Source organism: Mycobacterium rhizamassiliense (assembly GCF_900157375.1).
GTDB classification, from domain to species: domain Bacteria; phylum Actinomycetota; class Actinomycetes; order Mycobacteriales; family Mycobacteriaceae; genus Mycobacterium; species Mycobacterium rhizamassiliense.
This window is the reverse complement of the sequence record NZ_LT721901.1, coordinates 4,521,079-4,743,469: the sequence shown is the minus strand read 5'-3', so window position 1 is coordinate 4,743,469 and position 222,391 is coordinate 4,521,079. Positions and strand designations below refer to the sequence as shown.

223 protein-coding genes, 4 pseudogenes and 3 riboswitches (2 of these 230 running past the window's edge) are annotated in these 222,391 nt (G+C 67.4%); of the genes and pseudogenes, 114 read left to right on the top strand and 113 right to left on the bottom strand.

Translation table 11 applies throughout. The features are described 5' to 3' along the window. The 10 genes and pseudogenes from MRAB57_RS22905 to MRAB57_RS22860 form a co-directional block, all read left to right on the top strand. On the top strand, nt 1–2 hold a 2-nt sliver of the coding sequence (locus MRAB57_RS22905; RefSeq protein WP_077089373.1) for a DUF732 domain-containing protein. The gene continues 334 nt to the left of window position 1, outside the view; only 2 of the gene's 336 nt are visible here; the start codon falls outside the window, past its left edge; only part of the stop codon is in view: it crosses the left edge, with 2 bases visible at nt 1–2. Between the two features lie 249 nt (nt 3–251). After that, the gene (locus MRAB57_RS22900) at nt 252–1,493 is read left to right on the top strand and encodes a PPE family protein (RefSeq protein WP_077089372.1); all 1,242 of its coding nucleotides are present in this window, start codon (nt 252–254) and stop codon (nt 1,491–1,493) included. 60 nt (nt 1,494–1,553) lie between these two features. Further along, complete coding sequence (locus MRAB57_RS22895) at nt 1,554–2,918, top strand: PPE family protein (protein ID WP_077089371.1); 1,365 nt, start codon at nt 1,554–1,556, stop codon at nt 2,916–2,918. An 80-nt stretch (nt 2,919–2,998) separates the two neighbouring features. Continuing rightward, nucleotides 2,999–3,322, top strand: a complete 324-nt coding sequence (locus MRAB57_RS22890) for a DUF732 domain-containing protein (RefSeq protein ID WP_077089370.1) — start codon at nt 2,999–3,001, stop codon at nt 3,320–3,322. A 21-nt stretch (nt 3,323–3,343) separates the two neighbouring features. Further along, nucleotides 3,344–3,643: pseudogene (locus tag MRAB57_RS29450) on the top strand (PPE domain-containing protein); the annotation flags it as partial. Nucleotides 3,644–4,756: 1,113 nt separating this feature from the next. Then, nucleotides 4,757–6,013, top strand: a complete 1,257-nt coding sequence (locus MRAB57_RS22880; protein ID WP_077089368.1) for a PPE family protein — start codon at nt 4,757–4,759, stop codon at nt 6,011–6,013. An 88-nt stretch (nt 6,014–6,101) separates the two neighbouring features. Beyond that, the gene (locus MRAB57_RS22875) at nt 6,102–7,502 is read left to right on the top strand and encodes a PPE family protein (RefSeq protein WP_077089367.1); all 1,401 of its coding nucleotides are present in this window, start codon (nt 6,102–6,104) and stop codon (nt 7,500–7,502) included. A gap of 113 nt (nt 7,503–7,615) precedes the next feature. Continuing rightward, the gene (locus MRAB57_RS22870; RefSeq protein ID WP_083743506.1) at nt 7,616–7,942 is read left to right on the top strand and encodes a DUF732 domain-containing protein; all 327 of its coding nucleotides are present in this window, start codon (nt 7,616–7,618) and stop codon (nt 7,940–7,942) included. 65 nt (nt 7,943–8,007) lie between these two features. Continuing rightward, nucleotides 8,008–8,343 (top strand): DUF732 domain-containing protein, encoded by a 336-nt coding sequence (locus tag MRAB57_RS22865; RefSeq protein ID WP_108637983.1) that lies wholly within the window; start codon nt 8,008–8,010, stop codon nt 8,341–8,343. Nucleotides 8,344–8,468: 125 nt separating this feature from the next. After that, a complete protein-coding gene (locus MRAB57_RS22860; protein ID WP_077089365.1) occupies nt 8,469–9,179 on the top strand; it encodes an MgtC/SapB family protein in 711 nt (236 codons plus the stop codon). Nucleotides 9,180–9,190: 11 nt separating this feature from the next. On the opposite strand, the gene MRAB57_RS22855 is transcribed toward MRAB57_RS22860, so the two are convergent. After that, the gene (locus MRAB57_RS22855; protein ID WP_108638128.1) at nt 9,191–10,366 is read right to left on the bottom strand and encodes an NAD(P)/FAD-dependent oxidoreductase; all 1,176 of its coding nucleotides are present in this window, start codon (nt 10,364–10,366) and stop codon (nt 9,191–9,193) included. 61 nt (nt 10,367–10,427) lie between these two features. Between MRAB57_RS22855 and MRAB57_RS22850 the strand changes: the two genes are divergently transcribed. Together MRAB57_RS22850 and MRAB57_RS22845 are read left to right on the top strand one after the other, a co-directional pair. Continuing rightward, nucleotides 10,428–11,369, top strand: a complete 942-nt coding sequence (locus MRAB57_RS22850; RefSeq protein WP_077089363.1) for a sterol desaturase family protein — start codon at nt 10,428–10,430, stop codon at nt 11,367–11,369. 104 nt (nt 11,370–11,473) lie between these two features. Then, the gene (locus tag MRAB57_RS22845; RefSeq protein ID WP_077090787.1) at nt 11,474–12,160 is read left to right on the top strand and encodes an Rv1815 family serine proteinase; all 687 of its coding nucleotides are present in this window, start codon (nt 11,474–11,476) and stop codon (nt 12,158–12,160) included. 7 nt (nt 12,161–12,167) lie between these two features. On the opposite strand, the gene MRAB57_RS22840 is transcribed toward MRAB57_RS22845, so the two are convergent. After that, entirely contained in the window at nt 12,168–12,614 is a 447-nt protein-coding gene (locus MRAB57_RS22840) for a nitroreductase family deazaflavin-dependent oxidoreductase (RefSeq protein WP_077089362.1), read from the bottom strand. Nucleotides 12,615–12,739: 125 nt separating this feature from the next. On the opposite strand from MRAB57_RS22840, the gene MRAB57_RS22835 reads away from it, so the two are divergent. From MRAB57_RS22835 to MRAB57_RS22825, 3 genes are all read left to right on the top strand, one after another. Then, nucleotides 12,740–13,423, top strand: coding sequence for a TetR/AcrR family transcriptional regulator (locus MRAB57_RS22835; RefSeq protein WP_216823754.1), 684 nt, complete (start codon nt 12,740–12,742; stop codon nt 13,421–13,423). 136 nt (nt 13,424–13,559) lie between these two features. Next, nucleotides 13,560–14,060 carry a VOC family protein gene (locus MRAB57_RS22830; protein ID WP_077089360.1) on the top strand — a complete coding sequence of 167 codons (501 nt, stop codon included), beginning with the start codon at nt 13,560–13,562 and terminating at the stop codon, nt 14,058–14,060. 49 nt (nt 14,061–14,109) lie between these two features. Next, nucleotides 14,110–15,564, top strand: a complete 1,455-nt coding sequence (locus MRAB57_RS22825; RefSeq protein ID WP_077089359.1) for an FAD-binding protein — start codon at nt 14,110–14,112, stop codon at nt 15,562–15,564. Here MRAB57_RS22825 and bacA read toward each other — a convergent pair. Next, a complete protein-coding gene (gene bacA, locus MRAB57_RS22820; protein ID WP_077089358.1) occupies nt 15,561–17,480 on the bottom strand; it encodes a vitamin B12 ABC transporter pemease/ATP-binding protein BacA in 1,920 nt (639 codons plus the stop codon). The genes MRAB57_RS22825 and bacA overlap by 4 nt on opposite strands. Before the next feature lie 94 nt (nt 17,481–17,574). Here bacA and MRAB57_RS22815 point away from each other — a divergent pair, with 94 nt between their 5' ends. From MRAB57_RS22815 to MRAB57_RS22755, 13 genes are all read left to right on the top strand, one after another. Continuing rightward, nucleotides 17,575–19,218, top strand: a complete 1,644-nt coding sequence (locus MRAB57_RS22815) for an acetolactate synthase (RefSeq protein ID WP_108637982.1) — start codon at nt 17,575–17,577, stop codon at nt 19,216–19,218. Nucleotides 19,219–19,260: 42 nt separating this feature from the next. Then, nucleotides 19,261–21,585: an accessory Sec system translocase SecA2 gene (secA2, locus tag MRAB57_RS22810; protein WP_108637981.1), complete on the top strand. Its 2,325-nt coding sequence runs from the start codon at nt 19,261–19,263 to the stop codon at nt 21,583–21,585. Nucleotides 21,586–21,647: 62 nt separating this feature from the next. Further along, on the top strand, nt 21,648–22,241 hold the full coding sequence (locus MRAB57_RS22805; protein WP_077089357.1) for a CDP-alcohol phosphatidyltransferase family protein: 594 nt from the start codon (nt 21,648–21,650) through the stop codon (nt 22,239–22,241). Beyond that, complete coding sequence (locus tag MRAB57_RS22800; protein WP_077089356.1) at nt 22,238–23,161, top strand: DUF881 domain-containing protein; 924 nt, start codon at nt 22,238–22,240, stop codon at nt 23,159–23,161. The genes MRAB57_RS22805 and MRAB57_RS22800 overlap by 4 nt, the downstream gene beginning before the upstream one ends. A gap of 37 nt (nt 23,162–23,198) precedes the next feature. Then, a complete protein-coding gene (locus MRAB57_RS22795; protein ID WP_077081077.1) occupies nt 23,199–23,531 on the top strand; it encodes a small basic family protein in 333 nt (110 codons plus the stop codon). A 4-nt stretch (nt 23,532–23,535) separates the two neighbouring features. After that, nucleotides 23,536–24,411, top strand: a complete 876-nt coding sequence (locus MRAB57_RS22790; RefSeq protein WP_077089355.1) for a DUF881 domain-containing protein — start codon at nt 23,536–23,538, stop codon at nt 24,409–24,411. Nucleotides 24,412–24,448: 37 nt separating this feature from the next. Beyond that, nucleotides 24,449–24,847: a glycine cleavage system protein GcvH gene (gcvH, locus tag MRAB57_RS22785; RefSeq protein ID WP_077089354.1), complete on the top strand. Its 399-nt coding sequence runs from the start codon at nt 24,449–24,451 to the stop codon at nt 24,845–24,847. A 292-nt stretch (nt 24,848–25,139) separates the two neighbouring features. Next, nucleotides 25,140–25,595, top strand: coding sequence for a glycogen accumulation regulator GarA (gene garA / locus MRAB57_RS22780; protein WP_108637980.1), 456 nt, complete (start codon nt 25,140–25,142; stop codon nt 25,593–25,595). Next, on the top strand, nt 25,595–26,362 hold the full coding sequence (ftsR, locus tag MRAB57_RS22775) for a transcriptional regulator FtsR (RefSeq protein ID WP_077089352.1): 768 nt from the start codon (nt 25,595–25,597) through the stop codon (nt 26,360–26,362). Before garA ends, ftsR begins: the two co-directional genes overlap by 1 nt. A gap of 112 nt (nt 26,363–26,474) precedes the next feature. Next, nucleotides 26,475–26,969: a bifunctional nuclease family protein gene (locus tag MRAB57_RS22770; RefSeq protein ID WP_077089351.1), complete on the top strand. Its 495-nt coding sequence runs from the start codon at nt 26,475–26,477 to the stop codon at nt 26,967–26,969. 285 nt (nt 26,970–27,254) lie between these two features. After that, nucleotides 27,255–27,887: a MerR family transcriptional regulator gene (locus MRAB57_RS22765; RefSeq protein WP_077089350.1), complete on the top strand. Its 633-nt coding sequence runs from the start codon at nt 27,255–27,257 to the stop codon at nt 27,885–27,887. A 42-nt stretch (nt 27,888–27,929) separates the two neighbouring features. Beyond that, nucleotides 27,930–28,027: riboswitch (glycine riboswitch) on the top strand. Further along, nucleotides 28,028–28,151: riboswitch (glycine riboswitch) on the top strand. 45 nt (nt 28,152–28,196) lie between these two features. Further along, a complete protein-coding gene (gcvP, locus tag MRAB57_RS22760; RefSeq protein WP_077089349.1) occupies nt 28,197–31,022 on the top strand; it encodes an aminomethyl-transferring glycine dehydrogenase in 2,826 nt (941 codons plus the stop codon). A 261-nt stretch (nt 31,023–31,283) separates the two neighbouring features. Further along, nucleotides 31,284–32,543: an HNH endonuclease gene (locus tag MRAB57_RS22755; protein WP_077089348.1), complete on the top strand. Its 1,260-nt coding sequence runs from the start codon at nt 31,284–31,286 to the stop codon at nt 32,541–32,543. Here MRAB57_RS22755 and MRAB57_RS22750 read toward each other — a convergent pair. The 10 genes from MRAB57_RS22750 to MRAB57_RS22705 form a co-directional block, all read right to left on the bottom strand. Continuing rightward, entirely contained in the window at nt 32,540–33,397 is an 858-nt protein-coding gene (locus MRAB57_RS22750) for a haloalkane dehalogenase (protein WP_077089347.1), read from the bottom strand. The genes MRAB57_RS22755 and MRAB57_RS22750 overlap by 4 nt on opposite strands. Next, a complete protein-coding gene (locus tag MRAB57_RS22745; RefSeq protein WP_077089346.1) occupies nt 33,394–34,110 on the bottom strand; it encodes a CTP synthase C-terminal region-related (seleno)protein in 717 nt (238 codons plus the stop codon). The genes MRAB57_RS22750 and MRAB57_RS22745 overlap by 4 nt, the downstream gene beginning before the upstream one ends. Nucleotides 34,111–34,146: 36 nt before the next feature. Further along, complete coding sequence (locus MRAB57_RS22740; RefSeq protein WP_077089345.1) at nt 34,147–36,222, bottom strand: substrate-binding domain-containing protein; 2,076 nt, start codon at nt 36,220–36,222, stop codon at nt 34,147–34,149. 56 nt (nt 36,223–36,278) lie between these two features. After that, nucleotides 36,279–38,465 carry a malate synthase G gene (locus MRAB57_RS22735; RefSeq protein ID WP_077089344.1) on the bottom strand — a complete coding sequence of 729 codons (2,187 nt, stop codon included), beginning with the start codon at nt 38,463–38,465 and terminating at the stop codon, nt 36,279–36,281. A gap of 274 nt (nt 38,466–38,739) precedes the next feature. Next, nucleotides 38,740–39,780 (bottom strand): hemolysin family protein, encoded by a 1,041-nt coding sequence (locus MRAB57_RS22730; protein WP_077089343.1) that lies wholly within the window; start codon nt 39,778–39,780, stop codon nt 38,740–38,742. Next, nucleotides 39,777–41,147 (bottom strand): hemolysin family protein, encoded by a 1,371-nt coding sequence (locus MRAB57_RS22725; protein WP_077089342.1) that lies wholly within the window; start codon nt 41,145–41,147, stop codon nt 39,777–39,779. The genes MRAB57_RS22730 and MRAB57_RS22725 overlap by 4 nt, the downstream gene beginning before the upstream one ends. A 274-nt stretch (nt 41,148–41,421) precedes the next feature. After that, nucleotides 41,422–42,858: a GuaB1 family IMP dehydrogenase-related protein gene (locus MRAB57_RS22720; protein WP_077089341.1), complete on the bottom strand. Its 1,437-nt coding sequence runs from the start codon at nt 42,856–42,858 to the stop codon at nt 41,422–41,424. A 52-nt stretch (nt 42,859–42,910) separates the two neighbouring features. Further along, nucleotides 42,911–44,368 carry an NADP-dependent phosphogluconate dehydrogenase gene (gene gndA / locus MRAB57_RS22715; protein WP_077089340.1) on the bottom strand — a complete coding sequence of 486 codons (1,458 nt, stop codon included), beginning with the start codon at nt 44,366–44,368 and terminating at the stop codon, nt 42,911–42,913. A gap of 100 nt (nt 44,369–44,468) precedes the next feature. After that, entirely contained in the window at nt 44,469–45,419 is a 951-nt protein-coding gene (locus MRAB57_RS22710; RefSeq protein ID WP_077089339.1) for a M56 family metallopeptidase, read from the bottom strand. A gap of 14 nt (nt 45,420–45,433) precedes the next feature. Beyond that, a complete protein-coding gene (locus tag MRAB57_RS22705; RefSeq protein WP_077089338.1) occupies nt 45,434–45,853 on the bottom strand; it encodes a BlaI/MecI/CopY family transcriptional regulator in 420 nt (139 codons plus the stop codon). Nucleotides 45,854–46,201: 348 nt separating this feature from the next. On the opposite strand from MRAB57_RS22705, the gene MRAB57_RS22700 reads away from it, so the two are divergent. From MRAB57_RS22700 to MRAB57_RS22680, 5 genes are read left to right on the top strand one after another with little or no spacing between them, the layout of a single operon-like run. Beyond that, nucleotides 46,202–46,624: a PaaI family thioesterase gene (locus MRAB57_RS22700; RefSeq protein WP_077089337.1), complete on the top strand. Its 423-nt coding sequence runs from the start codon at nt 46,202–46,204 to the stop codon at nt 46,622–46,624. A gap of 43 nt (nt 46,625–46,667) precedes the next feature. Beyond that, nucleotides 46,668–46,970: an urease subunit gamma gene (locus MRAB57_RS22695; RefSeq protein ID WP_077089336.1), complete on the top strand. Its 303-nt coding sequence runs from the start codon at nt 46,668–46,670 to the stop codon at nt 46,968–46,970. Beyond that, nucleotides 46,967–47,278, top strand: coding sequence for an urease subunit beta (locus MRAB57_RS22690; protein WP_077089335.1), 312 nt, complete (start codon nt 46,967–46,969; stop codon nt 47,276–47,278). Before MRAB57_RS22695 ends, MRAB57_RS22690 begins: the two co-directional genes overlap by 4 nt. Then, nucleotides 47,278–48,999 (top strand): urease subunit alpha, encoded by a 1,722-nt coding sequence (locus MRAB57_RS22685; protein ID WP_077089334.1) that lies wholly within the window; start codon nt 47,278–47,280, stop codon nt 48,997–48,999. The genes MRAB57_RS22690 and MRAB57_RS22685 overlap by 1 nt, the downstream gene beginning before the upstream one ends. A 6-nt stretch (nt 49,000–49,005) precedes the next feature. Continuing rightward, nucleotides 49,006–49,641: an urease accessory protein UreF gene (locus tag MRAB57_RS22680; RefSeq protein WP_077089333.1), complete on the top strand. Its 636-nt coding sequence runs from the start codon at nt 49,006–49,008 to the stop codon at nt 49,639–49,641. A gap of 21 nt (nt 49,642–49,662) precedes the next feature. Here MRAB57_RS22680 and MRAB57_RS22675 read toward each other — a convergent pair whose 3' ends face one another. From MRAB57_RS22675 to MRAB57_RS22660, 4 genes are all read right to left on the bottom strand, one after another. Continuing rightward, the gene (locus MRAB57_RS22675) at nt 49,663–51,159 is read right to left on the bottom strand and encodes an APC family permease (protein ID WP_077090786.1); all 1,497 of its coding nucleotides are present in this window, start codon (nt 51,157–51,159) and stop codon (nt 49,663–49,665) included. Between the two features lie 191 nt (nt 51,160–51,350). Then, on the bottom strand, nt 51,351–52,706 hold the full coding sequence (locus MRAB57_RS22670) for a PPE family protein (RefSeq protein WP_077090785.1): 1,356 nt from the start codon (nt 52,704–52,706) through the stop codon (nt 51,351–51,353). 8 nt (nt 52,707–52,714) lie between these two features. Next, complete coding sequence (locus MRAB57_RS29445; RefSeq protein ID WP_077089332.1) at nt 52,715–54,055, bottom strand: PPE family protein; 1,341 nt, start codon at nt 54,053–54,055, stop codon at nt 52,715–52,717. A gap of 769 nt (nt 54,056–54,824) precedes the next feature. Beyond that, nucleotides 54,825–55,988 (bottom strand): agmatinase family protein, encoded by a 1,164-nt coding sequence (locus MRAB57_RS22660; RefSeq protein WP_077089331.1) that lies wholly within the window; start codon nt 55,986–55,988, stop codon nt 54,825–54,827. 117 nt (nt 55,989–56,105) lie between these two features. After that, nucleotides 56,106–56,168, bottom strand: a riboswitch (guanidine-III (ykkC-III) riboswitch). 186 nt (nt 56,169–56,354) lie between these two features. Between MRAB57_RS22660 and ureG the strand changes: the two genes are divergently transcribed. Next, entirely contained in the window at nt 56,355–57,026 is a 672-nt protein-coding gene (gene ureG, locus MRAB57_RS22655; protein ID WP_077089330.1) for an urease accessory protein UreG, read from the top strand. Further along, nucleotides 57,026–57,670: an urease accessory protein UreD gene (locus MRAB57_RS22650; protein WP_077089329.1), complete on the top strand. Its 645-nt coding sequence runs from the start codon at nt 57,026–57,028 to the stop codon at nt 57,668–57,670. Before ureG ends, MRAB57_RS22650 begins: the two co-directional genes overlap by 1 nt. Here the strand turns inward: MRAB57_RS22650 and MRAB57_RS22645 are convergent. The 3 genes from MRAB57_RS22645 to MRAB57_RS22635 all read right to left on the bottom strand — a co-directional run bounded on the left by MRAB57_RS22645 (nt 57,667) and on the right by MRAB57_RS22635 (nt 60,888). Beyond that, nucleotides 57,667–59,058, bottom strand: coding sequence for an NAD(P)/FAD-dependent oxidoreductase (locus MRAB57_RS22645; protein WP_077089328.1), 1,392 nt, complete (start codon nt 59,056–59,058; stop codon nt 57,667–57,669). The genes MRAB57_RS22650 and MRAB57_RS22645 overlap by 4 nt on opposite strands. Before the next feature lie 175 nt (nt 59,059–59,233). Beyond that, entirely contained in the window at nt 59,234–60,151 is a 918-nt protein-coding gene (locus MRAB57_RS22640) for an LLM class F420-dependent oxidoreductase (RefSeq protein ID WP_077089327.1), read from the bottom strand. A gap of 59 nt (nt 60,152–60,210) precedes the next feature. Continuing rightward, nucleotides 60,211–60,888: an SDR family oxidoreductase gene (locus tag MRAB57_RS22635; RefSeq protein ID WP_077089326.1), complete on the bottom strand. Its 678-nt coding sequence runs from the start codon at nt 60,886–60,888 to the stop codon at nt 60,211–60,213. Between the two features lie 233 nt (nt 60,889–61,121). On the opposite strand from MRAB57_RS22635, the gene modA reads away from it, so the two are divergent. The 6 genes from modA (at nt 61,122) to MRAB57_RS22605 (ending at nt 66,491) form a co-directional block, all read left to right on the top strand. Next, the gene (gene modA, locus MRAB57_RS22630; protein WP_077089325.1) at nt 61,122–61,907 is read left to right on the top strand and encodes a molybdate ABC transporter substrate-binding protein; all 786 of its coding nucleotides are present in this window, start codon (nt 61,122–61,124) and stop codon (nt 61,905–61,907) included. A gap of 8 nt (nt 61,908–61,915) precedes the next feature. Continuing rightward, nucleotides 61,916–62,710: an ABC transporter permease gene (locus MRAB57_RS22625; RefSeq protein ID WP_077089324.1), complete on the top strand. Its 795-nt coding sequence runs from the start codon at nt 61,916–61,918 to the stop codon at nt 62,708–62,710. 6 nt (nt 62,711–62,716) lie between these two features. Continuing rightward, nucleotides 62,717–63,826 (top strand): sulfate/molybdate ABC transporter ATP-binding protein, encoded by a 1,110-nt coding sequence (locus MRAB57_RS22620; protein ID WP_077089323.1) that lies wholly within the window; start codon nt 62,717–62,719, stop codon nt 63,824–63,826. A gap of 108 nt (nt 63,827–63,934) precedes the next feature. Beyond that, entirely contained in the window at nt 63,935–64,972 is a 1,038-nt protein-coding gene (locus MRAB57_RS22615) for an alanine and proline-rich secreted protein Apa (RefSeq protein WP_077089322.1), read from the top strand. A gap of 165 nt (nt 64,973–65,137) precedes the next feature. After that, a complete protein-coding gene (locus tag MRAB57_RS22610; protein ID WP_342743367.1) occupies nt 65,138–65,413 on the top strand; it encodes a GlsB/YeaQ/YmgE family stress response membrane protein in 276 nt (91 codons plus the stop codon). A 49-nt stretch (nt 65,414–65,462) separates the two neighbouring features. Beyond that, a complete protein-coding gene (locus MRAB57_RS22605) occupies nt 65,463–66,491 on the top strand; it encodes a zinc-binding alcohol dehydrogenase family protein (RefSeq protein WP_077089321.1) in 1,029 nt (342 codons plus the stop codon). A 5-nt stretch (nt 66,492–66,496) separates the two neighbouring features. Here MRAB57_RS22605 and MRAB57_RS22600 read toward each other — a convergent pair whose 3' ends face one another. The 4 genes and pseudogenes from MRAB57_RS22600 to MRAB57_RS22585 all read right to left on the bottom strand — a co-directional run bounded on the left by MRAB57_RS22600 (nt 66,497) and on the right by MRAB57_RS22585 (nt 71,513). Continuing rightward, nucleotides 66,497–67,255, bottom strand: coding sequence for a CPBP family intramembrane glutamic endopeptidase (locus MRAB57_RS22600; protein WP_077089320.1), 759 nt, complete (start codon nt 67,253–67,255; stop codon nt 66,497–66,499). Between the two features lie 35 nt (nt 67,256–67,290). Then, nucleotides 67,291–69,662 (bottom strand): annotated as a pseudogene (locus tag MRAB57_RS22595) (phosphoketolase family protein). A 46-nt stretch (nt 69,663–69,708) separates the two neighbouring features. Then, nucleotides 69,709–70,554 carry an SDR family oxidoreductase gene (locus MRAB57_RS22590; RefSeq protein ID WP_077089319.1) on the bottom strand — a complete coding sequence of 282 codons (846 nt, stop codon included), beginning with the start codon at nt 70,552–70,554 and terminating at the stop codon, nt 69,709–69,711. A 47-nt stretch (nt 70,555–70,601) separates the two neighbouring features. Beyond that, the gene (locus MRAB57_RS22585; RefSeq protein ID WP_077089318.1) at nt 70,602–71,513 is read right to left on the bottom strand and encodes an undecaprenyl-diphosphate phosphatase; all 912 of its coding nucleotides are present in this window, start codon (nt 71,511–71,513) and stop codon (nt 70,602–70,604) included. Between the two features lie 118 nt (nt 71,514–71,631). On the opposite strand from MRAB57_RS22585, the gene MRAB57_RS22580 reads away from it, so the two are divergent. After that, on the top strand, nt 71,632–73,116 hold the full coding sequence (locus MRAB57_RS22580; RefSeq protein WP_077089317.1) for an acetyl-CoA acetyltransferase: 1,485 nt from the start codon (nt 71,632–71,634) through the stop codon (nt 73,114–73,116). Nucleotides 73,117–73,226: 110 nt separating this feature from the next. Then, nucleotides 73,227–75,338 carry an NAD-dependent epimerase/dehydratase family protein gene (locus MRAB57_RS22575; protein WP_077089316.1) on the top strand — a complete coding sequence of 704 codons (2,112 nt, stop codon included), beginning with the start codon at nt 73,227–73,229 and terminating at the stop codon, nt 75,336–75,338. Between the two features lie 3 nt (nt 75,339–75,341). Here the strand turns inward: MRAB57_RS22575 and MRAB57_RS22570 are convergent, their stop codons facing one another. The 7 genes from MRAB57_RS22570 to MRAB57_RS22535 all read right to left on the bottom strand — a co-directional run bounded on the left by MRAB57_RS22570 (nt 75,342) and on the right by MRAB57_RS22535 (nt 82,040). After that, nucleotides 75,342–76,574 carry an NAD(P)/FAD-dependent oxidoreductase gene (locus MRAB57_RS22570; protein ID WP_077089315.1) on the bottom strand — a complete coding sequence of 411 codons (1,233 nt, stop codon included), beginning with the start codon at nt 76,572–76,574 and terminating at the stop codon, nt 75,342–75,344. A 103-nt stretch (nt 76,575–76,677) separates the two neighbouring features. Beyond that, nucleotides 76,678–77,010: a TfoX/Sxy family protein gene (locus tag MRAB57_RS22565; protein ID WP_077089314.1), complete on the bottom strand. Its 333-nt coding sequence runs from the start codon at nt 77,008–77,010 to the stop codon at nt 76,678–76,680. Between the two features lie 40 nt (nt 77,011–77,050). Continuing rightward, the gene (locus MRAB57_RS22560; protein ID WP_077090783.1) at nt 77,051–77,428 is read right to left on the bottom strand and encodes a nitroreductase family deazaflavin-dependent oxidoreductase; all 378 of its coding nucleotides are present in this window, start codon (nt 77,426–77,428) and stop codon (nt 77,051–77,053) included. A 53-nt stretch (nt 77,429–77,481) separates the two neighbouring features. Beyond that, nucleotides 77,482–77,973, bottom strand: a complete 492-nt coding sequence (locus tag MRAB57_RS22555) for a hypothetical protein (protein ID WP_077089313.1) — start codon at nt 77,971–77,973, stop codon at nt 77,482–77,484. Between the two features lie 68 nt (nt 77,974–78,041). Next, complete coding sequence (gene lon / locus MRAB57_RS22550) at nt 78,042–80,357, bottom strand: endopeptidase La (protein ID WP_077089312.1); 2,316 nt, start codon at nt 80,355–80,357, stop codon at nt 78,042–78,044. A 79-nt stretch (nt 80,358–80,436) separates the two neighbouring features. Beyond that, complete coding sequence (locus tag MRAB57_RS22545; protein WP_077089311.1) at nt 80,437–81,258, bottom strand: alpha/beta fold hydrolase; 822 nt, start codon at nt 81,256–81,258, stop codon at nt 80,437–80,439. A gap of 230 nt (nt 81,259–81,488) precedes the next feature. Continuing rightward, nucleotides 81,489–82,040: a CGNR zinc finger domain-containing protein gene (locus MRAB57_RS22535; RefSeq protein ID WP_077089310.1), complete on the bottom strand. Its 552-nt coding sequence runs from the start codon at nt 82,038–82,040 to the stop codon at nt 81,489–81,491. A gap of 160 nt (nt 82,041–82,200) precedes the next feature. Between MRAB57_RS22535 and MRAB57_RS22530 the strand changes: the two genes are divergently transcribed. Beyond that, entirely contained in the window at nt 82,201–82,407 is a 207-nt protein-coding gene (locus tag MRAB57_RS22530) for a hypothetical protein (RefSeq protein ID WP_077089309.1), read from the top strand. Here MRAB57_RS22530 and MRAB57_RS22525 read toward each other — a convergent pair. After that, the gene (locus MRAB57_RS22525) at nt 82,404–83,642 is read right to left on the bottom strand and encodes an alpha-hydroxy acid oxidase (protein ID WP_077090782.1); all 1,239 of its coding nucleotides are present in this window, start codon (nt 83,640–83,642) and stop codon (nt 82,404–82,406) included. The two genes, MRAB57_RS22530 and MRAB57_RS22525, sit on opposite strands and share 4 nt — an antisense overlap. An 18-nt stretch (nt 83,643–83,660) precedes the next feature. Here MRAB57_RS22525 and MRAB57_RS22520 point away from each other — a divergent pair, with 18 nt between their 5' ends. Then, nucleotides 83,661–84,095, top strand: a complete 435-nt coding sequence (locus tag MRAB57_RS22520) for a DUF1810 domain-containing protein (RefSeq protein WP_077089308.1) — start codon at nt 83,661–83,663, stop codon at nt 84,093–84,095. Here MRAB57_RS22520 and MRAB57_RS22515 read toward each other — a convergent pair. Genes MRAB57_RS22515 through MRAB57_RS22505 form a run of 3 tightly spaced genes read right to left on the bottom strand, consistent with a single transcriptional unit; the run spans nt 84,092 to nt 86,575 of the window. Beyond that, nucleotides 84,092–85,405 carry an alpha-amylase family protein gene (locus MRAB57_RS22515; RefSeq protein ID WP_077089307.1) on the bottom strand — a complete coding sequence of 438 codons (1,314 nt, stop codon included), beginning with the start codon at nt 85,403–85,405 and terminating at the stop codon, nt 84,092–84,094. The two genes, MRAB57_RS22520 and MRAB57_RS22515, sit on opposite strands and share 4 nt — an antisense overlap. A gap of 20 nt (nt 85,406–85,425) precedes the next feature. Then, nucleotides 85,426–85,962, bottom strand: coding sequence for an alkyl hydroperoxide reductase (locus tag MRAB57_RS22510; protein ID WP_077089306.1), 537 nt, complete (start codon nt 85,960–85,962; stop codon nt 85,426–85,428). A gap of 25 nt (nt 85,963–85,987) precedes the next feature. Next, a complete protein-coding gene (locus MRAB57_RS22505; RefSeq protein WP_077089305.1) occupies nt 85,988–86,575 on the bottom strand; it encodes a peroxiredoxin in 588 nt (195 codons plus the stop codon). 103 nt (nt 86,576–86,678) lie between these two features. Between MRAB57_RS22505 and MRAB57_RS22500 the strand changes: the two genes are divergently transcribed. The 4 genes from MRAB57_RS22500 to MRAB57_RS22485 all read left to right on the top strand — a co-directional run bounded on the left by MRAB57_RS22500 (nt 86,679) and on the right by MRAB57_RS22485 (nt 89,672). After that, entirely contained in the window at nt 86,679–87,614 is a 936-nt protein-coding gene (locus MRAB57_RS22500) for a hydrogen peroxide-inducible genes activator (RefSeq protein ID WP_077089304.1), read from the top strand. A 127-nt stretch (nt 87,615–87,741) separates the two neighbouring features. Further along, nucleotides 87,742–88,443, top strand: a complete 702-nt coding sequence (locus tag MRAB57_RS22495) for a hypothetical protein (protein WP_077089303.1) — start codon at nt 87,742–87,744, stop codon at nt 88,441–88,443. A 10-nt stretch (nt 88,444–88,453) separates the two neighbouring features. Further along, nucleotides 88,454–88,897 (top strand): TIGR03618 family F420-dependent PPOX class oxidoreductase, encoded by a 444-nt coding sequence (locus MRAB57_RS22490; RefSeq protein ID WP_077089302.1) that lies wholly within the window; start codon nt 88,454–88,456, stop codon nt 88,895–88,897. A 16-nt stretch (nt 88,898–88,913) separates the two neighbouring features. Then, nucleotides 88,914–89,672, top strand: coding sequence for an enoyl-CoA hydratase/isomerase family protein (locus MRAB57_RS22485; RefSeq protein WP_077089301.1), 759 nt, complete (start codon nt 88,914–88,916; stop codon nt 89,670–89,672). A 30-nt stretch (nt 89,673–89,702) separates the two neighbouring features. On the opposite strand, the gene MRAB57_RS22480 is transcribed toward MRAB57_RS22485, so the two are convergent. After that, nucleotides 89,703–89,900: a (2Fe-2S)-binding protein gene (locus MRAB57_RS22480; RefSeq protein ID WP_077090781.1), complete on the bottom strand. Its 198-nt coding sequence runs from the start codon at nt 89,898–89,900 to the stop codon at nt 89,703–89,705. A 253-nt stretch (nt 89,901–90,153) separates the two neighbouring features. Here MRAB57_RS22480 and bfr point away from each other — a divergent pair, with 253 nt between their 5' ends. The 5 genes from bfr (at nt 90,154) to MRAB57_RS22455 (ending at nt 95,855) form a co-directional block, all read left to right on the top strand. Then, nucleotides 90,154–90,642 (top strand): bacterioferritin, encoded by a 489-nt coding sequence (gene bfr, locus MRAB57_RS22475; RefSeq protein ID WP_077089300.1) that lies wholly within the window; start codon nt 90,154–90,156, stop codon nt 90,640–90,642. Between the two features lie 84 nt (nt 90,643–90,726). Further along, nucleotides 90,727–92,820, top strand: coding sequence for an MDR family MFS transporter (locus MRAB57_RS22470; protein WP_077089299.1), 2,094 nt, complete (start codon nt 90,727–90,729; stop codon nt 92,818–92,820). A gap of 42 nt (nt 92,821–92,862) precedes the next feature. Further along, nucleotides 92,863–93,357, top strand: a complete 495-nt coding sequence (locus MRAB57_RS22465) for a carboxymuconolactone decarboxylase family protein (protein ID WP_077089298.1) — start codon at nt 92,863–92,865, stop codon at nt 93,355–93,357. Nucleotides 93,358–93,387: 30 nt separating this feature from the next. Then, on the top strand, nt 93,388–94,731 hold the full coding sequence (locus tag MRAB57_RS22460) for a type I glutamate--ammonia ligase (protein ID WP_077089297.1): 1,344 nt from the start codon (nt 93,388–93,390) through the stop codon (nt 94,729–94,731). Further along, on the top strand, nt 94,728–95,855 hold the full coding sequence (locus MRAB57_RS22455) for an amidohydrolase family protein (RefSeq protein ID WP_077090780.1): 1,128 nt from the start codon (nt 94,728–94,730) through the stop codon (nt 95,853–95,855). Before MRAB57_RS22460 ends, MRAB57_RS22455 begins: the two co-directional genes overlap by 4 nt. On the opposite strand, the gene MRAB57_RS22450 is transcribed toward MRAB57_RS22455, so the two are convergent. After that, nucleotides 95,842–97,206 carry a phenylacetate--CoA ligase family protein gene (locus tag MRAB57_RS22450; RefSeq protein WP_077089296.1) on the bottom strand — a complete coding sequence of 455 codons (1,365 nt, stop codon included), beginning with the start codon at nt 97,204–97,206 and terminating at the stop codon, nt 95,842–95,844. The two genes, MRAB57_RS22455 and MRAB57_RS22450, sit on opposite strands and share 14 nt — an antisense overlap. A 49-nt stretch (nt 97,207–97,255) precedes the next feature. Between MRAB57_RS22450 and MRAB57_RS22445 the strand changes: the two genes are divergently transcribed. The 3 genes from MRAB57_RS22445 (at nt 97,256) to MRAB57_RS29440 (ending at nt 99,206) form a co-directional block, all read left to right on the top strand. Further along, nucleotides 97,256–98,665, top strand: a complete 1,410-nt coding sequence (locus MRAB57_RS22445; protein ID WP_077089295.1) for an amidase — start codon at nt 97,256–97,258, stop codon at nt 98,663–98,665. Nucleotides 98,666–98,754: 89 nt separating this feature from the next. After that, entirely contained in the window at nt 98,755–98,955 is a 201-nt protein-coding gene (locus MRAB57_RS22440) for a hypothetical protein (protein WP_077089294.1), read from the top strand. 122 nt (nt 98,956–99,077) lie between these two features. Then, nucleotides 99,078–99,206: a hypothetical protein gene (locus MRAB57_RS29440; protein WP_281254387.1), complete on the top strand. Its 129-nt coding sequence runs from the start codon at nt 99,078–99,080 to the stop codon at nt 99,204–99,206. A gap of 60 nt (nt 99,207–99,266) precedes the next feature. Here MRAB57_RS29440 and MRAB57_RS22435 read toward each other — a convergent pair whose 3' ends face one another. Next, on the bottom strand, nt 99,267–99,710 hold the full coding sequence (locus MRAB57_RS22435) for a limonene-1,2-epoxide hydrolase family protein (RefSeq protein ID WP_077089293.1): 444 nt from the start codon (nt 99,708–99,710) through the stop codon (nt 99,267–99,269). 80 nt (nt 99,711–99,790) lie between these two features. Here MRAB57_RS22435 and MRAB57_RS22430 point away from each other — a divergent pair, with 80 nt between their 5' ends. Then, nucleotides 99,791–100,705 (top strand): dienelactone hydrolase family protein, encoded by a 915-nt coding sequence (locus MRAB57_RS22430; RefSeq protein ID WP_077089292.1) that lies wholly within the window; start codon nt 99,791–99,793, stop codon nt 100,703–100,705. 37 nt (nt 100,706–100,742) lie between these two features. Here MRAB57_RS22430 and MRAB57_RS22425 read toward each other — a convergent pair whose 3' ends face one another. The 7 genes and pseudogenes from MRAB57_RS22425 to MRAB57_RS22395 form a co-directional block, all read right to left on the bottom strand. Further along, nucleotides 100,743–102,065, bottom strand: coding sequence for a cytochrome P450 (locus MRAB57_RS22425; RefSeq protein ID WP_077089291.1), 1,323 nt, complete (start codon nt 102,063–102,065; stop codon nt 100,743–100,745). 60 nt (nt 102,066–102,125) lie between these two features. After that, nucleotides 102,126–102,514, bottom strand: a pseudogene (locus MRAB57_RS22420) (lipoprotein LpqH). 28 nt (nt 102,515–102,542) lie between these two features. Then, a complete protein-coding gene (locus tag MRAB57_RS22415) occupies nt 102,543–103,373 on the bottom strand; it encodes an SDR family oxidoreductase (RefSeq protein WP_077090779.1) in 831 nt (276 codons plus the stop codon). Nucleotides 103,374–103,399: 26 nt separating this feature from the next. Further along, entirely contained in the window at nt 103,400–103,873 is a 474-nt protein-coding gene (locus MRAB57_RS22410; RefSeq protein ID WP_173813962.1) for an SRPBCC family protein, read from the bottom strand. 37 nt (nt 103,874–103,910) lie between these two features. Then, nucleotides 103,911–104,348, bottom strand: coding sequence for a resuscitation-promoting factor RpfC (gene rpfC, locus MRAB57_RS22405; protein WP_077089289.1), 438 nt, complete (start codon nt 104,346–104,348; stop codon nt 103,911–103,913). A gap of 96 nt (nt 104,349–104,444) precedes the next feature. Then, complete coding sequence (locus MRAB57_RS22400; protein WP_083743505.1) at nt 104,445–105,038, bottom strand: chorismate mutase; 594 nt, start codon at nt 105,036–105,038, stop codon at nt 104,445–104,447. 14 nt (nt 105,039–105,052) lie between these two features. Further along, nucleotides 105,053–106,042 (bottom strand): esterase family protein, encoded by a 990-nt coding sequence (locus tag MRAB57_RS22395; protein WP_077089288.1) that lies wholly within the window; start codon nt 106,040–106,042, stop codon nt 105,053–105,055. Between the two features lie 617 nt (nt 106,043–106,659). Here MRAB57_RS22395 and MRAB57_RS22390 point away from each other — a divergent pair. After that, a complete protein-coding gene (locus MRAB57_RS22390) occupies nt 106,660–107,787 on the top strand; it encodes a DUF7159 family protein (RefSeq protein ID WP_077089287.1) in 1,128 nt (375 codons plus the stop codon). A 22-nt stretch (nt 107,788–107,809) separates the two neighbouring features. On the opposite strand, the gene MRAB57_RS22385 is transcribed toward MRAB57_RS22390, so the two are convergent. From MRAB57_RS22385 to MRAB57_RS22375, 3 genes are read right to left on the bottom strand one after another with little or no spacing between them, the layout of a single operon-like run. Next, nucleotides 107,810–108,361, bottom strand: coding sequence for a YceI family protein (locus MRAB57_RS22385; RefSeq protein ID WP_077089286.1), 552 nt, complete (start codon nt 108,359–108,361; stop codon nt 107,810–107,812). Further along, nucleotides 108,358–109,371, bottom strand: coding sequence for an alcohol dehydrogenase catalytic domain-containing protein (locus MRAB57_RS22380; RefSeq protein ID WP_077089285.1), 1,014 nt, complete (start codon nt 109,369–109,371; stop codon nt 108,358–108,360). The genes MRAB57_RS22385 and MRAB57_RS22380 overlap by 4 nt, the downstream gene beginning before the upstream one ends. Before the next feature lie 38 nt (nt 109,372–109,409). Beyond that, nucleotides 109,410–110,681, bottom strand: a complete 1,272-nt coding sequence (locus tag MRAB57_RS22375) for a cytochrome P450 (protein ID WP_077089284.1) — start codon at nt 110,679–110,681, stop codon at nt 109,410–109,412. 287 nt (nt 110,682–110,968) lie between these two features. Here MRAB57_RS22375 and MRAB57_RS22370 point away from each other — a divergent pair, with 287 nt between their 5' ends. From MRAB57_RS22370 to MRAB57_RS22360, 3 genes are read left to right on the top strand one after another with little or no spacing between them, the layout of a single operon-like run. Then, nucleotides 110,969–111,367: a hypothetical protein gene (locus MRAB57_RS22370; RefSeq protein ID WP_077089283.1), complete on the top strand. Its 399-nt coding sequence runs from the start codon at nt 110,969–110,971 to the stop codon at nt 111,365–111,367. A gap of 5 nt (nt 111,368–111,372) precedes the next feature. Beyond that, nucleotides 111,373–111,663: a hypothetical protein gene (locus MRAB57_RS22365; protein ID WP_077089282.1), complete on the top strand. Its 291-nt coding sequence runs from the start codon at nt 111,373–111,375 to the stop codon at nt 111,661–111,663. 54 nt (nt 111,664–111,717) lie between these two features. Further along, the gene (locus MRAB57_RS22360) at nt 111,718–111,945 is read left to right on the top strand and encodes an Rv1893 family protein (RefSeq protein WP_077089281.1); all 228 of its coding nucleotides are present in this window, start codon (nt 111,718–111,720) and stop codon (nt 111,943–111,945) included. Nucleotides 111,946–111,951: 6 nt separating this feature from the next. Here the strand turns inward: MRAB57_RS22360 and MRAB57_RS22355 are convergent, their stop codons facing one another. After that, nucleotides 111,952–113,082 (bottom strand): nitronate monooxygenase, encoded by a 1,131-nt coding sequence (locus tag MRAB57_RS22355; RefSeq protein ID WP_077089280.1) that lies wholly within the window; start codon nt 113,080–113,082, stop codon nt 111,952–111,954. Between the two features lie 231 nt (nt 113,083–113,313). Here MRAB57_RS22355 and MRAB57_RS22350 point away from each other — a divergent pair, with 231 nt between their 5' ends. Beyond that, complete coding sequence (locus MRAB57_RS22350) at nt 113,314–115,242, top strand: flavin-containing monooxygenase (RefSeq protein ID WP_077089279.1); 1,929 nt, start codon at nt 113,314–113,316, stop codon at nt 115,240–115,242. Nucleotides 115,243–115,252: 10 nt separating this feature from the next. Then, nucleotides 115,253–116,278, top strand: a complete 1,026-nt coding sequence (locus MRAB57_RS22345; RefSeq protein WP_077089278.1) for an alcohol dehydrogenase catalytic domain-containing protein — start codon at nt 115,253–115,255, stop codon at nt 116,276–116,278. Here MRAB57_RS22345 and MRAB57_RS22340 read toward each other — a convergent pair. The 3 genes from MRAB57_RS22340 to dtd all read right to left on the bottom strand — a co-directional run bounded on the left by MRAB57_RS22340 (nt 116,275) and on the right by dtd (nt 118,487). Further along, on the bottom strand, nt 116,275–117,057 hold the full coding sequence (locus tag MRAB57_RS22340) for an HAD-IB family hydrolase (protein ID WP_077089277.1): 783 nt from the start codon (nt 117,055–117,057) through the stop codon (nt 116,275–116,277). The two genes, MRAB57_RS22345 and MRAB57_RS22340, sit on opposite strands and share 4 nt — an antisense overlap. 14 nt (nt 117,058–117,071) lie before the next feature. Then, nucleotides 117,072–117,992 (bottom strand): class I SAM-dependent methyltransferase, encoded by a 921-nt coding sequence (locus MRAB57_RS22335; protein WP_077089276.1) that lies wholly within the window; start codon nt 117,990–117,992, stop codon nt 117,072–117,074. A 63-nt stretch (nt 117,993–118,055) separates the two neighbouring features. Next, nucleotides 118,056–118,487 carry a D-aminoacyl-tRNA deacylase gene (gene dtd / locus MRAB57_RS22330; RefSeq protein ID WP_077089275.1) on the bottom strand — a complete coding sequence of 144 codons (432 nt, stop codon included), beginning with the start codon at nt 118,485–118,487 and terminating at the stop codon, nt 118,056–118,058. Between the two features lie 38 nt (nt 118,488–118,525). On the opposite strand from dtd, the gene MRAB57_RS22325 reads away from it, so the two are divergent. Both MRAB57_RS22325 and MRAB57_RS22320 read left to right on the top strand, forming a co-directional pair. Further along, nucleotides 118,526–118,831: an MTH1187 family thiamine-binding protein gene (locus MRAB57_RS22325; protein ID WP_077089274.1), complete on the top strand. Its 306-nt coding sequence runs from the start codon at nt 118,526–118,528 to the stop codon at nt 118,829–118,831. A gap of 102 nt (nt 118,832–118,933) precedes the next feature. Further along, nucleotides 118,934–120,208 (top strand): competence/damage-inducible protein A, encoded by a 1,275-nt coding sequence (locus MRAB57_RS22320; protein ID WP_483869923.1) that lies wholly within the window; start codon nt 118,934–118,936, stop codon nt 120,206–120,208. Nucleotides 120,209–120,265: 57 nt separating this feature from the next. Here MRAB57_RS22320 and MRAB57_RS22315 read toward each other — a convergent pair whose 3' ends face one another. Further along, on the bottom strand, nt 120,266–121,477 hold the full coding sequence (locus tag MRAB57_RS22315) for an MFS transporter (protein WP_425436826.1): 1,212 nt from the start codon (nt 121,475–121,477) through the stop codon (nt 120,266–120,268). Between the two features lie 128 nt (nt 121,478–121,605). Between MRAB57_RS22315 and MRAB57_RS22310 the strand changes: the two genes are divergently transcribed. From MRAB57_RS22310 to MRAB57_RS22300, 3 genes are all read left to right on the top strand, one after another. Continuing rightward, a complete protein-coding gene (locus MRAB57_RS22310) occupies nt 121,606–122,673 on the top strand; it encodes an amidohydrolase family protein (protein WP_077089273.1) in 1,068 nt (355 codons plus the stop codon). A gap of 103 nt (nt 122,674–122,776) precedes the next feature. Further along, nucleotides 122,777–123,178 carry a phage holin family protein gene (locus MRAB57_RS22305; RefSeq protein WP_077089272.1) on the top strand — a complete coding sequence of 134 codons (402 nt, stop codon included), beginning with the start codon at nt 122,777–122,779 and terminating at the stop codon, nt 123,176–123,178. Nucleotides 123,179–123,498: 320 nt separating this feature from the next. Further along, on the top strand, nt 123,499–123,924 hold the full coding sequence (locus MRAB57_RS22300; RefSeq protein WP_245835984.1) for an anti-sigma factor antagonist: 426 nt from the start codon (nt 123,499–123,501) through the stop codon (nt 123,922–123,924). Here the strand turns inward: MRAB57_RS22300 and MRAB57_RS22295 are convergent. From MRAB57_RS22295 to MRAB57_RS22275, 5 genes are all read right to left on the bottom strand, one after another. Beyond that, nucleotides 123,921–124,883, bottom strand: coding sequence for an FAD-dependent oxidoreductase (locus MRAB57_RS22295; RefSeq protein WP_077089271.1), 963 nt, complete (start codon nt 124,881–124,883; stop codon nt 123,921–123,923). The genes MRAB57_RS22300 and MRAB57_RS22295 overlap by 4 nt on opposite strands. 71 nt (nt 124,884–124,954) lie before the next feature. Beyond that, nucleotides 124,955–125,545 (bottom strand): Rv1352/Rv1906c domain-containing protein, encoded by a 591-nt coding sequence (locus MRAB57_RS29285; protein WP_083743503.1) that lies wholly within the window; start codon nt 125,543–125,545, stop codon nt 124,955–124,957. A 71-nt stretch (nt 125,546–125,616) separates the two neighbouring features. Next, nucleotides 125,617–126,111, bottom strand: coding sequence for an SRPBCC family protein (locus tag MRAB57_RS22285; RefSeq protein ID WP_077089270.1), 495 nt, complete (start codon nt 126,109–126,111; stop codon nt 125,617–125,619). Further along, nucleotides 126,111–126,740 carry a nitroreductase family protein gene (locus MRAB57_RS22280; protein WP_077089269.1) on the bottom strand — a complete coding sequence of 210 codons (630 nt, stop codon included), beginning with the start codon at nt 126,738–126,740 and terminating at the stop codon, nt 126,111–126,113. The genes MRAB57_RS22285 and MRAB57_RS22280 overlap by 1 nt, the downstream gene beginning before the upstream one ends. A gap of 20 nt (nt 126,741–126,760) precedes the next feature. Beyond that, a complete protein-coding gene (locus tag MRAB57_RS22275; RefSeq protein ID WP_077089268.1) occupies nt 126,761–127,243 on the bottom strand; it encodes a carboxymuconolactone decarboxylase family protein in 483 nt (160 codons plus the stop codon). Nucleotides 127,244–127,437: 194 nt separating this feature from the next. On the opposite strand from MRAB57_RS22275, the gene MRAB57_RS22270 reads away from it, so the two are divergent. From MRAB57_RS22270 to MRAB57_RS22260, 3 genes are read left to right on the top strand one after another with little or no spacing between them, the layout of a single operon-like run. Next, nucleotides 127,438–128,127 (top strand): hypothetical protein, encoded by a 690-nt coding sequence (locus tag MRAB57_RS22270; RefSeq protein WP_245835983.1) that lies wholly within the window; start codon nt 127,438–127,440, stop codon nt 128,125–128,127. A 7-nt stretch (nt 128,128–128,134) separates the two neighbouring features. Then, entirely contained in the window at nt 128,135–129,577 is a 1,443-nt protein-coding gene (locus MRAB57_RS22265) for a class I adenylate-forming enzyme family protein (protein ID WP_077089267.1), read from the top strand. 16 nt (nt 129,578–129,593) lie between these two features. Further along, on the top strand, nt 129,594–130,307 hold the full coding sequence (locus MRAB57_RS22260; RefSeq protein WP_077089266.1) for a hypothetical protein: 714 nt from the start codon (nt 129,594–129,596) through the stop codon (nt 130,305–130,307). Nucleotides 130,308–130,310: 3 nt separating this feature from the next. Here MRAB57_RS22260 and MRAB57_RS22255 read toward each other — a convergent pair whose 3' ends face one another. The 3 genes from MRAB57_RS22255 to MRAB57_RS22245 all read right to left on the bottom strand — a co-directional run bounded on the left by MRAB57_RS22255 (nt 130,311) and on the right by MRAB57_RS22245 (nt 132,350). Continuing rightward, entirely contained in the window at nt 130,311–131,267 is a 957-nt protein-coding gene (locus MRAB57_RS22255; protein WP_077089265.1) for an NAD(P)H-dependent flavin oxidoreductase, read from the bottom strand. Next, nucleotides 131,264–131,656 carry a tautomerase family protein gene (locus MRAB57_RS22250; RefSeq protein WP_077089264.1) on the bottom strand — a complete coding sequence of 131 codons (393 nt, stop codon included), beginning with the start codon at nt 131,654–131,656 and terminating at the stop codon, nt 131,264–131,266. The genes MRAB57_RS22255 and MRAB57_RS22250 overlap by 4 nt, the downstream gene beginning before the upstream one ends. A gap of 94 nt (nt 131,657–131,750) precedes the next feature. Next, on the bottom strand, nt 131,751–132,350 hold the full coding sequence (locus tag MRAB57_RS22245; RefSeq protein WP_077089263.1) for a TetR/AcrR family transcriptional regulator: 600 nt from the start codon (nt 132,348–132,350) through the stop codon (nt 131,751–131,753). A 116-nt stretch (nt 132,351–132,466) separates the two neighbouring features. Here MRAB57_RS22245 and MRAB57_RS22240 point away from each other — a divergent pair, with 116 nt between their 5' ends. Continuing rightward, nucleotides 132,467–134,032 carry a phytoene desaturase family protein gene (locus tag MRAB57_RS22240; protein ID WP_077089262.1) on the top strand — a complete coding sequence of 522 codons (1,566 nt, stop codon included), beginning with the start codon at nt 132,467–132,469 and terminating at the stop codon, nt 134,030–134,032. A 4-nt stretch (nt 134,033–134,036) separates the two neighbouring features. Here the strand turns inward: MRAB57_RS22240 and MRAB57_RS22235 are convergent, their stop codons facing one another. Genes MRAB57_RS22235 through MRAB57_RS22210 form a run of 6 tightly spaced genes read right to left on the bottom strand, consistent with a single transcriptional unit; the run spans nt 134,037 to nt 137,199 of the window. Next, nucleotides 134,037–134,561 carry a YbhB/YbcL family Raf kinase inhibitor-like protein gene (locus MRAB57_RS22235; RefSeq protein ID WP_077089261.1) on the bottom strand — a complete coding sequence of 175 codons (525 nt, stop codon included), beginning with the start codon at nt 134,559–134,561 and terminating at the stop codon, nt 134,037–134,039. A 41-nt stretch (nt 134,562–134,602) separates the two neighbouring features. Next, on the bottom strand, nt 134,603–135,046 hold the full coding sequence (locus tag MRAB57_RS22230) for an SRPBCC family protein (RefSeq protein ID WP_077090773.1): 444 nt from the start codon (nt 135,044–135,046) through the stop codon (nt 134,603–134,605). A 43-nt stretch (nt 135,047–135,089) separates the two neighbouring features. Then, complete coding sequence (locus MRAB57_RS22225; RefSeq protein ID WP_077089260.1) at nt 135,090–136,094, bottom strand: zinc-binding dehydrogenase; 1,005 nt, start codon at nt 136,092–136,094, stop codon at nt 135,090–135,092. A 19-nt stretch (nt 136,095–136,113) separates the two neighbouring features. After that, nucleotides 136,114–136,518 (bottom strand): SRPBCC family protein, encoded by a 405-nt coding sequence (locus MRAB57_RS22220; protein WP_077089259.1) that lies wholly within the window; start codon nt 136,516–136,518, stop codon nt 136,114–136,116. Next, the gene (locus tag MRAB57_RS22215; protein ID WP_083743502.1) at nt 136,515–136,829 is read right to left on the bottom strand and encodes an ArsR/SmtB family transcription factor; all 315 of its coding nucleotides are present in this window, start codon (nt 136,827–136,829) and stop codon (nt 136,515–136,517) included. The genes MRAB57_RS22220 and MRAB57_RS22215 overlap by 4 nt, the downstream gene beginning before the upstream one ends. 43 nt (nt 136,830–136,872) lie before the next feature. Continuing rightward, nucleotides 136,873–137,199, bottom strand: coding sequence for a hypothetical protein (locus MRAB57_RS22210; RefSeq protein ID WP_077089257.1), 327 nt, complete (start codon nt 137,197–137,199; stop codon nt 136,873–136,875). 446 nt (nt 137,200–137,645) lie between these two features. Here MRAB57_RS22210 and MRAB57_RS22205 point away from each other — a divergent pair, with 446 nt between their 5' ends. Then, nucleotides 137,646–138,368 carry an MBL fold metallo-hydrolase gene (locus MRAB57_RS22205; RefSeq protein WP_077090772.1) on the top strand — a complete coding sequence of 241 codons (723 nt, stop codon included), beginning with the start codon at nt 137,646–137,648 and terminating at the stop codon, nt 138,366–138,368. Here MRAB57_RS22205 and MRAB57_RS22200 read toward each other — a convergent pair. Further along, a complete protein-coding gene (locus MRAB57_RS22200; RefSeq protein ID WP_077089256.1) occupies nt 138,365–138,739 on the bottom strand; it encodes a hypothetical protein in 375 nt (124 codons plus the stop codon). The genes MRAB57_RS22205 and MRAB57_RS22200 overlap by 4 nt on opposite strands. A gap of 366 nt (nt 138,740–139,105) precedes the next feature. On the opposite strand from MRAB57_RS22200, the gene aceA reads away from it, so the two are divergent. The 4 genes from aceA to MRAB57_RS22180 all read left to right on the top strand — a co-directional run bounded on the left by aceA (nt 139,106) and on the right by MRAB57_RS22180 (nt 143,678). Next, on the top strand, nt 139,106–141,394 hold the full coding sequence (gene aceA, locus MRAB57_RS22195) for an isocitrate lyase ICL2 (RefSeq protein ID WP_077090771.1): 2,289 nt from the start codon (nt 139,106–139,108) through the stop codon (nt 141,392–141,394). A 124-nt stretch (nt 141,395–141,518) separates the two neighbouring features. Further along, nucleotides 141,519–141,881, top strand: coding sequence for a hypothetical protein (locus tag MRAB57_RS22190; protein ID WP_077089255.1), 363 nt, complete (start codon nt 141,519–141,521; stop codon nt 141,879–141,881). A gap of 177 nt (nt 141,882–142,058) precedes the next feature. Then, nucleotides 142,059–143,222 carry an LLM class flavin-dependent oxidoreductase gene (locus MRAB57_RS22185; protein ID WP_077089254.1) on the top strand — a complete coding sequence of 388 codons (1,164 nt, stop codon included), beginning with the start codon at nt 142,059–142,061 and terminating at the stop codon, nt 143,220–143,222. A gap of 135 nt (nt 143,223–143,357) precedes the next feature. Continuing rightward, a complete protein-coding gene (locus MRAB57_RS22180; protein ID WP_157900652.1) occupies nt 143,358–143,678 on the top strand; it encodes a hypothetical protein in 321 nt (106 codons plus the stop codon). Nucleotides 143,679–143,765: 87 nt separating this feature from the next. On the opposite strand, the gene MRAB57_RS22175 is transcribed toward MRAB57_RS22180, so the two are convergent. Beyond that, entirely contained in the window at nt 143,766–144,227 is a 462-nt protein-coding gene (locus MRAB57_RS22175) for an SRPBCC family protein (RefSeq protein WP_077089252.1), read from the bottom strand. Between the two features lie 283 nt (nt 144,228–144,510). Here MRAB57_RS22175 and MRAB57_RS22170 point away from each other — a divergent pair, with 283 nt between their 5' ends. The 4 genes from MRAB57_RS22170 to MRAB57_RS22155 all read left to right on the top strand — a co-directional run bounded on the left by MRAB57_RS22170 (nt 144,511) and on the right by MRAB57_RS22155 (nt 149,017). Beyond that, nucleotides 144,511–145,605 (top strand): serine hydrolase domain-containing protein, encoded by a 1,095-nt coding sequence (locus MRAB57_RS22170; RefSeq protein WP_077089251.1) that lies wholly within the window; start codon nt 144,511–144,513, stop codon nt 145,603–145,605. Between the two features lie 79 nt (nt 145,606–145,684). Then, nucleotides 145,685–147,526, top strand: a complete 1,842-nt coding sequence (locus tag MRAB57_RS22165) for a fatty acyl-AMP ligase (protein ID WP_077089250.1) — start codon at nt 145,685–145,687, stop codon at nt 147,524–147,526. Nucleotides 147,527–147,562: 36 nt separating this feature from the next. Further along, nucleotides 147,563–148,237, top strand: a complete 675-nt coding sequence (locus tag MRAB57_RS22160; RefSeq protein ID WP_077089249.1) for a hypothetical protein — start codon at nt 147,563–147,565, stop codon at nt 148,235–148,237. Nucleotides 148,238–148,249: 12 nt separating this feature from the next. Beyond that, entirely contained in the window at nt 148,250–149,017 is a 768-nt protein-coding gene (locus tag MRAB57_RS22155; protein ID WP_077089248.1) for a YqjF family protein, read from the top strand. 8 nt (nt 149,018–149,025) lie between these two features. Here MRAB57_RS22155 and MRAB57_RS22150 read toward each other — a convergent pair whose 3' ends face one another. Continuing rightward, nucleotides 149,026–149,793: an SDR family oxidoreductase gene (locus tag MRAB57_RS22150; protein WP_077089247.1), complete on the bottom strand. Its 768-nt coding sequence runs from the start codon at nt 149,791–149,793 to the stop codon at nt 149,026–149,028. A gap of 58 nt (nt 149,794–149,851) precedes the next feature. On the opposite strand from MRAB57_RS22150, the gene MRAB57_RS22145 reads away from it, so the two are divergent. Further along, complete coding sequence (locus MRAB57_RS22145) at nt 149,852–150,328, top strand: nuclear transport factor 2 family protein (protein ID WP_077089246.1); 477 nt, start codon at nt 149,852–149,854, stop codon at nt 150,326–150,328. Nucleotides 150,329–150,453: 125 nt separating this feature from the next. Then, nucleotides 150,454–150,936, top strand: a complete 483-nt coding sequence (locus MRAB57_RS22140) for a nitroreductase family deazaflavin-dependent oxidoreductase (RefSeq protein WP_077089245.1) — start codon at nt 150,454–150,456, stop codon at nt 150,934–150,936. Between the two features lie 60 nt (nt 150,937–150,996). On the opposite strand, the gene MRAB57_RS22135 is transcribed toward MRAB57_RS22140, so the two are convergent. Next, nucleotides 150,997–151,749, bottom strand: coding sequence for a DJ-1/PfpI family protein (locus MRAB57_RS22135; protein ID WP_077089244.1), 753 nt, complete (start codon nt 151,747–151,749; stop codon nt 150,997–150,999). A gap of 18 nt (nt 151,750–151,767) precedes the next feature. Further along, the gene (locus MRAB57_RS22130; protein ID WP_077089243.1) at nt 151,768–152,718 is read right to left on the bottom strand and encodes a GlxA family transcriptional regulator; all 951 of its coding nucleotides are present in this window, start codon (nt 152,716–152,718) and stop codon (nt 151,768–151,770) included. 109 nt (nt 152,719–152,827) lie between these two features. On the opposite strand from MRAB57_RS22130, the gene tpx reads away from it, so the two are divergent. Together tpx and MRAB57_RS22120 are read left to right on the top strand one after the other, a co-directional pair. Further along, nucleotides 152,828–153,322 carry a thiol peroxidase gene (tpx, locus tag MRAB57_RS22125; RefSeq protein ID WP_077089242.1) on the top strand — a complete coding sequence of 165 codons (495 nt, stop codon included), beginning with the start codon at nt 152,828–152,830 and terminating at the stop codon, nt 153,320–153,322. 172 nt (nt 153,323–153,494) lie between these two features. Next, nucleotides 153,495–153,806 carry a DUF4333 domain-containing protein gene (locus tag MRAB57_RS22120; protein WP_245835982.1) on the top strand — a complete coding sequence of 104 codons (312 nt, stop codon included), beginning with the start codon at nt 153,495–153,497 and terminating at the stop codon, nt 153,804–153,806. Here the strand turns inward: MRAB57_RS22120 and MRAB57_RS22115 are convergent. Together MRAB57_RS22115 and MRAB57_RS22110 are read right to left on the bottom strand one after the other, a co-directional pair. Beyond that, the gene (locus MRAB57_RS22115; protein WP_077089241.1) at nt 153,803–154,744 is read right to left on the bottom strand and encodes an NAD(P)H-dependent flavin oxidoreductase; all 942 of its coding nucleotides are present in this window, start codon (nt 154,742–154,744) and stop codon (nt 153,803–153,805) included. The genes MRAB57_RS22120 and MRAB57_RS22115 overlap by 4 nt on opposite strands. Continuing rightward, on the bottom strand, nt 154,741–155,121 hold the full coding sequence (locus MRAB57_RS22110) for an NYN domain-containing protein (protein WP_077089240.1): 381 nt from the start codon (nt 155,119–155,121) through the stop codon (nt 154,741–154,743). Before MRAB57_RS22110 ends, MRAB57_RS22115 begins: the two co-directional genes overlap by 4 nt. 81 nt (nt 155,122–155,202) lie before the next feature. Between MRAB57_RS22110 and MRAB57_RS22105 the strand changes: the two genes are divergently transcribed. After that, a complete protein-coding gene (locus MRAB57_RS22105; RefSeq protein ID WP_077089239.1) occupies nt 155,203–156,387 on the top strand; it encodes an acyl-CoA dehydrogenase family protein in 1,185 nt (394 codons plus the stop codon). 184 nt (nt 156,388–156,571) lie between these two features. Here the strand turns inward: MRAB57_RS22105 and MRAB57_RS22100 are convergent, their stop codons facing one another. Next, a complete protein-coding gene (locus MRAB57_RS22100) occupies nt 156,572–157,564 on the bottom strand; it encodes a cation diffusion facilitator family transporter (RefSeq protein WP_077089238.1) in 993 nt (330 codons plus the stop codon). A 61-nt stretch (nt 157,565–157,625) separates the two neighbouring features. Between MRAB57_RS22100 and MRAB57_RS22095 the strand changes: the two genes are divergently transcribed. Beyond that, on the top strand, nt 157,626–158,528 hold the full coding sequence (locus MRAB57_RS22095; RefSeq protein WP_077089237.1) for an NAD-dependent epimerase/dehydratase family protein: 903 nt from the start codon (nt 157,626–157,628) through the stop codon (nt 158,526–158,528). 25 nt (nt 158,529–158,553) lie between these two features. Here MRAB57_RS22095 and MRAB57_RS22090 read toward each other — a convergent pair whose 3' ends face one another. After that, a complete protein-coding gene (locus MRAB57_RS22090) occupies nt 158,554–159,837 on the bottom strand; it encodes a hydroxyacid-oxoacid transhydrogenase (protein WP_245835981.1) in 1,284 nt (427 codons plus the stop codon). A 222-nt stretch (nt 159,838–160,059) separates the two neighbouring features. Between MRAB57_RS22090 and MRAB57_RS22085 the strand changes: the two genes are divergently transcribed. Continuing rightward, nucleotides 160,060–161,514 carry an aldehyde dehydrogenase family protein gene (locus tag MRAB57_RS22085; protein ID WP_077089235.1) on the top strand — a complete coding sequence of 485 codons (1,455 nt, stop codon included), beginning with the start codon at nt 160,060–160,062 and terminating at the stop codon, nt 161,512–161,514. A gap of 27 nt (nt 161,515–161,541) precedes the next feature. Then, the gene (locus tag MRAB57_RS22080; protein ID WP_077089234.1) at nt 161,542–162,357 is read left to right on the top strand and encodes an alpha/beta fold hydrolase; all 816 of its coding nucleotides are present in this window, start codon (nt 161,542–161,544) and stop codon (nt 162,355–162,357) included. A gap of 67 nt (nt 162,358–162,424) precedes the next feature. Here the strand turns inward: MRAB57_RS22080 and MRAB57_RS22075 are convergent, their stop codons facing one another. The 4 genes from MRAB57_RS22075 to MRAB57_RS22060 all read right to left on the bottom strand — a co-directional run bounded on the left by MRAB57_RS22075 (nt 162,425) and on the right by MRAB57_RS22060 (nt 165,689). Then, nucleotides 162,425–162,679, bottom strand: coding sequence for a hypothetical protein (locus MRAB57_RS22075; RefSeq protein WP_077089233.1), 255 nt, complete (start codon nt 162,677–162,679; stop codon nt 162,425–162,427). 71 nt (nt 162,680–162,750) lie between these two features. Continuing rightward, complete coding sequence (locus tag MRAB57_RS22070; RefSeq protein WP_077090769.1) at nt 162,751–164,229, bottom strand: amino acid permease; 1,479 nt, start codon at nt 164,227–164,229, stop codon at nt 162,751–162,753. A gap of 103 nt (nt 164,230–164,332) precedes the next feature. After that, the gene (locus MRAB57_RS22065) at nt 164,333–164,650 is read right to left on the bottom strand and encodes a hypothetical protein (protein ID WP_077089232.1); all 318 of its coding nucleotides are present in this window, start codon (nt 164,648–164,650) and stop codon (nt 164,333–164,335) included. Between the two features lie 16 nt (nt 164,651–164,666). Further along, the gene (locus MRAB57_RS22060; protein WP_077089231.1) at nt 164,667–165,689 is read right to left on the bottom strand and encodes an NADP-dependent oxidoreductase; all 1,023 of its coding nucleotides are present in this window, start codon (nt 165,687–165,689) and stop codon (nt 164,667–164,669) included. Between the two features lie 33 nt (nt 165,690–165,722). Here MRAB57_RS22060 and MRAB57_RS22055 point away from each other — a divergent pair, with 33 nt between their 5' ends. The 3 genes from MRAB57_RS22055 to MRAB57_RS22045 all read left to right on the top strand — a co-directional run bounded on the left by MRAB57_RS22055 (nt 165,723) and on the right by MRAB57_RS22045 (nt 168,231). Next, nucleotides 165,723–166,562, top strand: coding sequence for a class I SAM-dependent methyltransferase (locus MRAB57_RS22055; RefSeq protein WP_077089230.1), 840 nt, complete (start codon nt 165,723–165,725; stop codon nt 166,560–166,562). Between the two features lie 105 nt (nt 166,563–166,667). Then, nucleotides 166,668–167,519 (top strand): LLM class flavin-dependent oxidoreductase, encoded by an 852-nt coding sequence (locus tag MRAB57_RS22050; protein WP_077089229.1) that lies wholly within the window; start codon nt 166,668–166,670, stop codon nt 167,517–167,519. Between the two features lie 55 nt (nt 167,520–167,574). Then, complete coding sequence (locus MRAB57_RS22045) at nt 167,575–168,231, top strand: hypothetical protein (protein WP_077089228.1); 657 nt, start codon at nt 167,575–167,577, stop codon at nt 168,229–168,231. A 4-nt stretch (nt 168,232–168,235) separates the two neighbouring features. Here the strand turns inward: MRAB57_RS22045 and MRAB57_RS22040 are convergent, their stop codons facing one another. Then, nucleotides 168,236–169,081, bottom strand: coding sequence for a glycoside hydrolase family 16 protein (locus MRAB57_RS22040; RefSeq protein WP_077089227.1), 846 nt, complete (start codon nt 169,079–169,081; stop codon nt 168,236–168,238). Between the two features lie 700 nt (nt 169,082–169,781). Here MRAB57_RS22040 and MRAB57_RS29280 point away from each other — a divergent pair. From MRAB57_RS29280 to MRAB57_RS22005, 6 genes are all read left to right on the top strand, one after another. Then, nucleotides 169,782–170,228, top strand: coding sequence for a hypothetical protein (locus MRAB57_RS29280; protein ID WP_245835979.1), 447 nt, complete (start codon nt 169,782–169,784; stop codon nt 170,226–170,228). Continuing rightward, nucleotides 170,228–170,464 carry a hypothetical protein gene (locus tag MRAB57_RS22025; RefSeq protein ID WP_077089226.1) on the top strand — a complete coding sequence of 79 codons (237 nt, stop codon included), beginning with the start codon at nt 170,228–170,230 and terminating at the stop codon, nt 170,462–170,464. Before MRAB57_RS29280 ends, MRAB57_RS22025 begins: the two co-directional genes overlap by 1 nt. Nucleotides 170,465–170,586: 122 nt before the next feature. After that, nucleotides 170,587–172,893, top strand: a complete 2,307-nt coding sequence (locus MRAB57_RS22020; protein WP_077089225.1) for an acyl-CoA dehydrogenase family protein — start codon at nt 170,587–170,589, stop codon at nt 172,891–172,893. A gap of 18 nt (nt 172,894–172,911) precedes the next feature. Then, nucleotides 172,912–174,285, top strand: a complete 1,374-nt coding sequence (locus MRAB57_RS22015; protein ID WP_077089224.1) for a 4-hydroxyphenylacetate 3-hydroxylase N-terminal domain-containing protein — start codon at nt 172,912–172,914, stop codon at nt 174,283–174,285. A 53-nt stretch (nt 174,286–174,338) separates the two neighbouring features. Beyond that, nucleotides 174,339–175,535: an LLM class flavin-dependent oxidoreductase gene (locus MRAB57_RS22010; protein WP_077089223.1), complete on the top strand. Its 1,197-nt coding sequence runs from the start codon at nt 174,339–174,341 to the stop codon at nt 175,533–175,535. Continuing rightward, on the top strand, nt 175,532–176,455 hold the full coding sequence (locus MRAB57_RS22005) for an LLM class flavin-dependent oxidoreductase (RefSeq protein ID WP_077089222.1): 924 nt from the start codon (nt 175,532–175,534) through the stop codon (nt 176,453–176,455). Before MRAB57_RS22010 ends, MRAB57_RS22005 begins: the two co-directional genes overlap by 4 nt. Here the strand turns inward: MRAB57_RS22005 and MRAB57_RS22000 are convergent. The 5 genes from MRAB57_RS22000 to MRAB57_RS21980 form a co-directional block, all read right to left on the bottom strand. Beyond that, entirely contained in the window at nt 176,423–177,178 is a 756-nt protein-coding gene (locus tag MRAB57_RS22000) for an SDR family NAD(P)-dependent oxidoreductase (RefSeq protein WP_077089221.1), read from the bottom strand. The genes MRAB57_RS22005 and MRAB57_RS22000 overlap by 33 nt on opposite strands. An 11-nt stretch (nt 177,179–177,189) precedes the next feature. Next, nucleotides 177,190–177,876 carry a GntR family transcriptional regulator gene (locus MRAB57_RS21995; protein WP_077090766.1) on the bottom strand — a complete coding sequence of 229 codons (687 nt, stop codon included), beginning with the start codon at nt 177,874–177,876 and terminating at the stop codon, nt 177,190–177,192. A gap of 10 nt (nt 177,877–177,886) precedes the next feature. Continuing rightward, nucleotides 177,887–178,525: a carboxymuconolactone decarboxylase family protein gene (locus MRAB57_RS21990; RefSeq protein WP_077089220.1), complete on the bottom strand. Its 639-nt coding sequence runs from the start codon at nt 178,523–178,525 to the stop codon at nt 177,887–177,889. A gap of 109 nt (nt 178,526–178,634) precedes the next feature. Continuing rightward, nucleotides 178,635–179,333, bottom strand: a complete 699-nt coding sequence (locus tag MRAB57_RS21985) for a TetR/AcrR family transcriptional regulator (RefSeq protein WP_083743497.1) — start codon at nt 179,331–179,333, stop codon at nt 178,635–178,637. Nucleotides 179,334–179,479: 146 nt separating this feature from the next. Beyond that, nucleotides 179,480–180,106: a cutinase family protein gene (locus tag MRAB57_RS21980; RefSeq protein WP_245836115.1), complete on the bottom strand. Its 627-nt coding sequence runs from the start codon at nt 180,104–180,106 to the stop codon at nt 179,480–179,482. Between the two features lie 151 nt (nt 180,107–180,257). Here MRAB57_RS21980 and MRAB57_RS21975 point away from each other — a divergent pair, with 151 nt between their 5' ends. Beyond that, a complete protein-coding gene (locus MRAB57_RS21975) occupies nt 180,258–180,941 on the top strand; it encodes a class I SAM-dependent methyltransferase (RefSeq protein WP_077089218.1) in 684 nt (227 codons plus the stop codon). On the opposite strand, the gene mmpH is transcribed toward MRAB57_RS21975, so the two are convergent. Genes mmpH through manT form a run of 3 tightly spaced genes read right to left on the bottom strand, consistent with a single transcriptional unit; the run spans nt 180,922 to nt 183,993 of the window. After that, nucleotides 180,922–181,998 (bottom strand): MMP endo-(1,4)-3-O-methyl-alpha-D-mannosidase, encoded by a 1,077-nt coding sequence (gene mmpH, locus MRAB57_RS21970; protein WP_077089217.1) that lies wholly within the window; start codon nt 181,996–181,998, stop codon nt 180,922–180,924. The genes MRAB57_RS21975 and mmpH overlap by 20 nt on opposite strands. Next, nucleotides 181,985–182,743: a class I SAM-dependent methyltransferase gene (locus MRAB57_RS21965; RefSeq protein WP_077089216.1), complete on the bottom strand. Its 759-nt coding sequence runs from the start codon at nt 182,741–182,743 to the stop codon at nt 181,985–181,987. Before MRAB57_RS21965 ends, mmpH begins: the two co-directional genes overlap by 14 nt. Next, nucleotides 182,737–183,993: an MMP alpha-(1->4)-mannosyltransferase gene (gene manT / locus MRAB57_RS21960; RefSeq protein ID WP_077089215.1), complete on the bottom strand. Its 1,257-nt coding sequence runs from the start codon at nt 183,991–183,993 to the stop codon at nt 182,737–182,739. The genes MRAB57_RS21965 and manT overlap by 7 nt, the downstream gene beginning before the upstream one ends. A gap of 365 nt (nt 183,994–184,358) precedes the next feature. On the opposite strand from manT, the gene MRAB57_RS21955 reads away from it, so the two are divergent. Then, nucleotides 184,359–185,162 carry a DUF1906 domain-containing protein gene (locus tag MRAB57_RS21955; RefSeq protein WP_077089214.1) on the top strand — a complete coding sequence of 268 codons (804 nt, stop codon included), beginning with the start codon at nt 184,359–184,361 and terminating at the stop codon, nt 185,160–185,162. A gap of 7 nt (nt 185,163–185,169) precedes the next feature. Here the strand turns inward: MRAB57_RS21955 and MRAB57_RS21950 are convergent, their stop codons facing one another. From MRAB57_RS21950 to MRAB57_RS21930, 5 genes are all read right to left on the bottom strand, one after another. Further along, on the bottom strand, nt 185,170–186,051 hold the full coding sequence (locus tag MRAB57_RS21950) for an alpha/beta fold hydrolase (RefSeq protein WP_077089213.1): 882 nt from the start codon (nt 186,049–186,051) through the stop codon (nt 185,170–185,172). Nucleotides 186,052–186,250: 199 nt separating this feature from the next. Next, nucleotides 186,251–188,470, bottom strand: coding sequence for a catalase/peroxidase HPI (gene katG / locus MRAB57_RS21945; RefSeq protein WP_077089212.1), 2,220 nt, complete (start codon nt 188,468–188,470; stop codon nt 186,251–186,253). Between the two features lie 33 nt (nt 188,471–188,503). After that, complete coding sequence (locus tag MRAB57_RS21940) at nt 188,504–188,944, bottom strand: Fur family transcriptional regulator (protein ID WP_077089211.1); 441 nt, start codon at nt 188,942–188,944, stop codon at nt 188,504–188,506. Nucleotides 188,945–189,023: 79 nt separating this feature from the next. Beyond that, the gene (locus MRAB57_RS21935; RefSeq protein WP_108638122.1) at nt 189,024–190,295 is read right to left on the bottom strand and encodes a L,D-transpeptidase; all 1,272 of its coding nucleotides are present in this window, start codon (nt 190,293–190,295) and stop codon (nt 189,024–189,026) included. Nucleotides 190,296–190,445: 150 nt separating this feature from the next. Next, complete coding sequence (locus tag MRAB57_RS21930; protein ID WP_077090764.1) at nt 190,446–191,489, bottom strand: class I SAM-dependent methyltransferase; 1,044 nt, start codon at nt 191,487–191,489, stop codon at nt 190,446–190,448. 68 nt (nt 191,490–191,557) lie between these two features. On the opposite strand from MRAB57_RS21930, the gene MRAB57_RS21925 reads away from it, so the two are divergent. Then, nucleotides 191,558–191,959 carry a PPOX class F420-dependent oxidoreductase gene (locus MRAB57_RS21925; RefSeq protein ID WP_077089209.1) on the top strand — a complete coding sequence of 134 codons (402 nt, stop codon included), beginning with the start codon at nt 191,558–191,560 and terminating at the stop codon, nt 191,957–191,959. On the opposite strand, the gene MRAB57_RS21920 is transcribed toward MRAB57_RS21925, so the two are convergent. Together MRAB57_RS21920 and MRAB57_RS21915 are read right to left on the bottom strand one after the other, a co-directional pair. Beyond that, a complete protein-coding gene (locus MRAB57_RS21920) occupies nt 191,956–192,696 on the bottom strand; it encodes a cutinase family protein (protein ID WP_077089208.1) in 741 nt (246 codons plus the stop codon). The genes MRAB57_RS21925 and MRAB57_RS21920 overlap by 4 nt on opposite strands. A gap of 276 nt (nt 192,697–192,972) precedes the next feature. Further along, nucleotides 192,973–193,521: a thioredoxin family protein gene (locus MRAB57_RS21915; protein ID WP_077089207.1), complete on the bottom strand. Its 549-nt coding sequence runs from the start codon at nt 193,519–193,521 to the stop codon at nt 192,973–192,975. A gap of 78 nt (nt 193,522–193,599) precedes the next feature. On the opposite strand from MRAB57_RS21915, the gene MRAB57_RS21910 reads away from it, so the two are divergent. Further along, nucleotides 193,600–194,526, top strand: coding sequence for a DMT family transporter (locus MRAB57_RS21910; RefSeq protein WP_077090763.1), 927 nt, complete (start codon nt 193,600–193,602; stop codon nt 194,524–194,526). Here MRAB57_RS21910 and MRAB57_RS21905 read toward each other — a convergent pair. Continuing rightward, a complete protein-coding gene (locus MRAB57_RS21905) occupies nt 194,516–195,706 on the bottom strand; it encodes a glycosyltransferase (protein WP_077089206.1) in 1,191 nt (396 codons plus the stop codon). The two genes, MRAB57_RS21910 and MRAB57_RS21905, sit on opposite strands and share 11 nt — an antisense overlap. 64 nt (nt 195,707–195,770) lie before the next feature. After that, on the bottom strand, nt 195,771–196,415 hold the full coding sequence (locus MRAB57_RS21900) for a cutinase family protein (RefSeq protein WP_077089205.1): 645 nt from the start codon (nt 196,413–196,415) through the stop codon (nt 195,771–195,773). A gap of 217 nt (nt 196,416–196,632) precedes the next feature. On the opposite strand from MRAB57_RS21900, the gene MRAB57_RS21895 reads away from it, so the two are divergent. Further along, nucleotides 196,633–197,433, top strand: a complete 801-nt coding sequence (locus MRAB57_RS21895) for an LLM class F420-dependent oxidoreductase (RefSeq protein WP_077089204.1) — start codon at nt 196,633–196,635, stop codon at nt 197,431–197,433. On the opposite strand, the gene MRAB57_RS28845 is transcribed toward MRAB57_RS21895, so the two are convergent. Further along, the gene (locus tag MRAB57_RS28845) at nt 197,430–197,600 is read right to left on the bottom strand and encodes a hypothetical protein (protein ID WP_245835977.1); all 171 of its coding nucleotides are present in this window, start codon (nt 197,598–197,600) and stop codon (nt 197,430–197,432) included. The genes MRAB57_RS21895 and MRAB57_RS28845 overlap by 4 nt on opposite strands. A gap of 151 nt (nt 197,601–197,751) precedes the next feature. Here MRAB57_RS28845 and zwf point away from each other — a divergent pair, with 151 nt between their 5' ends. Both zwf and MRAB57_RS21885 read left to right on the top strand, forming a co-directional pair. Further along, entirely contained in the window at nt 197,752–199,251 is a 1,500-nt protein-coding gene (gene zwf, locus MRAB57_RS21890) for a glucose-6-phosphate dehydrogenase (protein ID WP_077089203.1), read from the top strand. Between the two features lie 129 nt (nt 199,252–199,380). After that, nucleotides 199,381–199,824, top strand: coding sequence for a limonene-1,2-epoxide hydrolase family protein (locus MRAB57_RS21885; protein WP_077090762.1), 444 nt, complete (start codon nt 199,381–199,383; stop codon nt 199,822–199,824). Nucleotides 199,825–199,832: 8 nt separating this feature from the next. Here the strand turns inward: MRAB57_RS21885 and MRAB57_RS21880 are convergent, their stop codons facing one another. The 4 genes from MRAB57_RS21880 to MRAB57_RS21865 form a co-directional block, all read right to left on the bottom strand. Next, a complete protein-coding gene (locus MRAB57_RS21880) occupies nt 199,833–200,579 on the bottom strand; it encodes a class I SAM-dependent methyltransferase (RefSeq protein ID WP_077089202.1) in 747 nt (248 codons plus the stop codon). A 42-nt stretch (nt 200,580–200,621) separates the two neighbouring features. Further along, nucleotides 200,622–201,074: a cyclic nucleotide-binding domain-containing protein gene (locus MRAB57_RS21875; RefSeq protein WP_245835976.1), complete on the bottom strand. Its 453-nt coding sequence runs from the start codon at nt 201,072–201,074 to the stop codon at nt 200,622–200,624. Nucleotides 201,075–201,281: 207 nt separating this feature from the next. Further along, nucleotides 201,282–202,877 carry an L-lactate permease gene (locus MRAB57_RS21870; protein ID WP_077089200.1) on the bottom strand — a complete coding sequence of 532 codons (1,596 nt, stop codon included), beginning with the start codon at nt 202,875–202,877 and terminating at the stop codon, nt 201,282–201,284. A gap of 112 nt (nt 202,878–202,989) precedes the next feature. Next, nucleotides 202,990–204,447, bottom strand: a complete 1,458-nt coding sequence (locus MRAB57_RS21865; protein ID WP_077089199.1) for an aldehyde dehydrogenase family protein — start codon at nt 204,445–204,447, stop codon at nt 202,990–202,992. A gap of 253 nt (nt 204,448–204,700) precedes the next feature. Here MRAB57_RS21865 and MRAB57_RS21860 point away from each other — a divergent pair, with 253 nt between their 5' ends. Then, nucleotides 204,701–205,582, top strand: coding sequence for an HpcH/HpaI aldolase/citrate lyase family protein (locus MRAB57_RS21860; RefSeq protein ID WP_077089198.1), 882 nt, complete (start codon nt 204,701–204,703; stop codon nt 205,580–205,582). Here MRAB57_RS21860 and MRAB57_RS21855 read toward each other — a convergent pair. Beyond that, the gene (locus MRAB57_RS21855; RefSeq protein WP_077089197.1) at nt 205,579–206,205 is read right to left on the bottom strand and encodes a biliverdin-producing heme oxygenase; all 627 of its coding nucleotides are present in this window, start codon (nt 206,203–206,205) and stop codon (nt 205,579–205,581) included. The genes MRAB57_RS21860 and MRAB57_RS21855 overlap by 4 nt on opposite strands. 296 nt (nt 206,206–206,501) lie before the next feature. Between MRAB57_RS21855 and MRAB57_RS21850 the strand changes: the two genes are divergently transcribed. Both MRAB57_RS21850 and MRAB57_RS21845 read left to right on the top strand, forming a co-directional pair. Continuing rightward, nucleotides 206,502–208,787 carry a SpoIIE family protein phosphatase gene (locus MRAB57_RS21850; protein WP_245835975.1) on the top strand — a complete coding sequence of 762 codons (2,286 nt, stop codon included), beginning with the start codon at nt 206,502–206,504 and terminating at the stop codon, nt 208,785–208,787. A gap of 32 nt (nt 208,788–208,819) precedes the next feature. Continuing rightward, the gene (locus MRAB57_RS21845; RefSeq protein WP_077090760.1) at nt 208,820–209,497 is read left to right on the top strand and encodes a pyridoxine/pyridoxamine 5'-phosphate oxidase; all 678 of its coding nucleotides are present in this window, start codon (nt 208,820–208,822) and stop codon (nt 209,495–209,497) included. 13 nt (nt 209,498–209,510) lie between these two features. On the opposite strand, the gene MRAB57_RS21840 is transcribed toward MRAB57_RS21845, so the two are convergent. Further along, the gene (locus MRAB57_RS21840) at nt 209,511–210,041 is read right to left on the bottom strand and encodes an FKBP-type peptidyl-prolyl cis-trans isomerase (RefSeq protein WP_425436825.1); all 531 of its coding nucleotides are present in this window, start codon (nt 210,039–210,041) and stop codon (nt 209,511–209,513) included. Between the two features lie 103 nt (nt 210,042–210,144). On the opposite strand from MRAB57_RS21840, the gene MRAB57_RS21835 reads away from it, so the two are divergent. Next, complete coding sequence (locus tag MRAB57_RS21835; protein WP_077089196.1) at nt 210,145–210,711, top strand: hypothetical protein; 567 nt, start codon at nt 210,145–210,147, stop codon at nt 210,709–210,711. Beyond that, nucleotides 210,711–211,199 (top strand): hypothetical protein, encoded by a 489-nt coding sequence (locus tag MRAB57_RS21830; RefSeq protein WP_077089195.1) that lies wholly within the window; start codon nt 210,711–210,713, stop codon nt 211,197–211,199. Before MRAB57_RS21835 ends, MRAB57_RS21830 begins: the two co-directional genes overlap by 1 nt. Here MRAB57_RS21830 and MRAB57_RS21825 read toward each other — a convergent pair whose 3' ends face one another. The 6 genes from MRAB57_RS21825 to MRAB57_RS21800 all read right to left on the bottom strand — a co-directional run bounded on the left by MRAB57_RS21825 (nt 211,200) and on the right by MRAB57_RS21800 (nt 216,546). Continuing rightward, nucleotides 211,200–212,375 carry a serine hydrolase domain-containing protein gene (locus MRAB57_RS21825; RefSeq protein WP_077089194.1) on the bottom strand — a complete coding sequence of 392 codons (1,176 nt, stop codon included), beginning with the start codon at nt 212,373–212,375 and terminating at the stop codon, nt 211,200–211,202. Next, nucleotides 212,372–213,835 carry a biotin carboxylase gene (locus tag MRAB57_RS21820; protein ID WP_077089193.1) on the bottom strand — a complete coding sequence of 488 codons (1,464 nt, stop codon included), beginning with the start codon at nt 213,833–213,835 and terminating at the stop codon, nt 212,372–212,374. The genes MRAB57_RS21825 and MRAB57_RS21820 overlap by 4 nt, the downstream gene beginning before the upstream one ends. Before the next feature lie 61 nt (nt 213,836–213,896). Then, a complete protein-coding gene (locus MRAB57_RS21815; RefSeq protein ID WP_077089192.1) occupies nt 213,897–214,955 on the bottom strand; it encodes a cytochrome P450 in 1,059 nt (352 codons plus the stop codon). Nucleotides 214,956–215,011: 56 nt separating this feature from the next. Next, nucleotides 215,012–215,311 carry a hypothetical protein gene (locus MRAB57_RS21810; protein WP_077089191.1) on the bottom strand — a complete coding sequence of 100 codons (300 nt, stop codon included), beginning with the start codon at nt 215,309–215,311 and terminating at the stop codon, nt 215,012–215,014. Nucleotides 215,312–215,362: 51 nt separating this feature from the next. Then, the gene (locus MRAB57_RS21805; RefSeq protein ID WP_077089190.1) at nt 215,363–215,842 is read right to left on the bottom strand and encodes an SRPBCC family protein; all 480 of its coding nucleotides are present in this window, start codon (nt 215,840–215,842) and stop codon (nt 215,363–215,365) included. Further along, nucleotides 215,839–216,546 carry a DUF899 domain-containing protein gene (locus tag MRAB57_RS21800; protein WP_077089189.1) on the bottom strand — a complete coding sequence of 236 codons (708 nt, stop codon included), beginning with the start codon at nt 216,544–216,546 and terminating at the stop codon, nt 215,839–215,841. The genes MRAB57_RS21805 and MRAB57_RS21800 overlap by 4 nt, the downstream gene beginning before the upstream one ends. A gap of 141 nt (nt 216,547–216,687) precedes the next feature. Here MRAB57_RS21800 and MRAB57_RS21795 point away from each other — a divergent pair, with 141 nt between their 5' ends. Together MRAB57_RS21795 and MRAB57_RS21790 are read left to right on the top strand one after the other, a co-directional pair. Continuing rightward, a complete protein-coding gene (locus MRAB57_RS21795) occupies nt 216,688–216,996 on the top strand; it encodes a hypothetical protein (RefSeq protein WP_077089188.1) in 309 nt (102 codons plus the stop codon). 244 nt (nt 216,997–217,240) lie between these two features. After that, complete coding sequence (locus tag MRAB57_RS21790) at nt 217,241–219,079, top strand: putative bifunctional diguanylate cyclase/phosphodiesterase (RefSeq protein ID WP_077089187.1); 1,839 nt, start codon at nt 217,241–217,243, stop codon at nt 219,077–219,079. A gap of 45 nt (nt 219,080–219,124) precedes the next feature. Here the strand turns inward: MRAB57_RS21790 and MRAB57_RS21785 are convergent. Together MRAB57_RS21785 and MRAB57_RS21780 are read right to left on the bottom strand one after the other, a co-directional pair. Further along, nucleotides 219,125–220,434: pseudogene (locus MRAB57_RS21785) on the bottom strand (cytochrome P450). 91 nt (nt 220,435–220,525) lie between these two features. Beyond that, nucleotides 220,526–221,500, bottom strand: coding sequence for an alpha/beta fold hydrolase (locus MRAB57_RS21780; protein ID WP_077089186.1), 975 nt, complete (start codon nt 221,498–221,500; stop codon nt 220,526–220,528). A 536-nt stretch (nt 221,501–222,036) separates the two neighbouring features. On the opposite strand from MRAB57_RS21780, the gene MRAB57_RS21775 reads away from it, so the two are divergent. Next, nucleotides 222,037–222,391, top strand: partial view of a putative bifunctional diguanylate cyclase/phosphodiesterase gene (locus tag MRAB57_RS21775; RefSeq protein WP_245835974.1) — the start only. The gene runs 1,760 nt beyond the window's last position; 355 of the gene's 2,115 nt are visible here — the first part of the coding sequence; the start codon lies at nt 222,037–222,039; the stop codon falls past the right edge of the window.

The window sequence follows — 222,391 nt, the reverse complement described above, 5'->3', positions numbered from 1 at the left end:
AGCCGTCACCGCGCCGGCTGTGCGGCTGGCGCCCTTTTGCCGGCGATGAGAATTCGGCGAGGTTGCCGAAACACCAACCCCAGCTGACCGGGGAACGTCGCGAGCGTGTCCGTCGTCAAACACTCATGGGATCGGCGCGGATCCGATGCATTCCATTAGAGATATTGCGTTTTCGCGGCTCAGGAGGCTAATTCGCGCCTAAAGTGGCGGCCAATTGGAGGGGGCCAATTGGAGGGGATCGGAGGGTACTGATGCCGTATTTCGGGGCCTTGCCGCCGGAGATCAATTCCGGGCGGATGTATGTCGGAGCCGGGTCGGGGCCGCTGCTCGCGGCGGCGGCCGCGTGGGACGAGTTGGCTGCGGAGCTGCTGTCCGCTGCGGCTTCCTACGGCTCAGCGGTCCAAAGCCTGACCGTCGGGCCTTGGACGGGTCCATCCTCGATCGCGCTGGCCACCGCGGCCGCGCCCTTTGTGTCGTGGATGAGTGCGACGGGCGCGCAGGCCGAACAGGCCGCGACCCAGGCCAAGCTCGCCGCGGGCGCCTACGAGGTCGCCTTCGCGGCCACCGTCCCACCGCCCATCATCGCGGCCAATCGCGCCCTGCTCGCAATGTTGGTCGCCACCAACCTCTTTGGACAGAACACCCCCTCGATCGCGACCGCCGAAGCTGACTACATGGAGATGTGGGCACAGGACGCCGCCGCGATGTACACCTATGCGGGCTCCTCGGCTTCGGCGTCACAATTCACGCCGTTCGACGAGCCGCCGAAGACCACCACCGATACCGGCACGGCGCTGCAGGACACCGCCTTGGCCAAGTCCAACACGGTGGCCGGCACGAACACCGCGACGAAGATGTCGCAGCTGAGCTTCCAGCCGCTTGCCAGCGGCAACTCGGGGCCGACGACGGGAATCACCGCGCCGCCGACGCCGGATGTCGTCACGAACTGGAACACCATCTGGAACGTCCTCACCGGTCAGTACTCGCTGCAGGGGTGGACGAGCATCCCCGGCGGTCCGTTCCTGTCGTTCGGGCAGGCCTACGCCTGGGGCCAGAACGGCGACGCCGCGGCGGCCTATCTGGCCGGGCCGAAAGCCATCGCCGGGGCGTTGGCGCCGCTGACCGGTGGCGGCAGCGCGGTGCGGCCCATGCTGGCCTCCGCCCTCGATGCGGCGCCGGTATCGGGGTCGATGGGCAAGGCGGCGTTGGTCGGCAGCATGTCGGTGCCGCAGGGGTGGACCGAGGCCGCACCCACTATTCGCACCCTCGCCCAGGTGCTGCCCAACCTTTCGGCGGTACCGGAGGCCACGCTGGTGGGCGAGGGCGGCGCCTTCAGCCAGATGGCGCTGTCCAGCCTGGCCGGGCGGGCCATCGCCGCCACCTCAGTCCGCTCCGGGGGCGGGGCCGCCGCGGCCGCCGCGCTGGGCGGCGTTGCCGCAGAGGCCGATCCCGCCGCGGCCACCATCATCGTGATCCCGGCCTTCGAGGACTGACCGCCATGAACGCAACCGCACAAGCCACCCGGACGCACCTCAGCGCGAAGGGGAACTGACATGTTCTACGGAGCCTTTCCACCAGAGTTCAACTCGGGCCGGATGTACACCGGGCCCGGCGCGGAGTCGCTGCTGGCCGCCGCGGTCGCCTGGGACGAACTGGCCACCGAGTTGCAGTCCGCCGCATCGGCCTACGCGTCGGTGATCTCGAGTCTGACCACCGGGCCGTGGACGGGTCCGTCCTCGCTCGCCATGGCGGGCGCCGTCGCCCCGTATCTGGCTTGGATGCAGCGGACCGCAGCCCAGGCGCACGAAGCCGCGGGCCTGGCCACCGAGGCGGCCGGCGCCTATCAGACCGCGTTCGGCGCGACCGTGCCGCCGCCGCTGATCGCAGCCAATCGCAGTCTGCTGTCGATGTTGGTGGCCACCAACATCTTCGGGCAGAACACCTCCGCGATCGCCACCACCGAGGCCCAATACGGCGAATTCTGGGCCCAGGACGCCGAAGCGATGGACACCTACTTCGCCTCGTCGGCCACCGCCTCGAACGCCTTGACCTCGTTTGACGACCCGCCCCAGACCACCAACGACCAAGCGCCGCAGCTAGATTCGGTCACGAATGCCGGAAACCTGATGTCGTCGTTCGCGAACAACGCAACGGCCACGCCCACCGGGCCCCTGTCGGGGCTCGCGCAGCTCGCGCAGGCTTACAACCAGTTCTGGGACGGCGTCCTGAACAATCTCTTCGGGACAAACGGCGCAGGTTTCTACACCGCGCTGTTCAACGCCGTCAAGGTGCCGCTCGGCCTCACCACGCAGTTCAACGACGTCGGGCTGTTGGTGAACTTCCCGCTGTCGCAGTGGCTGAAGTTTGCCCCGCCGGTAGCGGTCGCCGCGCTGCCGAAAGACGCGCTGGGGGCGGGGCTCGGGGCCCTCGGGTTCGGACGGGGCACGCTCTACGGTGCGGTGACCGGGGGCATGAACAACGCCGGCACCCTTGTTGGCAAGCTCTCGATCCCGCCGACCTGGGCCACGACCACGCCGGCGATCCGGATGGTGGCCGCGGCCCTGTCGGCCGCCGGGCCGGACGCCGTGCCTGCGGCCGCGCTCGGCGAAGGCGGTTTGTTCAGCTCGCTGGGCATGGCGGGGATGCTGGGCAGCGCGCTCGGTGCCGGCGGCCCGACCGTGGTCAAGGCCGGGGTTCGCGGCCGCCTGACCCCGCTCAAGGACCTCAAGGACAAGCACTCGCCCGAGCAGCTCAAGCGGCTGGTCGCACAGATATCGGAGAAGCCAGAGAGCGTGCAGCACCACAACGTCGACCAAGAGGGACTCGACGCGCTGCTCGAGCAGCTCGCCAAGAAGCCGGGCATCCACGCGGTGCACCTAAAGAAGGGCAAGAAGTCGGTCCTGCCGTCGGACGCCTAATCAGGTTGAGCTGCAGGACAATTCAGTGCGCTGAAGAAAACAAGCAATGAAATCGGCTCGCAGTGGGAGAATGGTGAGTTATGAGAACGGTCCTAGCGCTCCTGGGGGCCACCGCGCTGATCGGCTTCGCCGCACCGGCATACGGCGGTCCGCCGCCAGAACCCAACGGTGACGACGCCGGCTTCCTGGCCGCCCTGCGCCAAGCCGGCTTCAACTTCGCCAGCCCGGACGCGGCGGTGGGCGCCGGCCGGGCGGTGTGCTCGCTGCTGAACGGCGGCGAGTCCGGCCTGGAGTTGGTGTCCGACGTGAAAGCCCACAATCCCGGCATGGACATGGAGCAGGCGTCCAATTTCGCCCTGATCTCCGCGAAGTTCTACTGCCCGCACCAACTTTCGCGGGCCTGACCGGCCGCGCTTGGCGTCCAAGCCGAGCAGAACGGCACTCAGGCCAACGCGGCCGCGACGGCCTTCGAGGCCGCGTACGCCATGACAGTGTCGCCGACGGTCGTCGCGGCCAACCGCACGCTGGTGACAAACCTGTTGTCTACCAACATCTTCGCTTGCGGCGGGTCAGAATATGTGCGATGTGGCCAACTCGGGGACCTCGTAGCTCGACATCATCAGAGATGTCAGAGAGTTCAATCCCGCGTTCAGCGCGGCGGCCGCCAGCTCTTACTTTCCCGAGCAGCTGTCGACAGCGGTGACACGAACCCGAGCACCAGCTAGCCAAGGCTCTCGTAGGCAGCACGACCACTCGCCACATAACGCGAACCCACCTTTCGGAATGAGAATTCCGAAACGTTGCGGCAACAATGTGCGCTATGGAGTGTGTGGCGTATCGCCTCCCACCTGCACAAATGGCCGGTGCGGCCACACACAGCAAACCTTCAGAAACCAATAAGCATCCGGCCAGCTGACATCTTTACGCTAAATGGAATTCAGGAGAGCAAGGTATGTCTATTAGCCGACAGCTGCCCGACGTCGACCACCGCGATGCCCCGAACTGCGCCCCGACTGCCTCGCCAGGCGGCCCGAGCCCGGCCCTGCGGGAGAACGGCGGTTGCGGTCCGCAGGTGGGGACCGGGTTGATCACGGGAACCGAATGGCAACGGGACCCGAATAACGAACTGGGAATTATCCACGTGCCGATGTTCGAATCGCGGACAGCAACGTCCGGAGCCGCCAAAGGGTGTGAATCTAGCGGTACAAGCGACCGGCTATCGGCACCTGTTGACCACAGCAATCGCGCAATAGATAGACGTATGTACAGTATGACCGGGTTGGCGACCCTTCGTGCACCGCAACTTTGGAGTGAGCGCAATCCAATTCTAATCTCGGTTATTCAGCCTGAGGATGCGCAGCCAATTGATTAAGCGTGCTGCTGCAGTTAAATAACCTGAATACCCCGGCCGATCAAACGAGGCACTCGGGTCCAAAAAGGCGAATCATTTGCCTGCCTAGTTTGCGGACCATTCTCTGGACCGAGTTCATGCTTCCTTGAAGTGCATCTTTGCTAATTCTGCGCGTTTACTATGCCTACCGGATCTCACGCGGCGATGACGCCGGCGGTATGGCCTGTTCACCTCGTTATTACACAGAGGGAACGCCGCGTGCACACATTCTGATCATGCTGAGGATTACGCTCCCGCACCGAAGCATGGAGCAGAGGCCGGAAGTGACCCTGGACACATTCTTGCCATTACTAAATACGGAACTCTCGTCAAATGCATCGGATCCAATCGGACTCAATGCATTCCATTAGAAATGTCGCGCTTTCGCGGGCCAGGACACTGACGCGTGCCTCCCGTAGCGGCCAATCCAGGGGAACGGAGGTGCTGGATGTTTGATTTCGGGGCCTTACCGCCGGAGGTCAACTCCGGACGGATGTATATCGGAGCCGGATCGGGGCCGCTGCTGGCGGCAGCGGCGGCGTGGGACGAGTTGGCGGGCGAGTTGATGTCAACCGCGTCTTCCTACGGCTCAACGATCCAGGGCCTGACCGCGGGCCCATGGGCGGGTCCATCCTCGCTCGCGTTGGCCGCGGCGGCCGCGCCCTATGTGTCTTGGATGAGCGCGACCGGCACTCAGGCCGAGCACGCCGCTACCCAGGCCAAGCTCGCCGCCGGCGCCTACGAGGCGGCTTTCGCGGCGACCGTTCCGCCGCCTGTCGTCGCGGCCAATCGGTCTTTGCTCGCGACTCTGATCGCCACCAACATCCTGGGTCAGAACACCCCCGCGATCGCGACAACCGAGGCCCACTACGCAGAGATGTGGGCGCAGGACGCCGCCGCGATGTACGCCTACGCCGGTTCCTCGGCCGCGGCCGCACAGTTCACGCCGTTCAACGCGGCGCCGAAAACCACCAACGACTCCGGCGCGGCAATGCAATCGGACGCGGTGGCCCAATCCAACACGGTGTCCGGCATGAATTCCGCGCTGAAAGTGTCTCAGCTAAGCGCGACGATGCAGCCGCTGGCGCAGACGACCGCGTTGTCGAGCACGACGGGTTCCACGGGAATCACCGCGCCGGCGACCCCGCAGATCCTCACGAACTGGAACACCATCTGGTCGGCCATCACGGGGGTGTACTCACCACAGTCGTGGAGCAGCATCCCGGGCGGCCCGTTCCTGTCGTTCGGTCAGGCCTATGCCTGGGGCCAGAACGGCCAGGGAGCGGCAGCCTATCTGGCCGGGCCGAAAGCCATCTCGGGCGCGCTGGCACCGCTGACCAGTGGCGCCGGCGGCGTGCATCCCATGCTGAGTTCTGCGACGGCGCCAGCATCGGCGTCGATGGGCAAAGCACCGTTGGTCGGGAGCATGTCTGTGCCGCAAGGCTGGACCCAAGCCGCCCCGGAAATCAAAACGCTTGCCCAGGTACTACCCGCCAACCTGGCGGCCGCGCCGGAGGCCGCGCTCGCGGGCGAAGACGGTGTGATGAGCCAGATGGCCCTGTCGAGCCTCGCCGGGCGCGCCGTCGCCGCCACCGCGGTCCGTTCGGGTGGCGGTGTCGCGGGGGCCGGCTCGCTGGGCGGCTTGGTCGCCGAGGCCAACCCCGCGGCGGCCACGATCATCGTGATACCGGCTCTCGAGGCATGACTCCGATGAACGCGACCGCCGCCGCGACGACTAACCGCAGCACACCACGGACCACTCCCGCGCAGGCCACCAGGTAAGGGGCTTTGAGATGTTTTATGGAGCGTTCCCACCGGAGTTCAATTCGGGCCGGATGTACACCGGACCGGGGTCGGAGTCGATGCTGGCCGCCGCGGCGGCCTGGGACGATCTGGCCACTGAATTGCAGTCCGCAGCGTCGTCGTACTCGTCGGCGATCTCGAGCCTGACCGGCGGGCCGTGGACGGGCCCGTCCTCGGTTGCCATGGCGGCCGCCGTCGCGCCCTTTGTGGCCTGGATGCAACAAACCGCCGTCCAGGCCCACGAAGCCGCGAGCCAGGCCACCGAGGCGGCCGGCGCGTATCAGACCGCGTTCGCCGCGACCGTGCCGCCGCCGATCATTGCGGCCAACCGCAGCTACCTGGGGCAGCTGCTGGCTACCAACATTTTCGGGCAGAACACCTCCGAGATTGCGGCCACCGAGGCCCAATACAGCGAGTTCTGGGCCCAGGACGCCGAGGCGATGGACACCTACTTCGCGTCGAGCGCAATGGCCTCGAACAACTTGACTGCGTTCAATGACCCGCCTCAAACCACCAGTGATTCGGCCGGGTTGACGCAGTCAGCCGCGACATTCAGTGCGGCAAACACCTCGGCGGGCAATGTCGGGTCGACCCTGAGTTCAATAATTCCGAGCATCACCCCGGCCCCCGGCCCGCTTGGCTCCCTCGCCGGGCTCGCCACGGCGTACCAAACCCTTTGGGCGAACTCCCTGAACACCCTTTTCGGCTCGAACGGGGCGGCCTTCTACACAGCCATGTACAACGCGGTCAAGGTTCCGCTCGGTCTGACCACACAGTTCAACGACATTGGGCTGCTGATTAACTTCCCGCTGTCGCAGTGGCTCAAGTTCGCGCCGCCGGTGGCGTACTCAGCGCTCCCGAAGGACGCGCTTGGAGCTGGGCTCGGGGCGCTGGGCTTCGGCCGCGGCACGCTGTACGACGCAGTCACGGGCGGCATGGGCAACGCAGGCACATTGGTCGGAAAGCTGTCCATCCCGCCGAGTTGGGCGACGGCCACCCCGGCTATCCGCACGGTGGCCGCGGCCCTGTCGGCCGCCGGGCCGGATGCCGTGCCGGCGGCCGCCCTGGGCGAGGGCGGCCTGTTCAGCTCGGCCGCGATGGCGGGGATGCTGGGCAGCGCCCTCGGCGCCGGCGGCCCGACCGTCGTGAAGGCCGGAGTTCGCGGCCGTCTGACCCCGCTCAAAGAACTCAAAGACAAGCAATCTCCGGAGCATCTCAAGCGGCTGGTGGCGCAGATCTCGGAGAAGCCCGAAAGCGTGCAGCACCACGACGTCGACCAAGAAGGCCTCGACGCGCTGTTAGAGCAGCTCGCCAAGAAGCCCGGCATCCACGCGGTGCACCTGAAGAAGGGCAAGAACTCGGTGCTGCCGTCGGAGGCTCAATCGGGCTAGTCGGCAATGTGAAGTGATTCAGTGCCGGACCAGGGCAACGAAACCCCTTGCAGCAGTGGCCTTTTGAACGCCCCACCAACAGTGGAAACCGGCTCGCAATGAAGGAATGGTGAATTATGAGAACGGTCCTAGCGCTCCTCGGGGTTTCGGCGATGATTGGCTTCGCCGCCCCGGCATCCGCCGTCCCGCCGCCGGAACCAGATGGTGACGACGGCGGGTTCCTGGCCGCCCTGCACCAAGCCGGTTTCAACTTCGCCAACCCGGGGGCGGCCATCGGGGCCGGCCGGGCGGTGTGCTCGTGCTTGAACAATGGCGAGGCCGGCCTGGAGCTGGTCTCCGACGTGAAGGCCCACAATCCCGGCATGGATATGGAGATGGCCTCGAACTTCGCCTTGCTCTCCGCGAGGTTCTACTGCCCCCACCAGCTTTCGAAGGCCTGACAAAGGCGCTCGGTTGCCCCACACTGTGATCGGTGAAAAGTCGAGTGCATGGCGAATGAGGATTCGTGAGCCCACTGCAAGCGTTGGTTGGCGTGTGCTGCGCGCTGATCTTCGCTGCGCCGGCGTTGGCCGATCCCGGCGACGTCAACGATGACGCCGGATTTCTGGCCACCGTGCGCAGCGCCGGCATCACCTACTCCGGCTCCGCTCAGGCCATTACATTCGGCAAGGCCGTATGCGGGTGGATGCGCGACGGAAAGGCCGGCCCGGAAATGGTCCAGGAGCTACAGAAGAACAATCCCGGTTTGACCACTGATCACGCGACGTTGTTCATCGCGATCTCGGCCAAGTACTACTGCCCGCAACAACTCTCCGGCAGCCAATCACCGCCCGCACGGTAGACCTGGCTGCCGCACCAACTTTCGCGGGCCTGACCGGCCGCGCTTGGCGTCCATCTGCTGTTCACCTGCGCGTGGTTGGCTGCCCACCGAGCAGCAATGCGTTCAGGGGGAAGGAGTGTGACGGCATGCAGACGTTGAGCGTTGCCGATTTCGCGCTCCGGCTTGCCGTCGGAGTGGGGTGCGGGTCGCTGATCGGATTCGAGCGGCAGTGGCGGGCACGCACGGCCGGCTTGCGCACCAACGCGTTGGTGGCAGCGGGCGCAACCCTATTCGTGCTCTACGCCGTTGCCACCGAGGACAGCAGCCCCACCAGGGTCGCCTCCTATGTGGTCTCCGGCATCGGGTTCCTCGGCGGTGGCGTCATCCTGCGCGAGGGCGTCAACGTCCGCGGCCTCAACACCGCCGCGACCCTCTGGTGCTCTGCGGCGGTCGGCGTGCTGGCGGCGTCCGGGCACCTGGTCTTCACGCTGATCGCCACGGCCGCCGTGATCTTCATCCATCTGGTGGGGCGCCCGCTGGGCCGGGTGATCGACCGCGACGACTCCGGCGCGGACGACGAAGGCCTGCAGCCTTACGTCGTCCAGGTGGTGTGCCGCACGAAGTCCGAGAAGCATGCCCGGGCCCAGGTCGTGCAGTACGTCGGCGACAGTAGCGGCATGGCGCTGCGCGGCATCCACACCGCACCCACCGGAACCGACGAGACCACGCTGACCGTGCACCTGCTGGTGGAGTCCAATACGCCGGACCGGCTGGAAAGGCTGGTGGCGGCGATATCACTGCAGCCCGGGGTGCACGCGGTGCAGTGGTACGCGGGGGACCAGGCCCAGACGGGCTGATTCATCGCCCGCTACGGGCGGGCCTGCAGCTCCGGTGCGGCCGCGGCCAGCAACTCGGCACGGTCCCGGCTCAGGGGCGGGTAGATCCGCCGGGTGTTGATGGCCTGCTTGGTGGCCTTGGCCGCCGCGCCCTGGGAAACCACCACCCGGTCCCAGCCTTCGGTGTACACCGCACCCGCCGGCCCGAGGTCGAGAACCGTGACATACCAAGGGATTCGAAGAGCCAGCATCGGCTCGCCGAACAGGTCGCTGATGACGTTGTAGCCGGCGTAGCGGCCCATCGGCCGACCGTGCTGGCACGACATCACCGACAGGTGGTCGTCGTCCATGCGGGCGGCCGCCACGTCGCCGGCGGCGAAGATCGACGAAATCCCGACGACCCGCAGATAATCGTCGACGGGTACCCGGCCCGACGGATCACGCGACACCGGCAGCTGCTCGGTCAAGGGGCTGGCCCGCATCCCGGCGCACCACACCACGGCGTCGGCGCGCAGTCGCTCGCCCGACGACAATTTCACCCAGTCTGCGCCGACGGCCCTGACGATCACCCCGGTCAGCACCTCAATGCCATTGTCCGACAACGCTTTCTGTATCACCGGAAGCGCCGAGTCGCCCATGTCGGAACCGACGCCGCCGTGGTCGACGAGAACCACCCGCGCCCGTCGAGAGGACAACGCGCGCAGCCGATTCGGCAGCTCGCAGGCCGTCTCGATGCCGGTCGGCCCGGCACCCACCACGACAACCGTCGCCGCCTGATCGTCCGCGAGCCCCCGCAGGTGCCGATCCAGTGCGGCGGCGCCGTCGTAGGTGTCGACGTCGAAGCCGAATTCGGCCAGGCCGCCGATGGCGGGTTTGACGACCTGGCTGCCCGACGCCAGCACCAGCCGGTCATAGTCGTACGTCGCGCCGTCCTTCGTGGTGACCACGCGGGCGTCGGGGTCGATCGCCGTCACGTCCGCGGTGACGTGCGCGACGCCGGCCGGGTCGAGGACGTCGGCCAGCGGGATGCGGCAGGCGCTCAGGTCGGCCTCGTAGTTGCGCACCCGGATGTCGTGGAACGGCCGGGCGCTGAGCACGGTGACCTCGACGGCGCCCGCCGGGACTCCGAGTTCGTCGAGGCGCCGGGCGGCGCCCAGGGCCGCCCATAGGCCCGCAAATCCGGAGCCGATTACCAGCACAGTCCTCACGCGCTCAAACACCTCATCGATCGGGGCCGGCGTCGGCGGCCGCCCGTCGTAATCTATCCGTGTGAGTGCTGTCACCGGGTTCTGGTTCGGGTTGCCCCCGCAGATGCGGGACCCGGTGCTGTTCGCGATTCCGTTCTTCTTGTTGCTGCTGACCCTCGAGTGGACCGCGGCGCGCAAGCTGGAACGCCTGGAGGCCGCCGCCGAGAGCGCGCGGCCCGGCTCCGGCGCGTATCTGACCCGCGACTCGCTGACGAGCATCTCGATGGGGCTGGTCTCGGTCGCCACCACGGCCGCCTGGAAGACGCTGGCCCTGCTCGGCTATGCCGCGCTCTACGCGTATGTGGCGCCGTGGCATCTGTCGGCGACCCGGTGGTACACGTGGGCGATCGCCATCCTGGGCGTCGACCTGCTGTATTACGCCTACCACCGCATCGCCCACCGGGTTCGGCTGATCTGGGCCACGCACCAGGCCCACCACTCCAGCCAATACTTCAACTTCGCCACCGCGCTGCGCCAGAAGTGGAACAACAGCGGCGAGGTCCTGCTGTGGATTCCGTTGCCGCTCTTGGGCATTCCGCCCTGGATGATCTTCTTCAGCTGGTCGCTGAACCTGATCTACCAGTTCTGGGTGCACACCGAGCGGGTCGGCAAGCTGCCGCGCCCGTTCGAGTTCGTCCTCAACACCCCGTCGCATCACCGGGTGCACCACGGGATGGACCAGCTGTACCTGGACAAGAACTACGGCGGCATCTTCATCGTCTGGGACCGGCTGTTCGGCAGCTTCCAGGCCGAGGAGTTCCGCCCGCACTACGGCCTCACCAAGCAGGTCGACACCTTCAACATCTGGAACCTGCAGATTCGCGAATACGTCGCGATCGCGCGCGACTGGCGGTCGGCGAGCCGGCTGCGCGATCGGCTCGGCTACGTCTTCGGCCCCCCGGGGTGGGAGCCCCGGACGGCCGGCCAGGTCAGCAGCGCGCCCGGGCTCGCCACCTCGCCGTAACGTTTCCGGCGGTCAGCGCGAATAGCTCGATGTCGAAACCGTAACGACGTAGTCTCATTTTGTGGTTGGCGATCGCGCTGACCTCGACGGAACGGAGTCCGTCCATGCTGCAACGCCTGGCACTGCGCACATTCGCCGCATCGGTTGCCGTGTTGGCTTTCATCCCCGGCCTGCCCGCAGGCAAGGCCCACGCGGACCCGGTCATGGTGTATCCAGGCATGGAGATTCTCCAGGAAAACCGCATGTGCACGCTGGGCTACGTCGACCCTGCCCAGAAGATCGCCTACACCGCCGGGCACTGCCGCAGCGGCTCGAACACCGTCGTCACCGACAAGAACCGCAACGTCATCGGCCACCTGGCGACCTTCCGAGATGACACGCCCAGCGGGACGACGGTAACCACCGACCAGGTCGTCACCGACTACGAGGCGATCGTGCTGGACGGCAACGTCCCGGCGAACGACATCCTGCCCAGCGGGCGGCCGCTGGTGTCCAACGGCGCCGTGCCGCACCCCGGCGAAGGCGTCTGCCACTTCGGCATCGTCACCGGCGAAACGTGCGGAACCGTGGAAAGCGTCAACAACGGCTGGTTCACCATGTCCCACGGCGTCCAGAGCCACCCCGGCGACTCCGGCGGGCCCGTGTACACCACGGCGGGCGGACAGATCGTCGGCATCTTCAACAGCGTCTGGGGCGACCTTCCGGCGGCGGTGTCGTGGCAGACCACCTCGCAGCAGGTCCGCCAGGACCTCGGCGCCTCGGCCGGTTGGCGGCCGCAGGCTCACCGCTGAGGCCGGTCTAGGCCCGGGTTGCCAGCGCGAACACCGGAATCGACGGCGCTGCCGCCAGCAGCTGCTCCTCGCTGGACTCCGGCGTCAACCCGGCGACATAACCCTTGACCTGCCAGTACCACCGCGCCAGGTAGCGCCGCAGCAGCTCCGGTTTTGCGGCGTCGCCGACCTCGGTGATCGCGGCGGGCCGCCGGCGCCAGCGCGAGCCGATCTCGACAGTGCCCGCGGCCCTGACGTTGCGCGCCCACTGGGTATTGCCCCGCGGCGAGACCACGTAATCCACACCGTCGACGGTCAGCAGGTTGATCACCACCGCGCGGGACTTTCCGGTCTTGCGGCCGCGCACGTGTAGCGCCTGGGTGCCGGCGATGCTGACGCCGAGCTCAGCGAGCCAGCGGATGACCGCGTTGCCGGCCTGGGCGATGCGGTTGGGTTCTTCGTAGCGGGTGGACATCGGACGTCCTTTCGGCCGAGCTGACCCCGAGGGGTTTCGAGAGCGGTGCTCTCATGTTCGGCCAGGGTGCCACACCCGACATTTAAATGCAAGAGCAGTGATCTCGGTTGTGTCAGACTGACCGGGTGGGCAAGCGCCAGGAGTCGCGTGAGCAGATCGAGGCGAGGATCGTCCAGCTGGGTCGCCGCCACCTAATCGACCGCGGCGCCGCCGGGTTGTCGCTGCGGGCGATCGCCCGCGACCTCGGCATGGTGTCCTCGGCGGTGTATCGGTACGTGTCGAGTCGCGACGAGCTGCTGACCCTGCTGCTCGTCGACGTCTATTCCGACCTGGCCGACACGGTGGACCGCGCCCGCGAGACCGTCGACGACCTATGGAGCGACGACGTCGTCGCCATCGCGCGTGCGACAAGGCGTTGGGCCGTAGCGCATCCCGCCGAATGGGCCCTGCTGTACGGGAGTCCGGTGCCCGGATATCACGCGCCGCCGGAGCGCACGATCGGCGTCGGCACCCGCGTGGTCGGGGCGATCCTGGACGCCATCGCCTCCGGAATTGCCACCGGCGATATCCGACTCACCAATAGCGTTGCACCACAACCGATGTCGTCGGACTTCGGACGCATTCGCCACGAATTCGGTTTTCCCGGCGACGATTCCGTCATCGCCAAGTGCTTCTTGTTCTGGGCCGGGGTGATGGGCGCGATCAGCCTCGAGGTGTTCGGGCAATACGGCGCCGACACGCTGACCGATCCTGAGGCCGTCTTCAACACACAGCTGCGGCTACTGGTGGACTTGCTGGCCCAGCACTGACGGTCGGGCCCACGGTCTTCAAGGGCGCGGAATTAGAACGTGTTCACCCGCCCGATTCCGGCGCGGCTCGGTCGCTCGCGGCAAAGAGTTTCGGACCCTTTCTGCCCGCCGACAAACTGGGCTATCCTGCCAAGCGATGACGCTCCCCGTTCAATCACCGACGCAGATCGCCTGGGTTACCACCGACCTGGACGCCACCGAAACGGCTCTCACCGGCCTGTTAGGCGTCCGCAAGTGGGTGCGCATCCCCGAGGTGCACTTTGCTCCGGACAGCTGCAGCTACCGCGGCAAGCCCGCCGACTTCGTCGCCAGCATCTCGCTGAGCTATCTCGGTGACATGCAACTCGAGCTGATCCAGCCGGTCAGTGGGGAGAACGTCTATAGTGAATTTCTGCGTGGCTCGGAGCCGGGGTTGCATCACATCTGCACCGAGGCCGACAGCCCCGAGCAATTTGAGGCGGCCCTGGCCGATGTGGCCAACCATGGCGGCGAGGTAGTGCAGCAAGGCGTGATGCCCGGCGGGATCCAATTCGCTTACGTGGCAGCGCCACAGGCGAGTGTGCCGTTTCTGGAGATCGCCTACGTCTCGCCCGAAATGCGGGCGTTCTACGACTACATCAAACAGGAGCAACGGTGAGCTGCGCCGGCGACGATGCAGAGCGCAGCGATGAGGAGGAGTGGCGCCAATGAGCACCGAGATCCCAGCAACGGTCAGCGCGGACACGGTGACGTCCTGGTCGGACGAGGTCGACGTCCTCGTGATCGGGTTCGGCATCGGCGGCGGCTGCGCGGCGGTGACCGCGGCGACCGCCGGCGCGCGGGTACTGGTCCTCGAGCGGGCCGCCGCGGCGGGCGGAACGACGTCGATGGCCGGGGGACACTTCTACCTGGGCGGGGGGACCGCGGTCCAGCAGGCCACCGGGCACCAGGACTCTCCCGACGAGATGTACTCCTACCTCGTCGCGGTGTCGCGGGAACCCGAGCTGGACAAGATCCGCGCCTACTGCGACGGCAGCGTCGAGCACTTCAACTGGCTGGAAGACCTGGGGTTCCAGTTCGAGCGCAGCTACTTCCCGGGCAAAGCCGTGATCCAGCCCAACACCGAGGGCCTGATGTTCACCGGCAACGAGAAGGTGTGGCCGTTCCTGGAGAAGGCCGTGCCGGCCCCGCGCGGCCACAAGGTTCCCGTGCCCGGTGACACCGGCGGCGCCAGCATGGTGATCGACCTGCTGTTGAAGCGGGCCGCCAGCCTCGGCGTGCAGATCCGGTACGAGACCGGCGCCACCGAGCTGATCGTCGACGATTCGGGCGCGGTGACGGGCGCGAATTGGAAGCAGTTCTCCGAAACCGGTGCGATCAAGGCAAAGTCGGTGATCATTGCCGCCGGGGGATTCGTGATGAACCCCGACATGGTTGCCAAGTACACGCCGAAGCTCGCCGAGAAGCCGTTCGTGCTCGGCAATACCTACGACGACGGCCTGGGCATCCGGATGGGCGTGTCGGCCGGCGGCGCCACCCGGCACATGGATCAGATCTTCATCACGGCGCCGCCGTACCCGCCGTCGATCCTGCTCACCGGGATCATCGTGAACAAGCTCGGGAAGCGCTTCGTGGCCGAAGACTCCTATCACTCCCGGACTTCCGGGTTCATCATGGACCAGCCGGACAGCGCGGCCTACCTGATCGTCGACGAGGCGCACCTGGAACACCCGACCATGCCGCTGGTCCCGCTGATCGACGGCTGGGAATCGGTCGCCGAGATGGAAACGGCGCTGGGGATCCCGGCGGGCAACCTGGCCACCACGCTGGACAACTACAACACCCACGCGGCACGCGGCGAGGATCCCGAATTTCACAAGCAGCCGGAATTCCTTGCGGCACAAGACAAAGGCCCGTGGGGCGCGTTCGACATGTCGCTGGGCAAGGCCATGTACGCCGGGTTCACCATCGGCGGGTTGGCCACTTCCGTGGACGGGCAGGTGCTACACGAAGACGGCTCCGTCGTGCCCGGCCTGTACGCGGCCGGCGCCTGTGCCGCCAACCTCGCGCAGGACGGCAAGGGCTATGCCAGCGGCACGCAGCTGGGGGAGGGCTCGTTCTTCGGCCGCCGCGCCGGAGCGCACGCGGCCGTCCAGCGCTAGACCTGAGCGGGCCGCTTCTCGACCGGGCCCAGGCGCCACTGTCCGTCGCCCAGCAATTCCAGCTGTTGCTGGTGGTGCTGCTCGACGGCGCGCCGATGGCTGACGCTGATCACGACGCAGTCGGGCAGTTCGCTCCGCAACAGTTGGTAGAGCGCAAATTCCAGGCCCTCGTCGAGCGCCGAGGTGGCTTCGTCGAGGAACACCGCCTTGGGCTTGGTGAGCAGGACGCGGGCGAACGCGACGCGTTGCTGCTCGCCAGGCGAGAGCACCTTGGCCCAGTCGCATTCCTCGTCGAGCCGGTCGATGAGCGGGGCGAGCGCGACCTTGGTCAGCGTGTCGCGCAAGGTGTCGTCGGGGACGCCGTCGGGCGAATTCGGGTAGCACACCACGCCACGCAGGTTGCCCAGCGGCACGTACGGCAGCTGCGACAGGAACATCGTCGCGTTGTCGCCGTCCGGGCGGCATAGCGTTCCCGAGGCGTAGGGCCACAATTCGGCCAGGCTGCGCAGCAGCGTCGTCTTGCCCGCGCCGGACCGCCCGGTGATCACCAGCGATTCGCCGTTGTCGAGTTCGACGTCGAGCGAGTCGATCAGCGGGTCACCGTCCGGCGTGCGGACCTCGATGCCGGCCAGCTCGACGGCCTTGTCCTGGCTCGGTTTGACCAACACCGCGGGCAGCGCGCGACCCCGCGAGTTGGCGTCGACGAGTCCGTGCAGACGGATGATCGCCGCGCGGAAGGCGGCGAAGGCGTCGTAGTTGTTGCGGAAGAACGACAGCGAGTCGCTGATATTGCCGAACGCCGTCGACGTCTGGCCGACGTCGCCGAAGTCGATCTTGCCGGCGAACAACCGCGGCGCCTGGATGACCCAGGGCAGCGGCACGATGGCCTGCGACATCGACCAATTCCAGCCGTTGAAGATGATGCTCCGTCGGACGAACCTGCGGTAGTTGTCGATGATCGGGGTGAAGCGGCGCCACAATTGCGCCCGCTCCACGCGCTCGCCGCGGTAGAACCCCACAGCTTCCGCGGCATCACGCAGCCGCACCAACCCGTAACGGAATGCGGCGTTGAGCTTCTCGTTGTTGAAGCTCAACCAGATCAGCGGGCGTCCCAGCCAGATCGCGACCACGGTCGCGATCAGCACGTAGATCACGACGGTCCAGAACATCACCCGGGGGAAGGTGACGCCGAAGATCGTCAGGCTTCCGGACAGGTTCCACAGGATGGCGGCGAACGAGATCACCGAGGCGACCGCGTTGACGGCCCCGAACAGCAGAGTGCTGCCGGTTCCGTTGGATGGAGCGTTCGGCGTCCCACCGGAATTGGCGGTGAAGATGTCGACGTCCTGCTGGATACGCTGATCCGGGTTGTCAATTGTGTTGTCGATGAACAGGTCTCGGTAGTACGCCCGGCCGCCGAGCCAGTCGTCGGTCAGGTGGGCGGTAAGCCAGACGCGCCACGCGATGATGAATCGCTGCGTCAGGTAGATGTCCGCCATGAAACGCACAACGTAGATGGTGGCCAGGATGACGAAGATGGCGATCGACATCCAAAAGCCGTGTATCCCAGAGTTTCTCACCTCTGGGTTATCCGCCGCCGTGCCCTGGAAGGCCTTCTGCACCGCTGTATAGAGGTCGTTGCCCTGGTAGCTGAGCAACACGGTCAGGCGCACCGCCGTCAGCACCGACAGCAACAGCACGCCGAGCATCGCCCACACCTTGATGCTGGACCGGCCGACGAAGTACCCGCCCGTGATACGCCAGTACTGCCGCCCCCAGGACGTGAAATAGCGCATCGCGACAAGCACGATGACCAGACAGATGGCGCCGACGACCCACGCGATGGCGAGCCAGCGCAACGAGTCCACGAGCGCCGAGGACCAGTCAATGGACGGCGTGAACGGCTTCGGACCCAAGGTCAACGTCTCCTTATTAGCGAGGCATCCGCCGGAGCCCCACGATGGATAGTTCCCCGCGAACGTACCCGAGGACGGTCGATAGGCTGCGGAGATGAGCATCGAAGCTCCGTCTCAACAGACCGTTCATGCCGGCCGGCTCGTCGCTCGTCGCCTGCGGGCCAGCGGTGTCGACACCCTGTTCACGCTCTCGGGCGGCCACCTGTTTTCGGTGTACGACGGCTGCCGTGACGAGGGCATTCGCCTGATCGACACCCGGCACGAGCAGACGGCGGCCTTCGCCGCCGAGGGGTGGTCGAAGGTCACCAGAGTGCCCGGCGTTGCGGCGCTGACGGCGGGCCCCGGCGTCACGAACGGGATGAGCGCAATGGCGGCCGCCCAGCAAAACCAGTCGCCGCTGGTGGTGCTCGGGGGCCGCGCACCGGCGGGGCGCTGGGGCATGGGGTCGCTGCAGGAGATCGACCACGTCCCGTTCGTCGCGCCGCTGGCCCGCTTCGCGGCCACCGCCCAGTCCGCGCAGGACGCCGGACGGCTGGTGGATGCGGCGCTGCGCGCCGCCGTCGGCGCGCCGTCGGGCGTGGGGTTCGTCGACATCCCGATGGACCACGCGTTTTCGACGTCCGACGACGACGGCCCTCCCGGCGCCCTGACCGACCTGCCGTCGGACGGGGCCGCCGACCCCAACCTGCTGGACAAAGCGGCCGGCCTGCTGGCCGGGGCGCAGCGGCCGGTGATCATGGCCGGCACCAACGTGTGGTGGGGCCACGGCGAGGCCGCGCTGCTGCGCCTTGCCGAGCAGCGGCAGATCCCGGTGCTGATGAACGGGATGGCCCGCGGCGTGGTGCCCGCCGACCACCCGTTGGCGTTCTCCCGGGCGCGGTCCAAGGCGCTGGCCGAAGCGGACGTGGCGCTGATCGTCGGTGTGCCGATGGATTTCCGGCTGGGCTTCGGCAAGGTCTTCGGCGAGCAGACCCAACTCGTCGTCGCCGACCGCATCGAGCCCGAGCGCGGCCACCCGCGTCCCATCGCGGCCGGCCTCTACGGCGACCTGACCGCCACGCTCTCGGCGCTGGCCGGCTCGCCCGGCGGCGATCATCGCGGTTGGATCGACAGCTTGCGCGACGCCGAGATGGCGGCCCGCGAGCTGGAGAACGCGGAGCGCGGCGACGAGCGAGCCCCGCTGCATCCCATGCGGGTGTACGCCGAGCTGGCGCCGCTGCTGGACCGCGACGCCATCGTGGTGATCGATGCGGGCGACTTCGGGTCCTACGCGGGCCGGGTGCTCGACAGCTACCAGCCGGGCTGCTGGCTGGACAGCGGACCGTTCGGCTGCCTCGGGTCGGGCCCCGGCTACGCCCTGGCCGCCAAGCTGGCCCGGCCGGAGCGTCAGGTCGTGCTCCTGCAGGGCGACGGGGCCTTCGGCTTCAGCGGCATGGAATGGGACACCCTGGTCCGGCACAACGTCCCGGTCGTCTCGGTGATCGGCAACAACGGAATCTGGGGCCTGGAAAAGCATCCGATGGAAGCGATCTACGGCTATTCGGTGGTGACTGAGCTGCGGCCGGAGACCCGCTACGACGAGGTGGTGCGCGCCCTGGGCGGTCACGGCGAGCTGGTGTCGACGCCCGGCGAGCTGCGGCCCGCGCTGGAGCGCGCCTTCGCCAGCGGCCTGCCGTCGGTAGTCAACGTGCTGACCGATCCGAGCATCGCCTACCCACGCCGATCGAACCTCGGCTGACGGGTTGACGGGTCATCGCTGCTCACCGCGTACCGTTGACCTGTGCCGAAGACCAGCCGCGCTCAACCGGGCCGCCTGAGCAGCCGATTTTGGCGACTGCTCGGGGCCAGTACGGAAAAGAACCGATCCCGCTCCCTGTCCCAGGTCACCGACTCGTCCGGATACGACGAGGAAGCGGCCGGACTGAAGGACGAGCAGCTTCGCAAAGCGACCGGGCTGCTCAACCTCGACGACCTCGCGGAGTCGGACGACATCTCGCAGTTCCTCGCGATCGCCCGCGAAGCCGCCGAGCGGGCAACGGGCTTGCGGCCCTTCGACGTTCAGCTGTTGGGCGCGCTGCGCATGCTGGCCGGCGACGTCATCGAAATGGCCACCGGTGAGGGCAAGACCCTTGCCGGGGCGATCGCGGCAGCCGGCTATGCGATCGCGGGCCGCCACGTCCACGTGGTGACCATCAACGACTACCTGGCCCGCCGCGACGCCGAGTGGATGAGCCCGCTGCTGGAAGCGATGGGGTTGACGGTCGGCTGGATCACCGCTGAGTCGACCAGCGCGGAGCGCAAGGCCGCCTACGGCTGCGACGTCACCTACGCCTCGGTCAACGAGATCGGCTTCGACGTGCTGCGCGATCAGCTCGTCACCGACGTCGACGACCTGGTGTCGCCGAATCCCGATGTGGCCCTTATCGATGAGGCCGACTCCGTGCTGGTCGACGAGGCGCTGGTGCCCCTGGTGCTGGCCGGCACCACGCACCGGGAGACGCCGCGGCTGGAGATCATCAAGCTGGTCGGCGAGCTGGCGGCCGAGACCGACTACGACACCGACTCCGACAGCCGCAACGTGCACCTGACCGATGCCGGCGCACGCAAGGTCGAGAAGGCGCTCGGCGGTATCGACCTGTACTCCGAGGAACACGTCGTCACGACGCTCACCGAGGTGAACGTCGCGCTGCACGCCCACGTCCTGCTGCACCGCGACGTGCACTACATCGTCCGCGACGACGCTGTGCACCTGATCAACTCCTCCCGCGGCCGCATCGCGCAGCTGCAGCGCTGGCCGGACGGGCTGCAGGCCGCCGTCGAGGCGAAGGAGGGCATCGAGACCACCGAGACCGGCGAGGTGCTCGACACCATTACCGTGCAGGCGCTGATCAACCGCTACGCGACGGTGTGCGGCATGACCGGTACCGCGCTGGCCGCCGGTGAGCAGCTGCGCCAGTTCTACCAGCTGGGTGTCTCCCCAATTCCGTCTAACGAGCCGAACATTCGCGAGGACGAGTCCGATCGGGTGTACGTCACCGCCGCGGCCAAGAACGACGCGATCATCGACCACATCGCCGACGTGCACCAGACCGGACAGCCCGTACTGGTGGGCACCCGCGACGTGGCCGAGTCCGAAGACATCCACGAGCGCCTGGTGCGCCGCGGCGTGGCCGCGGTGGTTCTCAACGCCAAGAACGACGCCGAGGAAGCCGAGGTGATCGCCGAGGCCGGCAAGCACGCCGTGGTCACGGTGTCCACCCAAATGGCCGGGCGCGGCACCGATATCCGCCTGGGCGGATCCGACGAGGCCGACCACGACCGCGTCGCCGAGCTGGGCGGGCTGCACGTCGTCGGCACCGGCCGCCACCACACCGAGCGGCTGGACAACCAGCTGCGCGGCCGCGCCGGACGTCAGGGCGATCCGGGCTCGTCGGTGTTCTTCTCGAGCTGGGAGGACGACGTCGTCGCCGCCAACCTCGATCGCAACAAGCTGCCCGAGCAGACCGACGAGGACGGCAGGATCCTCAGCCCGAAGACCACCAGCCTGCTCGACCACGCGCAGCGCGTCGCCGAGGGCCGGCTGCTCGACGTGCACGCGAACACCTGGCGCTACAACCAGCTGATCGCCCAGCAGCGCGCGATCATCGTGGATCGTCGAAACACGTTGCTGCGCACCGCAACCGCTCGCGAGGAGCTGGCCGAGCTGGCGTCGGAGCGCTACGAGGAACTGGCCGAGGACGTCTCCGAGGAACGCCTCGAGACCATCTGCCGGCAGATCATGCTCTATCACCTGGACCGCGGCTGGGCCGATCACCTGGCCTACCTGGCCGACATCCGCGAAAGCATTCACCTGCGGGCGCTGGGTCGGCAGAACCCGCTGGACGAGTTCCACCGGATGGCTGTCGACGCGTTCGCGTCGCTGGCCGCCGACGCCATCGAGGCGGCCCAGCAGACGTTCGAGACCGCCAACGTCCTGGAATCCGAGCCCGGCCTGGACCTGTCCAAGCTGGCGCGCCCGACGTCGACGTGGACCTACATGGTCAACGACAACCCGCTGTCCGACGACACGCTGTCCACGCTGAGCCTGCCCGGGGTGTTCCGCTAGACCGGGCGATCGGCTCGTCCCATGCTGCGGACCCAGACGCGGGCGGGCTAATGTCACGGCTCATGGAGTCGGATCCGCCCGACCGGGTGCTGACGGTGCCCAACCTGTTGAGCGTCGTCCGCCTGGCGCTCATCCCGGTCTTCATCTACGCGCTGATGGTCGCGCACGCGAACGGCTGGGCCGTGGCGATTCTGATGTTCAGCGGCGCCTCCGACTGGGCGGACGGCAAGATCGCCCGGACGCTGAACCAGTCGTCGCGGCTGGGAGTGCTGCTGGACCCCGCCGTCGACCGGCTTTACATGATCACCGTTCCCGTCGTGCTGGCCTTCGACGGAATCGTGCCGTGGTGGTTCGTCGCCACGCTGCTGGTCCGCGACGGGCTGCTGGCGGCGTGCCTGCCGCTGCTGCGCAGCCGCGGGCTCTCGGCGCTGCCGGTCACCTACATCGGCAAGGCCGCGACGTTCGCGTTGATGTCCGGCTTCCCGCTGGTCCTGCTCGGGACCTGGGACGCGCTGTGGAGCCGGGTGATCGGCGCCTGCGGCTGGGGCTTTCTGATCTGGGGCCTGTACGCCTACCTGTGGGCGTTCGCGCTGTACGCGGTGCAGATGACGCTGGTGCTGCGCCGCATGCCCAAAGTCGCGGGCGGGCGCGCATGACCGAACCCGACCGCCTGCTGGGCGGCTACGACCCCAACGCCGGCCGCAGCGCCCATGCCGCGCAGCGGCCCACGCTCATCCCGGTGCCGTCGCTGCTGCGCGCCCTGCTCTCGGAGCACCTGGATCCCGGCTACGCGGCCGCGGCCGAGAAGCGGGACCGCGCCGGCGAACCGCGGACCGGACGGGCGCGCGCAGTCGGCTGGCTGTGGCAGGCCCTGGCGGCGATGCTCGTCGCCACCGTCTTCGCGGCGGCCGTCGCGCAGGCCCGCTCCGTCGAGCCCGGCGTGCGCAGCGCCCAGCAGCTGCTGGTCCGAAGCGTCCGGGCCGAGGAGGGCTCCGCGACCACGCTGGCCCAGGAGCGCAGCGCGCTGTCGACGCGTGTCGACGACGTGCAGCGGCACGCGCTGGCCGAAGACGCCGAGGGCCAGCGGCTGCTCGGCAGGCTCGACGAGCTGAGCCTGGCGGCGGCCAGCAGGCCGATCATCGGCCCGGGGCTGACCGTCACGATCACCGATCCCGGCGCCAGCCCGAATCTCTCCGACGTGTCCAAGCAGCGCGTCAACGGCAGCAGGCAGATCATCCTGGACCGCGATTTGCAGCTCGTCGTCAACTCGCTGTGGGCCAGCGGCGCGGAGGCGATCTCGGTCGGGGGCGCGCGCATCGGGCCGAACGTCACGATCCGCCAGGCCGGGGGAGCGATTCTGGTCGACAACAACCCCACCAGCAGCCCGTACACGATCCTCGCGGTCGGGCCGCCGCATGCGATGCGCGACGTCTTCGACAACAGCCCCGGACTGCAGCGCCTTCGGCTGCTGGAGATGTCCTACGGCGTCGGCGTCGCCGTGAACGTCTCCGACGGCCTGTCGCTGCCCGCCGGTTCCGTCCGGGATGTCAAATTCGCCAAACAGATTGGGCCGTAGTGGAAATAGAGTCGGCGCTACCGACGGGAACGCGCGCATGATCGGCATCGCGGCGCTGGCGATCGGCATCGTGCTGGGCTTGATTTTCCATCCCGCGGTGCCCGAAGTGATCCAGCCCTACCTGCCCATCGCGGTGGTGGCCGCCCTGGACGCCGTGTTCGGCGGGCTGCGGGCCTACCTGGAACGGATCTTCGATCCGAAGGTCTTCGTGATTTCGTTCGTGTTCAACGTTTTCGTGGCGGCCCTGATCGTCTACGTCGGCGACCAGCTGGGTGTCGGCACCCAGTTGTCCACGGCCATCATCGTGGTGCTGGGCATCCGCATCTTCGGCAACGCCGCCGCGCTACGGCGGCGACTCTTCGGGGCGTGACACGATGACCCAGGACCCGCCAACCGGCGCCGCCGACGAAAGTCGTGATGCGCCAACGCAGGACGGTCGGCCCAAGGCCGATCCGGCGGCGGGCGAGGCCGCGCCGCGCGGCCGCCACGAACTGCCCTCGAACCGCCCCGGTATCGGGTCGGCACACCGCACGGGCCTGTCCGGGGTGGTGCGCAGCGCTCGCTCCCGGCTGATGTTCGGGGCGCTGGCGACGCTGCTGTGCCTGGTGTTGGGAATCGCGATCGTCACGCAGGTCCGCCAGACCAAGACGGGCGACTCGCTGGACACGGCCCGGCCCGCCGATCTGCTGGTGCTGCTGGATTCGTTGCGGCAGCGCGAAGCCACGCTGAACACCGAAGTGAGCGAGCTTCAGAACACGCTGAATTCATTGCAGGCGTCCGGCAATTCCGATCAGGCCGCCATCAAGAGCGCGCAGGCCAGGCTGGCCGCGCTGTCCATCCTGGTGGGCGCCGTGGGTGCCACCGGACCCGGTGTCACCGTCACCATCGACGATCCCGGCCCCGGCGTGTCACCCGAGGTGATGCTCGACGTGATCAACGAGCTGCGCGCGGCCGGCGCCGAGGCGCTCGAGGTCAACGACGCACACCAGTCGGTGCGGGTAGGTGTCGATACGTGGGTAGTGGGTAGCCCTGGCTCGTTGACCATTGACAGCAAGACCCTGGCGCCGCCGTATTCGGTTCTGGCGATTGGTGATCCGCCCACGCTGGCCGCGGCGATGAACATTCCCGGTGGCGCCGAGGACAGCATCAAGCGGGTTGGCGGGCGGATGTCCGTGCAGCAGGCCAACCGGGTTGACGTGACCACCTTGCGGCAACCAAAACCACACCAATACGCTCAGCCCGTCAAGTGAACTTGCCCGACCAGCAGCCGATCAGAACAGGATTGCCGTGAGCGATATCCCGCCCGACCTGCACTACACCGCCGAACACGAGTGGGTTCGCCGCAGCGGTGATGACACCGTGCGGATCGGAATCACCGACTTCGCGCAGTCGGCACTGGGCGACGTCGTTTTCGTGCAGCTGCCCGACGTCGGCGCCACCATCAGCGCCGGCGATTCCTTCGGCGAGGTCGAATCGACGAAGTCGGTGTCCGACCTGTTCGCCCCGATCTCGGGCACGGTGTCGGCGGTCAACGGCGATCTGGAGGGCGATCCGCAGCTGGTCAACTCCGATCCCTACGGCGCCGGCTGGCTGGTCGACGTCCAGGTCTCTGATGTCTCCGAATTGGAGTCGGCCATTACAGCGCTGCTGGACGCCGAGGCCTACCGCGGCACACTGACCGAATGACAATTGCTAATGTCCCTGCCAGCCCTTCGCACGAAGACAACGCGGGTCGCCACACGGGCCGCGACGGGCGGACCAGCCGGGGGGCAGGGCAAGCCGGGAAACCGGCTGGCAATCCTGGAGGTGGTAGGCGCATTCCATACCACTGCGCGGTACGGTCGACACAACAGCAGGAGAAGGCACGTAATCGGCAATCCGGGGCTTACACACCGAGCGAGACCTTTAGCGGGAAGCCGGCCGAGCGGCCCGGTCAGACAACGCCACAGCGGCCAGTGAGGAGCAGCGCGTGACGGACATGGACAACGACTCTGACGAAGTCACGGTGGAAACCACCTCGGTCTTTCGCGCCGACTTCCTCAACGAACTCGACGCGCCCGCGCAAACCGGCGCCGAGAACGCGGTATCCGGGGTCGAGGGGCTTCCGGCGGGATCGGCTTTGCTGGTCGTCAAGCGGGGCCCCAACGCGGGATCGCGCTTCCTGCTCGACCAGGCGATCACGTCGGCCGGCCGGCATCCGGACAGCGACATCTTCCTCGACGACGTCACGGTGAGCCGCCGCCACGCCGAATTTCGTTTGGAAAGCAACGAATTCCAGGTGGTTGATGTCGGTAGTCTGAATGGCACCTACGTCAACCGCGAGCCGGTGGATTCGGCGGTCTTGGCCAACGGTGACGAGGTGCAGATCGGCAAGTTCCGGTTGGTCTTCCTGACCGGACCCAAGGGCGACGACGACGGGGGATCTTCCGGCTAGTGAGCGCACCCGATAGCCCGGCACTCGCCGGGATGTCGATCGGGGCAGTCTTGGACCTGCTGAGGCCGGATTTCCCCGATGTCACCATTTCCAAGATTCGCTTCTTGGAGGCCGAAGGCCTGGTGACGCCGCAGCGCGCCGCGTCGGGGTACCGCAGGTTCACCGCATACGACTGCGCCCGGCTGCGTTTCATCCTGACCGCGCAGCGCGACCACTACTTGCCGCTGAAGGTGATCAGGTCCCAGCTGGACGCCCAGCCGGACGGCGAGCTGCCGGCGGTGGGATCGCCTTACGGCGTACCGCGATTGGTATCGGTCGGGGGCAGCGCCGACATCGGCGACGGCGCTGGTTTTGTCTCGGGGGACACCTCCGATGCGGCGGCGGTGGCGCCCACCCACATCCGGTTGAGCCGCGCGGACCTGCTGGCGCGCTCGGGGGTGGACGACGACCTGCTGTCGGCACTGCTCAAAGCTGGCGTGATCACCACCGGCCCGGGCGGGTTCTTCGACGAACACACCGTGGTGATCCTGCAGTGCGCGCGGGCGCTGTCCGAGTACGGCGTCGAGCCGCGGCACCTGCGCGCCTTCCGCTCGGCGGCCGACCGGCAGTCCGACCTGATCGCCCAAATCGCCGGTCCGGTAGTCAAAACCGACAAGGCCGGCGCTCTCGACCGCGCCGACGACCTGGCTCGTGAAGTTGCGGCGCTGGCCATCACTTTGCACACGTCGTTGATCAAGTCTGCCGTTCGCGACGTTCTGCATCGCTGAGGACTAGACTTCCCTCAACGGATCGGCGTTCGACGGTCGGGAGAAACGTTGCGTTTCACCGAGTCGTCGCGGCGAGCGCGAGGCGGACACGGCATGCGGAGGGCAGACGCAGATGGGTGAAGTTCGTGTGGTCGGCATTCGTGTCGAACAGCCGCAGAACCAGCCGGTGCTGTTGCTGCGCGAGGCAAACGGTGACCGGTACCTGCCGATCTGGATCGGACAGTCCGAGGCCGCCGCCATCGCGCTCGAGCAACAGGGCGTCGAGCCGCCCCGCCCGCTGACCCATGACCTGATCAGGGATCTCATTGCCGCGCTTGGACATTCGCTGAAGGAAGTGCGGATAGTCGATCTGCAGGAGGGCACGTTCTACGCCGACCTGGTTTTCGACCGCAACATCACCGTGTCGGCGCGCCCGTCGGACTCCGTGGCGATCGCGCTGCGGGTCGGCGTTCCGATCTACGTCGAGGAGGCCGTGCTGGCTCAGGCCGGCCTGCTGATCCCCGACGAGGGCGACGAAGAGTCCAACACCGCCGTCCGGGAGGACGAGGTGGAGAAATTCAAGGAGTTTCTCGACAGCGTCTCGCCCGACGACTTCAAGGCCACCTGATCAGACATCCCCGCTGGCAGCGGCCAGGGGAAAACGGCCGCCCGCCGGGTATTACGCTGGAGGCCGATATCACGGATCAGTCTCATCTGAAGCTGTGATAACGACACGCCTGACGGATACGCGGCCAGTTCTCCTTATGACGGCCATACTTTGATGACGACTTAAGGTGCGGCGGCTATCGAAAAGCGTAAGCTCACTAGCACTCGGGCCTGAGCGAGCGTGGCTGTCTAGGCAGCCCAATGGACGCAGCTAGTGACAAGAGCGCGATCGGCGAGAGGAACCAGGGTGAGCGAGCAGCCTCGGCAAGAACAGCTCGACCTTGCTGCCCAAGCGGACGCGGCGACCAGCGGTGACGCCAACCTCACTGCGGCAAGCCAACCCGTGCAGCCCGGTCTTTTCCCGGACGATTCGGTGCCTGACGAGCTGGTCGGCTACCGCGGACCCAGCGCATGCCAGATCGCGGGCATCACCTACCGCCAGCTGGACTACTGGGCGCGCACGTCGCTGGTCGTACCGTCGATCCGCAGCGCGGCCGGCTCCGGCAGCCAGCGGCTGTACTCCTTCAAGGACATCCTGGTCCTCAAGATCGTCAAGCGGCTGCTGGACACCGGCATCTCGCTGCACAACATCCGCGTCGCGGTCGACCACCTGCGTCAGCGCGGCGTCGAGGACCTGGCCAACATCACGCTGTTCTCCGACGGCACCACCGTCTACGAGTGCACCTCGGCCGAAGAGGTCGTCGACCTGCTGCAGGGCGGGCAGGGCGTATTCGGGATCGCGGTGTCCGGCGCCATGCGCGAGCTGACCGGCATCATCGCCGACTTCCCGGGCGAGCGCGCCGATGGCGGCGAGTCGATCACCGCCCCCGAAGACGAGCTGGCTTCCCGGCGCAAGACCCGCGACCGCAAGATCGGCTAGCCGCACACGGGTTAACCGGCCGGGTAGACTGGGCCGCGCATCGCACTTTGAGCGGGAGAGTTTCGCGGCTGCCAGTCGCGGACGCCGAAGGAGCAATACCTCTCCATCAACCTCTCAGGCACCCGGACCGCACGAGTTAACGATGCCTCTGGAAAGCGGTGGAGACCTTCAACGGTCGACGCCCGCCGATGGGGAAAGGCACCGCGCAACGCGGCGCCGAATCTCTCAGGCGCCTGGCGAACGGGTGAAGACAGAGGGAGAGGGCCGCTAGTCCTCTGCCTTTGCGACGTCTTGTCAGGAGTTTCGCCCGTGCCAGACCAATCAACCTTCGCAGCCCGGCACATCGGCCCGGATGGCCAGGCCGTCGCCGCCATGCTCGCCGTCATCGGAGTCGACTCGCTCGAAGAGCTGGCCGCCAAGGCGGTCCCGTCGCGCATTTTCGACAAGACCAGCGGGAGCGGTGCCGCACCCGGCCTGGACGGGCTCCCGCCCGCGGCCACCGAGTACGAGGCGCTGGCGGAGCTGCGCGCCCTGGCCGACACGAACACCGTCGCGGTGTCGATGATCGGTCAGGGGTACTACGACACGCTCACGCCACCGGTGTTGTTGCGCAACATCATGGAGAACCCGGCCTGGTACACCGCCTACACGCCGTATCAGCCCGAGATCAGCCAGGGCCGGCTGGAGGCGTTGCTGAATTTCCAGACCATGGTCACCGACCTGACCGGGCTCGAGATCGCCAACGCGTCGATGCTCGACGAGGGCACCGCGGCCGCCGAGGCGATGACGTTGATGCACCGGGCGGCTCGCGGCAACGCGAACCGGTTGGCGGTCGACACCGACGTGTTCGCCGCGACGGCAGCCGTGCTGGCCACCCGCGCGGAGCCGCTGGGCATCGAGATCGTGACCGCGGACCTGCGCGAGGGGTTGCCGGACGGGGAGTTCTTCGGCGTCATCGCGCAGCTGCCCGGTGCCAGCGGTCGCATCACGGACTGGACCGCGCTGGTCGCCCAGGCCCACGAGCGCGGCGCGCTGGTCGCGATCGGCGCCGACCTGTTGGCGTGCACGCTCATCGCGCCGCCGGGCGAGATCGGCGCCGACATCGCCTTCGGTAGCACCCAAAGATTCGGTGTGCCAATGGGATTCGGCGGCCCCCACGCCGGGTATCTGGCGGTGCACGGTAAGCAGGCCCGCCAGCTGCCGGGCCGGCTGGTCGGCGTGTCCGTCGATGCCGACGGCGCACCGGCGTACCGCCTGGCGCTGCAGACCCGCGAGCAGCACATCCGCCGCGACAAGGCCACCAGCAACATCTGCACCGCGCAGGTGCTGCTGGCAGTGATGGCCGCGATGTACGCGAGCTACCACGGCGCCGACGGGCTGACCGCGATCGCCCGCCGCGTGCACGGCCACGCCGAGGCCATCGCCGCCGGGCTGGGCGACGCCCTGGTGCACGACAAGTACTTCGACACCGTGCTGGCCCGGGTGCCGGGCCGGGCCGACGAGGTGCTGGCCGCCGCGAAGGCCAAGGGCGTCAACCTGTGGCGGGTGGACGCCGACCACTTGTCGGTGGCGTGCGACGAGGCAACCACCGATGCACACGTCGCCGCGGTACTCGACGCGTTCGGCGTACTGGCCGTCCAGCCGGTGTGCGCCGGGATCGTCAACCGCACATCGGAGTTCCTGACCCATCCCGCCTTCACGCAATACCACACCGAGACCGCGATGATGCGGTACCTGCGCACGCTGGCCGACAAGGATATTGCGTTGGACCGCAGCATGATTCCTCTCGGCTCGTGCACGATGAAGCTCAACGCGGCCGCCGAGATGGAGTCGATCACCTGGCCGGAATTCTCGCGGGTGCATCCGTTCGCCCCCGCCTCCGACACGCCGGGGCTGCGCCGGCTCATCGCCGACCTGGAGGCCTGGCTGGTGGGCATCACCGGGTATGACGCGGTGTCGCTGCAACCCAACGCGGGTTCGCAGGGCGAGTACGCCGGCCTGCTGGCGATCCACGACTACCACGCCAGCCGCGGCGAGCCGCACCGCAAGATCTGCCTGATCCCGTCGAGCGCGCACGGCACCAACGCCGCGTCGGCGGCGCTGGCGGGCATGCGAGTGGTCGTGGTGGGCTGCCTGGACAACGGCGACGTCGACCTCGACGACTTGCGCGCCAAGGTCAGCGAGCACGCCGAGCAGCTGTCGACCCTGATGATCACCTACCCGTCCACCCACGGCGTCTACGAGCACGACATCGCCGAGATCTGCGCGGCCGTGCACGACGCCGGGGGCCAGGTGTACGTCGACGGGGCCAACCTCAACGCGCTGGTCGGTCTCGCCCGGCCCGGCAAGTTCGGGGGCGATGTCAGCCACCTGAACCTGCACAAGACGTTCTGCATCCCGCACGGCGGCGGCGGCCCGGGCGTGGGCCCGGTGGCGGTGCGTTCGCATCTGGCGCCGTTCCTGCCGGGTCACCCGTACGCCCCCGAGCTGCCGCAGGGCCACCCGGTGTCGTCGGCGCCGTACGGGTCGGCCTCGATCCTGCCGATCAGCTGGGCCTACATCAGGATGATGGGCCCCGACGGCTTGCGCGCGGCATCGCTGACCGCGATCGCCTCCGCCAACTACATCGCGCGGCGCCTCGACGAGTACTTCCCGGTGCTCTACACCGGCGAGAACGGCATGGTCGCCCACGAGTGCATCCTGGACCTGCGCGGGATCACGAAGTCCACCGGCGTGACCGTCGACGATGTCGCTAAACGCTTGGCGGACTACGGTTTTCACGCGCCTACCATGAGCTTCCCGGTGGCCGGCACGCTGATGGTGGAGCCTACCGAGAGCGAGAGCCTCACCGAGGTCGATGCCTTCTGCGAGGCCATGATCGCGATCCGCCGCGAGATCGACCGCGTCGGCTCGGGGGAGTGGCCCGCCGACGACAATCCGCTGCGGGGCGCGCCGCACACCGCCGAGTGCCTGGTGGCCGACAAGTGGGATCACCCGTACAGCCGCGAGGAGGCCGCCTACCCGCTCGGTACGGCGTTCCGGCCGAAGGTGTGGCCGCCGGTGCGACGCATCGACGGCGCCTACGGCGACCGCAACCTGATGTGCTCGTGCCCGCCGGTGGAGGCCTTCGCCTAGAGGGGCCAGGCGTTGTTGTCGGTACGCGGACCTAGTGTCCGGGCATGCATTCGAGTGATGCCCACCGCCATCCGGTTTTTGACCTGCTCGACGCGGCGACCAGCCGTCGTGCGACATTCCTGGAATTGATGGGACTGTTGGACGACTACCAGCGTGTGTCGCGTGAGCTAGCAGCGCTCAGGTACGAATTGAGCAGCCCATTCGGCCCGCCTCGCAGGGCGGCATGAATTGCTGTCGTTGGCTCCGTATATTCTCGAACACATGTTCGATACAGATCTGGCCGATCAATCGGCATTGATCGAGCGCATCGCGGAGCTAGAGCGAATCAAATCCGCGGCTGCGGCCGGCCAAGCACGAGCAGCGGCCGCCTTGGACGCGACGCGCCGCGCCACCGAAGCCGCCAACGGGGTGCCCCTGGCGCAGCGTGGGCGCGGTGTGGCCAGCGAGATCGCGCTGGCGCGACGGGATTCCCCCGCCCGCGGTGGTCGTCACCTCGGCTTTGCCAAGGCCCTCGTGCACGAGATGCCGCACACTCTGGCGGCACTCGAATGCGGCGCACTCTCGGAGTGGCGTGCCACCCTGATCGTGCGCGAGAGCGCGTGCCTGGAAGTCGAGGATCGTCGAACTTTGGATGCCGAGTTGTGCGCCGAGCCGGACAGACTGAACGGTATGGGCGATGCGCGGGTGGCGGCCGCGGCCAAGGCGATCGCTTATCGGTTGGATCCTCATGCCGTCGTCGAACGAGCTGCCAAGGCAGACAACGAACGCACGGTCACCATCCGGCCGGCACCCGACACCATGACCTATTTGACCGCGTTATTACCTGTGGCGCAAGGTGTTTCGGTATACGCGGCGCTTCGCCGCGAGGCCGACACGCGCAGCGACGGCCGCTCCCGGGGACAGGTGATGGCTGACGCACTTGTCGAGCGGGTCACCGGGCGCAATGCGGCCGTCCCGGTGCCGATAGCAGTCAACCTTGTCCTGTCGGATGAAACGCTGCTGGGCGGTGACACCGCGCCGGGCGACATCAGCGGTTACGGCCCCATTCCGGTCGCGGTTGCCCGCGCGATGGTCTCCGAGGCCGTTGGCGATCGACGGTCCCGCGCGACGCTGCGCAGGCTCTACACGCACCCCCGCTCCGGCGCGCTGGTGGCGATGGAGTCACGGGCTAGGCTCTTCCCGCGCGGTCTGGCCCGCTTCATCGAGATGCGGGATCAACGTTGTCGAACGCCCTACTGCGATGCGCCTGTCCGGCACCGCGACCACGCGCTTTCGTGGGCCGACGCCGGACCTACCACCGCGGCCAACGGCCTCGGCCTATGCGAGCGGTGCAACTACACCAAGGAGTCCACCGGGTGGCGGGTCACCACCGCCATCGACGAAACCCACACTCACAATGCAGAATTCGCTACACCAACTGGCCAGGCCTACCGGTCGACTGCCCCACCGCGGGCGCCCACCATCACCGTCAGCGAACTGGAAGTGCAAGTCGGCGTTGCGCTGGCCCGGCATGCCGCCTAGCCGAAACGCTCGGAGATCGCCGCGGCGATCTCGCCGGGCGCGTCCTCTTGAATGAAATGGCTTGCCCACGGTAGCTCGACCAGGGTGTGATCGGGAAACGCCGCGCGCATCCGGGGCAGCGTGCGGCCCGGCTTGAACGCGAGATCCTTCATGCCCCAGACGAATAACGCGGGCTTGGCCCCGAGCTTGGCCGGCACCTCGCGGCTCAGCCGGTCCAGCAGCGGGCGGGCGGCTCTGAGTTCCTTGGGCAGCTGAGCGATACCCACCCGCGCGGCGGGACTGGGCTGCACCCCGCGGTAATGCTCCATCACCGCAGGGCTGGGGCGCCGCGCGGTCGCCGGTGGGATCAGGCGCTCGACGAAGAAGTTGCGCTGCAGGATCGCACGCTGCATCGGGTAGCTGGACATCACGCGAGAGAAGATCTGCGTCGGCAGGTCGGCCGGCCAGAACCAGGTGTTGCCCAAGACGACTCCGCGCACACGCTCGGCGCGCTGCACCGCGACGGCCATGCTGATCGGCCCACCCCAGTCCTGACCCATCGTCAGGTAGCCGTCGAGGCCCAGGTGGTCGACGAGCTCGCCGACGACGCGCGCGTGCTCCTCGGCGGTGTAGCCGAATCCGGCCGGGCGCTCCGACAGCCCGAAGCCGAGGTAATCGACTGCGATGCAACGGAATCGGTCGCGCAGTGCGACGATGATGTCGCGATACAGGAAGCTCCACGTCGGATTGCCGTGATACATCACCAGCGGCGGGCCGTCGCCCTCGTCGACGTAGTGCAGGCGCCCGCGCGAGCTGTCGAACCAGCGCGGCTCGAACGGGTACAGGTCGGGATCGGGAGTGAAGTCGACGTTCATTGGCGTCCTTCGTTCGGGGTGTGCGCGGCCGACAGCAGCGCGGTCACCAGCGGGTGGGGCTCCGAGGCCGTGGAGCGCGCCTGCGGGACGAACAGCGTTGCGACGTAGAAGGGATGCCCGGGCAGCTCGAAAACGCGGGCCTCGCCGTCGTCGTCGACCCCGGTGATGCACAGCCCGCCGGCCTCGAGCGCCGGCCGTTGGTCGGGGTTCAATCCGAAGTTGCAGTAATAGGACTCCTCAACCCAGGACGTTCCATAGCAGCGGAAGGCGATCGAGCCCGGCGCCACGTTGACCGGCATGGTCTTGCCGGCCAGCGAGCACGTCAGTGCCGTGACGAACAGCCGCGACGCGTACGGGTCGTACTCGGCGTGCTGAGCATCCTTGAAGCCCAGCACATTACGGGCGTACTCCAAGATGATGTGCTGGCATCCGCCGCAGGTGCCCAGCGTGGGCACGCCGTTCTCGCGGCCGAACCGCAGGGCGGCAAGCGCGCCGGCGAGGCTGCGATACGGGCTGCCCGGCGCGCACCACAGCGCGTCCGCATGAGTAGCCGGGCCCAGGTTGCGCTCCAGCGCCGCGGTATCGAGCCACGCCACCTCCGCGTCCGCGCCGAGTGCGGAGGCCGAATGCCGGATCGCGGCGTTGGTGGCGACATGCGGGGCGAAGGACTCGTCGAACTCACCGATGACCGCGACGTTGATCCGGCGTGTCATCTCCGTCGACCCCCCAGCGTTGGACGGTGGTGTGTGTCAGCCCAAAAAAGTGTTGATGGCGTTCGCAAGGTCGGGGGAGGCCGACGTCGCGAGGTTCTGGTAGCCACCGCCGCTGAGCTGGGCGACCGCCTCCCAGGTTGCGCGGTCCGGGTCGGCGCCGAAATCGATGACGTTGACCGCGATCGGCTTGGCCGGGTCCGCGCTGGTGCGGATGAAATTCTGCAGGCCCGGACCGTCCAAAGATTGATCCGTGTGTGGCCCGGCGGTGATCACCAGGATCGAATTCGGCTGCCCTGCAACGAATTTGGCTTGGGTCTCCTGGTAGAGCATGCGCAGCGTGGTGAAGGACACCGCCCCGCCCGGTGACGAATACTGCTTGTCCAGCAAGGTCGTCAACGCGGCGCTGCGGGGTTGCCCGTTTACCGGGTCGCCCAGCGGGCCCGTCGCGATCTCCGACCGGCCCTCGTGACCGTCGAACGTCCACAGTCCCACGATCGAGCTGGGCGGCAAAGCCTTGATCTTGTCGCTCAGCGCGCCAATCACATTGGCAAGCCTGGTCTTTCCAGCCTCATCGACCGGCAGCGACTGGTCGAGCATGATCGTCGCGGCCAGCCCACTCGACGGGGCGGACATCGCGTCGGCCAGCATGGCGCGCGACGTGTCGTCACCCACCGACAGCGTCGACGGCAGCGCGGCGAAGCTGGTCACCGGGCTGCTCGGCGGCTTGACCCCGTTGACCCGGAAACCGGCCTTGGCCAGCTTGGCGAGCTGCTCGGGCTTGCGCATGAAGTGGGTGAACTCGCTGGCCGCCGAGGTCTGCTCGGGCGACAACCACGAGCCGCTGAGCATCACGGTCGGATAGTCCGCGACGGGCGCCGGTCCGGACGGCAGCCAGGAGGCCAGCGTGTTCTTGGCGTCCGGCACCGACTGGCCGCGCTCGAACAGCTGCTGCTCGGTGACCACCACCGCGTGCACCGGTGCGGTCGCCGCATCGCCGGGCTTCAGCAGCGTGTTCATCGCCTCGATCAGGGTGTTGTCCGCGAGCTTGGGTTGCGCGCCCAGCAGGCCGCGCAGCGCGGCAGTGCCCTGGGTGGCGGGTGCGCCGGGCGGCGCCGACGCCGCCGCGACTGCCTCACCGGCGAGATACGCGGCGTCGCTGTTGCCCTTGGTCGGCAGGGCGAGCCGAAGCGAGCCCCAGGCCGGTAAGTTCAAGCCCGCCAAGGCATTCGGATTGGTCTGCAGCCCGGGCAGCGCGCCCCAACCCTGGTTGGTCAGCGCATGCTGCAGTTCGGGCCGCATGGCGAGCTGCACCGGCGACGTCACCAGTGAGCGGCTGTCGCTGATCGTCTTCTGACCCGCCGCCGCGGACAGCCGCGCCGCCGAGACCGAGCTGCCCGGGATCCACAACGCCGGCTGCGCGCCCAGATCCGCGGGCCACTTGCCGATGAATCCGCCGACCACCGCGTCGGTGCCGGCCGGTTTGACGTTCACCACCATGCAGTGATCGCGGACCGGGGCCGCCGTCGAGTTGAAGCTTTCGGCGAGCTGCTGCACCTGGTCGGCGAGGGACGGGTCGACGACGACGGCGACGCCCTCTTTGCCGCCGACGCAGCGCGCGGAGGCCTCGTGCGAGCGGCTGGACAGCGCATCGCCGAAAAAGCTCCACACGATGACGGTGCCCACCACCACGACGACTGCCACCAGCGCCACGATCACGCCGACGCTGACGCCGCGCCGACCGCTGGTGCTGCGGTGGCCGCCGCGCCAATCGCTGAGCATGCGGCGATTGCCGCCGCCGAACAGGCCCGCGCTGGCGGCAGGCTCGGAACCCGCGGGATCGGCAGGCCGGGGCGGGAATTCGGGGTATTCGTCGTCGGCCGGGCCGACGGCTAGGGCATCGTCTTCGGCGTAGCGATCCTCGCCGACAGGGAAGTCCTGCTCCGCGAAGTCCTCGTACTCGCCGGCCTCGTACGGTTCGCCGGCGTCGTCGAGATCGTCGGAGTCGTCGAGATCGTCCCCGTCGACGTGGCGGGCCGCGTAATCGTCGTCGGCGGCATCGTCATCCGGCTCTTCGACGGAGCCGCCGCGGTCGGGCTTGCTGTGCCTACCCATGCAGGTGCCCGCCGCCTTTCTGCCGCCCCGTTCCTATCCCGCAAGTTGTGCCCGCATCAGGCACGCGCGCGAGCCTTGAACTCGCGGCGGCGCCGATGCAGGATCGGCTCGGTGTAGCCGTTGGGCTGCTGGCCGCCGGACAGGATCAGCTCCTGCGCCGCGGCGAAGGCGATGCTCTCGTCGAAGTCGGGCGCCATCGGCCGGTAGTCCGCGTCGCCGGCGTTCTGCTCGTCGACCAGCGGCGCCATCCGCTCGAGGCTGGCGCGCACGTCCTCCTCGGTGATCACGCCGTGGCGCAACCAGTTGGCCAGCAGCTGGCTGGAGATCCGCAGGGTGGCGCGGTCCTCCATGAGCGCGACGTTGTGGATGTCGGGCACCTTCGAGCAGCCGACACCCGCCTCCACCCAGCGCACCACGTAGCCCAGGATGGACTGGCAGTTGTTGTCCAGCTCCTCGCGGACTTCCTCTGGGGCCCAAGCCAATTCCTTGGCCAGCGGGATGGTCAGCAGCTCGTCGATGTTGGTGCGCTTCTTGCCGGCGAGTTCGTCTTGCACGGCCCGCACGTCGACGTAGTGGTAATGCATCGCGTGCAGGGTGGCGGCCGTCGGCGAGGGCACCCACGCGGTGGTGGCGCCGGCCTTCGGCTGGCCGATCTTCTGCTCGACCATGTCGGCCATCAGCTCGGTCATCGCCCACATGCCCTTGCCGATCTGGGCCTTGCCCTTGAAGCCGGCGGCCAGGCCGATGTCGACGTTGGCGTCCTCGTAGGCCTTGATCCAGGTGCTGTTCTTCATCGCACCCTTGCGGATCATCGGGCCGGCCTCCATGGAGGTGTGGATCTCGTCGCCGGTGCGGTCCAGGAAGCCGGTGTTGATGAACACCACCCGGTCGGCGGCGGCCTTGATGCACGCCTTGAGGTTGACCGTGGTGCGGCGCTCCTCGTCCATGATGCCGACCTTGAGGGTGCCCTGCGGCAGCCCCAGCACGTCTTCGACGCGGCTGAACAGCTCGCAGGTGAAGGCGGCCTCGTCCGGGCCGTGCATCTTGGGCTTGACGATGTAGACCGAGCCGGTGCGGCTGTTGGCCAGCGGGCCGTTGTCGCCGCCCGCCTTGAGTCCATGGATCGCGGTCAACCCGGTGAACAGCGCGTCCATGATGCCCTCGAACACCTCGTTGCCCTCCGCGTCGACGATCGCGTCGTTGGTCATCAGGTGCCCGACGTTGCGGACGAACAGCAGGCTGCGCCCGGGCAGGGTCAGCTCGCCGCCGTCCGGCGTGGTGTACGTGCGGTCCTCGTTGAGGACCCGGGTGATGGTCTTGTCGCCCTTCTTGACCTGCTCGGCCAAATCACCCTTGTTCAGGCCGAGCCAGTTGCGATAGCCCAGAACCTTGTCGTCGGCGTCGACGGCGGTCACCGAGTCCTCGAAGTCCATGATCGTGGTGATCGCCGACTCCAGGACCACGTCCTTGATGCCGGCGGCGTCGGTCTTGCCGACCGGGGACTGCGGGTCGACCAGGATCTCGATGTGCAGGCCGTGGTTAACCAGCAGCACCGACCAGTTGGGGGAGCCGAGCTCGCCCGTGTACCCGACGAATTTCTCGGGGCTGGCCAGCTCGGTGGTCTCGCCGCCCACGGTGACCTGCAGCTGCCCGTCGGTGATGCTCAGGCCGGTCGCGTCGGTCCACGAGCCCGATGCCAGCGGCACCGCCTCATCCAAGAAGTTGCGCGCGTAGGCGATCACCTTGTCGCCGCGGACCTTGTTGTAGCTGGAGCCTTTGTCGGCGCCGTCGGTCTCCGGGATGACGTCGGTGCCGTACAACGCGTCGTACAGCGAACCCCACCGCGCGTTGGCGGCGTTGAGCGCGAACCGGGCGTTGAGCACCGGCACCACCAGCTGCGGGCCGGCGGTCGTGGTGATCTCGTCGTCGACGCCCGAGGTGGTGATCGTGAAGTCGCCGGGTTCGGGGAGCAGGTAGCCGATTTCGGTGAGGAACTGACGGTAGGCGTCGATGTCGAGGGGTTCGATCACGCGCTGCCGGTGCCACTTGTCGATCTGGGCCTGCAGCTGGTCGCGCCGGTCCAGCAGATCCTGGTTCTTCGGGGTGAGGTCGGTGACGACCTTGTCGACACCCGCCCAGAAGCTGTCCGCGTCGATGCCGGTGCCAGGCAGGGCTTCGTTATTGACGAAGTCGTAAAGCACTCGGGCCACGCGCAAGTTACCCGCCGACACGCGGTCAGTCATGTTTCTCCTCCAAAATTGCTTCATTGGTCCCGTTCGCCCCCGACTGGCCCCAACTAGCTATGCCATCAGCCTACCGGCCAGTGGCCGGAAAGAGCCTATCCTCCCAGCTCGCACAGCAGGTCAAGGCGCGGCTAGCCGGGTCAACCCTCGGCGGTTCGACGGTCCCGAACGATCGCTTACTGGCAACGCATCGCTGCGGGCCAAAACGCTGGCGTCCAGCATCTTCGCTGTACTGGCGCCGTTCAATCATAGGGCCAGCCGCCGGTCACTCCGCTCACGAGGCGTCGCGCATGCTGCCGACCAGGTCTTCCACCAGGTCCTCCATCGCCACCATCGCGGCCACGCCGCCGTCGTCGGTCACCAGTGCGAGGTGGCTGTTGCTGCGGCGCATCCGCGACAGGGCATCGGCCAGCGGCAATGCCGCCGGCACCCGCGGCAGCGGGCGGACCAGCGCCAGGTCGATCACGGTCTGCGGGTCGTCGCCGCGGGTCAAGACGTCTTTGATGTGCAGGTAGCCGATGAACGTCCCGTCCAGGGTCGCGATCGGGAACCGGGAGTAGCCGGTCTGGGCCAGGGCGCTCTCGACTGCCCCGACGGTCGGGCCCGACCCCGGTGCGGCCACCGGCACCGCCTGGACGTCGGCCAATGGCACCGCCACGTCGCCGACCACCCGGTTGCGGATCTGCAGCGCCCGGGTCAGCCTGGTGTGCTCCTCGGGGTCCAGCAGGCCTTGCGACACCGACTCGGAGATCATCTCGCTCAGCTCGGCGGGGGACACGGTGATGTCGAGCTCGTCCTTGGGCTCGGTGCCCAGCGCGCGCAGTATCGCGTTGGCGCACTTGTTGTAGAACACGATGAACGGCCGGGCGACGCGCACGTAGGCCAAATACGGCGGGACCAGCAGCATCGCGGTGCGCTCGGGCCCGGCCAGCGCGATGTTCTTGGGCACCATCTCGCCCAGCAGCACGTGCAGGATCACCACCAGCGCCAGCGCGATCACGAACGACAGCGTGTGCACCAGCGCGGGGTGGATCGCGGTGAGCCCGAACGCCGACTGCAGCAGGCCGGCGACCGCCGATTCGCCGATGCGACCGAGCAGCAGCGAGGCGATGGTGACGCCCAGCTGCGAGCCGGCCAGCATGGACGACAGCTGCTCACCGGCGCGAATCACGGTGACCGCCCTGAACTTGCCCTGTTCGACCAGCGCCTCAAGCCGGTCGCGCCGCGCCGAGATCAGCGAGAACTCCGCGGCGACGAAGAACGCGTTGGCCGCGATCAGCAGGAGGGCGAGCAGCACCCCGAACGTGCCGTTCATGAGGCGCCCCGGCCCGCGGCCGACTCGGCGCGGCGGCCCAGCTCCGTGAGCTCCAGCACGTCGATGCGGCGGCCGTCCATCTGCACCACCATCGCTCGCCAGCACAGCGCCTCGTCGGGCAGACCGTCGCCGTCCAGGCCCGTCAGCTCGACGGTTTCGCCGGCCGCCGGAATGTGGCCGATCTCGCGCAGCACCAGGCCGCCGATCGTCTCGTAGGGTCCTTCCGGCGCCCGGAAGCCGATGGCGGAGGCCACCTCGTCGATGCGCAGCAGGCCCGATACCCGCCAACCGCTGCCGGCGAGCACCACGTCGGGGGTGGCATCGTCGTGTTCATCGCGGACGTCGCCGACGATCTCCTCGATCAGGTCCTCGACCGTCACGATGCCCGCGGTGCCGCCGTATTCGTCGACGACCATCGCGGTCTGCAGGTTGTTCGCCCGGATCTCGGCCATCACCGCGTCGCCGTCCAGGGTGGACGGCACCACCGGCACGGGCTGGGCGACGGTGGCCAGCAGCGTGCGCGCGCGTTCGGCCCGCGGGATCTTGAACACCTGCTTGACGTGCACGATGCCGATGGTCTCGTCGAGGTCGCCGTCGACGATGGGGAAGCGGGAGAACCCGGACTCGGCGGCGGCGGCGACCAGGTCGCTGACGGTGTCGTCGGTCTGCAGCGCCACGATTTTCGATCTCGGCGTCATCAGTTCCTCGGCCGTCAGGGTCCCGAACTGCAGCGAACGCCGCACCAGCGCGGCGGTGGCGGGGTCCAGCGCGCCGCTGCGCGCCGAGCTGCGGACCAGCGACAGCAGCTCCCGCGGCGAGCGCGCCGACCGCAGCTCCTCGGCCGGCTCGATGCCCAGCTTGCGCACCAGCCAGTTCGCGGCGCCGTTCGTCAACCGGATCACCGGGGTGAGCAGCAGCGAGAACAGCGTCTGCGCGATCACCACCGCGCGCGCGGTCGACAGCGGCCGCGCCACCGCGAGGTACTTCGGCACCAGTTCGCCGAACACCATCGCCACCGACGTCACGAGCAGCAGGACCAGGAACGCCATGATGCCGTCGCCGACCGGGTCGGGAATCCCCATCGCGTCGAACCACGGGTGCGGCAGGTCGGCGACCAGGGGTTCGGTCAGGTAGCCGGTCACCAGCGTGGTGATCGAGATGCCCAGCTGAGCTCCGGACAGCTGGAACGACAACTTGTTCTGGGCGCGCTGGATGAGGCGGTCGCGGCGGCCACCGCGGCGGGCGTTGGCCTCGACGGTGGCGCGGTCCAGCGCGGTCAGCGAGAACTCGGCCGCGACGAACACCGCGTTACCGAAGATCAGCGCGGCGATGGCCAGCACGCTGACGACGGTGAGGGTGACGTTCATGGCGGGCGCGATTATCGGGACGACTCTGGCGGTGCCGGTCTAGCAACCGGCCTGGAAGCCGGGTTGGCCGGGGACGGCGCGGGGGGCCGCTCGTCCCGGAAGGCCTGGGTCAACATAAGGCCCCGACGGGTGCCTGCGGCACGTCATCCCTTTCGCTCATCTAGCGTTCGAGCCGCGCAATGTGCTGCTGCGGCCAATGAAAACCACCGGAATTCACATGGTAGCGAAGAGAACCGGCGGGACCCGGTGCGACGTGCCTGGCAACGCCGCGGGTTCACCAACCCAGGGGCAGCGGATGACCCTCGGCGAAGCCCGCCGCCGACTGCACACCGATGACCACGCGCTCGTGCAGCTCGGCCAGGGTCGAGGCGCCGACATAGGTGCACGTGCTGCGCACGCCCGAGGTGATGTGGTCGATCAGGTCCTCGACGCCTCCGCGGTCCGGGTTCAGGCCCATCCGCGAGGTCGAGATGCCCTCCTCGAACAGCGCTTTACGGGCCCGGTCGAACGCGCTGTCGGCGAGCGTGCGGGCGACCACCGCTCGCTTGGAGGCCATGCCGTAGCTCTCCTTATAGGGCTGGTCGTCGCGGTCGCGCATCAGGTCGCCGGGCGACTCGTAGGTGCCGGCGAACCACGAGCCGATCATGACGTTGGACGCCCCGGCGGCCAGTGCCAGCGCTACATCGCGCGGGTGCCGGATGCCGCCGTCGGCCCACACATGACCGCCCAATTGCCTTGCTGCATCGGCACATTCGAGTACCGCTGAGAACTGCGGCCGCCCGACGCCGGTCATCATCCGGGTGGTGCACATGGCGCCCGGCCCGACGCCGACCTTGACGATGTTCGCCCCGGCGCCCAGCAGATCCCGGGTGCCCTCGGCCGACACCACGTTGCCCGCGGCCAGCGGCACACCCAGGTCCAGCGACGCGACGCGCCTGATCGCCTCCAGCATCTTGACCTGATGCCCGTGCGCGGTGTCGATAACCAGCACGTCGACACCGGCCTCGGCCAGCGACCGGGCCTTGGCGCCCACATCGCCGGTGATGCCCACGGCCGCCCCGATCCGCAGCCGCCCGGCGGCGTCGGTGGCCGGGGTGTACAGGCCGGCACGCAGCGCTCCGGTGCGGGTGAGCACGCCGGCCAGCGTGCCGTCGTCGCCGGTCACGACAGCGACCCCGACCGGGGCGTGTTCGAGCAGATCGAAGATCTTGCGCGGCTCGGTGCCGGCCGGAGCGGTCACGAAGTCGGTGACCGCCACGTCGCGCACCCGGGTGAAGCGGTCGACGCCCTCGCACGACGATTCGCTGACCAGGCCGATCGGCCGGCCCTCGAAGACGACGACGGCGACGCCGTGGGCGCGCTTGTGGATCAGCGCCATCGCGTCGGACACCGAGTCGTCGGGCGCCAGCACCACCGGAGTGTCCAGGACCAGGTCCCGGCTCTTGACGAACTCGACCGTCTGCTGGACCACGGTGATCGGCAGGTCCTGCGGCAGGATCACGATGCCGCCGCGGCGGGCCACCGTCTCGGCCATCCGGCGCCCGGCGACCGCGGTCATGTTGGCCACCACCACGGGGATGGTGGTGCCGGTGCCGTCGCTGGCGGACAGGTCGACGTCGAAGCGGGACGCCACATCGGACCGGTTCGGCACGATGAACACGTCGTTGTAGGTCAGGTCGTAGCCGGGCCGTTGCCCGTCCAGAAACCTCATCGCAGTCGCCCCACCCTCGTTAGCGCACCTCAAGCCACTCTAGTTTGCCCCGCTAGGCGGGCACTTCGCTGCGGTCGCCGCTCCACAGCGTGTGGAAGCGCTTGTCGGTATCGGTGTCGATGCGGCCGTAGGTGTGCGCCCCGAAGAAGTCCCGCAAGCCCTGGGTCAGCGCGGCGGGCAGCCGTTCGGTGCGCAGGGCGTCGTAGTACGACAGCGCCGAAGCGAAGCCGGGGATCGGGATGCCGAGTTCGGTGGCCTTCACCACGACGCGGCGCCAACTGTCGATCGATTCCTCGATGGCACTGCGGAAGTACGGCGCGACGATGAGCGTCGGCAGATCGGGGTTCTCGTCGAACGCCTCTTTGATGCGGTTGAGGAACTTCGCCCGGATGATGCAGCCGCCGCGCCAGATGGTCGCCATGTCGCCGAGCGTGATGTCCCAGTCGTATTCGGCGCTGCCAGCCTGGATCTGGTTGAAGCCCTGGGCGTAGGCGATGATCTTCGACGCGTACAGCGCGCGGCGCACATCCTCGGTGAATTGCTTTGCATCGGAGGGCTTTTCGCCGAGGTCACCGGAAGCCAGGCCGGTGGTGGCCTTGCGCTGGGCCACCGATCCGGACAGCGCGCGAGCGAAGACCGCTTCGGCGATGCCCGTCACGGGCACGCCGAGGTCGAGCGCCGACTTCACCGTCCAGCGACCGGTGCCCTTCTGCTCGGCCTCGTCCAGGATGAGGTCGACCAGCGGCTTGCCCGTCTTGGCGTCGGTCTGCTTGAGCACCTCGGCGGTGATCTCGATCAGGTAGCTGCCGAGGTCGCCCTTGTTCCACTCGGCGAACACGTCGGCGATCTCGCCGGCGGCCTTGCCCAGTCCGTCGCGCAGCAACTGGTAGGCCTCGCCGATGAGCTGCATGTCCGAGTACTCGATGCCGTTGTGCACCATCTTGACGAAGTGGCCTGCGCCGTCGGGGCCGATGTGGGTGCAGCACGGTACGCCGTCGACGTGCGCGGAGATCTCCTCGAGCAGCGGGCCCAACGACTTATAGGACTCGGCCGGCCCGCCCGGCATGATCGACGGCCCGTTCAGTGCGCCCTCCTCACCGCCGGAGATGCCGGCGCCGACGAAGTGCAGGCCGCGCTCGCGGATCGCCTTCTCGCGACGGATGGTGTCGGTGTAGAGCGCGTTGCCGCCGTCGATGATGATGTCGCCTTCTTCCATGGCGTCGGCGAGCTCGTTGATGACGGCGTCGGTGGGGTCACCCGCCTTGACCATGATGATCACCCGGCGCGGCTTCTCCAGCGCGTCCAGGAATTCCTCGATCGTCTCCGAGCGCACGAAGTTGCCCTCGTCACCGTGCTCTTTGAGCAACGCGTCGGTCTTGGCGATCGACCGGTTGTGCAGCGCCACGGTGTAGCCGTGGTGGGCGAAGTTGCGGGCGAGGTTCGACCCCATCACGGCCAGCCCGGTGACGCCGATCTGCGCGGTGCCGGTCTTGGAATTCGACGAACTCATGTCTTGGCCCCTCATTTTGGGAAGCTGTTCCGAAATGCTTTCGGTCACACTGTGACACAGGGGCCAGTCGCGTCCCCGGGGTGATCGGTTCTCGCCCGGGTCAGAGGTCGAGCAAGCGTTCCAGCTCGGTGAGCCACGGCACGGCCAGCGCGACGGTCGGTACCACGAAGACCGCGGCCGCGGCCAGATAGGCGGCCGCCGACAGCAGCGGGCTGTTGCCCCGCCCGCCCAGCCGGCGCACTCGCAGCACCGTGCTGGGTCCGCCCGCGGCCAGCGCCCCCGACGGCGTCCGGCCGGACGCGCAGGCCACCAGCGCCCGGGCCAGGGGAGTCCGCCCGGTGGCACGAACCGCCGCGTCGTCGGCGAGCAATTCCACCAGCAGCTGCACGGCGCCGAGCGCGTTGGCGCTGCGGACCAGCCGCGGGAAGGCCGCGTGCACGGCGGTGAACGCCTCCAGGACGAGGTCGTGGCGCGCGCGCAGGTGAGCCCGCTCATGGGTGAGGATGGCCGCCACTTCGGCGTCGGCGAGCGTCGTCAGGGTTCCTTCGCTGACCACCACGCGGCTGCGCACCCCCGGCAGGCAATAGGCGAGGGGCTGCGGAACGTCGAGCACGCGCAGGTCGCGGGTGCCCGCGCAAGGCTGGGACAGGGCGGCGCCATGGCCGACGCCGACCAGGTCGACGACCATGCGGTGATGGGCGCGCCGGCGCCGATTGGCGATGACCACCTGAATCACGGCGATCATCAATCGGGCGCCGACCAACAGGGTCAGGGCGAAGACACTGATATATGCGGCCCACAGCGGCCACCCCAGGCGCTCGGCGGCACCGAGGATGCTTGTCGTGGGCCGGCCGTCGGGACCGGGCACGAGCAGCCGGGTCGCGATCGCGATGCCGGCGCTGAACGCGGACAGCACCGCGGATAGTGCGACGGCTTGCCACAACACCATTGCGGCCCTGGGAGCGCGCAGGGGCCAGCTCGCTCGGGCCAGCAGTGCCGGTACCGGACCGGTCAGCAGCACCGCGAGGATGGTGAAAAGCAGCGCGGACACACTGCTAGTGTCCCTCAGCCCTCCGGCTGAACGCCAGCAGCTGGGGAGGTATTGCGTTGATTGGCTTCCATTTCGGCCAGCGCGCGCCGTAGCGCCTCCGCCTCGTCGGCGCCCACCCGCTCGACGAAGTGCACCAGCGCCGCCTGCCTACCGCCGGAGTCCTCGGCTTGGGCCAGCGCATCGACCATCAATCCGGCGACCAACTCGTCGCGGCCATGCACGGGCGCGTACCGGTGGGCCCGGTCGTCCCGGATCTGCGAAACGAGATTCTTCTTTGCCAGACGTTGCAGGACGGTCATCACCGTCGTATACGCCAGGTCGCGACGCGCCGACAGGGCCTCGTGTACCTGGCGGACCGTCTGCGCCTCCGGCATGGACCACAAGTGATCCATGACCGCGCGTTCGAGTTCCCCTAGCCGTGTCAGCTTGGCCATAGTGCGTTCATCTCCATCAGGGTCGAAACCAGCGTACTCCGGCTTACTACGGTTCGTCGTAACGTCAGCTGGGCAATTGCTGTTCTCAGAACAGCGGGATCCGGACACCCTGCCGCGCCTGGTCAACACACTACGACAAAAACGCTTGCAAAATTAGGGCAGCCTTGCCTATGCTGATGGAGGTCGAGCGATAATGACCGCCGGAGTGTCCTGAGGGCTGCAGTGACCCCCGGTCTGTTCGATCGGCGAGCCCCGTGCCTTAGCGCACGGGGCTCGCCTGTTTTTTACGGGTGTTTCCCGATGCAGTGGTGTCGATTCCCGACCTGGCCGATGGTGTAGACACAGAACGTGCCAACGCCGCCCGACGCCGCCTTCCCGCCCGGTTTCACCGCTCCGTTCGACACCGAGCTGGGGCTGGTATTTACCGAGCTGAGCCCGGACGGCGCCCGCGCGCAGCTCGACGTCACGCCCAAGCTGTTGCAGCCGATGGGCCTGGTGCATGGCGGGGTCTACTGCTCGATGATCGAGAGCATGGCCAGCGTCTCCGCCTACACCTGGCTCGCGGACCACGGCGGCGGCAACGTCGTGGGTGTGAACAACAACACAGACTTTCTGCGCTCGATCGGCTCGGGCAGCGTCTACGGCGCCGCCGAACCGATTCACCGCGGCCGGCGCCAACAGCTCTGGTTGGTCACCATCACCGACGACTCCGATCGCGTCGTCGCGCGGGGGCAGGTCCGCCTGCAGAATCTCGAGCCGCGCGAAGGCTGAGCAGGCGGCGGCGGGCTGCACGTGGCATGGCAGGATCGCAAACATGCGCCTGACGCCGCACGAGCAGGAGCGGTTGCTGCTGTCCTACGCCGCCGAATTGGCTCGCCGCCGCCGCGCCCGGGGCCTGCGGCTGAATCACCCGGAGGCCGTCGCGATCATCAGCGACCACATCCTGGAGGGCGCCCGTGACGGGCACACCGTCGCGGAGTTGATGGCCAGCGGCTGTGACGTGCTCGGCCGCGACGACGTGATGGAGGGAGTGCCCGAGATGCTCGCCGACGTACAGGTCGAAGCGACGTTCCCGGACGGCACCAAGCTGGTCACCGTACACAACCCGATCTCATGATTCCCGGCGAAATTCTTTACGGCAGCGGCGATATCGAGATCAACGCGGGCGCGCCACGCATCGAGATGCAGATCGTCAACACCGGCGACCGCCCGGTGCAGGTCGGCAGCCACGTCCACCTTCCGCAGGCCAACTCGGCGCTGTCGTTCGACCGCGCGGCCGCATACGGCTACCGGCTGGACATCCCCGCGGCTACCGCAGTGCGCTTCGAACCCGGTGTGCCCCACCATGTTCAACTCGTGCCGCTGCGCGGGCTCCGCGAGGTGCATGGCCTGAGCCTGAACCCGCCCGGACGGCTGGACGCCTGATGGCAAGCCTGTCGAGGGAACGCTATTCCGCCCTGTTCGGACCCACCACTGGTGATCGAATCAGGCTGGCGGACACCGACTTACTGGTGGAGATCACCGAAGACCGCAGCGGCGGGCCGGGATTGGCCGGCGACGAGGCGGTGTTCGGCGGCGGCAAGGTGCTGCGCGAGTCGATGGGCCAGGGCCGCGCCTCGCGGGCCGACGGTGCGCCCGACACCGTGATCACCGGCGCGGTGATCATCGACCATTGGGGAATCATCAAGGCCGACATCGGCATTCGCGATGGCCGAATCGTCGCCATCGGCAAGGCGGGCAACCCCGATGTCATGTCGGGCGTGCACCCGGACCTGGTGGTCGGGCCGTCCACCGAGATCATCGGCGGCAACGGCAAGATCATCACCGCGGGCGCCATCGACTGCCACGTGCACCTGATCTGCCCACAGCTGATGGCCGAGGCGCTCGGGGCCGGGATCACCACGGTCATCGGCGGCGGCACCGGCCCCGCCGATGGCACCAAGGCCACCACGGTGACCCCGGGCGAATGGCACCTAGCGCGGATGCTCGAGGCGCTCGATGGGTGGCCGGTGAACTTCGCGCTGCTCGGCAAGGGCAACACCGTCAGCACCGAGGGGCTGTGGGAGCAATTGCGCGGCGGCGCTTCGGGATTCAAGCTGCACGAGGACTGGGGATCCACCCCCGCGGCCATCGACGCGTGTCTGACTGTCGCCGACGCCGCCGGGGTGCAGATCGCGCTGCACACCGACACCCTCAACGAGATGGGATTCGTCGAAGACACCCTGGCCGCGATCGCCGGCCGCTCGATCCACACCTATCACACGGAGGGCGCCGGCGGCGGCCATGCTCCCGACATCATCAAGGTCGCAAGCCACCCCAATGTGCTGCCCAGTTCCACCAACCCGACCCGCCCGCACACCGTGAACACCCTCGACGAGCACCTGGACATGTTGATGGTCTGCCATCACCTCAACCCGCGGGTGCCCGAGGATTTGGCCTTCGCCGAGAGCCGGATTCGCCCGTCGACCATGGCGGCCGAAGACCTGCTGCACGACATCGGCGCCATCTCGATGATCGGCAGCGACTCACAGGCGATGGGCCGCATCGGGGAGGTGGTGCTGCGCACCTGGCAGACGGCGCATGTGATGAAGCGCCGGCGCGGCGCGCTACCGGGCGACGGCGCCGCCGACAATATGCGGGCGCGCCGCTACATCGCCAAATACACCATCTGCCCGGCCATCTCGCACGGCCTCGACCACGAGGTCGGCTCGGTCGAGGTGGGCAAGCTGGCGGACCTGGTGTTGTGGGACCCCGCGTTCTTCGGCGTCCGCCCCGACCTGGTGCTCAAGGGCGGCATGATCGCGTGGGCGGCGATGGGGGACGCGAACGCATCCATCCCCACGCCCCAGCCGGTGCTGCCGCGCCCGATGTTCGGCGCCGCGCCATCGGCGGCCGCCGCCACGTCGGTGCATTTCGTTGCCCCCCAGGCCATCGAGGCCGGCCTGGCCGGCCGCCTCGACGTCAAGCGGCGCTTGGTCGCGGTGCGCGACACCGGACGCATCGGCAAAGCGGATCTGCCGCTCAACGACGCGCTGCCCGACATCCAGGTCGACCCGGACACCTTCACCGTGCGCATCGACGGCGCCATCTGGCAGGAGCAGCCGGCGACCGAATTGCCCATGGCGCAACGGTATTTCCTGTTCTAAAGACACATGTCCGCACTCGCAACGCTGCTCACGCTGGCCGATTCACGACTGCCGGCCGGCTCCCACGTGCATTCCGGCGGCGTCGAGGAGGCCGTCGCCAGCGGCCTGGTGAACACCCTGGAGACGTTGGACGCCTTCCTGCGGCGCAGGATTCGCAGCCACGGGTTGGTGACCGCATCGATCGCCGCGGCGGTTCATCGCGGGGACTTCGATCCCGCCCGCGCCGATCAGGAGACCGACGCCCGCACACCGGCGCCGGCCGCCCGGCAGGCGTCGCGCAGCCAGGGCCGCGGGTTGGCGCGGCTGGCGCGACGGGTCTGGCCCGACGCGGGCTGGGACGAACTCGGGCCCCAACCGCACCTGGCCGTCGCGGCCGGGCGGGTCGGCGCCGTCAGCGGCCTGTCTCCCGAGCAGGGCGCGCTGGCGATCGTCTACACCACGATGACGGGCTCGGCGACCGCCGCCCAACGGCTGCTGGCACTGGACCCGGCCGACGTGGCGGCGCTGACGTTCCGGCTCGCGGAGCTGTGCGAGCGTACGGCCGCCGAGGCGGCCGCGGGGCCCGCCGACCTGTCCGACCCGTTGCTCGACACCCTGGCCCAGCGCCACGCCGAACGGGATCGACCCCTATTCGTGTCCTGAAAGGCGCTGGGCTACCAGGGTTTACGCCTTCGGAATGGCGTCGTTGTACGGTGCGTCGCTCTTGTCGTGGGCTCGGGTGAAGAACAGGTACACGAGACCGAGGCCGATGATGGAGACCGACATCAGCGCGATGATGTAGTCGTCGTACCAGGGCTGGTGGCTGTCGCGCGGCCAGGACAGGTTGATGATGGCCGCGACGCCGTAGATCAGGGCACCGATGTTGACCGGCACGCCCCACCGGCCGAGCTTGTACTTACCCTTCGGCACCCAGCCCTTGATGCGTGCGCGCAGCGCCGCGAGCACCACCATCTGGAAGGCGATGTAGACGCCGACCGACCCGAAGCTGACGAGCTTGGTGAGCGCGTCGGCGGAGATGAGCGATCCGACGATCAGGAACGCCGGGATGATCACCGCGATCAGCAGGGAGTAGGGCGGCACGTGGCGCTTGTGGTCGAAGCGCGCCAACAGCTTTGAGCCGACGATCATGTCGTCGCGGCCGTAGGAGTAGATCAGTCGGCTGGCGGCGGCCTGCAGGCTCAGCGCGCACGAGACGAACGAGATCAGCACGATGCACAGCACGATCTTGGAGCCGAGGCCACCGAACGCGGTCTTCAGGATGGTGTCGATCGGGTCGGCGTCCTTGCCGCTGATCACCGCGCCGAAGTCACTGACCGACAGGATCAGGCTCAGGCAGACGAACGTGGCCGCCGACCCGCCGACGTAGATGGTGCGGCGCATCGCCTTGGGGATCTGGATGCCGGGGTTGCGCACCTCCTCGGCGACGTCGCCGCACGCCTCGAAGCCGAAGAATTGGTACAGCGCAATCAAACTCGCGGCCAGGAAGGCGTACATGTAGCTGTGGCTACCTTCGGCACCGAAGCTGTGGAACAGCACGCCGAGGTTGTGGTGACGCTGAGTGCACAGCAGCCAGACGCCGACCACGATCGCGCCGATCAACTCGGCGCTGAAGCCGAAGATGGCGAAGTAGCCGAGCATCTTGGTGCCGGTGAGATTGATGACCGTTGCGATCGCCAACATGACGAGCGCACACAGGACCGTGGTGTGCGGCGTCGCCTCGAAGCCGAATACGTCGGCGACGTAAGGGCCTGCACCGTAGGCGGCGTCGGCCAGCAGCGCCAGCAGCGTGAACATGTAGACCCACCCGGTCATCCACGCCCACTTGCGGCCCCACAGTCGTCGCGCCCACGGATAGACGCCCCCGGCCACCGGGAACTGCGCCACGACCTCGCTGAACACCAGCGCGACCAGCATCTGTCCGACGCCGGCGATCAGCAGGCTCCAGATCATCGGCGGGCCCGCGGCGGACAGCGCGAAGGCGAACACCGTGTAGATGCCGACCACCGGTGACAGGTAGGTGAATCCCAGCGAGAAGTTGGCCCACGGGCTCATGTCCCGCTTGAAGTCGGACTGGAAGCCCAGGGCCCGTAACTGTGCCTGGTCCTCGTCGTCGTCCGACACGACACCTGTTGTGGCGTCGACCGCTTCCGGCAGTTTCATGGCGGACTCGATTTCGTCTTGGGCCGCAGCGGATTCGGAGTCGACGGCTACATCGCCCGCCCAACCTCGCGGTGACCGCTTAGCCGGTTTTGTGAAGAACATCTGCTCTGACTTCCAATCGTCGATAGGTCGTAAAGGGTTGTGCCCGTGGGAGCCCCGCCACTCGGTCAGCGATCAAGTGGCTGCAGTCGCTACTTCTGCGTTGCCTCCTTAATCAACGTCGAGGCAGTGCGCTTGAGGACATCGCGCTGTCTGGTCACATCTGCGATCGCCCTGCGCAGCTGGTTGAGCTCTTCGCGTTCGCTGATCGCTGCGTCGTCGGCGGCCGCGGCCGGCTCGACCCACCGGCCCGCCGGATCGTCGTTCATGCCCGTTCCGGTCGCCGCCGGGATCACCTTGTTGCGGGTGCCTGCGCGCAGGCGACCCTGGTCGCCGCGGGGCGCGTTGACGACGCTGGCGACGGGCCCCATCGGGGGCATACCGCCGTAGAAGCCCGGCGCCATCGCCGCGGCCTGCGGAGCACCGGCCAGGCCGGCCGCGGGAAGTTCGGTGGCGGCCAGGCGAATAGCGGGGGAGCTGCCCCAGGACTGCGGCGCCGACAACTGACCGACCGTGGTCGCCTCGCCCATCCCCGCCGACACCCCGGCATTGCCGAGGCCCGCCGAGGCTGCAGGTGAGACCGAAGACGAGGTGGCCGCCGCCGGGGTAAGGGAAGCGACCAATGGGTTCCAGGCCGTCGCCACCGGCGGCGCGAGGGTCAGCAAGGCACCGGACGCGTCGAAGTTCAAACCTTCGGAGAGGATCTGGTAGCCGATGGTGTTGGCGCTGAAGTTGTTGAACAGATCGATCAGCGAACCGCCACTGGACGTCGCGGCCGGCGCAGCGGTCGTCCCTGTGGACGGCGATCCCGACGCGGCGTCCATCAGCATGTTGGGCACGTTGGACAGCGTCGACTGGCTCTGGCCGCTCCCCACGGCGGCGGCCTTGGCGACTGACATCTGCTGGTTTGTCGTGCCGGTCTGGTTGGTCGTCTGCGGCGGGTCGTCGAAAGCCGTCAACCGCGTCGCGGCCGCCGACGCTCCGGCGTAGCCGTACATCGCCGCGGCATCCTGCGCCCACATTTGGGAGTACTGCGCCTCGGTGGCCGCGATGGCCGGCGTGTTCTGCCCGAGGACGTTGGTGGACAACAACGACGCCAGCAACGCGCGGTTGACCTCGATCTCCGGCGGCGGGACCGTCGCGGCGAACGCCGACTCGTAGGCCGCGGCCGCCGCCCCGAGCTGGCTCGCCGTCTGCTGGGCCTGAGCCGCGGTCGTGTGCATCCACGCCACATAGGGGGTCAGCGCCGCGGCCATCGACTCCGATGACGGGCCCACCCAGGACTCGCCGGTCAGCTCCGACACCACCGACTGGTAACCCGTTGCGGCGGAAGATAATTCGTTGGCCAGCTGTTCCCAGGCCGCAGCCGCGGACGCCAACGACTCAGGGCCCGCGCCCGCGTACATCCGGGCGGACTGGATCTCGGGCGGTACCCCCGCGAAGTCCATCAGGCCGCTCACAGCATTGCCTCCTTGATCAGGCGGGCTGCCGCGTCGCGTTCGGTCGCCACATCGGCGATTTCCTTGCGCAACTTGGCGAGTTCTTCGCGTTCTTCCTCGCTCAGCGCGCTGGCCACATGTCGGCGACCCGGTGCCTGCGGCACCGGCCCGACCGCGGTGCGTGCGGCGGCGGCCGGCTCGCCCGGGACAACCTTCTGACCCGAGCCGGAGCCGGCGCGCGTCTGCTCGCCCCGCGGCGCGTTGACCAGGCTGCCCACCGGGGGGATGCCGCCGAAGAACCCGCCTGGCCCCGCGGCGGCGCCGGGCGTGCCGCCGAGCCCGGCGGCCGGCAGGGGGGAGGCGCTGCTGGCCAGCCGAATACCGGGGGAGTCACCCCACGACTGCGGCACCGACAACTCGCCGATCGGGGCGGCCTTGCCCATTCCCGCCGAGACCGAACCCGCCCCTGCGCCTTGGGAATTCACCAGGGTGCCCAGGCCGGTGTCCGCCGGGCTCACGTCACCGGCGGCCGCTGCCGCCGCGGCCGGCGGCAGCGCAAGGGTGTACAGGCTGCCCATCAGCGGCGTGATACCGGAAGCCGTGAACAGCGGGCCACTGATGACCAAGGCCCAGTTACCGATGTTCTGGGTCAGCAGGTTGAGGCCGGTGGGCCCGCCGGTGGGGGCGTCGAAAGGGTTCCCCCCCAAACTCAGATCCCCCGGGCTGGCAATCCCGTTGGACAGATTGGTGAGCGCGTTGGGCACGGTCTGCATGACCGACTGCGTGCTGGTCCCGGGCGTGGTGGCCGCGGCGCGGCTGACGGAGGCGGCCTGCACGGTGGTGCCGCTGTCGTTGGTGGTCTTGGGCGGGGTGCTGAACGGCGTCACCCTGGTCGCGACGGCCGACGCGCCCGCGTAGCCGTACATCGCCGTGGCGTCCTGGGCCCACATCTCGGCGTACTGCGCCTCGGTGGTCGCGATCGCCGGGGTGTTCTGACCGAGGACGTTGGTGGCCACCAGCGCAGCCAACAACGCGCGGTTGACCTCGATCTCCGGCGGCGGCACCGTCGCGGAGAACGCCGCCTCATACGCCGCGATCGCCGCCCCCAGCTGGCTGGACGTCTGCTGGGCCTGGGCCGCGGTGGTGTTCATCCACGACACGTAGGGGGCCACCGCGGCGACCATCGCCCACGGCCCGCCCGAAAGCTCCGAGACCACCGCCCGGTACGACGCCGCCATGGAGCCCAACTCCGCCGCCAACGCATCCCAGGCGGCCGCGGCCGCTACCAAAGGTCCCACGCCCGCACCCGCGTACATCCGCCCCGAGTTCACCTCGGGCGGCAGCGCCGCATAATCCACTACGAAACCCCCGTAACACGCCGTCCAGACGCCGAATCACACGCCTTGAACCCGAACCGGGCGACGGCATGACGCTGGGTTTCGCGCGCGAGCGCACGCGCGCGAACAGTTGGGCGAACGAAGGCGCGCGTCATCGAACCCGCGTGCATGGCGGCGCGCTGACGACTTCGTTCCCGCACAAGTTCCCAATATTGGCGGCACTGGCTGGAATGGCCATGGTTAACTACTGGGAATTAGCTGGGAACTCCGTCGGGCCTCGTCTGCGTTCGCTCGCCGCCGGTCCGACGGCGCCCCACAACCCGGCCGAAAGTTGGCTTCCGCCTTCGCGATACGAGCATGCATAGTCGGCCCACACGGCACCCGGGAAAATGCGAGAACCGCTGTACTCCAGCCACTTCGCCGCCCCGGAAGGTCATCGGCGCCGACGATCGACTGCCCGACGGCCGGCAGCGCGTGCAGGCACCCGGGCGCACACCACCAACCCCGACGGGATCCGCCCGCGGCGCGCACCCGAAATTTGCCCTGCGGCCAATGAGCAAGTTAGCTCGTTGTCCTAATCACGGCTTGTCGGGTGAATCGGGCCGTGAAACCGGGCGGGGCGACGAGGGGTTATCCGATCACCGGGAGTGCGACCGGAGACAGGTTGGGCCCTCGTCATGGCGTGGGAGCGCATGGTGGCGAACGCAATTTGGCGGCCGCGCCCGCCGCGCGCAGGAAACTGCGTGCATGGGTAGCGGGCGAAGGACGTTCATTGCCGATCAATCGAGAATCAGTCGCTGAACGGTCCCCAAGCATGCCGCTTGAGCGCGGCGGGCTTCTTCCCAAGTTTGCCAGCCCGCACCATGACGGCCAGGCTGTCCAGGATTACCCGGCTGCTCAGCAGCGCGGTCTGTTCTGCCCAGTCGTAGGGCGGTGAACACTCCACCACCTCGATGCCGTTGAGGCCCGGCTCGGAGATCATCCGGATGAGGTTGAGCGCCTCGCGCGGCAACAGGCCGCCCGGCTCGGGCCAGCCGGTTCCGGGCACGAACCCGGCGTCGATCACGTCGATGTCGAACGATAGGTAGACCGCCTTGGCGTCCTTCCATGCCGTTTCGAGCGCGATCTCGGCGATCTTCTCAATCCCGACCCGCTCGACGTCGCCGACGGTGATGACGGTGCTGCCGCGCTGCCGACCCACCTGGACGCCGGCCCGGGGTGCCTGCCATCCGCCGATGCCGATCTGCACCAGGTTGGTGGCCGGCGCGTTCTTGATGTTGGTCGCGTGGAACCACGGCGTGGTGTGCATTCGCTCGTCGAGGTCGGTTTCCTGGGTATCGACGTGGCGGTCGAAGTGGATTATGCCGATGTTGCCGTCCATGTGCGGGGCCAGACCGCGCACGGTCGGGAACCCGATGGAGTGGTCGCCGCCCAGGATCACCGGGAACACGCCCTGCGAGACCACATGCGACATGGCCGTGCTGATCTGGTCGAACGACTTCTCGATGTTGGCGGGAATGGTGACCACATCGCCGATGTCGACGATGTTGAGCTGCTCGCGCAGATCGACACCGAGCTCGTAGCAATAGGTGCCAAACAGGTTGGTGGAGCGGCGAATTCCCATCGGGCCGAACCGGGTGCCCGGCCGGTAGGTGGTGCCCGCGTCCAGCGGCGCGCCGAAGACGGCCACCTCGGCGTCGCCGACGTCGTGCACGTCGTCCAGGAATGGGCACTTCAGAAACGTGCCGCGCTCCCCGGCAAAGTGCGGCAGCTCGCCGCGGGAGAAGGTCGACAGCGTGCGGTCGTTGATGGTCGGGGCGGCCTCCAGCCCCTGGGCGAGGCAGCGCTCGATCTCTTCCTTGTGCCGGCGGGTGGATAGCTCGGCCTCAGCCTGCTGCGCCCAGGCGCCTTCGCGGTTGGGAATGTCGGCCTGGCCGGCGAACGGATTGAACATCGGTTTCCTCTCGTCGAGTACTAACTGTGACGTTGGAGGATGCCCCGAGGACCGGAATCAAACAGAGGAACGAGCTCTACGAACATGTTCGGTTGACCGGTGCACAAAGGCATCCCGCGGTCACCGTCTTGTCGCTCTCCGGGTACGGCGAACTCGTCCGGGCGGCCGTATCGGCGCGCCACGGTACAAGCTACCTGCCGGGCCTCGCACATCAAATTTGATGAAGTGCCAGAGCGCTGTGAGTTTCCTGGGAACGAATTCCGTCGGCACGCCTACCTGGCCAACTTGACCATCTTTGGGTCGATACGCTGGGCTTACCCGACGCCGAACGCGAGCGAGTCCCATTCGTCTCCTGAAAGACACGAGATGCCAACACATTCCCACAGCCATCCGCACACTCACCACGATCGGCCGAAGCGGGTCCGCCGGCCGGGGGAGCCGCTGCGCATCGGAGTGGGCGGCCCGGTCGGTTCTGGCAAAACCGCGCTGGTCGCGGCGCTGTGCCGGCAGCTGCGCGACGAGCTGTCGCTCGCGGTGCTGACCAACGACATCTACACCACCGAGGACGCCGACTTCCTGCGCCGCAATGCGGTGTTGCCGGACGACCGGATCGCCGCGGTGCAGACCGGTGGCTGCCCGCACACCGCGATCCGCGACGACATCACCGCCAACCTGGACGCGATCGATGACCTGATCGGCGCCCATGACGCGCTGGACCTGATCCTGGTGGAATCCGGCGGCGACAACCTGACGGCCACCTTTTCCTCCGGGCTGGTCGATGTCCAGATTTTCGTCATCGACGTGGCGGGCGGGGACAAGGTCCCACGCAAGGGTGGCCCGGGGGTGACCTACTCAGACCTGTTGGTAGTCAATAAGACTGACCTGGCGCCATTGGTGGGCGCCGACCTGGATGTGATGGCCCGCGACGCCGACGCGGTGCGCGGCGGCCGTCCGACGGTGCTGCAGTCGCTGACCAAGGACCCCGCCGCCACCGACGTGCTGACCTGGGTTCGCGGGCAACTCGCCGCGTCCGGCTGATGCACTCCGACGTCCTGCTGATCGCGTCGGGCAACCGGCTCCCGCGCATCGAGTGCACCGGCGGCATCGCCGCCCGCTACACCGCACCGCACACCGTGCACCTGGTCTCGGCGGCGGCCACGCCGCTGGGCGGCGACACCATCGACATCCGGGTGGTCGTGGAAGGGGGAGCCAGGCTGAAGGTGCGCAGCGCCGCCGCCACCGTGGTGCTGCCCGGGGCCAACAGCCCGACGTCTCATGCGCGCTGGGACATCGAGGTGTCCGGCGAGCTCGACATCGACCTGGAGCCGACAATCGTGGCCGCGGCCGCCCGGCACGTGTCCACCGTGGCCCTGGTGCTGCGTGACGACGGCCGAGTCCGGTTCCGCGAGCGGGTGCAGATCGGCAGATGCGATGAGCGCGAAGGCTTTTGGTCTGGTTCGCTGAGGGCCGACTGCGCCGACCGCCCGCTGCTGCGGCACCGGCTGGAACTCGGCGCCGGCTCGCTGGCCGACGACGTCATCGCCGCACCGCGGGCGACGGTCAGCGAATTACGCTATCCGGCAACAGCTTTCGATACGCCCGTGCAGGACGGTTCGACCGTGCTGGAGCTCGCGGGCGGCGGCACGCTGAGCACCTGGCAGGCCGACCGGCTGGTCGGCTAGCTGGCCACCCGCTCGGACGAGCGGGAGGTATGCGCCTCGGCCGCGAATTCGGCCAGTTGCTCGAGGCGTGTTCGCGCGAAGGCCTGCTGGTCGGTGATCGTCAGCTGACCGCGCCGCGTGCTCAAGAACGTCACCGTCCACGACAGCATCGTGGTGATCTTCGTCTTGAAGCCGATCAGGTACACCAGGTGCAGCACCAGCCAGATCAGCCAGGCGATGAAGCCGCTGAACTCCAGCGGGCCGATCTTGGCCACCGCGGAAAACCGCGACACCGTCGCCATCGAGCCCTTGTCGAAATACTGGAACGGCTCGCGCTGGGCCGGGTCGGCGCCCGCCAGCTCCGCCTTGATCGCGCTCGCAACGTATTTCGCGCCCTGGATGGCGCCCTGCGCGACACCGGGCACGCCCTCGACGGCGGCCATGTCGCCGACGACGAACACGCTCGGGTGATCGGGGAGGGACAGATCCGGCAGCACCCTGACCCGCCCGGCCCGGTCGAGCTCGACCGGCGACTGCTCGGCGAGGTCGCGCCCGAGACCACTGGCCTGAACACCGGCAGACCAGACTTTGCAAGCGGATTCGATGCGACGGATGGTGCCATCGGCATCCTTGACGGTGATGCCGTCGCGGTCCACGTCGGTGACCATCGCGCCCAGCTGAATCTCCACGCCCATCTTCTCCAGCCGGGCCGCGGCACGCTCGCCCAGCTTTTCGCCCATCGGCGGCAGCACGGCGGGCGCGGCGTCGAGCAGGATCACCCGCGCCTTCGTCGAATCGATATGCCGGAAGGCACCTTTCAGCGTGTACTCGGCCAATTCGGCGATCTGTCCGGCCATTTCGACGCCGGTCGGGCCGGCCCCGACGACGGTGAACGTCAGCAGCTTCTTGCGGCGCTCCGGGTCGCTCGACCGCTCGGCCTGCTCGAAGGCGCTCAGGATGCGGCCGCGCAGCTCGAGGGCGTCGTCAATCGACTTCATGCCGGGCGCGAACTCGGCGAAGTGGTCGTTGCCGAAGTAGGACTGGCCCGCGCCGGCGGCGACAATCAAGCTGTCGTAAGGGGTTTCGTAGGTGTGACCGAGCAGCTCGGAGACGACCTTGCCGCCATTCAGGTCGATGTGGGTGACGTTGCCGAGCAGCACCTGGACGTTGCGCTGCTTGCGCAGCACGACCCGGGTCAGCGGGGCGATCTCGCCCTCGGAGATGATGCCGGTGGCCACCTGATACAGCAGCGGCTGGAACAAGTGATGGGTGGTGCGCGCGATCAACTTGATGTCGACATCGGCATGCTTGAGCTTCTTTGCCGCGTTGAGTCCACCAAATCCCGAACCGATGATGACGACTTGATGCCGACGTTTCGGTCCAGCTGTGGCTTCTGGCTGGGGGCTCATGGTGTTGCTGCTCCTGACGGGGCTCCATTGATGCGCGAGTGCAGTTAGCTATCACGCTAGTCAACGGCCCAGCCGAATCCGCATAGTAAGCCTGTGTAATCAACCACACCCAGGCCGTTACCCCAGGTCGCCAGAACGTGATTCACGTCATGCCGGCGCCCGAATGAGGCGTCGGTTACAAACCCACCACGGGCCGCAACGCCTCGCCGGCCGCCGCGACGATGCCCGGCGAATAGAACGGGATGTTGATCACCAAGCTGTCGATCCCCGCGTCGATCACCTTCGTCTTGATCTGATCGGCAACCGAAGCGGCGCTGCCCGCCACCATGCGCTGGGTCATCTCCGCCGGAATCTGGTCTGCCGAGAGGTTCTCGTCGAGGAGCACGGTGATCAGCATGCTGGTCTCCAGCGTGGCCGGGTCGCGGCCGACCTTCTCGCACTGCTCGCGCACCACCGCAATCTTGCGGGGCAGTTCGTCGAACCCGGCGATCACGTTGAAGTGATCGAAATGTCGTGCGGCGAGCGGGATGGTCTTCTTCTCACCGCTGCCGCCGATCATCAGCGGAATGTGGTCGCGGAAGCGGGGATTGGCCATAGCCTCGGTGGCCCGGTAGTAGGTGCCCGAGAACGTCGGTCGCTCGCCCTTGATCATCGGCAGGATGATTTGCAGCGACTCGTCGAGCCGGTTGAACCGGTCGGTGAACGTGCCGAAGTCGTAGCCCAGCTGGTCGTGCTCGAGCTCGAACCAGCCGGTGCCGATGCCCAGGATCGCGCGGCCCTGGCTGATCACGTCCAGGGTGGTGATGATCTTGGCCAGCAGCGTCGGATTGCGATACGTATTGCCGGTCACCAAGGTGCCCAGCTGCACCCGTTGCGTCGCGGTGGCCAACGCGGCCAGCGCGGTGTAGGCCTCCAGCATCGGTTGGTCGGGGTCGCCCAGCATGGGCAGTTGGTAGAAGTGGTCCATCACGAAGACCGAGTCGAAACCGGCCGATTCGGCCTCTTGGGCCTGGGCGATGACGGTGGGGAAGAGCTGCTCCACCCCGGTGCCGTAGGAGAAGTTGGGAATCTGCAGACCGAGTCGAATTGCCACGTGTCCACCGTAGCGATCGGCTCCGAAAGTGAAAGGGCCTCAGCTGATAGCGAAAGCCGTCAGGCGAACTGCGCCAGCGCTCCGTGGCTGACGTGCAGCGTCTGGCCGGTGATGTGGCGGGCCGCCGGGGTGGTCAGGAACAACGACAACCGGGCGACCTCCGCGGCCACCGAAGGCGGCGTGCGCGACAGGCCGTCGTAGCCGGGCTGGGCGCTGCGGCCGCTGGCCACCACGTTGACGGTGATGCCGCGGGTGCCGAAGACAGTGGCCTGTCCGGCTGCCCAATTCGACAGGGCCGCTTTGATGGCCGCGTCGGCCCCGCCGGCGGCCGGGTTCTCGGGCACCACGCTGATGATGGAGCCACCGGAGCTCAAATTGTCACCGACCGCTTGCACCGTCAGCACCGCCGACAGCAGCGTCGCATCGAGGGTGTTACGCCACGCCTTCGCGGTGTCGGCCATCGAATAGGTGCGCGGGTCGCCGGCATCCCAGCTCGGCGCGGGCACGTTGACGATGGTGTCGAGGTGCTGGGGGAACAGGTTGCGAGCGTCGTCGAGGCTGGCCGGGTCGGTGGTGTCGCAGACGATCGCGTCGACGTCCAGCTCCTTGGCGGCGACCTCCAGATCGCTGCGCCGGGCGCCCACCAGGGTCACATTGTGGCCGTCATCGCGAAAACCCTCGGCTACCGTGCGCCCCAGCTCGGTGTCTCCACCGGTAACCAGCACCTCCACTGCCATGACCTCCTCGTGTTCAACCTCGAACCCAGACCCTGGCTTTACCAGCGCTTATGGTGGCGAACCACCGGATCGTTGCCTGGACTCTCAGCGTGTTATGGCGTCGATCAAAACGATGTTACTGGACAGTAGCTCTAAGGGGAAACTAAGGACAGCGCGACGCGCAGACTAATTCATAACTATTTGGCGGTCATGGCGCCCGGTGCGGATCGGCCAGCGCCGCTAGGGTTCCAACCATGCGTCGGATCGGGGTCTTGGCCGGTTTGGGTTCGACAATGCTGATCGCGGGCCTGGTGGCGTGCAGCCCGAAGTCGCCGCCGCCGCCGTCGACGCCGACCACGCACCTCGCTGGGTCGATCGTGGTGTTCGCGGCGGCCTCGCTCAAGCCCGCGTTTACCCAGATCAGCAGCCGATTCAAGAGCGACAACCCCGGCGACGGCGTGGAATTCGACTTCGCCGGCTCCTCGGAGCTGGCCACCCAGCTGACGCAGGGTGCGACGGCCGACGTGTTCGCGTCGGCCGACACCGCGCAGATGGACACCGTCGTCAAGGCGGGCTTGGTGGCGGGGAGCCCGACGAACTTCGCGTCCAACACCTTGGTCATCGTGACCGCGCCGGGCAACCCGAAGAAGGTCGGTTCGTTCGCCGACCTCGCCAAGCCCGGGATCAGCGTGGTGATCTGCCAGCAACCCGTGCCGTGCGGGGCGGCGACGCAGCGCGTCGAGACCAGCACGGGGGTGCGCCTCAACCCGGTCAGTGAGGAGCTCAGCGTGACCGACGCGCTCAACAAGGTGATCACCGGGCAGGCCGACGCCGCGCTGGTCTACGTCACCGACGCGAGGAACGCCGGGAGCAAGGTGGCAACGGTCAACTTTGCGGAGTCCGCCGGGGCGACGAACGTCTATCCGATCGGCGTGCTGAAGAAGGCGCCGTTGCCCGCGGAGGCGCAGAAGTTCGTCACCCTGGTGAATTCGGATGCAGGCCAGCAGATCCTGGCCCAGTCGGGCTTCGCCAAGCCCTGACCCCCGTCGTGCACCGGCCTGCGGACCCGCCTCGTTGGGTGTACATCCCCGCCGCCGCGGGGACCGTCTTCGTGGTGCTGCCACTGGTGGCGATCGCGATCAAGGTCGACTGGCCGAACTTCTGGTCGCTGATCACCAGCACATCGTCCAAGACGGCGCTGCTGCTGAGCCTGAAAACCGCCGCCGCGAGCACCGCGCTGTGCGTGCTGTTCGGCGTGCCGATGGCGTTGGTGCTGGCGCGCAGCACCGGGCGGTTGGTGCGCGTGCTGCGGCCGCTGATCCTGCTGCCGCTGGTGCTGCCGCCGGTGGTGGGTGGCATCGCGCTGCTCTACGCGTTCGGCCGGCTCGGGCTGCTCGGCCAGTATTTGGAGGCCGCGGGCATCAGCATCGCGTTCAGCACGACCGCGGTGGTGCTGGCGCAGACGTTCGTCTCGTTGCCGTTCCTGGTGATCTCGTTGGAGGGCGCCGCCCGGACCGCGGGCGCCGACTATGAATTAGTGGCCGCGACGCTGGGGGCGCGGCCCAGCACGGTGTGGTGGCGCGTCACCCTGCCGCTGCTGCTGCCCGGCATGGTGTCGGGGGCGATCCTGGCCTTCGCACGCTCGCTGGGGGAGTTCGGCGCGACGCTGACGTTCGCCGGCTCGCGGCAGGGTGTGACCCGCACGCTGCCGTTGGAGATCTACCTGCAGCGGGTGACCGATGCCGATGCGGCGGTGGCGTTGTCGATCCTGCTCGTCGTGGTGGCCGCGGTGGTGGTGCTAGGCGTGGGCGCGGGCCGGCTGACCGGAAACGAAGCCAGGTGACCGGCCATGAGTGAACTGCAGCTTCGCGCGGTGGTCGCCGACCGCTCGCTGGACGTGGAGTTCTCGGTGTCCGCGGGCGAGGTGCTCGCGGTGCTGGGGCCCAACGGGGCCGGCAAGTCGACCGCCCTGCATGTCATCGCGGGGCTGGTCCGCCCCGACGAGGGCGTGGTGCGGCTGGGCGATCGGGTGCTCACGGACACGACGGCCGGGGTGGATGTCGCGACGCACGAGCGCCGGGTCGGGCTGCTTTTGCAGGACCCGCTGCTGTTCCCGCACATGAGCGTCGTCGCCAACGTCGCCTTCGGGCCGCACAGCCGCCGCGGGGGGCTGCGTTCCTCGCGGGCCGAGCAGAAGCGGGCGGCGCTGGGCTGGCTGCGCGAGGTGGACGCCGAGCAGTTCGCCGACCGCAAGCCGCGGCAGCTGTCCGGCGGCCAGGCCCAGCGGGTGGCGATCGCGCGGGCGTTGGCCGCCGAGCCCGACGTGCTGCTCCTCGACGAGCCGTTGACCGGCCTCGACGTCACGGCGGCCGCGGCCATCCGCGGCGTGCTGCGCACCGCCGTCAGCCGCAGCGGCTGCGCCGTCATCCTGATCACCCACGACCTGCTCGACGTCTTCACGCTCGCCGATCGGGTGCTAGTTCTCGAGGGCGGGAAGATCGCCGAGATCGGCCCGGTGCCCGACGTGCTGAGCGCGCCACGCAGCCATTTCGGCGCCCGGATCGCCGGGGTCAACCTCGTCAACGGGACGATCGGCCCGAACGGCTCGCTGCGGGCATCGACGGGCATCGACTGGCACGGGAGCGCGGCGCCCGAGCTTGCCGGCGGCGACGCGGCGATCGCGGTGTTCGGGCCGACGGCGGTGGCCGTGTTCCGGGAACGCCCGCACGGCAGCCCCCGCAACTGCGTCGAGTCGACGGTGGCCGAGCTGGACATCCGCGGATCCGCGGTGTTGGTGCGGGGACTCGAGCAACCCGACGGCGCGCCCGGCCTGGCCGCCGAGATCACCGTCGACGCGGCCGCGGAGCTTCAGCTGGCACCCGGTGACCTGGTCTGGTTCGTCGTCAAGGCCGCCGAGGTGGCGCTGTACCCGACGGCCCAGCGACACCCCGGGCGGTGAGCTGCGCAGACGCCGTCGCATCACGTGTTGGCAACAACGGCAAAACCGCATGGCATGTCCCCGCTTGGCTTCCTCGCTTCACGGCCGTAACACGGTAGGTTTGTCGCCATGAGCCAGGTTGACCCGCAATCGACACGCCGCAGGGGGCTGTGGGCGACGCTCGCGATCGCCACGGTGACCAGTGCCAGCGCCGTCACTATTGCCTTGCCAGCAACCGCGACTGCCGACCCCGAGGTCCCGACTCCGGTCCCGCCGAGCACGACGGCCGCGGCGCCGCCGGCGGCCGCACCCGCGTCGCCCGCACCCGCGGCAGCGCCCGCGCCCGGTGTCCCCGCCGCGCCGGGGGCGCCCGTTCCTGCACCACCCGTTGACCCGAACGCGCCGCCTCCGCCGCCGGTCGATCCCAACGCGCCGATTCCGCCGCCGCCCCCGGACCCGAACGCCGGCCGGGTCGGCAACGCCGTCGGCGGCTTCAGCTTCGTCGTGCCGCCCGGCTGGGTGGAGTCCGACGCCACGCACCTCGACTACGGCTCGGAGCTGCTGAGCAAGACGACGGGCCCGCCGCCGCAACCCGGCCAGGCGCCCCCGGTCGCCAACGACACGCGCATCGTGATGGGGCGGCTGGACGCGAAGCTTTACGCCAGCGCCGAGGCGAACGACGCCAAGGCCGCGGTCCGGCTCGGCTCGGACATGGGTGAGTTCTTCATGCCGTATCCCGGCACCCGGATCAACCAGGAGGCGACTCCGCTCACCGGCGCCAACGGAATAACGGGCAGCGGCTCGTTCTACGAGGTCAAGTTCAGTGACGCCTCCAAGCCGAACGGCCAGATCTGGACCGGCGTGGTCAGTGCCCCCGCGAATGCTTCGACCGGCGGTGCGCCGCAGCGCTGGTTCGTGGTCTACCTGGGAACGTCGAACGACCCTGTCGACAGGGGCGCCGCCAAGGCGCTGGCCGAGTCGATCCAGCCGTGGACGGCCCCGCCGGCCGCTCCCGCCCCGCCCGGTGCTCCGCCGGGGGCGCCTGCGCCGGCTCCCGCCCCGGGCGCACCGGCGCCCGCTCCGGACGCGCCGGCCACCGACGGCGCTCCTCCCGCCGCGCCGGCTGCACCCGCTGCACCGACGACGCGGACCCTGCCGACTACCTGACCCGCCCCTGGCAAAGAGCGCGTCGGCAACCGTCGAGAAGTAGGGCCGGCGACGCTTGGAGCCGAATCGTTGCGAGCCCAGCAGCAATTCGGCCACAGGGTTGAGTTAGGCGGCGTTGGGTACCCACTGCGGGTATCGCCCGTCAGTTAATACCCGGAGGAGCCGATCGTGCACATCGTCTGGCTAATCGTTCTCGGCCTCGTCGTCGGCCTGATTGCGCGTCTCATCGTGCCCGGCAAGCAGCCGATGGGCTGGGTCGCCACCGCAGTACTCGGCATCGTCGGCTCGTATGTCGGCGGCACCGTGGGCAGCGTCGTCTTCCCGCCGCACAAATTCGACATTCACCCGCCCATCCAGCACTCGTTCCTGGGCGCATTGGTGGGCGCGGTCCTGCTGCTGCTCATCTACAAGTTCGCCACGTCCCGCACCAAGACGTTGTAACGCGGCGCCCTTGCCCTGACGCCGTTCGGCGGTCCGGCGGCATGATGGGGTGATGGCCCCGGCGGCGACGAAGACGATGCGCGCGTGGCGGGTGCGTCGGCCCGGGCCGATGGACAGCCACCCGCTCGAGCAAGTCAGCGCCGATGTGCCGCGACCCGGCCCGGCGGAGCTGCTAGTGGCCGTGCGCGCATGCGGCGTGTGCCGCACCGACCTTCACGTCACCGAGGGCGACCTGCCCGTGCACCGCGACCGGGTGACACCCGGCCACGAGGTGGTGGGGGAGGTCGTCGAAGTCGGGGCCGACGCGGGCGATGCGTTCCGGGTGGGCGACCGCGTCGGCATCGCGTGGCTGCGGCACACCTGCGGGGTCTGTATCTATTGCCGGCGGGGAGCCGAGAACCTGTGCCCGAAGTCCCGCTACACCGGCTGGGACGCCGACGGCGGCTACGCCGAATTCGCCACGGTGCCAGGGGCATTCGCGCACCACCTGCCGGACGGCTACACCGACAGCGAGCTGGCGCCGCTGCTATGCGCCGGCATCATCGGGTATCGCTCGCTGCTGCGGGCCGAGCTGCCACCCGGCGGGCGGCTGGGCCTCTACGGCTTCGGCGCCAGCGCCCACATCACCGCGCAGGTCGCGCTGGCGCAGGGCGCCGAGGTGCACGTGATGACCCGCGGCGAGCGGGCGCGTGAGCTGGCGATGGAGCTGGGGGCGGCGTCGGCCCAGGGCGCGGCCGATCCGCCGCCCGTGCCGCTGGATGCCGCGATCCTGTTCGCGCCGGTCGGCGACCTGGTGCTGCCCGCGCTCGAGGCGCTGGACCGCGGTGGCACGTTGGCAATCGCCGGGATCCATCTGTCGGACATCCCGACGCTGAATTATCAGCGCCACCTGTTCCAGGAGCGACAGGTCCGATCGGTGACGTCGAACACCCGGGCCGATGCGCGTGAGTTTCTCGAGTTCGCGGGTCGGCATCGCATCGAGGTGACCACGCCGGAATACCCGCTCGGACGAGCGGATCGGGCGCTCGGCGACCTGGCGGCCGGCCGCATCGCAGGCGCCGCGGTGCTATTGGTGTGAGGCCCTCAGGCCGACAGATGCCAGACCAGCGCGGCGGCCAGGGCGCCCAGCCCGTTCAGCGACCAGTGCAGCGCGATCGGCGCGATCAGGCTGCCGCTGCGCCGGCGCAGCCAGCTGAAGACGAATCCCGCTGTGCCGGTGGCCAATACGGCTAGCGTCACACCGGCCAGCATCCCGAAAAACCCACCGCCGAACAGCCGGGTGAAGCCGACGTTGCTGCTCGTCAGGCCCAGCGAGGTGGCGACGTGCCACAGCCCGAACAGCAGCGAACCGGCCAGCGCGACGCCGCGAAAGCCCCACGCGCGGTGCAGCGCGCCGTGCAGCACGCCGCGGAAGGCGAGTTCCTCGGGGATCACGGTCTGCAGCGGGATGATCACCATCGAGGCGATCAGCGCGCCGGAGATGGTGGCGTAGTGGTTGTTCATGAACATCGGCCGGGTCATCGGCAGCAGCACACCGACGGCGATCACCGACGCCACTACGCCCACCGCGGCCAGCGCATAGGCGAGGCCCGACCGCCAGTGCTCGCGGCCCAGGCCCAGGTCGGCCCAATCCAGCCCGTTGGACCGCATCAGGAACACCAGCCCGATGGCGGCCACGGGCACGGTCGCGATGCTGGCCATCGGCGTGGTGAAGTGCGCGATCAGGTTCGTCAGCACCAGCACGGCGACGACAACGCCGAGGTCCAGGTAGATCCGCAGCCGGTGTAGCGCCGACAGCTCGGACACCACCGGATGGATGGCGTCAACGGTTGCGTCGGGCATTCGACCAGCTTACCGGCGCGCCACTGCGGCCCAGGTCACGTCGACTCCCACGTCCAGTTGGCGATCTGCGGGTCGTCCTCGCCGTGCTCGCGGGTGTACCGGCGGGCGCCCAAGCGGGCGTCGACCATCCGCTGGCGCAGCATCGCCGCGCGCGCGGCCAGCCCGTCCACCCAGTCGATCACGTCCATCACCAGGTGGAAGCGGTCCAGGTCGTTGAGCATCACCATGTCGAATGGCGTGGTGGTGGTGCCGCGCTCCTTGAATCCGCGCACGTGGAGGTGCGCGTGGTTGGTGCGGCTGTAGCTGAGCCGGTGGATCAGCCACGGATACCCGTGATAGGCGAAGATGACCGGCTTGTCGCGGGTGAACAGCGCGTCGAACTCCCGGTCGGGCAGCCCGTGCGGGTGTTCGGTATCGGGTTGCAGTCGCATCAGGTCGACCACGTTGACCACCCGCACGGCCAGGTCGGGTAGTTCGCGGCGCAGGATGTCGGCGGCGGCCAGGGTCTCCTGCGTCGGGATGTCACCGGCGCAGGCCAGCACCACGTCGGGTTCGCCGGTGGCGGTGCTGGCCCACTCCCAGATGCCCAGCCCGCGGGTGCAGTGGCAATCGCGGCGTCCATGTCGAGGTAGGCCAGCGCGGGCTGCTTACCGGCGACGATGACGTTGACGTAGTCGCGGCTGCGGTTATCGGCGACCGATAGCAGCGTGTTGCCGTCTGGCGGCAGATAGACCCGCGAGATCTCGGCCCGCTTGTTGGCGACCAGGTCGATGAAGCCGGGGTCCTGGTGCGATGCCCCGTTGTGGTCCTGGCGCCAGACGTGCGAGCTCAGCAGGTAGTTCAGCGAAGCGATCGGCTGCCGCCAGGGCAGCTCGCGGCTGGTGGCCAGCCACTTAGCGTGCTGGTTGAGCATCGAATCGACGATGTGCACGAACGCCTCGTAGCAGTTGAACAGCCCGTGCCGCCCGGTCAGCAGGTAGCCCTCCAGCCAGCCCTGGCACAGGTGCTCGGAGAGCACCTCCATGACCCGGCCGTCGCGCGCCAGCCCGTCGTCGTCGGGCTCGGTCTCCGACATCCAGACCTTGCCGGTCGTCTCGAACACGGCGGACAGCCGGTTGGACGCGGTCTCGTCGGGCCCCATCAGCCGGAAGCGGTCCGGGTTGCGGGTGATGACGTCGCGCAGGAATGTCCCCAGCACCCGGGTGGCCTCGTGGGTCGTCGTGGCCGGGCGCTCGACCGGCACCGCGTAGTCGCGGAAGTCCGGCAGATCCAGCTCGCGCAGCAGCACCCCGCCGTTGGCGTGCGGGTTCGCGCTCATCCGCCGGGTTCCCGTCGGCGCCAGCGCCCGCAGCTCCGCGCGCAGCGCGCCGTGCCCGTCGAACAGCTCGTCGGGCGCATAGCTGCGCAGCCACTCTTCCAGCTGGGCGCGGTGCGCGGGGTTGTCGTGCGTCTCGGCGAGCGGCACCTGATGCGAACGCCAGGTGCCCTCGACCTGCTTGCCGTCGACCACCTTGGGGCCGGTCCAGCCCTTGGGCGTGCGCAGCACGATCATCGGCCACACCGGCCGCTCGGCTGTCGAGCCGTCGCGCGCCGCGCGCTGGATGGCCGCGATGTCGTCGAACGCGTCGTCCAGGGCGGCGGCCAACTCCTGGTGAACGACGGCCGGGTCGTCGCCTGCGACGATGATCGGGCGGTAGCCGTAGCCGCGCAGCAGCGACTCGAGCTCGAGGTGCGGGATGCGGGCCAGCACCGTCGGGTTGGCAATCTTGTAGCCGTTGAGGTGCAGGATCGGCAGCACCGCGCCGTCGACGGCCGGGTTGAGGAACTTGTTGGAATGCCAGCTGGCGGCCAGCGGCCCGGTCTCGGCCTCGCCGTCGCCGATCACGCAGGCGACGACCAGGTCGGGGTTGTCGAAGGCCGCGCCGTAGGCGTGCACCAGGGCGTAGCCGAGCTCGCCGCCCTCGTGGATGGAACCCGGGGTCTGGGCCGCGACATGGCTGGGGATGCCGCCGGGAAAGGAGAACTGGCGGAACAACTTTCGCAGGCCCTCGGTGTTCTCGCCGATGCCGCTGTACACCTCCGTGTAGGTGCCTTCTAGGTAGGCGTTGGCGACCAGGCCGGGGCCGCCGTGCCCGGGTCCGGTGACGTAAATGACGTTGGCGTCGCGGTTGCGGATGATCCGGTTCAGGTGCGCGTAGAGCAGGTTGAGCCCCGGCGTCGTGCCCCAGTGCCCCAACAGCCGGGGTTTGACGTGGTCAGCGCCGAGCGGCTCGGTCAGCAGCGGGTTGTCCAGCAGATAGATCTGCCCGACGGACAGGTAATTGGCGGCGCGCCAATATTTGTCGATCAGGGCGAGTTCGTCGGGGGACAGGATTGCGGGCGCGGAGGTGGACGTTTGCGGGCTCACTCTCTCGATTGTGCGTGCCGCCGGTGAACACCGCCAGGCGCGGAATTCACTCCTCGCCGCGGGCCCGCGCCTCGTAGGCCTTGCGCTTCTCGGCGTCCACGTCGTCGGTAAAGATGTGCTCACCACCCATGACGCGGTTCAGCCCCTCGGAGAGGACGCGCGGCAGGAACTTGCTCGACGCGATCACTGCGCCGGCCGCCTTGGTGACCCGCACTAGCGGCTTCGGCTTGGCAATCAGCTGCGCGATCGCATTGGCAACGTCGGTGGGCTCCGCGTTCCTGAATCCCTTCATACCCTGGGTGCCCGCGATCAGATCGGTGTTCACGAACGTCGGATTTACGAGCGAAAACTTCACGCCGGCCTTGCGGTATTCGAGCCTGGCAGTGTCGGTAAACCCGATCACCGCGTGCTTACTGGCGCAATAGGTGGCCGCGCCGGGGACGTGTCCCTCACCGGCCAGCGACGCGACGTTGACGACGTGTCCCTTGCCGCGGGGGACCATGCGCTCGATCGCCAGCTTGGTGCCCAGGATCACGCCGTAGACGTTGATGTCGAGCACGCGCCGGGTGACGGCGTCGGGTTCGTCGATGATCAGGCCGAGCGGCATGATGCCCGCGTTGTTGACCAGGACGTCGATGGGACCGAGCTGGCGTTCGACGTCGTCGAGGAATTCGGCGAACGAGTGTGGGTCGGAGACGTCGAGCTTGCCGTAAACGTCAAGGCCCAGTGCGGTTCCCGATTCCTTGACCTTGACCTCGTCGATGTCGCCGATCGCGACCTTGGCGCCCAGATTGTGCAGCGCGGTCGCGGTGGCGAGCCCGATGCCGCGGGCACCGCCCGTGATCACGATGACCTTGTCGCGAAGCTTCAGTCCAACTGCCGTGTCTGCCATCTGATAAGCACAGCACTCGGCTTCCGGCCGTGCAACGAGCCCGTGCCCTAGCGCAGGGTGAGCCAGGCCAGGCTGCCCGCCCCGGCGATCGCGCAGTAGACGGCGAACGGCGTCAGGGTGCGGGTCTCGAAGTACCGGGTGAGGAAGCGCACCGCGAGGTAGGCGCAGACGAAGGACGCGACGCTGCCCGCCAGTACCTGGCCGCCGATCCCGCTGCCCAGCGGCCCGAACAGGTCCGGGATCTTGTACACCCCGGCGGCCAGGATGATCGGCGTCGCCAGCAGGAACGAGAAGCGGGCGGCATCCTCGTGCGACAGGCCGCGCCACAGGCCGGCCACGATCGTGATGCCCGAGCGGCTGATGCCGGGCAGCAGCGCCAGGATCTGTGCGGCGCCGATCACCACACCGCGCCCGATGGGCAGCTGGGCCAGCCGGTCGTCGACGGCCTGACCGGTGTGCTCGGCCGGGCCACCGACCGGCGCGAGCTGCTGGGCGGCGGCGCGACGGCGCAGCACCTCACCCGCGTACAGCGCAATTCCGTTGAGCAGCAAGAAGATCGCCGCCGGGATCGGCTTGCCCAGCGTGGTGCGGAACAGCTTTTCCAGGAACAACCCCGCCAGGCCCACCGGAATGGTGCCGGCCACCAGCAGCCACGCCAGCCGCTCGTTGGCCGTCTGGATCCGGCGATAACGCACCGAGGAGGCGATCCCGCCGAGGACCCGCAACCAATCCCGCCAGAAGAACACCAGCAGGGCGGCCGCGGTGGCGACGTGGAGCCCGACAATGAACGCGAGATAGGGCGACTTCGGCGCGGAGACGTTGAGATCCTGCGCCCACTGCCCGCCGACCAGGGCGGGCACCAGGATGGCGTGCCCCAGGCTGGACACCGGGAACAGTTCGGTGACGCCCTGGGCGGCGCCGACGATGACGGCCTCGAGGTAGCTCAAATGTGCGGTCATCCGTCGAAAGTCTCCGTCCCTCTTGAAACATCGCCGAGCGTGACACTAGCGGCACACTCGCGGCACCCAACGCGACGCTCTCGTCGCGTTGGGTGGCACGGACGCTAAGTTCGTTCCTATGCCGCTGGACCCCAGGACGCCGGTGCTGATCGGCTTCGGCCAGGTCAACCACCGAGACGAGATCGACCCGGAAACGCGATCCGTGGAGCCGGTCGACCTCATGGTCGCCGCCGCACGCCAGGCCGCCGATTCCAAGGTGTTCGAGGCGGTCGACTCCGTCCGGATCGTCAACGTCCTCTCGGCGCACTACCGCGACCCTGGGCTGCTGCTCGGCCAGCGGCTGGGCTGCTCCGACTTCGGCACGCTGTACAGCCCGGTCGGCGGTAACGTGCCGCAGTCGCTGCTCAACCAGGCGTGCCTGGACATTCAGCGGGGCCGCGCCGGCGTCGTGCTGCTGGCCGGCGCCGAGACCTGGCGGACCAGGACCGGCCTCAAAAAGCTGGGCGCCAGGCTGCAGTGGACCCAGCAGGACGACTCCGTCTCGATGGCCGAGGTCAGCGGCGAGGACGTGCCGATGGCCGGCGACGCGGAGATCAAGATCAAGCTGGACCGGCCCGCGTTCATCTACCCGCTGTTCGAGCACTCGCTTCGGCTGGCCCGCGGCGAGTCGATCGACGAGCACCGCACGCGGATCAGCGAGCTGTGGTCGCGGTTCAACGCCGTTGCCGTCGACAACCCGAACGCCTGGATCCGCAAACCGGTCGGCGCCGAGGAAATCGCGCAGACCGGCCCGCAGAACCGGATGATCAGCTGGCCCTACACCAAGCTGATGAACTCCAACAACATGGTCGACCAGGGCGCCGCGCTGATCGTGGCCTCCGTCGAGCAGGCACAACGCCTCAACATCCCCGCCGACCGCTGGGTGTTTCCGCACGCGGGGACCGACTCCCACGACACGTCCGCGATCGCCGAGCGCGACGAGCTGCACCGCTCGCCGGCCATCCGGATCGGCGGCGCGCGGGCGCTGGAGCTGGCCGGCCTCGGCATCGACGACGTCGACTATGTCGACCTGTACTCGTGCTTCCCGGTGGCCGTGCAGGCGGCGGCGGCCGAACTCGGGTTGGCGGTCGACGATGCCGCCCGGCCGTTGACCGTCACCGGCGGGCTCACCTTCGCGGGCGGGCCGTGGAGCAACTACGTCATGCACTCCATCGCCACGACGGCCGAACTGCTGGTGGCCAACCCCGGGCGGCGCGCGCTCGTCACCGCCAACGGCGGCTACCTGACCAAGCACAGCTTCGGCGTGTACGGTACCGAGCCGCCGACCGAATTCCGTTGGGAGAACGTGCAACCGGCCGTCGACCGCGAGCCGACCCGAAAGGGATTGGTCGACTGGGAAGGCGTCGGAACCGTCGAGGCATGGACGACGCCGTTCGACCGTGACGGTCGGCCGGAGAAGGCCTTTGTCGCCGTGCGCACGCCCGACGGGGCCCGCGCATTGGCGGTGATCGCCGATCCCGCCTCGGCCGAGGCGACGGTCATTGAGGACATCGGCGGCGCCAAGGTTGCCGTCGCCGCGGACGGCAGTGCCACTCTGCGCTAGCCAGTCATCAGAATCAGCCCAGATCAAACGATCGCTGGGGGGCTAGCGGTCGCGCAGTTGATACGGGCTTGCCTATTGTCGAAGATGGACGTTGGGGGAGGTGAGCCGCCGTGCACATCTTGGTTACTGACGCCACCGGCACCGTCGGGCGGCTGGTCGTACGGCAGTTGGTCGCTGCCGGGCACACGGTCAGCGGCATCGCCGATCGCCCCCACGCCTGCCTGGACGCCGCCGCCGACCTGGTGTGCGCGCCGCTGAGCGACCCGATCCTGCAGCACCTGGCCGACGAGGCCGACGCGGTGATCCACCTCGCCCCGGTGGATCCGAGCGCGCCGGGCAGCGCCGACATCCACGGTGTCGCCCGCGTGACGCACGCCGCCGGCCGCGCCGGCGCCCGCCTGCTGTTCGTCTCCCAGGCCGCTGGCCTGCCCGACATCTATCACCCGGCCGAGGACCTGGTGTCCACGAGCTGGGGCCCGAGCCTGATCATCCGGATCGCGCCGCCGGTCGGCCGGCAGCTCGACTGGATGGTGTGCCGCACGCTGGCAACGCTGGTGCGCGCCAAGGTCTCCGAGCAACCGATTCGCGTGCTGCACCTCGACGACCTGGCGCGCTTCCTCGTTCGGGCGCTCGACACCGACCGCACCGGGGTGGTGGATCTCGCCACCCCGGACACCATCAACGTGATCACCGCGTGGCGGCTGCTGCGCTCCGTGACCCCGCGGTCCCGCCTGCATCGCATCCCCGACTGGACGCACCCGTTCCCCGAGCTGGATCCCACCGCCGCACAAGAGGATTGGGCCTTCGATTTCGGCTGGAAGGCCATCGAGGCGGTGACCGACACCGCGCGGGGGCTCGTCGGACGCCGGGCCGGGCCTGCCGGCGCGACCGACCACGGCGGACAGCTGCCCATCCCGGTCGAGGCGCCGCCACGGTTGACGTCGTCATCGGAGTTGCGCAGCGCGGCACCCGAGGGCATGGAAGGCGAGTTCGACGACCGCATCGACCCGCGGTTCCCCGTGTTCAGCGCGACCAGCCTGGCCGAGGCGCTGCCCGGGCCGTTGACCCCGATCACGCTGGACGTTCAGCTGAGCGGGTTGCGCACGGCCAACCAGGCGATGGGCCAGGTGCTGGCGTTGGGCGGCGTCGTCGGTGAGGAGTGGGGGAGCAGGGCCATCGCGACCTTCGGCCACCGGCCCTACGTCGGGGTGTCAAGCAACGTCGTCGCCGCCACCCAGCTACCGGGTTGGGACGAAAAAGCCATCGTGCAAACGGCTTTGGTGGGACAGCCACAAGTCGGAGACCTGTTGCCGTTCGGTCAGCCGCGATTGGCCGAGGGACCGTTGCGGCCGGCGGCCAAGGCGGTGGTGGTCGCGCGGTCCATCGCCCTGTTGCGGCATCTGCGGGCCAACACGCGCGCCTACAACGCGGCGGCGCTCGCCGAGCACGCGGATACCGAACAACTGAGCCTGCTGTCCGACGCCAGCCTGGGCGTGCGGATCCGGTTGCTGCGGGACCGGATTCACCAAGGCTGGATCCTCACGGCGCTGTGGCTGATCGACACCGGCATCACCGCCGCGGCGCTGCAGCCCACCGGCGCCGGGTCCAGGGTTCCCGGCGTCGGGATGATCATGGACAGCGATTATGTGAAGGACGAAATCCGCGACCTCGCAATGGCTTTGCGTAACGACCCAACGCTGGCCGCGCTGGCCGCCGAAGGCAACCTCGCGAGCATCCATGCTTTGTCACCCAAAGCCGCCCGCATGCTCGACGCCGCGATCGCCCGCGTCGGTCACCGCGGGCCCGGGGCCGGCGAGCTGGCCAGCCCGACCTACGCCGACAACCCGAGGATGCTGCTGGCGGCCGCCGCCGAGGCCGCCGCCGCGCCTGCCGAACCGACGCCGCCGCCGACACTGGCGCAGCGCATTGCCACCAACGCCAGGGTGTCCCGCGAGCTGGCCCACGACACCACCCTGCGATTCACTCATGAGCTTCGAATGACGTTGCGCGAGCTCGGTTCCCGATGGGTCGCGGCGGATCTGGTCGACGCCGTCGACGACGCGCACTACCTGACCTGCGACGAGCTGGTCACGATTCCCGCCGACGCGCGATTGCGGATCAAACGCCGGCGCGCCGAGCGGGATCGCCTGCAGGCGCACCACCCGCCCGAGGTCATCGACCACGCGTGGATACCGGTCGCCCGGGACGACGCCACCGACTAGCGGTCAGCCCACCAGGTCTCCCAGCGGCGAGTGCGGGTCGGCGAGCTTGTCGGGATCGACCGGCGACTGCGACTTGATCAACGCCTTGACATCGTCGAGCACGTCCCAGATGTTGACGTTCATCCCGGCGAGCACGCGATTCGCGTCGTCGAGCCAGAACGCCACGAATTCGCGGCCTGCGACGTCGCCGCGAAAGACCACCCGGTCGAAGCGGGGCGCGTGGCCGACATACTCCATGCCCAGGTCGTACTGATCGGTGAAAAAGTACGGCAGCTCGGCGTATTCGGCTGGCTCACCGAGCATTCCGTCCACGGCCACCGCCGGCTGCTTGAGCGCGTTGGCCCAGTGTTCGGTGCGGATGCGCTCGCCGAACAGCGGGTGCTCTGCGGCGGCGATGTCGCCGACCGCGTAGATGTCGGCGTCGCTGGTGCGCAGCGAACTGTCGACCAGCACCCCGCCGTCGCCCATCGACAGCCCGGCCCGCTCGGCGAGTTCGACGTTCGGCCTGGCACCCACGGCCACCAGCACCGCGTCGGCATCGACCGTCGAGCCGTCGCCCAATCGCAAGCCGGTGGCGGCCCCGCCGGCGACCGTGATCTCGTCGACCTTCGCCTCCAGCCGCAGATCGACGCCGTGATCGCGGTGCAGGGTGGCGAAGACTTCACCGACCGTCTCGCCCAGCGCCGCCGCCAACGGCTGCTTGGCCGCCTCGACGACGGTCACATTGACACCGCGCTGACGGGCGGCGGCCGTCACCTCGAGACCGATCCACCCGGCGCCCACGACGGCCAGCGAGGACCCTTCCTTCAGAACGGAATTCAGTGCGGCCGCGTCGTCGTAGCTGCGGAGATAGTGCACTCCTTTCGCGTCGGAGCCGGGTATCGGTGGGCGTCGCGAGGCCGAGCCCGTCGCGAGCAGCAGCTTGTCGTAGGCCACCGTGGTGCCATCGGCCAGGGCGACGGTGCGATTGCCCGCGTCCAGCGCCGCGACCCGGCATTCGAGCCGCACGTCGATGTTGTGGTCGTTGTACCACTGGGAGTTCTGCACGGTGAAGTCGGTCAGTGACTTCTTGCCCGCCAGGTACTCCTTGGAGAGCGGGGGCCGCTCGTAGGGCAGATGATCCTCGTCGGCGAACAGCACGACCTTACCATCAAAGCCCTTGTCGCGTAACGCTTCTGCCGCCTTAGCCCCGGCGAGTCCGCCGCCGACGATGACGAATGTGGGTGAGCCGGCCATGATCGCTGCTCCGTTCCTCGGTGACGGTGTCAGCCTACTCGCGCGGGCTCATCCCCTTTAGTCGTTGATCGGTACCCCAGCCGCGTACCGGCAAACGTGCCGGCTATTTCGGCGGCAGGGTCTGGACGTACCCCACGCCGTGGGCAATCCAACTCTCAAGCTGGCGTTTGGTTTTCACGCCCGCGGCATCGACGCGCAGCCAGCCCCGGGTCTCGCGGCCGGCCATCACCATCGGGCTGGCATGCGCGCGCTCGAGCAGCTTCGCGGTGTCGTCTGGCGGCACCCGCACCATCAGTCCGCCCTTGCTGCTGACCGCGACGGCCATGTGGCCGCCGAGCAGGAACGCGAGCCCGCCGAACATCGGCTTCTCGTCCACGCCGGGCTGGCGGGCGAGCAATTCGCGCACCCGGTTGGCCAGGTCTTCGTCGTAGGCCATGCGCCGACACTAGCGCCGACGGGCGACAGCCCGGTCGACCTCAGTCCAGGTCGACGCGGATGGTCAGCAGGTCGCTGCCCATCAGCCGCACGACCGCGCTGTTGAGCTTCGGAAGATTGCCCAGCCGCGCCACGGCGTCGTCGTCGGGCATCAGGTGAGCGGTGCCGTTGCGCCACCCGCCGCCGAGGCGCACCCGAACGGATGGGTTGGCCTTGATGTTGCGGACGTAATCCGAGTGGTCACCGTGTTCGGAGACCATCCAGAACTTGTCGTCCACGACGCGACCGCCGACCGGGGTGCGTCGCGGCTGCCCGCTCTTGCGGCCCGTCGTTTCCAGCATGGTCACCGGCAATTGCCGGCCCACCGGGTTGACCACCAGCCGTTGAACTCGATGCACTACGTCCCGTTTGAGGCTCACGCCCTCATTCAACGCCACGGGCCACGCCTATGTCACGGGCGTGCAGCCGCCAATTAGGCCGGTCTCGGCGCGGGGACGCCGACGGCACGCAACACCCACTCGCGCGGGACGTCGAACTCCAGCGAGCGCCGGGGAATCGTGGTCAGCACCGCCTCGGGGATCGCGGTCTTGTAGTGCAGCGACAGCTGCCCGGAGAACGCGGGATCGACCTGTCCGACATCGACGTTGAGCGCAAGACCGTCCAGCGTGAGCTCCGCTTTCACCGGACCCTGCTGCGGCGCATCCCAGCGCTGGTCGATGGCCCGCCCGGCGAGCTTGGGCACCGTCGACAACGTGCCGAGAACCCGCTGGGAAGTCAGCACCAGCGAGCCGGCATAACTGCGAATGTTGTTTCCTTTGGTGACGAAACCCGGCACCGAGCCGCCGAACCGGAAGGTGACCGGAACGAACTCGACGAGATGGAGGACCCCCTCCGCCTCAACCTCGGCCCGCATGTCGGCGGGAAGATTGCCAATGCCGAGCAATCTGCGCAGTATCACGGCCATCTGCGCACCTTAGCGGCTTGGGCCGGGATCGCGGAGCGTTTGCTACGCAATCCCGGCCCACGCTCGAATCAGGCAGCGACCGTCGCGGCCTCCGCCACCGGTTCTAGCGCCTGCGCGACGATGTCGGCGACGTCGGTCATCGGCTTGACCGTCAGCGCGTCGAGGACCTCGGCAGGCACGTCGTCCAGGTCCGGCTCGTTGCGGACCGGGATGAAAACCGTCGAGAGCCCGGCACGTTGGGCCGCCAGCAGCTTCTGCTTGACGCCGCCGATCGGCAGCACCCGGCCGTTCAGCGTGACCTCACCGGTCATGCCGACGTCCGAGCGGACCTGGCGTCCGGTGGCCATCGACACCAGGGCGGTGACCATCGTGACGCCGGCCGACGGGCCGTCCTTGGGCACCGCACCGGCGGGCACGTGCACGTGAATGCGGCGGTCCAGCGCCTTGGGATCGACGCCCAGCTCCGCGGCGTGCGAGCGCACGTAGGACAGCGCGATCTGTGCCGACTCCTTCATCACGTCACCGAGCTGACCGGTCAACTGCAGACCCGGCTCGCCGTCGGTGGCTCCGGCCTCGATGTAGAGCACGTCGCCGCCCAGGCCCGTCACGGCCAGGCCGGTGGCCACCCCGGGCACCGCGGTGCGTTCGGCCGATTCCGGCGTAAACCGCGGCCGGCCAAGGTAATCCACCAAATCGGGCTCGTCGATGGTCATCGGCTCGTCGGCGATCTTCGTCGTCACCTTCCGCAGCGCCTTGGCCAGCAGCCGCTCGAACTGCCGCACCCCCGGCTCGCGGGTGTAGTCGGCGGCGATCTTGCGCAGCGCCGCGTCGGTGATCGTCACCTCGTCGTCGTTCAGCGCTGCCCGGTCCCGCTGCCGGGGCAGCAGGTAATCGCGGGCGATGGCCACCTTGTCGTCCTCGGTGTAGCCGTCGATCGACACCAGCTCCATGCGGTCCAGCAGCGCCGACGGGATGTTCTCGATCACGTTGGCGGTGGCCAGGAACACCACGTCGGACAGGTCCAGGTCCAGATCCAGGTAGTGGTCGCGGAACGTGTGGTTCTGCGCCGGGTCCAGCACCTCGAGCAGCGCCGCGCTCGGGTCGCCGCGATAGTCGGAACCGACCTTGTCGATTTCATCCAGCAGCACAACGGGATTCATCGACCCCGCCTCGCCGATGGCACGCACAAGGCGGCCCGGCAGGGCGCCCACGTAGGTGCGCCGGTGCCCGCGGATCTCGGCCTCGTCCCGCACGCCGCCCAGGGCGACGCGAACGAACTTGCGGCCCAAGGCGCGGGCCACGCTCTCGCCCAGCGACGTCTTGCCGACCCCGGGGGGACCGGCCAGCACCATCACTGCGCCCGAGCCGCGCCCACCGACGACCTGCAGCCCGCGCTGCGCGCGCCGGGTGCGCACGGCCAGGTACTCGACGATGCGGTCCTTGACGTCGTCCAGCCCGTGGTGGTCGGCGTCCAGGATGCCGCGCGCCGCAGCGAGATCCGTCGAGTCCTCGGTGCGGACGTTCCACGGCAGGTCCAGCACGGTGTCCAGCCAGGTGCGAATCCAGCCGCTCTCCGGGCTTTGGTCGCTGGAGCGTTCCAGCTTGCCGACCTCGCGCAGCGCAGCCTCCCGGACGTTGTCGGGCAACTCGGCGGCCTCGACCCGAGCCCGGTAGTCGTCGGACCCGTCGGGTTCGCCCTCGCCCAGCTCCTTGCGGATGGCCGCGAGCTGCTGGCGCAGCAGGAATTCCTTCTGCGTCTTTTCCATGCCCTCGCGGACGTCCTCGGCGATCTTGTCGTTGACCTCGACCTCGGCCAGGTGTTCGCCCGTCCAGTCGATCAGCACGCGCAGCCGCCCGGCCACGTCGGTGGTCTCCAGCAGCTGACGCTTCTGCACGTCGGTCAGGTACGACGCGTACCCGGAGGTATCGGCCAGCGCCGACGGGTCGGTCAGGCTGTTGACGTAGTCGACGATCTGCCAGGCCTCACGCCGCTGCAGCATGGCCAGCAGCAGCTTCTTGTACTCCGCGGTGAGCGCCTTGATTTCCTCGGTCGTCTCCGCGTCCGGGACCTCGGTCACCTCGACCCAGAGCGCGGCTCCGGGCCCGGAGGCACCCGTCCCGATCTGTGCCCGGCGCTCGCCTCGCACCACCGCGGCGGTGCCGCCGCCGGGCATCCGGCCGACCTGCAGGATCTTCGCGATCACGCCGTGCGACGGGTAGCGGTCATCCAGCCGAGGCGCGATGAGCAATTCGCCGCTGTCGCTGGCGCGAGCGGCGTCGATCGCGGCTTGAGCTGCGTCGTCCAACGCGATCGGGACGACCATTCCAGGCAGGACGATGGAGTCGGTAACGAACAGCACCGGCACCGATTTGGCTTCAGACATTTTCTTCTCCCAAAGGTTTAGTCTGATGCGCTCAACCTTGATCGGTTCCAGTTTGTTCCCGGGCTGGGCCGCCGAGAACTCAGCGACCGGCCCGCGCCCACCAGTCGGTGACCAGCGCGGCGTATTCGGCCGGCTTTTCCTCCCAGCAGAAGTGACCGGCCCCCGCAATCAAGTCGACGCGGCTGTTCGGGAGGCGCTGCTGCAGGAATTCGGCGTTAACCGGCGGCACCACCTGGTCGTCGGCGCCGGCGACGATGCGGACCGGCACGTGGATCCGGGGGAGCAGGTCGGCCAGCTGCGGCAGGTACTCGTTGTAACTCTGCGCATACGGGATCGTCCTCGCGAATTTGTCGCCTTCGTAGCCGGACATGTAGTCCTCGCGGATCTCCTCGGACGGAACGTATCCCGCGATGGTGCCCAGCGCGATCTCGACGATGTTGCGCCCGCCGAACTGCCGGTATGGCTCCAGGTCGGTGGCCTCGACCCAGTCCTTCAGCACGCCCGTCACCTGAATCGGCACCGCGGCGCCACCACTGCCGACGACGACGCTGCGAAACCGGTCCGGCTGGGACGCGGCGGCGAACAACGACGACGAGGTGCCGATGTCGGGCCCGACGAGATGCGGGTTGTCCAACCCGAAGGTGTCGGCGATGCGAATGATGAACTCGCCCATTGCCTTCGGGTTCATCAGCGATTCTCGATAGTCCGACTTGCCGAACCCGGGTGGGTCGATGGCCATTAGATGCGTGTTGGCTCCCAAGGCCTCCCAACTGGGCGCGAAGGCGTACACGCTTTCCGGCCACGGGCTCATCAGGATGGCGGACTGGTCGCCGTGGCCGCCCTCGGCGTAGCGGACCGACAGCCCGTCGATGGTGGTGAATTGCGGAACAAGAGAACTCATGGCAGCTCCTGACCTCGGTTTCAGTCAATAATGTGCCGGTACGACGGGTCCAACCCATCCGCAAACGGACCGAGTCCCCACAGAATCCGCCGCGGCGTCAGCCGGCCAGCGCGCCTGCGTGCTGCACACCATCCGCCTGCTCTCGACGGGCGAGTCCGCCACGCACACCGCGGGCGCGTTGGGCTACGACACCCCGGCGGCATTTTCGGAGCACAAGTGAATTCAGTGCTTCAGCGCGCCGAAGCGCGCTGCCGGGCCCGGAAGGCCTGCACCTTGGCCTGGTTGCCGCAGGTGCCCATCCCGCACCAATGGCGGTTGCGCCCGCGCGACGAGTCGACATACAGCCGGGTGCACCCGTCGTGCGCGCAGCGTTTGACGTTGTCGATGTCGGTCCCGGCAAGCAGGTCAAGCAGATCCGCGGCCAGGGTCGCCGGCAACTGCGCCGCGGTGCCTTCGCGGCGGGTGGCACCCGAGCGCAGCAGGCGGGGAGTGATGCGCGGTTGTGCGGCCCACTCGTTGACCAGCGCCACGTCGGCGACCGGTGGGCGGCGCCCTTCGAGGCGGGCGATCACGATCCGGTAGGCGGCCTCACGCACGGACAGTGCAGCAGCCAGGTCGCCGTCGGCCACGTCGACCGCGGCACCCACCAGGCCGGCCTGAATCGCCCACTCCGACAAGCACTCGGGGCCCGTCAGCAGTTCCTCGGCCCCAGCACCGCCGCGGTACTTCAACGTGCCCATGAAGTCCAGGCATGGGCGCCCGCTGACATACGTGAAGGCCATGTAACCACCTTGACAGGTTTCACGATGCCATGCAAGATGTAACTAGCTAGGTCGGTTACTCAACCCGGGAGCGGACTCGACAGAACGTGGAAAGCGTCTCGACCGTCTAACCCGAGTAAAGGACCGCCTTATCTCGTAAAGAGGTGAAAGGAGCCTCGAAATGATCACGAAACTGGTTGCCGGCACGGCGATTGTCCTGGGCTTGTCGATGTTCGGCGCAGCGCCGGCCAACGCCGACCCGAGTCAGTCCGACCCCAACCCGAACCCGTTCGCCGGTCTCACCTGCAACTGCCAGCCGCAAGGCCCATTCGTGGGACCGGACTTCGCGGAGATGGAACGGGGGATGCAGGCGGCCCTGGCCCGCTAACCGCTGATCGGGCCCAGCCGCCGCAGCTGGGTCACGTGCTGCGGCGTGAGCTCCTCGAGGCAGGTCACACCGAGTAGTCGCATGGTCCGGGTCACCCCGCTGTGCAGGATGTCGATCGCTCGTTCGACGCCCGCCTCGCCGCCGGCCATCAGCCCGTAGAGGTAGGCGCGCCCGACGAGCGTAAAGCGCGCGCCGAGCGCGATGGCCGCGACGATGTCGGCGCCCGACATGATCCCGGTGTCCACCAGGATCTCGGTGTGCTTGCCCAACTCGCGCGACACCACGGGCAGCAGGTGGAACGGCACCGGGGCCCGATCCAGTTGGCGCCCACCGTGATTGGACAACACGACGCCGTCGACGCCGCAATCGACGACGGCCCTGGCGTCCTCGAGCGTCTGGATGCCCTTCACGACGAGCTTGCCCGGCCACTGCGCCTTGATCCACTCGAGGTCGTCGAACGTCAGACTGGGGTCGAACATGGTGCTCAGGTACTCCGCGACGGTGCCGGGCCAGCGATCCAGCGACGCGAAGGCCAGCGGCTCGGTGGTCAACAGGTCGAACCACCATTTCGGGTGCGGCACCACGTCGAAGACGGTGCGCAGCGTCAGCGTCGGCGGGATCGTCATCCCGTTGCGGTTGTCGCGCAGGCGCGCCCCCGAGACGGGGACGTCGACGGTGGCCAGCAGCGTGTCGAAGCCCGCAGCGGCGGCGCGCTGCACCAGAGCCATCGAGCGCTCCCGATCCCGCCACATGTACAGCTGAAACCACTTCCTGCCCTGCGGAACTGCGGTCACCAGGTCTTCGATCGCGCAGGTGCCCAGGGTCGACAACGAGAACGGGATTCCCGCGCGCGCGGCCGCGGCCGCCCCCGCGATCTCGCCCTCGGTATGCATCAACCGGGTGAATCCCGTTGGCGCGATGCCGAACGGCGAGACGACCGGCTGGCCCAGGACGTTCCACCCGGTGGCCACGTTGGTGACGTCGCGCAGGATCGTCGGATGAAACTCGATGTCGCGGAAGGCTTGTCGCGCGCGCTGCAGCGACAGCTCGTCCTCGGCGGCGCCGTCGGTGTAGTCGAACGCGGCCTTGGGGGTGCGGCGTTTGGCGATGCGCCGCAGGTCCTCGATCGTGAATGCCGCATCGAGGCGGCGCTTGGTCGCATTCAACTGCGGCCGCTTGAACTGCATCAGCGGCGCCAGGTCGCGGGCTTTGGGCATGCGTCGCTTGACGGCCATGTATGCCACCGTAGTCATATGGACTCCGCGGACGACCCCTTCGATCTGACACGTTTCGTTGTCGCTCAGGCCCCGGTCTACGACACCGTGCTCACGGAGCTGCGCGACGGCCGAAAGCGCAGCCACTGGATGTGGTTCGTGTTCCCGCAGCTGCGCGGGCTGGGCGGCAGCCCGACCGCGGCCCGGTATGGCATCGCCTCGCTGCAAGAGGCCCGCGCCTACCTGAGCCACGACCTGCTGGGCCCGCGGCTGCGTGAGTGCACGCAGCTGGTCAACCGGGTGCAGGGACGGTCGGCAGCGGAGATCTTCGGTTCGCCCGACGACCTCAAACTGCGGTCGTCGATGACGCTGTTCGCACTGGCGGCCGAGGACGCCGGCGACTTCACGGCGCTACTCGACAGGTACTACGGCGGCGAGCAAGACGCCCTGACGCTGAACCAGCTGCAGCGCTAGGCGGGCTGCAGGATCCGCCAGCCGTGCGGCTCGACGACCACCGCGTCGACGAGCTCCTGGGGCGGGGCCGAGGAACCGGCGAGCACCTGCGCGCGCGCCGTGCCCAGCTCCGGCAGCGCGAGGTGCAGCGGCTCGTCGTCGATGTTGAGCGCGACCAGCAGCGCGTCGTCGCCGTTTCGGGTCGTGTAGACGTAGTGGCGATTAGTCAGCCGCACCGAGGTCGTCCTCGCCGCGTGCAGCCACGGGTGGCGGCGCCGCAGGCCGACCAGATACTGGTGCAGGCCCCATACCTCGGTGCCGAAGTCGTCCAATGGAACTGGGGGAGAACCGAACTCGGGGCGCACCGCGTCGTCGCCGCCGAAGCGCTCTTCCTTGACGCCGCGAAACCCGAGCTCGTCGCCGGCGTAGATGCTGGGCACGCCACCGATGGTCAGCATGATCACCAGCGCGTGCGCCAGGTGCTCGGGGCGCTCGAGTTGGCTGGCGATCCGCGTGACGTCGTGATTGCCGACGAATGTCAGCGGCGGGAAGCTGTCCAGCAGCGCGGCGTGCCGCTGCAGCCCCCAGTCCAGTTCGAAGAAGTTGCCGTCGTTGAGGCTGCTCCAGATCGCCTTCCACAGCTCGTACTGGGTGGCCGAATCGAACCGGGCCGCCTCGACCACGCCGGCGTAGTCGCCGTGGATGAGCTCGCCGACGAACCAGGCATCCGGAAAGCTCTCGCGTACCATCGGCAACACCGTCGCCCAGAACTGTTGCGGCACAGCATAAGCCGCGTCCAGCCGCCACCCGTCGACGCCGCGCCGCAGCCAGTGCGTCATCACCTCGACGACGTAGTCGACAACTTCCGGGTTCTGGTGGTTGAGGGTGATGAGCCCGCCATGGCCTTCGAAGGTGTGAAACCGGCCCGGCCGTCCGCGAAACCAGCGCGCCGCCGCGTCGTCGTGCTCGGCGTCCCGATGCATTCCGAACTCCGCACCGACGTGGTTGAACACCCCGTCGAGCAACACCCGCAGGCCACGACGGCGCGCCTCGGCGATGACGTAGTCGAAATCGTCGTCGTCACCGAGGCGCGGATCGATGCGGTAGTGGTCGGTCGTGTCGTAGCCATGGGTGCGCGAGGCGAAGATCGGCCCCAGCGCAATTCCGGAGGCGCCCAAGGCAATCGCGTGGTCAAACCAGTCGACCAGGCGCCGCAACCGGTGCTCGCCCGGCTCGGGCGGGGCCGACCCCTCGGGCGTGGGAAACGCTCCCACGAAGCCCAAGGGGTAGACCTGCCACCAGATAGCGTGTGAAACCCAGGTCGGCGTCATAGGTGAGCCACGGCGCTCGATCAGCCGACGCCGGCCAGCGTCTCGGCCGTGGTGATCGCCTGCGCCACACCGGCGACGATGGACGCCACCTTCAGCGCTTCCAGGATCACCTCGCGATCGACACCGGCCTCGCGCAGCGTGTGCTCATGGGCAACCACGCAGTGCGAGCAGCCGTTGATCGACGAGACCGCGAACGACCACAGCTCGAAGTTCGCCTTGTCCACGCCCGGATTACCGATGATGTTCATCCGCAGTCCGGCGCGCAGGTCGTCGTACTTGCCGTCCAGGAACCCGCGGCCACGGTAGAACACGTTGTTCATCCCCATGATCGACGCGGCCCCCAGCGCCGCCTGGTACGCCTCGGCCGACAGGTTGTCGGCGGCCTCGGCACCAATCTCGCTCAGCACCTGGGTGTTTCGCGTTGCCGCGGCGCTGGCCAGCAAGGCGCCCCAAAGCTGTTCTTCGTTCAGCACCGTGGTGCGGCTGATCGAGCCCAGGTTGAGCTTGAGGTCCTTTGCGTACTCGGGCAGCGCTTCTTTCAGATTGTCGATGCTCATCACAACCTCCAGATCGGACCCGAAATCACGCGGACGCCTTGAGCAGCTCGCCGGCGTCCAGCGTCGGGTCGCCCTTGCGCCAGTTGCAGGCGCACAGCTCATCGGATTGCAAAGCGTCCAGGACCCGCAGCACCTCGTCCACGTTACGCCCCACGGATCCTGCGGTCGCCGAGACGAATTGGACCTCGTTGTTGGGGTCGACGATGAACGTCACGCGGTCGGCCACGCCGTCGGCGTTGAGCACCCCGGTCGCCAGCGCGAGTTCACGCTTGATGTCCGAGAGCATCGGGAACGGCAGCTTCTTGAGGTCGTCATGCTGCGCGCGCCACTGGAAGTGCACGAATTCGCTGTCCACGGAGACGCCGAGCACCTGCGCGTCGCGGTCTTCGAACTCGTCGTTCAGCTTACCGAACGCGGCGATCTCCGTCGGGCACACGAAGGTGAAGTCCTTCGGCCAGAAGAAGACGATGCGCCACTTGCCCTCGTAATCGTCGCTGGAGATGGTCTTGAAGTAGTCCTCGGGCTGCTGCGCGTCGACCTTCGACAGGTCGCCACCGATCAGCCCGGTGAGCTCGTACGCGGGGAACTGGTCGCCAATTGTCAGCAGAGTCATGTCTGCTCCTTATCTGGATTAATTCAAGTTTAAGTGGTCACTCACTATGTTGCCGGGAGGGACGTCTGAAGTAAAGGTGATATATCGCACTATACTTATCGGCATGACCGATAAGAGTTTTCAGCCGACCCTGGCCGGGCTGCGGGCGTTTGTCGCGGTCGCCGAGAAGCGCCATTTCGGCAGTGCTGCAACGACTCTCGCAGTCAGCCAGTCGACGCTGTCACAGGCGCTGGCCGCACTGGAAGCCGGGCTGGGCACCCGGCTCATCGAGCGATCGACCCGGCGTGTCCGGTTGACACGGGAAGGCGTGGAACTCCTCCCGCTTGCCCAGGCCGCGGTTGCCGCGGCGGATGCGTTCAGCGCCGCGGCTACCGGGACGTCCGATCCGCTGCAGGGCAGCCTGCGCCTGGGCCTGATCCCGACCGTCGCGCCCTACGTGCTGCCGAGCGTGTTGGCCGGGCTGGCGGTCCACCTGCCCGCGCTGACGTTGCGGGTGATCGAGGACCAGACCGAGCGACTGCTGGCCGCGCTGCGCGACGGCGGGCTGGACGCGGCGCTGATCGCGCTGCCCGCCGACACAGCGGGCATCACCGAGATCGGAATCTACGACGAGGATTTCCTGCTCGCCGTGCCGCCCGGGCATCCGCTGTCGGGCAAGCGCCGGGTGCCTGCCGCCACGTTGGCCGACTTGCCGCTGCTGCTGCTGGACGAGGGACACTGCCTGCGCGACCAAGCTCTGGATGTCTGCCAAAAGGCCGGTGTGCGAGCCGAACTCGCCGATACCCGGGCCGCGTCGCTGGCGACCGCGGTGCAGTGCGTGACGGGCGGATTGGGAGTGACGCTGATTCCGCAGACCGCCGCGCCCGTCGAGGCCGCGCGCAGCCAGCTCGGGCTCGCGCAGTTTGCGAATCCACGCCCGGGCCGGCGAATCGGCCTGGTGTTCCGCTCGTCGAGCGGTCGTGACGAATCGTATCGGCGCCTCGCCGCCATCATCGGGGAGTCAGTCGCCGGTGAACAGCGGGTAAGCCTGGTCAAATAGCGGCTATCCGGCAGCGGCCGAGAGCGCATCCAAGAGAGCGTGGCAGGGGCGTTTCGCCCGCGTCTGCGAAGCACTACTGCAATCACCGTCCGCAATCGCGCGGCGGCGGCGGTTGTAGGTTCACCCTATGGAAAAGGTGATCGCCGTCCTGATGCGTGCCGACCCGAGCGACGAATGGTGTACTCAACTGCGAGGTCCGGTCGCAGACAAGCTTTTGGCTCTGGGCCTGCCGGGCCTGGCCGTCAACGTCCGCGACGACGCGGTGGGTGGCTCCCTGATGACGATGACGGTGCTGGACCCGCCCATCGGCGCGGTGGTGAGCATGTGGACCCAGCAGTGCTACGGCGAGCAGATGACCGCCGCGCTGGAGCTGCTCGCCGCGGAATGTGAGCAGCTGGCCGCCTACTTGGTCACCGAATCTGCCCCGCTGCCCGGTCCTGATATCGAACCCGGCGCTCGCACAATCGGTTTCGCGAATGTCGTAATGCTGCGCCGGCCGGCCGAGATGGAGCAGGCGTTCTGGTTGGACCGGTGGCAGCTGCATCAGACATCGGTGGCGATCGAAACGCAGTCGACGTTCGGCTACACCCAGAACTGGGTGGTGCGCACCCTCACCCCCGGCGCCCCGGGAATCTCGGGCATCGTCGAGGAGTTGTTCCCCGCGGAGGCGATAGCCGATCTGCACGCGTTTTTCGGTGCCGCCGGCGATGACGACCTGAAGGACCGCCTGGGCCGGATGGTCGCCAGCACGAGTTCGTTCGGCGCCAATGAGAACATCGACTCGGTGGCAACGAGCCGCTACGTGTTCAGGACGCCGTTTCACACGTAAGGGGAGCGAGATGACCACAGTGCAAGACGCCGTAGGGCTGGCCGCGGCGGACAGCGGACTCGCGGTCATCTCCACCGTGCGCGCCGATCAAACCGTGCAGGCGTCGCTGGTCAACGTCGGCCTGTTGGCCCATCCGGTAACGGGGGAGCAGGTTCTGGGCTTCACCACCTACGGCAAGGTCAAGCTGGCCAACCTGCGGGCGCGGCCGCACCTGGCCGTCACCTTCCGCAACGGATGGCAGTGGGCGACGGCCGAGGGCACCGCCGAGCTGGTCGGTCCGGACGATGCCCAGCCATGGCTGACCGACCCCGACGCGTTGCGCCTGCTGCTGCGCGATGTGTTCATCGCCGCGGGCGGGACCCACGACGACTGGGACGAATACGACCGGGTGATGGCCGCCGAGCGGCGTGCGGTGGTGCTGATCGCGCCCACCCGCGTGTACAGCAACGGGTGACGTTTAGGCTGCAGCCGTGACGCTGCAGATCGACGACCACAACCGGGTTCGCACGCTGATGCTGAACCGGCCCGAGGCGCTCAACGCCTTCAACGAGGCCCTCTACGACGCGACCGCCGAGGCGCTGCTGGCCGCCGCCGACGACCCCGAAGTCGCGGTGGTGTTGCTTACCGGCACCGGGCGCGGCTTTTCCGCGGGCACCGACCTCGCCGAGATGCAGGCCCGCATCACCGATCCCGACTTCACCGAGGGCAAGTACGGCTTCCGCGGCCTGATCGACGCGCTCAGCGCGTTCCCCAAGCCGCTGATCTGCGCGGTGAACGGCGTCGGGGTCGGGATCGGCGCCACCATCCTCGGTTACGCCGACCTGGCCTTCATGTCGTCCGCCGCCAAACTGAAGTGCCCGTTCACCAGCCTGGGCGTGGCTCCGGAAGCGGCGTCGTCGTATCTGCTGCCGCAACTAGTGGGCCGGCAGAACGCCGCCTGGCTGCTGATGTCCTCGGAGTGGGTCAGCGCCGAGGAGGCGTTGCGCATGGGCCTGGTCTGGCGGATCTGCGAACCCGAGGAGCTGCTGCCGGAAGCTCGTCGGCACGCCGAAATCCTTGCCTCCCGGCCGATTTCGAGCCTGATGGCCGTCAAGCACACGATGGTCGAGCCGGTCCGCCCGGAGATCGCGGCCGCGACGGCGCGGGAGAACGCCCATTTCGCCGAGCTGATGGGCACCCAGGCCAACGCGGCGGCCTTGGCCGATTTCGCGGAGCGAAAGCAAAACTGAAGCACCGGCCGGAAGAAGAACTGAAAGAGGCTAGCCCGATACGGCGGACTCGAGCGCGGTCTCGACGTGCTGCGACGCCTCGATGATCGCCCGCACGGAGCGCCGGCAGCGTCCGCAGTCCAAGCCCGCGCCACACGCCGCGGCCACTTCTTTCGAGGTGGAGGCGCCGCGGGCCACACATTCGGCCACCGTGTGGTTGGTGACGCCGACGCACAGGCAGACGTACATCAGCACCCCCTCCGCACGCGGGCGGCCACCCGGACTGGCCTCATATTAGTGGAGTCTAACCTAAGCAAGTAAGCCGACGCTAACCTAAGTTTCGCGTGCCGGATGCCCCACAAGCCACACTGAGCACAGCCAAACCTTGCTGGAACATTCCAAATTTGCATGGCACAGTCAGCTACAGCCAGGCAGTTGCGCCCCCGCGCGGCCCGCCTGCAGCGGCTCGACACGACAGCCTTCACACGCATAAGGGAGTGACATGCAAGGGGATCCGGATGTTTTGCGTCTGCTCAACGAGCAACTGACCAGTGAACTGACCGCGATCAATCAATACTTCCTGCATTCCAAGATGCAGGAAAACTGGGGCTTCACCGAGGTTGCTGCGCACACCCGCGCGGAGTCCTTCGATGAGATGCGTCACGCCGAGGCCGTCACCGACCGCATCCTGCTGCTCGACGGCCTCCCGAACTACCAGCGCCTCTTCTCGCTGCGCATCGGCCAGACGTTGCGCGAGCAGTTCGAGGCCGACCTGGCCATCGAGCACGAGGTGCTCAACCGCCTCAAGCCGGGTGTCATCATGTGCCGCGAGAAAGAGGACAGCACCAGCGCCTTCCTGCTGGAGAAGATCATCGCCGACGAGGAAAACCACGTCGACTACCTGGAGACCCAGCTGCAGCTGATGGAGACGCTGGGCGAGCCGCTGTACCTGGCGCAGTGCGTCTCCCGGCCGCCGGGTTCGATCGCCTAGCCCGACCCGCCGTCGCGCGGCGCTGCGATTGCCGCGGTTGAGTCCGGGCACCCGTTAGCATCGAACGCCGACGGGAAGGCAGGCATGACGAGCCCGAGAGCAGCATCCACCCCAGCGACCCAGACCCGCCCCGCGGCGGATTCCGCACCCAGCGGCGAACTGATCAGCCCGCAGCGCCGCAACCTGATCTTCGTGGCGATCGTGCTCGGGATGCTGCTCGCAGCGCTCGACCAGACCATCGTCGCGACGGCGCTGCCGACCATCGTCGCCGACCTCGGCGACGCGGGACACCAATCCTGGGTCGTCACCAGCTATCTGCTGGCGTCGACGATCGTCACGGCGCTGGTCGGCAAGCTCGGCGACCTGTTCGGCCGCAAGCGCGTATTCCAGGTCGCCATCGTCTTCTTCGTCATCGGGTCGGTGTCCTGCGGGCTGGCCCAGTCGATGGGCATGCTCGTCGCGGCGCGGGCCCTGCAGGGACTCGGCGGCGGCGGGATCACCGTGACGGCCAGCGCGCTCATCGGCGAGGTGGTCCCGCTGCGCGAGCGGGGTCGCTACCAAGGCATCCTGGGCGCGGTCTTCGGGGTCACCACGGTCGTCGGCCCGCTGCTCGGTGGCTATTTCACCGACTACCTCACCTGGCGGTGGGCGTTCTGGGTGAACGTGCCGATCTCGGTAGTGGTGATTTTCGTTGCGGCGGCGGCCATTCCGGCGCTGACATCGGCCACCAAGCCGGTCATCGACTACGCCGGGATCGTGCTGGTGGGCCTGGGCGCCGCCGGGTTGACGCTGGCGACCAGCTGGGGCGGCGTGCTCTACCCCTGGGGTTCGCCGACGATCATCGGCCTGTTCGTCGGCGCCGTGGCGGCGCTCGTGCTGTTCGTGTGGGTCGAAAGCCGGGTGTCACAACCGATCCTGCCGCCGCGGCTGTTCGCCAGCCCGGTGTTCACCGTCTGCTGCGTGCTGTCCTTCGTGGTCGGCTTCGCGATGTTGGGCGCCATGACGTTCCTGCCCACTTTCATGCAATACGTCAACGGGGTCTCGGCGACGACGTCGGGCCTGCGCACGCTGCCGATGGTGGTCGGGATGCTGATCACCTCGACGGGCAGCGGCACGCTGGTCGGGCGGACCGGCCGCTACAAGATATTTCCGGTCGCCGGCACCGCGTTGATGGCGCTCGCGTTCCTGCTGATGTCTCGGATGGACCCGGGTACCTCGGCGCTGATCCAGTCGCTGTACCTCGTCGTGCTGGGTGCCGGCATCGGATTGTCCATGCAGGTGCTGGTTCTCATCGTGCAGAACACGTCGAATTTCGAAGACCTCGGCGTCGCCACCTCGGGTGTTACCTTCTTCCGCACCATCGGAAGTTCTTTCGGTGCAGCGATATTCGGGTCGCTGTTCTCCAACTTCCTCAAGACCCGGATGGGCGCGGCCCTGGCCGCCAGCGGTGTATCGCCCGAGGCGGTCAGCTCTCCGGGCGCCCTGCATAGGCAGCCGCATAACGTGGCCGCACCCATCGTGGCGGCCTATTCCCAATCGCTGAGCGAGGTGTTCTTGTGGGCGGCGCCCGTCGCCCTGGTCGGGTTCGTCCTGGCGCTGTTTCTGCGCGAGGTGCCGCTGCGCGACATCCACAACAGCGCAGTCGATTTGGGCGACGGGTTCGGCATGCCCAGCACCGACACACCAGAACGCATGCTGGAGAACGCGATCGCGCGCATGCTGCGCGGCGACCCGGGAGTGCGGTTGCGCAGCATCGCGATGCGCCCCGACTGCCGGCTCGACGTCGCCGGGCTGTGGGGCGTCATGCGGATCTACCGCTTCGGGCAGATGTACGGAACGGCCCGCCTCACCGACATCGGCGACTCGATGCGGATCCCTTTCGAGGTCCTCGAGCCCACGTTCGGCCGGCTGGTGTCCGGCGGCTACGCGCAGCGCGACGGCGACCGGATGTGGCTCACCCCGACCGGCGGCCAGCAGGTCGATTACGTGTACTCGCTGCTGCTCGGCTGGATCGTCGACAAGCTCGCCCGTTCGCCCAGCTACCAGGGCCGGCCGGACCGCCGGGCGGTCGAGGCCGCCCTGGAAAACATCGCCCATCGCGTTCTCACCCAGCGAGATTGGCACGATGACACGCCCAGCACCGTGGCGCTGCCCGCGGGTGCCGGCGGCAAATATTAGAACGTGTTCCAAAAATCGCGGACGCGGGCGTACCATCACGCCATGAGCCGAATCGGAACTTTCGCTGACGACGACATCTACAGCTGGGCCACCACGTCTCCCGACCTCGGCGGCGCAATCGCCAACTTCAGCCAGGCCGTCTACACCAAGAACCGGCTGCCCATGCGCACCCGCGAAATCGCCCGGGCCGTGATCGCCCACGACAACGAATGCACCGTGTGCCAGAACACCCGTGACGCCGACGGTCCCGCCGCGGGCGTCGACGAGGAGCTCTACGAGCACGCGCTGGAATGGCGCAGCTGGCCGGGATTCAGCGAGCAGGAGCGGCTGGCCGCCGAGTTCGCGCACCGGTTCGGCACCGAGCACACCAAGTTGCGCGACGACGAGGACTTCTGGAGCCGGGTCAACGAGCACTTCTCCGAGGAGCTGCTCGCCGACCTCGCCATGTCCTGCGCGTTGTGGGTCGGCATGGGACGCATGCTGCGGACCCTCGACATCGGCCAGACCTGCATGTTGACCCTGCCCAGCCGGGCCTAGTCATCGACCGCAACCGCTGCTAAGGCGGCCATGACACCCGTGCCGGACGTCGACGCGGTGGTGGCCGTTCTGGAGGCCGAGGGCGTCGACACCGTCATCGGCACCGTGGTGAACCCGGCCGGGCTCACCCACGCCAAGGCGGTCCCCATCGGACGCGTCGCCGCGTTCGCCGATCCCGGTCTGGGCGCCAGCCCGTCGTGGCACGCCTTCGCCATCGACCAGACCGGCATCGCCTTCACCGACGACGTCGGCGTGGTCGGCGATCAACGCGTCCGCATCGACCTGGCGGCGCTGCGCAACCTCGGCGACGGATTGGCATGGGGCCCCGCGGCTTTCTTCGAGCAGGACGGAAGCGCGGTCGCGGCCTGCGGCCGCGGGACGCTGAGCCGCGTCGAGGCAGCGCTCGCCGACGCCGGCCTCGCGGCGACCGTCGGCCACGAGATCGAGTTCGTTCTGGTCGATCCCGACGGCGGCCGGCTGTCCTCCACGCTGTGGGCCCAGTACGGGTTGGCCGGCCTGCTCGAGCGCGAAGCCTTCGTCCGCGACGTCCTCGCCGCGGCCGCGACCGCGGGCGTCGGCATCGAGCAGCTGCATCCCGAGTACGGGGCCAGCCAGTTCGAGATCTCGCTGTCGCCGCTTCCCCCGGTGGCCGCCGCCGATCAGCTGGTGCTGGCGCGGATCATCGTCGGCCGCGCCGCCCGCCGCCACGGGCTGCGCGTCAGCCTGTCACCGGTGCCATTCGCCGGGAGTGTCGGATCCGGTGCCCATCAACACTTTTCGCTGACCTCGCCGCAGGGCCCGCTGTTTTCCGGCGGCGCCGGTGCGGCGGGCATGACGCCGGCGGGGGAGAGCGCTGTGGCCGGAGTGCTCCGCGGGCTGCCCGAGGCCCAGGGCATGCTGTGCGGATCCATCGTGTCCGGGCTGCGCATGCAACCGGGGAACTGGGCCGGGGCCTACGCGTGCTGGGGCACCGAGAACCGGGAAGCGGCCGTGCGATTCATCAGGGGCGGCCCCACCGCCGCGAACGCCGAGGTGAAAATCGTCGACCCGTCGGCGAACCCGTATCTCGCGTCGGGCGCGATCCTGGGGCTGGCGCTCGACGGGATCCGCGGCGACGCGACGCTGCCGCCGGAGACGACGATCGACCCGGCGCGACTGTCCGAAGCCGAGCGCGCCGGCGCGGGCATCGTCCGGCTCCATGAAGGGCAAGCGGACGCCATTGCCGCGCTAAATGATTCGGCGCTGCTGCGCGGCATCCTGGGCGACGCGGCCGTCGACATGGTCGTCGCGGTGCGCCGCCTCGAACACGAGCGGTACGGAACTTTGAACCCCGAGCAGCTGGCAGACAAGTTCCGGATGGCGTGGAGCCTGTGACGGTGCCCGAATCCTCAGCGCTGGCCGAGCACATCGGCGCGGCGGCGCTGATCGACCAGCATGCCCACGGGTGCTGGCTGCAACAGGGGGACCGCCCGCGCTTCGAGAACGCGCTCAACGAGGCCAACACCGAGCCGTTGACGGAGACGGGCTTCGATTCCCAACTCGGCTTCGCGGTGCGCGCCCATTGTGCGCCCATCCTGGGGCTGGCCAAACACGCCGAGCCGCAGCAGTATTGGGAGCGCCGCAGCGAATTCGCCGAGCGCGAGATGGCCGGCCTGTTCCTGCGGGCCGCCGGAGTCAGTGACTGGCTGGTGGACACCGGGATCGGCAGCGACGTGGCCGAGATTTCCGAGCTGGGCGAGCTGTCGGGCAATCGCGCGCACGAGGTCGTGCGGCTGGAACAGGTCGCCGAGCAGGCCGCGCGCGCAGCAGGGGACTACGCGTCGGCCTTCCGCGAGATCCTGCATCGCCGCGCCGCCAAAGCGGTGGGCACCAAGTCGATCCTGGCCTACCGCGGCGGCTTCGACGGCGATCTGACCGAGCCGACGGCCGCGCAGATCACCGAGGCCGCCGCCCGGTGGCGCGACCGCGGCGGCACCCGTCTGGACGACCGGGTCCTGCTGCGGTTCGGGTTGCACGAGGCGCTGCGGGTGGGCAAGCCGCTGCAGTTTCACGCCGGCTTCGGCGATCGCGACTGCGATCTACACAAGGCGAATCCGCTTCACCTGCTGGACTTCTTGCGGCAATCCGGCGATACACCGATCGTGTTGCTGCATTGCTATCCCTACGAGCGGGAAGCGGGCTACCTGGCGCAGGCGTTCAACAACGTCTACCTCGATGGCGGCCTGAGCGTAAATTACCTTGGGGCCAGGTCACCCTCGTTCATCGCCCGGCTGCTGGAGATGGCGCCGTTCCGGAAAATCCTCTACTCGTCGGACGGGTTCGGTCCCGCCGAGCTGCATTTCCTGGGTGCAACGCTGTGGCGCAACGGCATTCACCGGGTGCTGCGCGGCTTCGTCGAGAGCGACGAATGGAGCGAGTCCGACGCGATCCGGGTGGTCGACCTGATCGCGCACGGGAACGCCGCCCGCGTCTACCGCCTCGGCGCTACCGGGGGATGAACCGCCGCAGTTTCCCGCTGCCCTGGTGGCGGGTCAGACCGTCCACCACGCGGACCTGAATCCCCCGCTGCGGCAATCCGTATCGGCCCAGCATGGCGACCAGCGCGGAGGTTAGGGCGGCCGCATCCGGATCACCCACAACGAGGATGTCGGCCCCGGTGGCGGTCTGGACGACCTGATATTCGGACACCCGGGGATCGGTGCCCAGAATGTGGCGGAACGCGATCGCGGGGACCGTCGTGTCGCCGTAGCGAAAGTCGTCGTCGCGGCGCCCGCCGATATCGGCGACGCGCGCGAAGGCGCTTCCGCAGGCACACGCGCCGGGCAGCGGAATGACTTGGTCGCCAAGGTCGTAACGAATGAACGGGAACGTCCGGTTGGCCAGCCCGGTCGCGAGCGTTCGCGCCGCCGGCTCGTCGGGACCGACCGGCGTTCCGTCCTCGTCGACGCGCTCGAGAATCACCTCGTCCTCGCACAGATGCAGCCCCTCGCCGCCCCCGCAGCCGACCGCCTGCACCCCGATTTCGGTCGACCCCCAGGTGTTGTGGATCGGAACGTCCCACGCATCGCGGATGGCCTGCCGGTCCTCGTCGAGCAGCGGCTCGGAGTTCGTGCTCACCCGCACGGGACGGATGCGCAGGTCGCCCGCACTGGCGGCCCGGGCAAGGCGGCCGATCACCGACGGATAGCCGACCAGGTGTGTCGGTTGGGCGGCCGCGACGGCGTCGAGCACCTCATCGAACGGGGCACCCGCGGCGATCACGACGGTTTCCATGTTCGGGGCGGTCGCGATGTCGAACAACGGCGTGCTGGCATGCGGCGGAATGCCCGCCTCCAGCACCGCGAGCCGCGGAGTTCCGGCCGGCCCGGCCGCGCGGCGCTCCGCGCGGGCCTGGGTTCGCCACGCCAGGCAGGCCGCCGAGACGAAGAACTGCCAGTCCCACACGTAGACACCGCGCACGCCGCTGGAGCCACCGGAGCTGAAGATCTGCTGATCGTCTGCGTTATACGAAAACCATTGCTGCTCAGCAATAATCCGCTCCGCGCGGGCGCGGTCGAGGCCTTGTGTCGTGACGATGGCGTCCCACTGTTCCTGGGCGTCCCGCTTCGTCATCATCGGCAGCGAGGCCAGATCGGAGATCGTGGCGCGAGCCGGGTCGAGGCCCTGCAGGCGCCGCGCGTGAAAAGGTGAGCACTCTTGGGCGTACCGGAGCAACGCTCGCAAGCGGTGATTCTGATGGCGCTCAATCTGTTCGCGCGACCAGTCCAGCCGGGCGATGTGGTCCTCGAGAGACGACCGCACCACAGCGAGATGTGCTGCGCGCATACGCTCGTAGGCCGCCCGCGGCATCACCAAAGTCTTCCACGCCCGGGCAACCCCGGTTGTAAGTTCACTGACTATGACCGACCTGTGCCACCTGCCGGCTCACGAGCTGGTCCGCATGATGTCTCACGGGACGGTCTCCTGCCGGGAAGTGACCGAAGCGCATTTGGCGCGGATCGAGGCGGTCAATCCGGCCATCAACGCGCTGGTGGTCGCCGCCGATCCCGAGGAGTGCCTGCGGCAGGCCGACCGCGCCGACGAGCGCGCCGCACGCGGCGATCCACTGGGCAAGGCGCACGGGCTGCCGGTGGCCATCAAGGACCAGCTGCTGGTCGCCGGGTTGCCCTGTTCCGGCGGCATCAGCGCGTTGCGCGCGGTGGCCGATGTCGATGCGACGGCGGTGGCGAGGCTGCGAGCCGAAGGGGCTATCGTCCTCGGCCTCACCAACACTCCGGAACTGGGCCGAGGCGCCGAATCCAACAACAATCTCTACGGCCGCACCAACAATCCGTACGATCTGGCCACGACACCCGGGGGCAGCAGCGGTGGTTCGGCCGCGCTGGTCGCCGCGGGCGGTGCCGCCCTGAGCGTGGGCACCGACGAAGGCGGCAGCGTCCGGCAACCGTGTCATAACAGCGGGATTGCCGGACTCAAGCCGTCGCACGGCCGCATTCCTCGAACGGGAAATGTATTCGGAAGCGCCCCAGGGATTTTCGGCCCGTTCAGCCACTACGGCCCGATGGCGCGATCGGTGCGGGATCTCTTTCTGGGTCTGTCGATCATGAACGGGCCCGATCTACGGGATCCCTACGCGGTACCCGTGCCACTGGGCAGTCCCGACGAGGTCGACCTCGCCGGACTGCGCGTCGCCACCTACCTCGACGACGGCGTCTCGCCGCCGACCAACGAGGTCGCCGCCGTCGTCTCCGCGGCGGCCGATGCCATGGAGGACGTGGCCGCGTCCGTCCGACGCGCCACTCCCGGCTGCGTTGGTCGCACGGTGGAGGTGCTGTGGAAGACGTTGCTGGGCGGCGACGGGGGACGGGGAGCCGAGGAGGAACTCCGGGCGCTGGACATCACCGATCCCTCCGAGGAACTGGCCGAATTTGTCCGCCAGGCGCGCGAGATCGAGTGCTCGGTGACCGAGTTCCGAGGCAAACTGGCCGACCTCGACGCCTACCGCGTCGAAATGCTGGAATTCATGGCCGATTACGACGTGATCGTCTGCCCCGCGATGCCGACGCCCGCCAAGCCGCACCACCACGGCCTCGTCGAGATCAACGACTTCTCGCATCTGATGGTGCACAACGTCACCCGGTGGCCCGCCGCGGTTGTCCGGTGTGGGACGTCTCGCGACGGCTTGCCCATCGGAGTTCAGGTCGTCGCGCGACCCTGGCAGGACGCCACCGCGCTGGCCGTCGCGGGCCATCTGGAAAAGGTGTTCGGGGGATGGCGGCCGCCGCCCCTGGTGCTGGACTCCGCCTAGATCATTTGCCCGGCTGGCGCCGCCGGCCCCTGATAGTCTTCGGCCCCATGGCCGTCACATCGGGTCCCTGGCCCGTGGTAATCGGTGTAGTGAGCGCCGCCATCGTTGGCGTCATCTTTCCGCTCCGGAAAATGCGGCAATTCGCCCGATTAGCCGAGAACGCGCGGCGGCTGGAAGCCCGGGCGCGCCACCTTCAAGGCGAGCGCGCGGCGACGGAGGCGGAGGCCCACGTCGTGCAAGAGCAATTGCGCCTCATGCGCGAACATCCGGAATTGTTCGGCCCCCAGTAACGCGCCGCTGGGAAATGGCTGAACACGTCGCCGCGGCGAAAGGTGCCGCGCGCCTCGCCCATTGGACTGGGGTACAATAACGCGACTGCAATCGGGTAGCAGTGCCAGCAAAGGGGTCCGTCATGACACGTTTGACCAGCAAGATCGCGGCGATCGCGCTAGTAGTCGCCACCAACCTCGTCCTGAGCGGATCCTGCGGCGTTCCGGTCACCATCACGTGCCCCGACCCATACAGCTGCGTGGGCGCATAACAGCAAACGGGCCCCACTAGTTTCACGAAACTAGTGGGGCCGCTTTTGCGGTAAAACCGGTCAGACTAACGCCGAGGCGTCAAAGATCCAGCTGGTATCCGCATTTGCCAGATTTTCGAAATGATTTGGTGGCGCGAAGCTGACGAGGCTATTCATGTCCCAATAGTCTTTCCAGACCGTGACTTTTCCATCGACCACCTTGTGAACGGTGACGAACCTGAGCACGCCTTGCTCGCCGGTCGCGAACGTCCATGTCTCGGAGTGTTCGTAGATGACGTCGGAACCGCTGGAAACCAGTAGCCCGTCGTGGTTTTCGTAGCCGGCGAGCGGCTCGAGACCCATGCGCAGCCGTTTGACGGTGTCCTCGGGTCCGCGGGCCGCCAACGCGGGGACCGGCATGTCGACATAGAGACAATCCGTTGCCAGGAAAGTCTTGACCGCATCCCAATCGCGGCGCGACAGCGCCCGCCACAGCCCGACGACGACATCCTCGACCGCAATCATAGAAACTTCTGTCATAGCGGCAAATAAACCCGGTCGCCGGATGGGTGTCAACCACCGAATCCCGGTGGATACTCGCCAGAATGACCCCCTTGCAGCGGTACCTCGCCGAGGAGGTCGCGACCGACCACCTCGACGGCCTGCTGACCAGACGCGACGCGCTGCGGCGGCTGGCGCTCCTCGGCCTGGCCACCTCGGCCGCCGCCGCACTGATCTCGGCCTGCACCGACCAGCAAAAGGCCGCCGAGGTGCCCACATCCGCGGCCCCCGAGCCGCCCACCGCGGCCACCCAACCGCCCGGCGCGGCAAAGGCGCTGCCCACCGCCCCGATCACCTGGCGGGGTCAGCAGGGCGACCTGCAGGGGGCGTGGGCGCAGGCGCCCAATTCCAGGGGCGGTGTCCTGGTCATCCACGAGAACAAGGGATTGACCGATTGGGTGCGAACGGTGGCCGGCCGCCTGGCCGGGGCGGGCTTTTCGGCGTTGGCCATCGACCTGCTCTCGGAGCAGGGCGGGACCTCCGCCTTCGGCGATCCGGCACGGGCGACCGCGGCCCTGGGCGCCACTCCGCCCGAACAGTTCATCCACGACCTCAACTCCGGCGTCGCCGAGCTGCGGCTGCGCGCGCCCGGGCAGAAACTCGGCGTGGTCGGCTTTTGCTTTGGCGGCGGGCTGGTTTGGCAATTGCTCGCCGACGGCGCCCTGGGGGTGTCGGCCGCGGTTCCGTTCTATGGGCCGCTGCCCGACAAGACCGACTTCACCGGGGTCAAGGCGGCGGTGCTGGCTCTCTACGGGGCGCTCGATACGCGCGTCACCGGTTCCATGCCGACGGCCAAAGCCGCTCTCGATCGGGTCCGGCTGGTCAACGACCTGGTCGTCGAACCCAGCGCCGATCATGCGTTCTTCAACGACACCGGCCCGCGCTACAACCCCGTCGCCGCGGCCGATGCCTGGCAACGGCTGGTGGACTGGCTCGGCCGCTACCTGGGACCGCAATGATCCTGCGCCGCACGAAGATTGCGCCCAACCAGACTCCCTAGCTGTCGATGCCGGCCATCGAGCGGGCCCGCCCGAGCGCGACCGGCAACGTCGACCAGCCGCGCAGCACCCGGGTGCCCCGCCGGCTGCCGACGCCCGCCGCGCACACGTCGGGGAAGTGCTCGAAGAACGTCCGCAGCCCCACCTCGCCCTCGGCGCGGGCAAGCGCGGCTCCCAGGCAGAAGTGCCTGCCCCCGGAGAACGCGAGATGCCTTCCCGCATTGGGCCGTTCGATGTCGAAGCGATGCGGATCGGGGAACACGGCCGGATCCCGGTTGGCGGCCGCGAGATAGACGACGATCAAGTCGCCACGATTGATCTGCTTGCCCGCGAGCTCGACATCCTTCAGTGCGACGCGGGCGGTGAGCTGCACCGGGGAGTCCAGCCGCAGGATCTCCTCGACGGTGTTGGGCCACAACTCGGGGCGCTCGCGCAGCGTGCGCAGGTGCTCGGGCGCATCCAGCAGCATCCGAATTCCGTTGCTCAACAGGTTAACCGTCGTCTCGAAGCCGGCCGCCAACACCAGTCCGGCGATCGCCAACAGTTCGGTGTCGTCGAGATGCGTTTCGGCAGGGCCACTTTCGGACGTCTGGATGAGCTGGCTCATCAGGCTGTCGCTCGGGGAGCGTCGCAGTTCCCGTAGATGGTCGGCCAGCCAGAAGTTGAATCCGGCGATTCCCCGTTGGACGCTGCGGTATTGGCGCCACGGCAGCCCGATGTCCAGGCTCGGCGCAGCCAGCTCACCGAATTCGAGCACCCGGCCGCGGTCTTGGTCGGGCACGCCCAGGATGTCGCTGATGATCGCGACCGGAAGCTGCGAGCAATACCGCGCCACGATGTCGACGACACCGGACTCGTCGGGCAGCTGCTCCAGCAGGCCGACGGCGGTCTGCTCCACGCGGTCGCGCAGCCCGGCGACGGCCCTGGGGGTGAACACCGCCGACACCGACTTGCGATAGCGGGTGTGGTTCGGCGGTTCGACGGCCAGCAGCGACGGCGGCCGCAGCGGATGCAGCAGGTCGTCGCGCGTCCGCTGCTCCAGCCAGGCGATCGGCCCCGGCAGGTTCGACCCCATCATCAGCACCCGGAAGTCCTCGGAGCGCAGCAGCTCGCCCGCGAGGGCGTGGTCGACCGCCAGATAACTGACGCGACTCTTCACCAGCGCGCCCCGCGCCCGGACTTCGTCGTAGAACGGCACCGGATCGGCGGCCACCTGCGGATCGGCCACCAACCTGGAATTCAGGTCACCCCGCCGTACCCCGATCGCTGCCGCACCCCGGAAAAACCCGTGCATCGCAAGCCAATGCAACCTCTCCTTCACAGCCCCTCCGTCGAAGTGGTCGTCTTCGTCAAGCCTAGGCCGGAAAGGCGCCAGGCCCGATCAGCACTCGGCGGTGAGCTTGAAATCCGTGGTGACGACTTTGTTCGGATTGCTCGCGTTGATGCCGTAAGCGCTGCCCGTGATGGTGTACGAGGCGTCCTTGACGTCGACGCGACCCCGCCCTCCCAGACGCTGCCGGTGAACCCGGCGAAATTGCGGATCTTCACCCACTCGGGGATGGCCCGGTAACCGCTGAGCAGCACCACCGCTTCGATCTGGCTGTCGTGGTCACGGATGTCGATCGTCCGGTACCCCTGCAGCTGACTGCACTTGGCGGGGCGCGTGCTGTGCGTCGTCCCGTCGATGGTCAGCTGCCCCGCCGCGCGTGGCGTGTTCGGGTGGCTTCCGCAACCCGCGACGCTGGCCACCACGACAGCAGCGGCGATCATCTCTTTTCGCACCGGCTCCGCTCCTTCACTACCGATCCGACATCAACCCGGGCAGGGATTTGACGATGCGTCCCCGCACAAGTTCCGGGCTCAGCCCCTTGAGCAGGTCAATCCAGCGGATACTCTTCGGCACGTACCAGTGCAGCCGTTTCGGGTGGTGGTAAGCCTGCCATGCCGCCTGCGCGACGCTGTCCGCGGGCATCAGCCGGAACAGGCCCTTTTTGGGTGCGGCGGCCCGGAATTCCTCGGGCGACTGCGGCACCTCGCCACCGCCGGAGTGGTTGCGGGTCGAGGTCAGGATGGGGGTGTCAATCAGGCCGGGAAGCACGTCGGCGACCCGCACTCCGTGCCGCTGCCATTCCACGCTGAGCGCCTCGGTCAACCCTTTGACGGCATGCTTGGTCGACGAGTAGACGGCGATGCGCGGCATGCCGTAGGTGGCCGACGACGACGACGTCGAGAACATCAGGCTGCCCGGGGTCTTCTTCAGGTAGGGCAGCGAGCTGTACGCGCCGGTCAACACCGCTTTGAAGTTGACCTCCACGACGCGCATCGCGGCCTCGTGCGGCACGTCCTCGTACCAGCCCGATTCGCCGATGCCGGCGTTGTTCCACATCATGTCCAGCCCGCCGCCGGCGTTACCCGCGCAAAAGTCCGCCAGGGCGCCGTCCAGGGCCGCCTTGTCCGTCACGTCGACGGCTCGGGTCCACAGGCGCTCGTCGCCGAGCTCCCGGCCCAGCGTCGCCAGGCCGTCGTCATTGCGATCCACCGCGCCGACCCGCCAGCCGTTGGAATGAAAGAGTTTTGCCCCTTCGCGGCCCATGCCACTGCCCGCTCCGGTGATGAAGACCGATTTCACGACACCCGGCATGAAAGCCTTCCCTGTCAGCCCGCTTCGACCACGTCTTTGATGCGATTCAGCGTCTTGGTCATATCACGGACGTTGCGCCGCTTCCGGAGGAAACCGCCGAACACCCAGTACACGCTGAGCAACGGGGAGGGGGACAGCCGGAAGGACTCGGTCACGTCCGTGCCGTCGCCGGACGGCGCCAGCCGGTAATGCCAGCTGTTGACCACCCTGTCGCCGAGAACTACGGCGAACCCGAATTCCCGACCGGGTTCACATGCGGTCACTTTGCAGGTCGTCCAATAAACCGGACCTATTTCATTTCGCCGGACGTGGCCACGAAATTTCGCGCCGAGCGCCGGGCCGGTCGCATCGCCAAGCCACTCCGCTTCCATTACTTCGGGGGAGAACCGTCCAGTGTTACGGACGTCCGCGATCAGTTCCCAGATCTTCGCCGCGGGCGCCGCCATGTGAACCGTTGCCGAACCTTCCATGCCCCGATCCAAACACATGTGCCGATCGCGTCATAGACCCCAGCCACGGTGTTTATCAGTGCGGAACGGCCGCCTGGATAAGCCCGTTGATGATCTCCTTGATGCCCTGCGCGGGGTGCGAGTACCACCCGATCGGCATGCCCGACTGGGCGCCGCACTTCGGCCAGGGCTCAACACCCTGATCTGCGAAAAGCCGGTTGGCGACGGCGATTTGTTGCTCTCGCGAGGCCGTGGCCGGATTTCCGACACCGCCGTAGCGGGCCCAGGTGGAAGGCTTGAACTGCAGGCCGCCGTACGCGCCGTTGCCGGTGTTCGCGTGCCAGTTGCCGCCCGACTCGCACTGCGCGACCGCGTCCCAGTTGGGTGCGACGTCGGCGTCGGCGACTCCGGCGGACGGCCCCAGCGGGACCGCGATGAACGCGGTCACCATCGCGGCCTTGACGAAAGCCCTAGAGAGGTTTCTCATGTCAAGCAATTCGGCACGTGTGTACAAAGCGTTACCGTTTTGATTAATTCGCGAGATAAGAAGTTTATGGCATTTTGATGGCAAGAAATCAGCGTGATCAGCGGGTAGTTAGCCCGGCAAAGGTCAGGCGCAGTAGGACTTCGTCGCGGTCGTCAGGGCCTGTTGGTAAAGGCCGTCGAGGTGGCGAGCCCGGGCGACGCCGCTCCTGGCGGTGTCGAGCTGCGCGGGGCATTGCGGCGAGTGCAACACGTCCCAATTGGCTGCCAGCTGGGTCAGCATCGTTTGGTTGAAGCCGTCGATCGCCGACCGGGAGGCCGCCAGGTCGGGCGAGTCGGCCGGCGCACTCGACGGCGTCAGCTTCCAGTCGGCGAACCGGCGGTATTCGATGGCCTCGGTGGCGTCGATCTGGTCCCCGAACACCCGGGCGACGTAATCGGCGTCGAGGTGCCTCTCGGCGGCGTCCGCGCGCATGTCGGCCAGTACCTGCTGCACCCGGTCCGGATCCTCGATGAGGCCGTGCGTATGCCACTTGACGGCGGCCACCGGCTCGGCGACCTGCAATCGCTGCGCGGCGGCGTCGACCAACCCGGCCAGCGGGGCGGCGCTATCGGCTCGCGCCTGCGTCGCGGCCAGCGCGGCGACCAGCAGCCCGCAGGCACAAACGGCCCTTAATGCGCTACTGCGCCTGACGTTGGCCGTCAAGCGCAGTAGCGACATCCGTAATTGCGGGGTTATCCGCCGCCCCCGGGGGTCGCACCCAAGGAGCTCTGCAGGTCACCCTTCATCGCCTGCAGCTGGGCTCCCCAGTACTCCCAGCTGTGGGTTCCGTAGTTGGGGAAGTTGAACGTGGCGTTGTGGCCACCCGCGGCGTTGTAGGCGTCCTGGAACTTCTTGTTGACGCCGATCATGAAGTTGCTCTCCAAGAACGTGGCCGGCAGGTTGGCACCGCCGAGTTCGTTCGGCGTCCCGTTGCCGCAGTAGACCCAGAGTCGCGTGTTGTTGGCGACGAGCTGGCCGACGTTGACCAGCGGGTCGTTGCGCTGCCACGCGGGGTCGTTATCCGGGCCCCACATGTCTTCCTTCTTGTAGCCGCCGGCATCGCCCATCGCCAGGCCTATCCAGCTCTGCCCGGTGGACGGGCTGAGGTAGCCCGACAACGAACCGGCGTAGATGAACTGAGCGGGGTGGTAGATCGCCAGGTTCATCGACGATGCACCCGCCATCGAGATACCGACCGCCGCGCTGCCGTTGGCCTTGACGCCCTTCTCAGACGACAAGTACCCGGGCAGCTCGCTCGTCAGGAACGTCTCCCACTTGTAGGTCGAGCAGCCCGCCTTGCCGCACGCCGGGCGGTACCAGTCGGTGTAGAAGCTGGACTGTCCACCAACCGGCATGACGATCGACAGGCCGGACTTGTAGTACCACTCGAATGCCGGGGTGTTGATGTCCCAGCCGTTGTAGTCGTCCTGGGCCCGCAATCCGTCCAGCAGGTAGACCGCGGGCGAGCCGCTGCCACCGCTCTGGAACTGGATCTTGATGTTGCGGCCCATCCCTGCCGACGGCACTTGGAGGTATTCGACGGGCAGGCCGGGCCGCGAGAATGCATGCGCGGTGGCTCCACCGTCGGCAAGACCGATCAGGCCTGGCAGCACAGCTGCCGCTGCTGCACCGACTAAAAGCCGGCGCCCCCAGGCCCGGATCTTCTCGCTCACGTCTGTCATACCTGCGCCCCTTGTCCTTAGGTCGTGGTGGCTCTCAGCAAAAATTTACCGTGCTAATAGGTCAAATGTCGATTAGGACGCGATGTCATCTCAGTCGGGTATCGGTTTGCGCCACGTATTTCGCAACCCGGATAGCGAACACGCCGGCCGGCCGCGAGTCGGCGGGCGGGCCATCCATCCGCCAAAACGCCTGGCAGCTGGCCTGCTTCGCGCCGCCCGGCCCAGGCGAGCGGGCCGCCTGGGCGCGGTTGCCAGCCACGTGAAATTGGGTGACTGGGCCGATTACGGCGAGGCGCACTCGACAGGCGAATCGTTGCCGGTTTCACGCAATGCGGGCGCGAACCGCCCCGGCCGCCGAGCCGGTGTCGCGACGCGCCCCGCGTTGACGTGTCCGAAAATTCTTGGCGCCGTGCGCCACCCGCTCGCGTGCTCGTCTCGATATTTGGCATCGATGCAGCCGAACCCGCAGGGACCGCGTAGGCTCTCTCGGAGCAAGCCGATGGAAGACCTATCCCGGTCCGTTTCCGGCTCTCAGGAATCACCGCAGCCGCGGGCTTCATGGTGCGCGATGGTTGACCTGGGACCGCCGGAGTTCCGGGAACGATCGAGGTGCAAATTTGGACACGGTACTGGGGCTATCAGTGACGCCAACCACCGTCGGGTGGGTCCTCGCTGAAGGACATGGCGCCGACGGCACCATCCTGGACCACAACGAGCTGGCTTTGAGCGCCGGTCGCGGCGTGCGCGCGGTGAACACCGCAGAGCAGGTAACCGACGAAGTGCTGCGGGTGCACGAGCTGGCCGGCGCTAGCGATCGTCATCTGCGGGTTATCGGGGTGACGTGGAACGACCAGGCGGCCGCGCAGGCCGCGCTGGTGATGGAAGCGTTGACCGATGCGGGTTTCGACAACGTGGTCCCCGTTCGATTGCTCGAGGCCGTTGAGACCCTCGCGGTGGCCATTGCGCCGATCATCGGCTACCAGCAGACCGCCGTCTGCGTGCTAGAGCATGAATCGTCGACCGTCGTCATGGTCGACGGCCTCGACGACGACGCCCAGACCGTGGTCAAGGAGGTCGCCGGCGGCTTCGACGGGCTGCGCTCCTGGCTGACCGGAATGTTCAAGCGCACCGGTTGGCGACCGGGCGGAGTAGTCGTCGTCGGCGCCGACGACGATCTCAACGGCTTTTCGTGGCAGCTTGAAAAGGCTTTGCCGGTACCGGTTTTCGCCCAGACCATGGCTCAGGTGACGGTCGCGCGCGGCACCGCGCTGGCGGCCGCACAAAGTACCGAGTTCACCGACGAGCAGCTCGTCGATGTCGACGAGCAACCCGTCGCGGCGCCCACCGCGCGCCCGGGCCGCCGGTCCTACGCGGGGGCCGTGACGGCCTTGGCCGCGGGAGCGGTCACCTTCGTCTGCTCGGCGTCGTTTGCCCTCGGCATTCAGTTCGCTCCGGACGCGCAGCGCGGCACGAACAGGCACACGACGCCGACCCCGCAGGTCGCGGAGGCCGTCGCGCCCGTCGCCGCACACCCGCCGGCGGCCGAGTCACCCGCGCCCCCCGCGCCCCAGGCGCCCGCTCCCGCCGGCGAGCCGGTGGTGCACCCGAGCGTGCCGGACGAGCAGCAGGGCGGCGACGAGCGGCGAGACGATGCCAATGGCCGGCAGCCCTACTTGACGCGGGTCCTCGAGCACATCCCCGGCGACGCAGGCGATCAGGCGCCGAACGGCCCGGCGCAGCCCTAATTCGGTTGCCCCACAGGGGGAATCAATCGCCCTTGGCGCGCACCGCGGTGAACGACACCGTCACGTCGTCGGCGACCTGGACCGAGCCCATCAGCAGCGAGAAGGGCTTGACGCCGTAATCGGACTGGTGGACCGCTGATTCGGCCGACATGCGCCATGAGTCACCGAAATCCTCTGTGCGCAAGTCGATTACGTGCTCTCGCGACTTTCCCCGAATCTCCAGCGACCCGGCGAGGCGATAACCCTCGCCCGTTTCCTCAACGGCATCCGTGGCGAAACGGATCCGTGGAAAACGGCTGGCGCCCAACGACTTCAGCGCATTCGAGCGCACCAGGGCCTTCTCCGGGCCCGACAGCCCCTTGACGCCGCCCTGACCGCGCAGCACCTCGAACGAATCCGTCTCGATCTCCAACTCGACGGCAACCGGGTCGGCGCCGTCCCACTGCACCTTCGCGTGCCATCGCGTCATGTCGATCGTGAGGCGATGGCCCATTCGCGCGGCCCGGCCCGCGACGCCGGTGCGCAGCAGCAACTCGCCGTCGGATGAGTCGAGGCGCCAGAGACCGCCGGTCACATGGTCAGGACGGTGCGGTAATGCGCCCGACCCTCTTCCAGCGCCGCGTAGCCCTCCGCGGCCTTCGCCAGCGGCAGCTCCTCGATCCACGCCCGCACGCCGGAGACAACCGCGAAATGCATTGTGTCCTCTACATCTTTGGCCGTTCCCGAGGGATGGCCGACAATGCTGATCGCCGGCGTGATCAGCTGAGCCGGGCTGATCGGCAGTGGCTCCGGCGTGACCCCGATGGTGACCAGTTCACCTCGGGGCAGGATCCCACCGACCGTTGCGGCCATGGCGCCCGAGTTGGCCGCCGTCGCCAGCACCACCGTCGCGCCGCCCAACGCCTTCAGCGCTTCGGCGGGATCACCGGCGGTGGAGTCGATGTAGTGATGGGCGCCGAGCTTGCGCGCATCGTCTTGTTTGCCGGTGCCGCGATTGATGGCGATGGTCTCGAAGCCCATCGCCCGGGCGAACTGAACCCCGAGATGACCGAGGCCGCCGACGCCGAGGATCGCGACCCGGTCGCCGGGCAACGCCTTGGTGTGGCGCAGCGCGTTGTAAGTGGTGACGCCGGCGCAGCCCAGTGGGGCGGCTTCGGTGTCGGAGAGCTCGGCCGGCACCCGGGCCAGCGCACTGACCGGTACGGTCACCGACTCCGCGTATCCGCCGGGATATTGCCAACTCGGCACTTTCCCGTTCTCGCAATGAATGAACCGGCCTTTGTGGCACTGATCGCAGCGGTAGCAGCAACCACCGAACCATCCGACGGCGACGCGATCGCCGATCGCGAAACCCTGGACGCCAGCCCCGATTTCGGCGATCTTTCCGGCGATTTCGTGGCCGGGAGTCAGCGGCCACGTCATGTTCGGAAAGCCACCCGAAATGAAGTTGGCGTCGGTGCCGCAGATGCCGCACGCAGTGACCGTCAGCCGCACCTCGTCGCGGCCCGGTGGCTGGGTGTCGGCGTCGACCAGCTCCAAAGCTGCACCTGCGGACGGAACCTGGACGGCTCGATGAGTCGGCATTGACCTAGCTTGTCACCCCCGAGCCCGATGTGCGACCGCTATTTCTCCGAGCCGTTGGTGTGGTAATCGACCTGCCAGTGCTTGATTCCGTTGAGCCAGCCCGACCGTAGCCGCTCGGGCTTGCTGATCGCTTCCAGGTTGGGCATGGTGTCGGCGATCGCGTTGAACATCAGGTCGATCGTCATCCGAGCCAGGTTGGCCCCGATGCAGTAATGCGCGCCGGTGCCACCGAAACCCACGTGCGGGTTGGGATCCCGCAGGATGTTGAAGGTGAACGGGTCGTCGAAGACTTCCTCGTCGAAATTGGCTGAGCGATAGACCATTACGACGCGCTGGCCCTTCTTGATCTGCACGCCGGACAGCTCGTAGTCCTCCAGTGCGGTCCGCTGGAAGGACGTCACCGGGGTGGCCCACCGGACGATCTCGTCCGCCGCGGTGACGGGACGCTCCCGCTTGTACAGCTCCCACTGATCCGGGAAATCGGTGAAGGCCATCATGCCCTGCGTGATGGAGTTGCGCGTCGTCTCGTTACCGGCCACCGCCAGCAGGATGACGAAGAAGCCGAACTCGTCGTCGGAGAGCTTGTGGCCGTCGACGTCGGCCTGGACCAGCTTGGTGACGATGTCTTCCCCGGGGTTTTGCTGCCGGTCGGCGGCCATCTGCATGGCGTAGGTGATCAGTTCGATCGAGGCGCCCATGGGGTCGTTGCGGGCGAACTCGGGGTCCTGATCGCCCACCATCTGATTGGACCAATGGAACAGCTTCATGCGGTCTTCCTGCGGCACGCCCATCAGGCCGGCAATGGCCTGCAGCGGCAACTCGCAGGACACCTGCTCGACGAAATCGCCGGAGCCCTCGGCGGCCGCGGTCTCGACGATGCGTCGCGCGCGCTCGCGTAGGTCGTCGCGCAGCAGCTCGACGGCGCGCGGGGTGAAGCCGCGGGAGATGATCTTGCGGAGGTGGGTGTGCTGCGGGGCGTCCATGTTCAGCAGGACGTACTTGCCCGTCTCGCGCTGCTCGCGGACCGTGCCCTCGCGGTAGCGGGGAAGGGCGGTGTTCTCCAGGCTGGAGAAGACGTCGCTGCGCCGCGAAATCTCTTTGACGTCGTGGTGCTTGGAGACCACCCAGAAGCCGCCGTCTTCGAATCCGCCGACACCGTTCGGCTGTTCGTTCCACCAGATCGGCGCCGTCCGGCGAAGCTCGGCCAACTCTTCCACCGGCAGTCGCTCGGCGTGGATGTCCGGGTCGGTGAAATCGAACCCGGCAGGCAGATTGGGGACAGGCTTGGTGGTCGTCTCATTTGTTGACAAGGCCCACTCCTCGATACGAAGTCGTCTAGTCGTCCTCTTGTGCAAATAAACCATTGCTACGCCACGTTTGGGAAGGTTCCGGGAAAGATCGCCAACGCTGAATTGCAACACGTTCAGCGGCGATCAACCGCGGCGACATCGGCGCCCTGGCGCGCCCAAGACCGACCCTCGGCGCTGCGTGCCCGGCCGCGCCCGCACACCGCCTGGACCTTGTGGGCCGGCCCACAGTCGTTATGCTTTGTGCAGGTCACCGATGGGGCCGGGTGGCATCGACTCGAGGGTGGAACATGATTCGCGAATTACTCACCACCGCCGCGATGACGGGGGTCGCGCTGGGCGCGGCGCCCTGTGCGGCAGCCGGATACGACGGCGACGTGCCGGGCATGAACTATCAAGCCTCGCTGGGTGCGCCGTGCGACAACTACCAGAGCTTCATCTTCGGGCGCGGCACCAGCGGCCAGGCCGAGGCATGCCACTTCCCGCCGCAGAACCAGTTCCCGGCGCCCACCACCGGCTACTGGGTGATCTCTTACCCGCTTTACGGCGTCCAGCAGGCCGGCGCCAAGTGCCCGGGACCGCAGTCGGCGGCACAGTCGGACCGCGGGCTACCGATGCTCTGCCTGGGAGCCCAGGGATGGCAAGAGGGATGGTTCACCGGAGCAGGGTTCTTCCCGCCGTCCGGATAGCGATCATGTGCAGCGATCAGCCCGTCACGGCCGCGGTTCCGCGGTGGCTGCGCTTCGTCCTCGTCTCTGACCGCACCGGTTCGGCGTGGTACGTCGGGCTGGGTTTCTTCTTCGCGCCGATCCTCGCCGTGCTGTCGCCATGGCCGGCCGTCACCGCGGTGCTGTGGACGGTCATCGCGCTGACCGGGTTGTGGCTGGGGCTGCTCGGCATCGCGATGGCGGTGGGGCTCAGCCGAATCTTGCGCTCCGGCGCCGAGATCCCCGAGGACTATTGGCGCAAGCTCGTCAACTACTGACCCTCTAGAGTCGTAGCCAAGTTCGTTTCAAGCCCGCAACGATAGGAGACTCCGGTGGCCGTCAATCCCAAGGACGCGGTGGACGCGGTCAAGGACATCGCAACCAATGCTGTCGAAAAGGCTTCGGACATCGTCGAAAACGCCGGCGGCATCCTCCGCGGTGACCTCAAGGGTGGGGTCAGCGGCATCGTCGAGAGCTCGATCGACATCGCGACGCACGCCGTCGAACGGACCAAGGAAGTCTTTACCGGCGGCGGAAAGTACGAAGTCGACGACGAGTAGGCGGCGTCAGACGCCGGCGGCCTCGTTGAGCTCGTCGAGCGTGCTCGTCGCCTCCAGGTACTCCTGCACCCAGCGCTCGATGACGGTCGACGTCTTCTCGACCTTGGTGAACTGCCCGACCACCTGACCGACGGGGTTGAACGCCACGTCGACGGATTCGTTGGGGTACCGGTTCGTCGCCCGCACGGCCATGCCGGAAACCATGTACTGCAACGGCATTCCGAGCGGCTTCGGGTTATCCGGCGCCTCCCAGGCCTCGGTCCAGTCGTTGCGCAGCATGCGGGCCGGCTTGCCGGTGAACGAGCGGCTGCGCACGGTGTCGCGGCTGCCGGCCTTGACGTAGGCCTGCTGCTGCACCGGGGTGTTCGAGGATTCCTCGACCATCAACCATTGCGAGCCGGTCCACGCGCCCTGACAGCCCAGCGCCAAGGCCGCGGCGATCTGCTGGCCGCTGCCGATGCCGCCCGCGCCGAGTACGGGGACCGGGGCGACCTCCTTGACGACCTGGGGCCACAGCACGATCGAGCCGACCTCGCCGCAGTGCCCGCCGGCCTCGCCGCCCTGGGCGATGATGATGTCGACGCCCGCGTCCGCGTGCTTTTTGGCCTGAGACGGGGAGCCGCACAGCGCCGCCACCTTGAGCCCGGCGTCGTGGATGTGCTTGATCATCTCCGCGGGCGGGGTGCCGAGCGCGTTGGCGATCATCTTCACCTTGGGGTGCGTGAGCGCCACCTCGACCTGGGGGGTGGCCGTCGCCTCGGTCCAGCCGAGCAGCTGCAGCGTGTCGCCGTCGCTCTCCTCGACCGGCACACCGTGATCGGCCAGGATCTTCTTGCCGAAGTCGAGGTACTCCTGGGGCACCATCTTGCGCAGCGTCTCGGTCAAATCCTCGGCGGACTGGCCCGAGTCCATACCCTCGTACTTGTTCGGAATGACGATGTCGACGCCATACGGGTGGTCGCCGATGTTCTCGTCGATCCACTTGAGCTCGATTTCCAGCTGCTCGGGCGTGAAGCCGACGGCACCGAGCACGCCGAACCCGCCGGCCTTGCTGACGGCTACCACGACGTCGCGACAGTGGGTGAAGGCGAAGATCGGGAACTCGATACCGAGTTCGTCGCAAATAGGGGTGTGCATTACAACTCCTGGGGCGCTCGCCGAACTGAAACGTGTTCTAGTTTAGTACGCGCGCCCATGACGTGGCCAGGGGGCCCTGGATCACGGCGTCCAACTACGACGCGTCGCCCTGACCTGTCCGATCGCGAGACCCTTGATCCGCTCCGGCGCCAGCGGTAGCGTAGTCCTGCCAATTACGACACGCGCGGTAGCGTAATTTTGGCTCCTCGTCCAGCGAAAGGATCGGCCCGGATGCGCAGCCGTTACGCAGGCGATCCCTTCACCACCTCCACGCCCGAGATCGCCACGGCGCTCGAGGATGTCAGCATTCCGACGCTGCTCCTAGCCCTGGTGCATATCACCGGCGACCCCCGATTCATCCGCGACTACAAGCAGATGGGCATCTTCCTCAACGAGGTGCAGGGGTTCATGTCCGAGGAGGACAAGGCGCGCGCCCGGGCCGAGGCGCTGTCGGTGATCGCCGATTACCGGGACCGCGGCTGCCCGGAGCCGGAGCCGCTGAGCCCCGAACTCATCCGGGAGATGATGGATTGGGCGGCGTGCGAGCACGTCGGAGACGACTACCTGGCGCTGGTCTCCGAGGAGCTGGACCTCGACGGGGTCGACCCCCGGCGTCCGGCGCCACTGCCGGCCGAACGCACCGGCGAGCTTCCGGTCGTCGTCATCGGTTGCGGCGAATCCGGCATCCTGGCCGGCGTTCGTCTCCAGCAGGCCAACGTCCCGTTCACGATCGTGGAGAAGAACGCCGGTCCCGGCGGAACATGGTGGGAGAACAGCTATCCCGGCGCGCGGGTGGACGTGGCGAACCATTTCTACTGCTACAGCTTCGAACCCAACAACGACTGGACGCACTTCTTCGCCGAGCAGTACGAACTGCGGGACTACTTCACGAAGGTCATCGACAAGCACGACCTGGGCGAGCGGGTGCGGTGGAACACCGAGGTGCTGGCGGCCGAGTGGAACGACGACGACGGCAGCTGGAGCGTTTCGGTGCGCGGCGCCGACGGTTCAGCGGAGACGCTGCGCGCCCGGGCCATCATCACCGCGGTCGGGCAGCTCAATCGCCCCAACATTCCCGCGATCGACGGCGCTGACCGTTTCGCGGGGCCGTCGTTTCACTCCGCGGCATGGGATCACTCCGTCGACGTGACCGGCAAGCGCGTCGCCCTGATCGGGGCCGGCGCCAGTGGATTTCAGATCGCCCCCGCGATCGCGGCGGACGTCGAACACCTCACCGTCTTCCAGCGCACCGCGCAGTGGATGTTCCCCAACCCGATGTACCACGACGAGGTCGGCGACGGCGTGCGCTGGGCAATGCGCCACCTACCGTTCTACGGCCGGTGGTATCGATTCCTGGTGCTGTGGCCCGGATCCGACAAGGGGCTGGACGCCGCCGAAGGCGACCCGAACTACACCGGTGACGATGCGGTGAGCGACATCAACGCCGCCGCCGCGATGATGTTCTCGCAGTGGATCACCGGCCAAGTCGGCGACGATCAAGAGCTGCTGGCCAAGGTGCTGCCCGACTATCCCGCCTGCGGCAAACGGACCCTGCAGGACAACGGGAGCTGGCTGCAGACGCTGCAGCGCGACAACGTCGAATTGGTGCGCACCCCGATCCGGGAAATCACCGCCAATGGCGTGGTCACCGATGACGGCGCGAGCCATGACGTCGATATCATCGTCTACGCCACCGGATTTCGGCACACCGATGTGCTGTGGCCGCTGAAAGTGACCGGCCGCAACGGAGTCGACCTGCACGAGATGTGGGGGACCCGCCCGTACGCCTACCTGGGTATCACCGTCCCGGAGTTTCCCAACTTCTTCATCGTCTACGGGCCCGGGACGCACCTCGCCCACGGCGGCAGCCTGATCTTCCAGTCCGAACTGCAGATGCGCTACGTCGACCAGTGCCTGCAGCGGCTGGCCGAGTCCGACGTGCACTCGATGGAACCCAAGCCGGATGCCGCCACCGACTGGCATCGACGCACGCAGGTCCAGATCAAGAAGATGGTGTGGTCGCATCCCGCGGTCAAGCACTCCTACTTCAAGAACGCCGACGGGGAGATCCACACCGTCAGCCCCTGGCGCCTCAACGAATATTGGGCCGCCGTCCGCGAGCCCGACTGGTCACAATTCATTGTGCGAGAAGGAAAGTGAAGACACCATTATGCGCACGGTAGTCGTCGACGGCCCCCGCAACATCCGGGTCGATACGCGTCCCGATCCAGCACTTCCCGGACCCGACGGGGCGATCGTTGAGGTCACCGCCGCCGGCATCTGCGGATCCGACCTGCATTTCTACGAGGCTGATTTTCCGATGCCGGACCCGATCGCGCTGGGCCACGAAGCGATCGGCACCGTCGTGGAGGTCGGGCCCGACGCGCGCACGGTCCGGGTCGGCGATCAGGTGATGATTTCGTCGGTGACCGGCTGCGGCTCCTGCCCGGGGTGCGCCACCAACGATCCGGTCATGTGCTACTCCGGCTTTCAGATCTTCGGTGGGGGACTGCTCGGTGGTGCCCAGGCCGACCTGCTCGCCGTTCCCGCCGCCGATTTCCAGCTGCTGAAGATGCCGGAAGGCATCAGCACCGAACAGGCACTGCTGCTCACCGACAACCTGGCCACTGGCTGGGCGGCGGCGCAGCGGGCCGACCTTCCGTTCGGCGGCACCGTCGCGGTCATCGGCCTGGGTGCGGTCGGACTCTGCGCGCTGCGCAGTGCGCTCTTCCAGGGTGCCGCAACGGTTTTCGCCGTTGATATGGTCGACGGCCGATTGGATCGCGCGGCCCAGTGGGGCGCGACGCCGGTCAAGGCACCGGCCCTCGAAGCGATCATGGCAGCGACCGGCGGGCGGGGCGCCGACGCCGTGATCGACGCCGTTGCCACCGACTCCTCGCTGACCGACGCGATCAACGCGGTCCGCCCCGGCGGAACCGTCTCCGTTGTCGGCGTGCACGACATGAATCCGTTCCCGCTCAACGCGTTGGGCTGCTTGATCCGCAGCACGACGATGCGATTCACCACTGCACCGGTGCAACGGACCTGGCCCGAGCTGATCCCGCTGCTGCAGTCCGGGCGCCTCAACGTCGACGGCATCTTCACCACCACGTTCCCGTTGGACGAAGCGGCCAAAGGCTACGCGACAGCGGAATCGCGGTCGGGCGACGATGTGAAGATCCTGCTGACGCCCTAATGCCCTTCGCGGCGAACGTGGTTCGCCAGGTAGCGCAGCGCCCGCACCGGCCGACGAGGCCGAACCGACGCCAGGCACATCACCGGCCAGCCATGCGCTGCCGCGGCGGCGGCCAAACCCGAACGCGGGTTCACCGGCCGCGGATAACCGACAACCGACATTGACGCCGTGTCCTCGTCGCCGTCGGCGTAGAAGTAGCTGTGCTGCACCGCAACGTCATTGTCTTGACAGAACTGTTGCACCGCGGACGCTTTCGTCGTTCCCCAAACGATCGGCTTGACGATGCCACCCGTCAGGTTCCCGTGCTCGTCGAGTTCGAAGCGATTGCACTGGACATTGGCGATGCCGAGAAAGCGGGCAACCGGCAGGGCCTGGATCGACAGCGCCGACGAGCTCAACACGACCGTGTGCCCGCGCTCCTGATGCGCGTGCACGATGTCATGCATATGCGAATACAACCGCGAGGCAACACGTTCGACGAACAACCGCTCACCGAGCTCGTCAAGATCGATGAGCGACTCGCCCCGCAGATATCCGGCGGCCCGAACGATCAGGCGCTCGAATTCCAGGCGGCCGAATCGATACCGCAGCGCGGCATCGAACACTCCGACGAGTTCGCCGAGCCCGACTTGCCTGCGCCGAATGCGATCACCGACATGCACCGCCGCGGTGAAGCCGTCGACCAACGTGCCATCGAGATCGAAGAACGCACCGACCGCCGGTCCCGCTGCGCTGGAGGCGATCTCGGCAATGGCATCGGCGGGGGAGAGCATCGTCATGGTCGGTACCCAGCTCACCGGGCCGCCGTGATGTACTGCGAGCGCATGAAGCCGTCGATCTTCACGTCGACGTCGGGTGGCGTCATTCCGTAGCCGGCCTGCAAGTCGAGGGTGTTGCGGACGGGCTCGACGCTCCAGCCGTGCCCGGCCAGCCAATCGGCGGGGTCGCCCTTGGGCTCGTAGGTGAGCGCGGAAAAGTCCACATCGCCGGACATGTTGACGCCGGGGTGGTTGGTTTCCAGCGCTTCGAGCTGGTCGTGGTCGAGCCGCGACCCCAACGCGCCGATAGCGATTCGACTGCCGGAGGCGCTGAGTCCACTGATCCGGGTGAAGAGCGTGTTCTGGGCTTCGTCGGTCAGATAGGGCAATATCCCTTCGACCGACCAGGCACTGGGCGCTTCGCTGTCGAAGCCGGCCGCTTCCAGCGACCGGGACCAGTCGGTGCGCAAATCGGCGGCGACCTCGACCCGCGATGCCTTGGCAACCGCGCCGTGTTCGCCCAGCACCCGCGCCTTGAATTCCAGGACTTTCGGCAGGTCGATTTCGAAAACGCTTGTTCCGGGCGGCCATTCGAGGCGATAAGAGCGTGAGTCCAGGCCCGCGGCGACGATCACCGCTTGCCGGATGCCGGCCGCACCCGCCGAGCCGAAAAAGTCGTCGAAGAAACGGGTTTGCACGCCGTACAGCCGCGGAAAGGCGGTCTCGTCGTCGCTGCTGCCCGGATTGGCAAGCGTAGCCGCCAGATACGGGTCCTCGGATGCCTCGATGAACACCTTGGCGTATTCGTCGCGCACCAGCGGTTGAGGGCTCAGGGCGTGCACCGCGCGCCAACCCGCAACCAGCAGAGCGGTATAGCCGACGCTGCTGACGATGTCCCATTGGTCGTCCTCGGAACGGAGCGAGCCGAACTCAGGCCCGGATGGCGCAGTGGTCATGGTCGCCCCTCCCTCTACACGGCCAAATACGCCGACATAACCAAGGTACCTGCGGGGCTGCGCTCAGAGCTCCAGAAACACCGTTACTGGCCCGTCGTTGACCAATTCGACCTGCATATTCGCCCCGAACACTCCGGTCTCGACATGGGCGCCCAACCCGCGCAACGCCTCCGCGAAAGCCGCTACCAGGGGTTCGGCCACCGCACCGGGAGCCGCGGCATTCCAGGATGGTCGGCGGCCCTTGGCGGTATCGGCGTAGAGCGTGAACTGGCTGACCACCAGGATCGGCGCCGCGATATCCGCCGCGGACCGCTCGTCGGCGAGAATGCGTAGCGTCCAGAGCTTTTCGGCGAGGCGGCGGGCCTTCGCCTCATCGTCGCTGTGGGTGACGCCGACCAGCGCCAGCAGCCCCTGGCTTTCGGGCCGGATGGCGCCCACCACCTGACCGCCGACCGACACCGCCGCTGACGAGACCCGTTGCACCAGAACCCGCATGGCTCGATGCTGCCAGGTCGGGTGGGTACGCTCGTCAGGTGTCTGTTCTCGTCGCTTTTTCCGTCACCCCGCTCGGCGTTGGCGAAGGCGTCGGCGAAATCGTTGCCGACGCGGTCCGGGTGGTCCGCGAGTCCGGCCTGCCCAACAAGACCGATTCGATGTTCACCGTGCTCGAAGGCGATACCTGGGAAGAAGTGATGGCGGTCGTGCAGCGCGCGGTCGAGGCCGTGGCGGCCCGCGCCCCTAGGGTCAGCACGGTGATCAAAGCGGACTGGCGATCCGGCGTCGAGGACGCGATGACGCAGAAGGTCGCCACCGTCGAGCGCTACCTCTCCGACGGCTAAGTCTGGTGAGTGTGGGGCCGCGGTGGCCGGGACCGGCGTGTCGCCGCCGTGAGCGCACACTCAACGCCGCGGACCCACGTTCGCGTCAGTAGGCTCATCCCGGTGAGCGCACGCGCAGGCATTGTCGTCACCGGGACCGAAGTACTCACCGGACGCGTCCAGGACCGCAACGGTCCATGGATAGCGGACCGGCTGCTCGAACTGGGCGTGGAATTGGCCCACATCACCATCTGCGGCGACCGCCCTTCCGACATCGAGGCCCAGCTGCGCTTCATGGCCAACCAAGGCGTGGACCTGATCGTCACCAGCGGGGGCCTGGGTCCCACGGCCGACGACATGACCGTCGCGGTGGTCGCGCAATTCTGTCAGCGCGAGCTGGTACTCGACGAAGAAGTCGAAACCAAGATCGCCGACATCCTGAAAAAGCTTATGGCGCACTTCGATTCGGAGAACTTCGACGCGGTGCGCGCCGCCAACCGCAAGCAGGCCATGGTCCCGGTCGGGGCGCAGGTGCTCGACCCGGTGGGCACCGCCCCGGGCGTGGTGGTGCCCGGAAAGCCGACGGTGATCGTGCTGCCCGGGCCGCCGCGCGAGCTGCAACCCATGTGGCACAAGGCGATCGAGACACCCGGGGCTCAGGACGCGATCGCCGGCCGGACGATTTACCGGCAGGAGACGATACGGATGTTCGGCCTGCCCGAGTCCGGCCTGGCCGAGACGCTGCGCGCGGCCGAGACATCGGTCCCCGGGTTCGCCGCCCTGGAGATCACCACCTGCCTGCGGCGCGGCGAGATCGAGATGGTGACCCGCTACGAGCCGGACGCGGCGGACGTCTACGCGCAGCTAACCCGGCTGCTGCGCGATCGGCACGGCAATCAGCTGTATTCCGAAGACGGCTCGCAGGTCGATGATCTGGTCGCGCGGTTACTGGCCGGCCGCCGCGTCGCCACCGCGGAATCCTGCACGGCGGGCCTGGTGGCGGCGCGGCTGACCGACCGGCCCGGGTCGTCCGACTACGTGATGGGCGGCGTCGTCAGCTATTCCAACGACGCGAAGGTGCAGCTGTTGGGCGTCGATCCGGCGCTCATCGAGACGCACGGCGCGGTCTCCGAACCGGTGGCCGAGGCGATGGCGGCGGGCGCGCTGCAGCGTTTCGGCGCCGATACCGCCGTCGCGATCACCGGAATCGCCGGTCCCGGTGGGGGAACGCCGGACAAGCCCGTGGGCACGGTCTGCTTTACCGTGCAGCTCGCCGAGGGCCGGAAGGATACCCGGACGCTGCGGCTACCTGGGAATCGCTCCGACGTCCGGGAACGCTCGGCGACGGTCGCGATGCACATGTTGCGCCGCGCGCTGAGCGAGCAAGCACCCCTCTAGCTCTACGGTGCCGACCCTCTTCACCCGGCTACGCCGCGCTCGCGATCGCCACGAAGCTCACTTCGCTTCCGTTGGGAGAAAAGCGCTTTCGGCGGTGCCGAAGCGGATTCCCGTCGCGTCCTTGCCGATCAACGTCAGGAAGGCCACGGCGAGCAACACCGGCACGATCGTGACGGCCAACGCGAACGGGTAGCCGTGCGACTCGGCCAGCCGCTCCTGGATGGGCAGATTGAACGCGGCCAGCAGATTGCCGAGCTGATACGTCACCCCGGGATAGAGGCCGCGGATGGCGTCCGGCGACATTTCGGTCAGGTGCGCGGGGATCACGCCCCAGGCGCCCTGCACGCAGATCTGCATCAAAAACGAACCGAGGCACAGCATCGCGGCGGTGTGCGAGTAGGCGAAGAGCGGGACGATCGGGAGCCCGAGAATCGCACAGAACACCACGGTGTAGCGGCGGCTGAACCGCTGCGACATCGAGCCGAAGAACAGCCCACCGATGATGGCGCCGATGTTGTAGACCACCACGATCCACTTGACCGTGACGCTGTCGAGGCCGGCGCCGTGGTTGGTCGTCGAACCCAGGAAGGTCGGGTAGACGTCCTGGGTGCCGTGGCTCATCCAGTTGAACGCGGTCATCAGCGCCACCAGGTAGAAGAACCGGCGAATGATCTTGCCGTCGCGCAACACGTCGCGCACGCGGGTGTTGGTGAGCTTCATCTGCTCCTGGGCGGCTTCCCACACCTCGGACTCCTGCACCCGGTAACGGATGACCAGGCTGATCAACGCCGGGATGATCGACAGGCCGAACAGCCAGCGCCAGGACAATCCCAGCCAGTCCATCACCACCAGCGATCCCACACTCGCCAGCAGGTACCCGAACGCGTAGCCCTCCTGTAGCAGCCCGGAGAAAAAGCCGCGCCGCTCGACGGGAACCTTCTCCATCGCGAGCGCCGCGCCCAGACCCCATTCGCCGCCCATGCCAAGGCCGTACAACAGCCGCAGGATCACCAGCACGGTGAAATTCGGCGCGAACGCACAGAGGAACCCGACGACCGAGTAGAAGATCACGTCCACCATCAGGGGTGTGCGCCGACCGACGCGGTCGGCCCACATGCCGAACAGCAACGCGCCCACGGGACGCATCGCCAGGGTGGCCGTCGTGATGAACGCGACCTCGGCCTTGCTGTGGTGGAAAGTCTTTGCGATGTCGGCGTAGACGAACACCACGATGAAGTAATCGAAGGCGTCCATCGTCCAGCCCAACATCGCGGCGATAAACGAATTTCGCTGATCGGCGTTGATCCGTTGAGTTGTCACGTCATGCATCGTGGCCTACCCAGCGCGCCGGCGCGACCCGTTCCGCCAGGCAATCCGCGGGAGTAAGTTCCCGATACATGCGGATCATCGATGCCGATGGACATGTCGCCGAGAACTCCTCGCTGGCGATCGAAGCGATCAAGCGCTGGCCGGATCACGTAAAGCCCAGCACCGACCGGCGGCTGCGGCTGATGATCGAAGGACGCAACTACCCGGAGGATCGCGGCCCGGGCGCCGGCTGCCCGCCCGAACACGGGATCAGCAAGTCGCCCAACATCAACTGCTCGTCGCCCGAGGGCGTGCTCGGCGATGCCGACCGCGATCACATCGACACGATGGTGCTGTATCCGAGCCTGGGGCTGTGCGCGCCCAGCCTCGAAGATCCAGAGTTCGCAGCGGGATTCGCGCGGCTCTACAACCAGTGGATCGCCGACTACTGCGCCTCCTCGGGCGGCCGGTTGCGCGGGGTGGCCGTGACGCCCATCGAACACGGGCAGCTGGCCATCGACGTCATGACGGAGGCCAAAGACCTCGGGCTAGTGGCGGCGCTCGTCCCGCCGGCGCTGAAGACGCGGAATCTGGACCACCCGGACCTCGACCCGTTTTACGCCGCCGCGGTGGATCTGGGGATGCCGCTGGGCGTGCACGGCGCGCCCGGCATTCACCTGCCGAAGATCGGCGTGGACCGCTTCACCAACTACATCCAGGTGCACTGCATCAGCTTCCCGTTCGACCAGATGACGGCGATGACCGCGATGGTGTCCGGCGGTGTGTTCGAACGGCACCCGCAGTTACGGGTCGCGTTCCTCGAGGCGGGCGCGGGCTGGGTGCCGTTCTTCATGGACCGCCTGCACGAGCATTACGAGAAGCGCGGGGACTGGGTCGAACGGGGCTGGCGGCGCGATCCGCACGAGTACCTGCGGGCCGGCAACATCTGGGTGACCTGCGAGCCGGAGGAACCGATCCTGCCGGGCGTGATCGACGTGCTCGGCGACGACTTCATCATGTTCGCCAGCGATTACCCGCACTGGGACGGCGAATGGCCGGAAAGCACCAAGCACCTGCGAACCCGCCCGGACATCAGTGAGCAGGCCCGGGAGAAGATCGGCGGGCGCAACGCGCAGCGCTTCTACGCGCTTAACTAACTGCCGTCCGCAGGCCGTCTCGCCTGGCCCAATCCGGCTGTCCGGCAGTGAATTTGGTCCAGGCCACTACTTCCACCGGCGTTCGGTGGCAGGATCTTTCGACATGGGCCCATTTCTTGCTCGCGCCGCGCTGACCGGCCTGGCGTTGTGGGTTGTCACCAAGTTCGTGCACGGACTGAACTTCGTCGGTGGCAACAACACGTTGCAGCGGGTCGGCATCATCTTTGTCGTCGCGGTGATCTTCGGCCTGGTCAACGCGATCATCAAGCCGATCGTCCAGATCCTGTCGATCCCGCTCTACATCGTGACGCTCGGCCTTTTCCACGTCGTCGTCAACGCCCTGATGCTGTGGTTCACCGCGCGAATCACCGAAGACACCACGCACTGGGGACTGCAGATCGATCACTTCTGGTGGACGGCGATCTGGGCCGCAATCGTGTTGTCGATCGTGAGCTGGCTGCTGTCGCTGGCGAGCCGCGACGTAAGACGCGCCACCGACCGTTAAGTCGGCCGCCGTGGCAACGTGAAGCTTGCGACGCGTTGTCGATGCTCACGGGCATGGACCGGTCCGGTTAAGCGGTTAATATTATTGAAATAGTAAGGGTTTCAGTTGCGTTCGCGCGGACGAGCCCCGGCACTCCGACAACACGTGTTTGCAGTTTGCGGGCAAAAAAATTGCGATATTTCCCGCCGGCAAACGCTAATTGCACATATGCTAACTACGGTCGTCAACGCCGAACGGGTCTCGGATTGACGGCTACTCCGGCCACCTTTCGGGACAAGGGCGGCGTCGCCACTAACTCCTCAAGACGACGGGATCCCGCGATGATGCACAGTGCCGCGGCTGGAACCTCCGTGCGGGTTTCCAGCAGCCAGTTCGGTCAGCAGGCCGCCGATGCGCAAGGCGCCCTGCGGGCGATCACCGAGTGCACCGGATCCTCGGTCGTCATGCATGTGGGTGGGGACATCGACGCCAGCAACGAGAGCGCCTGGCGGTGCCTGCTGAGCAAGAGTGCCGCCCAGGCCGTCGCGCCCGGTACGTTCGTAATCGACCTGCGCGACCTGGATTTCATGGGGTCGCGCGGTTATGCCGTCTTGGCGCACGAGGCCGCACAATGCCTCAGCCGAGGCATCGCCCTGCGGCTGGTCACCAGCCAGCAGATCGTGGCCCAAACCATCGCCGCCTGCGGGCTGTACCCGCTGGTTGCTACCTATACGACCGTAGAGACCGCGCTGGCCCAGTCCGCTTAGGCAGCTTCGACCAGACGCAAAACATCACGCGCGCAACCCCACGACAGCGTCACCCCGTTGCCGCTGTGCCCGTAGTTGTGAATGCAGCGAGCCGCCCCGAGCGCCTCGGCTTCCACGCGGACCGACGGGCGGTCCGGCCGCAAGCCCGTGATCGTCTCGATGACTTCGGCTCGTCCAAGGCGCGGCTCGATCCGTAGGCAGCGCTGCAGGATGCGTTCCGTCACCTCGGGATCGGCGGCGGTGTCCCAGCGGTCGGGGATGCTGATGCCGCCGCACACCACGCGCTGCGGGTGCGGGAAATAACAGACCCATTCGTTTCCGGTGCCGATTTCCAGAAACAGTTGCCGCAGACCGGGATTGGACAGCACCACGTGCTGGCCGAAAAGCGGGCGCACCGATGCGTCGCCCGCCAGCGCGCGGGCGCCGAGCCCGGCGCAGTTGACCACTATCGGTGCGGCGTCGGCCGCTTCGGCCAACGACTGCACGGGGTGCACCTCGATCTCGACTCCGGCGGCGCCAAGTCGCCGCGCCAGGTAGTCGAGGTATTGCGGCATGTCGATCATCGGCACGGTGGCGCGAAACCCCAACCGAAAGCCCTCGGGTAGATCGGCCGCCTCGGCCGGGCGCAGGTCGGGGATCAGGTTCGCCGCCGACGACATCGCCTCGTCCCCGGTGAGGTCGCCGACGGCCAGTGCCGGCGCCATCTGCACCCCGGTCGTGGGATCGTCGGCCAGGTCGCGGAACACCCGCAGGGAATGCTCGGTCCAGGCCAGCGTCTGGGTGGCCCGTTCGGCCGGCCGTGGCGGGGCCCATACGGCTCCCGCCACCACCGAGGTCGTCTGCCGCGGCAGCGCCGCCGCCCACACCCGCACCGGCCATCCGGCTTCGGCCAGACTCAGCGCCGAAGTCAACCCGCTGACGCCGGCACCGATCACGACAACCGGTTGCGTACTTGCCATGGCCGCCACGCTAGCCAAAACCAACCGCCGACGCGCCCGCGCTCGGTCGCCGCGAGCCGCTCAGGCAGTCATCAGTTGTGGGGCGGGGCCGGCTGGCCATTCGGGGCAAGCAGCCCGTTGAGGATGCCCAGGCCGGCCTGCACCTGCGGCCCGGAGGCTTCCGGGGGCGGGGTGGCGTCCGGAGTCAGCTGCCAGGGCTGGCAGCCGTCGGTCTTGAACGCTTTGTCCGTGGGCTGAATCACGACGACCTGCGCCTTCTTGCTCAGCGAGTTGTCGAGCAGCGCGCCGTCCGGGTTACCCGACCGCTTCCAGTAACAGGTCCCGTTGCCGACGGGCCCCGCGGTGCTGTACGTGCCCGGCACGATGTCGGACCCGACCGCGAAGGTGCCGTCCTTGTCCATCGTGGTTTTCGGTCCACCCGGCGCGGGCGACGGCGAGGCCCCCGGGGATGCCGCAGGCGAGGGCGATGCCGACGGCGGCCGCGAAGGCGCCGGTGAGGCGGCCGGCGAAGGCGAAGGTGACGGCGATGCGCCCGGCGCCGGCCCCGGCGCAGGTCCCCGTGTGTCGTCCGGATCGGCGCCGGCAACGGCAGCGGACGCTGCCCAGCCCGCAATCACGAGACTCGCGGCAGCCAACCGTGCCGCGGTAGCTACTCCACCCATAGAAATCGAGGGTACCGGGGTGATGACGCTAATTCACATCGTCGTGAAATTGTCCGGCCGTGGCGAGCCGCCTAGGGGAGGCGTCGCACCGTGCCCGCATACGCGAGCGCGTGCTCGTAGACGTCGAGGTTGTCGCGGGAGATCCTCGCGTGTACCGGGCGTTCGAGGAAGAACCGCAGCACCGGGTTGTAGGCGTGATAGGTCTCGTGGAAGGTCAGCACCGTGGTGCCGTCGGGCTGCTCCTCGAGCTCGTGATACCCCTCGGCGCGCGACCACAGCGGCGCGCCGACCGCCACGTAGCGCGACAGCTTGTTCATCTCGGCCTGGGTCACGGTCTCCCAGGACCGCGCCCTGCCACCCGAGAGCAGGTACTTGGGGACCGGGAAGATGCAGGTGCGCACCAGACCCTCGCCGGCTTCGTTGCCCTCGTTGAGAATTTCCATGCTCCCGGTCGGCCACGTGAGGACCCGAGGCCGCGGAGCGTCCGGCGGCACCGGCGGATGCAGCACCCGCCAGACTTTGCGCGGCGGCGCGTCGACGTGGAATCGCACGGTGTAGGACTGCATCAGCTTTCTCCCCAACCGTCCCAATAGGTGATCGACTCGGCGGGCGGCCGCTTGGCCGGCCGGAAGTCGGTGCCGATCGTGTACGCGACAGGGAACAGCGCGGCCTGGGTGACCGTCTCCGGTATGCCGAGCAGCTCGGCCACCTCCCGCTCCTTGAACAGGTGCATGGTCGTCCACACCGATCCCAGCCCGCGAGAGCGCAGCGCCAGCAGGAAGCTCCAGCCGGCCGGGATGATCGATGCCCACGCCGCCGCGGCAACGCCCAATTCCGCACTGTCGATGCGCTGTTCGATGCAGGGGATGACATGCACCGGAACCCGACCCAGCGTTTCGGTCAGGCTCATCGCGCTCTGATACACCCGCCGCGTCTGGGGGTCCGCCGCGTTGTCGGCCGCGTACTCCAGGTACTGCGCGCCGATGCTGCGGTAGATCTCGGCGATCGCGGCACGCTTGCCGGCGTCGGTGATCACCAGCCAGCGCCAATCCTGCGTGTTGCTGGCCGTCGGCGCCTGCATCGCGAGCTGGATGCATTCCAGAACCACCTCGCGGCTGACCGGGCGGGTCAGGTCGAGGCGTTTGCGAACCGACCGCGTGGTGCTCAGCAGCTCATCGACGGTGGCGATGTCCATTGGTCCTTCCCGATGCTCTGTCAAAGGTCGATGGCGCAGGACTGGTCGACGCCCAGCACGGTCAAAGAACGCCCCAGGCCGAGGAATACCGCGACGCACAGCGTGAGATCGAGGATCTCGCCGTCGGAGAACGCGTCCCGAAGTCGTTGGAAGAACGCATCATTCATGGATGCGTGGTCGGTCGCGAAGCGCTCGGCGTATTCGATGGCGAGGCGCTGGCGCGGCGTGTAGCCCGGGTAGCTCGCGTATGCCGCGACGTTGTCATACAGCTCGGCCGCGACGCCGGCATCCAGCACCGACTGGGCCCGAAAGCCCGAGCACGCGACGCAGTCGTTGATCTGCGCGATGCGCATTCTTGCCAGCTCGCGCTCGTCGGCGGGCAAGATGCTCTGCTGATAAGCACCACGGATCATCCGCTCGACCATGCCCCCGAGCTCGGGGCGCAATGTCCAGATCATGGCGGCTTCGCCGCCGGGGCCTTCCGGCACATCGAGCCTTGCCATCAGCGAACTCCTGTCCGGTAAGGGCCGTACCGAAATGAGCAAACCAGATTCTCAACTCGGCTGTCTAGGCCGCGCAGCACGCGCAATTGTGCATATGTAGACCCGGCATAGACCACCCGGACTTTCGGGATTAACGTCCGTTGGGCGGCGTTCAGCCCCTCCGCCGCGATTGGGAGGTACTCGACGTGCTTTTCATGCACGAGGTACACACGGTGCGCGGTCGCGCCGAAGATGACTTCGAAGCCGCATTCCGCGAGGGCTGGATGCCCACGCTCGCCGCTGGCGACGACGCCCGCCTGCTCTGGTACTCCAATCAGGCGCACGGCAGCGGCCCCGCCTACACCGTCGTCACGGTGACGGCCGTCCGCGACGGGGCGGCGTGGGAGCGGCTGACGCTGCGGGTCCAGAAGGGCGACCTGCGGGAGTGGATGCGTGGTCTCGACGAACTCCGCCATGAGGTCGACGCCAAGCTCCTGGTGCCGCTGCCCTGGTCACCGCTGCAGGACGTGCGGTTGGACGAAGTGCCGGTGGATGGGCGCGAGCACGAGATGACGCTGTACATGGAAGACACCATGTGGCCGTACGAGGACAAGTTCGAGGAATACATCGTCCGCTGCGGTGAGGTCTATGCCCGCGGCCTAGAGCAGCCGTCGTCGATGTTGAAGATGCACGCCGCATTTCAGCCCGCGCTGGGCAGTCACGTGCGCCGTGAGGTGATCCTGATGCAGCGCATCAGCCGGCCGGACGCGCTGCTCGATCTGCTGCGCAGCCATATCCCCGCCGAGTACCGCGCGCCGGGAACTTGGATGTACGACGCTTTGGATCTGCGCGACCAGTGGACCAGCCGGCTGCTGCGGACCGCCGAGTGGTCACCCCTGTACTAGGCCGCGAATGAATACGGGCACAGTCCTCGACGCCGCCGCGGCCGGTGATCCCGGCAGGACCGCGCTCGTCATCGACCGGCGCGCAATCAGTTACGACGAACTGGCGGCGACGGTTCGGCAGTGCGCTGCGGTGCTGGCCGCGCGCGGCATCGTGGCCGGCGACCGGGTCGCCGTCGTTGACGGCGGAAGCCTGTTGTCCATTGCGACACTGCTCGCGGCGGCGCTTATCGGTGCCGCGGCGGCGCTGATGAATCCGGCCCTGACACCGCCAGAGCTGCGCGGGCTGCTGAAGAACGCCGACTGCGCGGGGGTCGGCGTCGCAGGGCAGGCCTACGCCGACCGGCTGCGCGACGCGGGGGCGACCACGGTTGTGACGGAGTCCGATCTGGCGGCCGTGCCCGCGCGGGTACCCGAGACTGCTGAAACTCCCGACACCGCAGCCGCTTTGATTCTGTTCACCAGCGGCACGACCGGGCTGCCCAAGGCGGTCAGCATCACCAGCGGCCAGCTTGCTGCGCGGCTCAGCGGGATGTCGGCGCCGTTCCGCGCGGAAACGCCCCCGACCGTCGGGATGATGTGCGTCCCGTTCTTCCATGTCGGCGGCTCCCTGGGCGTGCTCGGCAGCCTCAGTTCGGGCAACACCCTGGTGGTGCAGACCCGGTTCGACGCCGGCGAGTGGTTACGTCTGGTGTCCGAGCATCGGGTGGCCACCATGTTCCTGGTGCCGACCATGCTGCAACGAATCCTCGATCATCCCGATTTCGCCGAAACCGATCTGACGTCGCTAGTGGCCATCGCCTACGGCGCCGCCGCCGCACCGATCGCGTTGGTCCGCAGGGCGATGGCCGCGTTCCCAAAGGTGGCTTTCGCCAATGTATTCGGCCAGACGGAGACCCTCGGCGCCTACACGACGCTGCTGCCCGCCGACCACGGCGATCCCGCCCGGGCGGGATCCGTCGGGCGACCGCTACCGGGCGTTGACGTGCGAGTCGTGGACCCTGCCACCGGCGTCGACGTCGAGCCCGGAACGGTGGGTGAGTTGTGGGTGAACACCAGCCAGAACGTGCTGGGCGGCTGGCTGCACACCGGCGACCTGGGCCGCCAGGATTCCGACGGCTACATCTTCCCTAGCGGCCGGCTCAGCGACACCATCAACCGTGGGGGAGAGAAGTTCGGTCCGATCGAGGTGGAAGAGGCGCTGCGCTCCCATCCGGCGGTCACCGACGTCGCGGTCGCCGGGATCGCCGACGACGAATTCGGGCAGCGGGTGGGGGCCTTGGTGGTGGCACACGCCCCGGTCACGCTCGACGAGCTGCGCTCACACTGTCGCGATTCGATCGCCCACTTCAAGCTGCCGGAGCGGTTGGCGATCGTCGACCAGATCCCGTACAGCGATACCGGCAAGGTCAGCCGCCACCAGATCGCCGCGCTGATCGCCAATGATGTCTGAAATGTAGGGAGTTCCAGTGCTGTTCCTCCACGAGACCCACAAGGTGGTTGGCGTGCGCGAAGAGGAGTTCGAGGCCGCCTACCGGGACGGCTGGATGCCCACGCTGGCCGCCGACGATGACGCCCGGCTGCTCTGGTACACCAACCACGCGCACGGCTCCGGGATGGCGTACAACGTCGTCACCATCACCGGGATCAGCGACGGCGCCGCGTGGGAGCGGCTCGCTCACCGCACGCAGAACGGGGATCTCAATCCGTGGATGCGCGAACTGGATCGGCTGCGCCACGGCGTGATCGGCAAACTGCTGCTGCCGGTTGACTGGTCGCCGCTGCAGACGGTGGACCTGGCGACGGTGCCCACCGATGGCGCGACGCATCCGCTGAGCCTGTTCATGGAGGACACCGGTTGGCCCTACGCTCCACTCGACGACTACATCCAGATGTGGGACGAGATTTATTACCGGCTGCTTTCCAAAGCCCCGCGCGGGATGCGAATCCTGGATATCCAGGCGTGCTTTCAGGTTGCGCACGGTAGCAGCCGACGACGAGAAGCCATGCTGTGGCAGAAGATTGAGGACGCCAACGATTACGCGGCGCTGGTTCGCCTGCTGACCACCGAGACCGCGCCCGAGCACCGGGTTCCCGGCAGTTACATGGTCGAGGCGCTCAAGTATCGCGACCAGTGGCAGAGCCGCCTGTTGCGGACGTCGGACTGGTCACCGCTGTACTGATCGTCACGCCCGGCCCAGGATCCGGGCGGCATCGCGCGCCATGTCGCGGACGATGTCGGCGGCCGGGCGGACGTCGCGGACGAGCCCCGCCGCTTCGCCGACGATGACCGGTGCGGCGTCGAAGTCCTCTGCCGCCACGGCCTTCTGGAACGTGGCCAGCGCCTCGGGCAGGGCCGCCGACAGCCCGTCGTCGTTGTCGTGCCAGGTATCGAGGAACGGACTGCGCAGCGCCCGTACGGTGTAGTCGGCGGGCCAATCAATTTGCCGCACAACGTCGTACACGCGGGTCCGCACCGTGTCGTCACCGCAGGCCTGGACCGCCCGCTGCTGAGCCCGCGGCGACACCAACGCCTCGGCGCTGGCCCACAACCGGGTGCCGACCACCACGCCGTCGGCACCGAGCGCCAGCGCCGCCGCAAGCCCACGACCGTCGGCCACCCCACCGGCGGCCAGCACCAGCGTTTCGGGGGAGCGCGCGGCGGCCAGGTCGACGACGTCGGGCACCAGCGTGAAGGTGGACCGGACGGTCATGCCGTGGCCGCCGGCCTCGCCGCCCTGCGCCACGACGATGTCGGCGCCGGCGTCCAGCGCCTGGCGCGCGTGGTCCAGGTTCTGCGCCTGGGCGATCAGCGGAACGCCGGCGGCACGGATGCGTTCGGCGAACGGGCGGATGTCGCCGAACGACAACATGATTGCGGCCGGCGTCCGTTCCAGGGTCTGGTCGAGGAGTTCGGGGTTGTTGGCCAGGCTCCACGTGATGAAGCCGCATCCCACTTTCGCCGTGCCCGCTTGATCGAATTCCCGCCGCAGCCAGTCGGCGTCGCCGTAGCCACCGCCGATCAGGCCGAGGCCGCCGGCGGCCGTCACCGCCGCTGCCAGTCGGCCCCCGGACACCATGGCCATCGGCGCGAGCAGGACCGGGTGCTCGATGCCGAAGTACTCGGTGAGCCGGGTGTTCACTTCAGCTCCCCGGTCAGGAACTGCGCGCGGCCGTGACCGAAAGACCAATCGTCGTCACCGTTTTCGGTGATCGAGACGATCAGGTCGGCCGGGTCCAGCCCGCATCGCTCGGCGAGATTGGAGGCCAGCAGCTCATAGAAGCGTTTCTTCATGGCCCGGGTGCGCCGGCGACTCACCACTTGCACCACCACCAGCCGAGCCGAGCGGTCGATGCCGAGACCGGTGTCCCACGCGACGATTTCGTGAGCGGGATGGGTGTGCACCACCTGATACCGGTCACCAGGGGGCACCGCGAACGCCCCGACGACGGCGTCATGGGCTGCGTCGAGCAACTCCTGAACCTCCGACTGGCTACGACCCTCGATCAGGTCGATGTTCAGCAGCGGCATTTGCCCTCCTCCGGTCAGCAGGGCGGCGTCCGCCCGGCTATGACGTTAGGCCGGGGCGAAGCGGCGGGGTGCGGCGGCTGAGGACGACGGCGGATCAGGTCAGCGGCGCCAAGCCGGAGCGAACCAGCTCCACGCTCGCGAGCACCAGCTCCCCGAGGTCGTCGACGCAGCCGTTGCGCCCCCAATTCTCCACCGCTACAACCAAAGCCGCCGCCAGTGCAGACCCCGCGACCTCGGCGCCCAACTCGATGTTCGGCGCATCCGGGTTGCGGTTTCTGACGAACTCGGTCAGCACCGCGGCGAACGAGTGTTGCACCACCCGCAGGTGACCGGCGATGCGCTCCGCGCTGATCAGTTCCGTGCGCGCCGTCGCCGCCTGGCGGACCACCTCGAGGTCGTGTGGAAAGACCGCAACGCTCGCGAGCACCGCGTCGAACAGCGACTCAGACGCCGGCCGCTGGGCGAGCGCCTCGGCCAGCCATTCCAGCTGGCTCTCGTAATCCTGGAACAGCACCGCTTCCTTGGTGGGGAAGTGCCGGAAGAAGGTCCGCTCGGTGACGCCGGCCTCGCGCGCCAACTCCGTGACGGTCACGTTCGCAAACCCCTTGCGGGCGAAGCTCTTCAGGGCGGCCTGGCGAAGCGCCTCATGCGTCGACCGGCGGCGCAGCTCGTGGCGGTTCATCGGGGCGGTCATGTCCCGCCGATGGTATCCCAGCCGCCTAGCATTAGTCAGTACTGACATCTTCCAATTATGTCAGTACTGACATATTCTTGTCACGCCCACGATTCCCAGGGAGGACAACGAGGACTATGAGCAAGACGGACTATGACGCGATCGTGGTGGGCGCCGGGCACAACGGCCTGACCGCCGCGGCGATCCTGCAACGCGCCGGACTGCGCACCGTGTGTCTGGAGGCCAACACGTACGCAGGCGGCATGGCGGCCACGGTCGAGCTGATCGACGGCTTCCGCTACGAGATCGCCGGCTCGGTGCAGTTCCCGATGGCGAGCCAACTCACCAAAGACCTGGGCCTCGACACGCTGCCCGCGATAGAACCCGAGGTGATGTCGACCAACATCGGCGAGAACGGCGAAGAGCCGATGGTGTTCTACCGCGACCCGATGCAGCTGATGGCACACCTGAACGAGAAGCACGGCATGGAGGCCGTGCTGGGCATGGCCGAGCTGATCGGCTGGAGCCGGGCGCCCGCGCGGGCGCTGGGCCGCTTCGACGTCTGCCAGCCGCCCAAGACCCTCGACCAGATGTACGCCTGCGCGACCAATGACGCCGAACGCCGCGCGATTCACGAAATGCTGTTCGGCTCGGCGATGGACGTGATCGACCGCTACCTGCCGGACAAGGACAAGCAGGCCGTAATGCGGGGAATGCTGGCGTTTTTGGCCGTCAACTCCACCTACCGCGGCCCGTACACCCCGGGCAGCGCCGCGTGTTTGGCGTTCGCGCTGGCGGTGCCCGACGACAGCACCGCGATGATGACCAAACTCAAGGGTGGCATCGGCGCGCTCACCGAACGCCTGCGCGAGCTATTCCTTTCCCATGGCGGCGAGGTCCGCTTCCGGACCAAGGTCGAGGAGATCCTCGTCGACAAGGGCAAGACGACCGGGGTCCGGCTGCGCGACGGTTCGACGATCTCGGCGCCGATCGTGGTGTCCAACCTGTCTCCCGACGTCACCCTCACCGAACTCATTGCGCCCGAACATGTTCCCGCGGAGCTGGTCTCCCGGGTTTCCGGCCGCGACCACCGCGCCTCCTTCGTGCAGATCCACTTCGCCCTGGACGGGCTGCCCGAGTTCGCGCCGCCGTATGAGTTCCTCAACGAAGAGGGCATGCAGCAGTCGGTCGGCATCTTCGGCACCCCGGAGGAGCAGCAGCGGCAATGGGAGATCTGCCGGCAGGGACTCGTCCCGGACAACCCGTCGATGGGCATGCAGATTCCGTCGGTACACGACCCCGGCATGGCACCGCCCGGCAAGCACGCGGCGAGCGCGTTCGCCTACGCCTTCCCGGTCGAGGTCGACCGGGACCAGCACGGCCATCTGAAAAACGAGATGGCACAACGCGTTATCGACAAGATCACGAAATTCGCCCCGAACTTCAAGGACATCGTGATCCGCCACATCGTGTTCGCGCCCTATCACATGAACACGATGTTCGGCGCGCCCGCGGGCGACTTCTGCCACGGGCTGTTGCACCCGGACCTGATGGGGCCCAACCGCCCCGGCCCGACCGGCTTCCTGGACATGCCGATCGGCATCGACGGCCTCTACCTCGGCGGCGCGGGATGCCATGGGGGACCGGGCATCACGTTCACCCCCGGGTACAATGCCGCGTATCAGATCCTGGACGACCGCTAGCCGATTATCTGCTGAACGTTCCGGTCAGCTGCGCCTGTCCGGTCGCGGCGCCGGCGATGGCCTGCGCGGCCTGCACGCCTGCCAGCCCGCCGGGAAGCTGGTAATCGTTAGGCAGCTGATACAACGTGAACCGATAGTGGTGCGCTCCGCTACCGGGCGGCGGACATGGCCCGCCGTACAAACTCTCGCCGGCGGAGTTCGGCAGCGTGACCCCGCCACGTGGAGTCCCGCCATCGACGACGCTGCCCGAACCCGGGGCGATTCCGACCACAATCCAGTGGATGTACATCCCGCCAGGGGCATCAGGGTCGTCGACCACGAGGGCCGCTCCCGACGGCGCCGACCAGGTCAGAGGTGGGGACATGTCCATCCCTTTGCAGGTGTACAGCGAGGGTATGGGCGCGCCGTCGGCGAATGCGGGACTGCTGATCGTCAGGGGAGCGCCCGGCGCGGCACTGGTGACCCCCGAGCCTGCCAAGGCCAGCCCGATGACGGCCACCGCGATGCGATGCGCCGCGACGTACTTCATACCGACCAGTGTGACCAACCGCGGGCAAAGAAGATAGCGGTCTAGCCGCCCTTTTTGACTTCGAGCACTCGCTTCCGCAGACCCTTGGTGGCGGTGTCCATCAGTCCCTTGGCGCCCTTTTTGACCAGGAAGCCGGGCACCGGCACCGTGAGGTCCACCGAGAGATCGAATCGCAGCCGGGTGGAGTCGCCGTCGGGTGTGAGCGTGTACCGCGCGTCTTGTGCGCGTTGCTGTTTGGCGCTCACCAGCTTCCAGCTCACCCCGTCGTCGTGCACCGTGTAGGCCAGCACCTGGTCGTCGCTGACTCCCACGATCTTGACGACCTGTCGGGACTTGCTCGGATGCCCCTGGGCGTCGCGTTCGAGGACCTCGACCTTCTGGTGGACCGACGACCATTCGGGCAGTGCTTCGATGTCGAACAGCACGTCCATGATCTCGTCGGGGGTCGCCTCGATGACGAGTTCGCGGGAATCGGAGACAGCCATGCTGGGAAGATAGCCAGCGCCGCGGCCGCCCAAACGCGTCAGCTCACGGCACCAGCACGACCTTGCCGATGTTCTCCCGCGCGGCCAGGATCCGATGCGCGGCGGGCGCCTCGTCGAACGGCACGGCGGCGTGCACGACGGGGGAGACGGTGCCGTCGTGCAACGCCTCGGTGAGCGGGCTGATCCACGGCTCCAGGGTGCCGCGGTCGTCCCACAGCCGCAGCATGTTCAGGCCGATGACGGCCTTGGACTCCGAGAGTTGGTCGAGCAGGTTGAAGCCCCGCAGCATCGCCAGCGCCTGCGGCGCGGCCCGGCGCAGCGAGCGCTTCTCACCCTCCTGAAGGTTCGAAACCCCGTACCCGACAAGCCTTCCGCCCGGCCGCAGCAGCGCGTAGGACCGCCGCAGCGAGGTTCCGCCGAGCGCGTCGAGGACCAAATCGTAGGGGCCCAGGCCCTTCCACCAGCCGTCGCGGCGGTAGTCGATCGCGCGGTCGACGCCGAGCTCAGCGAGCCTCGCGTGTTTCCCCGGCGAGGAGGTGCCGTGCACTTCCGCCCCGGCCGCCTTCGCGAATTGGACGGCGGCGATGCCGACGCCACCGGCGGCGGCGTGAATCAGCACCCGCTCGCCGGCGCGCAGCGACCCGTAGCCGTGCAGCGCCGCCCATGCGGTGGCGTAGTTGACCGGCACCGCGGCGCCCTGCTCGAAGCTGAGCGCGTCGGGCAGTGTCACCGAGTCGCTGGCCGCCACGTTGACGATTTCCGCGTAGCCGCCAAAACGTGTTCCGGCCAAGACTCGTTCGCCGACGCGGCTGGCGTCGACGCCGTCGCCGACGGCCTCGACGGTGCCGGCAACCTCGTAGCCCACCACCGCGGGAAGTTTCGGCGCGTCGGGATAGAGCCCGACGCGTGCGAGGTGGTCGGCGAAGTTCACGCCGGCGGCACGCACCGCGACCCGCAGCTGACCCGGGCCCGGCGGTGGCGGGTCCGGGCGCTGCTGCACCTGCAACACCGACGGGTCGCCTTGCTTGGTGATCACCACTGCGCGCATCGCGTTTCCTTTCCTATGCCTAGCCGGCGGCCGCGGCGAGGCGGGGGAGAACGACATCGCGCCATCCGGTGCCCATGCGCTCGAACGCGTCGGCCATCCGCTTGTCGTTCAGATCAAAACCGCTGTGTTCCAAGAATATTCGAGTGCCGGTGCCCTCTGGCTCCAGGCGCCAGGTCAGGGTCCACGCCGGGGTGAAGGTATAGACGAACCGGTGTGGGGGATCGACCTGGAGCACCTTGCAGGGTTGTTTACCGTAGCCGGGCATGTCGAGGGTGAATTGATGGCCGACCACCGCGGCCACCTGACCCTCGGCCCACCAGAGTCGCAACAGCTCGGGCTCGGTCAACAGGCGCCACACCTTCTCCGGCGGCGCCGCGACGAATTGGTCCACCCGAATCGTGTCCGGTGTCGAGGCCTCGTTCATTCCAGCTCCTCTGCTGCCTTGGCGAGCACGGCAAGCCTTGCGCGCCAGAACTTTTCGAACGGATGCAGCCACTGTTCGAGCTCGGCCAATGGCTCGGCGGTCAGGCGGTAGATGCGTCGCCGGCCCTGGGGCTCGTCGGCGACCAGCCCCGCATCCCGCAACACCTTGAGGTGCTCGGCGACGGCCGGTCGGCTGAGCTTGAAGCGGTCGCTGAGCTCTCCCGCCGACAGCTCCCGCGCGGCGAGGATTTCCAGCAGTTCGCGTCGCACCGGATTAGCCAACGCGAGAAAGACGCGATCGGACGTCGCCACGCCCCGCAATATACGTCGGGAATTTCCGACACGTCAATCCCGCTCAGGCGTCGCCCGCGAACCACGCGGTGGTCACCGTGTGCGCCTGGGGAGGCGGAAAGTGGGCCCCACCGGCCCCGAGCGCGCCGACCTTGACGGTCCAGAGGGCCTGGGATCGGTCGATCGCCGGGGCGCCGGGGTTGGCGGAAACGGCGACGAGCACCGCCGGGGACTCGAACGGGCAACCGTACGCACCGACCAGGCCGTCGTCGCGCCCTCCCCAGGCGCCCCCGTTGCGCAAGCGGCATTGGGTGCCGTCGTCGAGTTGCAGGGCGAAAGGGGCCGGCGTGGCCGTCGGGTGCACGGCGGGCAGCGGACCGCTCTGCACCACCTGGCGAAGGGGTCTTGGCCCATGGGTCGATGAGACACAGCAGATTCCGCTGCCCGGACGGCCAACACACGTCGGCCCCGGCGGCGCTGGGCGCACAGGAGTAGATGTTGTCGGCGATCGCCGCCCGCGATGCGTCGCAGCCAGAAACCTCCGTGACGCTGCCCGGGTCCGGCGACTCGGACGCCACCCGATAACCGTTGGCCGGGTGCCCGTTAGCGTCGACCGCCACCACGGTGACGACGTGGGTCCCGATGAACTTGACCGGTGACGCGGGCCGGGCCGGGGTGGTGGCCAGCCCACCGGTGGTCTGCCGGTACCAGAACACCCCCGCGGCCACCGTGGCCAGCGCGACCGTGACAGCGGCCGCGACAAGAGTTCATCGCAGTCTCCGCCCCATGAGCGAATGGTACTTTTTCGGACGCAATTGCAGCGCTACCTTTCATCCTGTGCACTTCGCGTGGGAGCGGCTGACCCCCAGCGTGCATCGCTGTCGGCTGGCGTTCTGCGATGTCACGGTCGGGCTAGTCTCGGGCAGGGCCGGGGCACTGCTTATCGATAGTGGCACCACGCTCACGGAGGCGGCCGCGATCGACAGTGACGCCCGTGAGCTCGCCGGACGTCCGATCACTCATATTGTGTTGACGCACAAGCACTTCGACCATGTCCTTGGTTCGGCGTGGTTCACCGACGCCGACGTCTACTGCGCGCCCGACGTTGTCGATTATCTGTCGTCGAATACCGGCGAAATCCGCCACCAGGCGCTCAGCTACGGGGCGGGCGCCGCAGAGATCGACCGCGCGATCGCGGCGCTGCGTCCGCCACGGCACGCCGTGTACGACGCGGTGATCGACCTCGGCGACCGCGCCGTGACGATCACGCACCCGGGCCGGGGCCATACCTCGTCCGATCTGGTCGTGACCGCGCCCGGGCGCGACGGGGACAACGGGCCCGTCGTGGTGTTCACCGGCGATCTCGTCGAGGAGTCCGCCGACCCGTATATCGATGCCGATTCCGATCTGGCGGCGTGGCCGGCGACCCTGGACCGGTTGCTTGCGGTCGACGGACCCGACGCCGTCTACGTTCCCGGACACGGCAAAGTCGTCGACGCGGAATTCATCCGTCGCCAGCGGGAGTGGTTGAGCCGACGTGCGGCCTCGACTTCTGGCTAGGCGCGGGCCGAGGTGCACGCGGCGATCAGCGCCTCCGGATCGGTCACGCTGACCACCAACGAGCGCAGTTGCACCGACCGCAGCACGGCTTTCGCCGGCACCGGCGGTTCGATCGTCAGGGTCACCAGCCCTTTGCCCGAGCCGTTGACCCGCCAGCGGCCGCTCGAGTAGTGCACGCCCGCGGTGAACGTGCGCTCCTGCCTCACCTCGGCATTAGTGATCGATGCGACCGGGATATGGGCGTCGAACGCCCAGCCCATCTTCACGTGCAGGGTCCCGTCCTGGACCCGCACCTCGCTGCTCTTAGGCCCTAGCCCCAGCGGCGTTGACAGCAGCACATACCAACGCTCATAGCGCAACTCCGTCTGCACAGCGGTGACTCTACCCAATGTTTGCTGATTGTGGCAGTCTTCTTTTATTTACAGGCGGATCCAGTTTGCTACGCACTGACGCACAGGTTGACTGCCGGCGACGACGAACCGCCAGGCCGGCATCCACTGGCCATCGAAACACCCTGCGCTCCAACGTGTTTGACGTGTTCGCACTCGAAACAGCCGTCACAGCGCCGTCGTCGCATCAGCGCGCGCGGCCGGTCATGGCGCCCGGCGGGTTGGAGTACGGCGTCTGACAACAGCTTTGGTCCCGTCGGAATCTCATCATCGGGCAATGATTGAACTCTCCGGTCCGGGGCTAGACTCACGTTCAGCGGAATCGTGCTGGAAGAGGAGCAAAAGGCCATGGCCATCATCGACGCGGACACTGAAGTCCCCGCACCGTTCGAACAAGACGTCGCCGCCACGCAGCGGTACTTTGACGACCCGCGCTTCGCCGGGATCATTCGCCTCTACACGGCCCGGCAGGTAGCGGAGCAACGCGGCACGATCCCGACCGACTACACCGTCGCACGCGAGGCGGCAACGGCTTTCTACCCCCGCCTGCGCGAGCTGTTCGCAGAGAAGAAGAGCATCACCACCTTCGGCCCCTACTCGCCGGGCCAGGCCGTGAGCATGAAGCGGATGGGCATCGAGGGCATCTACCTCGGCGGTTGGGCGACCTCGGCCAAGGGCTCCACCACCGAGGACCCCGGGCCCGACCTCGCCAGCTATCCCCTGAGCCAGGTGCCCGACGATGCCGCGGTGCTGGTGCGCGCCCTGCTCACCGCCGACCGCAACCAGCACTACCAGCGGCTGAACATGAGCGAACAGCAGCGCGCGACGGCCCGCGAGTACGACTTCCGGCCGTTCATCATCGCCGACGCCGACACTGGTCACGGCGGTGACCCGCACGTGCGCAACCTGATCCGGCGCTTCGTCGAGGTCGGCGTGCCGGGGTACCACATCGAGGACCAGCGGCCCGGCACCAAGAAATGCGGGCACCAGGGCGGCAAGGTCCTGGTGCCGTCCGACGAGCAGATCAAGCGCCTCAACGCCGCGCGGTTCCAGCTCGACGTCATGCGGGTGCCCGGCATCATCGTGGCCCGCACCGACGCCGAAGCGGCCAACCTGATCGACAGCCGCGCCGACGAGCGCGATCAGCCGTTCCTGCTCGGCGTCACCAACCTCACCATCCCGTCGTACAAGGCCTGCTTCCTGGCACTCGTGCGCCAGTTCTACGAGCTGGGCGCCACGGAACTCAACGGCCACCAGCTCTACGCGCTCGCCGAGGGCGAGTACGGCACCGCCAACGCTTGGCTTGAGCGCCAAGGCATCCTGGGCCTGGCCGCCGAGGCGGTCACGCAGTGGCGGGAGAACGGCGAGAACACCATCGACGATGCCTTCGACCAAGTCGAGTCCCGGTTCGTCGCGGCCTGGGAGGACGACGCCGGACTGATGACCTACGGCGAAGCCGTCGCGGAGGTGCTCGAATTCGGCGAGAGGGACGACGACCCGCCGAGCATGAGCCCCGACGAGTGGCGGCAATTCGCCGCCCGCGCATCGTTGTATACCGCCCGGGCGAAGGCCAAGGAGCTGGGCGTCGACCCGTCGTGGGACTGCGAGCTGGCGAAGACCCCCGAGGGCTACTACCAGATCCGCGGCGGCATCCCGTACGCCATCGCCAAGTCGTTGGCCGCCGCGCCGTTCGCCGACATCCTCTGGATGGAGACCAAGACGGCGGACCTCGCCGACGCCAAAGAATTCGCCGACGCGATCCACGCCGAGTTCCCCGACCAGATGCTGGCCTACAACCTCTCGCCATCGTTCAACTGGGACACGACCGGCATGAGCGACGAGGAGATGAAGCAGTTCCCGGCCGAGATCGGCAAGATGGGCTTCGTCTTCAACTTCATCACCTACGGCGGTCACCAGATCGACGGCGTCGCCGCCGAGGAGTTCGCCACCAACCTGCGGCAGGACGGCATGCTGGCGCTGGCGCGCCTGCAGCGCAAGATGCGCCTCGTCGAGTCGCCCTACCGGACGCCGCAGACGCTGGTGGGCGGGCCCCGCAGCGACGCGGCACTGGCCGCGTCGTCGGGCCGCACCGCGACCACCAAGGCGATGGGCAAGGGCTCGACGCAGCATCAGCACCTCACGCAGACCGAAGTGCCCAAGAAGCTGCTCGAGGAATGGCTGGCGCTGTGGAGCGAGAACTACCACCTGGACGAGCAGCTGCGGGTGACGCTGCGACCGCGCCGCGCCGGCTCCGACGTACTCGAACTCGGGATCTACGGCGGCGGGGACGAGCAGCTGGCCAACGTCGTCGTCGACCCGATCAAGGACCGGCACGGCCGCAGCATCCTGCAGGTGCGCGACCAGAACACCTTCGCCGAAAAGCTGCGCCAGAAGCGGCTGATGACGCTCATCCACCTCTGGCTGGTGCATCGCTTCAAGGCCGACGCGGTGTACTACGTGACGCCGACGGAAGACAACCTCTATCAGACCGAGAAGATGAAGTCGCACGGCATCTTCAGCCAGGTCTATCCGGAGGTCGGCGAGATCATCGTCGCCGAGGTGAACAAGCCGCGCATCGCCGAATTGCTGGCGCAAGACCGGGTGGCGCTGCAAAAGCTGATCACCAAGGAGGCCTGAGCGCGAAGGCAGTCGACTTTTTCTGCGCGACTTCGGGTTCGGCGCGGTTTACGGTGGCGCGAGCGGGGTAATGAACCAGGGACCGTAAAAGTTCGCGCACACAGTAGTGAGAGCGGAGAGTTCGATGAGATCTGCAGCCAGGACTTCGTTCGCCGTCTTCGGCGGCGCAGTAATGCTTGTCGCAGCGGTTGGGTGCGGCGGGGGCAATAAGGGCCCGAGCAGCAGCACGACGACCACCACATCGACTACCGCCGTCACCACGGCCCCGGGCACCGGCGGCGGCGGGCCGAACGGCGGAGGCGGCAGCGTGCCCGGTGGCCCCACCGGTGGCGGCGGGCCGAACGGCGGGAGCGGCAGCATTCCGGGCGGCCCCACGGGCGGCGGCGGCCCCGGCGGCGGCAGCGGCAGCATCCCCGGCGTCGGCGGCGGCGGTGGCGGGCCCGGCGGTGGCGGTGGCTGCATCGGCAACGTCTGCGGCGGCAACTAACCTCCCGCTTCGCGTTGAGTTGCCGCAACACAGCGGCACGAAAATGACTTGCTCCCTAGCCGATGGGGCCATGGCAACCTGGCCCCATCGGCTGAGCAAATGCGAGCACCATGGATGTCACCTGACGCCGGGTGCCTTGAGTTATGGTTCGGGCAACCCAACTGCAAAGGGAGCCCCATGGCCAAGCTCAGGTTCGGATATTTCATCGCACCGTTCCACCGCGCCGGCACCAACCCGACGCTTGCGCTGCAACGCGATCTCGAATTCGTAGAGCACCTCGACGCCCTCGGCTTCGACGAGGCGTGGATCGGCGAACATCACTCGGCCGGCAGCGAAATCATCGCCTCACCGGAAATCTTCATCGCGGCCGCCGCGGAACGAACCAAGTGGATTCGCTTTGGCACTGGGGTTATTTCGCTGTCGTATCACAACCCACTGTGGGTCGCCGACCGTCTGATGATGCTGGATCACCTCACCCACGGTCGCATCATCGGCGGCGTGGGGCCGGGCTCGCTGCCCAGCGACTCGTCGATGATCGGGCTCACTCCGACCGATACCCGCGAGCTGCTCGAGACCAATCTCGACATCGTGGTTCGGCTGCTCGCGGGCGAGACCGTGAGCGCGAAAACCGCGACACACCAGTTGTTCGACGCCAAGCTGCAACTCGCCCCGTACTCCGACGGGGGCGTCCCGCTGGCGGTGGCCGCCGTCGCGTCGCCGACGGGCGCCCGGCTGGCCGGCAAGCACGGCATCGGCCTGCTGTCCATCGGAGCAACGCTGACCATCGAGGGGTTCAACGCGCTGCAGTATCACTGGGACATCGTCGAGGAGCGCGCGGCCGCGTTCGGCACCCAGGTCGATCGCAAGAACTGGAGCCTCGTCGGGCCGTTCCACGTCGCCGAGACCGACAAGCAGGCGCGCGAGGACGTGAAATTCGGCCTGGAGTCGTGGTTCCGCTACTTCCAGAAGGTGGCCGCGTTCCCGCAGATGACCATGCCGGGCGAGCAGATCGACGAAATGATCGACGTCATCAACGACAACGGCGCGGGGGTGATCGGCACGCCCGAGCGGGCGCGCGAACAGGTGCAGCGGATGTGGGATCAGTCCGGCGGTTTCGGCTGCATGCTGCAGATGGGTCACGAATGGGCGAACCCGGCGGCCACCAAGCGATCCGCCGAATTGTTCGCCGCCGAAGTCATGCCGCATTTCCAGGGCCAGGCACAGCCGACGCTGGACGCCGCCGCGCGGGCCAGCGACGCGCGGGAGGGCCTCGCGGAATCGCAGAACCAGGCCGTCGCGCACATGACCAAGAAGTACCAGGACGAGGTCGACTCGAAGTAGCAGGCGGCGCGCGGTTTTCATACGTCAGCGCTAGGCCGTTCCCAGGTGCCGGCTAGCGACGTGGCGCAAACCTGATGTATGACCCCTCAAATTCATGCAACCGGCGCACCGCGCCGGCAACTGCGAATCATGCAATTGGTTCTCGCCGCGGCCGCGGCCGTCGCGATGCTCGCGCTGTTCAACGCGGCGCGGCCCGATACGACGGGCACCGTGCTGGGATCGGTGCGCCTGTCGGCGATCGGCGCCACGTTGCCGGCCGCTCCGCCGGGCGTGGCCGGCGGCGGCCTGGCGACCGACGACAGCGACGACCAGGCCCAGCAGCAGGAACAGCAGGCCCTGCAGCAGATGCAGCAGTCGATGCAACAGTCCGAACAGCAAAACGAAGAAGCACAGCAGCAGTTCAATCAGGACATGCAACAGCAACAGACCTATGAAAACCAGTTCAACAACCCGTGAGGCTTCTTTTCCAGCGTGGCGGCCGCGCGGTGCGGCCGTCACGCGCTCGGCGAGGCGCGCGAAAGCCCTTGTGCGGCAAGCTAAACGTCAGCGGTTGGACTCGCGCTCGGCCGCCTGAACCAGCTTCTTGGCGAAGAAACGGACCGAGCCGCCCATGGCGGCCCGCATGAACGGGCCCGTCCCGCGAACTCCCTCGACGAACGATCCGCTCCAGCGAATGTCGGTGCCGCCCGCCGCGTTCGGCGTCAGGACCACCTCGCCGCAATAGTCCTTGGCCGGGGAGGGCGGCCCGACGAGTTTGTAGGCGTGCCGGCGATCCTGCTCGTACTCGGTGGTCTCTTCCTGCACCAGGACGGGCCACGCCCCGATCTTGCGAATCGCCCCGACACCGCCCGGCGCCGGAGTGCCTTCCCGCGCCCAACTCGACTGCAAGACGATCGGCTTGGCCCAGGTCGACCAGTTCGCGCCATCCGCCACCAGCCGGAACAGCGTCGAAGCAGGCGCGCTACTGGTCAAGTTGATCTCGAAGGAAAACTCGCGACCCGACATCCCCAACTCCCGGTTACTGGACCTGAACGGAACTGGGCGTACCCTACCGCGACCGCATCTGCAGACACACCCGGTACCACCTGCGAAATGCGGCGCACCGCGGCCGCCCCGCATGCATACTCACCGGGTGGGCCCACACGGTGAGGGCGGGCGAGGCCCACAGCTTGTTGGTGACGGCGGTGCGGAGATTGGGCTCCGGATTCAGGCGCCGGGGTTATGTCGTGGAACAACTTGGCGGACATATCCTTTCGCTCCGCCATACGACTCCGAAGGACATGGTGACTTGCGGCAACTCCTTGCACTGTTCGCGATCACGCTGGCGCTCGGCGCCTGCGGCAAGCCGACCGCGACGCCGGCCTCGAACGTCACGACCACGACCACCGTGGCCGGCAATGCGGCCGCCAAGGCCGGCAGTCAACGCGTGCTCGACGACGCCATCAAGGCCGGGGGACCGGGCTGCTCGGCGGCGGTAGGTTCGGCGGGCAAGGTCGTCTGGACCGGGCTGCGCGGTGCGGCCGACATCGCGACCGGAGAAGCGATAACGACCGACACCGTCTTCGACATCGGTTCGGTGTCCAAACAGTTCACCGCCAGCGCGGCCCTGCTGCTGGCCGGATCGGGCAAGCTTTCGCTCGACGACCCGCTGTCGAAGTATCTGACCGAATTCCCGGCGTGGGCGTCCACCGTCACAGTCACCGAGTTGATCCACCAGACCACCGGGATCCCCGAGTACGAGGCGCTACTCAATTCGCGCGGGTTCCAGGCCGGCGACCGCACCACCCAGGAGCAGGCCCTGCAGGCGGTCGCGGCGGTTCCGCAGCTGAGTTTCCCGCCCAGCAGCCGATTCGCCTACTCTGGCTCCAACTATCTGCTGCTCGGCGAGGTCGTGCATCGCGTTTCGGGGCAGCCGCTGCCAGAGTTTCTCAGCACCAACATCTTTCGCCCCCTCGGCCTGGCCATGACGATGGACCCGGTCGGGCAGGTCCCGCACAAGGCCCTCTCGTACACCGGCGGCAGCGAGGGCTATCAGGCGACCGGCTCCGCATGGGAGCAGGTCGGCGACGGCGCCATCCAGGCCACGCCCAGCCAACTGGTTCAGTGGGCCGACAACTACCGAACCGGCCGCGTGGGCGGGCCCAAGCTGCTCGAGGCGCAGATGGCCGGCGCGGTCGAAATCGGCCCCGGAGTCCCCGTGCGCTATGCCGCGGGCATCTACATCAAGGCCGACGGCACCCTCGACCACGACGGCGCGTGGGCCGGGTATGTCACGGCCTTTCGGATCAGCAGGGATCGGCAGACGTCGGTGGCCGTCAGCTGCAACACCGACGACCAGATCGCGGAGTCCCTGGCCGAGTCGATAGGCAAGTTCTGGATGTAGCGCCGGTGTGGCTCAACCCACGGTCTCGACAGGCGGCGTGAGCCGCTGAACACCGCCGACGCGCACCTAGAATTCAGGTATGGATGACGGTTCCCGACTGGACTCCGCGGCTCCAAAAGGCCTGCTACTGATAGAGGATTGCCTGGACGCCAGCGGCCAGGTCGCGTTGCCGCCGGGCACCACCCTGATCTCGCTGATCGAGCGCAACATCGCGAACGTCGGCGACGCGACCGCCTATCGCTATCTCGACTACGCGCGCTCCGAGGGCAACGTCCAGGAAGTGACCTGGGCCGAATTGGGCGTCCGATTGGCAGCCATCGGTGCTCGCGTGCAGAAGTTCGCCGGCGAGCACGACCGCGTCGCGATCCTCGCGCCCCAGGGCATCGAATACGTGGCCGGCTTCTACGCCGCGATCAAGGCCGGGTGCATCGCGGTCCCGTTGTTCGCCCCCGAGCTGCCGGGCCACGCCGAACGCCTGGAGACGGCGCTGCTCGATTCCAGGCCCGTCGCGGTGCTGACGACGGCGGCGGCCAAGGACGCGGTCGAGAACTTTCTGGACGGCGTAGCGCAGCTGCCGAGGCCGCAGGTCATCGTCATCGATCAGGTGCCCGATTCCGAGGGAGAGCGGTTCGTCCCGGTCGAGCTGGACGTCGACCGCGTCTCGCACCTGCAGTACACCTCGGGTGCGACGCGGCCTCCCGCCGGCGTGGAGATCACCCACCGGGCCGTGGGGACCAACCTGGTGCAGATGATCCTGTCGATCGACCTGCTGAACCGAAACACCCACGGCGTCAGCTGGTTACCGCTCTACCACGACATGGGGCTCTCGATGATCGGCTTCCCGGCCGTGTACGGCGGGCATTCCACGTTGATGTCGCCGGCGGCGTTCGTGCGCCGGCCGCTGCGTTGGATTCAGGCGCTGTCCGCCGGGTCGCGGGAAGGCCGCGTGGTGACCGCCGCGCCGAACTTCGCGTACGAATGGGCCGCCCAACGCGGCATACCGCCGGCCGGCGACGACGTCGACCTGAGCAATGTCGTGCTGATCATCGGTTCCGAGCCCGTCAGCATCGACGCGATTACGTCGTTCAACAAGGCGTTCGCGCCCTACGGGTTGCCCCGCACGGCGTTCAAGCCGTCGTATGGCATCGCCGAGGCGACGCTGATGATCGCCACGATCGACCACGACGCCGAGGCGACGGTGGCCTACCTCGACCGCGAGCAGCTGGGTGCCGGCCGCGCGGTGCGCGTAACCGCGGACGCGGCCAACGCGGTCGCGCAAGTCTCCTGCGGCCGGGTCGCCCGCAGCCTGTGGGCGGTGATCGTCGCCCCGGAGACCGGCGCCGAGCTCCCCGACGGCTCGGTTGGGGAAGTGTGGTTGCAGGGCAACAACGTTGGCCGCGGCTACTGGGAACGGCCCGAGGAAACGGCGCGGACGTTCGGCGCCAGGCTGGGACCGCGGCTTGCCGAGGGCAGCCACGCCGAGGGCGCGGCACTCGACCGCGCGTGGCTGCGGACCGGCGACCTGGCTACCTATCTCGACGGGGAGCTGTATGTCGCCGGCCGGATCGCGGATCTGGTGGTGATCGACGGCCACACCTACTACCCGCAAGACATCGAGGCCACCGCGGCCGAGGCCTCGCCGATGGTGCGGCGCGGATACGTGACGGCGTTCGCGGTGCCGGCCGACGACGGGGCCGGGTCACGGTTGGTCGTCATCGCCGAGCGCGCCGCGGGCACCAGCCGCGACGATCCGTTGCCGGCGATCGAGGCGATCACGGCGGCGGTGTCGCGTCGACACGGCCTGGATGTGTCCGACGTGCGCCTGCTGCCCGCGGGCGCGATTCCGCGCACCACCAGCGGCAAGCTGGGGCGGGTGGCGTGCCGGGCGCAGTACCTCAGTGGGGAATTGGGCGCGCATTAGCGGTCACGCTTGATCGGTGGCTGGCATCCTGGCCATGTGGGTGTGCTGATCCGGTTGGCCGAGCTTCTGCTGGTGATCCTGCCGTTGGCGGGCGCGGCCATCGCCGTGCTGCGAGCGTTCACCGCCAACCGGCGAAGCGCCGAGCATTCCCGAGAAGTGGCGCCGGAGCCGGGACCCACCACGGAGCTGCCGCAGCGCGCCGAGAAAGATCACGCCGCGCACTGGCGATCGCTGCGACGCGTCATCGCCGAGCACGGCCAGACCGACCAGCGCTGGCTCGACTACGAACTCGACTTCGCCAAGCTGCTGGACTTCCCGCTGATGACCGACATGCGCGATCCGCTCACGACCGACTTCCACAGGGCCAAGCTGCGCGCAGACCTGTTGCGTCCCGCCAAAGCCGAGGATCTGCTCGACGACCGGGAAGCCGCCGACCGGTATCTGACCGCGGTGGCCGACTACGTGACCGCGTTCAACGCCGCCGAGGCCGAGGCGATGCGCCGGCGCCGCAGCGACTTCTCCTCCGAAGACCAACAGCGGATCGCCCGCGCCCAGAGCCTGTTGCGGGTGGCCTCGGATTCGGCTGCCGCGCCGCGGGAACGCCAGAGCGCCTACGACCGAGCCCGTAAAGAACTCGACGGTCTCATCGTGCTGCCGCCGGCCACGCAGGCCAGCATCGGGCGCGGGATCTCCGGTCAGCTCGAGGGATAGGGCGATACGCAGATGACGGCACCCGACCCGCCGGCCGAGGCCAGCGCGAGCCCAGAACTCGTGGGATTCCCCGTCATCGCGCCGCCGCTGCCCGGCCCGGTGGCCTTCGACCAGCGGTGGAGCGAGCTGACGTTCCTCCACTGGCCGGTGCGCCCGCAGGGCGTCGCGCATCTCTACCCACCCGGAACCCGCCCGGACGTCTTCGCCGACGGGATGACCTACGTCGGGCTGGTACCCTTCGTGATGGCCAGCACCAAAGTTGGTGCGGCGCTTCCGCTTCCGTACCTCGGCAGCTTCCTGGAGACCAACGTCCGGCTGTATTCCGTCGACGACGCCGGCCGGCGCGGCGTCCTGTTCCGCTCGCTGGAGACGGCGCGCCTGGCCGTGGTGCCCGTCATCCGGACGGGCCTCGGGGTGCCCTACACGTGGGCGCGGATGCGGCTGACCCGCGACGGCGACCGCATCACGTACGACAGCGTGCGCCGCTGGCCGCGGCGCGGCCTGCGCAGCCGGCTGACCGTCGTGGTCGGGGACGTGGTCGAGCCGACGCCGCTGGAGGTCTGGCTCACCGCCCGGTGGGGCGCGCACACGCGCAAGGCCGGCCGCACGTGGTGGGTGCCGAACGAGCACGCGACGTGGCCGTTGCGCGCGGCGAACGTCGTCGAGCTCAGCGACGAGTTGGTCGCGGCGGCCGGGGTGCAACCCGCGGGCGATCGGCTGCGGGCGCTCTTTTCGCCGGGTGTGCGCACGGTGTTCGGCCGCCCCCGCCCGGTGCGCTGATCGCGCCCCTACGGGCAGCTGTAACCGCCGTCGATGACGACGTCGGAACCGGTCATGTAGCTCGACGCGTCGCTGGCCAGGTAGAGGTACAGGCCGGCCAGTTCTTCGGGCCGGCCCATGCGGCCCAGCGGAATCTTCGGCTCCCACAGCGCGTGGTACTCCGTCAACGGCTCGACGAGTTCAGTGCGGATGTAGCCCGGGCTGACGCTGTTCACCCGGATGCGATGCTGCGCCAGCTCGACGGCCATGGCCTTGGTCAGGTGAATGACAGCCGCCTTCGAGGCGCAGTAATGGCTCACCTGCTGCGGGGTGTTGATGATATGCCCGGACATCGACGCGGTGGTGATGATGACCCCGCCGTCACCCTGTCCGACCATCACCCTGGCCGCGGCCTGAGCGGTGAGGAAGACGCCCGTCACGTTGGTGTCCTGGATTCTCTGGAAGTCCTCGGCCGACATGTCCAGCACGCCAACGACATTGATGATGCCGGCGTTGCAGACGGCGATGTCGACGCCGCCCAGCTCGGCGGTCACCTGCTCGAGCATGCGGGTGACCTGGCCGGGCTGGGTCACGTCGCACACGACCGGTACCACCCTGCCGCCCGCCGCACCGAGTTCTCTTGCGACGTCGTCCAGCACGTCGCGATGCCGCGCCGCGATCGCCACGTCGGCTCCCGCCTGCAGGTAAGCCTCGGCCACCCTCTTGCCGATGCCACTGGACGCCCCGGTCACCAGAGCCCGCTTGCCACGTAGGTCGAACAGGTCCAACACGCTCATTGAATATCCCTATCCAGAGAAGTCACGCTCCACTGAAACACGTTCTAGTGTGTCCGTCATGGGCAAATTCAGCAGGGCCGAAATTGAGCAAGCCGTCGAGCACTACACCGCGGTCGCCGAAGGGTGCAGCACGTCGGGCGACTGGCGTCCTTTCGCCGATCTGTTCACCGAAGACGTCGTCTACATCGAGCACCACTACGGCGTCTTCCACGGCCGCGAAGCGGTGCGGGACTGGATCGTCGCGGTCATGGCCCCCTTTCCGCACATGCGATTTCCCAGCGACTGGATTGCCTATGACGACGACAATGACGCCGTCGTCATCATGATCAAGAATCTGCTCGACCACCCGACCGATCCCAACGGCGAGCCGTTCTGGTTTCCGAACTGGACCCGCCTCGTGTACGCGGGCGACGGCCTGTTCTCCAGCGAGGAGGACATCTACAACCCCAACCGCGATGCGCCCGGCGTGGTGGGGGCGTGGCTGCAGGCCGGCGGTCAGCTGGAGTCGACGGAGATCTTGCAGCCGGGCGCCTAGGGGTTCCGGCTCGGCCGGCCGGCGGGCATCTCGTCGATACCTGGCGACAATAGTGCACTTATGCAATAATTGCATGCAACTATTGTCCAGCATCGGACGCGTTCGTGCCGCGGAGGTTGCCAATCGTGCGAATTGTCAAGAACATTCGGCCACCCGCGGGCCTGGCCCGAAATGCGTTGCGGCTTCCCATCCACATCTATCGGCTCAAGCTCGGGTGGTTGTTCGGAAGTCGCCTGCTGCTGCTCAACCACACCGGAAGCGTCTCCGGCAGGCCGCGCCAGACCATCCTCGAGATCGTCGAACGCAGTAGCGACAGCTACGTCGTCGCGTCGGGGTGGGGACCCGCCGCCGCGTGGTACCGGAACATCCTGCACGACCCCGATGTCACCATCGAGGTGGGAACGCGCACGCTGCCGGTAACGGCCGTGCCGCTCGACGCCGAGGAGGGTGCGGAAGTCTTTTCCCGATATGGGTCGACGCATCGGACGACGGCCAAGCACGTGCTGCCCCGCGTCCTGGGTGTTGCGGTCGACGGGTCTGACGCAGACTTTCGTGCGGTCGGACGGCACTTGCCCTTCGTGCGGTTCGTCCCTCGGGCAGAAGTTTGACACTCTCGGCCTACCGACCCGGCTTCTGATAGCGCATGCGCTATCGCTTTCGCAGTCCCCTCACGCCTTGCTGGACGGGACTGCGCTGGCCACCCGCTTGCGCCGCCGCGATCGGACCGCCGTCAGCGCCTGCTCCCAGGCGATCATCGTCGTCGCCTTGAGATTCGCCGGCTTGGCGCTGTCTTTCGAAAGCATCGCGGTCGCAGCGGCTTTCGTGGTCGCCGACGCCTTCGACATGTGCCCGGAGTCGTACGGCGGCTGGGGGTCGTATTCGATCGCGAGTTGGATAGCCTTCGCGCGGCCCTCGCCGGCGATCTCACCCGCGAGCCAGAACGCCAGATCGAGACCGGCGGACACACCGGCACTGGTGACGACGTCGTCCTGGCGCACGACGCGTTCGTCGGCCACCGGGATGGCGCCGAATCCTTTCAGCAACGGAATCGCCAACCAGTGCGACGTCGCCCGCCTGCCCTCGAGGAGGCCTGCGGCCGCGAGGATCACCGAACCCGAGCACACCGACGCCGTCCAGCTGGCGGTGCGATGCGCACGGCGCAGCCAGTCCAGCAGCGCGTCGTCGCGCGCGTGCACCGGAGTCGACGGGCCGCCCGGCACGAGAATCACGTCGGGCGAAGGGGTTTCGGCAAGCGAGTGCGTCGCTCCGACGACCAGCACACCGGAGTCTGCGGTGATGGGCCCGGCCTCGTGCCACACGAAGCGCACCTCGGCGTCCGGCAGGTTGCGCAGCACCTCGTAGGGGCCGATCATGTCCAGCGCGGTGAAGCCGGGGTAGGCCACAAAGGCGATCTGGGTCATCTGTGTCGTCCTTCCTGATTACGCGAAAGCCTTGCGGTACTGGTCCGGTGAAATGCCCACGCGGCGAATGAAGTTGCGCCGCATGGTTTCCGCGGTGCCGAAGCCACACCGCGCGGCGATCGCGACGACGGTGTCGTCGGTCTCCTGCAGCTGCCGGCGCGCGGCCTCGGTGCGGATGCGTTCCACGTACTGGCCGGGCGCCTCGCCGACCTCGTCGGTGAATACGCGAGTGAAGTGCCGCGGACTCATCGTTGCCCGCCGTGCCAGGTCGCCGATGCTGTGCGCGCCGCCCGGTTCGGACTCGATGGCCTCCTGTACGTCGCGGATGCCCGGTCGTTTGGCGCGCGGCATCCACACCGGCGCCGCGAACTGGCTCTGCCCGCCGGGGCGGCGTAGATGCAGCACCAGCCAGCGGGCGGCGGTCTGCGCGATCTCGGTGCCGTGGTCGTCTTCGACCAGAGCCAGCGCAAGGTCGATGCCCGCGGTGACGCCCGCGGCCGTCCAGACCTTTTCGGAGCTGCGGAGGAAGATCGGATCGGGGTCGACGTCGATGACCGGAAACTCGCGGGCCAGCCGCTCGGCGAACGCCCAGTGCGTGGTCGCCCGACAGCCGTCGAGCAGGCCCGCCTCGGCCGCCAGAAAGACGCCCGTGCATACCGTGACGACGCGGCGGGCGCTGCCTGCGACGGCTTTGATCCAGCCCATAAGTTCCGGATCGGACCGTGCGGCGTCGACCCCGGCGCCGCCGGGCAGCACCACAGTGTCGACGGGCTGGGCGGGGTCGGGGAGCGGGGCCGCCACGAACGCCAAACCCGTTGCGGTGGTGACGGGTGTCGCGTCGGTCGAGGCGAGGACGACGTCGTATCCGCCGTCAGTGAGCAGCGCGGCGCCGGTGAACACGTCGTGCGGTCCGACCACGTCGAGGGCCTGCACGCCGGGAAAGCCGACGATAACGACCTTGCGAGGCATGGACTCAGTGTTGGCCAGACCAGGGCATGTCGTCTATGCCGTGCACCCCACCAATTAGGACACGGGACCTGACCCACGGTGCCCGTATCGGCCTTGGCAGACTGTGCCCATGGCACAGATAACCTTGCGTGGAAACCCGATCAACACTGTCGGCGAGCTTCCTGCCGTCGGATCGAAAGCCCCAACCTTCAGCCTGACCGGCTCGGACCTGGGCGCGGTCAGCAGCGAGCAGTTCAGCGGCAAGTCCGTGCTGCTCAACATCTTCCCGTCGGTGGACACACCGGTGTGCGCGACGAGCGTGCGGACGTTCAACGAGCGTGCCGCGGGCGGCGGCGCGACCGTCGTGAACGTGTCGAAGGACCTCCCGTTCGCGCAGGCGCGTTTCTGCGGCGCGGAGGGCATCGAGAACGTCACGACCGGGTCGGCGTTCCGGGACAGCTTCGGCGAGGACTACGGCATCACGATCACCGACGGCCCGATGGCCGGCCTGCTCGCCCGCGCCGTGGTGGTCATCGGTGCCGACGGCAACGTCGCCTACGCGCAGCTGGTGCCCGAGATCGCGCAGGAGCCCGACTACGACGCGGCGCTGGCCGCCCTGGGCTGACGTCAGGCGCACGGCGCCACCGCGTTCGAACCCGAACATCGGCCCTGCCGGACCGGTTGCTCGGCTTGGCTTTTGCCAGCTCTGAGCTGTGGTGGCGCCGTTCGCGCGTGTTAGCCTGGCGATTCCAGTCGGGTGCGTCCGCGGCTCGACCAACACGAGGAGTGACCGCGCAATGATGCGTATCGCCCAGGTCGCCGCCGCGGCCGTGCTCGTCGGCTCGATGAGCGTCCTGTCGGCCGGCTGCAGCAGCAAGTCAACCGTCAAACCCGACGGGGCGGCGAAGTCGGTCGTCGACGTCGTTTCTAAGCAGACCGGCTTCAAGCCCACCGACGTGCACTGCCCCGACGGGGTTGAGGCGAAGGTGGGCGCGGAGTTCGACTGTCACTTCACCGGTCCCGAGGGCACGATGTACGTCGCCAACATGAAGATCACCAAGGTCACCGGCGACAACGTCGAGTTCGACGTCCAAACCCATCCGAGCTAGCCGGGCGGGGTGAGCCGCTGCGCCGTGGCGGCCAGCAACTCCCGGCAGCCGGTCCACATCTGCTTGATGATGTCGGCCGCCGGCGGCAGGTCCTCGATTCGCCCCGCGACCTGACCGGTGTTGGCAACGCTGGCGTCCATGTCCCCGTCGAAGTAGAGCCGCTGCACGCGTTGCAGCGCCGCGCCGCCTTCTTCGAAAGACCCTGAGACATCGAGCCTTTCGGCGGCCTGTGTCCGGATTACCCGCATCATCCGCTTGCCGTCGAGGGGGAGCAGGACCGTCGATGTCTCGTCGGCGTCGACCACGGCCTGTTTGAGGTTGCCGTGCACCGGCGAATCCGCCGACGCCAGCAGCCGCGTGCCCATCTGCACGGCCTCGGCGCCGAGCACGAACGCGGCCGCCATGGACCGGGCATCGCAGATCCCGCCCGCGGCCACGATCGGCACGTCGACGTGTGCGGCCACCAACGGCAGCAGCACCATGGTCGACGCGCCGAATCGGTTCTTGAAGCCGCCGCCCTCGACGCCCTCGACCACCAGCCCGTCCACCCCGGCGTCGACGGCCTTCTTGGCCGCCTCCAGCGTGCCCACCACATGGAACACGGTGATGCCCGCATCGTGTAGCCGGTCGGTGAACAAGGAGGGGCTGCCGGCCGAGGTGGTCACGAACCGAATGCCGTTGGCCACCAGCAGATCTATGACGGTCACGTCGCGGTTGAACAGCAGCGCGATGTTCGCGCCCACCGACCCGCCGGTGAGTTCGCGCACCCGCTGTAGGTCGGCCCGGCCTTGGTCGGACGTGGTCTCGATGATGCCCAGCGCGCCGGCGTTGGAGACCGCCGCCGCGAGCTGGGCGCCGGCGATGTAGGTCATCGGCGCCTGGATGATCGGGATGTCGATCCGCGCGAGTTCGCAGACCCGGCCGACGGCGGCGGTCATCGGTCGCTCGGATCGATGCGGTTGCGAAAGGCCTCCGCCGGGACGACGGATGCGCCCAGCCTTCGGAGCCGATCGGCCAGCGCCCGGTCCGACGTCACCACCCGGATCTCGTCCGGGCTCGCGTCGGCCTCAACCAGGCGGACGATTTCGTCGTCCGCCGAATTCGCGGCCGCCATGGGCGCATGCGCGATCTCGACCACCGTCGACTTGAGGGCGGTCCTGGGCGGCCGCTCGAATACCACCGTCACCGTCTCTCCTTGCGCAGAGGCCCACTCGTCCAATGTGTCCACCAAAGCGACCATGGCACGCTCGCGATCCTTCCACCAGCCGTCCGGCCGACTGCCGATGACGTTCATCGCGTCCACGATCCACCGCACCGACTCACACTAAGCGTGGCCAATGCGGGCGGCACCCGATTCGATGGGTAGACACTTCGGGCAATTGGTACGGTCACCGGTATGACGTCGTTAGCCGATACGAGCGATCGAGTGGTCGCGCTGGCGCGCGGCATGCGCGACCTCGTGCAGGAGCAAGCCGCCGAGTCCGAGCGCATCCGCACACTGTCCACCCCGATCGTCGACGAGATGTGGTCCAGCGGGCTGATGTCGGCGTTCAATCCCACCGTCGCAGGCGGCGTCGAGCCGTCGTTTACCGAGATGATCGAGACGTGGATCGAAATGGCTTGGCAGGATGGCTCATTCGGCTGGGTCGGCATCGCCAACCTGCCGTCCTCGTTCGCCGCGGCGGCCTATCTACCCGATGAGGGATTCGCCGAAGTCTTCACCGCACACCACAATCGCGTCACGATGGGCGGCCAGTTCTTTCCCAACGGCCAGGGCACGGTCGTCGACGGCGGCTACCAGCTGAGTGGATCGTGGAGCTTCGGCTCGGGCATCGGGCACTCCGAGTACGTGGCGGCAGGTTTCTTTCCGCTCGACAACGGCCAGATGCGCTGGATCAGCGAGGGACTGCCCGAGATGCATGTGGCCGTGCTGCCACGCGAGCAGGTCAGTTTCAACGATGGCTGGCACGTCCAGGGGCTCAAGGGAACTGGCTCCTACGACTACGCCGTCACCGACGTTTTCGTCCCGGCCAGCCGCACCTTCGAGCTGTTCACCCGCGAGCCACGCCGGGGTAGCTCGCCGGCCACGCGGATGGGGCTGATGCCGGTGACCGCGGCCGGTCACGCCTCGTGGGCGCTGGGCGTGGCCAAGAGCATGCTCGACGACGTTCAGGAGCTGGCCGCCACGAAGTTCCGGATGAGTGACATGGCCTCGTTGGCGAGCCGCCCGACGTTCCAGAAGGGGCTGGCGCACCACCGCGCCGCCTGGCGCGCCGCGCGCCTGCTGGTGCTCGACGCGTTCACCACGGCCGAGGCCGCCGTCGCCGCGCGCGACGATCTGACGCCGGCGCTGCGCGCGGACATGCGCGTGGCGGCCGTCTACGCCACCGACACCGCACGCAGCTGCGCGGAGTGGGCTCACCTGGCCGCGGGCACCAGCTCCATCCGCGAAGGCAGCCGCCTGGAGCGCGCCTTCCGCGACATCTACACCGGAACCCAGCACGCCTTCATCAGCGAGAAGGTCGCCATCGACGCGGCACAGATCTGGCTGGGCATCATCGAGGATCAGCCTGGGCTCTGAGCCGCCAGCGGACCGCTCAGATCAGCTCTTCGCCGGTCTGCGCGCTGCCGCCTGCCGCGCCGCCCATGGACGCGAACTGGCTGATCGAACCCAGCGGTGTGCTCGCGGCGACCAGCGACCTGCGCCCTCGGCCATGCCGTGGGCGGCACTACGCCGGTCCCGGCGGTGCCGGGCTGTCTGCGCCCTAGTGCTCGGCGGGATACGCGTGGATCAGCGCGCTCGCTAGCTTGGGGACGGCGTGGGTGAGTTGGTGCTCGGCTTCGTGGGCGATGTGGTGCGCCTGCGCCAGATTCAACGCGGGGTCGACGTCGAGTTCGGCGTCGGCGTGCAGGCGGTGTCCGATCCAGCGCATCCGCACACTGTGCACCGCTTGCACGCCCGGCTGGGCGGCCAGCACTTGCTCGGCGGCGTCGACCGTCGCCGGATCCACGCCGTCGAGCAGGCGGCGGAACACGTCGCGAACCGTGGTCCGCAGTACGGCCAGGATCGCGACGGTGATGACCAGCCCGATGATCGGGTCGGCCAGCGGAATGCCCAGCGCGGCACCGCCTGCCGAGAGCAGCACCGCCAGGGAGGTGAACCCGTCGGTGCGCGCGTGCACGCCATCGGCGACGAGGGCCACGGAGCCCACCCGGCGCCCGGTCCTGATCCGGTAGAGGGCCACCCATTCGTTGCCGATGAAGCCGATCAGGCCGGCCAGCGCGACCCAGCCGATGTGGTCGATCGGCTCCGGGTGGATCAACCGCAGGACGGCCTGGTACCCGGCGATGGCAGCCGACAGCGCGATCATGGCGACGACGAACAACCCGGCCAGGTCCTCGGCACGTCCCAGGCCGTAGGTGTAGCGCCGCGTCGCGGCCTTCGTGCTCAGGACGAACGCGATCCACAGCGGCGCCGCCGTCAGCGCGTCGGAGAAGTTGTGGATGGTGTCGGCGGCCAGTGCCACGGAATCGGAGATGACCACGACGGCGATCTGGGCGATCGCAGTCAGACCCAACACCACCAGGCTGATCTTGACCGCGCGGATGCCGGCCGCGCTGGATTCCAGCGCGTCGTCGACGCTGTCGGCGGCGTCGTGGGAATGCGGCGCGAAGATCTCGTGCATGACACCGCGCAGCCCGTGCGGGTGATCGTGCCCGGCCGCGCGAACATGCGCTGTGCTGCTATCTGCATGCATACGCAGATAATAAGTCAAGGAACCGTATTACGCCCGTCGGACGGTCGCATACCATCAGCGAATGCGCGGCTCGAAAATTTTGATCACCGGTCCCACTGGCCAGGTTGCCACTCCCGTCGCCGAGGCCCTGGCGGCCGAGAACGAGGTGTGGGGCATCGCCCGTTTCACCAACCCCGCGGTTCGGGAAAGCCTGGAGAACGCGGGCGTGCGATGCCAGGCGGTCAACCTGTCGGCGGGTGACTTCACCGGGCTCCCAGACGATTTCGATTACGTCATCAACCTGGCGGTCGCCAAGAGCGGAAGCTGGGACAAGGACCTCGGCGCCAACGCCGAATCCGTCGGCCTGCTGATGGCGCACTGCCGCAAGGCGAAAGCGTTCCTGCACTGCTCGTCGGGGGCGGTCTACGACCCGCCGGGTGACGAACCCCGGACTGAGGACGCGGCGTTGGGCGACAACCACAAGCCGATGTTTCCGACCTATTCCATTTCCAAGATCGCCGGCGAGGTCGTCGCGCGGACAATGTCCCGCGTCCTCGGCCTGCCGACCATCATCGCCCGGCTCAACGTCCCGTATGGCGACAACGGCGGCTGGCCGTTCTACCACATGGAGATGATGCTGGGCGGCATCCCGATCCCGGTCCCGGCGGGCGGGGCGGCCCGCTACAACCCCATCCACGAAGACGACATCATCGCGACCATTCCGAAGCTGCTCGAGGCGGCCTCGGTCCCGGCGACGACGATCAATTGGTGCGGCGAGCAGACCGTGAGCCTGCAGGAGTGGTGCGGCTACCTTGGCTCGCTGGTCGGCAAGGAACCGGTCTTCGAGGAGAGCGCGCTGGCGCTGCGCGGCAACCCCACCGACCCGGCGCGCATGCACGACCTGATCGGCACCACGACGGTCGACTGGCGCGACGGCTTTCGGCGGATGGCGGCCACGTTCCACCCGGAGTTGGTCAGCGTCTAGTCAATCCCGTTGCGGCGCAGCATAATTACCAATAGCGCAGCGCCTGGCGGAACAGGTCGGCCAGTACCGGCTTGCTCATTTCGCGCGGGGCGTTCTGCAGCAGGCGCTGCTGCGGGAAGGCGCCCTCGGTCAGGGCCGCGACGTCGTCTTCGGTGTAGCCCACTCCGCTGAGCCCGTTGGGCATGCCGACCGCACGCATGATCCGAATGAGTTCCGTCGCGAGCACCTCGCCGGCATCTTCGGGACCGGCGTCGCGGGTGTCGGCGCCGAGTAACCCGGCCGCCTGCAGGTGCCGCTGCGGGCTCACGTCGCCGGTGAAGCGGAATACCGCGGGCGCATTGACGATGACCGACATGCCGTGCGGCACCAGCGGCTCGTCGGCGGGATACCCGGCTGGGTGGAAGTCGCGGACCAGGCCAGCGACGGCATAGGCCATGCCGTGCGGCGCGTGCACGCCGGCGTTGCCGAAGGCGATTCCGGCCAGCGTCGCCGCCCACATCATCTGCTCGCGGGCCGCGCTGTTCGAGGCGTCGCGTACCGCCGGCTCCAGGTTTTCGCCCAACAGCCGCAGCGCCTCCTGGCAGCCCAGGTCGCTCCACGGGTTGGCGCCCTGACTCATCGGACGCAGATTGGGCCGCGGGGGAGCGGGCCGGTGCACGTAGGGCCGCGCGGTGAACGACTCCAGGGCGTGCGACAGCACATCGAGGCCGGCGGCGGCGACCACCCCGCCCGGCAGGCTGGCGGTGCAGTCGGGGTCGACGAGTGCCTCGGTGGGGCGCAACGCATTCGACGCAATGCCCGTCTTGGCCGACATCGACAGCAGGTCGAAGATCGCGATGCCGGTGACCTCGCTGCCGGTGCCGGCGGTCGTGGGGCAGGCGATGTGCGGCGTGAGCGGGCCGGGGATGGGTTTGGCCTCGCCGATCGGCGCGTTGACATAGGTGAGCAGGTCCGCGGGATAGGTGGCGAACAGATTGGCCGCCTTGCAGGTGTCGATCACCGAGCCGCCGCCCAACGAGACGTAGCCGTCGGGGTTCGCCTCCTGCGCGAAGCGCGCGGCCTCGGCGAACGACGTGTCGGTGGGCTCGACGTGAACGTCGGTATAGCTGACCACATCCAGGCCGGCGGCCAGCAGCGAGTCGCGCGCGGTCGCGAAGATGCCGAGTTCGGCGACCGCCGCATCGGAGAACAGTGCGACCCGCCGCATTCCCAACGCACCGGCCCGGTCGCCTAATTCGGCCAGGCAACCCCGCCCGAAGGTTATCCGCGAGGAGTCGACGGTGAAGGCTCCATCGCAGCCCTGCGCCACGGCAGGGAAATCGCAACACCCCATTCGTCTATCAAAGCGTGCCGAACGTCGACTTGCTGTGGCGCCTAGCTGAAATAGTTCGCAATAACTCGACGCTCGGCGTGGACCGTGTCTACCACTGCGAGGCGCTTGACCCCGCGCCGTCCACAATGCTAAGCAGGTGCTCAGCACTCGACGGATCGAGCGCGCGGGCCCAGCGACGGGCGATATGGAAGGGATCGGATGACTCTGCAGGCAGTACTGGACGACCTCAACAAACGCCCCGGCTCGGGCGAGGTCATTCCGATCATCAACCCCGCGACTGAAGAACAGATCACCGAGTTCACCGACTGCGGCGAAGAGGCGGTCAACGAGGCCGCGGCGCGGGCGAAGGCAACCTTCGAATCGGGCGTATGGTCCGACCTTCCCGGCCGCGAGCGCGCCAAAATCCTGTGGAAGATCGGCGACCTGATCGACGAGCACGCCGAGGAGTTCGCCCAGCTCGACTCGCTCAACACCGGCATGCCCCTGATGCAGGCGCAGCTGCAGATGTCGACCGTTTCGGAGTTCTTCCGCTACTACGCCGGTTGGTGTTCGAAGATCAACGGCGTCGCCTACGACGTGAAGACCGACGGCATCGCGACCGACAACTACGTCAACATGCACGCGTACACGCTCAAGGAGCCGTATGGCGTGGTGGGCCTGATCTTCCCGTGGAACGGCCCGATCTTCAACGCGAGCGCGAAGCTCGCGCCGGCCCTCGCCGCCGGCGGCAGCCTGCTCGTCAAGCCCGCCGAGGAGACGCCGCTCTCCGCGCTACTGCTGGATCGCCTCATCCACGAGGCCGGCGTGCCCGAGGGTGTCGTCAACCTGCTGACGGGCTACGGCCACACCGCGGGCGCCGCGATCACCGCGCACCCCGACGTCCAGAAGGTCGCCTTCACCGGCTCGACCGAGGTAGGTAAGGCGATCGTGCGGGCGTCGGCCGACAACCTGAAGAAGGTCACGCTCGAACTCGGCGGCAAGTCGCCGGTGCTGATCTTCGACGACGCCAACCTGAACAACGCGATCATGATGGCTTCGCTCGGCATCTTCGTGCACTCCGGCCAGGGCTGCGTGTGCGGGTCGCGCATCTTCGCCCAGCGCGGCGTCTACGACCAGGTCGTGGAAGGCATTGCGGCGATGGCGAATACGTTCAAGCTGGGCGCCCCCAGCGAGGAGGGCTGCGTCAGCGGCCCACTGATCAGCCAGAAGCAGCTGACCCGCGTCATGGGCTACATCGACGAGGGCAAGAAGGACGGCGTCGAGGTGGTCACTGGCGGCCACCGCCTGGACCGCAAGGGCTACTTCGTGCACCCGACGGTGCTCACCAACGTCGACACGGACATGCGGCTGTACCGGGAGGAGATCTTCGGGCCGGTAGTCAGCATCCTGCCGTTCGACGACGAGGACGAGGCGGTGGCCTTGGCCAACGACACGACCTACGGCCTGGCGGCCACCGCGTGGACGGAGAACCTGGGCCGGGCCCACCGGATCATGAAGCGCCTGCAGGCGGGCAGTGTCCAGGTGAACTGCCAGTTGGTCTTCGACCACGACGTGCCGTTCGGCGGCTTCAAGCAGTCCGGCCAGGGGCACGAATTCGGCAAAGAGGGCCTGGAGATCTACCTGAAGACGAAGTCGGTCTGGGCCCAGCTCTGACCTGTCGTTGCCGCGTAGGGTGGGCCTATCCCCGAGATCAAGCTCTCGCAAGGCGTAGTTCGTTACCAGGATCAAGGCACGGGTCCTTGCATCCTGCTGATCCATGGGCTGTTCGTCGATAGTCGCGTTTGGGATCAGCTCGTCGCATTGCTGACCCCGTGGGCACGTTGCGTGGCGCCCGACCTTCCGCTGGGCGCGCATCGCGTGGCGATGGACGGTGATGCTGACCTGTCGCCCACGGGGCTCGCACGGATGATCGCCGAGTTGATCCAGCGGTTGCAGTTGCGTGAGGTGGCGCTGGTCGGCAACGACACCGGCGGGGCGCTATGCCAGATTCTGTGCGCGAATCATCCCGAACTCGTCGACCGTCTGGTGCTCACCAATTGCGATGCGTTCGAACGCTTCCCGCCGACCGCATTCCGACCGGTCTACCGCGTCGGCCCGCGGATCCCCGGGTCCATGGTGGCTGTCGACCGTGTCCTGCGGTCACGGGTGCTGCGGCGCGCCGCGCTGGCGGCCGTGCCGGTGACGATGCGGCCGCTGCCCGACGACCTGTTGGCTAGCTGGTTCGCGCCGTTAGGAGACCGCGGCGTGCGCGCCGACTTGCGCTCGGTGCTGCAAGGCATTTCGCCCGAATACACGCTGGCCGCCGCCGAGCGGCTGAAAACCTTCGACCGCCCGGCACTGATCGCCTGGGGCACCCGCGATCGGTTCTTCCCGGTCGGCGACGCCGAGCGGCTCGCCCGAGCTCTGCCCCGCGCGCGCCTCGAAATGATCGACAACGCGCGGACATTCGTCCAGATCGATCAGCCGCAGCGTCTCGCCGACCTGATCGCGGCCTGACCTCCGCCGAACGGAAAAGTTCCGGACCTCGATTGAGATCCGGAACTCCCGTGACCTTCACGCAGCGTCAAGAGCTCTTGTTGTATCGGGTCAGGAACCCCACGGAGGCGATCGCCGCGCCGGTACCGATCACACCCCACAGCACGACCTGGAAGGCCATCGCCCCGAAGTACCAGCCAAACGTCATTCCGATGTAGAGCATCCAGATCAGCCGGAAGAAGCTCCAGACCGCCACCAGGCCGGTGCTGATCCCGATGTACAGGCTCCGTTGCCGATCGACGCGGTTGATCTGCTCCTGGATGCTGCTCGGCACGATGTTCATTTGCTGTCCCTTTCGGTGTCGCGCCGCCTCGTTGGTGGCGTCGTTGCGACAAGTACAGACAGCCGGGACGGCTACCGATCCCAAGAACTCGCGTCGCCGGGCCCGCTGATCTCGGCCTGGAATTGGCGATACCGCAGGGCATGGCCGGGCCTGCGGCGCACGATCAACCATCCGACCGCGAGGACCGCGAACCACAGCGGGAAACAGGCCAGCGCGACAACGGTTTCCGCCTGGGTCGACAGCGTCCACGCGACGAAGGCGAAGAAGACCAGGACGGCCCAACACATCGGCTCGCCGGCGGGCATCCGATAGGCCGAATCGGCGTGGCGCCGTGGGTATCTGTGGCGATACACGAGGTAACTCACGACGATCATCGCCCACACGAACATGAACAGCAGCGACGCGATGGCGGTGATGCGCGTGAATGCGTCGATCACCGAACCGCCCGCGTACAGCAGCGGAACGGAGCTCAGCAGCAGCAGCACGGCCGTCAGGGATATGGCACGCGCCGGCACGCCGCTACGGTTCAGCCGACCGAAGCGCGCCGGCGCGCTGCCCTCGTCGGCTAGGCCGAAAAGCATTCGGCCGGTGGAGAATACGCCGGAGTTGGCAGCCGAGGCGGCCGAGGTGATTACGACGAAGTTGACGACCGACGCCGCGGCACCTAGTCCCGCCAGAGCGAACATCCGGACAAACGGGGATTCGCCGACGCTGAACTGCCGCCACGGCACGACAGTGAGCATCGCCAGCAGCGCGGCGATGTAGAAGACGGCCACTCGCAGCGGAACGGCATTGATCGCGCGCGGAAGCGTGTGCCGCGGGTTCGCCGTCTCGGCCGCCGCGGTACCGACGAGTTCGACCCCGACGAACGCGAAGAACGCGATCTGGAATCCACCGACCACACCCATCGGCCCGGTCGCGAAGAATCCGCCGTCGTTCCAGAGGTTTTCGATCGTCGCGCGCTGGCCTTGCGGCGAAACGAAATCGGTGGCCACCAGGACCGCGCCCACGGCGATGAGGCAGCCGATCGCCACGACCTTGATGAGGGCGAACCAGAACTCGATTTCCCCGAAGTTGCGCACCTCGGACAAGTTGAATACGAGGATCAACGCGACCATGAGCGCCACCGGCGCCCACGCCGGCAGATCGGGCCACCAGAACTTGGTATAGCCGGTGATCGCGACCATTTCGGCGATACCGGTGACGACCCAGGCGAACCAATAGGACCACCCGACGAAAAACCCGGCCGCGGGCCCCAGCAGATCGGCCGTGAAATCGACGAACGACTTGTAGTTCAGGTTCGACAGCAGCAGTTCGCCCATCGCGCGCAGCACGAAGAACAAGAAGAAGCCGATGATCGCGTAGACCAGCAGCACCGCCGGACCGGCGAGCGAGATGGTGCGCCCCGAACCCATAAACAGCCCGGTGCCGATCGCCCCGCCGATCGCGATTAGCTGAAGATGCCGGCTGGCCAGACCCCGGTGCAGCCGCGGGACCGGTTGAGCGGCGCCGACGCCCTCATGCGTCCGCCCATCCGACTTTGCTGCCACCGCCACAACATAGTGGCTTTTGCGTGCGTTTCGGGTGAATACGGGGGTTGTCGATGCCAACCTTCACCAACGCGCGCTGGCTCGAGCGAGCCACCTGGGCGACCTACGGGGAGTAAAACTCCGGCGGCTGGTTTTCCACGGCACACTGCACTTCGGCCGCGGAATCGTGCGGGTTGGCCCCCATAGTCACCAATCTCGCGGTGATTTGGTCAGGAGGTACGGCGCCGTTCAGATCGTTGATGATGACGTGCAGAGTGCGCGCCCAATCCTGCGGGTGCGGCCTCGGCGGCACCCCGGCCTTTTGTACGCACGCAAGGAAGCCGTTCATGCCGGTTTCAGCGTGAGCGGAAGGGGTCCCCATCAGCACAACCGGGGCGGCGATGGCGAAGCCGAGCGCCGCGGCTACACGCACAAATTGCATGCCAGTAGGGTCGCATTTATTGCGCTGGTAAACCAGTCTTGACCATCAATTTGCCGACGTTTTTGCCGTCGAAAAGCATGTTGATCGCCGTCGGGAGCTGCTCGAAGCCCTCGACGACGGTCTCGAGCGGCGTGAGCCGCCCATCGGCGATCAGTCCGGCGATCTCGCGGTTCGCCTCGGCGGTGCGGCCGAGATGGTCGAGCACGATGAAGCCCTGCAGCGTCGCACGCTGAATCAACAGGTTGCCGAATGCGCGTGGCCCGGTCGGCGGGTCGGCTTCGTTGTAGCCGGAGATCAAGCCGCACAACGCCACGCGCGCGCCGACGTTGAGGCGGGCGAACACCGCGTCCATAATGACGCCGCCGACATTCTCGAAGTCGACGTCGATGCCCTTGGGCGTCGCCGCCTTGAGCTGAGCGACCCAATCGTCGGCGCGGTAGTCGACGGCAGCGTCGAAACCGAGTTCCTCGGTGAGCAGCCGGCATTTGTCCGGGCCCCCGGCGATCCCGACGACGCGCGCCCCGTCGGCCTTGGCGAGCTGGCCGGCGATCGAGCCGACCGCTCCGGCGGCGGCCGAGACGACGACGGTGTCGCCCGGCTGCGGCTTGCCGATGTCGCGGATCCCGATCCACGCCGTCAGGCCGGTCGTGCCGAGCGCGCCCATGTAGGCGCTCGGCGAAACACCCTCGGCGACATCGACTCCGAACAGCGGCTGCGTGTCCGCGGCGACCAGATACTCCTGCCAGCCGACGAGGCCCTGCACGATCTGACCGACGGGATAGTTCGGGTTCTTGGACGCGACGACCTCGCCGAGCCCGCCCGCGCGCATCACTTCGCCGATGCCCACCGGGGGCAGGTAAGTGGGTGTGTCGTTGATCCAGGTGCGGTTGGTCGGATCCAGCGAAATCCAGTCGACGCGCACCAGCGCTTCGCCGTCCCGGATCTCGGGCACCGCCTCCTCGACGAGTTCGAAGGTCTCCGGGCCGATGCGCCCCGAGGGGCGCTCGCGGAGCAGGAAGCGGCGATTGCGATCGGGCATGAGCGCACGCTACGCCAGTGCTATAACCCACCTATGGCTGAGCACACCATTACCCATGTTTCGGATACCGCACGCTGGACCGCGCTGCATCGGGCGACCGAGTCGGCGCGAGCGGATGCGTTGTTCAACGACCCGCTCGCCGAGCGGCTGGCCGGTGAGCAGGGCCGCGCCATCGTCGCGAACGTTCCATGGACGGATCGCAACGGTTGGTGGCTGGTGGCGCGGACCAAGCTCATCGACGATGCCATCGCCGCCGCGCTCGCGAACGGCTGCGACCGCGTGCTGAATCTGGCCGCCGGCCTGGACACCCGGCCCTATCGCCTGGACCTTCCGTCCGAGCTCACCTGGATCGAGGCCGATCTGCCCAAGCTCCTTGCGGAAAAGACCGAGCTGCTTGCCGACCAGACCCCGCGTTGCCGGCTGACCCGAACCGCCGTCGACCTTGCCGATCCGGACGCCCGGGACGCCTTCTTCAACGAGGCGCTGGCCGGCGCGACAAAAGCCTTCGTGCTGACGGAGGGCCTGTCGATGTACCTCGAATACCGTGACATCACCGCGCTTTCGGCCGCGATCAAGCGGCCCGAGGTCGCCTGGTGGATGCTTGATTTCGCCTTTCCCGGGCTGAAGAAGAGGATCAACAAGAATGTCGCCGGCATCGCCGAAAGCGCGCCGTTCATATTCGCGCCCGAGAACGGGCTGGCCTTCTTCGAAGACCTCGGCTGGCGGACCGTCGAAGCCGAATCGGTGCTCGCGGCCGCCGGCCGGCTGCGCCGCTTACCGCTGTGGATGCGCCCGCTTGCCTGGCCGCCCAAATCGGATCTGCGGTCACCGGGGAACAAGCCCACGAGTGCGGTCGCGCTGCTGACCCACTGAGCTACATCGCAACGTGCACAACCGAGTTACGTTGCGTCACAGGCACTTCTCGCATCGGCCAATATTTGATGCCCTAAAACGCCTCGGCGATCTTATTATCGCCACATGCGTATCTCGGTCAAGTTCGACCAGTGCTTCAACTATTCCGAACTCGAGCAGTTGTGGCGTACCGCCGATCGGCTTGGCTTTCAAGCGCTTTGGGATTACGACCATTTCCTCGGCCCGAAGGAACATACCGACCCGACCTACGAAGGCTGGACCACGCTGGCCGCCATGGCCGCCGTTACGCAACGGGCCCGGATCGGGTGCCTGGTCTCCGGCGTGACCCATCGGAATCCGGCGATTCTCGCCAAGATGGCGGTCACGGTCGACCACATTTCCGGCGGACGCCTCAACTTCGGCATTGGCGCCGGCTGGCATGAGGCCGAACATCGCGGATACGGGATCGACTTTCCCGACCCCGGCGCCCGGGTCGCGATGGTCGACGAGGCGCTGACCGTGATTCGCAGGCTTTGGACCGAAGAATCGGTCACCTTCAGCGGGCGGTTCTTCACCCTGGAGCGTGCGCTGTGCGAGCCGAAACCCCTTCAGCGGCCGCATCCGCCGATCGTCGTAGGCGGGACCAAGCCCGAGATGCTGCGGGTCATTGCGCGGCACGCCGACATCTGGAACATGTCCGGACATGAGGGGCCCGAAGGATGGGGCGCCGTAAACGCTCGACTCGACCAAGTGTGCGCCGACATGGCGCGCCCGCCGGCCGAGGTTCTGCGTTCCGCGCAGCTGCCGCTGCACCCGGTGGAACCCGACCAGGTGGATGAGCAGCTGGCCCTATTGCCCGCGTTCGAGCAACTTGGCTGCGCGCACATGGTGCTTGCCTTCCGCCAGCCACCGACGGCAGCGCTACTGGAACGCTGCCGCGCGCTGGATTCGGACGTGCGGCCGATTGCCGGTGTCTAGGCGGCTATCCGCCAGACCGTTCACTTTGCGGCCATCGTGGGGCAGGGTTAGGCCGATGAAGGCAGTCCAGGTCATCGTCACGGCAATTGCGGTGCTGGCGCTGACCGCTTGCCCTGCGCATGCCGACCCCCCGACGACCCAACAGATCACGGCGGTTGCCGTCGGGTCGCAGGGGCAGGCCGTCAACGGATACCACGAGACGCCACCCGATGGCGCCGTCCCCGCCGTCAGCGACTGCAGCACACCGTCGCCGTCGGCCGTGGTGGCCGACGTCTATGCGTGCTCGCCGAGCGCCGCCGACGCGTCCACCTGCTGGCCGTCGACGCCGGGATCGCTGTTGTGCGTAGACAATCCGTGGGACATGCGGCTGCATCGAGTCGCCTACCAGGGCCAGCTGCCGCCCGTGCAACCCACGGCGTCGCCGGACCCGTTCGCGCTGTTGCTCGACGACGGCACGCGCTGCCTGTTGCGCAACGGCGGATCCTGGGGCGGGCGCGACGACGGGTTCGCCGGCGCCTACGGGTGCGGAAAAGACTTCGGTTCAAACCCGGCGGTGCTGTGCCTGCCCAGCCAGCAGAGCTGCATCGACCGCTCGGGCGCGGCGTGGACGGTCAAGGTAGGGCCGCTGGGCGCACCGGACGCCCACTTTCCGCCGCCGCAGACCCGCACGGTGTCGGAGGCGTGGTTCGCCGGGGACCGAATCCCGGGCTAGCCGGCTACCAAACCCGTATCCAGTCGATGAGCATGTCCGCGGGATACGTCCCCGGGCCCGGGTCCTCGCCACCGGAACCGGCGACCGCGAGGTTGAAGACGGGATACGCGGTGTAGCCGGGCGTGTTGAACGGCCAGTCCGGCAGTGAGCTCGCCGGCACGTCGAAGTAGGGCGCCGCGCCGTCGCTGTAGTCCTTCCAGAACCGGATGCCCGCCTCGTCCCACTGCGTGCGCCAGGTATGCCAGGCGCTGTCCACCGCGATGTTGTGGGTCTTCCACTCGCCGCCGTTCGCCTTCGCGTGCACGGTGGTGGCCGAAGGCCATTTGCCGTTGCCGTACCACTCCATGATGTCGATCTCGCCCTGGTCCTGGTTGCCCAGCCAGTACGCGGGCCAGGCGCCGGGGGTGAGGCAGTTCAGCTTGATGCGGGCTTCCCAGGTGTGGCCGACGCCGCCACGCCAATTGCTCTGCACCTTGCCGCTGAAGTAGGTGGGGCCGTCCTTCGCTGCGCGCAAGACGAGATTGGAGTTGCCATCGACAAACACGTTGCGGCGGTCGTCGCGGTACTGCCCGATGTTCTCGGGCCGCTCCCAAAACGTCGGGTCCTTGATCACCTCGCGGGCGGTCGCCACAGCCCACTTGGACGCATCGGGGGCCGAACCGGCGGCCCCGTCGAATTCGTCGGAGAAGATGTAGGTCCCGCTCTGGCCGCTGGGCGCGTTGGGCGGTGGCATCCGGCCCGGAACATCCGGCCGCGACGGGTGAGCCTGGGCCTCAGGGATGGGAAGCGCGGCCGCCAGCACGCCGATCCCTGTCGTCAACATCATGCGGCGACGGTCCATCGAAGGCATAGGCAAGCGACGATAGCAGCCGCGGCCGTACGGGGTCGAAACGCGAATTTGTCGGTGCCCGTCGTTAGCATTCGGATCGCGGTCGGGTTCCAAATCCGGCGACAGCACGGGACTAGCTCGGGCTTTATGACAAATTCACGGCTAATTCTCATGCTCGCGCTTGGTTTGGTCTCAGCATTCGCTGGGCATCCTGGACACGAACGGATAACACGTTCGTAGCTTTGCGGCAGAGTTGGTTTGCTCTGGAAGGAGTGGGCAATCGTGGCGAATACATCCGGAGCAACGGTTATTTTCCTTCAGTCACATCCTGCGTGGATTGCTGCCCACCGCCGCGAGCGAGAGCGCGAAGAAGCGATGCGCCGCCACCCCTCTTTTCGGGCCCGGCGCGACTCGAGTGAATTGACTAGCAAAGCCGCGGTTGGCGATCGTCACTTCCGGCTGTACTCCGGCTCCGACACCTCGGCCTAAGGGTTCCGTAGTTTCCGGCGGGCCGATTCCCGCCGCTTCATCAGCTTCTAGCTAACCGCCTATTCAGCTTGGCATCGATGGCGCCGTAACCGATCGGGGCGCGTCGATCGCTCGCCTAATCCGGTATTTATCGCGCCCGTCACTTATTGACTTGCCCGCACGCGGGCCACGGTTGTTTACATCCACCTCCTCGTCTACTACCGTTCGTAGTAGATAACGTTGGGAGACAAAGATGTCCAACAACTCGAATCCGGTGTCCGCGGACCGTTCTCTGACGGTGGCGATGGTCGCCTTCACCGCGGCATTCGCACTGCACGGGGTCGATCACTTTCGGCGTGGGATGACGGCCTCTCCGCCGTCGGTCATGGTCGGCGGGATGATCCAAGGTGTTTTCGTCGTTATGGCGTTGGTGTTGGTGCTGGGACGACATCGATGGGCCGCTGAAGCCGCAACCTATGTGGGCTTCGGTAGCGCCGCACTATTTACCTATGCGCACGTGCTGCCGACTTTCCTGCCCGGCTATCAAGACAGCTTCAGTTCCGGACCCCGAGTCAACGTCACCTGGTTCTCGTGGCTGACGGCCGCCGGCGAGATCGGAACCGGACTGGTACTCGGCTATGTCGGATTGCAAGCGCGCCGAATCGTGGCCAACCAGCTTGCGGGACAAGGTAATAGCTAATGCTGCACATCGAAGAATACGTCGGCATAATTGTCGGGGTGCCACAACCACATCGGGCGAAAGCTTTAGCCAATCCGGATCGGCCGCACGGCGCGCTCATTCACGAGCTGGAGCGCTACATCGAGGCGCACCATGACGTGACCGATGTCAACGTGGTGAGCGCGACGGACACGGGCCAGGCCGACACGACCCACAAGCCCGTCCGGCACTGGTATCAGGTCACCTACGAAGCCTGAGAACGTCGCCACCGCGCCGATGGGCGGCGTGACTACCGCGCGTGCCCGATTGCATACAACCCGGGGGATAGCGCTCGACGCTCGCTCTTGACACCCGTCAATTCGTCTCTAATGTATACAAAATGGCTGTTGGGTTGGAGGCGATTCCTGCTGCGTCCGAACTCGACGACCTCCGCGACATGGTGCGCAAGGTGGTGGCAAAGCACCTCCCGTTGGACGAGGCGCGGGACGCCGACTCAGCCGCCGCGCGGCGCGCCGGCTGGGCCGCACTGGCCGAACTCGGCCTGCTGGGCATCGCGGTTCCCGAACAGTTCGGCGGCAGCGCCGCCGGCCTCACCGAACAAGCCATCGTCTGCGAGGAGCTCGCGCGTGAGCTGGGGGCCGTGCCGTATTTCACCACCGTCTGCCTTGCCGCCGAAGCCCTGTTGGCCGCGGGGGATCGGGCGGCCTGCGACGAGTTGCTGCCCGGGATCGCCGCCGGCGAGCTGACCGCCACCGTCGCCAACGACATCGGCCGCGCCGAGCGCGACGCTGAAGGCTGGGCCGTCAGCGGCGAATTCCGGCACGTCGGTGACGGCGCCGACGCCGGCCTCTTGCTGATTGCGGCCGAGACTTACAGTGGGACAACACTTTTCGCTGTGACCGGCGCGGCGGGCGTAGACCGGCAGCGGCTATCCACGTTGGATCCCAGCCGGCCGCTGGCCAATGTTCGCCTTTCCTGCGCGCCCGGCCGCCAGATCGGTGAGATCGGAGGGGCCGCGGCCGTCCTGGCGAGGGTGCGTCTGCGCGCGACCGCATTGCTGGCCGCCGAACAGGCGGTGCTGGCCGAGCAATGCGTGGCGCTCACCAAGCAGTACCTCGTCGATCGCCGCCAATTCGGCCGCCAGATCGGCGCGTTCCAGGCGCTCAAGCATCGTCTGGCCGACGCCGCTGTGCGCGCCGAACTCTCGGCGGGCAGCGCCTGGTACGCGATCCGGCAGCTCGACGCCGGTGCGGCAGACGCCGAATTCGCGGTGGGCGTGGCGGCGGCGGTGTGCGGCGAGGCCGCAGTGCAGAACGCGGCCGAGATGATTCAGTTGCACGGCGGCATCGGCTACACCTGGGAGCACGCCGCCCACCTCTATCTGCGCCGCGCCAAGGCCGACCAGTACCTCATCGACACGCCGTCGGGTCATCGCAACCGGCTCGGCGCCGCGGTGGTGGAAAACCCCCCAGTACCAAAGGAACCCGCGCCCGACCAGATTGCCTCGCCCGCAGTTGGCGAACTGCGGCGCTGGCTGGCCGACAACCTCACCGACGAGGTCGCCGCCGACAACGCCGCGCCCGCGGCGGGGCAGAAGTACACGCCGGGTCGGCGCGACTGGTACCGACGGCTCGGCGAGGCCGGCTGGTCGACGCCGACGTGGCCGGCCCACTGCGGCGGGCGGGGCATGGGCCGCGACGACGGCGGCGCCGTGGTCGCGGAGCTGCGCCGGCGCGGCGTCGACCGGCCCGAAGAGGACTTCGTCGGCGTGTGGCTGGCCGGCCCGACAATCTTGCAGTGGGGTACCGACAAGCAGCGCGAGGCCTACCTGCGGCCGCTCGCACTCGGCGAGCACCGCTGGTGTCAGCTGTTCAGCGAACCCGGCGCGGGATCCGACCTGGCCTCCCTGGCGACGACGGCGGTACGGATCGAGGGTGATCGCTGGCTGGTCAACGGGCAGAAGATCTGGAGCTCGTTCGCCCAGACCGCCGACTTCGGGCTGCTGATGGCCCGCACCGACCCGACGCTGCCCAAGCACGCCGGGATCACGTACTTCCTGCTCGACATGCGCACGCCCGGCGTGGAGGTGCGGCCGCTGCGTCAGATGACCGGCGATGCAGAGTTCAACGAGGTCTTCCTGACCGACGTCGTGGTGCCCGACTCGGCGCGCCTCGGCCCGCTCAACGCGGGCTGGAAGGTCGGCATCAGCACGCTGATGCAGGAGCGCAACAGCCTCACCGGCCCTCCCGTCGTGGGCCCCGGAGTGGCCGATCAGCTCATCGCCGAGGCGGTCGACGGCGGCGCGTGGCAGAACGCCGATGTGCGAGACCGATTGCAGCGCATGCTCGTCGACGAACGGGCCCTGCAGGCCGCGAGCTTCCGCGCCAGCGTCACCCCGGACCGCAACCCCGGAGCCATCGACTCGGTGCGCAAACTCGTCAGCGCGGACCTGCACGAGCGCGCCGGCCGCGTCCGCATCGACCTACGACCCAAGTATTCACTGGGCTGGCCAGAAGACGCCGAGATGCCCTCGGGGACACGCTCTTTCCTGGAGATGAAGAAGTACTGCATCGCCGGCGGAACCTCGGAGATCCAGCGCAACATCATCGCCGAACGCGTGCTCGGGTTGCCTCGCGAGACCGACCCCGACCGTGACAAGCCGTTCAATCAGCGGACGGGCCGATAAGTAAGGAGCGCACCGGAAATGTTGACGGGCGAGCAGTACAAGAACTCGTTGCGCGATGGCCGGCGGGTGTACCAGGACGGCAAGTTGGTCGCCGACATGGACACCGAACCGCTGCTGGCGCCCGCCCTCGATGCGGTGGCCGCCGGATACGACGAGTACTACCGGCCCGAAGACGATGCGGTGAACCCGCTCGTGGAGGCGCCGCGCACCGTGGACGAACTGCGCGACCGGGTGCCGATCCTCACCAGCATGGACCTGCTGCTCAACGTCACCTATCAATCGCTGATGACGCTGGTAGTGGCGGCCGCGCGGCTGGGCGAAGCCCACCCCGTGTTCGTCACGCGCATCAATGCCTATGTGGCACAGTCCCGTCGGGACGACATCCGGATCGCTGAGTGCATCACCGATTCCAAGGGCGATCGGTCGAAAGCGCCCGCCGCGCAGGACGACCCCGACCAGTACGTGCGCGTGGTGGAACGCCGCGAGGACGGCGTGGTGATCCGCGGCGCCAAGCTGCACATCAGCGCCGCACCGTTCGCGCATCACCTGCTGGTCATGCCGACCAAGTCCATGAAGCCGGGGGAGGAGGACTACGCGATCGCGTGTGCGGTGCCGGTCAACGCCGACGGCGTGCACGTCGTCAGCCGGACCGTGCAGGCGCGGGGTGGCGACGAACGCGACTACCCGGTGAGCTCCGGACGCAGCATGCCCGACGGGTTCGTGATCTTCGACGACGTGTTCGTCCCCCACGAGCACGTGTTCCTCGACGGGGTCGCGGCGCAGGCCGGAATCTTCGCGCACTCGCTGGGCCTGTGGGAACGCCTGGGCGGCACCGCGGTCATGGTGGAACAGGCCGACGAGATGGTGGGCCTGGCCGCGCTGATCGCCGAAGCCAATGGGACGGGGCGGGTTTCGCACATCCGCGAGAAGATCGACGAGATGATGATCCACGCCACCAACCTGCGGGCCGGCATGGAGGCCGCGATCAGCAACGCGCACACCACGCCGGAGGGCTACTACTATCCCGACGATCTCTACACGAACGCCACGAAATACATTGGTGCGGCGAACTTTAACCTGATGGTGCGGCACCTGCACGACATCGCCGGCGGCGGCGTCATCACCACACCGTCGATGGCCGACCTGGAAAACCCCGACGTCGGCCCGCAGCTGCGCAAGTACCTCACCGGTGCGAGCGAGGTTCCTGGCGACACGCGCGCCAAGCTGTTCCACGCGATCCGGGATGCCACCGCCGACTCCTACGGTGGGTGGCATCTGGTGACGAATGTGCAATCCGGCGGGGGCCTGTTCGCCCAGCGTCTGGTGACGCGCAAGCACTACGACATGGAGCGGGCCAAGCGGCTGGCGCGGCACGCGGCGCACCTGGACTGAGGCCGACGCACCCCATACTTGTGTGAACGTGAACGTAGACGTAGATTCAGACCATGCGCTTTGGAGTATTCATCGCCCCCTACCACATGGTGGGCGACAATCCGACGCTCGCATTCGAGCGTGACCTGCAATTAGTCGAAGCCGTCGAGGATCTCGGCTACGAGGAAGCCTGGTTCGGCGAACACCATTCCGGCGGGACCGAGATCAGCGGCGCGCCCGACTTGATGATCGCGACGGCCGCCGCGCGCACCAAACGTATCCGGCTCGGGACCGGCGTGGCCTCACTGCCGTACCACCACCCGTTCATGTTCGCCGACCGGATGGTGCAGCTCGACCACCTGACCCGGGGCCGGCTGATCGTCGGCGTCGGGCCGGGCGCGCTGCCCGGTGACGCGTACATGATGGGCATCGAGACGACGCGGCAGCGCGAGATGATGCTCGAGTCGCTCGAGGCGATCCTCGAACTCTGGGCCGACGAGGGACCGGTGAACCGCGAGACGGACTGGTTCACCCTGCGCGACGCCCGGTTGCAATTGCGCCCGTACAGCAAGCCCGGCATCGAGGTCAGCGTCGCGGTGACGGCGTCGCCGTCCGGTCCGGTCGCGGCCGGCAAGTTCGGCATCGGGCTGCTGTCGATCGCGGCGACGCAGAAGAAGGCGTTCGACGCACTGGCGCGCAATTGGCGCACCGCCACCGAGACCGCGGCCGCGCACGGCAAGACGGTGAGCCGCGGGGGCTGGCGGATGGTCGGCCCGATGCACATCGCCGAAACCGAGGAACAGGCTCGAAGGGAAGTCGAGGCCGGCCTGGCCCAATGGGTCGACTACTTCCAAAACGTCGGGGCGATACCGATTCTGGGTGACTTCGACCCGGGCGAGGACATCGTGAGCGCCGTCAACGAGACCGGCGTGGGGGTGATCGGCACCCCGGACATGGCGATCGACCAGCTGCGCCGGCTGCAGAGGCAGTCGGGCGGTTTCGGCACCTATCTGTTGATGGCGCACGAATGGGCCAACCGCGAGGCCACGCTGCGCTCCTACGAGCTGATCAGCCGATACGTCACGCCGGCGTTCCAAGACACGCTGGAACCGCTTGAGCGCAGCCGTGATTGGACGATCTTCCACCGCGAGACGCTGATGGGCAATATCACCAATGCGATCATCGGTGCCACGCAGCAATTCCTGGAAGAGCGCGACGCCCGCAAGCGCGCCGAGCAAGCCCAAGCCGAAGCACTGCACGCGGGTTCGTGACCGATTTCGGGGCGCTGCTGTTTCCCAACGTCGCTTGGGCGACTCTCGTCGACCGTTGTGAACAAGCCGAGGAACTCGGCTTTCGCAGCCTGTGGCTCGACGATCACGGCGCCAACCCACAATCGCCACGCTCGAATTGGTTCGAGGCGTTCACAGCGCTGGCCGGCCTGGCCAACTGCACTCGACGAATCCTGCTGGGACCGCTGGTTTCCAACGTCGTCCTGCGTCACCCCGCCGTCCTGGCGCGGCAGGCCGCGACGCTCGAGAACATGTCGGGCGGGCGGCTCCAGTTGGGCCTGGGCGCCGGCTACGCGCCCACCGACCACGCGATGGTCGGCACCTCACCCTGGACACCCGACGAACGCGCCGAGCGATTCGCCGAAGCGGTCGAACTGGTCGATGCCCTGCTGCGGGCCGAACCGGTCGACTATGCGGGCAAGCACTACCAAGTCCATGGCGCCCGGCTGCGCCCGGCGCCGATACAGCGGCCCCGACCGCCAATGTGCATTGCCGCGCATAGCCGTTCGAGCCTGCGGCTGGCCGCTCGTTTTGGCGACATCTGGAGCTCGTTCGGCGGTTGGGGGCTGACCTCGCCGCAGCTGTTGGCGATCACCAAGCAACGGTCGGCGGTCCTCGACGAGTTCTGCGCCGAGTTCGGCCGCGACCCCTCCACTATTCGGCGCCAGATCCTGGCCGGCAGCCCGGCGACCACCCCGGACCCGATTTGGTCATCCGTGGCGGCATTCGACGATTGGGTGGCCGGCTGGGAGCAGCTCGGCATCGACGAAATAGTGCTGTACTTCCCACCGGAACTGCTCTACGAACCCGAGTTGATCGACCCTGTGGTGCTGGAACATCTGCGCGGACTGCTCTTCGCGCACTACGACTCAGGTGAGCAGCGCACCGCCATCGACTGGTAATACCGAACCGCTGACAAACGATGCGGCCGGGCTGGCCAGGAACAAAACCGCGGCCGCCACTTCGTCGGGCTCACCCAGTCGCGCGGCCGGAACTCTCGACCCGACGAAGTCGTCGTTGAATCCGTCCGGCGTCAGCTCGGTCAGCCCGGTGGAGAGGAACCCCGGCGCGACGGCGTTGACCCGAATTCCCTTGCGCCCGGTCCACTGCCGAGCCAGATCGCGGGTGAGCCCCAACAGGCCCGCCTTACTGGACACGTAGCCCGCCTGCGGCAGAGCCGTCGTGGTGAGACCAAGGATGCTGCTGATCATCACGACGGCCGACCCCGGTTGCATGAAACGGCCGCACGCCTGGCTCATCCAGTAGGCCCCCATCAGGTTGACCTCAACCGTGCGCCGGAACTGCGCCGGATCTTCGCGAGTCGCCGGCGCGGCGGTGCCCACCCCGGCGTTGTTGACCAGCACGTCGACCCTGCCGAACCGCTCCATGACGGCAGCGATTGCGGCCGTGCAGGATTCGGGTTCGGCGACGTCGACGCGAAAGCCTGTCGCGTCGATGCCGTCCTGCCGCAACCGCTCGCAGCGCGCCTCGACGTCGTCCGGGCGCCGACCCGCCATCGCGATGCGCGCCCCGGCCCCGCCGAGCGCGCGGGCGATCGCCACGCCCAACTCCGACGTCGCCCCGGTCACCACGGCCACGCGGCCGTCCAGCCGGAACCGCTCCATGACGGGAGCGCTCACGAAGCGTGGGTTTCGGTTTCGCGCCCTTGTTGGGATCGCAGCGCCAGCAGCGCGTCGCGGCCCTGCATGATGTGTTCGGCCATCAGGGCGGCGGCGCGCTGCGGGTCGCCGGCGGCTATCGCGTCGCGCACCATGCGGTGGAACAGATTCGACCGCTGACTCTGCTCGCGGGTCTGGTGCCGAAACACTTGATATACCAGGGGAATATCGACCGCGTGCACCAGCAGCGCCGAGAGCCGCCGGTGCTGGGATCCGTCGACGATCTCCTGGTGAAAGGCGCTGTTGGCGCTCGCGATTCGACGCAGGCCCGCGTCGGGCGAACCGGCCGACAGCAGTGCGACGCCCTCGTCGAACTCGGCGATCGCCGCGTCGAGCCTGGCGATGCCGTCGGCGTCCATGCGGGTTGCGGCGCGTTCGGCTGCCAGCGACTCGAGCCGGGCGCGCAACTCGTACTGGTCACAGATGTCGGTCTCGGACATCGTGGCCACCACCGCGCCGCGGTTGCGCTCGATGACGACGAGCCCATCGGCGGCCAAGGCCCGCAACGCTTCTCGCACCGGCGTGCGCGACAGGTCGAACATCTCGCCGATGCGCTGTTCGACCAGCCGCGAGCCGGGCTCGAAATCGCCCTCCGCGATCGCTCGGCGGATCAGCCGGTAGGCCAGATCGGACCGGCCGTCCATCTCGGCCACGTCAGGCACCCCCGGTGGCGGCACCGATGTCCAGCACGCCGCCGCCCTCCGGGTCCTCGACCTCCACGATCGGGTCGTCGACATCGTCGAATTCCAGGCGCAGCGCCCGCGACATGATCGCGTGCATGACGTACATCGTTGTGGTGTAGGTGAATTCGAGGATATCGGTGTCGGTGAAGACCTCGCGCAGTTGGTTGAACAACTGCTCGGGGACCCGACCATTTTGGCCGGCAAGGCAATCGGCGTAGGCCAGCAACAGGCGTTCGGTGTGATCGAAGCAGTCGGCGGTTTCCCACGACGGGATCGCTTCGATCTGCTCCTCGGACAGCCCGGCCGACCGGCACGCCTTGCAGTGCTGGGAGTAGACGAATTGGCTGCCGACCACCCACCCGGCCCTGATCTGGCCCAGCTCACGGTGATCGGGCCGGATGCTCACTTCCTCCCGGTAGAGGCGGAAGCCGCGGACGGCGTGGCGCAGCGCGGCGGGGGACTGGGCCATCACCGTCCACCAGTTGCCCGGGGTTCCGCCTACAGTGCCGGGCTCGGCGACCGGGTCGCGATCGCCGAACATGAAGTTGTACATGTTCAGCGTGAATTCGTCGCTGACTTCGCCGCGGGGGACGGGATTCAGGCGTGGCATTACGTGTCCTCTCGGCCGGGTGCAGATTGCATTCAATCTCAGCCTAAGCCGCTACGTCAATGCAGTTCGCGACCGGGTGGGACCGCAGATTGCGTACAGTTCAGTAAAATCAGGGGCGCAGGCTCGCCAGTGCCATGGCCGCGAAGGCGTCGCCGATCTCGGCGAGCGTGTTGCGCCCGCCGGGGACGTACCAACGGTGGATCCAGTTGTGCATACCCAGGATCCCGAGCATCACCAACCGTGGGTCGAGGTCGCTACGGAAGACCCCCGACTCGATGCCTTCCTCGACGATGGCGAGCAGCGTTTTGCCGTAGGCGTCGGCGTTCGCGACGATGTCTTTTGCCTCGGGAATCGCCGAAAGGTGTTGGCTTTCACTGAATAACAGGAAGATCTCCGGGGAGGCGGCCAGATCCTCGATGTACGCGCGCAGCGCGCTGCGCAGCTTTTCGTCGGCTGGAGCATCGGAGTCCAGCGCCTCGCGACAGTGCCGGGTCATCGTGTAGGCCGGCTGCTCTATGAGCGCGACGAGCAACTCTTCCTTGGTGCCGACGTAGTAGTAGAGTGAAGCACGGTTGATGCCGACCTCCGCGGCGACGTCCTCGAGGCGGGCCCGCCCGAACCCGTCCCGGCGGAACACTTCGGCGGCGCCCTTCAGGATGGTCTGCCACCGCTCGCCGGAGGCCCGACGATCGGCGTTACGCCGCTCATGGCGCCGACGTGCGTTGTCGCTCTGTTGTCGTGGGGCGGGAATCGTTCGTCCTCCTCGTGCGTGCCTTGCGCGAGTTCCTGCGTTAATAACGTACGCCATCAGGGCCGCAAGCTGCGGAAAGGCGCGATTACCGGCGTGAACGTTGACGTTGGTGCGGCGTCATTTGCGAGCCAGTTTCGCCATGGCGGCATGGAAGTCGTCGTGCTCCATCGCGGCGGCCTCCAGGGCCAGCGCCGCTTTGGCGCCTACTGCAGCTTGCCGGCGACGAAATCCGCGGCCTGGTTGGCCATGCCGGCGTCGATGTACGCACCCGCCAGGTGTTGCGGCCAGTTTTCTTTCCAGGTGTTGGGGTCGGCCGGGTTGCAGATGGGATCGGCGCCGTGGCACAGCTCGATCGTCCGGTCGTTGTAGGTCGGGTTGAAGTTCGTGATCGGTCCCACCCACTGGCTTCCGTTTCCGAACAGCGCGACGGCGGCGATGTGCTGATCGATGCCAGGCGGCAGGGGGCTGTCGAAACCGAACGCGCCGATGGGCGCGGCGAGCACCACGTCGGTCACCGCGGCGCCCAGCGAGTAGCCGCCCAGCACCAACCGGGTGTCCGGGCAGTTGTTCACCATGTCCTGCACGTGGTGACTCATGTCGTTGGCGCCGACGTCGACCTGTGTGTCGGCCGGGTAGCGCACGGCGTACACGCCGACGTTCTTGTTGACCTTGGACTGCAATGAGTTGATGAACGCATTGCCGAGCTCACCGGTCCCCGGCGATTCGTTTCGCCCGCGCGCGAAGACCACCTGAACCGGAGGGCAATTTGCGGCGGAGGCCGGCGGCGCTGCGCCCAGCGTCCCCGACGGCAATAGCACGGCCGGCAACATCAGCACGGCCGAGATTCCGATCGCCCCCAGGGCGACAACCACTGACTTACAGACAAGTAGAACGCGCACAGCACGATCGTAAGGCGATTTGCCCGTCGGCGCTGGGCGGGGCCGACAAAGGGCCGAACAACGCCGACGATAGGTTCGACTGATGAGTCAGACCGATACCAGCGCCGCCGACCGGTTGTTCGCGCTGGCCGAACAGGTGCGCGGCTTCATGCCCGCCGACGAGGGGCGCGCGCTCTACGACGCCGCAGTGCAATACCTCGACGGCGGCGTGGGCGTCGAGATCGGCACCTACTGCGGCAAATCAACGCTGATGCTGGGCGCAGCGGCGCAGCAGACCGCCAGCGTGCTGTACACCATCGACCACCACCACGGCTCCGAGGAGCATCAGGCCGGCTGGGAGTACCACGACGCCTCGTTGGTCGACGAGGTCACCGGGCTGTTCGACACGCTGCCCGCGTTCCGTCGCACGCTCGACACCGCCGGGCTGGACGACCACGTCGTCACCATCGTGGCCAAGTCGCCGGTTGTCGCTCGGGGGTGGCGGTCACCGCTGCGGTTCTTGTTCATCGACGGCGGCCACTCGGTGGAAGCCGCTACCCAGGACTTCGACGGTTGGGCGAGATGGGTGATCCCGGGCGGGGCGCTCGTGATTCACGACGTGTTCCCCAACCCCGAGGACGGCGGCCGCCCGCCGTACTACATCTATTGCCGCGCACTGGATTCCGGCCAGTTCCGGGAGGTTTCGGCCCTCGGCTCGTTGCGGGTGCTCGAACGCACCAGCGGTCAGCCGGGGGAGCAAATCCCCGTCAGCGACCGGGCCCGCTGACCACGCACTCGCAATCGAAATCGGTCTGCAGGCCGATCGGCAGGCCGTCGGCACGGAAGATCCCGGCCCCGCCGGTGGTGTCCGAGAGCGCGTCGGCCGCAAGGATCATCGCCGCCCCGGTCCATGTGGTGCGCTCCTCGGGCCAGCGTTTGCCGTCGGCGAAAACCAAACCGGTCCAGTAGGAACCATCGTCTTCGCGCAGATGCTGCATCGCGGCGAACTGCCGGTGTGCGGCCGAGCGGTGGCCGATGGCGTCGAGGGCCATGACGAGCTCGCATGTTTCGGCGCCGGTGACCCACGGCCGGTCATCGACGCAACGGATGCCGAGGTCGCCGACCACAAAGTCATCCCAGCGCTGCCTGATGCGCGCATCCGCGGCTGGGCCCCGAAGCGCGCTGCCGAGGATGGGGTAGTACCAGTCCATCGAGTAGCGGTCTTTTTCGGTGAACGCCTCCGGGTGTGCGACCAGCGCATGGCCCAACCGGCCGACAGCCAGTTCCCATTCCGGTTGCGGGTCGTCGACGAGGGCGGCCAGGGCCAGCGCGCAGCGGATGCTGTGGTAGATGCTGGCGCACCCGGTCAGCAGGGCTTCCGGTACGGGACCGGTTTCGCTTCGGGCCCAACAGATCTCGCCGTAGCCGACCTGTAGGTCGATGACGAAATCGATCGCCTTGTGCACCACCGGCCACATCGACCGAGCGAAAGATTCGTCACCGGTAACCAAGACGTAATGCCAGACACCCGTGGCGAGGTACGCGCAGAAGTTGCTGTCGCTGTTGGCGTCTTCTATTACGCCAGAGCGGAACTGCAGGGGCCAGGAGCCGTCGGGCCGCTGAGTGCGGCGGCTCCAGTCAAAGGCGGCGCGCGCCGGCTCGAGAAGCCCGGCGGCGGTGAGCGCCATCGCCGATTCGACGTGGTCCCAGGGATCGGTATGCCCGCCGGTGAACCATGGGATGGCGCCCGATGATTCCTGCTCGGCGGCAATCGACAACGCGGTCTGGCGGCATTGCTCCGGGGTGAGGACGCCCGGAATCGCCGGGGGGCTAAATCGACGCAACTGATTGTCCTGGTTTCGCTGGGCTTTCCACTGCGCGCGGCTTGTGGAAGTACATCGCCACGCTCTTGCCGACGAGCGGATTGAGCAGCGACTCTGCCACCTTGGTCACCTTCGGCCGCTGCATGAGGTCCCATACCAGCAATTTGTGGTAGGTGGTGACCGCGGGATGATCGGTATTCGAAACGCCGACAGCGCATTTCAGCCACCAGAACGGCGAGTGCAGGGCGTGCGCGTGATGAGAGTGCGTCAATCGCACTCCGCCGCCGCTGATTTTGTCACGCAACTCGCTGGCGCGGTAAATGCGCACGTGCCCGCCCTCGTTGCTGTGGTATTCGTCGGACAGCAGCCAGCAGACCTTTTCGGGCAGCCATCGCGGCACACTGACCGCAAGTGTGCCACCGACTTTGAGTACCCTGATCAGTTCGGCGATGGCGGCGTCGTCGTGCGGGACGTGCTCCAGGATCTCGGAGGCGATGACGCAATCGAATGTCTCGTCGGCGTACGGCAAGCTCAGCGCGTCGCCCGCGACCGCCTCCGCCGACGCCGCGGCGGGCGCCTCACCGTTTTCGGCCATCGCACGCAAAATCGTTTCCACCGACCGCAATTCCGACTCGTCCTGGTCGAACGCGATGACGTCGGCGCCCCGGCGATAGGCTTCGAACGCGTGCCGGCCCGCGCCGCAACCCACGTCGATGACCTTGGCGCCCGGGCCGATTCCCAAGCGGTCGAAATCCACCGTCAGCATTGCGCCCCGCCTTTGGCCACGGCGGTGCGTGCGATCGCCCGCTCGTACACCTGCACGGTCTGGGCGGCGACCGCCTCCCAGCTGAATACGTTGATCGCGCGTGTTCTTCCGGCTTTCCCTAGGGTCCGGCGCTTTTCCGGTGAGTCGAGAAGCTCACCGAGCGCGCCCGTCAGCGCATCGACGTCGCCAGGCGGCACCAGCTCGGCGCAGGCTCCGTCGGTCCCGAGGACTTCGGGCAGGGCACCCACTCGGCTCGCGACGATCGGGGTGCCGCTGGACATGGCTTCCACCGCGGGCAGCGAAAAGCCTTCGTAGAGCGACGGAATGCACGCAACCTCGGCCGACGCGAAGAGGTCGGCCAGTTCGGCATCGGACAGTCCGCTGGTGATGTGGACGATGTCGGAGATGCCCAGCTCGGCGATGAGTTTGTGGGTGGGGCCGTTGGGCTCGACCTTGGCGACGAGCCGCAATTCCAGATCGCGGTTCACCCGAAGCCTGGCAATGGCTTTCAGCAAGGTGGCCACACCCTTGAGCGGGGTGTCCGCGCTCGCGATGGCCATCACCCGGCCGGGCTGGCGGGGCGCCGAATTCGGTTTGAACAGCTCGGTATTGACGCCCAACGGCACGACGTGGAGCTGCTCGGGCGAGACGCCGAAATCGGAAACGATGTCGGCGGACGACGACGACGAGACCGTCAACAGGTCGGGGATCTGACGTGCCACCTGCTGCTGCATGTCCAGGAACCCATACCAGCGGCGCACCAACGGCTTTCGCCACCACTTCGCGGCGGCGATGTCCAGCACCCGATCACGCGTGATGGGGTGGTGCACGGTGGCCACCACCGGGATCCCGGTGGCTGCGATGGTGAGCAGTCCGGTTCCGAGGCTCTGGTTGTCGTGGACGACGTCGAAATCGTCGGCGCGCTCGGCCAACAGCCGGGCCATGCGCAGCGTGAACGTGCGTGGCTCGGGGAAGCCCGCGGTCCACACGGTCAGCAGTTCTTGGAGGTCGATCGAATCGTGAATCTCGCTCGGGCGGGGAATCCGGAACGGGTCGGGCTCCCGGTACATGTCGAGGCTCGGCACCTCGGTCAGGCGCACCCGCGGGTCGAGTAGTTCGGGATAGGGCGGCCCGGAAAATATCTCGACTTCGTGACCCAGCTCCACCAGACCGTGGCTGAGATGGCGTATGTAGACGCCCTGTCCGCCGCAATGAGTCTTACTACGGTAGGACAGCAAGGCAATACGCATACTCAACTCTTCTTTGCTGGTTAACGGACGCGGGAGGGCGTCGAATCCATCGCGATCAACGGGCTCCCGAACTCCGTGACAGCAAACTGGACATGTGTCCAGATTATAGTTCGATCAGCTAATCGACGCAACGCGCTATCGACGCCCCTTAATACTAGGTCTCAGGCATTTTCGCCCGCCGAACAGGGTCTGTTGATAACTGCTACGGGGTCGCGCGGAGGTAGCCGGTGGTCGGAACATGTTGCGACCCAACGGGCGGAGTGTCGCGAAGCGCCGACCAACAATTGTTTGCTGCAAGCGCCGGGGCGGTGATCGGGCCGAATTTTGCGCACTGTGGGCGATTCGGGCCTTGTTAACATCGCGCGGTGCATGATTCGGCAGCATCCGGCGGACGACGAGAGCCTGTTTCGCGGCGTGAAGTCTTCAAATATGCACTGACACCGGCTCTGCTGAGCCTCGTGCCGCTTGCCGCGACGCTCGAGCCGCCCCGGGCGGCCGCCGACAACATCCAGCTGATCGATTTCGCGGAAAAGCGGATCGCGCCCGAGGAAATCAAAGCGGCCGGATACGCCGGGGTGGTCAATTACGTGTCGATGGAGCGCCCGGGGGCGCATTTCGAAGCGAAACCCCTGACCCGCGAGTACGCCGATGCGCTGCGTGCCGCGGGCCTGCACATCGTGAGCAACTACCAGTACGGCAAGCCCGGATGGCCTGCGTCGCCGTCGGACTACACCCGCGGGCATGACGGCGGGGCGGCCGACGCTCAGACCGCTCAGCAGCTGCACGCCGCGGCCGGCGGTCCAAATTCGGCCCCGATCTTCTTCAGCGTCGACGACGACATCAACGCCGACACGTGGAACGGCCCCGCCGTGGACTGGTTTCGGGGGATCAATTCCGTCCTGGGAGTGGGCCGGACCGGCATCTACGGGCACGCGAAGGCCTGCGGATGGGCCATCAGGGACGGCGTGATCGGCAATTCGACCAGTGCGGGACACCGGTGGGCGTGGCAGACGAGGTCGTGGTCGCACGGCGAGCGCGAGCCGATGGCGGTGCTCTACCAGGCCGTTGTCAACAGCCCGTCGAATCCCAGCCCGCTGCTTGGCGGGATCAATGTGGACATCGACGACGTCCTGGCGGCCGACTACGGGCAGTGGGACCTGGATCGATGACCAGGAACTAGGACATCCCGAGGGGCACCGAGTCGTTGGTGTGCTCCTGCGGTGTCGTCGATGCGATGAAGCGCTCCAAGATGTCGGCCACCGCGGCAGGCGCCTCCACGTGGGGGAAGTGTCCGACTCCCTCGAGCACCTCGAGGCGGCTGCCCTCCAGGGCATCGTGGGCCGCGTAGGCGTGCGCGACCGGGATGATCCGGTCGCTGTCCCCCCAGATCAGCTGGGTAGGCAATCCGGCCGCGACATGCAGCTTGTTGAGCGCGCTGACGGCCTGGCCGCGGTAGTCCACCACCGAGCGCAGCGTCCGCAGGAACGCCTGGCGGGTCCGCGCATCCGAGAGCGAGGAATAGGCGTTCCACATCTCACCGGCGCGGGGGGCCTGAATCCCGGCCGAGGACAGCCACGAGGCAACCTTGTTGCCCAGATTGAGCACCGGTTGCGGCGCAACGATCGGCAGCACCAACTCGGCGCCGGGCGCGGACAGGAAACGCAACACGGGGCTGAGGTCGGGCCCGAGGCCACCGCTGCCGATCAGGGCCAACCGTTCGCAGTAGTCCCGATGCTGGTGGGTGAACTGCATCGCGATACCGCCACCCAGGGACTGGCCGATCACCGTTGCGCGGTCCACCCCCAGTTCGTCGAGCAGGTCGCGCAGGGAGACCGCGAAGGCCCCTAGCGAGTAGTCGCCGCGGGGCTTCGCCGACGAGCCGTGGCCGAGTAGATCCGGCGCGATGACGCGGTACTTCTTGGACAGCTGCGGGATGATCTCGCGCCACGTGGCCGAGCTGCCCGCCATCCCGTGGATCAGCAGCAGGGCATGACCCTGGCCGGCATCGCGGTAGGCGATCCGGTCTCCGTGCAGTTCGAGGTAGCTCAGTTCGCTCATGGCACCCGTTTACCCATAGCTTTGGTAGTTCAACGCGTCGGACCGATCACTACGTTACGCAACTTACGCCTTCGTAGGTTACCGGTGGGTAATAAATGTGGTCGGACTCACTGCCGCGGCACGCGGAACCCGAAATGGACGACACCCCGCGGGCCGGGGGCTCGCGGGGTGTCGCATCGTGCGGACGATCAGGCCGGCATCAGTTGAGGTCGTACCGATCGTTGTTCATCACCTTGACCCACGCCGCGACGAAGTCCTCCACGAACTTGCCGGCGTTGTCGTCCTGCGCGTAGACCTCGACCAGCGCACGCAGAATCGAGTTCGACCCGAACACAAGGTCATTTGCGGTCGCGGTCCATTTGAGCGCCCCCGAGGCCCGGTCGTGGCCCTCGTAGACGTTCTCCGCGGTCTCCGACGCCTTCCACTCCGTGCCCATGTCGAGCAGGTTGACGAAGAAGTCGGTGGTCAACGCGCCCTGGCTGTCGCCGAACACGCCGTGCTTGCTGCTGCCGTGGTTGGCGCCGAGGGCACGTAGGCCGCCGACGAGCACGGTCAGCTCCGGTGCGGTCACGCCGAGCAGGTAGGCCCGGTCCAGCAGGAGCTGCTCGAGCGGGGCCTTCTCGCCGGGCTTGGCGTAGTTGCGGAACCCGTCGGCGCGCGGTTCGAGAACCGCGGCCGCCTCCACGTCGGTGTTCTCCTGCGACGCGTCGGTGCGTCCCGGTGCGAAGTGCACCGAGATCTCGTACCCAGCGTCCTTGGCCGCCTTCTCGACCGCCGCGGAACCGGCCAGCACGATCAGGTCGGCCAGCGAGATCTTCTTGCCGCCGGAGACCGACGCGTTGAAGTCCTGCTGAATCTTCTCCAGCACGGGCAACACCTTGTCCAGCTCCGAGGGCTCGTTGACCTCCCAATTCCGTTGCGGCTCAAGGCGAATCCGCGCCCCGTTCGCGCCACCGCGCTTGTCGGTGTTGCGGTAGCTGCCCGCGGCCGCCCAGGCGGTCTTGACCAGCTGGGGAATGGTCAACGTGGACTCGAGCACCTTCTTCTTCAGGGCCGCAACATCCTTGTCGTCGACCAGCTTGTGATCGACGGCCGGAACCGGGTCCTGCCAAAGCTGGGGCTCGGGAATCCAGGGCCCCAGGAAGCGGGAGACCGGTCCCATGTCGCGGTGCAGCAGCTTGTACCAGGCCTTGGCGAAGGCGTCGGCCAGCTCCTCGGGGTGGTCGAGCCAGCGCCGCGTGATGTCGCGATAGATCGGGCTCTCCCGCAGCGAGATGTCGGTGACCAACATCGTCGGAGCACGCCCCGGCCCACCGAACGGGTCGGGAATCGTGCCCGCACCGGCGCCGTCCTTGGCGGTGAACTGCCAGGCCCCGGCTGGGCTCTTCACCAGCTCCCACTCGTAGCCGTACAGCGTCTCGAGGAACGAGTTGTCCCACTTGGTCGGCGTCGGCGTCCAGACGACCTCCAGGCCGCTGGTGATGGCGTCCTTGCCCGACCCGCTGCCGAAGGAGCTCTTCCAGCCCAGCCCCTGCTGCTCGATCGGGGCGGCCTCCGGCTCCGGGCCGACCAGGTCGGCGTCGCCGGCCCCGTGCGTCTTGCCGAAGCTGTGGCCACCGACGATCAGCGCGGCGGTCTCCTCGTCGTTCATCGCCATCCGGCCGAACGTCTCGCGGATGTCGATCGCCGCGGCGACGGGGTCCGGCTTGCCTTCGGGGCCTTCGGGATTCACGTAGATCAGACCCATGGTGGTGGCGCCGTACGGCTCAGCGAGATCGCGCTTGCCCGAGTACCGCTTGTTGGTGCCCAACCACTCGCCCTCTTCACCGAAGAGGATTTCTTCGGGCTCCCAGACATCGGGGCGGCCGAAGGCGAAGCCAAAGGTCTTGAAGCCCATCGACTCCAACGCAACGTTGCCGGCGAACAGCAGCAGGTCGGCCCACGAGATCTTGTTGCCGTGCTTCTTCTTGACCGGCCACAGCAGCCTGCGCGCCTTGTCCAGGCTGGCGTTGTCCGGCCAGCTGTTCAGCGGCGCGAAGCGCTGCAGACCCTGGCCGCCACCGCCGCGGCCGTCGTAGATGCGGTAGGTGCCGGCGGCGTGCCAGCTCATCCGGATGAAGAAGCCGCCATAGTGGCCGTAGTCGGCGGGCCACCAGTCCTGCGAGGTGGTCATGACCGAGATCAGGTCAGCCTTGAGGGCGTCAACGTCGAGCTTGGCGAACTCCTCGGCGTAGTCGAAGTCGTCGCCGAGCGGGTTGGACTGCGGCACGTGCGGGTGCAGCCTCGACACGTCGATCTGGTTGGGCCACCAGTCCTGGTTGGTGCGGGGCGCGTCCGACTTCGGCTCCGGCGAAGCGATTGCCGGGTTCTCGCTCTCGCTCTTATGGGATGTATCTGATGACACAGCATTCCTTTCCAAGGGTGGTGATTTGGGCTGTGATCACGGCTGTGATCAGGACACGGCACTCGAGCAATCAGGACATAAGCCCCAATAGATGACTTCGGCCTCGTCGAGGACAAAGCCTTCAAGAACGTTGTTGTCGTCAAACGGGGTCAGGCAGGGCGCGTCGCCGACCGCACAGTCGATGTCGGCGATCACCCCGCAGGAGCGGCACACGACATGGTGATGGTTGTCGCCGACGCGGGATTCGTACCGGGCGACGGACCCCAGGGGCTGGATCCGACGAACCAACCCCACCGCGGTGAGCGCGTTGAGGACGTCGTAGACGGCCTGGCGGGAGACGTCGGGCAGGCCGTCGCGCACCGACGAATAGATGGTGTCCGTGTCGGCATGCGGGAGGGCGTGCACGGCCTCTAGCACCGCTACTCTCGGCCGGGTCACCCGCAGGTCAGCCGAACGCAGCTGCTCCGCGTAGTCCGACGTTGACGACACAAAAGCCAATATGGTCGCTTATTTGGACTCAGTCAAGACTTTCTCGGGATAGGGTCCGGAAATATTTGGTGACGCGACGTCACGAGGCCGGTTTCACCGCGCTGCCCTTGCGCCACTGATCCCAGCTGAGCGTCCAATCGCCGTTCTGCGCCAGTTGCAACGGCGGCCCGCCGCTGTTGCGGACCTCGACGACGTCGCCGGGCACCGAGAAGTCGTAGAACCATTTTGCGTTGTCGGCGTTGAGGTTCAGACATCCGTGCGACGTGTCCTGGTGGCCCTGGGCCCACACCGTCGCGTCGAGCTGATGCAGATAGATGCCGTCGGTGCTGATCTTGGTCGCGTAGTTGATGGTCTCGCGGTAGCCCAGGCGTGAATTCTTCGGCAGGCCGAACGTCGAGGAGTCCATCACCACCGGATTGCCCTTGCTCAGCACGGTGTAAATCCCCGACGGTGTCCACAACGAGATGGCGTGCCCGCCGACATTTTCGGTGCCTCCCATGCCCATGGACGTGGGCATCGCGCGGACCAGCGCACCGTTGTCGAAGACACTTACCTGGTGGGTGGAGTCATCGGCGACCGATACGTGCGCGTCGCCGATGCGAAACGACACCTTCGTGTCGTCTTGGCCGAACAGGCCGTCGCCCAAGGCGATTCCGTAGATGTTGGCTTCGGCGCTGACGGTTGTTCCCGGCGCGTAATAACGCTCCGGCCGCCAGTGAGCGTTCTGACCATCGACCCAGAACCACGAACCCTGGACCGCCGGGTTCGTGGTCACTTTGAGCTGCCGCTCGGCGGCAGCGCGGTCGGTGATCTTCTCGTCGAAGTGGGCGACCACCACCGTCCCGACGCCGTAGGTGCCGCCGTCGTGCAGTGCCGCCTCCGACGTGGTGGTGAACGACACCTTGGTCTGGTTGGACGGCTGCAGTGTAGAGAACGACGACTCTTGTTTGGCGACAATGCCTTTGGATCCGCGGCTGGTGACCTCTAGCCGGTAGGTGCGTCCGTAGCCCAGGGGAGTGGTGGGCTTCCAGGCAGTGTTGTCCGGGGTCATCACCCCGTCGATCTGTTTACCGCTGTCGTTGACCATCCGCACGTCGGTCAACGTCCCGGCGTCCGCCTTGACGAGGACAGGCGCGACCGGATCGACGTTGCGCGCCTCCGCACTCGGCGTGATCGTAACCTGCGCCGCCCCAGAGTCTTTCGAAGACGCATCGGACCCTAGCCGGTCGTCGTGTACGGCCAGGACCACGCCCGACGCGGCGACGAGCACGACCGCCGCCACCAGCAACCGGCGGGGCCAGCTGCCGAAAAGCGTCCGCTGGGCGCGCAGAGCAGCACTGTTCTTGGTCATCATTGAAGTGGCGAATCCTTGGGTTCTTCCTCTTGCTGGCTCAAGGTTGAACCCGCGCAAAGACGACGATGGGTATCAAGTAGCCGAACGCGTGCGTTCTGAAACGTCGGCGCCACCGGCCACCCGCCGATTTGACGGCTTCTCGCTGACTCAACCCTCTTTTTGGTAGACGAGCCAACGCAATTCGATCGGGGATTCTTCGGGCGCCACGTCGAACACGTCCAGGCCGCGGGACCATCCGTCGAACCAGGCCGTGGGCGGCCACGCCCCGTCGGGCAAATGGGTCTTCTCGTATTCGTAGGCGGCATCGTCACCGACGAGCTGCAGGGGCAGCTGACGGACCGCGTCGGCGAGTTCGTCGTGAGTGAAAAACGTGGTGTTGCATTGCTGCCCGAGCTCCCGTGCCGCGTCGTCGGGCACATAGCCAGGGCGCGTCAAGAAGGCGTTGAACACCACGCGCCCGGCGGGCGCCAGGAACTCCGCGGCAAGGTCGAGCAGACCGCGCAGTTCCCGCGCCGTCCGGAAATCGGGCACCAGCTCGGAGGCCACGATCAGCTGATACCGGTCGTCGACGGTTTCCAGGGCCGTAAACACGTCGCTCTGGATGACACGCACGTCCAGCGAATCGCGTTCGGCCTCCGCTCGGATTATGTCGGCTAACTTTCCCGACAGCTCCACGGCGTCTACCGGGTGCCCGCGCCGCGCCAGGGCCAGGGCGTTGCGGCCCGTTCCCGCGCCAATGTCGAGGACCCGATGGGCCTTGGGCTCGGGCGCTTCGGCCGCCAACGCCCACACCCGGGCGTCGGGTTCGACGCCGAACAGCGGCCCCTCGCGGGTGCTGACCCAGTTGTCGTAGTCGCCGCCGATCGTCGACCACTGGGGCTTGACGCGATAGTTCAGCATCACCCCGAAGGGCGCATTGAACTCGATGACGATGTTCGATCGGTTCGAGGCCTGGAAAGCCTTGGCCAGCTCGCCCTCCAACACGCCTTTGAGCTGGGCGGATTCCTCGGCCGTGTAGAGCACACCGAGACTGGCGAACAGATTCAGGCACATCGTGACGTACTCGTCGATCATTGCCGGCACGGCAGGCAGCGTGATCTGACCCTCGGCCATCGATCGGCGATACAGGCGCCGGGCCATCGCTTCGCGCAAGACGGACGCGTCGAAAGACCCGGGGGGCCGATCCTCCATCAGACCCTTGTACACGACCCAACCGGCGCCCGCACCTGGGGCGGCGGCAAAGGTCTACGCTCGGCGCCGTGCGCGGTGGCGATCTCGGAGATCAGAAGTTCGTGTCGTTGACGACCTTCAAACGCAATGGCGACGCGGTCGCATCGGCGATGTGGATTGTCGGCGAGGACCAGCAGCTATGGGCGTGGACCCCGGCGGACGCGTGGAAGGTCAAGCGGATTCGCCGCGACCCCCGCGTCACACTCACCGGCTGCGGCCGGACCGGGAAAGTGCCGCCCGGCCAGGCCGTCGTCGAGGCGACCGCCGAAGTGGTCACCGACCCTCACCAAGTCGCGCATGTCGAATCGCTCATCAAGCGCAAGTACGGCTTGGAGTTTCGACTCGTGACGCTCATCGAGGCCATCGCGGCCCGTGGCCGCAAGCCACGGTTCGCCCTACGCATCGCGCCGGCGCGTTCGGCTTCGGGCTAGTTGCCGAAGCCGGTGCCCGGCGCGCCCGCGCCGGCAGCGGGCGCGGTGGGGGTTCCGTTCAGGCGGCCGACCGCGAAGTCGGTGCCCTTGTCGACGATGCTCGCGTCGTCGGCGTAGGTGTCGTGGGCGGCGAAGTTCATGCCGTCCGAACACACCGGGTCCTCGGTGGCGCACACCTTGATCGTCTTGGCCTGATACGTCGGGCCGATCGCGACCGGCGGCTGACCCAGGAAGTTCATCGCGCGCACGTTGGGCATCCCGAACAGCACAACGGCGGCGACGTGGTTGGCGATATCGGGGGACAGCGGCTTGGGCACCGTCGCGGGGTCGACGCCGTCGGGCACCGCGGCCGAGGTGACGAAGCCCATCACGGCCGCGCCCTGCGAGTAGCCGCCGAGCACCATCTTGGTGTTGGGACAGCTGCCAGCCTCGGAGATGACGTGGGTGGTCGCGTCCCTGATGCCGTCCAGCCCGGTCGACCACTCGTTGCTGGCGGGGTAGTTGACCGCGTACACGTCGACGGACTTGCCGCCCTCCCTGGCGCGCAGCTGGTCGACGAAGGCCTGCCCCGTCGGGCCGACGCCCGGGTCCTCACCGGTACCCCGCGCGAACACCACCTGCACGTCGGGACAGGGCTCCGCGGACGCCATCGGGGCGTCTGAAGCGACGCCCGCACCGACGGCGCACGAGGCGACGAATGCAGCGGCCAGGAAACGAACCAGGTAACGGGCGTTCATGTCGCAATAGATGCCCCGAGACCAAGCTCCTCAAACAGGTGACATTCAACACGAGTTCACAAGGGATAACGGTGCTGCGCGGTGTCGCCGCAGACGAATCCGATGTCCTTGTCGCAGCGGGTATTAGCTGCGTCGCTGACAACCTCGGTTGTCGCGGCCCGAAGCCGGCGCGGTGACCGTCAGGCGCCCGCACATCTCTATTGCGGACGCCTGCTGTGCAATTGGGGCAGCCGACTCGGTTATTCGCTCAGCCGCAAGTCGTTTCGCGTTACCGGGTCAACGCCATTTGATGCCGCAGCCGATCGAGGGCCGCTGGTCGGGGTCGACAGGGCGTCCGGCCAGCACCGCATCGACGGCCGCCCGGACGTCGGTTGCTGTCACGGGCAGGTCGTTACGGGGGCGGGAGTCGTCGAGCTGGCCGCGGTACACCAGGCGGCGCTCACCGTCGAAGACGAAGGTGTCGGGTGTGCAGGCGGCCGAAAAGGAGCGGGCCACGTCCTGGCTCTCGTCGTAGAGGTACGGAAATGTCCAGCCGTGGCGGCGCGCCTCGTCGACCATTTGCTCCGGCCCGTCTTGCGGATGCGTCGTGACGTCGTTGCTGGAGATCGCAACCATCGCTACGCCCTGATCGGCGAGGTCGCGGCCCAACTGGGCGAGCCCGGCCGCGACATGCTGGACGTACGGGCAGTGGTTGCAGATGAACGTGACCACCAGGGCGCGACCCGTCAGCTCGTCGAGACGGACCGTCGCGCCGGTTGCCGGGTCGGGCAACGCGAACGTCGGCGCGGGGGTTCCCAGGGCGAGCATCGTGGACTCAGTGGCCATGCGGCCAGCGTAGCCGCACCGCCCCGGCCCAACCTGGCGCGAGTTAGCCACGCCGGCATCGGGGGTATGCGGCCGACCATGGGGTGGGTGGCGCATCACGCGATCGCGATCGTTGCGGGGCTGCTCGCCGCCTTTTGGGCCGCGGTCGGCATCGTCGTCCGCCAGCGCGTCGCGCAGACGGTTCCGGCTAATCACGACAGTTCGGCCACGATGTCGTCCCTGCTGACCAGTCCGTTGTGGTGGGCGGGCACGCTCGGCGCCGTCGCCGGCTATGTGTTTCAGGCCCTGGCGCTGGCGCACGGCTCCCTGCTCCTGGTCCAGCCGCTGCTAGTTTCGTCTTTGCTGTTCGCGCTGCCGCTCAGCGCGCGGCTCTGCCACCAACACATCAGCCGGCTCGACTGGGGCTGGGCCATCGTGCTGACCGCCGCGCTCGCCGTCTTCGTCCTCTTCGGGCAGCCACGCGAGGGCCACAATCGTCCACCGGTACCGGCGTGGACCATGGCGCTGGCGCTCACCGTGCCGCTGGTGATCGTCTGTCTGGTCGCGGCCCGCCGCACGTTTGGGCGAGTTCGCGCGATGCTGCTCGCAGTCGCGGTCGCAGTCCTGCTCGGCATGATCGCCGTCCTGACGAAGATCTGCACGCATCGCTACGCCGTCGGCGGCTGGCACGGCCTCGTGACCGTCCCGGCCCCCTACCTACTGGTCGCGCTGGCGGTGGCGGTGACGGTGGTGCAGAACTCGGCGTTTCATGCCGGTGCCCTGCAGGCGTCGGTACCGATCATGTTGGTGGGCGAGCCCGTTGTCGCTGTGCTGCTCGGCGTTGTCGTGCTCGGCGAGCACCTGGCGGTGCGGGGGTCGGCGGCGCTGGGCCTGATCGTGGCGGTTGGAGCGATGGTGGCGGCCACGATTGCGTTGGGCCGCGACCAGGCTCTCGAGTCCGGCGCCGTGTCGTCGAAACCGCCTGGCGCACAGCAAGAGGACGAATTCGACGCGCTCAGGCGCTAGGGCTGCCGACGCCGGCGGCAGCTTCCAGAAGATCGATGGCCCGGGTGACGCTGTCGGCAGGCTTTGTCATCTGGGCGGCCACCTCGCGGGCACGAGCCGCGCACTCCGGAGTCAGCACGCGACGCAGGTCGTCGGTCAGCGAGTCCAGAGTGCTCTCTGAAAATGCTCGTCCCGCACCGGCTTCGAGTCGCGCGACACCATCCGCCCACATCGGCTGGTCGAGCCAGAACCAGAGGATCAGGTTGGGGACCCCGGCCCGCAGCGCCGCGGCCGTGACGCCGGCACCGCCGTGGTGTGCGACCGCGCGACAAACCGGAAAGGCGGCCGCATGGCTCACCTCGCTCACGACCATGGTGTGGTCGAATCGCGGCGCAGCGCTGAAATCATTCGGGCCGCTGCAAATCAACGCCCGCTCGCCCAGCCGCGCACAGGCCGCGCTGATCACCGCGACCGTCTCGGCGGGAGAGGCGATCGGAGTGCTGCCAAAGCCGAAGTAGATCGGCGGAGTTGCGTCTGCGATCCACGCGAGTACCTCGTCGTCGGCGCCACTTTGCAGCTCCAGCGTCAGCGCGCCGACGAAGGGGTGTCGCCCATCGGCGTCCACCCATTCCGCTGCCGGACCGGGCAGGCAGAGTTCGTCGTAGGCCTGGATCTCCAGCGGCGCCGGAAGCGCGCTTGCCTTCGGCAAGTTCAGCGCAGCGCGTTGGGCAGCGTCGGTCTGCTTGGTCAATTGCGCATACATCTGCCACGACGACCAGACCCGCCTCGGGAAGAAGTGCAGCGCAGCTAACGGAATGTCGTGATACTCAGCAACATTGGCGGCCAGCCCCTGCTCGTTGAACCCCGCCACCAGCATGTCGGCCCCTTCGGCCAACGTCGTCAATGTCGCGGTCTTCGCCGCCTTGACGTGGTTGACGTTCTGGATCATTTCGTTCAGCGCGACCACCGGATCATCGATGTTCGCCGCGTAGTTGCCTACCAGGCCCGCGGCCGAATCCATCTGGTCCCACGTGTCGGGACCGTATGCGACCGCGGCGACGCCCGCCGATTCCACGAAGGGAATCATGTTGGGCGCGACCGCGATCTGCACGTCGTGGCCGCGGCCGAGCAGTTCCCGGGCAACGGTGGTTACCGGCTCTACGTCGCCGCGACTTCCGTAGCCGGCGAGCACCACTTTCATCGGCGCAACCTAACTCGCGGTGAGGGCCAACGGCCGAGTGTGCGGGTGTCGGTGGCGAGCGGGGTCAGTGGAGCCTGTCCGCCGCGTACGTCGCGGCCTGGTTCACCATCCCCGACTCAATGTAGGTGACGTGCGCCATGATGTTGCCGCCCGAGGAGCAGATCGGGTCGTCGGGGGCGCACAGGCTGATGGTCTTGGGCGCGTACGCCGGGTTGATGGTCGGCAGCGGCTGGCCGCCCCACAGCATGCTCGAGAATCCGCTGGTGGGCTCGCCGAACAGGGCGACGGCGGCGACGTGGTCGACAACCGAGGGCGGCACCTGGTTGCTGGCCAGATCGATCACCGTCGAACCCTGGGAATAGCCGCCCAGCACCAGCTTGGTGTTGGGGCAGCTGGCAACCGTGTCCTGCATGTGCGCGCTCGCGTCGTTGGCGCCCGCGGTCGCGCTGTTGTGGTAGTCGTCGTTCGCCGGGTAGTTAACCGCGTAGACGTTGATGGACTTTCCGCCGATCTGCGAGGTCAGCGAGTCGACGAAGGCCTGGCCCATATTGCCCAGGCCCGGTTCCTGGTGAGTGCCGCGGGCGAAGATAACCCCGACGTCCGAGCAGGGATCAGCAAGGGCGGCGGGGGTGGCGAGGGGCGCGGTCAGCAATGCCCACGCGATCACGACCGAGACGCCAACGATACGAACAAGTCTGCGTGCACTCATGCCCAAATGCTGACATACCGCCGGAGGTGGCCTTGCGAGCGGCTCGTTTAGCCGACCCCGACCGGGCCGCGCCGCGCTCCGACCTTGCCGCCGGGAAGGAATCGGGTGGGCGCGAAGTTTGAGCGTAGGTGACCTGGCGAGGACGTGCGGATACGGTCTTTCGAGGGCAGCAACGCGCCGGCAGGAAAGGCAACGACGGGTGAGCGATTCAAACCGGATGAGGATAGGTGTTCAGCTCTGGCCGGGCGGGACGCCGGACTACCGGACCTGGCGCCAAGCGGTGCTGCACGCCGAGGAACTGGGCGCCGACGCCATCTTCGGCTACGACCACTTCCACAAACCCTTCGTCCAGATCATCGACGGCAGCCCGCTGCTCGACGACGACCAACCCGACGTCAACAACTTCGAGGGCTGGACCGCGCTGGCCTCATGGGGCGAGATCACCACCCGCGCCGAAATCGGGCTGCTCGTCACCGGCCTCCCGTACCGCAATCCCGACCTCGTCGCCGACATGGCGCGCACCGTTGACCACATCAGCGGGGGACGGCTGATCCTCGGGGTGGGGGCCGGCTGGTATCCGAAGGACTTCATGGAATACGGCTACGAGTACGGGTCAACGAAATCGCGGATGGACCAATTCGACGAGGGCTTGGCGCGCATCGAACACCGGCTCAACCGTTTGACTCCCAGCCCGCTGCGCGAGGTGCCGATCCTGATCGGGGGAGGCGGGGAGCGGCGCACCATCCCCGCCGTGGCCCGGCATGCGCATATCTGGCACAGCTTCGAACCGCTCGAGGAATTTCGGCGCAAGAACGAATTGCTCAAGGTGCTCGCCACGGAAGCGGGGCGCGACGAAGCCTGCATCGAACGGGCAATGGCGTGGACGGACGCCAGAACGGCCGACGCGTTCGCCGACGAGGGCGTCACGTTGTTCACGACCGAGATCCACCCGGACGCCAGCGGCTACGACTTTTCCGAACTGGAGACGATGCTCGCCTGGCGCGATCGGCGCCGCTAGTCCGGCGGCTCGTTCTTCGAGCCGCGGGTAGGGGCGTGTTCGCGTTCGCTGCGCCGGCCGGGAACACCTTCCGCTTCGCGCTCACGGGCGACCTTCTCGTCGAGTTCGTCGACGATGTCTTCCAGCGCGTGCGCGCGACTCACCGGGTCATTGTCGGGTGCGGTCATCTTCGCTTCCAGTGGCTTCGGTCTTCGGCGGTGGCTCCCGTCGGTGCGAGCCCGTCGCTATCCCGTACCCGGTGGCGCGGGATGTAACCGGGAAGATGAACATGCCCCTCGAGGGCTGCGCTCTCGCCGCGACGGTGGAAGTATCACGGGAGTGGCCACGAAGAATCCGCAAACGATCTCTTACCCGGCGCCCGAGTCTCGTCCTCGCCGCCACGACTACGACCCCCTGGACCCGCACGTCATCGTGCTGTTCGGCGCAACGGGCGATCTGGCCAAACGCAAGCTGATCTCCGGCCTGGCGTATTTGGACCAGTCCGAGCTGGCGCCCGATATCCAGATCGTGGCGACATCGCTAGAGGACTTCAGCGACGACGAGTTCCGCGAAATCGCCAAGGACGCCATCGACTCGTACGGCACCCATAAGCTCACTCCGGACCAGTGGGCCGACTTCGCGAAAATCCTGCGCTACGTCCCCCAGGGCGCCGGGCCACAGGCCTTGGCCGACGCCGTCGCCGAAGCCGAAAACAACCTAGGGCCGAAAGTTCGTCGCCTGCACTACCTTTCGGTGCCCCCGAAGGCGGCGCGCGCGGTCATCGAGATGCTGCGCGACGCCAACCTCGTCGAACGCTCACGCGTGGTGATGGAGAAGCCGTTCGGCACGGACCTGAAAAGTGCCGTGGCCCTTAACGACTTCCTGCACGAGACCTTCGACGAATCCCAGATATTCCGCATCGACCACTTCCTGGGCAAGGAAGCGGCTCAGAACATCCTCGCGTTCCGGTTCGCCAACGGCCTCTTCGAGCCGATCTGGAATCGCAACTTCATCGACCACATCCAGATCGACATTCCCGAGACGCTCGGCCTGGACCAGCGGGCGAACTTCTACGAAAGCACCGGCGCCTACAAGGATATGGTCGTGACGCACCTGTTCCAGGTGATGGCGTTTGTCGTGATGGAACCACCGACGGCCCTCGAGCCGTACGCCATCAGCGAGGAGAAGAACAAGGTCTTTCGCTCGATGCTTCCGGTGAAATGCTCGGACGTGGTGCGCGGCCAGTACAACGGGTACCGCGAAGAGCCCTCTGTGGCAAAGGATTCCGACACCGAGACGTTCATCGCGCTCAAGGTCGGCATCGACAACTGGCGCTGGGCCGGAGTGCCGATCTATCTACGCACCGGCAAGAAGATGGCCGAAGGCATCCGCGTCATTTCGATCGCATTCAAAGAGGCGCCCCGAAGCATGTTTCCGGCGGGGTCGGGGGTGGGGACCCAGGGTCCCGATCACCTCACGTTCGACCTCGCCGACAACTCGAAGGTGTCGCTGTCCTTCTACGGCAAGCGTCCCGGTCCGGGGATGAAGCTCGACAAGTTGTCGATGCAATTCTCCTCACAGGAGATCGACACCGCGGCCGACACGCTGGAGGCGTACGAGCGGCTCATCCTCGACGCGATGCGCGGCGACCACACGCTGTTCACCACCGCCGAGGGCATCGAATCACTATGGGAGCGTTCGACAGAACTGCTCAACGACGCGCCGCCGGCGAAGGTCTACCCGCCCGGAACCTGGGGCCCCAATGCCATTCACCAGCTGATCGCGCCCAACGCGTGGCGGCTGCCGTTCGAGCGCGGCTGGCGCGAATCCAGCACCTGACGCGACCCGCGACCCATCGCAACAGCGGAAATTCGCTGCCTCTCCGATAGCCGGTTTGCTGGACATTAAATCAATCGGTTTATTTAGGCGTACAGTCAGCACGGGGCACCGAACGGCAAAGGAATGGGCATGTCAAAAAGCGTGGCGGCGAAAAATGACAACGAACAGCTCGTGCTCGACTTTGTGCATGCGGCCTACGGCCAGCGCATGGATGTCGACGCGATGACGGCGTTGATGGCGGAGGACTTCGCCTGGCAGCTGCATGTGCCGCTGTCGCCGGTGATCGTCGGGCGTGAGGCGGCCCGCGCCGAACTCGAGAAGCACACCGAGCTGTCCACGGGGATGATCGAGGGGAGCCATATCCGCACGGTCGTGTCGGACGGAGACACCGTCGTCGTCGAGCGCGTCGACGTCAACGCGATGGGCGACATCCCGGTCTCGTTCAGCGTCACCGCCTTCTTCGAGGTCCGCGACGGCTTGATCACCCACTGGCGCGAATACTGGGACACCACCCACGTGGCGCAGCAGCTCGGCATCGATCCGGCGCACATGTTCGACCCGCTCGCGGGTTAATGGGCCCATCAGTCGAATTCGCCTACGACAAGCCGGTATCCGAGGTCGAGCTCTGATTCCCGCAGGATGTCGGCGTGCCTGCGCTGCCAGGCGCCACTGTCCAGGTCGGAACGCAGCCTCTTCAGCCCTTCCCGCAGCAGGGCTTTCGGCGTCAACGCCATGAGGGACATGCCGGCCTGCACCGCGGCGTCGAGGTAGGCGTCCGGCCGACGCCAGTAGGCGCCACCGAATCCGTCGACACAGTCGTGTGGGACCAGAACCGGCGCGATCGACACGCGATCCCCAAGCAGCGACGCCAACGTCTCGATCGAAACGGCAAGGCGAGCATCGGTTTCCGCCGCATCGGGAAGGTATTCGCGCAGCAGCCAGAAGTCGCGATGGACTGCCGAGTCCCACGTCAGTATCACCGCCCGTCGACGGGCGACCCGACGCATCTCCGACACTCCGGTCGCAAGGTCCGCCCAGTGGTGGACGGTCAGCACGGCCATGGCCGCGTCGACGGCGCCGGTGGCGATGGGCAGCGCCTCCGCGGCGGCCTGAACGACGGGCGCCGCGGTCGCCGACCGCTGGTTGATCATCACGCGGCTCGGCTCCACCGCGACGACTGTCCGCGAAGGCTCGTAAGAGCCTGTCCCAGCACCGATGTTGGCCACCGACGCGGCGTCGCCCAGGGCTTCGTCGATGACGGCCGCGAGGCGCGGGTCCGCGCGACGGGTCAGCGAATACGTGACTCCGGTCCGGTCATAGCAGGTCACTGCGCACTGCCCCAGCGATGTGCCGCGCAGATGCCTTGTCGCCTAACGGGTATCGCGTCGTTCGATCCACTGGGTAAGTGCGTCTGCGAGGGCGTCCCCGACGTTCACGCCCGCGCTTTCCGCGGCCCGCTCAAAGCTCTCGACCAACTCCACGGGGATCGAGGCGTTGATCTTCGAGCGCGCCGACTTCGGCTTCGGCGGTGGAGCCGCCGCTTGGTGTTGGGCGGCAGTGGATTCCACGACTTCACGCAGCGCGGGGATCTCGTCGAGCAGGCGGCCCAGATCGTCGCGCTCGATGCGGAGCACCTCGGACGGCCCCATCGTCGTCACGGTTGCCGAACGCAGTTTCCCGCGACGCAGCGCGGACTCGCCGATCACCTCACCCGGCCCCAGCACGGCGACGCGGTCTTCCCCGACGTACACCCCTACCTCGCCGCTGAGCAGGATGTAGCAGGCGTCCGATGGGGTCTGCTCGCGGATCAGTGGCCATGGCACCGACCGCGAACTGCGATGTGCCGCGCCGACGAGACGCTCCAGCTCATCGTCGGAAAACTTGGAAAATGCGGCAAATTCGCGTAGCCGACGAGCGTCGTTCCCAAGACCCTGCGTATCTGGCTTCATAGCGGCTCCCGATGCACGATGTGACCGTGATTCGAGGAGCCTACGCCGCTTCGACAAAAAGACGTTTGTTTTTCGCTTTTGCTACGCCCCGGGCACCATCCAGGACAGCACCGAGGCTTGAAGTCCGGACAGTAGGCAGACCAACACCAGAAACACGACGCTCCAGGCGACGACGCGCCGGAAGAGGTCGCCCTCCCTGCCGTGCAGACCGACCGCGGCAGCGCCGATAGCGAGATTTTGCGGCGAAATCATCTTGCCGAGCACGCCGCCCGAACTGTTGCCTGCGGCCATCAGCACCGGTGAAAGTCCGGCCTTGGATGCCGCGGTCACCTGCAGGGCGCCGAACAACGAGTTGGCCGAGGTGTCGGACCCGGTAACGGCCGTGCCGAGCCAGCCCAAGATGGGGGATAACAACGCAAAGGCACCTCCGGCGCCGGCCATCCAGGTGCCCAGCGTGATGGTCTGCCCGGACGCGTTCATCACGAATGCCAGTGCGAGGACGGCCATTACGGTCACGATCGCCCATCTCAGCTGATACAGCGTGGCACCGTAGGCCTTGACGGCCCCGGCCGGCGACACGCGCAGCACCGCCATGGTGACCAATCCCGCCGCGAGCATCTGGGTGCCCGGCGTGGTCAACAGGTTGAACGTGAAAGCCGGAATCGACGAAACGGCGCCCTTGGCCGTCAGGAGGTGCAGTCCGGGCCAGTGCACGGTGCAGGTCACGGCATCGAGAAGCCGTTTGACCGCCGCGATCTGGCAGATGACGAAGACGACGATGATGATCAGGTACGGCGCGTACGCACGCACCACCTCGGCGCGCGGACTGGCCTCCGCCGCACCCTCGGCCGGCCCGGAGTCGTTGTGGGAGCGCCGGATTCGCACCACTAACACCACGGCCAATGCGGACAGCAGGGAGGCGACCACGTCGGCCAGCGGCACCGACACGAAGTTCGACGTGGCGTATTGAGCGATCCCGAAAACCATGCCGCCGGTCAAAGCCAGCGGCCACGTCTCGCGCAGACCGCGCCGCCCGTCGACGATGGCGACCAATGCCAGGGGGACGAAGACCGACAGGATCGGAGTCTGGCGCCCGACCATCGCCCCCAAAATGTCTGTGGGCAAACCGGATACCTTGGCCAGGGTGATGATCGGCGTGGCCATTGCCCCGAATGCAACGGGGGCGGTATTCGCAACGAGCGACAGCGCGGCCGCCTTGAGCGGTTTGAAGCCCAGGGCAAGCAACATCACCGAGGTGACCGCGACGGGCGTACCGAATCCGGCCAGCGCCTCGAGCAACGCACCGAAGGAGAACGCGATGATGACGGCCTGGATGCGGTGATCATCGCTGACCGTGGCGAAGCTGCGTCGCAGGACATCGAAATGCCCTGTCTGCACGGTCATCTGGTAGACCCAGATCGCGTTGATCACTATCCACAGGATCGGGAAGAATCCGAATACCGCACCCTCGCTGCCTGCCAGCACCGCCTGACCGATCGGCATCTCGTACACGGCGACGGCGATCCCGATCGCAATGCCAAGGGACACCACCGACGCAATCCAGGCTCGCACCCGCAGCACGCCAAGCATGACAAAGAGCAATGCCAGCGGAAGGGCGGCCGCCAGAGAACTCCAAGCCAGCGAATGAGCGACAGGATCAAGGATCTGGCGATACACGTTGGGCGCCTCCGCGTGCGATATTAATCGCCCACAATGCCCTGAATCGGGCGCGCGCGTTGACAATTAACGTTGTCGCACGCGCCCGGTCGAATGAATTCGGGAGCGATGACTACATCTGCGCCCAGACGATTTTCGTCTGCAGGTAGCCCTCGATGCCGGCCTTCCCCGACTCGTGGCCCCAGCCGGATTGCTTGTAGCCACCGAACGGCATGGAGTGGTCGTAGGGAAAGGCGCAATTGAGTCCCACGGTTCCGGCCGCCAGCCGCTTAGCCAGCCGGTGGGAGCGACCGAGGTCCTTGGTCCACACCGTGGCGGCCAGCCCGTAGGTGCTGTTGTTGGCCAGGGCGACGGCCTCGTCCTCGTCGTCGAACGGCAGGATCGTCACGACGGGCCCGAAGATCTCCTCCTGGAACAGCCGGCTCGTGTCGGGGTCGAGGTTGGTGACGACAGTCGGATGCACGAAGTAGCCCTTGCGATCCAGCCGATGGCCGCCCGTGACGATTTCCGCGCCATCGGACCTGCCCTGCTCGAGGTAGCCCAGCACGCGGGTGAGCTGCTTCTGGCTGATCAGGGGGCCGCTCATGACGCCCTCTTCTTTGGGGCCGCCCATCTTCATGGCGTTCGCGACCGCCGCCATGCCCTCGACGACCTGGTCGTAGACGGTGCGCTGCACCAGAATCCGCGATCCGCACACGCAGGCCTGCCCGGAGTGCACGAACGTCCCGAACGCAGACGCCGGGATCGCCTTCTTCAGCTTCGCGTCATCGAAGATCAGCACCGGGGACTTGCCGCCCAGTTCGAGCGTGACCTTGTTGAGGTTGCTGCCCGCCGACGCGTGCACGATCGCGCGGCCGACCTCCGTCGAACCGGTGAAGGCGACCTTCTCGACGTCGGGGTGCGCGGTGATCGCGGCGCCCACAGTGTGGCCGTAGCCGTTCACCATGTTCGCCACCCCGTCGGGAACGCCCGCCTCGGCCAGGATCCGCATCAGCACGTGCGCCGAAAGTGGTGTCTCCTCAGCGGGTTTCACGACGCTGTTGCAACCCGCCGCGAGCGCCGGCGCCAGCTTGGCGCAGAAATTGAACACCGGACCGTTCCACGGGAAGATCAGCCCAACCACGCCGTACGGTTCCCGCAACGTGTACGCGTGCATGTGGGAGGTGACGCCGGTCAGGCCGCCGGTGGTCACGTCGCGGGCGATGCCGTCGATCTTGGTGCACCAGCCGGCGTAGTAGCGGAACCACTCGGCGCCGATCTTCACCTGCATTTCGGCCTGTGCGGGATACATGCCGCCGTTGAGCATTTCGAGCTCGGCGAGCAGCGCGGCGTTCTGGTCGATCAGGTCGCCGACCCGCCACAGGATCTTGGCCCGCTCGTCGTCGGGCAGGCCCGACCAGGTGCCCGACTCGGCGCTCGCCTTCGCGCGGGCCACCGCATCGTTGACGGCATCGACGCCGCAGTCGGTGAACTCGGTGATCTGTTCCTCGGTGGAGGGGTCGAAGATCGGGATCACGTCACCGGCCCCGGGTCGCTCGCGTACCTCGTCCAAAACCGCCTGCACCGTCATTGCGAACCCTTCTCGCGTCGTTGCGAACACTGCGCGAGCTTGAAGTTACGCGCGTAAACCAAACGGTGTCCAGCGCTACGGCGCGGTGTCGGCGAACAGGGGAGCGCTCAGTCGGGGAGGTAGTCGAATTTGTCGGGGTGGGGGCCGTTGCGGCCTCCTGGTCCAACGGGCGATTCTTTCCTGGGTGCCCAGTTTCGGCGCTAACCCAACACCCTTGTCCTGTGCGCACGGTCGCAGTTGGTTGGATGACTTCATGGCACCGACACTGCGCCCGCGCCGATCCGCGCTGTATCTGCCCGGCAACAACGCCCGGGCGCTGGAGAAGGGGAAGACGCTGCCGGCGGACGCGCTGATTTTCGATCTCGAAGATGCTGTGGGGCCCGACGCCAAGGTCGAATCGAGAACGAGGGTGTGTCAGGCGATTTCGTCCGGCAGCTACCAACCCCGCGAGGTGGTGGTACGGGTCAACGGGCTGGGCACCGAGTGGCACGACGACGATCTGGCCGCGGTGGCCGGCTCGGGTGCTCACGGCGTATTGGTTCCCAAGGTCGAGAAGGGCGAACAAGTCGATGCCCTGGTGAGCGCGCTCGACGCGCACGGCGCGCCGGAGTCGCTGCGGCTGTGGGTGATGATCGAGACGCCGCGCGCCTTCCTGCGGATCGAGGAGATCGTCTCGGCCAGCGCCCGGCTCGCCGTCCTGGTGATCGGCACGAACGATCTCGTGAACGACTTGCACGCGTTGCATGTCCCCGGGCGCGCCACGGTGGTGCCCGCCTTGTCGATGGCGGTGCTGGGTGCGCGGGCGGAGGGAAAGGTCATCTTGGACGGCGTGTTCAACGCCATCGCCGACGACGACGGCTTCCGCGCGGAGGCGCGACAGGGTCGCCAGATGGGCTTCGACGGCAAGACGCTGATTCATCCGTCCCAAATCGGCCCTGCCAATGAGGTTTTCGGTCCGTCGCAGGAGGAACTCGACGACGCCCGCAGGATCATCTCCGCCTACGAGGAGGCTCGGGCCGCGGGGAAGAGCGTCGCAACGGTCGATGGCCGGATGATCGAGAGCCTGCACGTGCGCGACGCCGAGCGGATCGTCGCGCTGGCCGACCGTATCGCGGAGCTGGAGTCCGTCTCCTAGGCGAGTTCGTCGAGCAACGCGCGATTCAGACCGAAAGCGACTTTGACTTCGTCGACGATGCGGCCGATTTCGCCCGCGTCGGGGCAAAGCGCATCGAGGCGCGCCCGATACGAATCCTTGAAAGGCTTGGCCCGCATCGGGAATTTGTAGAACGCGAGGCCGCCGCCGTCGAGATCGAATGCGCGGGCAAGGGCGCTGCGGATGATGCGACCTCCGGAGAGGTCGCCGAGATAACGCGTGTAGTGGTGGGCCACCAGCGACCCACCCCAGTCCAGCGCGCCGAGCCGCTCACCGTAGGCCGTCGCCGCGGGCGAGTCGACCGCGCGGGTGTCGCCGGGTCGCCAGTGCTCGAGATCGGCATCGATGGCGGTCAGGCGCTCGAGCGCGGGGTCGTACACGGCGGCGACCATGGGGTCGTGCCGGCGGGCCCGCACGGCTTCCTCCAGCGCGGCGTACACCACGCGCAGGCGCAGCAAGTAGTCGGAATAGCCGTCGGCGGTGACCCGTCCGTCAAGCAGCTCGGCTACGAATGAACTCTGCTCGGCGGCTTGATGCTCCTCCGCCGATCCGTCTTTCATCGCGGCCGAAAGACGGCGGACTTTTGGGGCGGCGGGCTGGCTCATGTCCTGCTCAGACTACATTGGAGGTATTGACGCGAACGTAAACAGCGGAGCGACGCTTCAATGTGAATGGCGGCCGATGTGATGACGATGTCTGGGCGATTTGCTTGTCGCTCCGCGCGCGGCAGCCATAAAGCGGGAGAATGCGATGAGCGCGTGGGGCGTCGGTCTCGGACACCGCACATCCGACAGCGCTTTCCAGAACGTGGGAAGGGTAGATGGAACACATTGTTGGTCGCATGCGGTATTCCGCGAAGAACACTGTGCGAGGTAGCCACCGAGCCCGCTGAGCTGATCGTGTGAGCCGCGGGGAGGGGGGAATCCCGCCGCCATCGCAGGGGGAGCCGGCCGAGGGCTTCGTCCCGGTCGGCACACAGATCGACCTGGACAACTGCGCCCGCGAGCCGATCCACATCCCGGGCAGCATCCAGCCCCGCGGCGTCCTCGCGGTGGTGCGCGAGGACACCTTCGAGGTGCGTCAGGTCAGCGAGAACGTCGCCGAACTGATCGGTCGCCCCGTCGACGACGTCCTGGGCCGGCATCTGTCGGGTCTGGTCGGCGCCGAGCAGGCCGCCCGCGTCGAACACGCGACCACCTCGATCGTGGGTGACCTACGCCAGGTCAACCCGCTCGAATGCGTGATCGACGTCGCGGGGGAGCCGCGGGCATTCGACGCCATCCTGCGCCGCGAGGCGGATGGCGTGCTTCTGGTCGAGCTCGAGATCGCCTACGGTGAGCGGCCGTTCTCGTTTCCGAACACCTACCAGGCCGTGCGCGGCTCCGTGGAGGAGCTGAACCGCGCGGCCACGCTGACCGAGCTGTACGACACCGCCGCACGCGCGGTGCGCGACCTCACCGGTTTCGACCGGGTGATGGTCTACCGCTACGACGACGAGTACAACGGCGAGGTCGTCGCCGAGTCCAAGCGCGACGACCTCAACTCCTTCCTGGGCCTGCACTACCCGTCCACCGACATCCCGGCGCAGGCACGGGCGCTGTACGAGAAGAATTGGATTCGGCTCATCTCCGATGTCGACTACACGCCGGCCCCGCTGGTGCCCAGTGTCGATCCGGAAAGCGGGACGCCGCTTGACCTCACCTACGCGACCCTGCGCAGCGTCTCGCCGATCCACTGCGAGTACCTGCAGAACATGGGCGTGCACGCGTCGATGTCGATTTCGTTGCTGCGGCACGAGAAGTTGTGGGGGCTCATCGCCTGCCACCACTACTCTGGTCCGCACCTTCCTCCGTTCGCCACCCGGGCGGCGGCCGAGTTCCTCGGCTCGACCCTGTCGCTGCGGCTCGTCGACCGCTTCGAGGACGAAGAGCTGCAGAAGCGCCTGGCCGCCCAGGCGGTGTTGGCAAAGCTCACCGCGGCAACTCTGGGGGACAGCGAGCCACTCACGGCGGCGCTGCTCGGGGCGCCCGATCTGCTCGATCTGGTGCCAGCCGACGGCGTGGTCGTCGACATCCAGGGCGACCTGCGGACCGCGGGGGCGGTTCCGCCACCGGAGGTCGTGTCCGCGGTTGCCGCGTGGGCCCGCGAGGCCGACGACGAGATCGCGAGCAGCGAATGCCTGTCTCGAGAGCTGCCCGCTCTGAACCTCGATCCGCAGCTCGCCGCCGGGGTGCTCACGCTGAACCTGCCCGACGGGCAATCCGCCATCTGGTTCCGGCGCGAGGTGCTGCGCTCGGTGGACTGGGGCGGCGACCCGCACAACAAGGCGATCGCGGTCGGCGAGGGTGACACGGTACGGCTCAGCCCGCGAAAATCGTTCGACCGCTGGCGCGAGATCGTCCATCAACGCAGCGAGCCCTGGACGCAGAGCGAGACCGAGTCCGCCGAGGCACTGCGACGCCACCTGGTCGAGTCGCTGTACCGGCGCACGCGCGGCGCGTTGCGGGTGGCCGAGACGCTGCAGCGCAGCCTGCTGCCGGAGTCCATCCCGACGCTCGAAAGTTGGCAGCTGTCTGCGCATTACGAGCCGGCCGCGGGCGGCAACGTGGGTGGGGACTGGTACGACGCGTTCGAACTGCGCGACGGCCGGCTGGTGGTCCTGATCGGCGATGTCGCCGGGCATGGCATTGCCGCGGCGGGCACCATGGCCCAGCTGCGCAACGTGTTGCGGGCGCAGTTGTTCGCCGGCGCGACACCGGCCGAGGCGCTGGGTCAGCTTAACGATTTCTGCCTGCACATGCTGCCGGGGGCCTTCGCGACGGTTCTGGCCGCGCGGGTCGACCTCGGCTCGGGCCTGGTGGAGGCCGCGTCTGCCGGCCACTTGATGCCGTACCTGACGGGCTCCGTCCCGACGGCCGTTCCAGCGCCGATAAGCCTGTCGCCGCCGATCGGCATCCGCGGCGTGACGTACACGCCGAGCTCGTTCACTGTCGAGCCGGGCCACGGGCTGGTCATGTACTCGGACGGCCTGGTGGAACGGCGCGGCGCGACGATCGACGAGGGCCTGGACCGGCTTGCCGAAACCCTCGGTCGCGCAGGCGATGTGGAGGCGTCATGGATCTCGACCGCCATGGCGTCGGGCAACATCGACGACGACGTCACCATCGTCACGCTCCGGAGGCCTTGAGCTACGGTCAGACCGTGGAAAACGACGTGTCTGTGTCATCGAATCGATGGTCCGATGCCGACGGCGGGCGTGCGTACTTGCGAGCTTTGCCCGTCTTGCGGGGGACCGGTTTAGCTTTCGAGGTCGACGAGGCTCCCGCCGACCCCGTATCGCTTTTCGCGACATGGCTGCAGCAGGCGGTCGACGCGGATGTCCCCGAGCCGCACGCGATGACGATCTCGACGGTCGACGCGCAGGGCATGCCGCGAGCCCGGGTCTTGATCGTGAAGGCCGTCGACGAGGCCGGGTGGCATTTCGCGGTGAGTTCAGTGAGTCAGAAGGGCCGCGACCTGGCCGCCAATCCCGCTGCGGCGCTGACGTTTTACTGGCCCGCCCTGGTTCGGCAGGTCCGTGTTGTCGGAACCGTCGTCAGCGACGGGGCAAAGGCGAGCGCGGATGACTTCCGGGCCCGCCCGCTGGGTTCACGCGCAATGGCGTTGACGCTCCGGCAGAGCCAGCCGCTGCACGATGTCACCGAGCTGGACACCGAGATCGACAAGGCTCAGCGGCGGCTGAGCGATGAGCCGGATCTCGTTCCGGACGAATGGATTTCGTACGCGGTGCGCCCCAACGAGGTGGAATTCTGGCAGGGCTCACCGGACCGGCGGCATCGCCGCCTGGCGTACTACCGGGTCGACGGCGGATGGGACCGGGCTCAACTGTGGCCGTGACGGCCGCGTTGATTTAGCTCGACGCGCTCAGGATCTTGATCGCGAAGACGAGCGAATCGCCGGCGCGGATTCCCGCGCTGGGCTGACCTTGGGGGTAACCATCCGCGGGCACCATTGCGACTGCGACCGTGGAGCCGACCGTCTGCCCGGCGATGGCCTTCTGGAAGCCGGGCACCACGCCGTTGAGCGGAAAGTCCACCGGGGCGCCCCGTTGGTAGCTGCTGTCGAACACGGACCCGTCACGCCCGTTGACGCCCATGTAGCAGACGGAGACGCTCGCGGTCGCCGGGACCACTGGTCCGGGCCCGGCGTGCAGCGTGTGTACCTGAGTCTGGGTCACGCTGAATGGCGTCGTCACGTTCACCACCGGCGCCGCCGTGTCCGTGGATCCGGTGACCGCCACGCTGCCGGTGGCCCCGTTCAGCGTCCAGTCGGGTGCACCACCGTCTTGCGGTGCGGCGGTGGGGCACGAGCCGGCCGCGGTTGCCGTGCCGGATGGACCGAACACCAGGACGGTTGCAGCGACAGAAACGGCGAGCGCGATGGAGGATTTCACCGCCGCCACGCTACAGCTAACATCGCGGACCGTTGGCGCTAGCCCTGTGGTGACTAGCGAGGCGCAGCGATGCAGGCCAGAATCCACTGATATGGCACGCAATGAGCGCACGCGGTTGGGGGCGATGCTGTGTGCCGGGCTTGTCCCGGCAAGCGTCGCGACTGTACCGCCCGCCGGCGCCGATCCCAACCAGTTCCCGAGCCTGAGCGACTATGCCGCCGTCGACGCGGCGGGTTACCAGACTTACAGCAGATACATGACCAGCGGCCTGCAGTTCGAGACCCCGGGTGGCTACCGGTGCCGAATGAGCTTCACGCACAAGCAGAACGGGGCACACATGGAGTGCTGGGGGACCCTGCCCGGCACCGCGAACAATCACGTAGGGCTGAACTACCTGTCCGGCGCGAATGTGGTCGACGTGGCGTTCTCGAACATCGACCTGTCGAAGATGGAAGTGGTGGAGCCGGGCCCCGGCGTGACCGGCGGGCCGATCAACCCACGCGATTACAAGCCGCTGCCGCCGCGCAGCAAGCTGGTCTACGACGACGGACCGCTACAGACGTGCGGCGTGGACGCATCCATGACCGCATGCGAGCTGGTCGACGGCGACCGTCAGCACGGCTTCGTTCTTTCACCCCAGGGCAGCTGGACGTTCTAATGGCACCGTCGATCACCACGCTGGCTCCGAAATTGCGCCTCCACGCCATGCTGGCCTTCGTCGTCGGATGGGAAGTCGGCGGCGCGATGATGGTGTTCAATCCGCCGCCGCACGGCTTCCGCCGAGCGGCAACGCTGCCCGTCATCGGTTTGGTTGCGATGGCGGCCGGGATTTATTTCGCCTTCAAAGCGCTCCAAGAGTTCCGCGCCACACAAAACGACAAGCCGCCGCGACACGCGAGCGGAGCAGAACCAAGCGTGCGACCGGCCGTGAGATTCCTGCTCGCGGCGGTGGTCCTCCCGGTGATCGGCGCATTCTGCTTGTGGGATGGCGTCCGCACGGGTCAGCTGTCGCTGGCCGGACTCGGAGTCTGCAGCCTCTCGGTGCTTCCCATGACGATTCCGATGGCGATCGAAGTTGCCGCGGGGTTGGCGCGCCGGAAGCGGCGCCGATCGCCTGGACATTCTGAGTCCCGCGAAACGTGGTGACTAACTGGTGATTCCAGCCAGCTCGTGGGCCATCGCGTCGAATGCGCGCAGCGTGTCCAGCATGTGCGGCTCGTGGGAGTCGAGCTGGGTTGACAATTTGGCGGCGACCACTTCCGCGGCGCGATTGACGTAGATCATCTGTCCGCACATGCCCTGACACAACACGACGTTGTTGCCCGGGTACGGGAACCACATCTGGTTGCGGTACATGCCGCCGGGCATTTCGTTGTCATCGGGGCAGGCGGCGAACGCCTGACGCGAATCGGGCCCGCCGTCGAGGGTGTCGGCGATCCACGCGGCCGGCACCACTTGCTGGCCGGTCAGCGACACGCCATCACGCAAAAACAACGAGCCGAACCTGATCATGTCGGTCAGGCAGGCGCTGATGCCGCCGTCGAAAAAGCCTGTGCCGCAAGCATCTACGCCGATCGTGGCGTCGCCTTGCGCCCCGATGCGGCTCCACAGCAGTTCCGACATCAGTTCGGGCATGCGCTGGCCGCCAGCGACCTCGCAGATCCAGCCGAGCACGTCGGTCTCGCACGAGCGATAGTGAAATGCGCCGCCGTGGGCCGACTTCGGGTGCAAGGTCAGCAGGAAGTCTCGCAACGTGGCGGGGGCATCGGGAGAGGTCCGTGGCGCCCACCCCATTGCCTGGTCGAGGAGGTGTATCTGCGCGCCGGGGTCGCTGTAGTTTTCCGTAAAGGCGATACCCGACCGCATGTCCAGCAGATGGCGCACCGTCGCACCGTCATAGCCGGAGTCGGCGAGGGCCGGAACGAACGCCGTGACCGGCGCGTCGAGCTGTATGGCGCCGGCGCCGTGCAGCGCGCCGGCTACGGCTCCCACCAGCGACTTGCTCACCGAGAACAGCAGGTGCCGCGTGTTGGCCCCCATGCCGTCGAGGTACTCCTCGGCCAGCATCGATCCGCGATGGCAGACGGCCCACCCGTCGGTGCCGGTGCCGGCCATCACCTCGCCCACGGTGGTGACCGTCCCGTCGGCGCCTGCCACGGAGATCGCCGACAGGTGAGAGGTGGCCGCGGGCAGCGCCGCGACCGGCCCGGTCCCGCGTGAGATGACGGCCGTCGGCACGAAGTCATCGACGTGCTGGAAGGACCAATGCGCGTACGGCGCCGACAGCCAGTTGCCCAGTGAGATGCCGGCCGGGGCGCTCACGCGCGTGCGACGAGCCGGGAGACGATCGGCGCGGCGGGCGTCAGGGGCGTCGAGGTGAACTTCGCCTTCATGCCCTTGACCCAGCGCTGGCAGCGCTCGCTGAGCTGATAGTCGTCCGTCTGCAGGTGTGAGCGAGTGACGAGCACGCCGAGTTGGGCGCCCTCCGAACGCAAGTCGCCGGGTGCCGCGACGCGCATGTAAAAGGCCTCGGAGCCGTCGAGCAGCGTGGCCCAGTCGTTGGCGGTCCGCGAAAAGGAGACCCGACCGTCGTCGTCGATGCGCCATACCCCGGTGCGTGGCGTCGCGGTGAAGATCTCGATGTCCGGCGACGTCTCCGTGATGATCACCTGGCCCCAGACCTCGTCTTCGCCGTAGCCGCGCTCCCAGCGCGAGTTGATGTCATCGATGTCGAGCTCGTAATCCACGCCCATGTACTCGAGCAGGTGAAAGAGGAACAGCGGCATGTCGGCGTAGGCCTCGGTGGTCAGGTTCGTCATCGGGCTGGCGCCACTGAGGCGCGGGTTCACCTCGCCGAGGTAGAGCTCGTCGGAGTCGAGGTCGTGCAGGAGGTCCACCTCGAAGTAGCCGAGGTAACCCTCGCGGCGCATGACGTCGCCCAGCTTTGCCACCATTTCTCGCGCGGCACGGGTCTGGGCGGGCGGCAGCACCTCGCGCCAGATGTCGTTGCCGCACCAGCTGCCCCGGCTCGGCGTCAGCTCCGAATATCCGACGAGACTCGTCATCGCGGGGCCGACCACCGTGCCGTGTCGGGTCACGGCACCCTCGAGGCACACCTCGACATTGCGGATGCGCTTCATAACCTTGACTTCTTGCTGCGCGGTCAAATCACCGGCGTGCTGGTCCCAGTCGCGCTGACCGTGCACGAAGAACGTTCCGCTGCCGGCGTTGCCATAAGCGGCGTTGATGACGAGGTCATCTCCCAACCCGGCATTCTGCGCGAGCGCCAGCAGTTCGTCGTACGAGCCGACCCGTCCGATCGTGTGCGGCACGCTTGCTACACCCGCCTCGTTGGCCAGGCGGGTCATGACGATCTTCGAGCCCAGGCGCTCGCGGAGCTCGATCGGCGGGTGCATGACCTCCAGACCTGCCTTGCGCGCGAGGGACTGGATCTCCTCGTTCATCATCACGAAGCAGCACTTGCCACCGGGACCTCTGCCCGCGATGAACTCGAGCGTCTCGGGGTCCGACAGGAGGTGGCTGCACACCTCGTCCATGGAGTCGAAATCGCGGCGGTCGCGTCGCCGCGGCACGAACACGCGCGAGTGGGTGCCCTCGAAAGAGTCGAAGTAGGTCAGGTAGAAGAAGTTTCGTATCCAGCGGTCGACGCCGAGCAGGTTGAACGGGGTCGGCGAGATGAAGAACAGCGGAACCTTGTTCGTGTGAAAGAACGCGCGTATGTCCGAAATGCCGTTTAGCACGCGGCGAGGTTCTGTCTCCATGGCACCAGTGTGCTTCGTATTCGCGCCGACGCCAACCCGTAAGCACAGTCCCCGCAGGAGATCACCACCTCAGCGGCACGGAATGCGGCACCCAACCGTCGAATATGCCGCCCGACAACGGACCGTAGGGTCGGGGATGCCACGCCTTGGGGACCTCGCCGCCTTTCCAGTCGAAATAGAAGAACGGGATCTCGGCAAGCCAGACCTCAAAGAAGTGGCTCAGCAGATCACGCGCCAGGTGCGACGCGGGACACCGATGCGGGCCGCCGCCAAAGCTCCAATGCCTGTGCGCGCCATCGAGTTTCATATCCTGGCCCGACATGACGTCGGCCTCGTCGCGGTGCACCATCCCGACGCACAACTCGACGTTGGAGCCGGCCGGGATGGTAGATCCGCCGATCGTCACACTGCGGGTGGTGATTCGTGACACCGTCTTCGCCCCGCCATCCAACCTCAGTAGCTCTTCGATGAAAGTCCCTAGCCGGTCCGGCTTTTCGCGTAGCTCCTGCTGAAGCATCGGCCTGCGCGCCAGCATCGCCAGTCCGGCGGTGATGGGGAACGACGCGAACACGAATCCGCGGACCACCGACCCCATCAGTCCCAATATCTCTTCGTCAGTGAGCGGTTCGTCGGCGAGGCGGCTGATCACGTCGGCACCGCCCAACGGGGCCCGGCGGATCGTGCCGACCAGGTCCGGGGTGACGGTCTCGAGGGCAATGTCCGCAGGCAGCCCGCACGCCGACATGTCGGCGACACGCACACCGTCGCATCGGTCCAGTTCGGTTGCTACGGCGTGGATGCATTCTTCGACGAGCTCACGCACGGGCTTCAACATCTCCCGCGAACTGCCCGGATTGAACAGCTCGAGCAGGATTTCCCGGTACGGGGCCCACGGCGGATTGCCCGGCATCAGTTCGCCCTGGCGGCTGGCGAAGACTTCGCCGTCGCGTATGGCGTCGAGTACATCGTCGCGCCGCCATAACGTGTAGGTGCCGTGCGGCTCCCGCAGCACTCGGTGACCGGCCCGCTCGGCGGCGGCCTGCCAGGCGCGAAATCCATCGGCAGCATCGTCGTCGGATCCCATGACCTGCCGCACGGCCTCGGCACCCGATCCGGTCACCGCGCACCAGCGACTTTCACGACCCGCGGCCGCTGCGCCCCAATCACATCGACGATTCAGTCGGCGTCGCTAACAGCATCGAGGCGCTCGCCCACCCGGGCCAGTGCCTCGTCGAAGACCTCGACCTTTTCGCTGCGCCTTTCGTTGGCCGGTTGGGCAGCGCCGCGGGCGCCTTCGGCCTCCACCCGAGCCGCACCCTGACGCCGCAACAGGTTGAAGTTCTTTTCGCGCGCCTGCCTAAGCCGGCCCTGCAATTCCTTCAGCGACTTCTCGTCCATGCGCGTGAGGGCCTCGATGTGACTCTCGGCGATCAACGAGCTTTCCTGCGGGGTCAGGTTCACGTGGTGGTTGCTCACCCAAGCTTTATAGCCTGCATCGGGCAGAACGGCGCGCCGAGCCGCCAGCCGTCATGCCGAGGCGATCGATCGCGCCAGCGCGGCTAGCGACGCGTCGAGGTAATCCTCGCCGAAGATGGGCAATTCGCCGACGCGCTCGCGGAATTCCTGCGACGTCCCGCTCCAGTCGTACGTGAGGGAGACGTCCGTGTGATCGCCGTTCGGGGCGAGGTCATAGCGCCAGAACCAGCCGCCGGGATTGTGCTTGCCCGCGTCGTCGAGCTGGCCCGGCATCCAGCCGATGGCACGGTCCTTCTCAAAGACGTTGACCAGGTTGTGCGTAACGTAGTCGCCGCCCGCCTGCGTGAGATACATGTTCATCGCGAACATCTGTCCGGCTCCGGTGAGCGGCGTGATGTCGACCGCGTCGCGGACCCAATCGCTTGGCTCGGTGTTGCAGTGCCGCGACGGGTCGGCGAGCACCGCGAAAATCTCGGCCGGGGTCGCGGCGATGGTGCGGGTGACCGCAAAGTGTTCGGTGGCGGCGTTCATGACTTGTCCTCACTTGTCTCGGATCCGTAAGCGGCCGCGATACCGGGGGAGTCGAGCCACCCGGAGTAGGTGGGGCGAGAGGGCCAGCCTTCGGGCGAATCGAGCCACTCCTCTTGGCGGTCCCACGGCAGGAGGTCGATCAGCCCGAACGAGTGACTGAGTTGCTCGGTGCCTCGTCCATTCGTGTGCCACGTCCGGTAGAGGGTGTCGCCATCGCGCAGGAGCACGTTGACCCCGAAGCCGCCGCCGGGCGCCGCGTCCATGTCGGCGGCGAACGGACTGCGCGACGACGAGTACCACTCCATGCGGTTGCCGACCTTGCGCTGGTAGGCGAGCGCTTCCTCGATCGGTCCGTTGGTGACGATGACGAACCGCGCGTCGTAGTTCTCGAGGAACTCGAGGCGGGTGAATTGCGACGTAAAGCCCGTGCATCCGCCGCACTGCCACTCCGCGCCATCGGACCACATGTGGTGGTAGACGATCAGCTGCGAGCGCCCGCCGAACACATCGATCAGGCGGAGGGGACCGTCGGCCCCGATCAGCGTGTAATCGGGCAGCTCGACCATCGGCAGGCGCCGCCTCTGCGCGGCGATCGCGTCGAGTTCCCTGGTAGCGGCTTTCTCGCGGATGCGCAGTTCGTCGAGCGCAGCCCGCCAGGTGTGATGATCGACAACCGGCGGCAGGGCCGTGTTTTGCGGGGACATGGATCCACCTTTGCTCTCGATTTGTCCTTCTGAGAGGTCTGACTGGTGGCAAGCCCGAAATTCATCGAAAGACGTCGCGGTCTTGACCCGCGTGGCCAGGCTCGGTTCGAATAATCGGATAGCCAGACGGGAGGCTCGCAAATGAGGACGTTCATTCGCCGTCTTGTCCCCGCCACCATGGTGGCGGGGACGTCGATGGCAGCCGTGACGATCGCAATGCCCGCGGTGAGCAAGGCCGATTGCGACCCGGGACAGTGGTGGGACCCGACGGGGAAGGTCTGCCGGCCGCTCGGTGTCGGACCGCAACCCTTGGCCTGCGACCCGGGCCAGTGGTGGGACCCTACCGCCAACGTATGCCGGCCGCTGGGGGTTGGACCACAACCGCTCGCGTGCGACAACGGCTGGTGGTGGGATCCGGGCGCCAACGTGTGCCGTCCGCCGGGCGGTTAGCACGAACGCGAGTGCTGTTATTTAGCAACGCGTTTCGATCCCTCACGATCGCGGCGATAGTAGCGATGCTCACGATGTCCGCCGCAGTGCTCGGCGCGGGTTCGCGACGACCGCCCGCACACGCGGACCCCAACACAGACTGGACCTTCTGATTCGAAGCACACGCGATCCCGCCGTATCCCAACCGGAAACGATGCCGGTCAAGGACGTATTGGTCGGCGGGTCCCGAGAGTACCGTTAGCACATGGCGGACGATGCCACGCTGAACAGCCTGGTGACTGCGGCCGCCGCCGAGTTGATGGCGGCGACCGCAGCAAATTCCGCTGCGATCAGCCAGCGGGTGCTGACCCTCCTCGTCGAGGCCCTGGGTCAGGATTTCGGATTCTTGCGCCACAACGATCACAAGATCGGCGCGACCGTGCTTATCGCCGAGTTCCCGCCGCGGAACGCCGATCCCGATCCGATCGGGGTGGTGTATTTCGGCGACGCCGATTCGGTTTTCGCGGCGGCCGAACATCTCAAAGAGCCCGCGGTGATGCGTCCCGATCGGGACCACGCTGACTATCAACGAACTATCGTGCAAGGCACCGGCGTCCCCTCGGTATCGATTGCGACGGTGCCACTGCTGTCCGGCGAGGTGACGACCGGCGTCCTGGCCTTCGGCAAATACGGCGATCGGGAATGGTTCGCCGAGGAGCTCGAGGCGCTGCAGACCATCGCGACGCTTTTCGCTCAGCTGCAGGCCCGCATCGTCGCCGACCAACAACTGCGCTGGCTCGCCGAACACGACGACATGACCGGCCTGCTGAACCGGCGCACCTTGATCGCCCAGCTGGACCAGCGGCTGGCCCCGGGGATGCCGGGTCCGGTCTCGGTGGTGTTTTTCGACGTGGACCGCCTGGAGGCGATCAACGACGTCTTCGGTCAGGATGCGGGCAATCGCTTCATCCTGACTTTCGCCACGGTGCTGCGCGAAGCCGCAGACTTCCCGGCGGCGATCGCCCGGTTCGGGGGAGACGAGTTCGCGGTGCTTCCGCACGCTCCCATGGACGCTCAAAGCATCTTCACGCTGGCGCTGGGGATCCACCGTCAGCTTCAAACTCAGGTGCGATCCCGTAGCTACCTGTTTGCCCGGACCGTCAGCGTCGGCGTCGCCACCGGTGTGCCCGGTGAGGACAACGCATCGGTGCTGCTGAGTCGGCTCGATCTGGCGACCCAATCAGCCAAGAAAGCCGGCGGGGCCAGGGTCGTCGCGTTCAGCCCGCAGATGGCGATGAAAAAGGCCATCCGCAACGAGGTCGAATTGCGCCTGGAAGAGCCCGATGCCAGTAACGATCTCGTGCTGCACTATCTGCCGGAAGTCGACATGCGCACCGGTGCGGTCGTGGGCACCGAGGCGTTGATGCGTTGGCGCCACCCAAGTTTGGGCCTACTGATGCCCGATGCATTCATCGACGTGGCCGAATCGACGATACTGGCCGAAAAGCTGGGTCGCCTCGTCGTGCGTGCCGCCTGTGCGCAGGTTGCGCAGTGGCGCGACCAAGGCCTGGCAGACAATCCCACGCTGCGCATCAACGTCTCGGCCATGGAGCTCGTCGACGAGGGCGTAGTCGAAAGGGTAGCCGCGACGCTCGACGAGTTCGGCATCCAGCCATCGACGCTATGCCTGGAAATCACCGAGCGTGTCGTGATCGCAGACATCGAAACCACGCAAAAGACGTTGAACGCCTTCAAAGACATCGGCGTGCAGATCGCTATTGACGACTTCGGTACCGGCTACAGCGCGTTCGAATACCTAACCTCGCTGCCGATCGACGCTCTGAAAATCGATAGGGGATTCATCCGCGACCTCAAACGGGATCCGAAGCGCCTGGCCGTCGTGCGATCGATACTCGGACTGGCCGATGCCTTCGGGCTCGATGCGGTAGCCGAGGGGGTGGAAACGGTCGACGACGCCAAGGCCCTCCTCGAGCTGGGATGCAGGCGTGCACAAGGCTTTCTGTTTTCTAGGCCCCTGTCCGGTATGCAGATGGGCGCGCTGTTTGCCCAGCGCTTCGTTGGTGTCGAATTCCTCCGCGATTAGGTCAAGCGGCTTGCCTAGATTCAACTCCGTTGCAGCGCAATGGTTTTAGAAGCTTAGCGGCGCCCGCGCGGGTCCGAGGCTGACGGGGAGGTGTTTGAATCCGTGCAGCAAGGTGCTGTCGTTCAGAATCGGCTCGCCGGCGAGGCCCAGTCGAGGGAAGCGTTCGAAGAGCGCCCGCAGACCAATGTTCAGTTCCATCCGCGCCAAGGGTGCGCCCAGGCAGGCGTGGATGCCGGTGCCGAAGCTGATGTGGTCGCGAGCGTTGGCCCGGGTGGTGTCGAATTCGTCGGGGCGTTCGAAGAGGGCTGGATCGCGGTTGGCGCCGGCGATCATAAGGAAAACGGTCGAGCCCTCCCGCACGGTGTGGCCGTCGATCTGCAGCATTTGGGTGGCCAGCCTGGCGGCGAGTTGAACGACGGCGTGGTAGCGCAACGTCTCTTCGACCGCGTTGGGCCAGCCTTCGGGGTGTGCTTGCAGCCGGGCCAGTTGATCAGGGTGGTCGACAAGCGTCGCCACTGCACTACCGAATGCGTAGGTGGTAGTGATGAACCCGGCGCCGAGCAGCAGGCCGGCGAACATCCTGACCTCCAGGTCGGTGAGATCCCTGTCTTGGAGGACGGCGGACAAGATGCTGTTGTCGCCACCACCGCGGCGGAGCCGCTCGATATGCGCGTCGAGGTAGCCTTCAAACTCTCGCAACGCCGTGAGGGCAGTCCTGAAGTCCTTCCAGGAGGGCACCGTGGCGGTCAGCAGTTTGGCGCTGGGATCAGCGAATTCGTAGAGGCTGGGTACCTCCTGCCGGGGATTCCCAGCATCTCCGCGATCACTTCGATGGGGACTCGTGAGGCATAGCTGGCGATCAAATCGCAATGGGTCTCGCTATCCAGATCGTCGAGCACACCATTGACGATTTCCTCGATGCGGTCACGAAGTCTGTCGGTCGCTCGCGGGGTGAACGCCCGCGACACCAGGCGCCGCAGCCGCGCATGCTCGGGCGGATCGACCACCAGCAAAGACGGCGGCTCCAAGCCATTCAGCACACCAGGATTGGTCTTCGCGACCAGCCACTGAACGACCCGAAAAGGCGACCGATCCCGCGGCTTGAAAGTTCGGAACCTGTCGTCTCGGAACACATCCCGAACGATCTGCGCATCGGCGGTGACCCACCCGTTGCCGACCACCGACGATAGGCGGCCCCGCTCGCGGATCTGCTCAGTGAGGCAATTGCCGTTGCCGGGCTGACTGTTATCGACAACCAACTGGGCGAACGGATCCCCGCGGCGGGCGAGCTGCGTCAGCGCCACACGAGCCGGCCCGTATCCCAGCAGCCAATGGGCCCGCAGCTTGAGTTCCACACCGACATTGTTCGCCTTGGCTGTCCGTATGGATAGAGGCGCGCGACGGGCCACCGAGCGGCCCGAGCGGTCTGGGCTGGGGATTGGGGGATCAGCCCCTGGTCCGGTCTTCCCGCAGGTCAGCTAAAAACTGAAGCAGCTCGGTGTTGACCTCGGTGGCCCTCTCTTCCTGCAACCAGTGGCCCGCACCATCGAGTGTCACCTCACGGTATGGACCAGTGACCACTTGCTTGGCGCGAGCCCGTGGAGTGAATCCCTGCGTAGGGTCATCGGTGCCGATGATCACCAACGCCGGCACAGCGACGGTGGCAGCCACCGGGTTGCCCAAGATTTCCCAGTTGCGGTCGAAGTTGCGGTACCAGTTCAGCGCCCCAGTAAAACCTGTTTTAGTGAATTCGGTTACATAGTAATCGAATTCAGAGCTGTCGAGCCAAGGCGGAGGTTCGCCTGGCTCAGGTAGCCGGTCGATAAATCCCATCGGTCCCGGTGCGATCATGCGGCTCGCTGCGACTGGATCAGTGAGTGATTGCAGGCCGAAGCTCGTAATTCGACGCAAGGCTCGGGCCGGGTCGTGGCCGAGTTCGGTGTCGGCGGTCCCAGGCTCTTGGAAATACAACATGTATAGGAAGCTGTCACCGACCATCTTGCGAAGCGCCTGCGTTGTCGGCAGCTTTCCGCGGGGCGCTGGCGGAAAGTTCAACCCCACCACGCCCGCCACCCGCTCTGGGTGCAGCTGGGCGGCAGCCCAGACCACCATGCCACCGAGGTCATGACCAACCCAGACCGCACTTTGCGCGCCGATATTATCCAACAGCCCCACCAGATCGGCGGTGAGCGCGTCGATGTCATACGCGTCGACCGCCTCAGGGCAAGATGAGCCGCCATAGCCACGCTGGTCAGGCGCCAGCACGTGATAGCCCGCATCGGCCAGCACCGGAACAATGTGGCGCCACGAGTACCCAAGGCTCGGAAATCCGTGTGCGAGGATCACCGCCGGAGCACCGGGCTCGCCTGCCTCGGTGACCCTGAGTCGTACACCATTGGTGTCAACCAGCCGCTGCTTCAACGCGTCGTCCTTTCGGTGGGAAAAAGCGCCGAGGCGATTTACGCCCTGACTCTAGAACATCAATCAATAGAGCCCGATAATTATCGGGCACGCGAAACCTATTTGTGCACAATCGAATCAAGCAACTATGAATATCAATCGTCGTCGATTCGTCGCATTTCCTGCGACCGGCTGGGCGAGCCCGCGATGGGGACAGGACGACGTCGGAACGGGTTTCCGCTTAAGGACGTGACACTGCGGTTATCCGCCTGCCACGCCTCGCAAATTACGTTTGACGACGGGACCTAGCTAATTGGGCGATAAAGGTTCCGGTCGGCAAATTATTCTGCCAGGATATTGAACGTCAACGCCGCGGGTGGTAAGGGGGCGCGTTGTCGTTTGGGAGTGGGCGCCTGCGTCGCGGGCTAACTGCCGTCGTCGTCGCGACGGCAGGGTTCAACGCGCTCGGGCTGTGGGGAGTGGCGGCGGCGCAACGCGTGCAGTTTGTCCTCGAAATAACGGTCTGTTGTGCCGCCTTACTCGTTGGGCTCGTGGTCGTGCGTCGGGTCACCGGCCTGTGGCGGTGGTGGCGGGTATTGCTCCTCGCGGCGATCGCCACCTTCATGACCGCCGAGTTTCTGTCGCGGCTCGATCGCGCCGACGACCGCGTTGCGATCGCGCCGGAGCCCGCCGTCGTCGGCTACTTTGCCGCCGGCGCCTTATTCGCCGGGGCGATGGTGCTTCTCGTGCGTGCCGGCCACCGTCGCGACGTCAGGGCCTGGGTGCGATCCTGGCCGGCGATAACCACGACCGTCCTCGATGGCTTGCTGGCGGCGTTGGCGTTCTGTCACCTGGTGTACGTCGCCCGCATGGGCGCCATGGACGGCGCCGCGCTGCCGCGGTCGACCAATT

What these genes read in the sequence shown, in the direction of transcription:
- MRAB57_RS22900 (WP_077089372.1), top strand. Translation starts at nt 252, where the DNA reads ATGCCGTATTTCGGGGCCTTGCCGCCGGAGATCAATTCCGGGCGGATG.
- MRAB57_RS22895 (WP_077089371.1), top strand. Translation starts at nt 1,554, where the DNA reads ATGTTCTACGGAGCCTTTCCACCAGAGTTCAACTCGGGCCGGATGTAC.
- MRAB57_RS22890 (WP_077089370.1), top strand. Translation starts at nt 2,999, where the DNA reads ATGAGAACGGTCCTAGCGCTCCTGGGGGCCACCGCGCTGATCGGCTTC.
- MRAB57_RS22880 (WP_077089368.1), top strand. Translation starts at nt 4,757, where the DNA reads ATGTTTGATTTCGGGGCCTTACCGCCGGAGGTCAACTCCGGACGGATG.
- MRAB57_RS22875 (WP_077089367.1), top strand. Translation starts at nt 6,102, where the DNA reads ATGTTTTATGGAGCGTTCCCACCGGAGTTCAATTCGGGCCGGATGTAC.
- MRAB57_RS22860 (WP_077089365.1), top strand. Translation starts at nt 8,469, where the DNA reads ATGCAGACGTTGAGCGTTGCCGATTTCGCGCTCCGGCTTGCCGTCGGA.
- MRAB57_RS22845 (WP_077090787.1), top strand. Translation starts at nt 11,474, where the DNA reads ATGCTGCAACGCCTGGCACTGCGCACATTCGCCGCATCGGTTGCCGTG.
- MRAB57_RS22840 (WP_077089362.1), bottom strand. Translation starts at nt 12,614, where the DNA reads ATGTCCACCCGCTACGAAGAACCCAACCGCATCGCCCAGGCCGGCAAC.
- MRAB57_RS22830 (WP_077089360.1), top strand. Translation starts at nt 13,560, where the DNA reads ATGACGCTCCCCGTTCAATCACCGACGCAGATCGCCTGGGTTACCACC.
- MRAB57_RS22825 (WP_077089359.1), top strand. Translation starts at nt 14,110, where the DNA reads ATGAGCACCGAGATCCCAGCAACGGTCAGCGCGGACACGGTGACGTCC.
- MRAB57_RS22815 (WP_108637982.1), top strand. Translation starts at nt 17,575, where the DNA reads ATGAGCATCGAAGCTCCGTCTCAACAGACCGTTCATGCCGGCCGGCTC.
- MRAB57_RS22805 (WP_077089357.1), top strand. Translation starts at nt 21,648, where the DNA reads ATGGAGTCGGATCCGCCCGACCGGGTGCTGACGGTGCCCAACCTGTTG.
- MRAB57_RS22800 (WP_077089356.1), top strand. Translation starts at nt 22,238, where the DNA reads ATGACCGAACCCGACCGCCTGCTGGGCGGCTACGACCCCAACGCCGGC.
- MRAB57_RS22795 (WP_077081077.1), top strand. Translation starts at nt 23,199, where the DNA reads ATGATCGGCATCGCGGCGCTGGCGATCGGCATCGTGCTGGGCTTGATT.
- MRAB57_RS22790 (WP_077089355.1), top strand. Translation starts at nt 23,536, where the DNA reads ATGACCCAGGACCCGCCAACCGGCGCCGCCGACGAAAGTCGTGATGCG.
- garA (WP_108637980.1), top strand. Translation starts at nt 25,140, where the DNA reads ATGGACAACGACTCTGACGAAGTCACGGTGGAAACCACCTCGGTCTTT.
- MRAB57_RS22770 (WP_077089351.1), top strand. Translation starts at nt 26,475, where the DNA reads ATGGGTGAAGTTCGTGTGGTCGGCATTCGTGTCGAACAGCCGCAGAAC.
- MRAB57_RS22755 (WP_077089348.1), top strand. Translation starts at nt 31,284, where the DNA reads ATGTTCGATACAGATCTGGCCGATCAATCGGCATTGATCGAGCGCATC.
- MRAB57_RS22750 (WP_077089347.1), bottom strand. Translation starts at nt 33,397, where the DNA reads ATGAACGTCGACTTCACTCCCGATCCCGACCTGTACCCGTTCGAGCCG.
- MRAB57_RS22745 (WP_077089346.1), bottom strand. Translation starts at nt 34,110, where the DNA reads ATGACACGCCGGATCAACGTCGCGGTCATCGGTGAGTTCGACGAGTCC.
- MRAB57_RS22740 (WP_077089345.1), bottom strand. Translation starts at nt 36,222, where the DNA reads ATGGGTAGGCACAGCAAGCCCGACCGCGGCGGCTCCGTCGAAGAGCCG.
- MRAB57_RS22735 (WP_077089344.1), bottom strand. Translation starts at nt 38,465, where the DNA reads ATGACTGACCGCGTGTCGGCGGGTAACTTGCGCGTGGCCCGAGTGCTT.
- MRAB57_RS22730 (WP_077089343.1), bottom strand. Translation starts at nt 39,780, where the DNA reads ATGAACGGCACGTTCGGGGTGCTGCTCGCCCTCCTGCTGATCGCGGCC.
- MRAB57_RS22725 (WP_077089342.1), bottom strand. Translation starts at nt 41,147, where the DNA reads ATGAACGTCACCCTCACCGTCGTCAGCGTGCTGGCCATCGCCGCGCTG.
- MRAB57_RS22720 (WP_077089341.1), bottom strand. Translation starts at nt 42,858, where the DNA reads ATGAGGTTTCTGGACGGGCAACGGCCCGGCTACGACCTGACCTACAAC.
- gndA (WP_077089340.1), bottom strand. Translation starts at nt 44,368, where the DNA reads ATGAGTTCGTCGAATTCCAAGACCGGCACCGCGCAGATCGGCGTCACC.
- MRAB57_RS22705 (WP_077089338.1), bottom strand. Translation starts at nt 45,853, where the DNA reads ATGGCCAAGCTGACACGGCTAGGGGAACTCGAACGCGCGGTCATGGAT.
- MRAB57_RS22695 (WP_077089336.1), top strand. Translation starts at nt 46,668, where the DNA reads ATGCGCCTGACGCCGCACGAGCAGGAGCGGTTGCTGCTGTCCTACGCC.
- MRAB57_RS22690 (WP_077089335.1), top strand. Translation starts at nt 46,967, where the DNA reads ATGATTCCCGGCGAAATTCTTTACGGCAGCGGCGATATCGAGATCAAC.
- MRAB57_RS22685 (WP_077089334.1), top strand. Translation starts at nt 47,278, where the DNA reads ATGGCAAGCCTGTCGAGGGAACGCTATTCCGCCCTGTTCGGACCCACC.
- MRAB57_RS22680 (WP_077089333.1), top strand. Translation starts at nt 49,006, where the DNA reads ATGTCCGCACTCGCAACGCTGCTCACGCTGGCCGATTCACGACTGCCG.
- MRAB57_RS22675 (WP_077090786.1), bottom strand. Translation starts at nt 51,159, where the DNA reads ATGAAACTGCCGGAAGCGGTCGACGCCACAACAGGTGTCGTGTCGGAC.
- MRAB57_RS22670 (WP_077090785.1), bottom strand. Translation starts at nt 52,706, where the DNA reads ATGGACTTCGCGGGGGTACCGCCCGAGATCCAGTCCGCCCGGATGTAC.
- MRAB57_RS22660 (WP_077089331.1), bottom strand. Translation starts at nt 55,988, where the DNA reads ATGTTCAATCCGTTCGCCGGCCAGGCCGACATTCCCAACCGCGAAGGC.
- ureG (WP_077089330.1), top strand. Translation starts at nt 56,355, where the DNA reads ATGCCAACACATTCCCACAGCCATCCGCACACTCACCACGATCGGCCG.
- MRAB57_RS22650 (WP_077089329.1), top strand. Translation starts at nt 57,026, where the DNA reads ATGCACTCCGACGTCCTGCTGATCGCGTCGGGCAACCGGCTCCCGCGC.
- MRAB57_RS22645 (WP_077089328.1), bottom strand. Translation starts at nt 59,058, where the DNA reads ATGAGCCCCCAGCCAGAAGCCACAGCTGGACCGAAACGTCGGCATCAA.
- MRAB57_RS22635 (WP_077089326.1), bottom strand. Translation starts at nt 60,888, where the DNA reads ATGGCAGTGGAGGTGCTGGTTACCGGTGGAGACACCGAGCTGGGGCGC.
- modA (WP_077089325.1), top strand. Translation starts at nt 61,122, where the DNA reads ATGCGTCGGATCGGGGTCTTGGCCGGTTTGGGTTCGACAATGCTGATC.
- MRAB57_RS22620 (WP_077089323.1), top strand. Translation starts at nt 62,717, where the DNA reads ATGAGTGAACTGCAGCTTCGCGCGGTGGTCGCCGACCGCTCGCTGGAC.
- MRAB57_RS22615 (WP_077089322.1), top strand. Translation starts at nt 63,935, where the DNA reads ATGAGCCAGGTTGACCCGCAATCGACACGCCGCAGGGGGCTGTGGGCG.
- MRAB57_RS22600 (WP_077089320.1), bottom strand. Translation starts at nt 67,255, where the DNA reads ATGCCCGACGCAACCGTTGACGCCATCCATCCGGTGGTGTCCGAGCTG.
- MRAB57_RS22590 (WP_077089319.1), bottom strand. Translation starts at nt 70,554, where the DNA reads ATGGCAGACACGGCAGTTGGACTGAAGCTTCGCGACAAGGTCATCGTG.
- MRAB57_RS22585 (WP_077089318.1), bottom strand. Translation starts at nt 71,513, where the DNA reads ATGACCGCACATTTGAGCTACCTCGAGGCCGTCATCGTCGGCGCCGCC.
- MRAB57_RS22580 (WP_077089317.1), top strand. Translation starts at nt 71,632, where the DNA reads ATGCCGCTGGACCCCAGGACGCCGGTGCTGATCGGCTTCGGCCAGGTC.
- MRAB57_RS22570 (WP_077089315.1), bottom strand. Translation starts at nt 76,574, where the DNA reads ATGGCCGGCTCACCCACATTCGTCATCGTCGGCGGCGGACTCGCCGGG.
- MRAB57_RS22565 (WP_077089314.1), bottom strand. Translation starts at nt 77,010, where the DNA reads ATGGCCTACGACGAAGACCTGGCCAACCGGGTGCGCGAATTGCTCGCC.
- MRAB57_RS22555 (WP_077089313.1), bottom strand. Translation starts at nt 77,973, where the DNA reads ATGGCCGTGATACTGCGCAGATTGCTCGGCATTGGCAATCTTCCCGCC.
- lon (WP_077089312.1), bottom strand. Translation starts at nt 80,357, where the DNA reads ATGTCTGAAGCCAAATCGGTGCCGGTGCTGTTCGTTACCGACTCCATC.
- MRAB57_RS22545 (WP_077089311.1), bottom strand. Translation starts at nt 81,258, where the DNA reads ATGAGTTCTCTTGTTCCGCAATTCACCACCATCGACGGGCTGTCGGTC.
- MRAB57_RS22535 (WP_077089310.1), bottom strand. Translation starts at nt 82,040, where the DNA reads ATGGCCTTCACGTATGTCAGCGGGCGCCCATGCCTGGACTTCATGGGC.
- MRAB57_RS22530 (WP_077089309.1), top strand. Translation starts at nt 82,201, where the DNA reads ATGATCACGAAACTGGTTGCCGGCACGGCGATTGTCCTGGGCTTGTCG.
- MRAB57_RS22525 (WP_077090782.1), bottom strand. Translation starts at nt 83,642, where the DNA reads ATGGCCGTCAAGCGACGCATGCCCAAAGCCCGCGACCTGGCGCCGCTG.
- MRAB57_RS22520 (WP_077089308.1), top strand. Translation starts at nt 83,661, where the DNA reads ATGGACTCCGCGGACGACCCCTTCGATCTGACACGTTTCGTTGTCGCT.
- MRAB57_RS22515 (WP_077089307.1), bottom strand. Translation starts at nt 85,405, where the DNA reads ATGACGCCGACCTGGGTTTCACACGCTATCTGGTGGCAGGTCTACCCC.
- MRAB57_RS22510 (WP_077089306.1), bottom strand. Translation starts at nt 85,962, where the DNA reads ATGAGCATCGACAATCTGAAAGAAGCGCTGCCCGAGTACGCAAAGGAC.
- MRAB57_RS22505 (WP_077089305.1), bottom strand. Translation starts at nt 86,575, where the DNA reads ATGACTCTGCTGACAATTGGCGACCAGTTCCCCGCGTACGAGCTCACC.
- MRAB57_RS22500 (WP_077089304.1), top strand. Translation starts at nt 86,679, where the DNA reads ATGACCGATAAGAGTTTTCAGCCGACCCTGGCCGGGCTGCGGGCGTTT.
- MRAB57_RS22495 (WP_077089303.1), top strand. Translation starts at nt 87,742, where the DNA reads ATGGAAAAGGTGATCGCCGTCCTGATGCGTGCCGACCCGAGCGACGAA.
- MRAB57_RS22490 (WP_077089302.1), top strand. Translation starts at nt 88,454, where the DNA reads ATGACCACAGTGCAAGACGCCGTAGGGCTGGCCGCGGCGGACAGCGGA.
- MRAB57_RS22480 (WP_077090781.1), bottom strand. Translation starts at nt 89,900, where the DNA reads ATGTACGTCTGCCTGTGCGTCGGCGTCACCAACCACACGGTGGCCGAA.
- bfr (WP_077089300.1), top strand. Translation starts at nt 90,154, where the DNA reads ATGCAAGGGGATCCGGATGTTTTGCGTCTGCTCAACGAGCAACTGACC.
- MRAB57_RS22470 (WP_077089299.1), top strand. Translation starts at nt 90,727, where the DNA reads ATGACGAGCCCGAGAGCAGCATCCACCCCAGCGACCCAGACCCGCCCC.
- MRAB57_RS22465 (WP_077089298.1), top strand. Translation starts at nt 92,863, where the DNA reads ATGAGCCGAATCGGAACTTTCGCTGACGACGACATCTACAGCTGGGCC.
- MRAB57_RS22460 (WP_077089297.1), top strand. Translation starts at nt 93,388, where the DNA reads ATGACACCCGTGCCGGACGTCGACGCGGTGGTGGCCGTTCTGGAGGCC.
- MRAB57_RS22450 (WP_077089296.1), bottom strand. Translation starts at nt 97,206, where the DNA reads ATGCCGCGGGCGGCCTACGAGCGTATGCGCGCAGCACATCTCGCTGTG.
- MRAB57_RS22445 (WP_077089295.1), top strand. Translation starts at nt 97,256, where the DNA reads ATGACCGACCTGTGCCACCTGCCGGCTCACGAGCTGGTCCGCATGATG.
- MRAB57_RS29440 (WP_281254387.1), top strand. Translation starts at nt 99,078, where the DNA reads ATGACACGTTTGACCAGCAAGATCGCGGCGATCGCGCTAGTAGTCGCC.
- MRAB57_RS22435 (WP_077089293.1), bottom strand. Translation starts at nt 99,710, where the DNA reads ATGATTGCGGTCGAGGATGTCGTCGTCGGGCTGTGGCGGGCGCTGTCG.
- MRAB57_RS22430 (WP_077089292.1), top strand. Translation starts at nt 99,791, where the DNA reads ATGACCCCCTTGCAGCGGTACCTCGCCGAGGAGGTCGCGACCGACCAC.
- MRAB57_RS22410 (WP_173813962.1), bottom strand. Translation starts at nt 103,873, where the DNA reads ATGTGTTTGGATCGGGGCATGGAAGGTTCGGCAACGGTTCACATGGCG.
- MRAB57_RS22400 (WP_083743505.1), bottom strand. Translation starts at nt 105,038, where the DNA reads ATGTCGCTACTGCGCTTGACGGCCAACGTCAGGCGCAGTAGCGCATTA.
- MRAB57_RS22395 (WP_077089288.1), bottom strand. Translation starts at nt 106,042, where the DNA reads ATGACAGACGTGAGCGAGAAGATCCGGGCCTGGGGGCGCCGGCTTTTA.
- MRAB57_RS22380 (WP_077089285.1), bottom strand. Translation starts at nt 109,371, where the DNA reads ATGCCGACTCATCGAGCCGTCCAGGTTCCGTCCGCAGGTGCAGCTTTG.
- MRAB57_RS22370 (WP_077089283.1), top strand. Translation starts at nt 110,969, where the DNA reads ATGATTCGCGAATTACTCACCACCGCCGCGATGACGGGGGTCGCGCTG.
- MRAB57_RS22365 (WP_077089282.1), top strand. Translation starts at nt 111,373, where the DNA reads ATGTGCAGCGATCAGCCCGTCACGGCCGCGGTTCCGCGGTGGCTGCGC.
- MRAB57_RS22355 (WP_077089280.1), bottom strand. Translation starts at nt 113,082, where the DNA reads ATGCACACCCCTATTTGCGACGAACTCGGTATCGAGTTCCCGATCTTC.
- MRAB57_RS22350 (WP_077089279.1), top strand. Translation starts at nt 113,314, where the DNA reads ATGCGCAGCCGTTACGCAGGCGATCCCTTCACCACCTCCACGCCCGAG.
- MRAB57_RS22345 (WP_077089278.1), top strand. Translation starts at nt 115,253, where the DNA reads ATGCGCACGGTAGTCGTCGACGGCCCCCGCAACATCCGGGTCGATACG.
- MRAB57_RS22340 (WP_077089277.1), bottom strand. Translation starts at nt 117,057, where the DNA reads ATGACGATGCTCTCCCCCGCCGATGCCATTGCCGAGATCGCCTCCAGC.
- MRAB57_RS22335 (WP_077089276.1), bottom strand. Translation starts at nt 117,992, where the DNA reads ATGACCACTGCGCCATCCGGGCCTGAGTTCGGCTCGCTCCGTTCCGAG.
- dtd (WP_077089275.1), bottom strand. Translation starts at nt 118,487, where the DNA reads ATGCGGGTTCTGGTGCAACGGGTCTCGTCAGCGGCGGTGTCGGTCGGC.
- MRAB57_RS22315 (WP_425436826.1), bottom strand. Translation starts at nt 121,477, where the DNA reads ATGTTGGGCTGGACGATGGACGCCTTCGATTACTTCATCGTGGTGTTC.
- MRAB57_RS22310 (WP_077089273.1), top strand. Translation starts at nt 121,606, where the DNA reads ATGCGGATCATCGATGCCGATGGACATGTCGCCGAGAACTCCTCGCTG.
- MRAB57_RS22305 (WP_077089272.1), top strand. Translation starts at nt 122,777, where the DNA reads ATGGGCCCATTTCTTGCTCGCGCCGCGCTGACCGGCCTGGCGTTGTGG.
- MRAB57_RS22300 (WP_245835984.1), top strand. Translation starts at nt 123,499, where the DNA reads ATGATGCACAGTGCCGCGGCTGGAACCTCCGTGCGGGTTTCCAGCAGC.
- MRAB57_RS22295 (WP_077089271.1), bottom strand. Translation starts at nt 124,883, where the DNA reads ATGGCAAGTACGCAACCGGTTGTCGTGATCGGTGCCGGCGTCAGCGGG.
- MRAB57_RS29285 (WP_083743503.1), bottom strand. Translation starts at nt 125,545, where the DNA reads ATGGGTGGAGTAGCTACCGCGGCACGGTTGGCTGCCGCGAGTCTCGTG.
- MRAB57_RS22285 (WP_077089270.1), bottom strand. Translation starts at nt 126,111, where the DNA reads ATGCAGTCCTACACCGTGCGATTCCACGTCGACGCGCCGCCGCGCAAA.
- MRAB57_RS22280 (WP_077089269.1), bottom strand. Translation starts at nt 126,740, where the DNA reads ATGGACATCGCCACCGTCGATGAGCTGCTGAGCACCACGCGGTCGGTT.
- MRAB57_RS22275 (WP_077089268.1), bottom strand. Translation starts at nt 127,243, where the DNA reads ATGGCAAGGCTCGATGTGCCGGAAGGCCCCGGCGGCGAAGCCGCCATG.
- MRAB57_RS22270 (WP_245835983.1), top strand. Translation starts at nt 127,438, where the DNA reads ATGCACGAGGTACACACGGTGCGCGGTCGCGCCGAAGATGACTTCGAA.
- MRAB57_RS22265 (WP_077089267.1), top strand. Translation starts at nt 128,135, where the DNA reads ATGAATACGGGCACAGTCCTCGACGCCGCCGCGGCCGGTGATCCCGGC.
- MRAB57_RS22250 (WP_077089264.1), bottom strand. Translation starts at nt 131,656, where the DNA reads ATGCCGCTGCTGAACATCGACCTGATCGAGGGTCGTAGCCAGTCGGAG.
- MRAB57_RS22245 (WP_077089263.1), bottom strand. Translation starts at nt 132,350, where the DNA reads ATGACCGCCCCGATGAACCGCCACGAGCTGCGCCGCCGGTCGACGCAT.
- MRAB57_RS22240 (WP_077089262.1), top strand. Translation starts at nt 132,467, where the DNA reads ATGAGCAAGACGGACTATGACGCGATCGTGGTGGGCGCCGGGCACAAC.
- MRAB57_RS22235 (WP_077089261.1), bottom strand. Translation starts at nt 134,561, where the DNA reads ATGAAGTACGTCGCGGCGCATCGCATCGCGGTGGCCGTCATCGGGCTG.
- MRAB57_RS22230 (WP_077090773.1), bottom strand. Translation starts at nt 135,046, where the DNA reads ATGGCTGTCTCCGATTCCCGCGAACTCGTCATCGAGGCGACCCCCGAC.
- MRAB57_RS22225 (WP_077089260.1), bottom strand. Translation starts at nt 136,094, where the DNA reads ATGCGCGCAGTGGTGATCACCAAGCAAGGCGACCCGTCGGTGTTGCAG.
- MRAB57_RS22220 (WP_077089259.1), bottom strand. Translation starts at nt 136,518, where the DNA reads ATGAACGAGGCCTCGACACCGGACACGATTCGGGTGGACCAATTCGTC.
- aceA (WP_077090771.1), top strand. Translation starts at nt 139,106, where the DNA reads ATGGCCATCATCGACGCGGACACTGAAGTCCCCGCACCGTTCGAACAA.
- MRAB57_RS22190 (WP_077089255.1), top strand. Translation starts at nt 141,519, where the DNA reads ATGAGATCTGCAGCCAGGACTTCGTTCGCCGTCTTCGGCGGCGCAGTA.
- MRAB57_RS22185 (WP_077089254.1), top strand. Translation starts at nt 142,059, where the DNA reads ATGGCCAAGCTCAGGTTCGGATATTTCATCGCACCGTTCCACCGCGCC.
- MRAB57_RS22175 (WP_077089252.1), bottom strand. Translation starts at nt 144,227, where the DNA reads ATGTCGGGTCGCGAGTTTTCCTTCGAGATCAACTTGACCAGTAGCGCG.
- MRAB57_RS22165 (WP_077089250.1), top strand. Translation starts at nt 145,685, where the DNA reads ATGGATGACGGTTCCCGACTGGACTCCGCGGCTCCAAAAGGCCTGCTA.
- MRAB57_RS22155 (WP_077089248.1), top strand. Translation starts at nt 148,250, where the DNA reads ATGACGGCACCCGACCCGCCGGCCGAGGCCAGCGCGAGCCCAGAACTC.
- MRAB57_RS22150 (WP_077089247.1), bottom strand. Translation starts at nt 149,793, where the DNA reads ATGAGCGTGTTGGACCTGTTCGACCTACGTGGCAAGCGGGCTCTGGTG.
- MRAB57_RS22145 (WP_077089246.1), top strand. Translation starts at nt 149,852, where the DNA reads ATGGGCAAATTCAGCAGGGCCGAAATTGAGCAAGCCGTCGAGCACTAC.
- MRAB57_RS22135 (WP_077089244.1), bottom strand. Translation starts at nt 151,749, where the DNA reads ATGACCCAGATCGCCTTTGTGGCCTACCCCGGCTTCACCGCGCTGGAC.
- MRAB57_RS22130 (WP_077089243.1), bottom strand. Translation starts at nt 152,718, where the DNA reads ATGCCTCGCAAGGTCGTTATCGTCGGCTTTCCCGGCGTGCAGGCCCTC.
- tpx (WP_077089242.1), top strand. Translation starts at nt 152,828, where the DNA reads ATGGCACAGATAACCTTGCGTGGAAACCCGATCAACACTGTCGGCGAG.
- MRAB57_RS22120 (WP_245835982.1), top strand. Translation starts at nt 153,495, where the DNA reads ATGATGCGTATCGCCCAGGTCGCCGCCGCGGCCGTGCTCGTCGGCTCG.
- MRAB57_RS22115 (WP_077089241.1), bottom strand. Translation starts at nt 154,744, where the DNA reads ATGACCGCCGCCGTCGGCCGGGTCTGCGAACTCGCGCGGATCGACATC.
- MRAB57_RS22105 (WP_077089239.1), top strand. Translation starts at nt 155,203, where the DNA reads ATGACGTCGTTAGCCGATACGAGCGATCGAGTGGTCGCGCTGGCGCGC.
- MRAB57_RS22100 (WP_077089238.1), bottom strand. Translation starts at nt 157,564, where the DNA reads ATGCATGCAGATAGCAGCACAGCGCATGTTCGCGCGGCCGGGCACGAT.
- MRAB57_RS22095 (WP_077089237.1), top strand. Translation starts at nt 157,626, where the DNA reads ATGCGCGGCTCGAAAATTTTGATCACCGGTCCCACTGGCCAGGTTGCC.
- MRAB57_RS22085 (WP_077089235.1), top strand. Translation starts at nt 160,060, where the DNA reads ATGACTCTGCAGGCAGTACTGGACGACCTCAACAAACGCCCCGGCTCG.
- MRAB57_RS22075 (WP_077089233.1), bottom strand. Translation starts at nt 162,679, where the DNA reads ATGAACATCGTGCCGAGCAGCATCCAGGAGCAGATCAACCGCGTCGAT.
- MRAB57_RS22065 (WP_077089232.1), bottom strand. Translation starts at nt 164,650, where the DNA reads ATGCAATTTGTGCGTGTAGCCGCGGCGCTCGGCTTCGCCATCGCCGCC.
- MRAB57_RS22060 (WP_077089231.1), bottom strand. Translation starts at nt 165,689, where the DNA reads ATGCCCGATCGCAATCGCCGCTTCCTGCTCCGCGAGCGCCCCTCGGGG.
- MRAB57_RS22055 (WP_077089230.1), top strand. Translation starts at nt 165,723, where the DNA reads ATGGCTGAGCACACCATTACCCATGTTTCGGATACCGCACGCTGGACC.
- MRAB57_RS22050 (WP_077089229.1), top strand. Translation starts at nt 166,668, where the DNA reads ATGCGTATCTCGGTCAAGTTCGACCAGTGCTTCAACTATTCCGAACTC.
- MRAB57_RS22045 (WP_077089228.1), top strand. Translation starts at nt 167,575, where the DNA reads ATGAAGGCAGTCCAGGTCATCGTCACGGCAATTGCGGTGCTGGCGCTG.
- MRAB57_RS22040 (WP_077089227.1), bottom strand. Translation starts at nt 169,081, where the DNA reads ATGCCTTCGATGGACCGTCGCCGCATGATGTTGACGACAGGGATCGGC.
- MRAB57_RS29280 (WP_245835979.1), top strand. Translation starts at nt 169,782, where the DNA reads ATGTCCAACAACTCGAATCCGGTGTCCGCGGACCGTTCTCTGACGGTG.
- MRAB57_RS22025 (WP_077089226.1), top strand. Translation starts at nt 170,228, where the DNA reads ATGCTGCACATCGAAGAATACGTCGGCATAATTGTCGGGGTGCCACAA.
- MRAB57_RS22020 (WP_077089225.1), top strand. Translation starts at nt 170,587, where the DNA reads ATGGCTGTTGGGTTGGAGGCGATTCCTGCTGCGTCCGAACTCGACGAC.
- MRAB57_RS22015 (WP_077089224.1), top strand. Translation starts at nt 172,912, where the DNA reads ATGTTGACGGGCGAGCAGTACAAGAACTCGTTGCGCGATGGCCGGCGG.
- MRAB57_RS22010 (WP_077089223.1), top strand. Translation starts at nt 174,339, where the DNA reads ATGCGCTTTGGAGTATTCATCGCCCCCTACCACATGGTGGGCGACAAT.
- MRAB57_RS22000 (WP_077089221.1), bottom strand. Translation starts at nt 177,178, where the DNA reads ATGGAGCGGTTCCGGCTGGACGGCCGCGTGGCCGTGGTGACCGGGGCG.
- MRAB57_RS21995 (WP_077090766.1), bottom strand. Translation starts at nt 177,876, where the DNA reads ATGGACGGCCGGTCCGATCTGGCCTACCGGCTGATCCGCCGAGCGATC.
- MRAB57_RS21990 (WP_077089220.1), bottom strand. Translation starts at nt 178,525, where the DNA reads ATGCCACGCCTGAATCCCGTCCCCCGCGGCGAAGTCAGCGACGAATTC.
- MRAB57_RS21985 (WP_083743497.1), bottom strand. Translation starts at nt 179,333, where the DNA reads ATGGCGTACGTTATTAACGCAGGAACTCGCGCAAGGCACGCACGAGGA.
- MRAB57_RS21980 (WP_245836115.1), bottom strand. Translation starts at nt 180,106, where the DNA reads ATGTTGCCGGCCGTGCTATTGCCGTCGGGGACGCTGGGCGCAGCGCCG.
- MRAB57_RS21975 (WP_077089218.1), top strand. Translation starts at nt 180,258, where the DNA reads ATGAGTCAGACCGATACCAGCGCCGCCGACCGGTTGTTCGCGCTGGCC.
- MRAB57_RS21965 (WP_077089216.1), bottom strand. Translation starts at nt 182,743, where the DNA reads ATGCTGACGGTGGATTTCGACCGCTTGGGAATCGGCCCGGGCGCCAAG.
- manT (WP_077089215.1), bottom strand. Translation starts at nt 183,993, where the DNA reads ATGCGTATTGCCTTGCTGTCCTACCGTAGTAAGACTCATTGCGGCGGA.
- MRAB57_RS21950 (WP_077089213.1), bottom strand. Translation starts at nt 186,051, where the DNA reads ATGAGCGAACTGAGCTACCTCGAACTGCACGGAGACCGGATCGCCTAC.
- MRAB57_RS21935 (WP_108638122.1), bottom strand. Translation starts at nt 190,295, where the DNA reads ATGACCAAGAACAGTGCTGCTCTGCGCGCCCAGCGGACGCTTTTCGGC.
- MRAB57_RS21930 (WP_077090764.1), bottom strand. Translation starts at nt 191,489, where the DNA reads ATGGAGGATCGGCCCCCCGGGTCTTTCGACGCGTCCGTCTTGCGCGAA.
- MRAB57_RS21920 (WP_077089208.1), bottom strand. Translation starts at nt 192,696, where the DNA reads ATGAACGCCCGTTACCTGGTTCGTTTCCTGGCCGCTGCATTCGTCGCC.
- MRAB57_RS21915 (WP_077089207.1), bottom strand. Translation starts at nt 193,521, where the DNA reads ATGGCCACTGAGTCCACGATGCTCGCCCTGGGAACCCCCGCGCCGACG.
- MRAB57_RS21910 (WP_077090763.1), top strand. Translation starts at nt 193,600, where the DNA reads ATGGGGTGGGTGGCGCATCACGCGATCGCGATCGTTGCGGGGCTGCTC.
- MRAB57_RS21905 (WP_077089206.1), bottom strand. Translation starts at nt 195,706, where the DNA reads ATGAAAGTGGTGCTCGCCGGCTACGGAAGTCGCGGCGACGTAGAGCCG.
- MRAB57_RS21900 (WP_077089205.1), bottom strand. Translation starts at nt 196,415, where the DNA reads ATGAGTGCACGCAGACTTGTTCGTATCGTTGGCGTCTCGGTCGTGATC.
- MRAB57_RS21895 (WP_077089204.1), top strand. Translation starts at nt 196,633, where the DNA reads ATGAGGATAGGTGTTCAGCTCTGGCCGGGCGGGACGCCGGACTACCGG.
- MRAB57_RS28845 (WP_245835977.1), bottom strand. Translation starts at nt 197,600, where the DNA reads ATGACCGCACCCGACAATGACCCGGTGAGTCGCGCGCACGCGCTGGAA.
- MRAB57_RS21885 (WP_077090762.1), top strand. Translation starts at nt 199,381, where the DNA reads ATGTCAAAAAGCGTGGCGGCGAAAAATGACAACGAACAGCTCGTGCTC.
- MRAB57_RS21865 (WP_077089199.1), bottom strand. Translation starts at nt 204,447, where the DNA reads ATGACGGTGCAGGCGGTTTTGGACGAGGTACGCGAGCGACCCGGGGCC.
- MRAB57_RS21860 (WP_077089198.1), top strand. Translation starts at nt 204,701, where the DNA reads ATGGCACCGACACTGCGCCCGCGCCGATCCGCGCTGTATCTGCCCGGC.
- MRAB57_RS21855 (WP_077089197.1), bottom strand. Translation starts at nt 206,205, where the DNA reads ATGAGCCAGCCCGCCGCCCCAAAAGTCCGCCGTCTTTCGGCCGCGATG.
- MRAB57_RS21835 (WP_077089196.1), top strand. Translation starts at nt 210,145, where the DNA reads ATGGCACGCAATGAGCGCACGCGGTTGGGGGCGATGCTGTGTGCCGGG.
- MRAB57_RS21830 (WP_077089195.1), top strand. Translation starts at nt 210,711, where the DNA reads ATGGCACCGTCGATCACCACGCTGGCTCCGAAATTGCGCCTCCACGCC.
- MRAB57_RS21820 (WP_077089193.1), bottom strand. Translation starts at nt 213,835, where the DNA reads ATGGAGACAGAACCTCGCCGCGTGCTAAACGGCATTTCGGACATACGC.
- MRAB57_RS21805 (WP_077089190.1), bottom strand. Translation starts at nt 215,842, where the DNA reads ATGAACGCCGCCACCGAACACTTTGCGGTCACCCGCACCATCGCCGCG.
- MRAB57_RS21800 (WP_077089189.1), bottom strand. Translation starts at nt 216,546, where the DNA reads ATGTCCCCGCAAAACACGGCCCTGCCGCCGGTTGTCGATCATCACACC.
- MRAB57_RS21795 (WP_077089188.1), top strand. Translation starts at nt 216,688, where the DNA reads ATGAGGACGTTCATTCGCCGTCTTGTCCCCGCCACCATGGTGGCGGGG.
- MRAB57_RS21790 (WP_077089187.1), top strand. Translation starts at nt 217,241, where the DNA reads ATGGCGGACGATGCCACGCTGAACAGCCTGGTGACTGCGGCCGCCGCC.